Below are 226,595 nucleotides of genomic sequence, written 5' to 3'. Positions count from 1 at the left end.
GCAGGATCAGCAGCGACGACGTGTCCCACAGCGAACCGAGCACGAACCGGCCCGCCTCGGCCGGGATGAGCAGCAGCAGCCCGAGGCCCCACGCCAGCGCGGCCGCGGCCTGCACCCCGCCGAGGACCACGCAGAAGTGCCACAGCCGGTGCGGCGAGCGCTGCAGCACCCGCGCGCCTTCGGCCACCGTGACCAGCGAAAGCCCCATCAGCAACGCGAGGAACGGCCCGAGCAGCTGCTCCGCACCGCGCACCGTGCCGACGGCGGCGAGACCGGCGACCGCACCCAGCCCGTACGCGCGCAGCTGCGAAGACCCGCTGTTGCTCACGTTCTCCAGCAGGTAGCGCACGCCCAGCTCGCGGTGGTCGCGCAGCCACGCGCGCACCCCGCCCAGCCGCGGCAGCACGCTCGTCTGCACCCACCCGAACGCCGCGGCGACGCCGGCCGAACAGCCCCAGGCCAGCAGGAACGCGACCACGGTGCCGTAGCGCGCACCGATCACCAGCGCCGGGAACAGCGCCACGGCCTGGATGCCGTCGTTCACGAACGCCTTCTGCCCGGTACCCGCCGCGAAGAAGCCGAACCGCCACGAGTCCTGCACCAGCAGGAACGGCAGCACCACGCCGAGCGCCACGAACGCGCCGCCCAGCGACCCGCCCACGATCAGTCCGAACAGGACACTCACGATCCCGCTCGCGACCCCCACGAGCAGCGCCGTGCCCACGGCCTGGCCGAGCGCCTCGCGCCAGCGCGCCTTGGGAACCCCGGAGAACCGCACCATCAGCGGGTCGGTGGCCAGGCCGCGCGAGACGTTGAGGATCACGCCGTAGGTGACCCACGCGATGCTGAAAAGGCCGAACGCCGCCGCGCCCAGCGATCGCGCGACGTAGAGGCCCACCACGAAATTGGTCAGGCTCGACACGGCCTGGTCGCCCAGGCCCCAGCTCAGCCGCCCCGCCATGGCGCGGACGGCCCGCGAACGCAGGATCGGAGGCACTCGGCCTCACTCCTTGAGCAGGCCGGCGACCTGCAGGGCCTGGGCCGCGGTGGCCACGGCGCCGAACGGCAGGTCCGCGCGTTCGGCGATGTCGAGCAGGCTGTGCTCGCCGTCGGAGTAGGACAGCACCCACAGCATCGCCATCTGCGCTTCCTTGGCGTCGCTGCGGCCGCCGAGCGAGTCGTACAGACCGCGCTTGCCGAGCTGCGGCTCGCCGTAGGGGCTGAGGTTCACGTACCGGCGGTTGCGCTCCAGCACCGAGAACGCCGTCTGCAGCGTGTCGAGCGTGTCCTCCATGGCCTCCGGCGAGACGAAGGCCGAATTGTCCGCCGACGTGTGGTACTCCGGGTAACCCGCGTACGGCGTGCGCGTGAGGGACCCGACGCCCAGGTTGAAGCCGGGGGAGCAGAACTGCCGCTCGTCGTAGCCGTACGGCGAGAACGCGCGGATCTCGTGCGGCTTGTCCTTGAGCACGTGGGCCATCACGCGGTCGATGTCGGCGTCACCGCGGCGGCTTTGCTTGTACGTCAACGAGCCGCGGTCGCCGGCGCAGGCCAGCACCACGCCGTGCTTCACGCGGTCGACGTGCTCGGCGTTGCGCGCGAGCCACGTGATCGCGCCGATCGTGCCCGGCATGAACAGGAACCGGTACGTGAAGTGCGGCTTTTCCGCCGCCAGCCCCTGCGCCAGCGACACGGCCACCGCAATGCCCGCGAGGTTGTCGTTGGCCAGCGACGGGTGGCAGACGTGGCACGACACGATCACCTCGTCGCCCACCTCGCCGGGCACGACGTGCTCGCCGTAGGTGAGCGAGCCGTCGGCCAGTGTCGAGTCGATCTTCACGTGGTAATCGCCCTCGGGCAACGCGTCGAGCACGTCCTGCGCGACGCAGAAACCCCAGGTGGGCGAGTAGTAGCTGGTCCGGTAGGGGACCCAGGAGGGGCTTTCGGGCAGCGTGTGCAGGCGCCCGCGGAGCTCGGCGAGGCTCATCGTCTCGTCCGCCGGCACGCTGTAGCCGACCACGTGCAGGTTCGACTCGCGGAAGTCGATCACGCGCCGGCCGGAGGCATCCGCGACGTACGCGTCGCGGATGTTCCACTCCTGCGGCACGGTCCAGTCCAGCACCTGCGTGCCGGTGGGCACCTCGTGCACCTTCAGGTCCAGGTGCTCACCGACGATCGCCAGCGTCTGCCGGACGCCGTCCCCCGTGATGCTGCGGCAGAGCGGGTAAAGCCGCTCCACCAGCGCGTGCATCTCGCCCCCCGTGAGCATCAGCGCTGCCGCAGCGTGTCGTCGACGGCTCCCGCAGCCTGACGGTCGGACAGCCAGTTGAGTCGCGTGAAGCGGCGCTCGAACTGCTCCTTGGTGAGCTCGTAGGCGCGGTAGGCGTCGATCAGCTGCAGCGCGCCGTCCTTCACGCCCCACTCGCACTCGAAGCCCGGGATCGCCTCGCGGAAGCGCGAGAAGTCCACGCGGTACGAGCGCGGATCGGCGCCGGCCTCGCCGGTGATGCGCAGCTTGGAGCCGGGCACGGCCTCCACGACCTCCTGCGCGATCTCCGCCACGGTGACGTTGTTGCGCTCGGTGCCGATGTTGAACGCCTTGTTGTGCACGGCCTCGCGCGGCGCGTCGAGCGCGGCCGTGAAGGCGCGGGCGATGTCGCGCGCGTGAACCAGCGGGCGCCACGGCGTGCCGTCGGACAGCACGAGCACCTCGCCCGAGAGGTAGGCGTGGCCCACGAGGTTGTTGAGCACGATGTCGGCGCGCAGCCGCGGCGAGAAGCCGAACGCGGTGGCGTTGCGCATGTACACCGGGGTGAAGCCGTCATCCGCGAGCTTCGAGACCTCGTCCTCCACGCGCACCTTCGACTCCGCGTACGGCGTGACCGGCCGCAGCGGCGCGTCCTCGTCGACCAGGCCGCCGCCGCCCGAGGCGCCGTAGACCGAGCAGGTGGACGCGTACAGGTACCGGCCGACGCCGGCGTCCTTGGCCAGCTGGGCGAGCCGGACCGACGCGTGGTGGTTGATGTCGTAGGTGAGCTCCGGCGCGAGCGAGCCCAGCGGGTCGTTCGACAGCGCGGCCAGGTGGATCACCGCGTCGAAGCCCTCGATGTGCTCGGGCCGCACGTCGCGCAGGTCGACGGTGATCGACGGCAGGTCCTTCGGAGCCGGCCCCAGGAGGCAGCCCGCGAAGAGCCCGGAGTCGAGGCCGACGACGTCGTGTCCGGCTTCGGTGAGCACCGGCGCCATCACCGTGCCGAGGTATCCCGTGTGCCCGGTCAGCAACACCCGCATGTCAGTCAGCCCCTCAGGTCGAGAACGAGTTTGTTCAGTTCGAACGCTTCCGCGTACCGCTGCTGGCATTCGATGCCGCGGATGCGGGCGAGGCCCAGGAAGGCCTCGCGGTCGTACCAGGGGCGGTGGCGCTGGGAGGCGTAGTGCTCCTGCAACAGCCGCACCTTCTGCTCGGCCAGCTCGTCCGCGAGCGGGACGTAGGCCGGGAGGCGGCCGAGGTCGCCGTCCCACTTCACGATCTCGTAGCCCAGCGCCAGGTACCCGCGGTAGACCGTGGGCACCAGCTGCGCGAGGCCGCGGTGGTCCTGGTGCGCGTCGACGGTGCGCGGTGCGAAGACCACGTCCGGGTCGGTGCGCTGCTTGAGCTCTTCCAGCGCGTTCTTGGCCTCGTCCCAGTGAGCCGGGAGGCGGCCGTCGGGGAGCTTCAGCACCGTGACGTCGAGGTCCGCGCCCGGGCAGAACGCGGCGAGCGCCGCCCGTTCCTCGGCCTCGCGTTCGGTGCCGCCGCCCGACAGCACCAGCGCGTCGACGCGGAGGCCGGGCCGCTGCTCGCAGATCGTGAGCAGCGTCCCGCCGGCGCCGATGGCGATGTCGTCGCAGTGCGCACCCAGCACCACGACGCTGTCGAGCTTTTCCGCGCCGAGCTTGATCACGCGTGCACCCGGTCCCGTTCCCACAGCGCCCACGGCCGGTCGCCGCGGGTGTAGCCCTCGTCGAGCGCGAAGCGTTCCTTCACGGTGTCGGTCGGCTTCCAGAACCCGCGGTACGGGTAGGCCAGCAGCCGGCCGCGCTTGGCGAGCTCGCCGCAGCCGTCGGCGACCAGGTCGCCGTTCTCCGGGATGTGGTCGAAGATCTCCTGGCGCAGCACGAAGTACCCGCCGTTCTCCCACAGCGGCATGTCGCTGACCGGCGTGATCGAGCCGATGAGCCCGCCCTCGTCCATCTCCACGCAGTGGAACGACGACTGCGGCGGCACGACCATCATCGACGCGCCGGCGTCGGTCTGCTCGAAGCGCTCCACCATCTTGTCCAGCGGCGCGTCGGTCAGCACGTCGGCGTAGTTGGCGATGAACATCTCGTCGCCGTCGAGGTACTGGCGCACGCGGCGCAGGCGCTCGCCGATCGGCGACTCGATGCCGGTCTGCACGAAGGAGATGGTCCAGTCGGAGATGTCGGTGCTCAGGAGTTCGGGTTTTCCGTCGCGGAGCACGAAGTCGTTGGACGTCGTCTCCTTGTAGTTGAGGAAGAACTCCTTGATGTGGTGGGCGCCGTAGCCCAGGCACAGCACGAACTCGGTGTGGCCGAAGTGCGCGTAGTAGCGCATCACGTGCCAGATCAGCGGTCTCGGCCCGACCATGGCCATCGGCTTGGGCACGTCGGAGGCGTCTCCGTTGCGCATCCGCATGCCGTAGCCGCCGCAGAACAGGACTACCTTCACTTGTTCACCTCGACGATCTCGAGACGGGGGATCGGGAACACGAGCCGCCCGCCCCAGTCGTCTACATAGGACAGTTGTTCGGTGAGTTCCTTCCTGAGGTTCCAGGGAAGGACGAGGACGTAGTCGGGCTTGTCGGCCGCGATGCGCTCGGGCTCGAGGATCGGCACGCGCGTGCCCGGGGTGAACCGGCCGTGCTTGTACGGGTTGCGGTCGACGGTGTAGGCCAGCACGTCGGGCCGGATGCCGCAGTGGTTCAGCAGCGTGTTGCCCTTGCCGGGTGCGCCGTAGCCCACCACGGTCTTGCCCTCCTTGGCCGCCTTGACCAGGAACTCCAGCAGGTCGAGGCGCACGCGCGTGACGCGCTCGGCGAACTCGGTGTAGCCCGACAGCTCGTGCAGGCCCGCGGCCTTCTCGCGCGCCAGCACGTCGACCATCCGCGCGCTCGGCTCGCCGGCGACCTCCATGGGCCGTGCCCACAGGCGGATCGAGCCACCGTGCGTGGGCAGCAGCTCGACGTCCACAACGGACAGTCCGCCGACCGCGAGCGCCCGGCGCGCGGATTCCACGGTGTAGTACTGGAAGTGCTCGTGGTAGATCGTGTCGTACTGGTTCTCGCTGATCAGCGTGAGCAGGTGCTGCACCTCGATGCTGACCCAGCCGTCGTCGGCGACCAGGGCGCGCAGGCCGTGGGTGAAGCCGATGATGTCGGGGATGTGCGCGTAGACGTTGTTCGCCGCGACCAGGTCCGCCGGCCCGTGTTCCTCGCGAACGTCGCGCCCCGTCTCGGGACTGAGGAACGCCGTCTTCGTCGGCACGCCCTTGTCGCGCGCCGCCTGCCCGACGTTCACCGACGGCTCGACACCCAGGCACCGGATGCCCCGCTCGACGACGTGCTGCAGGAGGTAACCGTCATTGCTCGCCACCTCGACCACGAACGAGTCGGGCCCCAGCCCGAGCCGCTCGGCCGATTCGGTGACGTACTGGCGCGCGTGCTCCACCCACGACGTCGAATACGACGAGAAGTACGCGTAATCGGTGAACGTGTCCTCGGGAGTGATCAGCGGCGGGATCTGCGCCAGCCAGCACTCCGTGCAGACCTGCAGGTGCAGCGGGTAGGTGTTCTCGGGCTCGGCCAGCTGTTCCGCGGTCAGGAACCGCTCACACGGCGGGGTCGCTCCGAGATCGACGACACTCACCAGAGCTGTCGAACCGCAGAGTCGGCATGTGGTCATCAACGGGCTCCTCGGCTCGCGGCTTGCGTGCTAGACACGTCGATGACCAGCGGGGGCTCGTTACAGCGAGCGTGTGAGGGGTGGAGCACCGTTTTCTGAATGAGATGTGCTCAGCCCGGTTCGCGACGCTTTTCCCGGCCTGTTCTCCTGGTGGGAGCGGGGGATTGGCGTGGTCTTTACCTTGCCGGAGCCGTGTGCGGAGAGTAACGCCGCGCCGGGGTGCGTGGGTTTTTCCCGCACCCCGGCGCGGGGCTGTTGCTGCGTCGCGAGGGTGGTCTAGAGCTTTTCAGCCGCCGGGATGACATCCGTCGCGAACTTCTCGATCACCCGCGGATCGGGCACGCCCGGGATCCACCCCGTGGCGGCGTGGATGCCGAGCTCGGCGAGCTGGCCCAGCTCGTCGAGGAGCTGCCCGGTCTTCTCGCCGTTCTCGCCGATGTCGAGCCACAGCGCGACGGTTTTGGTGATCTCGTCGTAGTCGCGGCCGACGGCGTCGCAGTGCTGCTTGAGCACGTCGAGCTTGTGCGCCAGGTCGGGACCTGGGAAGAGGTTGCAGAGGTCGGCGTACTGCGCGACGAACCGCAGCGTCTTCTTCTCGCCGCTGCCGCCGATCAGGATCGGCGGGTGGGGGCGTTGCAGGGACTGCGGCGAGTTGAGCAGGCGCTCGCCCTCGAAGTGCTTGCCGGAGAACGCGTCGTCGCCGTCGGCCCACATCTGCAGGACGTAGCGCAGGGCGTCTTCCAGCTGTTCGAAGCGCTCTTTGAGCGGCGGGAAGCGGAAGCCGAGGCCGCGGGATTCCTCTTCGTTCCAGCCGGCGCCGATGCCGAGGATGGCGCGCCCGCCCGACAGCACGTCGAGCGTCGTGACGGCCTTCGCGAGCAGGCCAGGGTGCCGGTAGATCACGCCACTGACGAGCGTGAGCAGCTTGACGCGCGACGTGTGCGCGGCGAGGAAGCCCAGGGTCGTGTACGCCTCCAGCATCTCGCGCTCCGGCGGGCCGTAGCGCGAGATCTGGAAGAAGTGGTCCATCACCGACAGGTACTCGAACCCGGCCTCGTCGACGGCCCGAGCCACCGTGGCGAGGTCGGGCCCGAGTGCCGCCGGACCGTTCGGCCAGGTCAGCTGGGGGAGGTGCAGTCCGAGTTTCATCCCAGCTTCTCGACCGCCGGGATGACGTCCGTGGCGAACTTCTCGATCGCCGAGACGTCCGGCAGCGTCGGGATGCTGCCGATGGCCGCGTGGAAGCCCAGGCCGTGGAGGCGCTCCAGCTCCGCCACGAGCTCGCCGGTCTTCTCGCCGTTCGGGCCGATGTCGAGGGTGTGGTAGACGGTCTTGGTGATCTCGTCGTAGTCGCGGCCCTCGTTCTCGCAGTGCTGCTTCAGCACGTCGAGCTTGTGCTCCACGTCGGGGGCGTTGAAGATGTTGCACGCGTCGCCGTACTTGGCGACGAAGCGCAGCGTCTTCTTCTCCCCGCCGCCGCCGATCATGATCGGCGGGTGGGGGCGCGTGATCGGCTGGGGCGAGTTCAGCAGGCGCTCGGCCTCGAAGTGCTTGCTGGAGAACGCGGCGTCGCCGTCGGCCCACATCTGCAGGATGTACTGCAGGTTCTCCTCGAGCAGCTCGAAGCGCTCGGCGGTGGACGGGAACGGGAAGCCGAGGCCCTTCGACTCCTCCTCGTTCCAGCCGGCGCCGATGCCGAGCACCGCGCGGCCGCCGGAGAGCACGTCCAGCGTGGTGATGGCCTTCGCGAGCAGGCCCGGGTGGCGGTAGATCACGCCGGTGATCACCGTGAGCAGCTTCGCGCGCTCGGTGTGCGCGGCGAGGAAGCCCAGCGCCGTGTACGCCTCGAGCATCTCGTTCTCGCTCGGCCCGACGCCGCGGATCTGGAAGAAGTGGTCCATCACGGCCAGGTACTCGAAGCCGGCCTGGTCGGCCGAGCGCGCGACGGAGGCCAGGTCGGCGCCGAGCTTCGACGGACCGTTCGGCCAGGTGAAGTTGGGGATCTGCAGTCCGAGTTTCATAAAACCGAACGTATACCTGGAGTTACACCAGCTGCGCGGTCAGAAATTGTGGATGACGGAAACGGTTCCGTGCAAGGGATCCGTCACGTAAACAGCGCGCGAACGCTGGTCGACCGCGACGTCGCCCGGATTCACGCCGAGGCTCAGCTCACCCGTCAGCACGCCGGCCTTGCCGTCCACGCGGGACAGTCCGTTCTGGCCGCCGTTGGTGTAGATCGTGTCAGTGCCTTGGTGCACGGCGATCGCCGAAGCTTCGCTGCGCAGCAGCACGGTCTTGCTCTGCTTGCGCGTCACGCCGTCCACAATGGACATGTGGTGGATCGCCGAGTTGGCCACGAACACGGTGCCGCTCGTCTCGTGCACCACCACTCCCGTGGGTGACGCGCCGACCCCGGCGCTGCCGGTGAACTTGCCGGCGTCGATGTCGTACACCTCGACCGAGTCGGTGGTGGGGCTCGTGCAGTAGGCGACGCGCCGCCCGGTGTCGAGCGCGATGCCCGCGAGGCTCGGCTTCGGCGCCGCCACCATCCGCAGCGTGGTGAGGCTGAGGGTGTCGAGGACGGCGAGCGTGCCCTTCGTGCCGCTCACGGCGTAGACCTTGTTCGCCGTCGAGTCCACGGCGAGCGACGACGCGCCGGCGCCCGCGCCGATGACACTCACCGTCTGGTGGCTCAGCGCGTCGAGCGCGATCACGGTGCCGCCCGGCGGGTTGGCCACGTACACGCGGTTGGCGGCCGAGTCCACGGCGACGTCGCTGGGCTTGCCGCCGACGGTGATGATCGTGGTCACGCGCCCCGCGGCCGGGTCGATCACGGCGACGGAGCCGGAGTTCGAGTCGGTCACGTACACCAGCCCCGTGACCGGATTCACCGCGACGGCCGTGAGCCGCCCGCCGACGTCGACCACGCTCACCTGCTCCGCCCACGCGGTCGCGGGGAGCACGGCTGTGGCCACACCCGCCGTGGCCAGGGCGAACAGCCCTCGTCGGCTCAGTTCGGGACCGTGCATCGCCCACCTCCGCCGAGGAAGATCACCTGGGGAAAACTTTCCCGACCCTAACCCGCTGGTGGATCATGCGAAGGAACTTCGGGTCCCCCGATCGCGTTGTTTCCGATGAGTAATCACCCTTGAGAGCGGACGGAGGCGAGCCGCGTGCACAAGCACCAGAACGGGCTGAAGACGGCGTTGCTCCTCGGTCTGCTGTCGGCGATCATCATCGCGATCAGCAGCCTCTTCGGCCGCGGCGCCCTGATCATCGGCCTGGTGCTGGCCCTCGGGGTCAACGCGTACGCCTACTTCAACTCCGAGAAGCTCGCCCTGCGCGCCATGCGCGCGCGGCCGGTGTCGGAGGTCGAGCAGCCCGTGATGTACCGCATCGTGCGCGAGCTGGCCACCACCGCGCGCCAGCCGATGCCCGCGCTGTACCTCAGCCCCACGGTCGCGCCCAACGCGTTCGCCACCGGCCGCAGCCCGCAGCACGCCGCTGTGTGCTGCACGACGGGCATCCTCGACCTGCTCAACGAGCGAGAGCTGCGCGCCGTCCTCGGCCACGAGCTGTCGCACGTCTACAACCGGGACATCTTGATCTCCTGCGTCGCCGGCGCGCTCGCGAGCGTGATCAGCGTGCTCGCCAACCTGGCGTTCTTCTTCGGCGGCAACAACCGCGACGGCAACCCGTTCGTGTCGCTGCTGCTGGTTCTCGTCGGCCCCATCGCCGCGTCGGTGATCAAGCTCGCCGTCAGCCGCTCCCGCGAGTACCAGGCGGACGCCTCGGGCGCCGAGCTCACGGGCGACCCGCTCGCCCTGGCCTCGGCCCTGCGCAAGCTCGAAAGCGGCACGCGCGCGGCGCCCCTGGCCCCCGAACCGGCGGTCGTCTCGCAGTCGCACCTGATGATCGCCAACCCGTTCCGCCCGGGCGCCGGCCTGTCGAAGCTGTTCTCGACGCACCCGCCGATCGAGGACCGCATCCGCCGCCTGGAAGCGATGGCTCGGGGCTTCTGAGTTACGCCCCCGTCGCACCCAACGACTGAGCGACACTCATCACGTAGTCCCCATACCCCGACTTCGCGAGCTTCGTCCCCAGCGCATAACACTCGTCCGGGCTGATGAAGCCCATCCGGGCCGCGATCTCCTCCAGGCAGGCGATGCGCACGCCCGTGCGGTGTTCGAGCACCTGCACGAACTGGCCGGCCTCCAGCAGCGAGTCGTGGGTGCCCGTGTCGAGCCAGGCGAAGCCGCGGCTGAGCTCGATGAGGGTGGCGCGGCCTTCGCGCAGGTAGGTGAGGTTGACGTCCGTGATCTCCAGCTCGCCGCGGTGCGACGGCTGGAGCGCGCGCGAGATGTCGACGACCCCGTTGTCGTAGAAGTACAGCCCGGTGATCGCGTTGTTGGACCGCGCCTTGGCCGGCTTCTCTTCGATCGACACGAGCTTGCCGGACCCGTCGATCTCGCCGACGCCGTAGCGCTCGGGGTCCTTGACGCGGTACCCGAACAGCACGCAGCCGTCGAGGTCGGTCGACGCGTCCTGCAGGGTGCGCGAGAAACCCTGGCCGTAGAAGATGTTGTCGCCCAGGACCAGCGCCACGGAGTCGTCGCCCACGAAGTCGGCGCCGATGACGAAGGCCTCGGCCAGACCGTTGGGGCTGGGCTGCTCGGCGAAGCTGAACGACAGCCCGAACTGGCTGCCGTCACCCAGCAGGCGCCGGAAGTTCGGCAGGTCGGCGGGCGTGGAGATCACCAGGATCTCGCGGATCCCCGCCAGCATGAGCACCGAGATCGGGTAGTAGATCATCGGCTTGTCGTAGACCGGCAGCAGCTGCTTCGACACGGCCTGCGTGATCGGGTGCAGCCGCGTCCCGCTGCCGCCCGCCAGCACGATGCCCTTCATCCGTCTCCTCACTCGTGGCGTTCAGCGTTCCGAGTGAGTGTGTCAGCCCATCGGACCTTTGCCGAAGTAGGCCTTGCAGCCGAGGTTGTACTCGGTGGCGATCTCCAGCACGTTCTTCCCGCCGTCCACCGGCAGCAGCGTGGACGAGTAGTTGGGGCAGAAGTTGTTGTAGATGCCGGTGATGAGGATGGGGGCGGGCAGCGGGTACCAGTTGCCGGCGCCGAGGTTGTCGTTGGCGAGCAGGGTCTGGCCGTTGCCGGTGACGGGCGTGCCCTTGGCGTTGGTGTAGATCTGCCCGACCATGACCAGCCGCACGCCGTTCGGGCCGCCGGGGAACAGCGTGACAGTCTGCGCGTGCTGGAAGTAGTTGCCGCTGGCGGTGTTCACGCGCGTGCCCGGATCGGCCGGATCGCCCCAGTTCGCGCCGTCCGCGGAGATCTTGTAGTACGGGTCGCAGTAGCGGTCGCCGTAGTTGCAGATCTCGTAGCTGAACCAGTACCGGCCGTCGGGTAGGCGCCGGATGATCGGCATGCCCGGGCGGACGCGGTCGGGCGGGATGGCCAGCGTGAGCTGCTTGGTGCCCCAGTGGATCCCGTCGGTGGACGCGACGCGGTTGAGCACCTGCGCGTACTTCGGGGCCTGGGTCTCGTCGGCGTAGTGCAGCCAGAGCGTGCCGCCGGCGTCGACGGTGAACTCGGGCTCCCAGATGCCGTCGTGGTTGTGCGAGATCGCGGCCTCGGACAGGTACGTCCAGCGCTTCCCGCCGTCGGAGCTGGCCCAGACCTTGATGCCGATGCGCCGCTGGGCTCCGGCGTCCTGCCGGTAGCTCGCGGCCCACAGCACGGTGCCCGCGCGCAGCCGGCCGACGCGTTGGGGCAGCTCGTAGAGGGTGCCGCAGCATTCGCCGAGCTTGCCGTCGGGGTCGCGGATCTCGCCGATCTTGTGGAAGCTCGCGCCCTCGTCGGTGCTTTCCATGATGGGCGTGAACTTGCCGCCGGCGTCCTCGCTCGTGAGCGACGCGAGGATGTGGCCCTTGCCGAACGGTGAGTACTGCAGCCGGATCAGCCGCGCGTACGAGCCGTACCCGTCCACCAGTTGCTTCTTGTCCACTACGGCCGACGCGGGCGTGAGCCCGGCGGCCACCACCACCAGTGACGTGAGGAAGGCGATCACGGGTGTCCAACGGCGCATCGACGAACCTCTCTCGCGGGCGGGCCGCGCGATTACACCACGCAACCGGCCGGCTTCAGACGCTCGTTCCGGCGCTTCCGCAGGTCAGCGCTGGGACTCCACCCGGTCGAGGGGTTTGACCCGCCCGATCGGGTGTCAGGTGGAGGTAACGGATCGTCAAAGGGTGACGAAAGATCACGTGAGAGCCACGCGGTGGCTCACGGGGGGAATGTCTGATGACGCGCGTCCGCGGGCGTGTTGCGGTGCTGCTGCTCGCGGGCCTGGTCACGGCCTCGTGCAGCGTCCAGCCGTCGGGGCGCGGGGTGCTCCTGGGGTCGCCGGGTCTCGACGTGCCTTCGTCTCCGTCGACTTCGGTCGCGCCGCCACCGCGCCGCCTGGAAGCCCCGACGGAAACCCACACCGGCAAGGGCAACGCCACGGTCCAGCTGTCGTGGCCCACCGACGTCCCCGGCTACCTCACCTTCGACTGCCCCCGCTGCGACTCCAACATCTTCGTCCACACCGACGGCGACGAGTTCTCACTCATCAACGCCATCGGCTCGTACCACGGCACGGTCTGGTTCAACGCCATCGAAGGCCGCGACCCCTCCCGCGTCCTCACGATCACCGCGAACTCCTCGTGGACCGCCACCATCACCGACCACCGCACCCTCCCGACCCTCACGGCGGGCAAGCCCCACGCCGGCAAGGGCGACGCCGTGCTGGCCATCCCCGCCGGCGTCACCCACGCGACCTTCCAGACGTCCTCCAAGGGCCACTCCGCCGTCTGGGTCCAGGGCGGCGGCACCATGGACCTCCCGGTCAACGAAATCGGCGCGGCAACCGTCGACTTCCCGGTCCAAGCCCGGACCTTCCTGGAAGTGGAGGCGTATGACGGCTCGTGGACGGTCACGGCGTCGTGAGGGCGGTGCCGCAGGAGGAACCCGCCGAGGCGATGGCGTGGCTTTCCGCACGCGGCGACAGGGAGGCGGCCCTCGGCTACCACCCCGACGGCTGGCCGGACTCCGTCTGAATCCTGCACGCGATGTACGAGCAGCCCGCACCTGACGTCTCTGCCAACGGCTTTCGGCGCGAGCTGATCGTCGAGCCCTCCGTGTTGCCCGGTCTCGACGTCGTCGCGTACAGCACCGGCATCCCGTTCGGCTTCACCGAGACCCCGGGCGAGGGCTGGACCCGGCTCACGTGGCGGTCGCTGACCGAGCGCCTCGGCCGCCGGCTGGGGGAGGGGATGACTTACCCGCCGGACCTCGACTGGTTCCCCTTCCGCAGGTGGCCGGCGTCGATCCGGCCGCCCGCCGAGGGGTCGCTGACCGAATCCGACGTGCACGCGCTGGCCGAGGTGCTCACCGACCACAGCGGCTCGGCGCCGGACCAGTGCCTGGCCTCCTACGGCTACCTCTCCTACGGCGTCATCCCCGCTGGCGATGACGCCGCGACGCTCACTGTCTGCGCTGGTCCGTGGCCCGATTTCGCAGCCCTGCTCCTCGGCCTGCCCGAGGCGGGCTCGAGCCCCAGCAACGTCTGGCCCGCCGACCGTTCCTGGTTCGTCTCCACGAACTGGGACCTCATGGCGACGCGGATCAGCGGCTCACGCGAGCTCATCACCGCCGTCGAAGCCCATCCCGGCCTCGAAACCCTGCGCTGGACCGGCTCCACCGCCGGCTGATCACTCCGCCGCCACCAGCTCCAGAACCGAGTACCCACCACCCACCGGATACGTCTTCACCCGCCGCCACCCCGACGCCGCGAAGAGCGCGTCGTACTCGTCGAGGTCGCGTTCCATCCCCTCGGTGACGGTGAGCATGTCCATGTCCACGCGCGTCGCGAAGTCGGGTTTGCCGAGCTCGCCGATCACCATCTCGACGACCAGCAGCCGCCCGCCTTGGGTGACGGCGGCGCGGCAGTTGCGCAGGATCATGAGGCAGCTCTTGTCGGACCAGTCGTGGAGGATCACCTTCAGCAGGTACAGGTCCGCGGGCGGGACCTCGACGAAGAAGTCACCCTCGATGGCGGTGAAACGGTCGGCCAGGCCACGCCGCGAAGCCTCCGCGCGGGCGCCCGGAACGGCGTGCGGCAGTTCGAGCACCTGTCCGCGCAGCTGGGGGTTCGAGGCCATCAGGCCGAGCACGAAGTCGCCGTCCGCGCCACCGGCGTCGACGACCGTGGTCACGCCCGTGGTGTCGACCGCGGCGACGGCGCCCTGGGTGACCAAACCGGACAGATCTCCCATGGCGCGCGCGAACAGCGCCGCTTCCCCCGCGTTTTCGGGACGGCCGAAGTAGCCGAACAGGTCCGTGCCGTGCGTCTCGCGCATCTGGTTGCGTCCGGTGCGCACGGCGCCGGGCAGCCGCTCCCACGCCTGCCAGTGCGCGTGCTCGTTCTGGATCATCACGAGCGACCGCATCGACCGCGGCACGTCGGAGCGCAGCAGTGCGCCCAGTGGCGTCAGCCTGAACCGGCGCTCGCCTTCGTGGCTCAGCACCCCGAGCGACGCCACGGCGCGCATCAGCCGGTACGTCGTGCGCGGGTCGCTGCCCACCCGCTCGGCGACTTCGGCGGCGGTGGCGGGACCGTGCGCGAGGTGGTCGGCGATGTTCAGCGTGGCCGTGGTGCGCCGGATCTGGGCGACCCAGGCGCCGGTGAGCAGGTGCAGCAGCACGTCGGCGTCGGCCGCCGAGTCGGTGGTCACGAGCGAGTCGGTGGGCATGGGGGGGTCCTCCCTCGGCGAGCGCCGGTGCTTCCGGCGGTGCTGAGGTCACGCTAGAAATCGCGCGGGTTTGCCTGATTGGACTTCGCCGCCACGTTCGTTGAACCTGCGTGCCAAGTCGTTCGTGGAGTGGGTGTGCAAGCCCGGCGGAAGTACTCCGTGGACGTGACGGTGCCCGCGCACGCGCGCGGCTGGCCCGAGGTGCTGAGCCGCGGCTGGGACTCCCAGGTCGGCCGCGTGATCCCCCTGCCGCCCGCCCAACGCGTCGGCGCCGGCGACTACCGCGTGCGCATCCGCCACGCCAAAGTGGACGACACCGTCGTCGAGCGCCTCTACAGCGAATCCGTCGCCGGCGGCACCGGCGGCGAGTTCAACCACCTCAACAACCGCGTCGTGCTCCACGTCGTCCGCCACGGCGAGTGGCGCTTCACCGGCCCGCGCCGCACCACCACGACCGTTCTCGGTGGACAGTTCATCGTCCGCCTCAACGATCCCTCGTGGACATTCGAGGTCGAGCCGCGCACCACCGCGCTGGTTCTGCGGCTGCCCGTCGACCAGCTGCGCCCCCACCTGGCCGACCGGCACGTGATCGGCGCGGTGACCTCCGCCGAGGTCCGCCTCCTCCTGGCCCAGACCCGTGCCGTCGAAGCCACCGTCGACACGCTGACCCCGGCCAGCCTCACCGCCGCCCGCGCGTCCCTGGTGGAACTGGCGAAGGGCGTACTCCTCGGCCACGCTGACTGCGCAGAACCTCTGCTCGCCCCCGCGTTGGCCCAAGCCGCCCGCGACCTCGCCGACCGCCTGCTCCCGGACGCGGACCTCTCGCCGGCCGTGCCGGCCCGCCACCTGAACGTCTCGGTCCGCACCCTCCACCGCGCCTTCGCCACCTGCGACGAATCCGTCACGGCCTACGTCCGGCGCCGCCGCCTGGACCACGCCCGCGCGGACCTGGCCACGGGCCGCGCCACCGTCTCGGAAGTCGCGGCCCGCTGGCAGTTCTCGGACAGCAGCCACCTGATCCGCACGTTCAAGTCCCGCTACGGCCAGACTCCGACGGAGTTCGTGAGATCGGCTCAGCGGTAGTTCGTGAACTGCAACGCGATCTCGAAGTCCTTGCCCTTCAGCAACGCGATCACGTCCTGCAGCTGGTCCTTCTTCTTGCCCGACACCCGCAGCTGGTCGCCCTGGATCTGAGCCTGGACGCCCTTCGGGCCTTCGTCGCGGATGAACTTGGCGATCTGCTTCGCCTTGTCCGACGCGATGCCCTGCAGGATCTTGCCGCCGATCTTGTAGATCTTGCCGGACAGCGCGGGCTCGCCGGCTTCGAACGCCTTCAGCGAGATGTTGCGCTTGATCAGCTTCTCCTTGAAGACCTCCACGGCGGCGAGCGCCCGCTCCTCGGTCTCCGACTCGATGGTGAGCGCTTCTTCGCCGGACCAGGTGATGCTCGTGCCCGTGCCCCGGAAGTCGAACCGGGTGCCCAGCTCCTTGCTCGCCTGGTTCAGCGCGTTGTCGACCTCCTGGCGGTCGACCTTGCTCACCACGTCGAAAGAGGGATCCGCCACGTGTCCTCACACCTCGTACTCGCTCGTCAGGGGCCACCAGCCTAGCCCCTGTCACCCGGTGGGGTCCCCGGTTGATCCGCGCGTCGGGCCGTTGGGTATCCTTCTCTCCGGCCGGTTCACCCGGCCATGGCAGGTTACCCAAGCGGCCAAAGGGATCTGACTGTAAATCAGACGGCTCAGCCTTCGGGGGTTCGAATCCCTCACCTGCCACACCAGCCCCCGCGAAGACTCGTGGGGGTTTGTTGTTTCACGAGGTACTCAGCTTCGTCGGCGTCACCACCACCGCGACGGAGAACAGCTCGGCGAACCGCTCAGGCGTGTCGAACAGTGCCGCGATGCGTTCGGTGTACTTGGCCAGGTACGCGGGGTTCCGGTCGGCCGGCGGTGCCTCCGCGGCGGCGGCCGCGCCTTCGATCCGCACGACGTTGCGGCCGATGTCGGTGACGTCCAGCACCAGGCTGACCTTCGGGTTGGCGGCGATGTTGCGCAGCTTCCCCACGCCGGGGCGGCTGTAGAGCAGGAAGGTCCCGTCGTCGCGCGCGAGGAACCACACGGGCACGGTGACCGGCTGCCCGTCCGGCCGCACGGTGGTGAGCCACGCCATCAGGTTGTGTGCCAGCCGCGCCTCGACCCGTTCGCGGTCGGCAGGCGGCAGGTGCGTTGTCAGTTCCACAGTGGTCCTCTCCCCAGCGGTGTTCCGCAACGCTAACGGCGAGGTCCGACAATTTCGGGTGATCAAAGGCCCGACCAGGGGATTCACACCCGGGTGGGATGGCAGACTTCCCGACATGGGCGAGGTCATCGGGTTCCACCCGTTCCGCAGCAGCTTCCCCGCGCCGCCGCCGGGCTGGCACGACGCCCACGCCGGCGCGCTCGACGAGTTCGACCACCTCATGATCTACGTGTGCCGCGCGGCGGTGCCGTCCGACGTGGACGTCGAGGACCCCACCTACGAGGCCTGGGACGACTGGGACGTCCAAGCCCTCATCGACGCCCTCGGCGGCCAGGCGCGGCTCGACGAGCTCCTCCTCGACCCCGCCACCGCGCCCACCCTGCTCGCCCGCCTGCCGGAAACCCTGGAGCGCCACCGCCAGGTCGTGATCGACATCGACATCTACTACGCCCTCACCAAACTCGGCTCCATGCTCGGCCGCGTCGAGGCGACGTAGTCTCGACAAAAACTGGGGAAGGATTGCCGATGAGTTTCGACCTTGCCGTCTGGTTCGCGCCCGCGGAGGTCACCGCCGCCGAGGTGAAGGCGCGTTACCACCAACTCGCCGACGCCGAACCCGGCGACGTGAAGCACCCGCAGGTCGCCGCGTTCTACCGTGAGCTCACGGCGCGCTACCCGGAGCTGGTCGACGACTTCGAGAACTCACCGTGGGCCGCCGGCTTGGACGTGACCGAAGACGCCGTCGTCATGCCGATCACGTCGCCGCACGCCGAGGTCGCCCGCTTCGTCCTCGCCCTGGCGCAACGCCACGGCCTCGTCGCGTACGACCCGCAGAGCGGCGAAGTGCACAACCCGGGCGTGCTCACCTTCACGTCGGCCAACGGTTTCCGCGCCGAAAACCCCGACGAAACCACCATCCGCACCGCCCTGCACCGCCTGTCCCGCACCAACTGGCACGCCGTCCTCGAACGCGGCGACGCCTACGTCCAGGTCGGCCAAGGCCGAAACGCGGGCGCCCCCGAAGGCCACTACGCCCTCGAACACCGCGACGGCTCCCCGGACCGCCACTACCGCACCGACGTCCCGTCACTCGACGACGTCACCACGGCCTTCCTCGCCTTCGCCACCCACGACGACACCTGGCGCACCCGCTTCGACTGGCGCAAGCTCGACTTCTGATGGCCTACGTCCTCGAGGCCGTCGGCATCGGTTCACTGAGCAGTGGCTTCCCCGATGGTTGTTGCCCTGATCACACACCCGCCTTCGTGCAACACCGGTGAAACGTGCGTGGTGTCCACTCGACGCGACAACGAGGAGGAACCATGCCCGAGGTCGTGTTCCGAGTGCGCTGGCCGGATTCCTCGGTGCAGCGGTGTTATTCACCGTCCACTGTGGTCGAAGAGCACTTCACCGCGGGGGAGGCGTACCCGGTCGCGGAGTTCGTCGAGCGGTCGCGGGCGGCGTTGACGCTCGCGTCGGAGCGGGTGCTCGCGCGGTTCGGGTTTCCGTGTTCGCGGGCGGCCGCGCAGCTGGCCGACATCGAGCGGCGCGCGGAAAACTTCCGAGACGACCAGGAAAAGGTCGTCGTGGAGGGCTTCGAACAGTGAAAAGCCCCCGTTCCCAAGGGAAACGGGGGCCGTTCACGGCAAGCCTCACGCAGCCTGCGGAACCTCCGAAGAAGCAGGCGTCAACGCCAGCTCCAGCACCTCACGGACGTTCGCCACAGCGTGCACGTCGAGCTGCGACAGCACCTCGGCGGGCACATCGTCCAGGTCCGGCTCGTTGCGCTGCGGGATGATCACCGTCTTCATCCCCGCGCGGTGCGCGGCGAGCAGCTTCTGCTTCACCCCGCCGATCGGCAGCACGCGGCCGGTCAGCGAGACCTCGCCGGTCATTGCCACGTCGGCGCGCACGACCCGGCCGGACAGCAGCGACGCCAGAGCCGTCGTCATGGTGACGCCGGCCGAGGGGCCGTCCTTCGGCACCGCGCCCGCGGGGACGTGGACGTGGATGCCGCGGTCCTTCAGGTCGCTGACGGGCAGTTCGAGCTCCGCGCCGTGCGAGCGCAGGTACGAGAGCGCGATCTGCACCGACTCCTTCATCACGTCACCGAGCTGACCGGTGAGCTGAAGGCCCGTCGAGCCGCTTTCCGGGTCGGCCAGCGACGCCTCGATGTAGAGGACGTCACCACCGGCGCCGGTCACGGCCAGGCCCGTCGCGACGCCCGGGATGGACGTGCGCTGGGTCGAGGTCGGCAGCGAGGACTCCGGCACGTGACGCGGGCGGCCCAGGTAGGTCTCCAAGTCCGCGGCGTCCAGCGACACCGGCAGCGCGGTCTCGTCGAGAGCCACCTTCGTCGCGATCTTGCGCAGCAGCTTGGCGATCGTCCGGTTCGCGTCGCGCACGCCCGCCTCGCGGGTGTACTCGGCGGCGATCCGGCTGAACGCCGCGTCGGTGATCACCACGTCGCCGGTCGCGAGGCCGGCGCGCTCCAGCTCGCGCGGGAGCAGGTGGTCACGGGCGATCGTCACCTTCTCGTGCTCGGTGTAGCCGTCGAGGGTGACGAGCTCCATGCGGTCGAGCAGCGGGCCGGGGATGGTCTCCAGCGCGTTGGCGGTCGCGAGGAACACGACGTCGGACAGGTCGAGCTCCACCTCGAGGTAGTGGTCGCGGAACGTGTGGTTCTGCTCCGGGTCCAGCACCTCAAGCAGGGCGGCCGTCGGGTCGCCGCGGTAGTCGGCGCCGACCTTGTCGATCTCGTCGAGCAGCACGACCGGGTTCATCGAGCCGGCCTCCTTGATGGCCCGCACGATGCGGCCCGGCAGCGCGCCGACGTACGTACGACGGTGCCCGCGGATCTCCGCCTCGTCCCGGATGCCACCGAGGGCGACGCGCACGAACTTGCGTCCCATGGCCTTCGCCACGGACTCACCCAGCGACGTCTTGCCGACACCGGGAGGGCCCGCGAGGGCGAGCACGGCACCCGAACGGCGTCCGCCGACCGGGCCGAGGCCCGACTCCGCGCGACGCTTGCGCACGGCCAAGTACTCGATGATGCGTTCCTTGACGTCGTCGAGGCCCGCGTGGTCCGCGTCGAGCACGGCGCGCGCGGCGGCGATGTCGTAGACGTCCTCGGTGCGCTCGTTCCACGGCAGCTCGAGGACGGTGTCGAGCCAGGTGCGGATCCAGCCGCCCTCGGGCGACTGCTCGGAGGTGCGCTCCAGCTTGTCGACCTCGGCCAGCGCGGCCTTCTTCACGTTGTCGGGCAGGTCGGCGGCCTCGACGCGGGCGCGGTAGTCGTCGTCCTTGTCACTGCCGTCGAGCTCACCGAGCTCCTTGCGGATCGCCTCGAGCTGGCGGCGCAGCAGGAATTCCTTCTGCTGCTTGTCCATGCCCTCCTGGACGTCCTTGCGGATGGTGTCGGTCACCTCGAGCTCGGCGAGGTACTCCTTGCTCCACTCCATGGCCTTCTCGAGCCGCTTGCTCACGTCGAGCGTGGTGAGCAGCTCGATCTTCTGTTCCGTGGCCAGGTACGGCGCGTTGCCCGACAGGTCGGCCACCGCGGACGGTTCCTCGACCTGCTGGACGGCGTCGATCATCTGCCAACCACCGCGCTGCTGGAGCAGCGAGATGACCACGGCCTTGTACTCGGACGCGAGCTGCGCCGAACGGTCGTCGGTGAACTCGGTGGCCTCGTCGGCGTGGACCCAGCGCGCGGCGCCGGGACCGTCCGCGATGCGGCCCACCACGGCGCGGCCGGTGCCGCGCAGCAGAACGGCGGCCTTGCCGCCGGGAACCCGGCCGATGCGCTCGACGGTGGCGACCGTGCCGATCTCGGCGTACTCGCCGTGGATGCGGGGGACGATCAGCACTTCGGCCTTGGTGGCCGCGCCGGAGCGGATGCCGGGGAACGACGCCGTCGCGGGCGTCTTGGCCTGAGCGGACTCCACTGCGCCCCGGGTCTCGGCGTCGGTGAGGTCGAGCGGGACCACCATGCCCGGCAGCACGACGTCGTCATCGAGCGGGAGAACGGGCAGGAGGCGGGGATCTGACATGTGCACTCCTCGATTAGTTGAGTCTGCCTTGCTCAACTATCCGTGGGGCAGGTTTGTTTCCCGGAGAGTGTTCGCTGGCAGCGATCAGCTGTTTTCGCAGGTCAGAGGCACGTGGGCCCCGTCACGGCTTCTCCGCGACCCCGCACCAGGCGAACGGCCGGGTCTCCGCCTCCAGCGCTGACACCGGCTGGTCGGGGCGCCAGTCCGGCAGCGCGGACAGGCCCGGCTCCAGCAGGGGCCAGCCGCCGAACCACGGCAGGATCTCGGCATCCGAGCGCAGGTAGGCGGGGTTGGAGGTGTCGCGGTAGGCGTCGATGAAGGCCTTCACCTCGGCCGCGCGCTCGGGTGGCGCGTCGTCGCGGCAGGTGCCGTGGGTCACGGCCAGCCAGGAGCCGGGGGCGAGCTTCGCGCGGTAGGTCGCCATGAGCCCGTCGGGGTCGTCGTCGGGGCCGATGAAGTGCAGCACGGTGATCATCAGCAGGCACACGGGCTCGGACCAGTCCACGAGCCGCCGCGTGGTCTCGTCGGCGAACAGCGCCACGGGGTCGCGGATGTCGCGCTGCACGAGGCCCGCCCAGTCGCCCGCGTGCTCGCGTTCGAGGATCACGCGTGAGTGCGCGGCGGCCACCGGCTCGTAGTCCACGTACACCACGGACGCGCGCTCGTTCTCAGGCAGCCGCTCGCGCACGATCTCGTGGACGTTCCCCGCCGTCGGCACCCCCGAGCCGAGATCCACGAACTGCCGGATCCCGGCGTCGAGCGCGGCGCGCACCACGCGGTTCATGAACGCCCGGTTCTGCCGCGAGATGGGCCGGATCAGCGGCCACACCTTCTCCACGCGCCGGCCGAACTCGCGGTCGACGGCCCAGTTCTGCGAACCACCGAGGTACCAGTCGTAGACGCGCGCGGCCGACGGCTTCTCGATGTCCACCCCGGCCGGCGCGTCCGGCGCGGTCACGGCTTCTCCGCGACCCCGCACCACGCGAACGGTCTGGCTCCGGCCTCCACCGCGTTCAGCTCACGCTCCGGCCGCCAGTCCGGCAGGTGCACGATGCCCGGCTCCAGCAACGGCCACCCGCCGAAGAACGGCACGATGTCGTCGCGGTCGCGCATCCAGACGGGGTTGCTGGTCTTGCGGTACTGCTCCACGAACCAGCGCAGGCCTTCGAGCGCCGGCCCGTCGCCGTCGCCCTCGCTCATCTGCGAGATCGACAGCCAGCTGCCCGGCGCGAGCGCGTCGCGGTAGGCCTTGACGAGGCCCTCGGGGTCGTCGTCCGGGCCGACGAAGTGCAGCACCGCCATCATCAGCAGGCACACCGGCCGGGAGAAGTCGATGAACTCCCGCGTGATCGGCGAGCGCAGCACGGCGTTCGGGTCGCGCATGTCGGCCTGCAGGATGCCCGCCCAGTCGGTGGCGGCCTCTTCCTCGAGGATCAACGTCGCGTGGGCCACGGCCACGGGCTCGTAGTCCACGTACAACACGGTCGCGCGGTCGTCGTCGTCCAGCTCGGCCTCGATGACCTCGTGGACGTTGCCGGCCGTCGGCACCCCGGAGCCGAGGTCGATGAACTGCCGGATCCCGGCCTTGAGCGCGGCGCGCACCGCGCGGTTCATGAACTCGCGGTTCTGCTTCGCGCCCGGCCGCACCAGCGGCCACTGCTGCTCCACGCGCCGGCCGAACTCGCGGTCGACGGCCCAGTTCTGCGTGCCGCCGAGGTACCAGTCGTAGATCCGCGCCGCCGAGGGCTTCTCGGTGTCCACGCCCTCGGGCGCCTTCGGCGCGGCCGCCGGCTGCTCGCTCACGTCGGATCTCCCCTCGTCGCCGAAGGCCAAGCCTAGCGAGCAACGGTGATGATCTCCCGCCGACCGAGCCGCATCACCACCCCGGCGCCGACGACCCGCTGGACGAGCTCGCGCACGCCACGGATCAGCGGACCGCGGGCCTGCGCTGCCACCCCGTCCACAACGGCCGGTACCCCTGCGCGTACCAGAACGGCGTCGACCGCGGGTTCAGCACTGCCGTGTGCAGCAGCACGACATCCGCACCGGCCTCGTCGAACACCTGGTGCGCGTGGGCCGCCAGCGCCGTACCCACACCGGCCGACCGCGCGGCCTCCGAGACTGCGAGCGAAGACAGGTAGCCGATCCGCGAAGCGGCCACCCGGTGCTGGATCCAGGCCGTCTCGTCGGGCATCTGCAGCACGGCCAGGCCGAGCGCCTGCCCGTACAGCTCGGCGATCCACACCTGCGGCTCCGGCCGCTCCAGCAGCCGCAGGAGCTCCTTGCCCACGAGCTCGTCGATGCCCGGCCGCACGGTCACGCGGCCGAACTGCGCGTCGTAGCGCTGGAGTTCGAGCATGAGGTGCACGGCGGTGTCGAGGTCGTCCGGAGTGGCGTGGCGGATGCAGACGCCGGGGGTCGTCGCCGGGCCCGCGGCGGCCATGCGCTGGGCCGGGCGGACGGCGATCACGCCCACCGGAGCGAAGCCGTGGCGCAGCATTTCGGTCACACCGGCGGTGTCGCGGCTGGGCCGGGAGACCACGGCCGAGCACTCGGGATCCCCCGGGCGGGCGATGGTCGACAGGTGTTCATCCCATCGAGTGAGCAACGCGTCGAGGCCGGCGGCGGGGTCGGGGCCGGCGAGCTGGACCTCGAGCCGGTGCTCGGTCAGGGCCCGCCAGATGGACTGGGAGCTGTCGGGGCCGAGCTCGGTGCTGGTGGCCAGACCGGCGGCCGTCGTGTCTCCGACCTGCGCCGACAGGATGGTGGCGTCGTCGTGGACTTCGAAGGGGAGGGGTGCGGGGAGCAGGGCGTCCACCGTGGCGATCCGCGCCGCGTGCCCGGTGGCTGTCACGTCGTTGTGCATGTACTTCATTGTCGCCCCGCTGGACTCGGCAGAACCCCTGAACACACCCCGGGCCGCCGAATCAGGCACGAACGGGGAGTTTCACTCCTTGGTCCACGCAGGTCAGCGCCACAAGCCCATTGTTAACCCTGGGGTGATCTCCTACTGTCTCGAAAGGGACACGGGTACGCCCTCCGGGGTACGGTATGGCCCTTGTCCACACCTGACGTCACTGACGAGCGCGACCGGTGGGCAGCCGGGAAGGAAGGTCGGATGCCGGACAGCAACGGCAGGCCTGATGCCGCCCCAGCGGCGAAACAGGCCAAGGGGGGCGCCGTTTCCGGGACCTTCACCGAGGCCCGCACGGACGAACGCCGGTTCCGCATATACACCTTCGCCGTTCTCGGCCTGGGTCTGATCACCGCCTTCGCGGTCGGTTCCTGGTTGCCCTTTCACGGCTCGGCCAAACTCTGGTGGATCGGACCAGTGCTGGCGCTGGCGTTCCTCCTCGCCGAACAGCTGGGCATCAACGTCGACGTCCGAAGCGGCATTTCGTGGACGATCTCGTTCACAGAAATTCCGCTGGTAATCGGTTTCTTCGTTGCTCCGTTCGAGGTCGTGCTGGCCGCGCACCTGGTCGCGGGCATCGGCACGCTGCTGGCCCGCAAGGTCGCCGGACGCGTCCTCTACAACGCGGGCGCGTTCCTGCTCGAGATCACCGGCGCGTTCGCCGTCGCGGGGCTCGTGAAGCAGGCCGTGGGCGGCGGCGAGGCCATGCCGTGGGTCGCCGCGCTGGCGGGCACGCTCACCGCGCCGCTGGTCAGCACGCTGCTGGCGCTGGCCGCCGTGCGCGTGCTGCGCCGCCGCATGCGCGTGAGCACCGCGATCCGCCTCACCGGCCGCATCCTCGTGGTGGGCTTCGTGAACGCGTCGGTGGGCCTGTCCGGCTACCTCGTGATCGCGAACACGCCGCAGGCATGGCCGTTGGTGCTGGCCGTGTTCCTCGGGCTCACCGCGCTGTACTGGGCCTACTCCGACCTGCTGCGCGAGCAGCGGGACATGGAGGCGCTGTCCGACGTGAGCCTCATGGTCGCGCGCTCGGGCCAGCAGGCCGCCGCGCGTCCGGCCGGGCGGGCCGACGAACTCGTGGGCGGCGTCGACGTGCGCGAGTGGGCCACGATCGCCGAGCGGATCAAGGACCAGCTGGCCGCCGGCCGCGTCGTGCTGCGGCTGCGCCTGGAAGCCAAAGACACCATGCGCGTGGTCGTGGCCGGCGACGAGCTGCCGCCCGTCGACCCGAACGCCGACGACCCGCTGCAGCGCCTGCCCGGCGCCCACGTGCGCCACTTCCGCATCACCGAGGCCAACCCCGACGTCCGCGCGGCGCTGCTCAACCGCGGCGCACAGGAGGCGCTCGTGGTGCCGCTGCGCAGCGCCAACCAGCTGCTCGGCGTCGTCGAGGCCCACGACCGGCTGTCGCGCTGGCGCGGCTTCGGCAAGTACGACGTGCAGCTGCTCGGCACGATGGCCAGCCACCTCGCGACGTCGCTCGACAACCGGCGCCTGCTCGCGACCCTGCGCCACGACGCCTACCACGACCCGCTCACCGGCCACCTCAACCGGCCGGGCTTCCAGCAGGTCGCCAAGGAGCCGCTGCGCGACTTCGCCAACGCCGTGGTGCTGCGCATCGACCTCGACGTCTTCTCGACCGTCAGCGACGCGCTGGGCTACTCGTGGGCCGACCGCATGGTGATCGCCGCCGGCCGCCGGATCCGCGACGCGCTGGGCCCGGACGTGCCGCTCGCCCGTCTGGAGGGCGCGTCGTTCGCCGCCCTGCTCGTGGGCTGCACGCCGGAGAACGCGCACGCCGCGGCCGAACGCCTGCGCGTGCAGCTCTCGGCGCCCTACCCCGTCGACCGGCTTTCGGTCGAAGCCAACGCGATGATCGGCTACGCCACCACCTCCACCGAGGACGGCGGCGAACCGGTGGACGTCGACGGTCTGCTGCAGCGCGCGGACGTCGCCGTCCGTGCCACCCGCGGCGGCGAAGAGGTGCGCGGCTACGTGCCGAGCATGGGCCAGATCTTCCTGCGCCGCTTCCAGATGGTGACGCAGTTCCGGCAGTCGCTGGAGGACGGGCACGTGTCCGTGCACTACCAGCCGAAGATCACGCTGCCGAACCGTCAGGTGCAGGGCGTCGAGGCGCTCGTGCGCTGGGTGCACCCGGAGTTCGGCCGGCTCGGCCCCGACGAGTTCGTGCCCGCCATCGAAGCGGCCGGCCTCATCGGCGTGCTGACGTCGTTCGTGCTGGAGGCCTCGCTCAAGCGCGTGCGCAAGTGGCTCGACGAGGGCCTGCGCATCTCCGCGGCCGTGAACCTGTCCGTGCGCAACCTGGCGGACGAGGACTTCCCGGCGAAGGTCCAGCGCGAGCTGGAGCGCTACGACGTGCCGCCCGAGCTGCTCACGTTCGAGCTCACCGAGTCCGGCGTGATGTCCGACCCGCAGAAGGCCCTGCCGATCCTGCGGGAGCTGCACTCGCTGGGCATCGTGCTGGCCGTGGACGACTTCGGCACGGGCTACTCGTCACTCGCGTACCTGAGGCAGCTGCCGGTGGACCAGGTGAAGATCGACAAGAGCTTCGTGCTCGGCATGGGCACCGACCTCGGTGACCTCGCCGTGGTGCGCTCGATTGTCGAGCTGGGCCACTCGCTGGGCCTCACGGTGGTCGCGGAGGGCGTCGAAGAGGACGTCGCGCGTGACCAGCTGGAGGCGATGGGGTGTGACGTCGCCCAGGGTTACCTGATCTCGCGGCCGCTGCCCGAGGACCGCCTGGAGGCCTGGCTGCAGGCCCGTACGGCGCGGTCGCCGGGCCGGCACTCGGAGACGGTCTTGACCCTGCTGACCTGAGGTTTTGCGGCAAGGCGGACCCCCGTGCACGCATGGGTGACGCCCTTGCTAGTCTTTTCAAGTCCTCACAGAGGCAGGCCCCTTTAGCTCAGTCGGCAGAGCGTCTCCATGGTAAGGAGAAGGTCTACGGTTCGATTCCGTAAAGGGGCTCGCGAGTGAACGAGCTATGCTTGCGGAAAACGCAAGCCTAGCTCGCTTCGCGGCGTCCATCTGGGGGTCGAACCCCCAGGCCCCCGCCAGAGGGCTTCGCCCCCTGGACCCCCCGGGGTTGGGCGTGGTTAGGGCGGTGTAGCTCAGTTGGCAGAGCAAGCGGCTCATAATCGCTGTGTCGCCGGTTCAAGTCCGGCCACCGCTACGCGGTAACGACGGGGCTGGCCCCCGGATCTGAGAGAGAAGGAAACGCTGTGGCTGCCACCGACGTGCGACCCAAGATCACGCTGGCGTGCGAGGAGTGCAAGCACCGCAACTACATCACCAAGAAGAACCGGCGCAACGACCCGGACCGCTTGGAGATGAAGAAGTTCTGCCCGAACTGCGGTACGCACCGGACTCACAAAGAGACCCGCTGACGTTAGCGGTTCTCGTCCAGCTTCGAACAGCCGTCCCGGCCCAGCGCCGGGGCGGCTTTTCGCTGTTCAGGGCCAGTTTTGGGCCGGCCGAGGGCACGTCCGGGGACCTCTCGGACAACGGTCCCGGGTCGGCTAGCCTCAGCGGGTGCCTTTGGACCAGTCGTTCGCCGGGCGGAGCTATCCGCCGGCCGGAAAGTACGCGGTGAGCCGCGAGAAGATCCTCGAGTTCGCCGAGGCGATCGGGGACCCCAACCCGATCTACCGCGACCCGGAGGCGGCCCGCGCGGCCGGGTTCCCGGACGTGGTCGCGCCGCCGACGTTCCTCACGCTCCTGAACCTGCCCAAGGTCAACGGGATCGTGGCCGACCCGGAGCTCGGCCTCGACTATTCACGCATGGTCCACGGCGACCAGGGCTTCACCTACGAGCGCCCCGTCCACGCGGGTGACGTGCTGGAGATCGGCGCGACCATCGAGAACATCATGGCCCGCGCCGGCAACGACTTCATCAACGTCAGCGCCCGCATCACCGACGCCGACGGCAAGCTGGTCTGCACCACCCGCGCGCAGCTCGTGGTGCGAGGGGAGGACGCGTGAACGTCGGCGACGAACTGCCCTCGCTGCAGGTGCGCGTCACGCGCGAGCAGCTGGTCCGCTACGCGGGCGCCGCGCTGGACTTCAACCCGATCCACTGGAACGAGCGCTTCGCCAAGGAAGTCGGCCTGCCCGACGTGATCGCCCACGGCATGCTCACCATGGCCCTGGCCGGCCGTGTCGTCACCGACTGGCTCGGCGACCCCTCGCGCCTGCTGGACTTCAGCGCCCGCTTCACGCGCCCCGTCGCGGTCCCCGACGACGCCGAGGGCGCCCTCGTGGAGATGACGGGCAAGGTCGGCGCGATCTCCGACGACGGCGTCGCCCGACTGGACCTGGTCGTGAAGTTCGACGGCAAGACCGTGCTCGGCAAGCCGCAGGCGCTCGTCCGCGCGTAACGCGCTCAGCTCACCACCGACTCGACGGCCGTCGCCATGCCCGCTTCACCCCGCGCGTTGGGGTGCAGCGGGGCGGCGGCCGACGTCGGCACCAGACCCTCCACCCAGCGCGTGCCGGAGCCCGTGCACACGTCGTGGCCCTTGCTCGGCCCGGCCGTGTCGGCGTAGCCCGCGTTGTGGGTCTTGGCCTGCTCTTCGAGCACGTCGTCGAGGTGTTTCAGCGAGTCGCGCAAGTACGCGACATCGCCGGACCCGACGGGGATCGCGGGCCAGCAGCCGTCGCCGTCGGGCAGCACGGTGGGGTAGCCAACCACGACCACCCGGGCCTTCGGGGCCTGGGCGTGGATCTTGTCGAGCACCGCGCCGAGCTTGCCCGCGACGGCGTCGATGCGGTCGGAGAGCTGGTCGTGCCCGCCCGCGGTGAGCCGGTCGTGGCAGGGCGCGCCGTCGCGGTGCGAGGTGGCGCAGCTGGGGGCGAGCGCGATGAACCCGACGTCGTTGCCGCCGATGCCCAGCGTCACGAGCGTGGTCGCCGACGTCACGGAGTCCAGCTGCGGCGGGTTCGTGCCGTTGTGGGTCGACTGGGAGCCCGTGAGGTCGGCCGTGGTGGCGCCGCTGCAGCTGACGTCCACGAACTGCGCGGGCTTGATCTTCGCGGCCACCAGGTGCGGGTAGTTGTTGTCCGAACGGTCGCAGCCCGCGGGCGTGCCCGCCGCCTTCCCCGTGCGCGGCGCGGAGGTGTACGAGTCGCCGAGCGCCACGTAGCGGCCCGAGCCACCACCCGTACCGGCGCCGGCCGGCGGCTCGGTCGACGACCCGTGCTTCGACTTGTAGTACCCCACCCCGAGCAGCGCGACCACGACCACCAGGATCAGCAACCCGCATCCGCCGCGCTTCTTCGCTGCCACCTGATCGTTTCTACCGGTCCGCGACCCCGCGTGACGACGGGTATCCGGGTGAGACCCCTACCGGTCGACGGCGGCGCGCAGCTGTTCGGCCAGGTCCAGCGCGTGCTCGACGCCGTCGGCGATGTAGTGCAGGTCCACGAACGCCTCGGTGAACCCCTCGTCGGCGGCACCCTTCAGCGCCGACGCGAGGTCGGCCACGGTCACCACGGGCGTGCCCTCGCGCGGGTTGACGCGCAACGGGCGCCGCAGCGTCGCCGGGTCGCGGCCGGCTTCGGTGGCGGCGTCGGCGATCACCGCCCACATCCGGTGCAGGTACTGCGGGGGCAGCAGCGTCGGGAGCCAGCCGTCGGCGCTCGTGCCGACGCGGCGCAGGGCGCGTTCGGACATCCCGCCGAGCAGGATCGGCGGGTGCGGGGTCTGCACGGGCCGCAGGCCGACGTGCGAATCGGGGATCTGCCAGTGCGCGCCGTCGTGGCCCGCGGGGTCGGCGGTCCAGAGCGTGCGCAGGACCTGGATCAGCTCGTCGAGGCGGCCGCCGCGCCCGGCCCACGGCGCGCCGGTGGCGGTGTACTCGTCGCGCAGCCAGCCGAGGCCGAACCCGGCGTCGAGGCGGCCGCCGGAGAGCAGGTCGAGCGACGTGAGCGTCCGAGCGAGCAGCACCGGCGTGTAGACGGGCGCCGAGAGCGTGCTCATGCCCAGCCGCACGGTCTTCGTGGCGCCGGCGGCGGCCGTCAGCGCGACGAACGGGTCGACGAAGTGGATGAACTCCGGCGGGTACGGCCGCTCCGGTGTCCCGCCTCCCGGGTACAGGTCCGAGGGTTCGAGCGGGGTGAGCACGCGGTCACCGACCCACAGCGAAGCGTAGCCGAGATCCTCGGCCGCGGCGGCGAATCCGGCGATGGCAGTGGGGTCGGCGAGCTTGCCGTACTGCGGCAGGGCGAGTCCGAGTCGCAACGCGGTCACCGGGCCTCCTCGGGGACGACTTTCCTTGCGGGACAACGAAGATCACGCGCCGCACCGGGGACCTCGCTGGGGATCACCGGGTTCTCGGCCGCGATGCCGGAATTTCCCCGGTGCGGCAAGGTTTTCCGGCGGCTTCCGAAGTGCCTCGCGAGTCCGGGATGAACGACCGCGGAATCCGCGTTGACCACCGTGCGGAGAGTCGTTTCCCGATTAATCGCGGACGGGCGCATGCGGCCATCCTGGCACGGCTCGGCGGCGCTCGCCGGTCACGTTCCCGGCGCGCTGGAGCAGGGCATCGGGGGGTCGGTGCGAGGGCGCCCGACTAACGAGGGGGGCGCGGTTGCGGGCCTCGATCCGGCTTGCCGTAGACTTCGGAACTCGGAACGCACTACGGTCATCCCCGCCGGATGGTGGGGACGATGGAATGCGTCCTCCGGAGCCTGGGTGACCAGGTTCCACAGGGGTGTAGCTCAATTGGCAGAGCAGCGGTCTCCAAAACCGCAGGTTGCAGGTTCAAGTCCTGTCACCCCTGCGTACGGGTACTGGTGGAGCGGAGGAGTGGTCGTGAGCGACAGCGACGCCAGCGGCGAGCACGAGCAGGACGCGTCGGGCGAGAAGCCCGGGGTCGAGTCCCGCCCGGCGACCGCCGCGGCTCGGCGTGAGCGCCGCGCTTCCGCCCGCCCGTCCGGCAAGTCCGAGGCGCGTTCGGGCGGCACCAGGCCGTCCGGCAAGGCGGGCGACAAGGTCGCGAAGCCCGCTGACGCCAAGGGCGCGCCGACCCCGAAGCGGGACCAGAAGCCGAAGAAGGCGTCGGTCTTCGCGCGGATCATGCGGTTCGTCCGCGAGGTCTGGGCGGAGCTGCGCAAGGTCATCTGGCCCAACCGCAAGCAGATGGTCACCTACACCGCAGTCGTGCTGGTGTTCGTGGTGTTCATGGTGGCCCTCGTGAGCGGCCTCGACCTGGCCTTCAAGCAGGTCATCGGGCTGGTCTTCGGCTGACGCCGAAGGGGCGCGCCACCGTGCGCCGCGCGGGCCGGCCTGCCCGAGCCCGGCAAGTGATCAACTGAGAGGACGGAACGTGACCTCCGACAACGGCACAGGAGCCGGTCGCGACCTGACCGAGCTTTCCGACGAGCAGGTGCACGCGGCACTCGGCGACGAGGAGTCCGCTCACCTCGAGCCCGTCGAGGTGCCCGACGCCGGCGAAGAGGTCGACGCAGCCGTCGAAGACAGCGCTGACGACGCCGAGGCCTCGGACACCGAGGTCGACGACGCCGACGCGGCTGACGACAGCGAAGCCGACGCCGTGGCCGTCGAAGCCGTCGAGTCCGAGCTGGCCGCCGAGTCCGACGACCCCGTCGCCGCGCTGCGCGCCGAGCTGATGGCCGCGCCGGGCGAGTGGTACGTCGTGCACAGCTACGCCGGGTACGAGAACAAGGTGAAGACCAACCTCGAGACCCGGACCACGACGCTGGACGTCGAGGACTACATCTTCCAGATCGAGGTTCCGACCGAAGAGGTCACCGAGATCAAGAACGGCCAGCGCAAGCAGGTGCAGCGCAAGGTGCTGCCCGGCTACATCCTGGTCCGGATGGACCTGAACGACGCCTCGTGGAGCGCGGTGCGCAACACGCCGGGCGTCACCGGGTTCGTCGGCGCGACCTCGCGCCCGTCGCCGCTCACCGTGGACGAGGTGCTGAAGTTCCTCGCGCCGCAGGTCGAGAAGGAAGCCCCGGCGAAGGCCGGCAAGGGCGAGGCCGCCGCGGCGTCCACGCCGTCCGGTGGCGGCGCCGTCGAGGTCGACTTCGAGGTCGGCGAGTCGGTCACCGTCATGGACGGCCCGTTCGCCACGCTGCCCGCGACGATCTCCGAGGTCAACGTCGACGGACAGAAGCTGAAGGTCCTGGTGTCGATCTTCGGCCGGGAGACCCCGGTCGAACTGTCGTTCACCCAGGTCTCCAAGATCTGACGGTCGGGAATACCGACCGGCAGTCCCCGCGTACTGGCAGGTGTGCGGGGGACTCACGTCAGTAAGAAGGACACAAGGTAATGCCACCCAAGAAGAAGAAGCTTGCGGCGATCATCAAGCTGCAGATCAAGGCGGGCCAGGCCAACCCGGCCCCGCCGGTCGGCCCGGCGCTGGGCCAGCACGGCGTCAACATCATGGAGTTCTGCAAGGCCTACAACGCCGCGACCGAGTCGCAGCGCGGGGACGTCGTCCCGGTCGAGATCTCCGTGTACGAAGACCGGTCGTTCGACTTCAAGCTGAAGACGCCGCCGGCCGCCAAGCTGCTGCTCAAGGCCGCGGGCGTGGAGAAGGGCTCCGGCGAGCCGCACAAGACCAAGGTCGCCAAGGTCACCTGGGACCAGGTCCGCGAGATCGCCAAGACCAAGGAGACCGACCTCAACGCCCACGACATCGACCAGGCGGCGAAGATCATCGCCGGCACCGCCCGCTCCATGGGCATCACGGTCGAGGGCTGATTTTCTCCTGAGCACCACCGCGAGATCGCGCCGGTTTCTGGACTGAGCGATTTCGATCGGCCCCAAGGGCCGAGCGAAATCGGGAGGGAAGAAATCGGCTCAGGGCGATCTCGCCGCCTCGACGGAGTCGAGGCAATCGACACCGTGGGAGAGCCAGTGCTGGCTCTGACACCACACTGATCCGTTTTCGAAGTTAAGGACAGAAGCATGACCAAGCACAGCAAGGCTTACCGCCAGGCTGCGGAGCTCATCGACAAGGAGCGTCTCTACGCCCCGCTCGAGGCCGCGAAGCTGGCGAAGGAGACCTCCAAGACCAAGATGGACGCGACCGTCGAGGTCGCGATGCGTCTGGGTGTCGACCCGCGCAAGGCCGACCAGATGGTCCGCGGCACCGTGAACCTGCCGCACGGTACCGGTAAGACCGCTCGCGTCATCGTGTTCGCCGTCGGCGACAAGGCCGCCGAGGCCGAGGCCGCCGGCGCGGACGCGGTCGGCACGGACGAGCTGATCGAGCGCATCCAGGGTGGCTGGCTCGACTTCGACGCCGCCATCGCGACGCCGGACCAGATGGCCAAGGTGGGCCGCATCGCCCGCATCCTCGGCCCGCGTGGTCTGATGCCGAACCCGAAGACCGGCACGGTGACCCCCGCGGTCACGAAGGCCGTGCAGGACATCAAGGGCGGCAAGATCAACTTCCGCGTCGACAAGCAGGCCAACCTGCACCTGGTGATCGGCAAGGCGTCGTTCGACACCGAGAAGCTGGTGGAGAACTACGCGGCCGCGCTGGACGAGATCCTGCGCGCCAAGCCGTCGTCGGCCAAGGGCCGCTACGTCAAGAAGATCACCTTCACCACCACGATGGGCCCGGGCATCCCGGTCGACCCGCTGCGGACGCGCAACCTCCTCAGCGAGGACGCGGCCGTCTGAGTCGCACATCACGCGAAAGGGCGGTCACGCAATGTGCGTGGCCGCCCTTTTTTCGTGTCTCATGGACACTATGCCGACGACGACATTCACCGCTCCCGACGGGCTCCGCCTGAGCTACACGGTGTGGGAGGGCGACGGGCGGCACCGTCGCCCCGTCGTGCTGCAACACGGCTTCGCGGCGGACGCCCACGTGAACTGGGTCGGCACCGGCGTCGTCCGCACCCTGGTCGACGCCGGGTTCACCGTGATCGGCCTCGACGCCCGCGGCCACGGCGCGTCGGACAAGCCCCACGACCCGGCCTGCTACGGCCAGGACGTGATGGCCCGCGACGTGTCCGCCCTGCTCGACGAGCTGGGCCTCGAAGAGGTCTCCCTCGCCGGCTACTCCATGGGCGCGATCGTCGCCCTCATCGTGGCCACCACGGACAAGCGCGTGCGCTGCCTGGCCACCGGCGGGATCGGCGCGGGCATCATCGACTTCGGCGGCGTCGACACGCGCGTGGTCGAGCCCGAGCAGCTCGCCGACGGCCTCCTCGCCGACGACCACGCCAACGTGCCCGCCCAGGTCCGCCCCTTCCGCCGCCTCGCCCGCCGCACCGGCGGCGACGTCGACGCCCTGGCCGCCGTCCTGCGCGCCTCCCGCCGCACGTCCATCCCCCTGACCGAGATCACCGTCCCCACCCTGATCCTCGCCGGCGAACGCGACCAGCTCGCGGCCCAGCCCGAGCGCCTCGCCATCGGCATCGCGGGCGCCCGCCTCGTCCGCGTCCCGGGCGACCACATGACGGCCGTCGCGGACCCCGCGTTCGCCCTGGCGCTGGCCGACTTCTTCGCCTACTCGGACACGGGCGAGACGAGGTTCGCGATCTCCTCGCCGGCGTAGCCGAGCTCGGCGAGCAGCTCGCTCGTGTGCTCACCGCGCGCGGGCGTGTGGCGGCGGACCGACGCCGGCGTGTCGGACAGGATCATCGGTGGCCCGACCTGGCGGTACGTGCCTTCCGTCGGGTGCTCGGCGAGGGAGACGAGGCCGCTGCCCGTGTAGTACGGGTCGGTCTCCACGTCTTCCAGCTCCAGCACCGGCGCGAACGGGATGGACAGCTCGGCGCAGATCTCCTGCCACTGCGCCGTGGTCTTCTCGAGCGCCAGCTTGCCGATCTCGTCGTACAGCTCGCCGTAGTGCTTCGCGCGGCTGGCGGGGTCGCCGAACCGCGGGTCGGTGGCGAGGTCTTCGCGTCCGGCAGCGCGGAAGAAGTCGGCGGTGTTCTTCTCGGTGTAGGGCAGGACGCAGGCCCAGCCGTCGGCCGTCCGCACGGCCTGATGGCCCTCGGTCATCGACCGGTTGAAGCCCATCGGCCCGATCGCGGGCTCGAACGTGTGGCCCGCGAGGTGCTCGACGAGGTTGAACGCCAGCATCGTGTCGGCCATCGGCACCTCCACGCGCTGGCCGCGGCCGGTCGTGCGCTGGTGCACCACGGCGGCGAGCACGGAGTAGACGATGGTGAGCGCGCACAGCTTGTCGGCGAGGATCGTCGGCGCGTACGTGGGCGTGCCGGTCGCGCGGCGCATCAGGTCGGCCATGCCGGAGGACGCCTGCACGATCTCGTCGTAGGCGGCGAGGCCGGCGCGGTCGGAGTCGGTGCGGAAGCCCTGGGCGTTGCAGTAGACGAGCCGTGGGTTGAGCTCCGCGAGCTGCTCGTAGCCGAGGCCCAGGCGCTGCAGCGCGCCGGGGCGCATGTTGGTGACCAGCACGTCGGCTGTCTTCACCAGGCGCAGGAAGGCCTCGTGGCCCGCGGCCGACTTCAGGTCGAGCTCGACGCTGCGTTTGTTGCGGTTGACGTTGAGCGCGAGCGCACCCATGCCGTCGTGGCGCTGGGGGTGGGTGCGGCGGGTGCTGTCGCCCGCGGGGGACTCGACCTTGACCACGTCGGCCCCGAGGTCGCCCATGATCTGGGTCGCGTAGGGGCCCATGACCACGGACGACAGGTCGATCACGCGAATGCCGTGCAGGGCGCCTTCGGTCACTTCGTGCCTCCTTGATCGATAACCTCTCCCTTTAAGTTAGGTAGGCTAAGTAATTTACGCAATGTGATACCATGTTACCTATATGGGTAATCGTCAGCACCACCGCACGGTCGATCGCGTCGCCGCGATCCTGGAGGCGGTCGCGAACAGCGCGCCGGGGCTGACGCTCACGCAGCTCGCGGCCCGGCTCGACGCGCCCGTGTCGTCGGTGCAGAAGCTGGTGAACGGCCTCGCCGCTGTCGGATACCTCGACGAGCAGGAGCGGCACTTCGTGCTCGGCCCCGCGCCGCACGTGCTCACGGTGCGCTCCGGCCGCGTGCCGGTGCGGTCGGTGTCGCATTCCGCGCTGGTTTCGTTGAGCTCTGCGGCCGGGTGCGCGGCGCTGCTCGCGGTGCAGGTGGGTGACAGCGCGGTGTACGTCGACTGGGCGGGCACGGACGAGCCATTCGACTACGCGCTCTCCCGGTCCCTTCGCTCCGCGCTCCCGCGTACGGCGGCGGGGCGCGTGCTGCTCGCTTCGCTGCCCGAAGCCGACCGCCGTGCGGTGGTGGCGCAGGAGCCCGACACCCGCACGGGCGTCGATCTGCTCGCGGAGGCGGCGGAGATCCGCGAGCAGGGTTACGCCGTGGTCGACTCCGGGCACGCCATGGAGACGATGGCCGCCGTGGCTGTGCCGGTCACTGAGTCGGGGCGCGTCGTGGCGGCTGTGGCGCTGGCGGCACCGTCCGAAGTGGTCGAGGCGCGGCTGCCGGATCTGGTCAGGACGTTGGGGGAGTGGAACTCGACGCGGGGCCGCACTTCTCCGGACCCGGCGAGTGGCCCGTGATCAGCCACTGACCTTTGTCCACTTGGGACACGGTGAAGACGCCCAGTGCCGGGCCGCCGGAGATGGTGAAGTCGCACGAGTCGATGGTCACCACGCCCGCCGGCGGGGGGCCGGAGACGTACGAGGGCAGTGATTCGGCGTAGTCGTTCTCGTTGGTGACCTGCGCGTGCAGCTTCTCGACGGCCACCTTGCAGTCGGGCTGGCCGACGTCCTGGGCGAACTTGGTCTGGATCGGCTCGTCGAACCGGCCGCACGCGTCTTGGACCAGGCCCTGCGCGATGTTGTGGTAGACGAAGCGGACGGCCTCGTACGGATTCGTCGAGAAGATGTGGTTCGTGTGGTAGGTCCCGCCGCCTTCGGCCGCGATCTGGGCCGAGGACTTGCCTTCGTCGCTGGGGAAGTAGTGGCGGTAGGCCCATGTGGCGGCGATGCCGAGGATCACCAGCACGATCACCCAGCCCAGGATCTTGCCGCCGAGGCGCTTGAGCCAGCGGGGCACCGGGCGGCGACGGCGGGGTTCCTCGTAGGGCGCCAACGCGCCGGGCGGCCCCGGGGGGACGGGCGGCTGCCAGCCCGGCTGGGTCTGCGGCTGGTGGGAGCCCGCGGGGACGAGGCCGGCGGCGGGCGTGGGGGCGGGTTGGTTGCCTTGCTGGGCTTGGGTGAAGCGGAGGTAGTCCTGGAACTGCTGGAACTGGCGGAACTGCTCCAGTTGCGCGGCGTCCAGCTGCGGCTCGCCCTGGGCGGGCTGGGACGGCTGCGGCAGCGCGGGCAGGTGCGACGGCTCCGCGGCGGGGGGCGGCGAGCCCGACGGCAGGCCGTTCTGCGGAACCCCCGGCGCTGAAGGCTGCTGCGAACCTGGCCACTGCCCCGAGCCAGACTGCCCCGAAGGCTGCGGCAACCCGCCCGGAACCGGTTGCGTGCCGTCGGCAGGTTGGGGGCCGGGGCCGGTGGGGTTGTCCGGCTGTCCGTGATCACGCTGCTCCGCCACGTCACCAATGATGCCCGCTCGGCGGTGAATCCCCGAGTCCGGGCGGCTTGTCGCTGGTCAGGCAGGGGGTGGGCGAAAGGCGGGAAAGCCCTCACGTATAGTTGACGACGGTTCTACCGAAGACCGCTGGTTTTCCGGGTGCTCCACGGCGCTCGGAACGAAGGTCCCGCGAGATGAGCGGGCGGCCCGCGCAGGAGGAACGAGGTTCGGCTTCCCCTCAGGGAAACGCCGTGTGACGCCCCGTGCTGACTGCGCGTGGGCGTTTTTTCGTCTCAGAGGGCTCTCGAAGGACCAGTGGAATCCACTAGCCAAGAGAGGAGGCGACCATGGCGAAGCCCGACAAGGTGGCGGCCGTCGCCGAGATCGCGGAGAGCTTCCGCAGCAGCTCGGCCACCGTCGTTACCCAGTACACCGGCCTCTCCGTGTCCCAGCTGTCCCAGCTGCGCCGCGCTCTCGGCACCAGTGCCAAGTACCGGGTCGCGAAGAACACCCTCGTGAAGCGTGCCGCCGAGGACGCCGGTGTGCAGGGTCTGGACGACCTGTTCGTCGGTGCCACCGCGATCGCCTTCGTCGAAGGTGAGCCGGTCGACGCCGCGAAGGCGCTTCGCGACTTCGCGAAGGACAACAACGCGCTTGTCATCAAGGGCGGCTACATGGACGGCAAAGCGCTGTCCGTGGACGAGATCACCAAGATCGCCGATCTCGACAGCCGTGAGGTCCTGCTCTCCAAGGCAGCGGGCGCGTTCAAGGCGAAGCTGTCCCAGGCCGCCGCGCTGTTCCAGGCGCCGGCGTCCCAGGTCGCCCGCCTGGCTGCCGCGCTGCAGGAGAAGCAGGGCGGCGCCGCCGGTACCGAAGCAGCCGAAGCACCCGCCGAGAGCTGATCACCCCCACCCCGAACGTCGAGTTCGTTTTTCTGAGAGGAAGCCATCATGGCGAAGCTGAGCACCGCCGAGCTGATCGACGCCTTCAAGGAGCTCACCCTTCTTGAGCTGTCGGACTTCGTGAAGGAGTTCGAGACCACCTTCGACGTCACCGCCGCCGCCCCGGCCGCCGTCGTCGCCGCCGGCCCCGTGGGTGCCGCCCCGGCCGCCGCCGAGGAGCAGGACGAGTTCGACGTCGTCCTCGAGTCCGCCGGTGACAAGAAGATCCAGGTCATCAAGGTCGTCCGCGAGGTCGTCTCGGGCCTGGGCCTGAAGGAGGCCAAGGAGCTGGTCGAGGCCGCTCCCAAGGCCCTCCTGGAGAAGGTCGACAAGGAGGCCGCCGAGGCCGCCAAGGAGAAGCTCGAGGCCGCCGGCGCCAAGATCACCATCAAGTGATCCCGGGCGCGCAAGCGCCTACCGCACCACCTCGTTGAAGGGGCGGGCATCCACTTCGGATGCCCGCCCCTTTCCTTTTGATCAAGACGCGTAACAACCAAGGCCGGCGCAGCGGTTTCCCGAACACCACCCACCGTGATCAGAAGGGCTGCCCATGACCGACGGCACCGCCGCCTTGCCGCGCTATTACTCGACCAGCGACCTCCATCCCGACGAAGTGCAGAAGAGGCTCAAGGAATCTGCCGAAGCCGGCCACAACCAGGCCCACGTGCAGCGCCTGCTCGTCGAGCTGGTGGCCCAGCAGGTCGCCATCCGCCGCTACCTCCTCGTGCTCACCACGATCGCCGTGCTCGGCCTCGTCGCGTCCGTGATCTGCGGGATCGCCATCGCCGCCGGGTGACCAAGGCCCAGCACTCGATCACGTCGAGTTCGTCGTCGATCTGTTCCGTTTGCTCCTGTTAGCCCGACGGAGTGAGGCCGTTTGGGCCATCTGGATCTGCGTCACTGAGTGACGTGCACTACCGTGCTGCCAGCAGTCACCGGACAAGGCCACGAACGGGTGAGGTGCTCACCGGCCTCGCCAGGGCGGAAAACTGGTGAGTAACCTGTTCGCACTCAGCTCGTTGCACCTGGTTGACGCGGAGATCGCGGCGCGCATCGGCGCGGGCTCCGCTGCCAGTTGCCGCGGGGCGGCGGTGCGCGACGACGCGGAACAGCTCCTGGAGGTGTGATGGGCGCCGAGGTGGTCATCGAAGGTCTGACGAAGTCCTTCGGCAGGCAGACCATCTGGCGGGACGTGACGCTGACGCTGCCCCCGGGTGAGGTGTCCGCGATGCTCGGCCCGTCGGGAACCGGCAAGTCGGTGTTCCTCAAGTCCATGATCGGCCTGCTGAAGCCCGACAAGGGCCGCTGCGTGATCAACGGCGTGGACATCGTCACGTGTTCCGAGCACAAGCTCTACGAGATCCGCAAGCTCTTCGGCGTCCTCTTCCAGGACGGCGCGCTGTTCGGGTCGATGAACCTGTACGACAACGTCGCCTTCCCGCTGCGCGAGCACACCAAGAAGTCCGAGTCCGAAATCCGCCGCATCGTCCAGGAGAAGCTGGAGATGACGGGCCTGGCCGGCGCCGACCGGAAGCTGCCCGGCGAGATCTCCGGCGGTATGCGCAAGCGCGCGGGCCTCGCGCGGGCTCTGGTGCTCGACCCGCAGATCATCCTGGTCGACGAGCCGGACTCCGGTCTGGACCCCGTGCGCACCGCGTACATCTCGCAGCTGCTCATCGACCTCAACACCCAGATCGACGCGACGATCCTCATCGTCTCCCACAACATCAACCTCGCGCGCACCGTGCCCGACAACCTCGGCATGCTGTTCCGCAAGGAGCTCGTGATGTTCGGCCCCCGCGAGGTGCTGCTCACGAGCGACGAGCCCGTGGTCGAGCAGTTCCTCAACGGCCGCAAGCGCGGCCCCATCGGCATGTCCGAGGAGAAGGACACCGCCACGATGGCGCGCGAGGAGGCCGAAGCCGCGGCGGGGCACTCCGACGGCTCGCCCGACGAGGACGTCCGCGGGGTCGTCCCGCAGATGCAGCCCAGCCCCGGCCTGCCGGAGCGCGCGGGCGCCCGCCGCCGGATGGACCGCGTGATGCGGATCCTCCACACGCTCCCGGCCAACGCGCAGGAGGGCATCATCGAGTCCCTCACGCCGGAGGAGCAGCGGCACTACAACGTCCAAGCGAACGTCCAAGCGAACGTCCACGCGCCGGCCCGCCGCCCTGGGCCCGAGGACACGCAGCAGATCCCGCGGATCACCGACCGCGGCCCCGTGCCGAACCAGCACCAGGGCCAGCTGCCCGCCGACCAGGTCGCCCGCATCCCGGGCGACGCCAACCCGCAAGGACCGGGCGGCGGCTACTTCGGCCGGACCGGCAACGGGCCGGGTGGCGCGTGAGCTCGAACGCAGCGCCGGCGAAGAAGATCCCCGGAGCGGGCATGCTCCGCGAAACCGGGAACCTGTTCGCCCTCGGTCTCGACATCATCCGCGGCATCTTCCAGCGCCCGTTCCAGCTGCGGGAGTTCATCCAGCAGGCCTGGTTCGTCGCCAGCGTCACGATCCTGCCGACGGCGCTCGTCGCGATCCCGTTCGGCGCGGTCATCTCGCTGCAGTTCGGCGCGCTCGCCCGCCAGCTCGGCGCGCAGTCCTACACCGGCGCCGGTTCGGTGCTCGCCACGGTGCAGCAGGCCAGCCCGCTCGTCACCGCGCTGCTGGTGGCCGGCGCCGGCGGCAGCGCGGTCTGCGCGGACATCGGCGCCCGCACCATCCGCGAGGAGATCGACGCGATGGAGGTGCTGGGCGTCTCCGCGGTCCAGCGCCTGATCGTGCCGCGCACGCTCGCGATGATGCTCGTCGCCCTCTTGCTCAACGGCATGGTCAGCGTCATCGGCGTGCTCGGCGGCTACTTCTTCAACGTCGTGCTCCAGGGCGGTACGCCGGGCGCCTACCTGGCGAGCTTCTCCGCGCTGGCCCAGGAATCCGACCTCTGGGTCGGTGAGCTCAAGGCCCTGATCTTCGGCTTCATCGCCGCGGTCGTGGCGGCCTACCGGGGCCTGCACCCCAGCGGTGGCCCGAAGGGCGTGGGCGACGCGGTGAACCAGTCGGTGGTCATCACGTTCCTGCTGCTCTTCGTCGTGAACTTCGTGATCACGCTGATCTACCTGCAGATCGTGCCCGGAAAGCTGGACTGACATGACGTTCATCTCGGGTGCGAAGCGCGTCGCCCACCGTCCGCTGGAGACCCTGGACACCCTGGGCGACCAGATGTCCTTCTACGGCCGCGCGCTGCTGTGGACGCCACGCACGCTGCGCCGCTACATGAAGGAAGTCCTGCGGCTGCTCGCCGAGGTGAGCTTCGGCTCCGGCTCGCTCGCGGTCATCGGCGGCACGGTCGGCGTGATGGTCGGCCTCACGCTCTTCACCGGTGTCCTCGTGGGCCTGCAGGGCTACTCGGCCCTGAACTCCATCGGCACCTCGGCGTTCACCGGCTTCCTCACCGCGTTCTTCAACACCCGCGAGATCGCGCCGCTCGTCGCGGGCCTGGCCCTGTCGGCCACGGTCGGCGCCGGCTTCACCGCGCAGCTGGGTGCCATGCGGATCTCCGAGGAGATCGACGCGCTGGAAGTCATGGGCGTGCCGAGCCTGCCGTACCTGGTGACCACGCGGATCATCGCCGGGTTCGTGGCCGTGATCCCGCTCTACATCATCGGCCTGCTGAGCTCCTACCTCGCGTCGCGGCTGGTGGTCATCTACATCTACGGCCAGTCAGCGGGTACCTACGACCACTACTTCGACCTTTTCCTACCACCGCAAGACGTTCTGTACTCGTTCATCAAGGTGCTGATCTTCAGCGTCTTGATCATTCTTTCGCACTGCTACTTCGGCTACCGCGCCTCCGGTGGGCCGGCCGGCGTCGGCGTGGCCGTGGGCCGCGCGGTGCGCCTTTCCATCGTCACGGTTTCGATCGTGAACTTCTTCATCGGTTTCGCCATCTGGGGGACCGACGTCACGGTGAGGATTGCGGGATGATCACACTGCGGCGCAGGCTTCTGGGCCTGCTGCTCGTGGCGCTGCTCGTGGGAGGTGTGGCCCTGAGCATCGCCTTGTACAACAAGGCGTTCACCAAGTTCGTGACGGTGAAGCTCGAGGCCGACAGCATCGGCAACCAGCTGCTGGAGCAGTCGGACGTGAAGGTGCGCGGCCTGATCGTGGGGTCGGTCAAGACCATCGCGGCCACCACCGACGGGGCCGAGCTCACGCTCGACCTGCAGCCGGACTACGTGAAGCTGATCCCGGAGAACGTCTCGGCGCGCTTTCTGCCCAAGACGCTCTTCGGCGAGCGCTACGTCTCGCTCGAGATCCCGAAGAACCCGTCCGCCAAGACGCTCACCGACGGCGACGTGATCCCGCAGGACCGCACGTCGGGCGCGATCGAGCTGGAGCAGGCGCTGCAGCACCTGCTCCCGGTGCTGCAGGCGGTGCAGCCGCAGAAGCTCTCCAGCACGCTCACCGCGATCTCCACCGCGCTGCAGGGCCGCGGCAAGCCGCTCGGCGAGACGCTCTCGCAGCTGGGCGACTACATCGGCAAGCTCAACCCGCACGAGCCGCAGCTGCAGCACAACCTCAAGGCCCTGGCGGACTTCTCCGACAACCTGAGCGCGTCGGCGCCGGATCTGGTGCAGAGCCTCGACAACCTGAGCACGACCACCCGCACCGTGGTGGACGAGCAGCAGAACCTGGCCAGCCTCTACGGCAACCTGACCACGGCTTCGCAGAACCTGCAGTCGTTCCTGGAAGCCAACTCCCAGAACATCATCAGCCTCGCCGACACCGCACGGCCCACAGCTGAGCTGCTCGCCAAGTACGCGCCGGAGTACCCGTGCGTGATCGGGCAGATGGCGAAGCTCGTGCCGGTCGTCGACAAGGCCCTCGGCAAGGGCACCAAACAGCCCGGCCTGCACGCGACGATCGAGGTGGTCGTGAACCGCGGTCCCTACAAGGCGGGTCAGGACGAGCCGCGGTTCGAGGACAAGCGCGGCCCGCGCTGCTACGACCTGAAGAACCTGCCGAACCCGTTCCCGCAGGAGCCGCCGGACGGCGCGTTCAAGGACGGCACCAGCCACACGAACGCGCCGAACTCCCACAGCACCGGCCTCAACCCGGGCAACCTCCTCGCCGACGCTGCGGGCCTCGGCGGCGGCACGGGTGGTGGCGACCCGGCGTACTCCGGCGCGGAGAACGACTTCCTCGGCCAGCTCGTGGGGCCGGAAGTCGGGATGTCCCAAGGTGACTTCCCGGGCTGGGGCTCGCTGCTCGTCGGCCCGCTCTACCGGGGTGCGGAGGTGACGGTGAAGTGAGGGGACTGGCCGCACCGCTGATCAAGCTGTCGATCTTCGTGGTGATCACCGTGCTGTTCACCGCAGTGCTCGGCATCAGCATCGCGAACATCAACACCACCAGCACCTTGGACTATTCGGCGCGCTTCACCGACGCGACGCTGCTGCTCAACGGCGACGACGTCCGCATCGCCGGCGTCCGCGTGGGCACGGTGAAGGACGTGAAGATCGTCGACAAGCGCCAGGCGCAGGTCGACTTCACCGTCGACGCAGGGCGGCAGCTGCCGGCCGGTGTCACCGCGCAGATCAAGTTCCGCAACCTCGTCGGCCAGCGATACCTCTCGCTCGGCGAGGGCAGCGACACCTCCGGCAAGACGCTGGCGCCGGGCGGCACCATCCCGCTCGAACGCACCACCCCCGCCCTGGACCTCACCGAGCTGTTCAACGGGTTCAAGCCGCTGTTCACCGCGCTGAACCCCGACGACGTCAACAAGCTCTCCTACGAGGTCATCCAGGTCCTGCAGGGCGAGGGCGGCACCGTCGAAAGCCTGCTGTCGCACACGGCGTCGCTGGCCACCACGATCGCCGACAAGGACAAGGTGATCGGCGAGGTCATCGACAACCTGAACTCGGTGCTCGACACGGTCAACGCGCACACGCCGCAGCTGAGCGACCTGATCGTGAAGCTGCAGCAGCTGGTGTCCGGCCTGGCCGCCGACCGCAAGCCCATCGGCGACGCGATCGACAGCCTCGGCACCCTGGCCCAGACCACCGCCGGCCTGCTCGGCGACGCGCGCCAGCCGTTGAAGGACGACATCGGCGCGCTCGGCGACCTCGCGGGCAAGCTCAACAAGAACGAGCCCACGCTGGAGCACTTCATCCAGTTCCTGCCGACGAAGGTGAGCGCGCTGACCCGCACCGCCGACTACGGCTCCTGGTTCAACTTCTACGCCTGCGAGGTCAAGGGCAGCGTCGCCCTGCCGCCGCTGGTCAACCAGCCGATCGACGTGCCGCTGCTGCCGTCCAACCGGGAGAGGTGCAGCGGATGAAGTCCTTCCAGAAGCGCAACCCCGTCCCGATCGCGCTGGTCGGGCTCGCGGTGCTCGTGCTCGGCTTCATCGCCGCGCTCAACTCCGACGACCTGCCGGTGATCGGCGGCGGCACGACCTACAGCGCCGAGTTCTCCGAGGCCGCGGGGCTCACGACCGACAACGACGTGCGCATCGCCGGCGTGAAGGTCGGCAAGGTCTCCGAGATCAAGCTCGACGGCGCCAGCGTCAAGGTGTCGTTCAAGGTCAAGGACGCCTGGCTCGGCGACAAGACCTCGGCCGCGATCAAGATCAAGACGCTCCTGGGTCAGAAGTACCTTTCGCTGGACCCGCAGGGCACCGGCACGCTCAACCCGGGCCAGCCGATCCCGCGCGACCGCACGATGTCGCCCTACGACGTGCTCGACGCGTTCCGCGGCCTGTCCCAGACCGTTGACGACATCAACACCGACCAGCTCGCGAAAAGCTTCGACACCATCACGCAGACGTTCGCCAACACGCCCGAGGACGTGAAGGGCGCGCTCTCGGGCCTGTCGAAACTGTCGGACACCATCGCCTCGCGCGACGCGCAGCTGTCGAACCTGCTGGCCAACACCCGCGAGGTGTCGCAGACGCTGGTCGACCGCGACGCCGAGGTGCAGAAGCTGATCACCGACGGCAACCAGCTGCTCGACGAGATCTCCAAGCGCGAGCAGGCCATCACCGCGCTGCTCCAGGGCTCCCAGGAGCTCGCCACGCAGCTGCAGGGCCTCGTCGACGACAACGACAAGCAGCTCGACCCCGTGCTCACGCAGCTGGATCAGCTCACGTCGATGCTGCAGCGCAACCAGGACTCGCTCGCGCAGGGCATCGCCAAGTTCGCCCCGTTCGTGCGCGTGTTCACGAACACCATCGGCACCGGGCACTGGTTCGACAACTACATCTGCGGCCTGGTGGCGCCGTCGGTCGGCCCGCTCAACCAAGAGGGGTGCTACACGAAATGAGTGACACCCGGTTCGGCCAGTCGCTCCTGCGCGGCGCGTCCATCGCCGTCGTGCTGGCCCTCGTGGTCGCGGGCGGCATCTGGTGGACGCTCAAGGACGCGGGGCGCAACCACCTCACCGCGTACTTCTCCGGCGCCGTCGGCCTCTACGAGGGCAACAGCGTGCGGATGCTCGGCGTCGACCTCGGCACGGTCACCAAGGTCCAGCCGATGGGCAACCAGGTGCGCGTGGACTTCGAGTACGACCGCTCGGTGCCCGTGCCCGCCGACGCGAAGGCACTGATCGTCGCGCCGTCGCTGGTCAGCGACCGCTACATCCAGCTCGCGCCCGCGTACACCGGCGGCCCGAAGATCTCCGACGGCGCCGTGATCCCGCTCAACCGCACCGAGGTGCCGCTCGAGGTCGACCAGCTCGCGGCGAGCCTCGCGAAGGTGAGCGAAACCCTCGGCCCCAACGGCGCCAACAAGAACGGCTCGCTCTCGGACCTGCTCAACACCGTCGCCAAGAACGTGGACGGCAACGGCCAGGCCCTGCACGACACGATCGCCAAGCTCGGCCAGGCGTCCGGCACGCTCGCCGGCAACAAGGACGACCTGTTCCAGACCGTGCAGAACCTCGGCCAGTTCTCGCAGACGCTGGTCAACAGCGACAGCCAGGTGCGCCAGTTCGAGAGCCAGCTCGCCGACGTGAGCGGGTACCTGGCGGGGGAGAAGGACGACCTCGCCGCCACCGTGCAGCAGCTGAGCACCACGCTGCAGTCGGTGCAGGGCTTCATCGAGCAGAACCGCGGCCGGCTCAAGTCCAATGTGGACAAGCTGGCCAGTGTCACCAAGGTGCTCGTGGACCAGCGCAGCGCGCTGTCGGAGATCCTCGACGTGGCGCCGGTGGCGCTGTCGAACCTCGTCAACGTCTACAACGGCTCCTCCGGCACGCTCGACGCGCGGCCGAACCTCAACGAGCTCACGCAGCCGCCACTGGTGATGGTGTGCAACCTGCTCAAGCAGACGCCCGACGCGCTCAAGCTGCTCGGCAACACGTGCAGCTCGATCGCCGGCGTGGTCGACGGCCTCGTGCCGCTGCCGTCCACCGCGCAGGTGGTGCAGTCACTGCAGAACGGCAAGCTTCCGCCACTGCCGCTCCCGCTCGCGGGCCAGGTCTACGGGACGGGGAGCTGAGCATGAAGCGCCTCCAGAGGTTCGCCGCCGCCGGCGTGGTCACCACGGTGTCCGCGCTGGTGCTGTCGGGCTGCGGGTTCACCGGCATCTACGACGTGCCGCTGCCCGGCGGTGCCGACCTCGGCAGCCACCCGTACAAGGTGAAAGTGCAGTTCCAGGACGTGCTCGACCTCGTGCCGCAGGCCGGCGTGAAGGTCAACGAGGTGCCGGTCGGCCAGGTCGAGTCCGTCGGCCTCACCCCCGACGGCTGGCACGCCGAGGTCACCGTGGAGATCAACGGCGACGTGAAGCTGCCGGCCAACGCGCTGGCCAACGTGAAGCAGTCGAGCCTGCTCGGCGAGAAGTACGTGGAGCTCTCCTCGCCCGGCGACGGCCAGGCGCAGGGCACGCTCGCGAACAACGCCACGATCCCGCTCGCGCGCACCGGCCGCGACGTCGAGGTCGAAGAGGTGCTCGGCGCGCTGTCGCTGCTGCTCAACGGTGGCGGGGTCGACCAGCTCAACACCATCACCAAGGAGCTCAACAACGCGACGGCGGGCAAGGAGCCCGACATCAAGGCGCTGCTGGACAACGCCAACGAGCTCGTGACGAACCTCGACGAGCAGTCGCGCAACATCACCCGCGCGCTCGACGGGCTCGACCGGCTGTCGATGACGCTCAAGGACCAGAAGGACAAGCTGGTGGGCGCCGTCGACAACCTCGGGCCTGGCATCGGCGTGCTGGAGCAGCAGCGCGGCCAGCTCGTGACCATGCTCAACGCGCTGAACAACCTCTCCGGCGTCGCGACCGACACCGTGAACAAGAGCAAGGCGGACCTCGTGGCCGACCTCAAGGCCCTCACGCCGACGCTGCAGAAGCTCGGCGAGGCCGGCAACGACCTGCCGCAGGCGCTGCAGATCCTGCTGACCTTCCCGTTCACCGACCAGGCCTACGACGACGTGAAGGGCGACTACTTCAACCTCTTCGCGAAGGTCGACCTGAACCTCAAGGACATCATCGACAACCTGGGCCGCAGCCGGGACAACCCGCTGTCGAACCTGCTGCCGGTGCCGGGCCTGACCGGCGGGGTGAGCGGCACGCCCGCCGACCAGCCGCCGCCGCTGTCGTTCCCCGACCAGTCGGGTTCGGGCTCCGGTTCGAAGCAGCCGAACTCGACCGGCGGCCAGGGTGGCGGGCAGCCGTCGCAGGGCGGGCTGTCCGGGCTCTTCGGGATCCTCTCGGGAGGTGCGGGCTGATGTTGCTGCGCAAGACGAAGATCCAGCTCGTGGCCTTCGCGATCATCTCGATCGTGGCGCTCGTCTACGCCCTGGTCCGCTTCGCCGGCCTCGGCTCGGTGTTCGGCGACAGCGGTTACACGGTGAAGCTGCAGCTCAACGAGTCGGGCGGCATCTTCACCAACGCCGAGGTGACCTACCGTGGCTTCAACATCGGGCGCGTCGGCCAGCTGCGGCTCACGCAGACCGGCCTGGAGGCCGACCTCAACATCGACCCGTCGGCGCCGCAGGTGCCCGCGGACCTCGACGCCGTGGTCGCCAACCGCTCGGCCGTGGGTGAGCAGTACGTGGACCTGCGGCCGAAGAACGACAAGGGCCCATACCTCGCGGGGGGCTCGGTGATCCCGGCGTCGAAGACGACGGTGCCGGTCAGCACCGACCGGCTGCTGTCGGACCTCGACTCGCTGGCGGCCTCCGTGCCCACCGACTCGCTGCGCACCGTCGTGGACGAGTCCTACGACGCGTTCCGCGGCACTGGCGGCGACCTGCAGCAATTGCTCGACACCGCGCAGAGCTTCACGGCCACGGCCCAGCAGTACCTGCCGCAGACGGTGCAGCTGCTCGACGCCGGCGGCCAGGCGCTGGACACGCAGAACCACGAAGCGTCGAACTTCGCGGACTTCTCCAAGAACCTCAACGAGCTCACGGGCACGCTGAAGAACTCCGACGGTGACCTGCGCAAGCTCATCGGCGTCACACCGCAGGTCGCGGCCCAGATCAACCAGGTCGTCAACGAGACCGGGCCGGGCCTGGGCGCGCTGACGGCGAACCTGCTGACCACGGCCAACGTCACCGTGACGCGGCTGGACGGCATCGAACAGGGCCTGGTGACCTACCCGGCGCTGGCCGGCGCGGCGTCCAGCGTGGCGCCGGGCGACGGCACCGCCCACCTCGGGCTCGTGCTCAACCTGTTCAACCCGCCGGCCTGCACGAAGGGCTACCTGCCCTACAGCCAGTACCGCACGGGCGCCGACACGTCACCGCGGCCGGCCGACGACAACGTGTACTGTGCCGAGCCCAAGGGCAGCCCGATCAACGTCCGCGGCTCGCAGAACGCGCCGTACGGCGGGGCCCCGGTCGCGCCGTCGCAGGCGGACGTGGACGCCAACGCGGGCCGTCCGGCCCAGGAGCTGCAGGACATGCGCGACGCCGCCGTGCCGGGCGTAGCCGGAAGCCCGGGTGTCTCGTTGAACAGCCTGGGAGCGCTGCTCGGCCTCGCCGGCTGAGCGTCCTGACCGGTATTTGACGACCGTTACCTACCCTGGAGTGATATGAGTTCCGAACAGGCCGCCGCCGAGGAAGGGGTGACCTCGTCGCCGCCGGAAGCCTCGGCTTCCGCTTCGGAGACCACGTCGCACGCGGCCGCCTCGCCGGCCAAGCGGTCCCTGCCGGGCTCGCCGCGCGTGTGGCTCTTCGGCGCCGGGGCCTTCGCGCTCGCCGCCTTCGTGGTCGCCGTGGTCTTCGGGATCATGTGGTGGGTCGCGGGCACGGGCGAGAACGCCGACCTCGCGAAGTCCCGCGACGACGTCGTGAAGGCGGGCGCCGCGGCGGTAGAGGCCTACACCACCGTGGACTACACCAACCTCAACGAGTACTTCGACCACCAGAAGGCCGTGTCGGACACCAACATGGCCCAGCAGATCGACGCGGGCCGGGCGACGTACTCGAAGGCGCTGACCGACTCGAAGGTGAAGGTCACCGCGACGGTGCAGGACATCGCCGTCGAGGAGCTCGACGACCACGAGGGCAAGGCGAGCTTCCTGGCCGCGATCACCACGACGAACAGCGCGGGCGGCCAGACCAGTTCGAAGGCGCTGCGCTTGGAGGCCTCGATGACCCGCGTCGGGAGCGAGTGGAAGCTGTCCGGCATCGACAGCGTCCCCCTCGTCGCCTCCGGACAGTAGTTTCACCGCAGAACGGAGTTCTCCCAGTGCCCCCCTCCCGCCGCCAGCCGCCCCGCAGCAGCACCCCGCCGGCCCGCCGGCCGAGGGTCGCCGGGCTGCGCAAGCCGTCGAGCGCGGACGGCGCACCCGCGTCCACCGACGAGCGGCCGACTCCCCCCGCGACCCCGGCCCCGGCCAAGCCGCGCCCGCGTCCGGTGCCGCGGCCCGGCCCGCTGACCAGCGCGGACCCGTCCGAAGTCACGCAGGAGATCCGGTTCCCGAAGAGCGCGGGGATCTCGCGGTCCCGCGGGCTGGCGACCGAGGACACCTCGGCCCCGGTCGAGGACGAGGCGGAGGTCGACGCCCTCACCGGCGAGGCCGTGGAAACCGAAGCTCCCGAGAAGACGGAAGCTCCCGGGAAGCCAGAAGGGCCGGCCCACGCCGCTCCCCGCCGGAAGCGCCGCGACGCGGGCCGCGCGAAGCCCGTGGACCGTGACGAGGCCGAGCAGGAGGCCGCCGGCGCTCCGGCCACGCCGCCGCCGTGGGCGAAGCTGCAGCCGCGCGAGGACCGCTCGGTCGCACTGGTCGTGGTGCTGCTCGTGGTGGGCCTGGTGTTCGCCGGGGGCGCGGTGTTCTTCAAGCTGAAGTTCGACGACGTCTCCGACTCCACGAGCAACGCCGCCCTGCTCGACGTCGCGAAGACCGCGCAGGTCAAGGACCAGGTCTCGAAGGCGACCGAGACCCTGTTCTCCTACGACTTCAACAACATCAAGAAGACCGAGGACGCGGCCAACAGCCTGCTGGCCAACGACGACGTCAAGGCCAAGTACAACTCGCTCATGGGCGAGGTGAAGCGCCTCGCACCGCAGCAGAAGATGGTGGTGACCTGCAAGGTCACGCGCAGCGCGGTGATCATGCTCAACGGGGACCTCGCCCGCGTGATGGTGTTCGTCGACCAGACCTCCACGCGCACCGACACCAAGCAGACCACCGCCGGCTCGGCCCAGCTGCACGTCGACGCCCAGCTGCAGGGCGACACGTGGAAGATCACCGACCTCGACACGTACAAGGCCCCGGCGCCGCCCGCGGCCAAGGCGCCCGCTTCCTCGGCGCCGGCCTCGCCGCCGCCGTCGAAGTAAGGATCGCAGAAGGCCCGGTGCCCGCTTGAGCGGGTGCCGGGCCTTCTTGCTTTCCGACGGTGTCCGGAGAGCCTCAGCAGAGCGACTGCAGGGCCGTGCGCAGTGCCGTGCAGTGCAGCTCGTCGAGGTGGTCGACGACGTCGGCCGAGATCTGCGCCTCGAGCACGTCCACGCGGCGCGGGGAGCCGGGCTCGCGGACGTCGTTCGTGGCCACCAGCTCGGTCAGCAGCGACGTCGTCAGCTCGTCCAGCTCGGCGCGGATCTCCGTGAGGTCCGGGCGCGTGGTGGGCGCCTGCCCGGGGTGCGCGGTCCAGCGGTCGAACAGCCCGCGCTGCACGACCTTGCTGGCGGTGATCTGGTCGGAGAAGAACGCGGCCGTGCGCTCGGGGTCCAGCCCCAGTGCGAACGCCCGGGTGCGCACCGCGGCGAGCTCCTGCTCCTCGCGCGCCGGGTCGTCGATGGGCTTGCCGGTGCCGAACTTCGACGCCGCCACACGATCGCTCACCCGCAGGCGCTCGACCACGAGGTCCGTGAGCGGCCCGAGCCGGCCGAACGCGTGGCCCGTGCTGTCCTTGGTGTCTGTGGCGGTCTTTTCGGATGCGGCCATGGCCTGAGTGCCTCCGACGGTGAGTGCGGCCAGGGCGACGGCGAGAATCACGGTGGAGCGGCGAGCGGTCTCGTTCCCGAGCATGAGCACTCCGTCGTGGGCCGGCGACCAGGATCGGATCCGATTTTAGCGGTGGGGAATTCACGAAACCCGGACAATCTCGCCGGGTGGACGCGCAATCGTGCCGATGCCGGATTTGTCTGCCCGGACGTACCGCCGCATCCGGCTCCCGGGTCACGAACCAGCCCCTCGATCCGCCGCGAGCAGCGCGCCGACAACCCCTCAGCCGCCCGCCACACCACGCCCGTGGGCCGACAGGACCACTCACCCCGCGACCCCTGTTCGTGACGCAGAACACCGTTTGAACCCCGCCTCGACCGACCCCGCGGCCGCGATTCCGCAGGTACCGGCGGGTAACCGGGATGATCATCCCGCTTGTCACCCTCCGCATGCCCCGGTCGACGCTGCGCCAACCGGTCGGACCCCCGAGTGGCATCTTGACTCGAAGGCGTCGTGGGTTCAGGCTTACTGCCAACGGTCACGGCCGGGAGCGCGAACCTTGCGGGAGGGACGCAGAACCCGGGCGGGTCGGAGGCATTGCTACAACGCCGCGAGGCAGGCTGGGCCCCATCGGGAGCGCCCCCTGGACAGACCGCGTCGTTCAAGCTAGACTGCCTCTTTGCGCTGCCCTCTTTCAGGCTGCCCGGAGCCGGTAGTTAGAGTAGTGGGCACACGGCACCCCTGACAGTCGCGACGGCACCTGTTGCCATAACGGCTGCTCACCGCTCATTGTCCCCGGAAGGACGCATCTTGGCAGTCTCTCCCGCGAACCAGGCCACTGCTGCGACCACCTCGGCTGTATCCCGCTCGGAGTCCACGGGTATCCCCGGCGCGCCCAAGCGGGTCTCCTTCGCAAAGATTCGCGAGCCCCTTAACACCCCCAACCTGCTGGACGTGCAGCTCCAGTCGTTCCAGTGGTTCACCGGCGACGAGGCGTGGTTCGAGCGCCGCGTCAACGAAGGTGACGAGAACCCGGTCGGCGGCCTGGAGGAGGTCCTCAACGAGATCTCCCCGATCGAGGACTTCTCCGGTTCCATGTCGCTGTCCTTCTCCGCCCCGCGCTTCGACGAGGTCAAGGCCTCGATCGAGGAGTGCAAGGACAAGGACATGACCTACGCGGCCCCGCTGTTCGTCACGGCGGAGTTCGTCAACAACAACACCGGTGAGATCAAGAGCCAGACGGTCTTCCTCGGCGACTTCCCGGTGATGACGGACAAGGGCACCTTCATCATCAACGGCACGGAGCGGGTCGTCGTGTCCCAGCTCGTGCGTTCTCCGGGCGTGTACTTCGACAGCAGTGTCGACAAGACGACCGACAAGGACGTCTTCAGCGTGCGCGTCATCCCGAGCCGCGGTGCGTGGCTCGAGTTCGACGTCGACAAGCGCGACACCGTCGGCGTGCGCATCGACCGCAAGCGCCGCCAGCCGGTCACCGTGCTGCTGAAGGCGCTGGGCTGGACCACCGAGGCGATCCGCGAGCGCTTCTCCTTCTCGGAGACGCTGCTGGCGACCCTCGAGAAGGACCACACCGCCGGCACCGACGAGGCGCTGCTCGACATCTACCGCAAGCTCCGTCCGGGCGAGCCGCCCACGAAGGAGAGCGCGCAGACGCTGCTGGAGAACCTGTTCTTCAAGCCGAAGCGCTACGACCTGGCCAAGGTCGGCCGCTACAAGGTCAACAAGAAGCTCGGTCTCGACACCCCGTACGACACCGGCACGCTGACCGAAGAGGACATCGTCTCGGCCATCGAGTACCTGGTCCGGCTCCACGCCGGCGAGGACAAGATGACGAGCGTGTCGAACGTCGAGGTGCCGGTCGAGACCGACGACATCGACCACTTCGGCAACCGCCGCCTGCGCACGGTGGGTGAGCTGATCCAGAACCAGATCCGGGTCGGTCTCTCCCGCACCGAGCGCGTCGTGCGCGAGCGCATGACCACGCAGGACGTCGAGGCGATCACGCCGCAGACCCTGATCAACATCCGCCCGATCGGCGCGGCGATCAAGGAGTTCTTCGGTACCTCGCAGCTGTCGCAGTTCATGGACCAGAACAACCCGCTGTCGGGCCTGACCCACAAGCGCCGCCTCTCGGCGCTGGGCCCCGGTGGTCTGTCCCGTGAGCGCGCCGGCATGGAGGTCCGCGACGTCCACCCGTCGCACTACGGCCGCATGTGCCCGATCGAGACGCCGGAAGGCCCGAACATCGGCCTGATCGGTTCGCTCTGCTCCTACGCGCGGGTCAACCCGTTCGGCTTCATCGAGACCCCGTACCGCAAGGTCGTCGAGGGCCAGGTCACCGACCAGGTCGACTACCTCACGGCCGACGAGGAAGACCGCTTCGTCAAGGCGCAGGCCAACGCGCCGATCACCGACGACGGCCACTTCGTCGAGAACAAGGTCCTGGGTCGCCGCAAGGGCGGCGAGGTCGAGCTGATCGACCCGCTCGAGATCGACTACATGGACGTGTCGCCGCGGCAGATGGTCTCCGTCGCCACCGCGATGATCCCGTTCCTGGAGCACGACGACGCGAACCGCGCGCTGATGGGCGCGAACATGCAGCGCCAGGCCGTGCCGCTGCTGCGCAACCAGGCCCCGTACGTGGGCACGGGTGTGGAGCTGCGCGCCGCGGTCGACGCCGGTGACGTCCTCGTGGCCGAGCAGGCCGGCGTGGTCGAGGAGCTGTCCGCGGACATCATCACGATCATGCACGACGACGGCACGCGGAAGAGCTACGGACTGTACAAGTTCCGCCGCTCCAACCACGGCACGTGCTTCAACCACCGCCCGATCGTCGACGAGGGTGACCGCGTCGAGAAGGGCCAGGTCATCGCCGACGGCCCGTCCACCGAGAACGGTGAGATGGCGCTGGGCAAGAACCTGCTCGTGGCGGTCATGCCGTGGGAGGGCCACAACTACGAGGACGCGATCATCCTCTCCGAGCGCCTGGTGCAGGACGACGTGCTCACGTCGATCCACATCGAGGAGCACGAGATCGACGCCCGCGACACCAAGCTGGGCGCCGAGGAGATCACCCGGGACATCCCGAACGTCTCCGAGGAGGTGCTCGCCGACCTCGACGAGCGCGGCATCATCCGCATCGGTGCCGAGGTCCGCGACGGCGACATCCTGGTCGGCAAGGTCACGCCGAAGGGCGAGACCGAGCTGACGCCGGAAGAGCGCCTGCTCCGCGCGATCTTCGGTGAGAAGGCCCGCGAAGTCCGCGACACCTCGCTGAAGGTGCCGCACGGCGAGACCGGCAAGGTCATCGGCATCCGCGTGTTCTCGCGCGAGGACGACGACGAGCTGCCCCCGGGCGTCAACGAGCTGGTCCGCGTCTACGTGGCCCAGAAGCGCAAGATCCAGCCGGGCGACAAGCTCGCCGGCCGCCACGGCAACAAGGGCGTCATCGGCAAGATCCTGCCGGCCGAGGACATGCCGTTCATGGAGGACGGCACCCCGGTCGACATCATCCTGAACACGCACGGTGTGCCGCGACGGATGAACATCGGCCAGATCCTCGAGCTGCACCTGGGCTGGCTGGCGTCGCAGGGCTGGACGATCGAAGGCAACCCGGACTGGGCGAAGAACCTGTCCGAGGAGCTCTACGACGTCGCGCCGAACACGAACACCGCCACCCCGGTGTTCGACGGCGCCAAGGAGGAGGAGCTCACCGGGCTGCTGGGCTCGACCAAGCCGAACCGCGACGGCGAGCGCATGGTCAAGGAGAACGGCAAGGCCACGCTGTTCGACGGTCGCTCCGGCGAGCCGTACCCGTACCCGGTGTCGGTCGGCTACATGTACATCCTGAAGCTGCACCACCTGGTCGACGACAAGATCCACGCCCGCTCCACCGGCCCGTACTCGATGATCACGCAGCAGCCGCTGGGTGGTAAGGCGCAGTTCGGTGGCCAGCGCTTCGGTGAGATGGAGTGCTGGGCGATGCAGGCGTACGGCGCTGCCTACACGCTGCAGGAGCTGCTCACGATCAAGTCGGACGACGTGGTCGGCCGCGTGAAGGTGTACGAGGCCATCGTCAAGGGGGAGAACATCCCCGAGCCGGGCATCCCGGAGTCGTTCAAGGTGCTCCTGAAGGAGCTCCAGTCGCTGTGCCTCAACGTCGAGGTGCTCTCCAGCGACGGTGCGGCCATCGAGATGCGCGACTCCGACGACGAGGACCTCGAGCGCGCCGCGGCCAACCTCGGCATCAACCTGTCCCGCAACGAGTCGCCCAGCGTCGACGACGTCGTTCACTGATCGTGTGCTGAGCCGGGGGCCGGCCTCCCGCAGGCCCCCGGCTCGCCACCAAGACTCCTCTAGCCGATACAACCCCAAGGGGACTTAGACGTGCTGGACGTCAATTTCTTCGATGAGCTCCGCATTGGTCTCGCCACTGCTGACGACATCCGTCAGTGGTCCTACGGCGAGGTCAAGAAGCCGGAGACCATCAACTACCGGACGCTCAAGCCCGAGAAGGACGGCCTCTTCTGCGAGAAGATCTTCGGCCCGACCCGGGACTGGGAGTGCTACTGCGGCAAGTACAAGCGCGTTCGCTTCAAGGGCATCATCTGTGAGCGCTGCGGCGTCGAGGTGACTCGCGCCAAGGTGCGTCGTGAGCGGATGGGCCACATCGAGCTGGCCGCGCCGGTCACCCACATCTGGTACTTCAAGGGTGTTCCTTCCCGCCTGGGCTACCTGCTGGACCTGGCGCCGAAGGACCTCGAGAAGATCATCTACTTCGCTGCTTACGTCATCACGGGCGTGAACACGGAGCTGCGCCACAACGACCTGCCGACCCTCGAGAACGAGATCGGCGTCGAGCGCAAGAACCTCGAGACCAAGCGTGACGCGGACATCGAGGCTCGCGCGCAGAAGCTGGAAGCCGACCTGGCCGAGCTGGAGGCGGAGGGCGCCAAGTCCGACGTGCGCCGCAAGGTCAAGGAGGGCGGCGAGCGCGAGATGCGTCAGCTGCGCGACCGCGCCGGCCGCGAGCTCGACCGCCTCGAGGAGGTCTGGACGACCTTCACGAAGCTCGACACCCGCCAGCTGATCGCCGACGAGCTGCTCTACCGCGAGCTGGTCGACCGCTACGGCGAGTACTTCACCGGCGGCATGGGCGCGGAGGCCATCCAGAAGCTGGCCACCGAGTTCGACGTCGCCGCGGAGGCCGACAGCCTGCGCGACACCATCCGCAACGGCAAGGGCCAGAAGAAGCTGCGCGCGCTCAAGCGCCTCAAGGTCGTGGCCGCCTTCCAGGCGACCGGCAACGACCCGCGTGGCATGGTGCTCGACGCCGTGCCGGTCATCCCGCCGGACCTGCGCCCGATGGTGCAGCTCGACGGTGGCCGCTTCGCCACGTCGGACCTGAACGACCTGTACCGCCGCGTGATCAACCGTAACAACCGCCTCAAGCGGCTGATCGACCTCGGCGCGCCCGAGATCATCGTCAACAACGAGAAGCGGATGCTGCAGGAGGCCGTCGACGCGCTGTTCGACAACGGCCGCCGCGGTCGTCCCGTCACCGGCCCGGGCAACCGGCCGCTGAAGTCGCTGTCCGACCTGCTCAAGGGCAAGCAGGGCCGGTTCCGCCAGAACCTGCTCGGCAAGCGCGTGGACTACTCGGGCCGTTCGGTCATCATCGTCGGTCCGCAGCTGAAGCTGCACCAGTGCGGTCTGCCGAAGGACATGGCGCTCGAGCTGTTCAAGCCGTTCGTCATGAAGCGGCTGGTCGACCTGAACCACGCTCAGAACATCAAGTCCGCCAAGCGGATGGTGGAGCGTTCGCGCCCGCAGGTGTGGGACGTGCTCGAAGAGGTCATCACCGGCCACCCGGTGATGCTGAACCGCGCGCCGACCCTGCACCGCCTCGGCATCCAGGCCTTCGAGCCGCAGCTGGTGGAAGGCAAGGCCATCCAGCTGCACCCGCTGGTCTGCGAGGCGTTCAACGCGGACTTCGACGGTGACCAGATGGCGGTGCACCTGCCGCTGTCGGCCGAGGCGCAGGCCGAGGCCCGGATCCTGATGCTGTCGGCGAACAACATCCTGTCGCCGGCGTCGGGCCGTCCGCTCGCCATGCCGCGTCTGGACATGGTCACGGGCCTGTTCCACCTGACCCGCCTCAACGAGAAGGCCGAGGGTGCGGGCAACGCCTACTCCTCGCCGGCCGAGGCGATCATGGCGTTCGACCGCAAGGCGCTGAGCCTGCACGCTCCCATCAAGATCCGCGTCACGGACCGCCAGCCGGCCAAGGCCGACGAAGCGCGGCTCGCGGAGAACGGCTGGGAGCCGGGCAAGATGTGGCTGGCCGAGACGACCCTGGGCCGCGTGCTGTTCAACGACCTGCTCCCGGCGGACTACCCGTTCGTGAACGAGCCGATGCCGAAGAAGCGTCAGGCCGCGATCGTGAACGACCTCGCCGAGCGTTACTCGATGACGCAGGTGGCGCAGACGCTGGACAAGCTCAAGGACGCCGGCTTCTACTGGGCGACTCGCTCCGGTGTCACCGTCGCGATCTCGGACGTGCTGACCCCGGTCGGCAAGAAGGCCATTCTCGACGAGTACGAGGGCAAGGCCGACCAGGTCGAGAAGCGGTACCAGCGTGGTCAGCTGTCCCACACCGAGCGCAACAACGAGCTCGTCAAGGTGTGGACGCAGGCCACCGAAGAGGTCCACAAGATCATGGAGACGGCGCTGCCGGACGACAACCCGATCGCCATGATCGTGAAGTCGGGTGCGGCGGGCAACATGACGCAGGTCCGGTCGCTGGCCGGTATGCGTGGCCTGGTGTCGAACCCGAAGGGTGAGTACATCCCGCGTCCGATCAAGGCCAACTTCCGTGAAGGCCTGTCGGTGGCGGAGTACTTCATCGCGACGCACGGTGCCCGGAAGGGTCTGGCGGACACCGCTCTCCGTACCGCCGACTCGGGTTACCTGACCCGTCGTCTGGTGGACGTCTCGCAGGACGTCATCGTCCGCGAGATCGACTGCGGCACCACGCGCGGTATCTCCATGGTCGTCGGCGAGGACGTCGGCGACGGCAAGGTGATCCGCGACCAGCACGTGGAGACCAGCGTGTACGCGCGGAACCTCGCGACGGACGCGGTGGACGCCAAGGGCAACGTCGTGCTCAACGCGGGCGACGACGTGGGCGACCCGGCCATCGAGAAGCTGCTCTCCAGCGGCATCTCGAAGGTCAAGGTCCGCTCGGTCCTGACGTGTGAGTCGGCGGTCGGTGTGTGCGCGACCTGCTACGGCCGCTCGATGGCGACGGGCCAGCTCGTCGACGTCGGCGAGGCCGTCGGCATCGTCGCCGCCCAGTCGATCGGTGAGCCGGGTACGCAGCTGACGATGCGTACGTTCCACCAGGGTGGTGTCGCCGGTGACGACATCACGACCGGTCTGCCCCGTGTCACGGAGCTCTTCGAGGCTCGCGTGCCGAAGGGCAAGGCGCCGATCGCGGACGTCGACGGCCGCGTGCGGATCGAGGAGAGCGAGCGGTTCTGGAAGATCACCCTGATCCCGGACGACGGGTCGGAGGAGATCGTCTTCGACAAGCTGTCCAAGCGGCAGCGGCTCGCCAACACCCCGAACGGCCCGCTGGGCGACGGTGACCACGTCAACGTCGGGCAGCAGCTGCTCGAGGGCACGCCCGACCCGCACGAGGTGCTCCGCGTGATGGGCCCGCGTGAGGCGCAGATGCACCTCACCGACGAGGTCCAGAAGGTGTACCGCGCGCAGGGTGTGTCGATCCACGACAAGCACATCGAGGTCATCGTGCGGCAGATGCTGCGCCGCGTGACGATCATCGACTCCGGTGCCACGGACTTCCTGCCGGGCGAGCTGCCCGAGCGGACGAAGTTCGAGGCGACGAACCGCGCCGCGGTCGCCGAGGGTGGCGAGCCGGCTTCGGGTCGCCCGGTGCTGATGGGCATCACGAAGGCGTCGCTGACCACGGACTCGTGGCTGTCGGCGGCCTCGTTCCAGGAGACCACGCGAGTCCTGACCGACGCGGCCATCAACGGCCGTTCGGACAAGCTCGTGGGCCTCAAGGAGAACGTGATCATCGGTAAGCTGATCCCGGCCGGTACCGGCATCAACAAGTACCGGAACATCCAGGTCCAGCCGACCGAGGAGGCCCGGGTCGCGGCTTACGCGATCCCGTCCTACGACGACGGTTACTACACCCCGGACGTGTTCGGTTCGGGCACCGGTGCCGCTGTTCCGCTGGACGACTACGACTTCGGTCGCGACTTCCGCTGATCGGTTCGTAGCCTGTAGCCGAGAAGGCCCCCGTTCCCGGGTTTCCGGGGCGGGGGCCTTCTTCATGCGGCGGCGTTAGCTGAGATGAATGCGTTCGGTAGTCGCGTTGTTGTCGGCACTTCTACGGTCCCGGCGCCGGGGGAGCGCGCCTACCTTGGCAGCCGTGGCTGACGTCGTGCCGTTCACGGACAACTTCTCGGACATCTCCAACACCCAGGGCTACCAGTTCGAGTTCCGCTGTGAACGCTGCGGAAACGGCTACCGGTCGGCCTTCCAGCGCGACGCGGTCGAGACGGGCCGCGGCGTGCTGCGCGCGGTCGGCTCGTTCTTCGGCGGCAAGCTGCAGGACCTGAGCTACTCGGCCGACCAGTGGCGCTACGACCGCGCCACGAACTCCGCCGCGAAGGACCGCGCGCTCGCGGCCGCGGTGAAGGAGATCTCGCCGAGCTTCCGCCAGTGCCGCGGCTGCAGCGACTGGATGTGCGCGGACCAGTGCTGGAACACCGAGATCGGGCAGTGCCTGCGGTGCTCGCCGAGCGTCGCGGAGGAGATCTCACGCGCCCAGGCTTCCGCGCAGCGCGACCAGATCTGGGACCGCGCCCGCGACCGAGACTGGACCCGCGACCTCGACCTGGACACCCGAGCCCACCTGACCTGCCCCAGCTGCGGCGTCAAAGCCGAGGGCGGCAAGTTCTGCGCCGCCTGCGGCTCGTCCCTGGCCCCCACCGTCCACTGCACCGAGTGCGGCAAGCCCTCCACCGCCGGCGCCGTCTTCTGCGGCGACTGCGGCACCCGCTTGTAGCTAGGCGCTCGTCGTTTCCTGGGCCTTGCGTTGCTTCCTGACGCGCCGGGGCGGCCTGGGCCGGTAAGTGGCCTTCGCGAGCAGCGCGCCCGCGAGAAGCGGCAGGAGAGCGACGAGCAGCACGTAGATCGCCGCGAGGCTGCTCTCCAGGACCGGGTGCCACCAGATCGGGCCGATCTCCACGTCGAGGACCTCGCCCTTGGCGGGCAACGTGTCGATCCATTGGGTCGACACGTCGTGGGTCGTGCCGTCGAGCACGTACCTGCCGCGGACCCAGTCGCTGCTGCCGGTGCAGCCTCCGCGGCCGCGGGAGCAGTCGCCGGCGAAGCCTTCGTGCGCTTCGAGGACGGTCAGCTGGGTCTGGGGCGACACGTTGACCAGCGCGGCCAGGGAGTTCAGGACCGGCAGCAGCCCGAGCAACACCAGGGCCAGCGCGATGACCGTGCGCGTGGTCAGTGACACCGACGTGACCGGCTGCCGGTCCGCCGCCTCGCGGAAGCGGTTGACCGGTGTCCGGAGGAACCCGCCGCGACCGCCGTTCCAGGAGATGTAGCTCGTGTCGGACTCGGCGGCCACCGCGGCGAACGCCTTGTCCCCGCCCCACACCTTCCATACCGGCGCGGACACGACAGCGGCCAGCATGGCGAGCCGGCGCGAGTTGCCGAACATGCGGTCCTCGGTCAGCGCGCCCGATTCGGTGGTCCACATCGCATCGCCGTGGAGGGCGACCGAGCGCACTCGGAACCACAGGTCGTTCATGATGAAGGCGCGCACGTCGTCGGTCAGCACCGCCGCGGCGAACTCGGGGTCCGAGGTGGTCACCGTGAACCGCCGGTCGAACTCGGTGTCGACCTCGTAGGTGTCGAGCGCGAGGTCGGGCTTCAGCCAGCCGGCGTAGTTCCGGGTGATCCGGGCGTCTTCCAGCGGCGTGGGGTACTCCGGCTCGAACGCTCCGGTCCGCGGTGAGATCACCAACGCCGGCACGACCGGGATCCGCAGCTGAACGGAAGAGTTGATCGAGTCGATCTGCTCCGCGACCTTGGCGGTCGCGGCGCCCGGCTCGTTCGGGTGGGGCGGCGCGGTCGAGTACTCGGTACCCAGCACGCGGTGGCCCTGCTGGTCGAACTCGACCGCCGTACGCACGGAACCGGGGTCCGGGTGGTCGAGCGCGACCCCGCGGCCGAGGTGGGGGAGCACGCCGAACGTCTGCTGCCTGGTCGCGCCCGCGATCCGCGCGATCCACGTGCGCTGCCGCCAGCCCCGCCACGCCACCAGCGCGGCGAACGCCACCGGGAACGCGATCCAGATCAGCTGGGGGACGAAGCTGCCGGTGCCCGCGGAAAGCCAGTACAGCGCCGTTGCGGAGAAGGTCACACCGCACAGGGCGTAGCACGCGGTCGCGGCCAAGCCGCTGCGCCCGTCAAGCCGGCCGGCGAGCCACAGCAGTGCGAACCCCAGCACGAAACCGCCGACGACGAACCACGGTTCGAACAGGTCCATCTACTGGTCCATGTCCAGGTTCTCGCGGGTGTCCTCTTCGGAGTGGTAGCCGGCTGCGTCGCTGCCGCCGCGGGACTCCAGGATGTCGCGAGTGTTGTCGATCGCCTTGTTGGCGAAGTCGAAGCCGGCCTTGCCGTTGTAGGCCGAGCCCTTGTCGAGGTCGCCGAGCTTCACGCCGGTCACCCCCTTGAGGGCCTCTTCGCCGCCGGCCTTGACCGACTCCTTGAGGGCCTCGACCGTCGCCGCGCCGCGGGAATTCGTCGCCGAGGCGAGCGCGCCCGTGGCGGCCTTCTCCATGCCCGGCGTCATGCCGCCGGCGCCCGACGGGGAGAGCTTGCTGCCCTGCTTGAGCAGGTTCTCGCTCCACTTCCCGAGGAACGCCATGAACTTCTCGAGCAGCTCGCCGAGCTTGCCCATCTTCGCGGTGATCCGGCTGAAGAACGCGGCGGCCTTGCCGATCGACGCCGTCATCGCGGCGGCGACCGACGAGCCGAAGCTCACGATCGAGGCGGCGAGCGCGGGCAGCCAGATGTAGATCAGCCAGCTGACCAGCTCGCTGATGATCGCCTTCACGACCTCTTCGATCACGGTCATGACCATCGACCACATCTGGAGCGTCTCGGCGATGCCGCCCGCGGTCGACCCGACGCCCCTGATGCCCTCGGAGAACTGGTCCAGAGACTTGCGGGCGGCCTCGCCGCCATCGCCCTGCCAGGTGCGCAGCTCGTCCTTGCCCTTCTGCGCGAAGTCGTCGCCGAGCTTCACAAAGCCTTCGCCGATCTTGCTGAAATTGCCGGCCGCGTCCTTCAGCGAGTCGCCGTCGCCGGTCACGAAGTGCAGCGCGTCCTGCAGCGGCGAAATCAGCTCCAGGAGCATGTTCAGGCCGTTGCTGACCAGCCAGCCGACGGGGTCGAGCGCGAAGCTCGCCACATCCATCGTGGCGTTCGCGACGAACCCTGCGCCGTCCTGGAGCATCTGGCCGGTGGCCGCGGCGAAATCGCCGAAGTCCTCGGCTTCACCGAAGTTCTCGACCCCGTGGTTGACGCCCTCGACGGCCTTTCCGATGAACGGCGTCTTCTCTCCGACGTCCTTGACGGTTTTCCAGGCGCCGTCCTCTTCGGGCTTCAGTTTGACGCCGTCGGCGATGCTGTCGGCCATTTCGGTCTCCCCCTGCTCAGAGCGGTCCGTCGATGTTCGCCTTGAACTTGCCGAAGGTCATGACGGTGTCCTTCTCGTGGCCGTCGTAGATCTCCGCGGCCTGGTTCATCTTCCCGCCCAGCGTGTCGACGCCGGTTTTCATCAGTTCGAGCATCTGCCGCAGGTCGTCGAGCTTGCTCGTGTACGTCTGCTTCACCGCCAGCCCGATCAGGCCCCACGACTTGTCCGTGACGTCGGCCTGGTTGACGAGGTTGCCGAACTTGGTCGTCTCGTCCTTGTAGTGCGGCAGCGTGCTCGACGCGTAGGTCTTCAGGATCTGCGGATCCACATCGTGTGCCATCAGTCCTCCTCGTGGTCCCACAGGCGGCGGACGCCGTCGTCGGCCGGTTTGGCCGGGGGCGGTGGCGGGGGAGCGACCGGGGGCTCGTCGCGGCGCAGGATGTCGCCGTGTTCGAGGTCGTCGTCCGAGAGGCGGCGGGGGGCCGGCTCTGCCTCCGAGGCTTTGGACTTCAGCTCTTCGGCTGTGGTTCCCATCGCTTCGGCCTGGGCCTCGAGGACCTGGTCGGACACGTCGACGCCGAAGGCGGCGCCCACGTGCGCGTCGACGATGCCGGCCTGCTTCAGCGCGGCGTCGGCGACGGCGCGGTGCAGCGTCGACAGGATGGCCGAGGCCAGTTGCTGCGGCTGCTGGCGAAGGGCGTCGGCGGTCAGGCGGATGTCCTTCACCGAGCCGCCGGCGCCCGCGACGACCGTGATGGCGCGGTCGGGCGACATCGCGGTGGCCTCGAGTGCCGTCACCTCGTCCTGCATGTCGCCGACCTTGGCGAAGTTCGCCTCGGCCTGTTTGATCCTGCTCTGGAACTTCTCGAACTCGGCGACGAGACGATCCATCTCAGCCGACACGGCGGCCCCCTCACGTGCACGACGGGTGTGCGGACGTGCGGATTATGCCGCTTCTGTCGCGTTCGCGCTGCGAAGTCGTGAATCTTTTCCCAGAAGAGGCGACGGCGCCGCCGCCGTACACGAACGCTGCTCGAAGTCCTTTGTGGAGCAGGTAAATCCGGTGTGGACAGTGGGAAACCGTTTCACCTGAGCGTTTTCGCGAACCAGTGCTCCGCGTACTTGTCGTCGTTGAACGGCTCGACTTCCGCGTATCCGGTCCGTGCGTACAGGGCCCGGGCCTCGACGAGGTCGTGGCGGGTGTCGAGCCGCAGCGTCTCGGCGCCCAGCGCCCGCGCCGCCTCCTCGGCCGCCGCGACGAGGCGCGCGCCGCCGCCCTGGCCGCGGTGGGCCGGGCGCACGTACACCTTGGTGAGCTCGTTCAGCCCGGGCCGCACCACCCGCGTGCCGGCGCAGCCGGCCACGGTGCCGTCTGGCAGGCGGGCGACGAGGAACGCGCCGGTCGGGGGCGCCAGGTCGTCGCTCGGTGCCTCGGCCAGAGCCTGGTCGACCTCGGCGTCGGTGGCCGGGCGGCCCCAGTAGCGGCTCGCGACGTCGGTGAGGTACTCGCGCAGGATCGCGCGCGCGTCGAGATGGTCGACGGGGATTGGCGTGATGGCCCAGTTCGTCGTCACGAAATCATCGTGACCGGTCCGTCCACTGGTTAACGGCCAAGTCGATCACCTGAGGAAAGCGACGTTCGATCCCCATGTGTCACCCGTTCGTGGAAATGGGTAGCGTGCGAGCCGCAGGGAAACCGACTTGAGGAGTGCGTCATGGACGGCAACGGCACCGCCGACCGGCCTGAAGAGGGGCAGAAGGACACCAAGGGGAGCCACGCCGCGCCTGAGGGGGCCGGCGTCCACCCGCTGATCGACCTGTCGCGCGATCCCCACCCGGGGCGGCCCGACCACGCGAAGCCGGACGAGGAATAGCGGCGACGTCCGTCACGTTCTGAATAACGGGACCTCCGCGTCGCTCTGGCCGCAGAGCCCTCATCTGGGGTTACGATGGGCGGTCACCGTCACTTCGGACCCCCCGCCCGGACCTCCCGTCAGGTGGCCGGGTATCTTTGGAGACCGTGCCCGGCAGGCGTCGGGCCGCTCCGCGTGCCGTACGGCATGAGCGGGGTGCTCGCGCACCCGGTTCACCGGCCTCTCCACGTGGGGTTGCGACGGAAAATCCCTCCGGGAAGTTACCGGTCGAGAGACCGTGACGCGGGCCGACACGCCCGACCGCGGGGGCCGGTGAAGACACGAAGAAGCAAGATCACGACAGGAAGCTGGTCCATTGCCCACGATCCAGCAGCTGGTCCGCAAGGGCCGCCAGGACAAGGCTGCCAAGCAGAAGACCGCGGCCCTCAAGGGGAGCCCGCAGCGTCGTGGCGTGTGCACCCGCGTGTACACCACGACCCCGAAGAAGCCGAACTCGGCGCTGCGCAAGGTTGCGCGTGTGAAGCTGACGAGCGGCATCGAGGTCACGGCGTACATCCCCGGTGAAGGCCACAACCTGCAGGAGCACTCGATGGTGCTCGTGCGCGGCGGCCGGGTGAAGGACCTGCCTGGTGTTCGCTACAAGATCATCCGCGGTTCGCTCGACACCCAGGGTGTGAAGAACCGCAAGCAGGCGCGCAGCCGCTACGGCGCGAAGAAGGAGAAGAGCTAATGCCCCGCAAGGGTCCGGCCCCGAAGCGGCCTCTGATCTCCGACCCGGTCTACGCCTCCCCGCTGGTCACCCAGCTGGTGAACAAGGTGCTGAAGGACGGGAAGCGGTCGCTGGCCGAGCGCATCGTGTACGGCGCGCTGGAAGGCGCTCGCGAGAAGACCGGCACCGACCCGGTCGTCACGCTGAAGCGCGCGCTCGACAACGTGAAGCCCACCATCGAGGTGAAGAGCCGCCGCGTCGGTGGCGCCACCTACCAGGTGCCGATCGAGGTCAAGCCCGGCCGCTCCACCACGCTGGCCCTGCGCTGGCTGGTCTCCTTCTCGCAGGCTCGCCGCGAGAAGACCATGATCGAGCGGCTGCAGAACGAGCTGCTCGACGCGAGCAACGGTCTTGGCGCCAGCGTCAAGCGCCGTGAAGACACGCACAAGATGGCCGAGTCCAACAAGGCCTTCGCGCACTACCGCTGGTGATGACCGCCCGGCTGCCGATCCAAGCCATGCCGGGCCCCACGCTCGAGACAGGGGAACACTCTCGTGGCACGTGAAGTGCTGACCGACCTGAACAAGGTCCGCAACATCGGGATCATGGCGCACATCGACGCCGGTAAGACCACCACCACCGAGCGGATCCTGTTCTACACCGGGATCAACTACAAGATCGGCGAAGTCCACGACGGCGCCGCCACCATGGACTGGATGGAGGAGGAGCAGAAGCGGGGTATCACCATCACCTCGGCTGCCACCACCACGTTCTGGGCCGATCACCAGATCAACATCATCGACACCCCCGGGCACGTCGACTTCACCGTCGAGGTGGAGCGCTCGCTCCGCGTGCTCGACGGCGCCGTGGCCGTCTTCGACGGCAAGGAAGGCGTCGAGCCGCAGTCCGAGCAGGTCTGGCGGCAGGCGGACAAGTACGAAGTCCCGCGCATCTGCTTCGTCAACAAGATGGACAAGCTGGGCGCCGACTTCTACTTCACCGTGCGCACCATCGAGGAGCGCCTCGGTGCCCGGCCGCTGGTCATCCAGCTGCCGATCGGCGCCGAGAACGACTTCGAGGGTGTCATCGACCTCGTCCGCATGAAGGCGCTGACCTGGCGGGGCGAGGTGAGCAAGGGCGAGGACTACGAGATCGAGGACATCCCCGCCGAGCTCGCCGACCGCGCCGCCGAGTACCGCGAGAAGCTGGTCGAGACGGTCGCCGAGGCCGACGACTCCCTGATGGAGAAGTTCCTCGAGGGCGAGGAGCTCACGGAGGCCGAGATCAAGGCCGGCATCCGCAAGCTCACGGTCGCGCGCGAGGCGTACCCGGTGCTCACCGGCTCCGCGTTCAAGAACAAGGGCGTGCAGCCGATGCTGGACGCGGTCATCGACTACCTGCCGTCCCCGCTGGACGTGCCGGCCGTCGAGGGCACGCTGCCCGACGGCGAGACCCCGGTCTTGCGCAAGCCGTCGGTCGACGAGCCGTTCTCCGCGCTCGCGTTCAAGATCGCCGCGCACCCGTTCTTCGGCAAGCTGACCTACATCCGGGTCTACTCGGGCAAGGTCTCCGCGGGCGCCCAGGTCGTCAACGCGACCAAGGAGCGCAAGGAGCGCATCGGCAAGCTCTTCCAGATGCACTCCAACAAGGAGAACCCGGTCGAGGAGGCCCAGGCCGGCCACATCTACGCGGTCATCGGCCTGAAGGACACCACGACCGGTGACACGCTGGCCGACCCGCAGAACCCGGTCGTCCTCGAGTCGATGACCTTCCCGGATCCCGTTATCCGCGTGGCCATCGAGCCGAAGACGAAGGCCGACCAGGAGAAGCTGTCGCTCGCGATCCAGAAGCTGGCCGAGGAGGACCCCACCTTCCAGGTCCAGCTCGACGAGGACACGGGCCAGACGATCATCGCGGGCATGGGCGAGCTGCACCTCGAGGTGCTGGTGAACCGCATGAAGTCCGACTACAAGGTCGAGGCGAACATCGGTAAGCCGCAGGTCGCCTACCGCGAGACGATCAAGAAGACGGTCGACAAGCTCGACTACGTGCACAAGAAGCAGACCGGTGGTTCCGGCCAGTTCGCGAAGGTCATCGTGAAGCTGGAGCCGCTGCAGACGACGGACGGTGCACTCTACGAGTTCGACAACAAGGTCACCGGTGGTCGCGTGCCGCGGGAGTACATCCCGTCGGTCGACGCGGGCGCGCAGGACGCCATGCAGTACGGCGTGCTGGCCGGCTACCCGCTCGTCGGGTTGAAGTTCACCTTGTTGGATGGTGCGTACCACGAGGTCGACTCTTCGGAGATGGCGTTCAAGATCGCCGGTTCCATGGCGATGAAGGAAGCCGCGAAGAAGGCCGGCCCGGTCATCCTCGAGCCGATGATGGCCGTCGAGGTCACGACTCCCGAGGACTACATGGGTGACGTGATCGGTGACCTCAACTCCCGCCGTGGCCAGATCCAGGCCATGGAGGAGCGCGCCGGTACCCGTGTCGTGAAGGCACTGGTGCCGCTGTCGGAGATGTTCGGTTACGTGGGCGACCTGCGGTCTCGCACCCAGGGTCGCGCGAACTACTCCATGGTGTTCGACTCCTACGCCGAGGTTCCCGCGAACGTCGCGAAGGAAATCATCGCGAAGGCGACGGGGGAGTAGTTCCCCCTCGCTCGCGGGCATAAGGAACACTCCTGAACGTCCGCAGCAAAGACGACGAGTAACAATCCCCGGCCGGCAGCCACGTCGGCCGGGGAGCACAAAGCGAAATCAGTCCAGGAGGACATTCCAGTGGCGAAGGCGAAGTTCGAGCGGAGCAAGCCGCACGTCAACATCGGGACCATCGGTCACGTCGACCACGGCAAGACCACGCTGACCGCGGCGATCACCAAGGTTCTGCACGACAAGTACCCGGAGCTCAACGAGTCGCGTGCGTTCGACCAGATCGACAACGCGCCCGAAGAGCGCCAGCGCGGTATCACGATCAACATCTCGCACGTCGAGTACCAGACCGAGAAGCGTCACTACGCGCACGTCGACGCCCCCGGTCACGCGGACTACATCAAGAACATGATCACCGGTGCCGCCCAGATGGACGGTGCGATCCTGGTCGTGGCCGCCACCGACGGCCCGATGCCGCAGACCCGCGAGCACGTGCTGCTCGCCCGCCAGGTCGGCGTGCCCTACATCGTGGTCGCGCTGAACAAGGCCGACATGGTCGACGACGAGGAGATCCTGGAGCTCGTCGAGCTCGAGGTTCGCGAGCTGCTGTCCTCGCAGGAGTTCCCGGGCGACGACGCGCCGGTCGTGCGCGTGTCGGGCCTGAAGGCTCTCGAGGGCGACGCCAAGTGGGCCGAGGCTGTCCTCGAGCTCATGACCGCCGTCGACGACAACGTGCCGGACCCGGTGCGTGAGCTCGACAAGCCGTTCCTCATGCCGATCGAGGACGTCTTCACCATCACCGGCCGCGGCACCGTGGTGACCGGTCGTGTGGAGCGTGGCGTGGTCAACGTCAACGAAGAGGTCGAGATCGTCGGCATCAAGGAGAAGTCGCAGAAGACGACTGTCACCGGTGTCGAGATGTTCCGCAAGCTGCTCGACTCGGGCCAGGCGGGCGACAACGTCGGCCTCCTGCTCCGCGGCATCAAGCGCGAGGACGTCGAGCGCGGCCAGGTCGTCGTGAAGCCGGGTACCACCACCCCGCACACCGACTTCGAGGGCCGGGTCTACATCCTGTCGAAGGACGAGGGTGGCCGTCACACCCCGTTCTTCAACAACTACCGCCCGCAGTTCTACTTCCGTACGACCGACGTGACCGGCGTCGTGACCCTCCCCGAGGGCACCGAGATGGTCATGCCGGGCGACAACACGGACATCTCGGTCCAGCTGATCCAGCCGGTCGCGATGGACGAGAACCTGCGCTTCGCGATTCGCGAGGGCGGCCGCACCGTGGGTGCGGGTCAGGTCACCAAGATCATCAAGTGATTTCGACGCCCTTGGCTGGGGCAATACACCCCCCAGTCAAGGGCGTCAACTCACGTGTGCGACACTATTCAGGTTGCTCGTCCCGGGGCGGCCGAATCCCAGAGTTGTGCGAATGACTCACGGGGTTCCGGCCGCCCCTGTACGAGCGGCCACGGTCCGTCCAGCTCTTCCTTCGGGGTGAGGCTAGCGGGCAAAGGCCAACCAGCCGGCGGTGCTGTTTTGCGGCACCGCGGGCTCGCGGCCTCCTCACGTTGAGGAAGACCAGGCAGGACGATCCCACGGGATCCGTCTGTGCGTCGGGCGCGACACGCCCGACCGCGTGGACCGGGGACAGGGCCGTTGAACTGCTGAAACCGGGGCTGGCGCCCGGGTTGACGAGACAAGCGGCACGAGACGACGAAGGAACGAGCAGCCACCATGGCGGGACAGAAGATCCGCATCCGGCTCAAGGCCTACGACCACGAGGCGATCGACACCTCGGCGCGCAAGATCGTGGAGACGGTCACGCGCACCGGCGCCCGTGTTGTCGGGCCGGTGCCGCTGCCCACCGAGAAGAACGTTTACTGCGTCATCCGCTCGCCGCACAAGTACAAGGACTCGCGCGAGCACTTCGAGATGCGCACGCACAAGCGTCTGATCGACATCCTCGACCCGACGCCGAAGACGGTCGACGCGCTCATGCGCATCGACCTGCCGGCGAGCGTCGACGTCAACATCCAGTAGCGGCTGGCGAGCGGCGGAGAGTAAGAGACTCATGTCTGACAGGCAGATGAAGGGCATCCTGGGCACCAAGCTCGGCATGACCCAGGTCTTCGACGAGCAGAACCGGGTTGTCCCGGTCACCGTCGTGAAGGCCGGTCCGAACGTGGTCACCCAGGTTCGGACCCAGGACAAGGACGGCTACGCGGCCGTGCAGCTGGCGTTCGGCGCGGTCGACCCGCGCAAGGTGAACAAGCCGCGCACCGGCCACTTCGACAAGGCGGGCGTGACCCCGCGGCGCTTCCTCGCGGAGCTGCGTACCACGGACGCCGAGACGTACGAGGTCGGTCAGGAGATCACCGCTGAGGTGTTCGCCGCCGGCGTCGAGGTCGACGTGACCGGTACCAGCAAGGGCAAGGGCTACGCCGGTGTCATGAAGCGCCACGGCTTCAAGGGCCAGGGCGCGAGCCACGGTGCTCAGGCCGTGCACCGCAAGCCGGGTTCCATCGGTGGCTGCGCCACCCCCGGCCGCGTCTTCAAGGGCCTGCGCATGGCGGGTCGTATGGGCTCGGACCGGGTCACCACGCAGGGCCTCACCGTGCACGCCGTGCGTGCCGAGGACGGCCTGCTGCTGATCAAGGGCGCCGTGCCCGGTCCCAAGGGCGGCCTGCTGTTCGTGCGCAGCGCCGCGAAGGGTGGTAACTCCGAATGACAAGCGTCGAGCTGAAGACCCCGGCCGGTAAAGCCGACGGCACCGTGGACCTCCCCGAGGAGATCTTCGACGTGCAGGCCAATGTCGCGCTGATGCACCAGGTGGTGGTGGCCCAGCTGGCCGCCGCGCGCCAGGGCACGCACGACACGAAGACCCGTGGTGAGGTCTCCGGTGGCGGCAAGAAGCCGTACCGGCAGAAGGGCACCGGTCGTGCCCGCCAGGGTTCGACCCGCGCGCCGCAGTTCGCCGGCGGTGGCGTCGTCCACGGCCCCACGCCGCGTGACTACACCCAGCGCACCCCCAAGAAGATGAAGGCCGCCGCTCTGCGTGGCGCCCTCTCGGACCGGGCCCGCGCCGGGCAGCTGCACGTCGTGACCGAGCTGGTCGCCGGTGAGAAGCCGTCGACCAAGGCCGCCAAGACCGCGATCGCCGCCGTGACGCAGGCGAAGCGCGTTCTCGTGGTGCTGCACCGGGACGACGAGCTGTCCTGGGTTTCTCTGCGGAACCTGCCCGAGGTGCACATCCTCTGGGCGGACCAGCTCAACACCTACGACGTGCTGGTCAACGACGACGTCGTGTTCACCAAGGCCGCGTACGACGCGTTCGTCGCAGGCCCCGTCCGTGGCAAGGCCGTCAAGGCCTCCGCGCGGTCGGGCGAGGTTACGGAAGGGAGTGACGAGAAGTGAGCTCGGTCGCCATTCCGGACCACCGCGACATCCTGCTCGCGCCGGTCATCTCCGAGAAGTCCTACGGGCTGCTCGAGGACCACAAGTACACGTTCATCGTCCGCCCGGACGCCAACAAGACCCAGATCAAGATCGCGGTCGAGAAGGTGTTCGGTGTCAAGGTGGTCAGCGTCAACACGGCCAACCGTCAGGGCAAGCGGAAGCGGACTCGCGCGGGCTTCGGCAAGCGCAAGGACACCAAGCGCGCCATCGTGACTCTTTCGCCCGAGAGCAAGGCGATCGAGATCTTCGGCGGACCCACCGCGTAAAGGACTGAGCTGACAATGGGCATCCGCAAGTACAAGCCGACGACCCCGGGTCGTCGCGGTTCGAGCGTCTCGGACTTCGCCGAGATCACCCGCTCCACGCCGGAGAAGTCGCTGCTGCGTCCGCTGAGCGGTTCGGGCGGTCGCAACTCGTCGGGCAAGATCACCACCCGGCACAAGGGTGGCGGCCACAAGCGCGCCTACCGCGTCATCGACTTCCGTCGCAATGACAAGGACGGCGTGCCGGCCAAGGTCGCGCACATCGAGTACGACCCCAACCGCACCGCGCGCATCGCGCTCCTGCACTACGCCGACGGCGAGAAGCGCTACATCATCGCGCCGGACAAGCTGAAGCAGGGCGACACCGTCGAGAACGGCCCTCGCGCCGACATCAAGCCGGGCAACAACCTGCCGCTGCGCAACATCCCGGTCGGCACCGTGGTCCACGCGATCGAGCTCCGCCCCGGTGGCGGCGCGAAGATGGCGCGTTCCGCCGGCGCCCGCGTGCAGCTGGTCGCCAAGGACGGGCCGTACGCCCAGCTGCGGCTTCCCTCGGGCGAGATCCGCAACGTCGACGTGCGCAACCGCGCGACCGTCGGCGAGGTGGGCAACTCCGAGCACGCCAACATCAACTGGGGCAAGGCGGGTCGTAACCGCTGGCGCGGCAAGCGCCCCACCGTCCGTGGTGTCGTGATGAACCCGGTCGACCACCCGCACGGTGGTGGTGAGGGCAAGACCTCCGGTGGTCGCCACCCGGTCAACCCGAACGGTAAGCCCGAGGGTCGTACGCGCCGCCGCAAGGCGAGCGACGCTCTCATCGTCCGCCGCCGTCGCACCGGCAAGAACAAGCGCTGAGCAGGGAGGTAGAACAACATGCCACGTAGCCTCAAGAAGGGCCCGTTCGTGGACGACCACCTGCTCAAGAAGGTGGACGCGCTGAACGAGGCCAACAAGAAGACCGTGATCAAGACCTGGTCGCGTCGCTCGACGATCATCCCGGATTTCCTGGGCCACACGATCGCCGTGCACGACGGCCGCAAGCACGTCCCGGTGTTCGTCACCGAGGCCATGGTGGGTCACAAGCTGGGCGAGTTCGCCCCGACTCGGACCTTCAAGGGCCACATCAAGGACGACCGCAAGTCGCGCCGCCGCTGAGCGGGCACGAAACAAGACAAGGGAAGTAGCGATGAACGCCCAGAACGACGCGACGGTCGAGGCTCTGCCTACGGCTTACGCGCGGGCTCGCTTCGTCCGGGACTCGCCGACCAAGGTGCGCCGGGTGATCGAGCTCATCAAGGGACGTAGCGCCGCCGACGCCTTGGCCGTGCTCCGGTTCGCCCCGCAGGCGGCCAGCGAGCCGGTCGCGAAGGTGCTCGCCAGCGCCGTGGCCAACGCCGAGAACAACCTTCAGCTGGACCCGGAGACGCTCTGGGTCAAGAACGCGTACGCCGACGAGGGCCCGACCCTCAAGCGCATCCGCCCGCGGGCCCAGGGCCGCGCGTACCGGATCCGCAAGCGGACGAGCCACATCACCGTCGAGGTGGAGTCGCGTCCGAAGGCCGACGTGAAGAAGGCTCAGAGCAAGAAGAAGGCAGGTGGCCGGTAGTGGGCCAGAAGATCAACCCGCACGGCTTCCGCCTGGGTATCACCACGGACTGGAAGTCGCGCTGGTACGCCGACAAGCAGTACTCGGAGTACGTGGCCGAGGACGTGAAGATCCGCAAGCTGCTGTCCACGGGCATGGAGCGCGCCGGCATCTCCAAGGTCGAGATCGAGCGCACCCGTGACCGCGTCCGCGTCGACATCCACACCGCCCGGCCGGGCATCGTCATCGGCCGTCGCGGCGCGGAGGCCGACCGGATCCGTGGCGCGCTGGAGAAGCTGACCGCCAAGCAGGTCCAGCTGAACATCCTCGAGGTCAAGAACCCCGAGGCCGACGCGCAGCTCGTCGCGCAGGGTGTCGCGGAGCAGCTGAGCAACCGCGTGGCGTTCCGCCGCGCGATGCGCAAGGCGATCCAGACCTCCATGCGCTCGCCGCAGGTCAAGGGCATTCGCGTGCAGTGCGGCGGTCGTCTCGGCGGTGCCGAGATGTCCCGCTCCGAGCACTACCGCGACGGCCGGGTCCCGCTGCACACGCTGCGAGCCGACATCGACTACGGCTTCTTCGAGGCCAAGACGACGTTCGGTCGCATCGGCGTGAAGGTGTGGATCTACAAGGGTGAGCTGGTCGGTGGCCTCAAGGCCCGCGAGGCGCGCGACGCCGCCGCGGCTGCCGAGCGGGCCCCGCGCCGCGACCGTGGCGACCGTCCCTCCCGTCCGCGCCGCTCCGGCGCCTCGGGCACGACGGCCACCTCGACCGAAGCCGGCCGCGCCGCCGCCGCCGCGAAGACCGAAGACACGGCACCCGTGGCGACCGAAGCGGCCCCGGCTGCCGAGACCGCAGAAAAGACGGAGGGCTGAGACGTGCTCATCCCGCGCAGGGTCAAGCACCGGAAGCAGCACTCCCCGAAGCGCCACGGCGCCGCCAAGGGCGGTACGAAGGTCAGCTTCGGCGAGTTCGGCATCCAGGCGCTTGAGCACAGCTACGTGACGAACCGGCAGATCGAGTCCGCTCGTATCGCCATGACCCGTCACATCAAGCGTGGCGGCAAGGTGTGGACGACGATCTACCCGGACCGCCCGCTGACCAAGAAGCCGGCCGAAACCCGCATGGGTTCCGGTAAGGGTTCGCCCGAGTGGTGGATCGCCAACGTGAAGCCGGGTCGCGTGATGTTCGAGATCAGCTTCCCGAACGAGGAGACGGCCCGTGAGGCCCTCCGTCGCGCGATCCACAAGCTGCCCATGAAGTGCCGCATCGTGACCCGTGAAGGTGGTGAGTTCTGATGGCCAACGGCGCCGCCCAGGCATCGGAGCTTCGTGAGCTCACCGCGGAAGAGCTCGTGCTGCGTCTGAAGGAATACAAGGAGGAGCTCTTCAACCTCCGCTTCCAGATGGCGACCGGGCAGCTGGACAACAACCGTCGGCTGCGCACCGTCCGCACGGACATCGCGCGGATCTACACGGTCATGCGCGAGCGGGAGCTCGGGCTTTCCGTGGCCCCCGACAGCGAGAGTGAAGGTGCCGCATGAGCGAGCCCACCACCGAGACCGAGAAGGTCGTGCGCAACTACCGCAAGGTGCGCGAGGGCTACGTCGTCTCGGACAAGATGGACAAGACGATCGTGGTCGAGCTCGAAGACCGCAAGAAGCACCCGCGCTACTCGAAGGTTCTGCGCAGCACCACCAAGGTCAAGGTGCACGACGAGAACAACGAGGCGGGCGTGGGCGACCGGGTCACCCTGATGGAGACCCGGCCGCTGTCGGCGACGAAGCGCTGGCGCCTCGTGCAGGTCGTGGAGAAGGCCAAGTAAGCAGGGCTCTTCGGAGTCCTTGGTTCCGCAAGGCTCGCGTTGTGAGACAACACGCGAGAACCGGCGCGACATACAGGAGTTGACGTGATCCAGCAGGAGTCGCGGCTACGGGTTGCCGACAACACCGGTGCGAAGGAGATCCTTTGCATCCGGGTGCTCGGTGGTTCGGGGCGGCGCTACGCGGGTATCGGCGACATCATCGTCGCCACCGTGAAGGACGCCATCCCGGCTGCCGGGGTGAAGAAGGGCGACGTCGTCAAGGCCGTCATCGTCCGCACGGTGAAGGAACGCCGTCGTCCGGACGGTTCCTACATCCGCTTCGACGAGAACGCCGCTGTGCTCATCAAGAACGACAACGAGCCCCGTGGCACCCGCATCTTCGGCCCGGTGGGCCGCGAGCTGCGCGACCGAAAGTTCATGAAGATCATTTCGCTCGCGCCGGAGGTGCTGTGATGAAGGTGAAGAAGGGCGACACGGTCGTCGTCATCGCCGGCAAGGACAAGGGCGCCAAGGGCAAGGTCATCCAGGCCTACCCGGAGCGGGACCGCGTGCTGGTCGAAGGCGTGAACCGGATCAAGAAGCACACCCGGATCACCCAGACCCAGCGTGGTGCGCAGTCCGGTGGCATCGTGACCCAGGAAGCGCCCATCCACGTGTCGAACGTGATGGTCGTGGACTCGGACGGCAAGCCGACCCGCGTGGGCTACCGCATCGGCGAGGACGGCAAGAAGGTCCGGGTCTCGCGCCGGAACGGCAAGGACATCTGACATGACCACCGCAGAGAAGATCGTGCCGCGTCTGAAGACCCGGTACCGCGACGAGATCAAGGGCGAGCTCCAGAAGGAGTTCTCCATCCCCAACGTGCACCAGATTCCCGGCGTCGTGAAGGTCGTCGTGAACATGGGTGTGGGTGACGCGGCCCGCGACAGCAAGCTCATCGAGGGTGCTGTCCGCGACCTGTCGCTGATCACCGGCCAGAAGCCGGAAGTCCGGAAGGCCCGCAAGTCCATCGCGCAGTTCAAGCTGCGCGAGGGCCAGCCGATCGGTGCGCGCGTGACGCTGCGCGGCGACCGGATGTGGGAGTTCCTGGACCGGCTGCTCACCATCGCGCTGCCCCGTATCCGCGACTTCCGCGGCCTGTCGGGCAAGCAGTTCGACGGCAACGGCAACTACACGTTCGGTCTCAACGAGCAGTCGATGTTCCACGAGATCAACCCCGACGACATCGACCGTCCGCGCGGTATGGACGTCACCGTCGTCACGACCGCCACCACCGACGACGAGGGCCGGGCGCTGCTGCGCAAGCTCGGTTTCCCGTTCAAGGAGAACTGAGCCGATGGCCAAGAAAGCGCTGGTCCACAAGGCCGCCAAGAAGCCGAAGTTCGCCGTGCGGGGTTACACCCGCTGCAACCGTTGTGGTCGGCCGCACTCGGTGTACCGCAAGTTCGGGCTCTGCCGGATCTGCCTCCGGGAGATGGCGCACGCGGGCGAGCTGCCCGGCGTCCACAAGTCCAGCTGGTAAGAGGCTCGAAACTATTTCCCAGTTCGCCACAGGCCCCGCCCTCACACGGCGGGGAACCAGGCGAGAAAGGTTGACAGGTCACCATGACGATGACCGACCCCATCGCAGACTTCTTGACGCGTCTGCGTAACGCGAACTCGGCGTACCACGACGAGGTCGTGCTTCCCCACTCGAAGATCAAGGCGAACATCGCCGAGATCCTCAAGCGCGAGGGCTACATCGCGGGCTACCGCGACGAGCCGGGCGAGAAGCACAAGAACCTGATCGTGGAGCTGAAGTACGGCCCCAACCGTGAGCGCAGCATCGCCGGCCTCCGGCGCGTGTCGAAGCCGGGTCTGCGGGTGTACGCAAAATCGACCGAACTGCCGTCCGTGCTGGGTGGCCTCGGCGTCGCGATCATCTCGACGTCCGGCGGCCTGCAGACCGACCGTCAGGCCAAGCGCAACAACGTGGGCGGCGAAGTCCTCGCCTACGTCTGGTAAGGAAGGGGGCACAGACATGTCACGCATCGGAAAGCTGCCGGTCGCCGTCCCCTCCGGGGTCGAGGTGACCATCAACGGTCAGCACATTCAGGTCAAGGGTCCCAAGGGCACCCTCGAGCACACCGTCGCCGAGCCCATCACCGTCGAGCGCGGTGAAGACGGCGCGCTGCAGGTGAAGCGCCCGGACGACGAGCGCACCTCCAAGGCGCTGCACGGTCTCACCCGCACGCTGGTGAACAACCTCGTCGTCGGTGTCACCACCGGCTACGAGAAGAAGATGGAAATCCACGGCGTCGGTTACCGCGTGCAGGCCAAGGGCTCGGACCTCGAGTTCGCCCTCGGCTACAGCCACCCGGTGAAGATCGAGGCGCCGGAGGGCATCACCTTCAAGGTGGAGACCCCCACCCGGTTCTCGGTGTCCGGCATCGACAAGCAGAAGGTCGGCCAGATCGCCGCGGTCATCCGCAAGCTGCGCCGTCCCGACCCGTACAAGGGCAAGGGCCTGCGCTACGAGGGTGAGAAGATCCGCCGCAAGGTCGGAAAGACGGGTAAGTGATCATGAGCGACACGACTACGACGAAGCGCAAGCCGGTCGGCAAGGACATCTCGACCCGCCGCCGCGTCGCGAAGGCCCGTCGGCACTTCCGCCTGCGCAAGAAGGTCAGCGGCACGCCGGTTCGTCCGCGGCTGGTCGTCAAGCGTTCCTCGCGGCACATCGCCGTGCAGGTGATCGACGACCTCGCCGGCCACACCCTGGCGTCGGCGTCCACCCTCGAGGCGGACGTCCGCGCGGCCGACGGCGACAAGAAGGCCAAGGCCGCGAAGGTCGGCGAACTCGTCGCCTCGCGCGCCAAGGCGGCCGGGATCTCGGCTGTGGTGTTCGACCGTGGCGGCAACGCCTACCACGGCCGCATCGCCGCGCTGGCCGACGCCGCCCGTGAGGCGGGGTTGGAATTCTGATGCAGATGCTCGTCAATGGAAGGAAAGCCTGATGCCGGGACGTACGCGGCAATTCGGCGGCGGCCAGGGCGGACCGGGCGGTCAGGGCGGCAACGACCGCGGTGACCGTCGCGACCGCCGGGACCGGCGCGACAGCGGCCGTGGCGGGGCGGCCCAGGACAAGACCCCGCACCTCGAGAAGGTCGTGACGATCAACCGCGTCGCGAAGGTCGTCAAGGGTGGTCGTCGCTTCAGCTTCACCGCCCTCGTCGTCGTCGGCGACGGTGACGGCCAGGTCGGCGTCGGCTACGGCAAGGCCAAGGAAGTTCCCGCGGCCATCGCCAAGGGCGTCGAGGAAGCGAAGAAGAACTTCTTCCGCGTGCCTCGCGTCGGTGGCACCATTCCCCACCCGATCCAGGGTGAGGAAGCCGCCGGTGTCGTGCTGCTGCGTCCGGCTTCGGCCGGTACCGGTGTCATCGCCGGTGGCCCGGTGCGCGCGGTACTGGAGTGCGCGGGTGTCCACGACGTGCTGTCGAAGTCGCTCGGCTCCGACAACGCGATCAACATCGTGCACGCGACCGTCGCGGCCCTGAAGGGTCTGCAGCGTCCCGAAGAGGTCGCGGCCCGCCGTGGTCTCCCGCTCGAGGACGTCGCTCCGGCCCGGATGCTGCGCCAGCGCGCGGGCCAGGGGGTCTGACATGACTCAGCTCAAGGTCACCCAGGTCAAGAGCAAGATCGGCACGAAGCACGCTCACCGCGAGTCGCTGCGCACCCTCGGGCTGCGCAAGATCCGCCAGAGCGTCGTGCGTGAAGACACCCCCCAGGTGCGCGGCCTGATCCACACCGTCCGCCACCTGGTGGAGGTCGAGGAGGTCCAGGCATGACGGCCATCAAGATCCACCACCTGCGTCCGGCTCCGGGCGCCAAGCGCGACAAGATCCGCGTGGGCCGTGGTGAAGGTTCCAAGGGCAAGACGGCCGGCCGCGGTACGAAGGGCACCAAGGCCCGCAAGAACGTGCCCGCCGGCTTCGAGGGTGGGCAGATGCCCATCCACATGCGGCTGCCGAAGCTGCGTGGCTTCAAGAACCGCTTCCGCACCGAGTACCAGCCGGTGAACGTGGGCGACATCGCCCGCGTGTTCCCGGACGGCGGCAAGATCGGCGTCGAGGAGCTCGTCGCGGGCGGTCTCGTCCGCAAGGGCAGCCTCGTGAAGGTCCTCGGCAACGGAGACGTCAACGGCGTGAAGCTGGACGTCACCGCGGACGGTTTCTCCGGCTCTGCCAAGGAGAAGCTCGAAGCTGCCGGTGGTTCCGCCACCGCCAACTGAGGCACCTGAAGCACTGATACCCGACTCGGGCCCATCCAGCGCACCGCTGGGTGGGCCCGAGTCGTTGTGTGGGCTCTTCCACAGGCGCGTTCGCGGCCGTCGCGGCGAGCGGGCCCGGCGGGTCCGCTCAGGGCCACTGAGGACGTTCGCGGCCGGCCGTGCGGCAGTCGTGGCCCGCGGCCCGATCCGTTGTGCGCCAACGAAGCAACCCGGCCCGGCCGCGCGCGTCCACCGCGTAGCGGCCACCGGCACACGACTGAAGACCGGGGCCGAACAGGTGATCATTTCGCCTGCGAACGGTCCAACCTGCGGCATCGCCCCAGGCGTCTCGAAGCCGGCTGAGACGGAAAACGCACACGCGCTGCGGACACGCCCTGTGAAGCTGTTAGAGTCGGCCACACGCTTCGGGACCAGTGTGCCCTGAGGCGTTCCTGGCTTGCCTGCCAGTGAGCTGTGTTCCCGCCGGTCTCGTGCCGGCCAAGCCGATCGTCGGTAGGACAGCCGACGACGCCGAGGAGGTCCCCCGCGTGCTCAGCGCCTTCCGCTCGGCTCTCGCGACGCCGGATCTACGCAAGAAGATCCTGTTCACGCTAGCCATCGTCGCGGTCTACCGGATCGGTGCCGCCATCCCGGCCCCGGGGATCTCGTTCTCCGCCGTGCAGGCCTGTAGCTCTCAGGCCGACCAGCAGGGCGTCTACCAGCTGCTGAACCTGTTCAGCGGTGGTGCGCTGCTCCAGCTGTCGCTGTTCTCGACCGGCATCATGCCGTACATCACGGCGAGCATCATCATCCAGCTGCTGACCGTGGTGATCCCGCGGTTCGAGGAGCTGAAGAAGGAAGGCCAGGCCGGCCAGAACAAGCTCACGCAGTACACCCGGTACCTCACGATCGCCCTGGCGATCCTGCAGGCCACCGGCGTTGTCGCGCTGGCCGACCGCGGCACCCTGTTCCAGGGCTGCCAGCAGCAGATCATCCCGGACAACAGCGTCTACTCGCTGGCGCTGATCGTCTGCACCATGACCGCGGGCACCGCCGTCATGATGTGGCTGGGCGAGCTCATCACCGAGCGCGGCGTCGGCAACGGCATGTCGGTCCTGATCTTCCTGAACATCGCGGCCCGCATCCCCACCGAGGGCGCCAACATCATGAGCAACGGCGGCGCGGTCGCCCTGGTCATGATCTGCGTGTTCGGCTTGGTGATCATCGCGAGCGTCATCTTCGTGGAGCAGGGGCAGCGCCGGATCCCGGTGCAGTACGCCAAGCGCATGATCGGCCGCCGGATGTACGGCGGCACGTCGACGTACCTGCCGATCAAGGTGAACCAGGCCGGTGTCATCCCGGTCATCTTCGCGTCGTCGCTGCTGTACCTGCCGCAGCTGCTCAGCCAGCTCATCGGCGACCCGAACAGCAACTCCGGCTGGCAGGCCTTCATCCAGAACTACCTGGTCAACCAGAGCAGCTGGGTGCACATCCTGCTGTACTTCGCGTTGATCATCTTCTTCACGTACTTCTACATCACGATCACGTTCAACGTCGACGAGCGTGCGGACGAGATGAAGAAGTTCGGTGGCTTCATCCCGGGTATTCGCCCGGGCCGTCCCACCGCCGAATACCTGAGCTACGTCCTCGGCCGGATCACCCTGCCGGGCTCGCTGTACCTGGGCATCATCGCGATCCTCCCGAACTTCTTCCTGTCCCTCACCGGCAGCGGGAACAACCAGAACTTCCCGTTCGGTGGCACGGCTGTGCTGATCATGGTGGGTGTCGGCCTCGACACCGTGAAGCAGATCGAAAGCCAGCTGATGCAGCGCAACTACGAAGGGTTCTTGAAGTGACGCGAGTGGTTCTCGTCGGCCCGCCCGGCGCGGGTAAAGGTACGCAGGCGGTGGCCCTGTCGGAGCAGCTGCGGGTTCCGCACATCTCGACCGGTGACCTGTTCCGCGCCCACGTCGGCCAGGAGACGCCGCTCGGCCAGGAGGCCAAGCGCTACCTCGACTCGGGTGAGCTCGTCCCCGACTCGGTGACCAACGAGATGGTCCGCGAACGGCTCGCCGAGCCCGACGCGAAGGCCGGCTTCCTGCTCGACGGTTTCCCCCGCAACACGAAGCAGGCCGAGGTCCTCGGCGAGATGCTGAAGGAATCCGACTGCGCGCTCGAGTCGGTGATCCAGCTGCAGGTGCCCGAGGACGTGGTCGTGTCCCGGCTGATGGCCCGTGGCCGCGCCGACGACACCGAAGAGGTCATCCGCCGCCGCCAGCAGATCTACTGGTCCGAGACGGCCCCGCTGCTGGAGTACTACGCCGACATCCTGGTGGCTGTCGACGGCGTGGGCGACGTGCAGGAGATCTCAGACCGCGTGCTGAAAGCGCTGCGCGACCGCACGTGAATCTCGGAGGGTTGCGTGTTCTGCAAGTGCTCCGCCGTGGGCGCATGATCGAGGTCAAGACGCCGGGCGAGCTGCAGGCGATGCGGGCGGCAGGGCTGGTCGTCGCGAAGACGCTGGCCGCCGTGCGCGAGCGTGCGCAGGTGGGGGTCAGCACCGCCGAGCTCGACGAGCTGGCCGAGCAGACGATCCGCGACGCGGGGGCCGTGCCGTCCTTCAAGGGCTACCATGGTTTCCCCGCGTCGATCTGCGCGTCGGTGAACGAGCAGATCGTCCACGGCATCCCGTCGAGCCGGCAGGTGCTGGCCGACGGTGACCTGATCTCGGTCGACTGCGGCGCCATCCTCGACGGCTGGCACGGCGACTCTGCCGTGACGCTCGCGATCGGCGCCGTCAGCGAGAAGGACCTCGCGCTGTCCGCCGCCACGGAGAAGTCCATGTGGGCCGGCATCGAGGCCGTGCACGCGGGCGGCCGGCTCACCGACATCTCGTTCGCCGTGCAGACCGCGGCCGAGAAGGCGGGCCGCGACAACGGCGTCGAGTACGGGATGATCCTCGAGTACGGCGGCCACGGTATCGGCCGCCAGATGCACATGGACCCGTTCCTGCCGAACGTCGGCAAGCCCGGCAAGGGCCCGCGGCTCAAGGTCGGCATGGCGCTCGCGATCGAGCCCATGCTCACCGGGGGCGGCGGCGAGACCGTGGAGCTCGAGGACGGCTGGACCGTGGTCACGGCCGACGGCTCCCGCGCCTCGCACTGGGAGCACACCGTCGCCATCACCGACGACGGTCCCTGGGTGCTCACCGCGCCCGAAGAGGATTGATACGGCGCTCACCCAGCCGGCAAAGTTCACCTGACCAGGCGATTCTCGCAGGTCGGCTCGTTTTCAGGCATACTGGAACCCTGGCGCCCTACCGTCGGCTTGTAGCACAGTTACCCCCCGTTTGGGGGTCGCGACACGAGTTGCGTACACTGTCAAGTCGGCGTACTCATCGCGCCGGTTCCTGCGCGCTCGTGAACTCTCGCGAACACTCGGAGTCGGGGTGGAGTGTGCCGGAGCAGCACCCCAGTAAGCAAGGGACTCGAGCTCAAACCGATCACGCTGTGTGCATCAAGCGTGCATTCAGGGATTGCGGAGGACATGGCTAAGAAAGACGGGGCCATCGAGGTCGAAGGCCGCGTGGTCGAGCCGCTCCCCAACGCGATGTTCCGCGTCGAGTTGGAGAACGGCCACAAAGTTCTTGCCCACATCAGCGGCAAGATGCGGCAGCACTACATCCGCATCCTGCCCGAGGACAGGGTCGTCGTGGAGCTTTCGCCCTACGACTTGTCTCGTGGTCGCATCGTCTACCGCTACAAGTGATCACGAAGAGCTGAGAAGAAGCAGGAGAGTCGGAGACGTGAAGGTCCAGCCGAGCGTCAAGAAGATCTGCGACAAGTGCAAGGTGATCCGCCGCCACGGCCGGATCATGGTGATCTGCGAGAACCTGCGTCACAAGCAGCGTCAGGGCTGAGCACCGCACTCCAGCAGAGCGGATTGACGGCTACACACCCTCCCCGCACCTGCCGGGCCGCGTGAGCGGTCCGGTTCACCCCTGGACTTCAGGCCGGGGCCGGGACACCCGCAGCGCAAGCCGCGGGCACGACAGGCGAGTCGGTTCCGGAACCGGACGGGGAGAAGACCTGAAGATGAAATCGAAGAAGGAGCTACAGCGCCCATGGCACGACTCGCTGGCGTAGACCTCCCCCGCGAAAAGCGGTTGGAGATCGCGCTGACCTACATCTACGGCATCGGCCGTACCCGCTCGAAGCAGATGATCGCTGCTGCCGAGCTCAACGCGGACACCCGCGTGAAGGACCTCAGCGATGAGGACCTCATCAAGCTTCGTGACTACATCGACGAGAACTTCAAGGTCGAGGGTGACCTGCGTCGCGAGGTGAACGCCGACATCCGTCGCAAGATCGAGATCGGCACCTACCAGGGCCTGCGCTGGCGTCGTGGTCTGCCCGTCCGCGGTCAGCGGACCAAGACCAACGCCCGCACCCGCAAGGGTCCGAAGAAGACGGTCGCCGGCAAGAAGAAGGCTGGCAAGAAGTGAGCGTCAAGGGCAAGAAGGTCGTGCAGATGGGCGGCGGGAACCGTCGCGGCACGGCTTGTGTCTCGCCCAAGGCGCTCTACGCCCGCCCGATGGCGCTGCGGAACCTGTACACCGACGCCGGATCGATCATCCGACGCGGTCAGGCCGAAGCGGTTGCCGCTCACCAAGAGAACGCGCGCTAACAGGAGAACCCTCAGAACATGCCACCGAAGTCTCGTACTGCGGCGGGGGCCAAGAAGGTCCGCCGCAAGGAAAAGAAGAACGTCGCGCACGGTCACGCGCACATCAAGAGCACGTTCAACAACACCATCGTCTCGATCACGGACCCCACGGGCGCTGTGATCGCGTGGGCGTCGAGTGGTCACGTGGGCTTCAAGGGCTCGCGCAAGTCCACCCCGTTCGCCGCGCAGATGGCCGCCGAGAATGCGGCCCGCAAGGCTGCCGAGCACGGCATGAAGAAGGTCGACGTCTTCGTGAAGGGCCCGGGTTCGGGCCGCGAGACGGCGATCCGCTCGCTGCAGGCCGCCGGTCTCGAGGTCGGCACCATCCAGGACGTGACCCCGCAGCCCCACAACGGCTGCCGCCCGCCCAAGCGGCGCCGGGTCTGAGGAACGGGGAGGAGTAAGAAGAAATGGCTCGTTACACCGGCCCCGCGACGCGTATTTCGCGTCGCCTCAAGGTTGACCTCATCGGCGGCGACCAGGCTTTCGAGCGTCGCCCCTACCCGCCGGGCCAGCACGGCCGCGGGCGCATCAAGGAGTCCGAGTACCTCCTGCAGTCGCAGGAGAAGCAGAAGGCTCGCTACACCTACGGCGTTCTCGAGCGCCAGTTCGTCCGGTACTACAAGGAAGCCGTTCGGCGTCCGGGCAAGACCGGTGAGAACCTGCTGCAGATCCTCGAGTCCCGGCTGGACAACGTGATCTACCGCGCCGGCATCGCCCGCACGCGCCGCCAGGCGCGCCAGCTGGTGAGCCACGGCCACTTCCTGGTCAACGGCGTCAAGGTCAACGTCCCGTCCTTCCAGGTCTCCAAGTGGGACATCATCGACGTGCGGCCGAAGTCGTTCTCGATGCTGCCCTTCGTGGTGGCGAAGGAGTCCTTCGGCGAGCGCCCCATCCCGGCGTGGCTGCAGGTCGTCCAGTCCAACCTCCGCGTGCTGGTCCACCAGCTGCCGGAGCGTGCGCAGATCGACGTTCCGGTTCAGGAACAGCTGATCGTCGAGCTCTACTCGAAGTAACCCAGCTTCCGGGCTGAGTTACGGGCGGCGGCGCAACAGGTGCGCCGCCGCCGCGCCATCCCTTCGACGTCATATGGCGGGCGTCGTCTGGAAAGGAACCAGAAGAAATGCTGATTTCCCAGCGGCCGGCTCTCGGCGAAGAGACGGTCAACGAGACCCGCTCCCGGTTCACCATCGAACCGCTGGAGCCCGGCTTCGGCTACACGCTCGGCAACTCGCTGCGGCGCACGCTGCTGTCGTCCATTCCGGGCGCGGCCGTGACGAGCATCCGCATCGACGGCGTGCTGCACGAGTTCACCACCGTTCCCGGGGTGAAGGAAGACGTCACCGACATCATCCTGAACCTCAAGGAGCTCGTGGTGTCCTCGGAAGAGGACGAGCCGGTCACCATGTACCTGCGCAAGCAGGGCCCCGGTGAGGTCACGGCAGCCGACATCGTGCCCCCGGCCGGCGTCACCGTGCACAACCCGGACCTCCACATCGCGGCCCTGAACGGCAAGGGCAAGCTTGAGATCGAGCTCGTCGTCGAGCGCGGCCGCGGTTACGTTCCGGCCCTGCAGAACAAGCAGGCCGGCGCCGAGATCGGCCGTATCCCGGTCGACTCGATCTACTCGCCGGTGCTGAAGGTGACGTACAAGGTCGAGGCCACTCGTGTCGAGCAGCGCACCGACTTCGACAAGCTGATCCTGGACGTCGAGACCAAGCCGTCGATCACGCCGCGCGACGCGGTCGCGTCGGCGGGCAAGACGCTGGTGGAGCTGTTCGGTCTCGCTCGCGAGCTGAACGTCGACGCCGAGGGCATCGAGATCGGCCCGTCGCCGCAGGAAGCGGACACCATCGCTGCCTACGCGATGCCGATCGAGGACCTGGACCTCACCGTCCGGTCGTACAACTGCCTCAAGCGCGAAGGCATCCACACGGTGGGCGAGCTCGTCTCGCGCAGCGAGGCGGACCTGCTCGACATCCGCAACTTCGGTGCGAAGTCGATCGACGAGGTCAAGCTGAAGCTGGTCGGTCTCGGCCTGGCGCTCAAGGACAGCCCGCCCGGGTTCGACCCGACCGCGGCTGCCTCGAGCTACGACGGTGAGGGCTGGTCGGGCAGCGTGGCCGGCATCGGCGGCGGGATTTCGGACGAGGGCCACGACGATGGCCAGGACTACGCAGAGACGGAGCAGCTGTAAGGCCGCGTAGGCCTGGAGCTGTGCAGCTGAACTAGGAGAACCAATGCCCACCCCTACCAAGGGAGCCCGGCTCGGCGGGTCGTCCGCGCACGAGCGGCTGATCCTGGCCAACCTGGCCACGCAGCTGTTCGAGCACGGCAAGATCACCACGACCGAGGCGAAGGCCCGCCGGGTGCGCCCGCTGGCCGAGAAGCTGATCACCAAGGCGAAGCGGGGCGACCTGCACAACCGTCGCCAGGTGCAGAAGGTCGTGCGTGACAAGGACGTCGTGCACAAGCTCTTCGCCGAGATCGGTCCGCACTTCGCGGAGCGCGCCGGCGGTTACACCCGCATCACCAAGACGATGCCGCGCAAGGGCGACAACGCCGCCATGGCCGTCATCGAACTGGTCGCGGAGAAGACCGTGACGTCGGAAGCCGAGCGGGCTCGCAAGACGAAGTTCGCGAAGGACGAGAAGCCGGCCGAGACCGCCGTGGTCGAGGAGACCACTGCTGACGAAGCCGTCGCCGAGGCTCCGGCCGAGGAGACCACCGAGGCCGCGGCTTCGGAGGAGGCTGCTTCGGAAGAGGCCGCCGCCGACGAGGCTGCCGCTGACGACGCGGACGCCAAGAAGGACTGAAGTCCTGACAGCACAGTCGACACCGGACGAGCCCGCCACTCCCTCCGGGGAGGGCGGGCTCGTTCGTCTGCGCCTGGACGTTTCCTACGACGGCACGGACTTCTCGGGCTGGGCCCGTCAGCCCGGCCGACGCACCGTGCAGGCCGAGCTGGAAGCGGCCCTGCAGCGCCAGCCTCCGGGCGCGTCCGTGCCCAAGTCGGTGGTCGTGGCGGGCCGCACGGACGCCGGCGTGCACGCGACGGGTCAGGTCGTGCACGTCGACGTCGTCCCGCTGGAGCCGAATGCTCCCGGCCGCGTGCCGGTTGACGCGCACGGCATCCCGGACCTGGCGCGCATGACGGGCCGCTGGAACAAGCTGATGCCCGCCGACGTGCGGGTGCTCGGCGCCCGCGTCGCCCCGGCGGGCTTCGACGCCCGCTTCTCGGCCATCCGCCGCCACTACCGCTACCGCGTCTCGGATGCGCCGTGGGGCGTCGACCCGTTGCGCCGCAACGACACCCTCGCCTGGGGCCGTCCACTGTCGACGGACGCCATGAACGAGGCCGCCGCGGACCTGCTGGGTCTGCAGGACTTCGCCGCGTACTGCAAGCAGCGCGAGGGCGGGACCACGATCCGCGAGCTGCAGCAGCTGGAGTGGACCCGGCTCGACGAGCACCTGCTGGAAGTCCGCGTCTCAGCCGACGCCTTCTGCCACTCCATGGTCCGCAGCCTCGTCGGCGTGCTGCTGATGGTCGGCGACGGCCGCCGCCCCCGCTCCTGGCCCGCCGAGGTGCTCTCCAGCGGCACGCGGGACAGCGCCGTCGCCCCGGCCCACGGCCTCACGCTCACCGCCGTGGACTACCCGCCGGACGCGGAACTCGCCGCGCGTGCCGAGCAGACGCGCAACGTCCGCTCCGCCGAGGACCTGTAGCTTCTCTCCCCATGGGGGAGCACCAGGATCAGACCAGGGCGGCCTACGACGGCGTCGTCGAGCTGTACGCGTCGCTCTTCGCCGATCGGACGCTGGAGACGATGCCGTTCACGCGAACCATGGTCCGCACCTTCGCCGAACTGGTTGCCGCGACGGAGAATTCGCAGGTGGCCGACATCGGCTGCGGCCCCGGACACATCACCGCGTTTCTCGCCGACCAGGGGCTGGCCGCCCGCGGCCTCGACCTTTCGCCGGGCATGGTCGAACACGCCCGCAAGTCCTTCCCGGCGCTGCGTTTCGACGAGGCCCGCACGGAAGCCCTGCCGCTCGACGACGGCTCCCTCGGCGGCGTGGTCGCCCACTACTCCCTGATCCACACCTCGCCGGCCGAAGTGCCCGCGCTCCTGGCCGAGCTCACCCGCGTCCTGGCGCCCGGCGGTCTGGCGCTCGTCTCGTTCTTCGCGACCGACGCTCCGGAGCCGGTCCGCTTCGACCACAAAGTGGCGCCCGCCTACAGCTGGCCGGTGGACCACTTCGCCGAGCTGCTCACCAGCGCCGGCCTCACGGAGTCCGCCCGCCTCGTCCACGACCCGCAATCCGAGCGCGGCTTCCTCGACGCGCACCTGCTGGCGCACCGCTAGCGCACTCGCGGCCTGCCGGAGCCGGATACCGAGCTTGGCGGCGAACGGGCATCAAGAGGCGGCTTATCGGTGGTGAGCCACGCCGTGGGGGTGATGACCTGGTGGGGTTCCCCATCGCGAGCCCAGAAGGAGATCTGCCATGGCGAGGTTCGTCCTCGTGCCCGGTGCGTGGCACGGTTCCTGGACGTTCGAGTCGGTCGTCCCGCTGCTGGAACGGGCCGGGCACACCGTCCACGCCCTGACCCTGACGGGATTGCGGCCCGACGATGACGCCGCGACGGTTGCGAGCGCCAACCTCGACACTCACGCCGAGGACGTCGTGAGCCTCCTGGACCGCGCCCGGATCACCGACGCGACGCTGGTCGGCCACAGCTACGGCGGGATGGTGATCTCCGCCGCTGCCGACCGCGCGGGCGGGCGTGTCTCCCGGCTGGTTCATCTCGACGCCTACGTTCCGCGCGACGGCGAGTCGTGCTGGTCGTTGACCACCGAGGGCTACCGGCAGTCGTTCGTGGCCGGTGCGGCTGACACGGGCCACGCCGTCCGTCCGCCGTTCCGCGCCCCGTACGGCGGCGATCCCCGTCGCCGTCCCCACCCCCTCGCCTCCCTCGTGCAGACGATCCGGCTCACCGGCGCCGTTGACCGGGTGCCCCGGCACGATTTCGTCTACTGCTCCGGCTGGGAAGACCGCACCCCCTTCGCCGGACTCCGCGCCCGGCTCGAAGCCGATCCGGGCTGGCACGTCCACGACCTCCCCACCGCCCACAACGCGATGCGGGAAGCCCCGAGTGCCGTCGCCGAACTCCTGATCTGAACACAGCGAAGGCCTCCTCGAACCCGTCGAGGAGGCCTTCACCCAAGCGAAAACCGGCTCAGTCGCCCCGGCGCACCGGGCCGAGCAGCTGCTGCTCCTTCTGCGTCGTCACCAGGCGCAGCGGACGCCACAGGTTGCGGCCCAGCGCCACGACCTGGTCGTCCTTCAGCGTGGTCAGCTGGCGCATCATCTGGGGCGGCAGGCGCCAGATGCGGGCCGCCAGCTCGGCCTGGCCGGCGGGCAGGCGCTGCATCAGCACGAGATCCGCGGCGTTGGCCGTCGCGCCGGCCTGCGGGTGCAGGTACGGCAGGACGTAGACCGTGGTCTGCCACGGGGAGCGCGGCGGGAAGAGGTCCTGCGGGGTCGGGCCGCCGTCGGTGACTACGAGCAGGGGCGCGTCCTCGGACGGGCGCGGCAGCTCGACCGGCGACAGGCGCCGGATCTGCACCAGCGGCGAGGGCCGGCCGTCGCGGTTGCCGGCGGCCTGGGAGAGCACCTGCCAGGCCGCGGGGCGCCCGGTGGCCACAACCACCCACGCACCCACCGCCATCGCGCGCAGCGCCACCTGACGGGCCAGGTACAGCCCGCCCACGAGCACGATGCGCGTCGGCGCGGAGCGCAGGGCGGAAATGGTGAGCGGTTCGCCCTTCAGGCCCGAGCCGAGGACGATGCCGCCGCGGTCGCCCGAGGGGCTGATGGCGTCGAGCATCGCGGGGTCGACGGTGAACTCCGGGGCCACGCCGGGGTTCTGCCCGGCGTCGCGAAGGCGGGTGCTCATGCCGTACCTCCGATCGGCAGGGTGGCGGCGAACGCGGAGATCTGAAGACCCCGCAACGGCGTCAGGTCGACGTCGAGCCGCTCCGAAACGGACTTGAGCCGCTGGTCGGCGGCTTCGAGCTCACGCGGGTTGCGCGCGCTCACGCGCACCACGCCGCGCAGGCCGATGCGGCCCTCGTCCGCGGCGGGGGAAATCGACATGGCGACCGTGGCCGACAGCGCGCGCACGCTCGTGAGCGCGTCGAGGCTGCCGGTGATCTTTCCCTTGGGCCAGCTCGTGATCGCGTAGCTGGAGTGCCCGATGCCGGCCGCCGTGACGCCCGTCCAGCTCTCCTGCAGCGTGACCTTCGTCGACGAGCCCGCCACGGCCGTGAGCTCCGCGGCGGAGATGCTGGCGCGCAGCAGCTCGTCCGGGTCCAGCGGCCGCGTCGGCACGCCCTGCGACTCCAGTGCGTTGCGCACGCGAGACAGCGCACCGATCAGCGCGCGGTGCGCGCCGACGACGCCGCCACCGCGTTCCCGGATCGCTTCCGGGCAGCGGCGCGGGTCGAGGCGGATCGCGATCCACGTGGTGCGCCGGGCCGCCGCGGGCAGCGGGCCGAGCACCTCCATGTACGAGCTGAGCGCCGGCGAGTCCGACGGCAGCGCCGCGGAACCCGGGTAGCTGTGCCAGATCATCTGGATCGAGTCGAGCACCACACCGCGGTCCTCGAGGCACGGCGCGAGCGCCGACAGCGGCAGGCTGGGCGCACCGCCGGCCTGGGTGATCAGCGCGGGCGTCGGCTCCACGAGGAGCACCGCCGTCCACGTGCCGTCGTTCCAGGCGAGGCCGACCTGCTGGCGCTCGTGGTCGACGCCGTGCGCCACCACGAGGTCCGGCACGGCCAGGCGCAGCAGGTTCACGCGCGCGTCGTCCGGGCCCGTCACGGTGGTGTTCTCGGCGGCCAGCTCTTCGAGGCTGCTGGGCGGCGGCGGGGTCGCGATGCGGTCGTGCGAACGGAAGCGGTAGCGCAACGTGAGGCCGAGCCACTGGGTGAACCAGCGCCCGCCCCAGCGCAGGAACGCGAAGATGAGGAACACGGCCGCGACGCCGATGGCGATGTACTTCAGCTGGTCGGTGTTGATGGCGAGCAGCACGAGTCCGATCGCGACACCCACCTCGAGGAGCACGAGGTTCGACACGGGAAGGGGGCCGAGGTTGATGCCGCCGGAACGCTGACGCGAAGGCGGGGCCAGACGCGTCGCGGTCGCGGTGCCACCGCCCTGCGGCGAGCCACCGGGACCGTCAGGACCGGGACCGCCGGAACCGCCGCCAGGTCCACCGGGCCCGCCAGGTCCCCCCGGACCTCCAGGGCCGCCGGGTCCACCCGGACCGCCGGGTCCACCCGGGCCGCCGCCACGGGGGCCGGGCCCGCCGGGTCCGCTGGGTCCACCGGGACCGCCCGGGCCTCCGGGGCCACGCGGGACTCCGCCGGGGCCGCCAGGACCGCCCGGCACGCCACCAGGTCCACCCGGTCCGCCTGCTCTGCCCGGCCGCTGCGGCGGGCCTGGAGGACGTCCTCCAGGCGGCGGTGGCCCGGGGGGCCCTGGCGGACGTGGAGGCGTGGTGACGGACATCCGCGCGTTCTCTTCCCCTCGTGAGTGCTACGTTCCCGGAAAGCCGGTCCCGAGGTGTCCGACCCTAGCTTGAGTTGGTAGAAACCCCACACCAGACGGTCCCCGTACGGCTATCCTGCGGAACCGTACCGCGACGGGGAGGACTGTAGGTCGAGAATGCCATCAACACCCACGACTAAGTCACAGGTTCAGGCCTACAAGTTCGTCATGCGCCGGATGCAGTCGGCGCTCGTCCGCCGCGACGCGGTGATGCTCCACGACCCGATGCGCACGCACTCGCGGGCGACCGTCGTCGGGGTGATCCTCGGTGTGCTCGGTGCGGTCGTTTTCGTGTTGATCGCCCTGCTCAGCCCCGCTCCGTCGGTACCCGCGTCGGGCGGCATCGTGATCGGTGAGCAGTCCGGCACCGTTTACGTGGTCACGGGCAATCCGCAGAAACTGATTCCTACGTTCAACCTCGCTTCCGCGCGCCTGATCCTTCTTGCGCAGACGCAGCAGCAAGGACAAGGCGCACAAGGCGGAGCGCAGCCTCCGGCGAATGCCGCGCCGGCCGCGGCGGTCAATCCGACCGTCGTCTCCGATGAACAGCTCAAGAATATTCCGCGCGAGAAGCTGACCGGCATTCCCGATGGGCCACAACTTCTGCCCGATACCGCCCAGCGCATTTCCCCCAACTGGGCGGTCTGCGATCAGGTGGCGCTCGACACGCGGCTGCCGCAACCCGACAGCGTGAATCGCACCGACACGACCGTGATCGGTGGCGTCGCGAACGTCGGCACGGAACTCGCCCGGGGCCAGGCGCTGCTCGGTCGCGCGGACGACGGCAAGACCTACCTGATCTACCGCCTGCAGGCCACGCAGGCCCGGCCCGACGCCAACACCGTGCGCGCCGAGGTCGACCTCGGCGACAACGACCCGGTGCGGGCGGCGCTGCAGCTGCCGGCCAAGGCGCGCAAGGCTTCCCAGGCGTTCCTCAACGCGATCCCCGACGTCGGCAAGCTGGTGCCGCCGGTCGTCCCGGGTGCCGGTGAGACGCCGCCGCAGGACTTCGACGGCCTCACCGTCGGCGACGTGTTCTCCACGAGCCCGTCCGGTGCGCCGACGGAGTTCTGGCTGATCACCCAGGACGGCATCCAGAAGGTCTCGTCCGCGGTCGCCGACATCGTGCGCGTGGCGAAGAACGGCGGCGGGAGCAAGATCACCGACCTCGGCCTGGAGAAGATCAACAACGTCCGCCGGCTGCAGCCCACCGACCCCGGGTTCGTGAAGGTCGAGAACTACCCCGAACAGACCCCGGTCGTGCTCGACGCCACGCAGGGCTCGCCGGTGGCGTGCCTCGGCTGGTCGCTCGACAGCAACCGGAAGGCCGCCCACACCTCGGTGTACGTGAGCAAGGGCCTGCCGGCCGAGACGACGAACGCCGACGGCTCGAGCAAGGTCCAGAGCATCAGCAACACCGGTCCGAACGGCCTGCCGATCACCGGGTTCTACATGCCGCCGGGCTTCGGCGCCGTGGTGCAATCGGCCACCGAGTCGAGCGCGACGTTCTTCAAGGGCCCGATCCAGCTGATCAGCGACCGCGGCCTCCGCTACGGCGTGCCGGACCAGGCGACGGCCGGCGCGCTCGGCCTGACCGAGGCGCTGCCCGCGCCGGAGTCGATCATCGGCCTGCTGCCCACGGGTTCGTCGCTGAACACGCAGAACGTGATGAAGCAGTTCGACTCCGTGCCGATCGACCCGAACGCCGGTTCGTTCTCCTCGCCGACCAACCAGCAGGCCGGGCAGCCGGCGGGGAACTGAAGCGGGTTCGCGTCCGTCACACTCGAAGACAGTCGGGTGAGCGGAGGGATGTCGTGGCAGCGGGGAACAACGCGCTGAACATCGACGGCGAAGTCGTCGGCGGCTACGCGGCCAAGGTCGCGCTGGCCGCCGACGAACTGGACACGGCCGCGGGCGGTGTCGGCGCGGGAGCGACCACGGCCGAGGCGTACGGCGAGCTCGGTGGCCGCCTCGGCCTGGACCAGTCGTACGCGCGGGCGGCCGGGGCGCTGCGGCAGCAGCTGCAGGCAGGTGCGGCCGCGCTGCGTTCGGCCGCGGAGGCGCTGGACCAGCTCACCGCCGGTCACGCGCAGCGCGACGCCGATGCAGCGGAGCAGATCAAGCGGGCCGGGGGGCTGTCGTGACGGAGCCGTCGCTGACGTTCGTGTCCGAGCTCGCGGGTGAGCTCGGCGTGACCGACCCCGTCGAGACGTACTACCGGCCGCTCGTCGGCCGCTGGACCGAGCTCGACGAGGAAGCCCAACGCCTGCGCACCGCGGCGAAGACCGCCGGCGGCGTGTCCGCCGACCTGGCCGACGAGCTCGGCCGGCTCGACGCGTCGTGGTCTGGTGACGACGCCGACGCGTTCGTCACCTACCTGGGTGAAATCCGGTCCGCGAGCGAAGGCGTCGAGGACGCGCTCGACGAGCTGGCGGGCGCGCTCGAGGAGCTGGCCGGATCGCTGCGCAAGATCGTCGGCGACGCCACCGACGTGCTTGTGGACTCGGCCGACCTGCTGTCGGAGTCGGCGATGCTGCCCGTCGGTGGCGTCAGCCGCTCGCGCGCGCAGTTGCGCGAGACCGAGCAGTCGGTGAAGTCGTTGTACGACGCGGCGGAGGACGTGCTGCAGCACTTCGCGCAGCTGTGCAACGGCGTGGACGCACCGGCGGGGGAGCAGTCGAGCATCGCCGTGCGGCAACACTACCCGCAGGAGCAGTTCCGGCTGCACGAAAGCGATTCCGCGCCGTCGCAGCAGCCGTCGACGGGCACCGCGGGGCCGTCCACATCGGAGCAGCCGGCGCACGACGGCGCGGCTCAGCAGGCCGTGGCTCACACCGGTGTGGCGCACACCGAAGCCGCAGCGACCCACACCGACGCCACGACACCGTCGGCCGACGACTCCGTTTCGGCGTCCGCGGCCGAGGAACCCCACCAGGGCAAGGAAACCGGCGCCGACCCTCGGCTCACCCCGGGCCAGGCGGGCGTGCCGCCGATCGGACCCGAAGGCCTCGCCCCGGCGCCCGCGCCGGCCGCCGCGAACGAGTCCGGCGGCATGTCGATGATGCCCATGATGCCGATGGGCGGCATGGGCATGGGCGGCGGCGGGATGGGCGGCGGCGGTGGCGGCTCGCGCCAGGCCAAGAACCGCACGCCCGCCAAGCCTTCCGAGCTCCTGGGCGATCCCGCGCCGGTCACGCCGCCCGTGATCGGAGAGGACCCTCAGAAGCCCGCCAAGGCCAAGAAACCCCAGAACTGACCGAAGGGGCCGCCCACCGCTTTTCCGCGGTGTACGGCCCCTTCAGCGTCTTCGGACGGGTGCGGCTCAGCTCGGCGGGCCGGTCGGGCGGTTGCGCCGGATCGTGTGCATCACGAACAGCGTGATCAGCAGCGCCACGATGCCACCGCCGGTGCCGGCCAGCGCCACGATCATCGGGGTGGAGCTCATCGAGTCGGCGGGCGGCAGCACGGCGGTCTGCACCACGGGTTTCGGCTTCGCGAGCTCGCCCACGTCGTTGGGCAGGTTCGCGGTGAGCGCGGCCACGGGGTCGATCACGCCGTAGCCCACGAAGTCGTCGCGCCCGCCCGGCGCGGCCGGGTGCTGCGCGGTGGCCTCGATGCGCTGGATCACCTGGCGCGCGTTGAGCTGCGGGTACATCTGGCGCACGAGCGCGGCCACCCCCGCCACATACGGCGAAGCAAAGCTCGTGCCCTGGATCGGCGACTGCGTGGTGCCCTCGATGGTCAGGTTAGCCAGGCCCGTCGAGCCCTCGGCCGGGTCGAGCGACACGATGTCGGTGCCCGGCGCGGCGACGCCGACCCACGGCCCGTGCACGCTGAACGACGCGACCCCGCCGGTTTCGTCGATCGCGCCGACCGACAGGACGTCGTCGGCGAACCACGGCGGCGTGACGATCGAGCGCGGCTTGTTCGGGTCGGCCTGGTCGTTCTGCGGGCAGTCGTCGGAGACGTTGCCTGCGGCCGCGACGACCACCACGTTGTGCTCGGCCGCGAAATGCACCGCGGCCTGCACCTGCTGTTCGCCCGTCTGGATGCTGCCGGTCCCGTCGGCCGCGCGGCAGTGGTCCACCGACATGTTGATCACACTGGCTTCGCCCCGCTCGGCGATGCCGCGGATGATCTCGGCCAGCGTCTTCAGCGTGCCCGCGGTGCCTTCCTTCTGCAGCTGACGCGGGTCGCCCTTGTCGTTCTGCTGGGGAGCGGTACCGCCGCTGACCTGACCGCCACCGCCGCCGTTGCCGGGCAGCTGACCGCCGTTCTGGCCGCTGGGCGGGGTACTGCCGTTCTGGTTGCCGGGCGGAGTGCCGGTGCCGCCACCGGGCTGCCCGGTGTTGCTCGAGGCGTTCTCGTCGACGGCGTAGTTCGAGCTCAGCTGCCGGTACGAACGGATCGTGGCGTCGGGCGCGACCCCGATGAAGCCGACCTTCGAGTCCTGCGGGTTGCCCGCGATGATGCCGGCGACCTCGGTGCCGTGGCCGTCGCAGTCCTGCAGGCCGGGCAGGGCGCCGTTGTCCGGCGTCGCGACATAGTCACCGCCGCTTTCGACGCGGCCCTGGAACCACGGGTGCGGCGTGACGCCGGTGTCGACCACGGCGACGGTGATGCCACCGCCGACCGTGCCCTTGGCCGAGCGCACGATCTGCTGGGCCTTGTCCAGCTGCAGGTAGCTCTGGCCCCACGGGATCGTGTTGATCTCGATGTTCTGCCCGAGGCTGCGCTTCACGCACTCGGTCTTCTTCTGGTAGGTCTGGTCCGGTTTGCGCTCGTCGATCGGCAGGGCGCTGCCGTCCACCTGCGGCGGTGTGGCCCAGGTGCCCGCGGCACCGGTGTCCTGCTGTGCCGACGCGGGCGAGACGACCGCGAACGGCGACAGCACCCCGAGCCCGGCCGCGAGCAGGACGACACCCGTGCGGCCACCGATCCCGAGCCGCCGGACGAGCGGACGTCGCGCGCGCATCTGCTGCCTCACTTGAGGTTCAGGTGGCGCAGCGTCGTGTAGAGGTCCATCACGCCGAGCGCGAGCGGCAGCACGACCGCGATGCAGATCGCCTCGAGGATCTCCACGGTGCGCCGCAGCGGCGGCGAGAAGCGCTGGTTCGGGAAGATCACGCCGACCACGAGCGAGCCCGCGGCGACCACGATCAGGGCGCCGAACACGTACAGCAGCCGGAACTCCGCCGTCGTGGCGAAGAGCCAGCCGACGAGGATGCCGGCCGCGGACACCATGCCGGTGGTGAGCAGCGCGATGGCCTGCGCGCCGTTGGCGTACGCGCGGGCGCGCAGCAGCAGCACGAGCGTGGCGATCACGCCGAGGATGACCCCGAAGTAGCCCGGCGCGGTCGCGGCGATCACGGCGGAGACCGCCGTGGTGGCGCCGCAGCCGATCATCAGGCCGGTCATGTAGTCGTGGGCGATCGCGGTGCGCTGCTCGATGGCCTGGTAGTCCGGGAAACCGGAGTCTTCCTTCAGCTCCTCCGCGGTGCTGGGCACGTGCGGCAGCGGGAGCTTCGCGAGCCAGATCGTGGCGCGCGGCAGGATCGAAATGCAGGCGAGCGACACGGCGACCGCGCCGGCGCCCACACCGGCCGTGGTGGCGCCGGGCACGAGCGTGGCGACGAGGAACGCGATCGCGCCGAACGCGCCGGCCGTGGCCGCGGCGATGAAAACGCGGATGCCGGCGCCGATGATGAGGATGCAGACCGCCGAGACGATCAGCACGAGCACCGCGCCCAGCAACAGGTTCGCGCGCACCGAAAGGCCGGGCACGATGTAGAAGCCGCTCACGAACGCCAGCGGCAGGCCGCCCGCGGCCGCGATCAGCACGCCCGTGGCCTCGGCCTGGTAGGCCTTCGCGAGCGTCGCGCCGATCGCCACGCAGGCGATCGCGCCGAGGCCGCCGGCGATGGCCGCGCCGAGCGAGCTGCCGCCGTAGAGCGAGCCGCTCATGAACAGCGCCAGCGCGGAGATGAACAGTGCGAGGCCGCCGGCGACGTGGCCGAAACGGCGCGCCGTCTCCTTGGTCCACGGGCGGAAGCTGTCGGGCGTCGACTCGGCGATGGCGTCGACGACGTCGTCGTACAGCGGCGGCGGCGGGTTCTCGTTGCGCTTGCGCAGCTGCAGCAGCTCGCCGTCCACGACGCCGAGCGACGCCAGCGTGCGGCTCGGGTCGAGCGGGGCGTCGCCCAGCTTGGCCAGTGCCCAGCCGCCGTGGCGCGCGCCGCCGTCGGGTGAGGTCTCCTTGGCCATCTCCAGCAGCATCGGCAGCAGGTCGGCCACCGCGACGTCGGCCGGTAGCGCGACGTCGATCCGGGTGTTCGGTGCGACCACCGTCACCCTGCTGAATACCGTCGTGCCCGTTGCCACTAGATGCCCCCGCTCTGAAGAGTCAGCTCCCGGGGGAACTTATACCGAACCCTGGCGCCGGGATCATCGACTGTCCGAAAATCCCTGGCGAAAGTACACCGGCCGGACGACGGACGGGCGGCGCGACCAGGTGGGATCGGTCGATTCGGGCCCTCGCTGTCGGTGGTGGGTCGTACACTCCGATGATCAGAGGAAACGGGTTCGCGGGCGAGGTGCCGGACGTGCCGGTATCCGTCGGTGTCCGATGAGGGGGCAAGCGCGGTGCACTTCCGGGCGTTGGCCGGAATTCCCCGGCGACGTTCGATAGGTTGTCACGCGCGCCCGAGCGCAGGAGCCGGCCGGCAATCGTCGAGTTGGAATAGAGGGGTCCTTCGATGAGCACGCTTCAGTTCAAGAAGTCGCCGCGGCTGGCGGCGCCGCGCCCGCCGGGCGGCGAGGTGCACCTCGAGCCCCCACCCGAAGTACCCCGCACGATCCCGGGCAACATCGTCGCGAAGGCGATTCCGGGCGTCATGATCTTCGCTTCGCTCGGGATGATGGTCTTCATGTTCACGGCGGGTGGGAAGAACCCGACCACGATCATGATGAGCGGCATGATGCTGATGGGCACCGTCGGCATGCTCGCCGGCGGTGGTGGCCGGGGTGGTGGCCAGAAGAAGGCCGAGATGGACGAGGACCGCAAGGACTACCTGCGGTACCTGGGCCAGATGCGCGACCGGGCCCGCGAGGCGATGGTCGACCAGCGCGCCGCGCTGGAGTGGGTGCACCCGGATCCGCAGTCGCTGTGGTCGCTCGCGGCCAGTCGCCGGATGTGGGAGCGCCGGCAGAACGACCAGGACTTCCTGCACCTGCGCGTCGGCCGCAGCTCGCATCGTCTCGCGACGCGGCTCGTGCCGCCGCAGACCGGCCCGGTCGACGAGCTGGAGCCGATCGCCACCCTCGCGCTGCGCCGGTTCGTGCGCGCGCACTCGATCGTGCCGGATCTGCCCACGCAGATCACCCTGCGGGGGTTCGCCGCGGTGAGCATGCAGGGCGAGCGCTCGCTCACCCGTGGTCTCACCCGTGCGATGCTCGCGCAGCTGATCACCTTCCACAGCCCGGACGACGTGATGATCGCGATCGCCACCGCGGGCCGGGCGAAGGAGGAGTGGGAGTGGGCGAAGTGGCTCCCGCACGTGCAGCACCCGACGATGTCCGACGGCATCGGCCAGCTGCGCATGATGGCCGGTTCGCTGGCCCAGATCGAGCAGTGGCTGGACGAGGAGCTGCGTGACCGGCAGCGGTTCTCCCGCAACGCCACGCCCGCGCCCGACCAGCCGCACGTCGTGATCGTGATCGACGACGCCGAGGTCACGCGCGAGGAGCAGATCATCCTCGAGGAGGGTCTGGTCGGTGTCACGCTGGTCGATTTGTCCGACACCCTCGGGAACCTGTCGGCCCGCCGCGGCCTGCGGCTGGTGGCCGAGCCCGACCGCCTCGGCGCGCGCAGCGCCGGCGGTGTCGAGTGGTTCGGCCGGCCGGACACCTTGTCGGTGGTCGAGGCCGAGGCGCTGGCCCGGCTGATCGCGCCGTACCGCGTCGGGGGCGGTGGCGGCGCGGAGGCGTCGGACGACGAGCCGTTGCTGTCCAACCCCACGCTGCTGGAGCTGCTCGGCATTCCGGGCGACCCGATGACGTTCGACGTGCAGGGCGCCTGGCGCCCGCGGCCGGTGCGCGACCGCTACCGCGTGCCGTTCGGTGTCGGTGAGTACGGCCAGGCCGTCGAGCTGGACATCAAGGAAGCGGCGATGGAGGGCATGGGCCCGCACGGCCTGTGCATCGGGGCGACGGGTTCCGGTAAGTCGGAGTTCCTCCGCACGCTGGTGCTGGGCCTGCTGGCCACGCACTCGAGCACGTCGCTCAACATGATCCTCGTCGACTTCAAGGGTGGTGCGACGTTCCTCGGTCTGGACAAGGCCCCGCACGTCGCCGCGACGATCACCAACCTCGCGGGTGACCTCACGCTGGTCGACCGCATGAAGGACGCCATCGCGGGTGAGGTGTCCCGGCGTCAGGAAGTGCTGGCGAAGGGCAACTACAAGAACGTGTGGGACTACGAGAAGGCGCGTGAGAACGGCGCCGACCTCGACCCGCTGCCCGCGCTGTTCATCTGCATCGACGAGTTCTCCGAGATGCTGACGGCGAAGCCGGACTTCATCGACATCTTCCTCCAGATCGGCCGTGTCGGCCGGTCGCTGCAGATGCACATGCTGCTCGCGTCGCAGCGGCTGGAGGAGGGCAAGCTGCGTGGTCTGGACACGTACCTGTCCTACCGGATCGGTCTGAAGACGTTCTCGGCCGCGGAGTCGCGGGCCGCGATCGGTGTGCCGGACGCGTTCGAGCTGCCGTCGATCCCGGGTTCGGGCTACCTCAAGTACGACACCTCCACGATGGTGCGGTTCAAGGCGTCCTACGTCTCGGGCCCGTACCGCCCCGCCGGCATCAAGGCGGCCGGGCCGGTGGCCACGGTCGTGCGCGCGGACAAGCGCCCGCAGCTGTTCGTGCCCGACTTCGTCGAGCTGCCGCCCGAGCCGGAGCCGCAGTTCGAGCCGGTCGAAGAGGTGGCGAAGCCGAAGGAGTCGGAGGAGGCCACCGAACCGAGCGAGCTCGAGGTGATGGTCGACCGGTTCATCGGCCAGGGCCCGCCCGCGCACGAGGTGTGGCTGCCGCCGTTGGACGAGTCCAACTCGCTCGACACGATGCTGCCGAACCTCAACCCCACCGACGACCGTGGCCTGTCCCCGGTCGGGTTCTTCGGCAACGGCCGGCTGCAGGTGCCGCTGGGCATCGTCGACCGGCCGTTCGAGCAGCGCCGCGACCTGCTGTGGGCCGACTTCTCCGGTGCCGCCGGCCACGCGGTGATCGCCGGTGGCCCGCAGGCCGGCAAGTCGACCATGCTCCGCACGCTGATCATGTCGATGTCGCTCACGCACACCCCCGAGGAAGTGCAGTTCTACTGCCTCGACCTCGGTGGTGGCACGCTCGCCGGGCTCGCCGACCTGCCGCACGTCGGCGGGGTGGCCGTCGCCCGGCGCGAGCCGGACAAGGCCCGCCGGATCGTCGCCGAGCTCACCACGCTCATGACCGAGCGCGAAGGCCGGTTCGGCGCGCTGGGCATCGACTCGATGACCGAGTTCCGCAACCGCAAGCGCCGCGGCGAGATCTCCGCCGACCAGGACCCGTTCGGCGACGCGTTCCTGATCGTGGACAACTGGCGTGCCATCCGCGACGACTTCGACGAGCTCGAGGCGTCGATCACGCGGCTGGCCCAGCAGGGTCTGTCCTACGGCGTCCACGTGATCATCTCCGCCAACCGGTGGGCCGACCTGCGCCCGGCGATCAAGGACATGCTGGGTACGCGGTTCGAGCTGCGCCTCGGTGACCCGACCGAGTCCGACATCGACCGCCGCGTGGCGGTCAACGTGCCGGCCGGGCGGCCCGGGCGTGGCCTGACCCGCGACAAGCTGCACATGCTCACGGGCCTGCCGCGCGTCGACGGTTCCAGCGACGCCGAGTCGGTGGCCGCCGGTGTGGCCGACGCCGTCGCGAAGATCCGCGGCGCCTGGCGCGGCCGGTCGGCGCCGCAGGTCCGCCTGCTGCCGGAGATGATCACCTACGAGGAAGTCCTCAAGATCGACTCCAAGCGCAACACGAAGCTGGTGCCCTTCGGCGTCAACGAGGACGACCTCTCACCGGTCTACCTCGACTTCGACGCCGAGCCGCACTTCTTCGCCTTCGCCGACGGCGAGTCGGGCAAGACGAACCTGCTGCGCCAGATCGGCCGCGGGATCGCCGAGCGCTACTCACCGCAGGAGGGCGTGATCCTCCTGGTCGACTACCGGCGCACGATGCTCGGCTTCCTCGAGGGCGACTCGCTGCTCGGCTACGCCGTGTCGTCCAACCAGCTCGACAGCATGGTCAAGGACGTGCACGGCTCGATGACCCGGCGCCTGCCGGGTCCGGACGTCACGCAGGACCAGCTGCGGAACCGGTCGTGGTGGACCGGGCCGGAGCTGTTCATCCTGGTCGACGACTACGACCTGGTGGCCACGCAGACGTCCAACCCGCTCAAGCCGCTGGCGGACTTCCTCGCCCAAGCGAAGGACGTCGGCCTGCACCTGATCATCGTGCGCCGCACCGGTGGTGCGTCGAGGGCCTCCTACGACCCGGTCATCGGCAAGCTCAAGGAAATCGCGGCGCCGGGCATGGTCATGAACGGCTCGAAGGACGAAGGCGTGCTGATCGGCAACATCCGGCCCTCCGCGATGCCCCCGGGCCGGGGCGTGATGCTCAGCCGCAAGAACGGCAGGCAGCTCGTGCAGGTGTCGTGGATCCAGCCCGACTGATCTCGGCGGCCGGCCGCGGCGTGTGCGGCCGGTGCCCGGGCGACGGCGGGGGTGACGGGTGACAGTGCGGGTCGCGGTGGACTTCGGGACTACCAGCACCTGCGTCGTCGCCTCCGTCAACGGCCGTGAGCCGCAGGTCGTGGTGATCGACGGCCAGCCGTTGATGTCGTCGGCGGTCTTCGCGGCCGCCGACGGCACGCTGTTCGTCGGCCAGGAGGCCGAACGGCAGGCGGCCGTCGACCCGTCGCGCTACGAGCCGAACCCGAAGCGGCGCATCGACGAGGGCGACCTGCTGCTGGGCGACTCCGTGCTGCGGGTCACCGACGTCGTCCACGCCGTGCTGAGCCGGGCGGTCGCCGAGGCGCGCCGCATCGCGGGCGACGCCGAGGTCGACCTCCTCGTGCTCACGCACCCCGCCGACTGGGGTGCGATCCGCACCCGGCTGCTGCGCCAGGCCGCGGGGCGGCTGGCGCGCGAGGTCGCGCTGGTGCCCGAACCCGTGGCCGCGGCCGTGTACCACGCGGCCACGTTCGCGCCCGCCGCGCAGCCGGACGGGCGCACCGTGGAGTTCAGCGGCCGGCCCGGCGACGCGCTCGCGGTGCTCGACCTCGGCGGCGGCACGGTCGACGTCAGCGTCGTGCGGCGGTTGCCCGAGGCCGGACGCGGGCCGAGTGCTCGTGGCGGGTTCCAGGTGCTCGCCACCCGCGGCGACCCCAGCTTCGGCGGCGCCGACATCGACCAGGCCCTCCTGGAGCACATCGGCTCGCTGGTGTCGGGCGCCGATCCCGACGCGTGGCGGCAGCTGGTCACGGGCCGCGAACTCGCTGACCGGCGCCGGCGCCGCGTGCTGCGCCAGGACGTGCGCGGCGCGAAGGAGACGTTGTCGCGCCACGCCTACACCGACGTGCCGATGCCGCCACCGTTCGCCGACGCGCACGTGACGCGTGAGGACCTCGAGAAGCTCATCGCGGCGCCGCTCGGGCGCACGGTGGAGCTGACCAGCGCGGCGATCGCCGACGCCGGGCTGCGGCCGAAACAGCTCACCGCGATCTTCCTCGTCGGCGGCTCGAGCCGGATCCCGATGATCTCCCGCCTGGTCCACGAGCGAACGGGTGTGGTGCCCACGAGCCTCGACCAGCCGGAGACGGTGGTCGCGCGCGGCGCGCTGCGGGCGGTGCTCGTGGACCCTGACCGCACGGGCGCGCTGCCCGGCGCTTCGGTGGCGCGCCTGGCCGGCGCTCCCGGGGGCGTTCCGGCAGCGGAGCGGCGCACCGACGTCGTGCGGCCCGGCGAGCTGCCGCGGCCGGGCGACGCGCAGGTCGACGGTGACGGCCGCACCGAGCTGTTGTCGCGGCCCGCCGCGCCGCGGGCTCAGCCGAGACCGCAGTCAGGGCCTCAGCCGGTGCCCCAGTCAATGCCTCAGCCGGGGCCCCAGCCGCCGTCCGGACCGATCCCGGTGGTTCGGCCGACGCCGGGCCGAGGTTTCGCGGGACCCCCTGCCGGCGGGCCACGTCCCGCTCAGCCAGGTGGTCCAGGCCGCCCGCCGTGGCCGCCGGAGACCCCTACGCGCGGCAAGAGCCGGAAGCGGCTGTGGGGGATCGTCGCGGTCGTGGCGGTGGTCGTGGTCGCCGCCGCGGGCGTGCTGTTCGTGGTCAACCGGGGCGGCGACGACCCGGCGGGGCTGCCGGGCAAGACGTTCGTCCAGTACGACTTCAGCGTCAGCGCGCCCCAGGACTGGGTCCAGACCTCCGACCAGGTGGCCGAGCGCCAGGTGATCCTGCACCCGCAGGACGCCTCCGCCGGCAACGACCTCGTGGTCGCGCAGGAGTTCGTGATGGACTACGACGCGACCGCCGACCGCGCGCAGCTCGTGAACTCTTTGCAAGCGCAGGCGGCCAGGGACCCGAACTACAGCGCCTTCGATCCGAACCTGACGTACGGTGGCCGCACCGTGATCGGGTACCACCAGCGCAAGAGCGACCAGCTCACCGTGAACTGGTACGTGGTGGTGCAGGGGAAGATCCGGGTACACGTGGGGTGTCAGTACGAAACGCCCGCGTTGCGGCAACGCGTCGACACGGCCTGCGAGCAGATCGTGCGGACGCTGAAGATCACCAGCTGAAGGAGTGCCCGTGCCGTCGGAACCCGAGTCCGCCGCGGCGGCTTTCACCCGAGCGGGGCAGGACGCGGTCACGCACGCGCGCCGCGTCGCCGGCACCGCGCTCGCCCGCAACGTCCGCCACCGCGAGGACAACCGGGAACTGATGAAGGCCTACGCCCGGCACCGCCTCGCGGGCGGCGGCGCCGTCGAACCCACGCCGCGGGTGCTGCGCGGTGCCGCCGCCCGGTTCCGCGCGGCGTGCGGACTGCCGATGCCGCACTTGCCGACGGAGGCCGAATTGGTCCGGTCCGCGCCCGAAGTTCCATCGCCGGCCGCACGAACGAGTGATGAGGAAGAGGACTTTTCGCAGTTGCGAATCATGAGCAGGGAACCGTGAATCTCGTTCATTCCGGCTGTGCGTGTGCTAATTGCCCAGTAGGCCAAGGGTTTTGCGACTTCTCCCGGGGGCGTCGCGCTCGGCTCGGCGGCGTCGGTTCCCTCGGGTGGCGTTCACGCAAGCAACTACTTGGGAAATCTCGCACCAAGGGTGAACCGAACCTGGCACTGTCTTCGTCGTAGGGGTGTACGGCGGAAACAGGACGCCGATACGCACGACCAATGAAACGAAGGGGGTAGTTCCCATGGCGGCTGGCGGCTTTGAAGGAACTCCGGAAGAGTTCACCGCTGCTGAGAACCAGGTCACCGACGTTCGCGTCTCGATGGACCAGCGGCTTTCCACCCTGCAGGGTGAGATCGAAGCGACCCGCGCGGGCTGGGACGGCGAGGCGGCTCAGGCGTTCAACAACGTCATGCAGCGCTTCGACGAGTCGGGCAAGAAGCTGAACCAGGCGCTCCAGCGCATTGCGGACCTGCTGCAGGAAGCCGGCTCCAAGTACCAGCGCACTGAAGCCGAGCAGAACGAAATCGTGAGCAGCTTCAACAAGGGCTTCGGCGTCCTCGGCTGAGCCGAGCGGCAACGTTCAGTTCATCCATTCCACACCCCGACTTTGACAGGAGTACGACATGGCACGCATCCTCGTTGACCCGGCCACGATCCACCGGGCGGCTGACGACTGCAACGCGACCACCAAGGACCTGAAGTCCTCGTTCGACCGGCTCAAGGAAGACCTGAGCAAGCTCACGAACACCTGGACCGGTGCGGCCAAGGACAACTACATGAAGGCCCAGGCCGACTGGGACAACAGCTTCAACGACCTGACCCAGCTGCTGGCGCAGATCGCCATCGCGCTGCCGGAGATCGCCGACGGTTACACCAAGACCGACAAGGACGTCGAGAACCTCTTCTGATTCTCGGGTTCTGACGAAACCACGGCGGGTTCCGCACTTCGGTGCGGGCCCGCCGTTTTGTTGTGGTGCGGTCGTTGTGGCGCAGTCGTGCCCGGGGCGAGGGGATTCGCCGCGTCCGTTGTGGACTGGCGCGGCGCGCCCCGGCGCTCAGTGCGGCGCGCCGACCTCGTACTCGGGCTTGTCGTTGAGCACCCGCACCGTGACCTTGCGCGGCTGCCCGCCGAGCTGCAGCGTGCAGTCGAAGGTGGTGCCGTTCTGAGTGGACTCACCCGAGGGACAGGCCACGTTCTTCACGTCGGGCTCGCCGTAGTTCTCCGCGAGCACCCGGGAAACGCCGTCCTGCAACGACTTCTGGTCGAGCGTGTCCCCTTGGAACGCGCCGAGCAGCCACGCGGCGCCGCCACCGATGACCACCACGGCCACGGCGGCGCCGGCGATCACCCACGGCCGTTTTGAGCGCGGGGCCTTCTTCACGGCTTCGGCGGAGAACGCGCCGAGCCCGCCGTACGTCGTCGGCTGGAACCCGCCGCCGAACGCCGCGCCCTGCTGCTGCGGCGGCACTCCCGGCACCTGCTGGGTCTGCGGGCCGGTGGCGTAGGGCTGTTGCTGCGGTCCGCTCGCCGGGTTCGCGTACGGATGCTGCTGCGGGGCGAGGCCGGGGTAGGGCTGCGCTGCGGTTGCGGGGTTCGCGTACTGCTGCGGGTTGGCGTACTGCTGCCCGCCGGTGTTCGGGTACTGCGCCGGCGTGCCCTGCGACCACGGATTTTGCTGCGGCTGCGGGTTTTGCGGTTGCTGCCACGCACCCTGCTGCGCCCCGCCCGGCCACTGGCTCGGGTACTGGGCTTCCGGCCCGCCGGGACCGCCGGACGCGGGGGCCGCGGGCGGCTGCCACCACTGCTGCGGCTGCTGCGGCTGCTGGGGCGGCTCAGGCTGGGTCATCGGAGGTCACCTCGGGTGCTCATCAGTTGCCCTGCAGCTGGGCGAGCCGGTTGTAGAAGTCCTGCTTCGCGGCGTCGTCCGGCAGTGCGGTGATCTGGCTCGCGTCCGGCAGCTTCGGCAGGTCCTGCGCGGTCGCCTTGCCGGTGAAGCGGAAGTCGTAGTTGAGCTCGATGTCGTGCCCGTCCCCGGAGAACTTGGCGGCCATCACGAACTCGGCGAGCGAACCGTCCGGCTTGAGCTTGATCGTGGTGGGGATCACGGACTTGTTCAGCTGCGGCCCGACCTCTTTGAGCAGCGAGTCGGGCAGCAGTTCCACGCGCTTGTCGAGGAACTGCGAGAAGGGGACATTCACCGTCAGCTCCGCCGAGCCGTCGGCCGAGCTCTTCGCGCCGCGCACGGCCTTCTTGTCGGCGTTGTACGAGTCGTCCACGGCGTTGGCCATCTTGCAGGCCGTGAGCACCCCGCCCCATGCGCACGGCTGGATCAGCCCGGCTTCCGGCTTCGGCATCGACACCCACGCTGTCGGCTCGAGCGACTTGTACGTGGGGCCGAGGTAGACGTACTCGAGCGGCCCGTCGGCGGGGGTGAACGTGTCGATGATCTCGTCGGGGTTCTTCTGCGACCGGTTGTGGACCACGCGGCTCTCGGGGCTGCCGGTGCGGGCCGAGGTGATCACGCTGTGGATCCACTTGTCGTCGAACTTGAAGTACGCGTCGGCGGAGTTGGTGACGTCGCGCGCGTCGAGGATGGAGTTCTCGAGCTTCGACATCGCCTTCTCGAACTTGGCGCCGACGTAGGCCGAGGCCTGGTCGCCGTTGGGCAGCGCGGTGCCGGCGCGGGCCTGCCCGCACGCGGTCGCGAGCACCAGCACGGCGCCCAGGGCGAGCGCCGCTCGGCTGGCCCGTTTCGTCATCGCTTTCCCCCGGGTGTTCGGCTGTCCGCGCGGATCGTCTCATCTTGGCTTGTCGCGCGTGCCCGCGTGGGTGGTTCGGCGAGGTCGCCCGGTATGCTGTGGGCGCGGTCCGAGGAGCGCGGTCGCCGGGACTTCCGGCTGCCGGGCACCCCCCGCTGTACGGGTCACGTGAACAGGGGCGTATCTTCATATGTCGTTGTGCGTTGCGGCGCGTCAGCGCTAGGCCCGCACAGAACCCACACGCAATGTTGACGACGAGGTAGACCCTTGCCCACGTACAGCCCCAAGCCCGGCGACGTCACTCGTGCCTGGCACGTGATCGACGCCGAGGATGTCGTGCTCGGCCGGCTCGCGACCGAGGTCGCCACGCTGCTGCGCGGCAAGCACAAGCCGACTTATGCCCCGCACGTGGACACCGGCGACTTCGTCGTCATCGTCAACGCCGAGAAGGTCGCGCTCACCGGTAACAAGCGCGACCAGAAGTTCGCGTACCGCCACAGTGGCTACCCCGGTGGTCTGCGCAAGCGTTCCTTCGGTGAGCTGCTCGACACCAAGCCCGAGCACCTTGTCGAAAAGGTCGTGAAGGGCATGCTGCCGAAGAACAAGCTCGGCCGCGCCATGGCCAAGAAGCTGAAGGTGTACGCCGGCCCGCAGCACCCGCACGCCGCGCAGCAGCCGCAGGCGCGCGAGATCACCAAGATCGCGCAGGTCGCGCAGTGAGTGAGGAACAGTCTGTGACCAGCACCGAGACCGAGGTCGTCGCCTCGACCGAGACCCCCGAGGGCGAGGCCGTCGCCACCAGCGAGACGCCCGCCGCCCCGCGTCCGTCGCGCGCCGCGGGTGGCAACGCCCAGACCGTCGGCCGTCGCAAGGAGGCCGTGGTCCGCGTCCGCGTCGTCCCCGGCACCGGTGAGTTCAAGCTCAACGGCCGCAGCCTCGCGGAGTACTTCCCGAACAAGGTGCACCAGCAGCTCATCCGTGAGCCGCTCGTCACGGTCGACAAGCCCGACTCGTTCGACATCTTCGCCAACCTCCACGGTGGCGGCATCTCGGGCCAGGCCGGCGCTCTGCGCCTCGCCATCGCCCGCGCCCTCGTCGAGGTCGACGCCGACGACCGCCCGGCCCTGAAGAAGGCCGGCTTCCTGACCCGTGACGCGCGCGCCACGGAGCGGAAGAAGTACGGCCTCAAGAAGGCCCGTAAGGCTCCGCAGTACAGCAAGCGCTGATTCGTGTGGGGGTTTCGTACCCCCGTGTCCCTGCACAGGGGCAACCTCGGGAGCGCCCATCCGTCCATCGGATGGGCGCTCTCGTGCTTTCCGAGTGCTGTACTGAACGTGTTCTCTGGGACCTCATGTGTCTCATCCGCCCCACAGTGATGCATTTCGCGCGCGGTCCGCGACATTCCAGGGGTGGGGGCAGGGCCCGGCCGGGTCGCAGCCGCCGCTAGGTTGTCGTGGTCGATTTGGACCTAGGAGGTCGTGGAGATGGCCCGACTGTTCGGTACCGACGGGGTACGAGGCCTGGCCAACGCCGAGCTGACCCCCGAGCTGGCGCTTTCGCTCGCGGCCAGCGCCGCGCGTGTGCTCGCCGCGCACGACCGTTCGCACCGCCCGGTGGCCGTCGTCGGCCGCGACCCGCGTGCCAGCGGCGAGATGCTGGAGGCCGCCGTGGTGGCGGGCCTCGCGTCCGCCGGCGCCGACGTGCTGCGCCTCGGCGTGCTGCCGACGCCCGCCGTCGCGTACCTCGTGGGTGCGCTGGAGGCCGATCTGGGCGTGATGATCTCGGCCTCGCACAACCCGATGCCGGACAACGGCATCAAGCTCTTCGCCGCGGGCGGGCACAAGCTCCCCGACAGCATCGAGGACGAGATCGAGGCCGGCCTCGGCGGTGCCGACGTCGTCCGCCCGACGGGCTCGGGCGTCGGCCGCGTGTCCGACGTCTCCGACGCGCTGGACCTGTACGTCGACCACCTGCTCTCCGCGACGCCGCACCGGCTCGAGGGCCTGAAGGTCGTGGTGGACTGCGCCAACGGCGCGTCCGCCGTCGCCGCCCCCGAGGCCTACCGCCGCGCCGGCGCCGAGGTCGTCGCCCTCCACGCGGAGCCCGACGGCATCAACATCAACGAGCACTGCGGTTCGAACCACCCCGACCTGCTCCGCGCCGCCGTCGTCGAGCACGGCGCCGACCTGGGCATCGCTCACGACGGCGACGCCGACCGCTGCGTCGCCGTGGACGCCTCGGGTGAGCTCATCGACGGCGACCAGATCATGGCCGTGCTGGCCCTCGCGCTCGCCGAGGACGGCGAGCTGGTGAAGGACACGCTCGTCGCCACCGTGATGAGCAACCTGGGCCTCCACCTCGCGATGAAGGCCCACGGCATCACGGTCGTCACCACGTCCGTCGGCGACCGCTACGTCCTCGAAGAGCTGCGCGCCTCCGGCCTCGCCCTCGGCGGCGAACAGTCGGGCCACGTGGTCCTCCCCGCCCACGCCACCACCGGCGACGGCCTGCTGACCGCCCTGCGCCTCATGTCCCGCATGGCCGCCACCGGCAAGAAGCTCGCCGAGCTGGCGTCCGTGATGAACCGCCTGCCCCAGGTCCTCGTCAACGTCCCAGTCGCGGACAAGGCGGCCGTCGCGGGCTCCTCCGAAGTCCGCGACGCCGTCGGCGAGGTCGAAGCCGAACTCGGCGAAGAGGGCCGCGTCCTCCTGCGCCCCTCGGGCACCGAACAGCTCGTCCGCGTCATGGTCGAGGCCCCGGCCCACTCCACGGCCCAAGCGGCGGCCGACCGACTGGCCGGCGTGGTGTCCGCGGTCTCCTGATCGTCCCGGATTTGATGAACGCCCTGCGCCCTCGGTGACCCCGGAGGTACATTCCGCATGCAGTGCGGACCGACGGGGGAGTGGGATGGACGGGCAGGAGGGGCTGAGTCCTCAGTTCACCAGGAGCCTGGTGGCGATGGAGGAGGTCAGGGCCCAGTACCGGGCCGATCACGAGCGCGCGCTGGCCGACGACGAGAAGCGTCAGGCGGAGTTCGCCAAGCTCGTCGAGGAGAATCGCGCCCGAAGCGAGCAGCTGCGCGCGGAGCGTGAGGCCGCCGGAACCGAGAGCGATCCCGCCGCGTCGAAGGAAGCGGAACTGGCCGCCAAACGGGCGGCGGAGAACGCCGAAGACGGCGCGATCTTCCGGTTCGAGGACGAGACCGGGGTGGAAGCGCCGCCGCAGCCGGTGGTGCCGGCGTTCCGGCCGCCACCGCCGGAGGCCCCGGCCCGCCCGGCCGCCCGGCACCGCGCGGCGGAGGTCGACGACGACTTCTCGGCCACGAACTGGGTCGACGACCACTGAGGCAGCTGTTCCGCACGAGGGGAGAAGTGCGTTGGCCGGATTCAACATCGAACCGGATCAGGTGAAGAACGTCGCGAACGAGGTGTCCTCGATGGCGACGTCGTTCGACGAGATGAAGACCTACACCGCGCAGTCGCAGCTGACGCCCGCGCACTTCGGCAAGATCCCCGGCCTTTCCGAAGCGGCCGGCGCGTACGTCGCGAAAGCCCAGGCGCTCGGCGATTCCGCCACGAAGGGTGGCGCGTTCCTCAAGGACTACGCCACGCGGCTCAACCAATCGGCGACCCTGCACTCGGAGAACGAGCAGGAGAGCACCTGGGGGATCACCGACGCGGGCAGGGAGGCCTGACCGTGACTCCGCCTCCCGCCTCCGGCCGCCTCGGCGACACCATCATCGCCCCGCTGCAGCCCCCGGCCGACGTCCACCTGGACGACACGTCCGACAACATGCTGAAGTCACTCACCGGCTTCCACGACAAGATGACCGGCAAGCTCGGCGGCCTCTACACGCGATGGATCGGGCACCCGTCGCGGAACCTCGCGTTGCAGTTCGCGGCTCCGTACGGGCAGGGCGACGAGGAGAACCGGCTGCTCGGCGAGCTGGGCGGTTTCGGCTTCGGCTATTTCTGGGGCGCGCAGGGCCGAGCGGCCAACCTCGGCAAGGCGGCGAAGGCGGCGCAGGACGCGGGCGGCCAGGTCAAGCAGGATCTGTCCGCGGCTTGGCAAGGCAAGGCCGCGGACTCCGCCGGCGAGAAGATGGACGACCTGAACAAGGTTCTCGGCGACTACAGCGGCACGGTCAACGGGTTCAGCCAGCTGCTGCAGAACCTGTGGCACACGGTCCGGCCGCCGATCGCCGACTTGGCGAAGCTGCCGGATGCGGCGGGTCAGGCGCCGAAGACCTTTGTGGATGCGCACAACCCCGATGACTGTGATGGCTTGTCGATGTTCATCGACCGGCTCGACGACGCCATCAAGTGGGGTCGGCAGGACACTACCGAGACCTTCGGTGACGACATGGCCAACCCTCGAAGTTCCGACGAAGTCGCCACGAGCCAGGACGAGGGCACCGGGCCGATCGCGCCGCAGGACCTCCGGAACATGGTCGTCGATGTGGACACCGGCTACAACTCGAAGTGGTCGAATGATCTCATCAATCAGATGGATGAGTACAGCAGCCAGTACTCCAATGCCATGAACACCTTCCGGCAGGCGATCCGCAACGCGCACACCACGGCGACCAACGCGCTGCGGGTGTTCTCGGATGGCCTGAACGTGCCGACGGACCCGTTCGGCTCCCTGCACCTCGGCGCGTCGCCGGACACCGGCGGGGGCACCAAGACCAGCAGTTCGGGTGGGCACAGCAGCGGCCCGGGCGGACCATCTTCGGGCGGTGGTGGCGGCAGTATGACTCCGCCGCCGGCCACCCCGACGCCAACCCCGGCCGTGACCGCGCCGGCGGCCGTGGATCCGAACGTCAACCCCGTCACGCATCAGCCCCTCGAGGTGGATCCCGCGACGGGCCGGCCCTACCCGATCGACCCGAAGACCGGCGAGGCGATCAAGTCCGACGCGACGGAGCCCGAGACGGTGACCGTCGAGCAGGGCGACAACAAGATCTCCATGTCCGAGCCGGACGACCACGGGACGATGGGCATCACCGTCGACGACGGGACCGGGCAGGAGAAGAAGTACCAACTCGACTTCGGCGACGATCCCGAGCCAGGCCAGGGCGCCGACTTCGGCCCGCAGGGGCACGACGGCGCGCAAGACGCGTCGGGCCGGCCAGACGACCTCGGCCCGCAGGGGCACGACGGCGCGCAGGACACGCCGGGCCAGCCCGGCGCCGGTCGTCACCAGGCTCCGCAGCCCGATGGCGCATCCACACCGGCCGGCACCGCGACGTCGGGCCAGGTTTACCAGCCTGGTCCCGACGGCAAGATCCACATCGACGACGGGAACCTCAAGATCACCGCCGAGCGACCCGACGGCGCGGACGGTCCCACGGTGGTGACCGTCGACGACGGTTCCGGCCAGCCGACGAAATACACCCTCGGCGACGACGGCGACCTGCACCCCGCCGCCACTGCGGACGGGCAACCCGCCGGAAACTTCGCGCAGCCCACGGCGGCTCAGCACGCCGGCGTGCCGGACCACGTCGGCCACAGTGCTTCAGACCAGACCGGCGCAGTCGACCACGCCGCCCCGGTCGGTCACGGTGTGTCGGACCAGACCGGCGCCGTCGAGCACTCCGGCGCCCACGACGCGACGGACGCCGGGGCGACGACTGGCCGCCACCACGCCGCGCCGGATGTCGGGATGCCGGCCGATCCGGTCGATGCGCCGGCCGCATCGGTCGATCAGCCGAGCGTGGACGACTCGACGACCGCCCAGTCGCTCACCGATCCCACCGACAGCCACAGCGGCCTCGGCCCGGGGTTCGACAACGGTCTCGGCCAGACCTCCGAACCGGCCGACTGGCAGGGCGGCGGTGGCGCCACCGCTCCGACCTCCGGCGACCTCGGCACGGCCCCGACCACCACCGACCAGCAAGGACAGCCCATGGCCATGATGGGCGGCGGGATGATGGGCGGCGGTGGGCTCGGCAACACCGGCGGTGACCAGGAACGCGGGTCGAACCCGTACCGGTCCGGTCTGTTCGACTCGACGCCGAGCGGCCGCCGGATCAGCGGCTCGTTGCTCGACGACGAAGACTGAGCTTTTTGTCGACTCCAGCCTCCTGAATCGCTAGATTCCCGGTGGCACCGGGCGCCGTCGGCGTGCGTCGGAGGGTGCGGGGCGGCGGAGTGAGGGGGTGGCCATGCCGGAGGGCAGCCACCGGGCGGACGCGGCGGCGATGCGCGCCGCGAAGGGCGCACTCGAGGCTGCGGCCGGAAGGGTCCCCGGGGTGGCGTCGCAGGTCGCCGAGGCCGACTTCGGGCGTGGGCACGGCGGGGCGTTTGCCGCGTACCGCAACGGGTTCGCCGCGCTGAGTGACGCCGTCCAGGCTTACGGCGGGGCGCTCGCGTCGTTCGGCAGCAGCCTCGACGTGGCGGCCGAGCGGTACGCGTCCATCGAGGACGAGCACGTCGACACCGCACGGAACACGGCAGCGCGATGACCGACGCGCTGCGCGGCCCCGAGCCCGGCGGCGTCGGGGTGGCGACGTCCGACGAGGTGCTCGCGCTCGCCGCGCCGGCGCTGGATTTCTTCGCGCAGTGGGCCCCGGTCTGGAACACCTTCGCGGCCACGAAGATCGACGTCGAGCGCGACATCCGCCTGCGGTTCGGGGACAGCACCGGCCTCGACTTCCGCAAGTTCCTCGCCGACGCCGCCACGCTGTCCCACACCCGCGACACCCTCGCCTCCACCCACACCGCCGCCACCACCGCCACCACCGCCCTCTTCCGCGACTGGCAAAGCCCCGCCGCGACGGCCGCGCAGAGCGCGTACCACCGCCTCGCGCCGGATGACTTACTCGACCACCTCTCCGGCGCCGCCCAGCTCATCCCCGAGACGATGACCCACGTCTTCACCGCCCTGAAGACCAAAGTGGACGAAGCACTGCACCTCCGCACCGACTCCATCGCGGGCGCCCCTTTGCCTGTGGCGCAACGGATCGCCGCGCTCGCCCAAGGCGGCACCGTCTCGAAGGCCGAGCTGCTCGACCTCGCCCATTGGCTCGACTCCACCAGCCCCGGTAACGACCTCCACAACCGCCTGCACGACTGCGACCCCGCCGACAGCGACTACGCCATCCGCGCCGCGCGCCAATGGCTGAACGGTCCTTTCGCGACCGAGTTCACCAGCCGCTACGCTGCGTTTCAGGCCCTCTGCACCACGGCCACCTCCACCATCGACGGCCACTTCCGTGCCCTGGTGGGATTCCTGGCTGTTCCGGGTTCGTCTACAGTGGATTCACCGGTGGACTCGCCCACTCCGACTCTGAACGCTCCAGCGAATTCACCAACTCGCGCTCTGGGCTCGCTCGTGGACTCACCAACTCGCGCTCCGGGCGTTCCCGTGGACTCGCCGACTCATGCTCCGGGCGCGCCGGTGGACTCGCCGACTCCCGCTCTGGGTATCGCTGTCGGCTCACCGACTCCCGCTCCTGGCCCCGAGGACTCACCGGCTCATGCTCTGGGCGCGGCGGACTCGCCGACTCCCGCTCTTGGCCTACCGGCCGGCTCCGCTGGTCCAGTCCTTGGCGTCCCCGCGGACTCGCCTGGTCCCGCCCTTGGTCTGCCCGCGGACTCGCCTGGTCCAGCGCTTGGCCTGCCCGCTGACTCACCGGCTCATGCTCTGGGCACGCAGGCGGACTCGTCCGCTCCCGCGGTCGGCGTCCCCGCGGACTCGCCCGGCTTTGTCCTCGGCGTCTCCATGGACTCGCCGACTCCCGCTCTCGGCCTCCCTGTCGTTCCGGCTGGCTTCGACCCGTCGTCCGGCTCGACCTCGGGCGACCTGAACCTCCCGGACGACAGCACCACAGCCTCGGCCTCGCTGGCCGACCTCGGCGCTCACATCGTCGACCCACCCCAAGACCGGCAGCCCTCCGCGGACCTCGGCACGGCCCCGGGCGGAGACGTCACCTTCGACCCCCTCGGCCCCGCCCCCGACTCCCTCCCCGATGGCATGAACGGCTTCGGCGCCCTGTCCCTCCCCGGCCTCAACGGCCTCGGCACCGCCCCCGGCGACCAAACCCGCCCCGCCGCTCGGCTCGGCACGGACGTCTTCGACACCCGCGGCTCGGCCGGCCGCATCAGCGGCTCCCTCGAAGACGGGCCTGGGCGTTGACCGCCACTGACCCGCCCGCCTCACGCAGCTTGACCGCCGCCGCTCAGCCCGCCGGATGTCGGCGCCCGAACACCGTGGCGCAACGACGCGCGACCGCCGCTACCCAGCTCACGGGACGGCGACCCCAACCGTGACCACCGCCGACCGCCTCGCCGCTGCCCGCGCTGCGCAGGACGCCGCCGCCCGCGAGCACCAGGAGCAACGCGCCCTCCGCGACCGCCACGTCACCTCGGCCACGGCCGACGCCACCGAGTCCCTCCACCGCGATGCGGCCATCCACGGCCGCTACCTCACCCGCGCCCAGGACCTCCAGCGCCGCCACCGCGAAGCCGGCGGCTGGCTCACCGAAAAGACCATGACCGACCGCACGCACACCATCGACCTCACCCCACCCGCCGACCCACCACCGGACGAGCCCACCCCACCAACCCCGGGCCACCCCACCCGTCCCGGCCGCTTCGACGACCACGACTTCGCCAACAACACCTGGATGGTCGACTGACCCACCCGGTTGCCGCATGAAGGTGTGAAGGGGGCCGTCATGCCCTCATCGCCACGTGAGGTGATCGCCGCCGATGCCAGGGCGCGAAGGGTCCCCCGACGCCTCCCGCCGCTGCCCACCGAAGCCAGCCGATGACGCGAGACCGGCTGCCTGAGGGCGGCACGATGGGTCCGTTCGCACGATCGCCGGCCCACGAGCGGTCCCATCGCGATCGCCGCGGCTCGCGAGTGGTCCCGTCGAGCGCCTTGCGGCCGGCGAACCGACCCGCCGCGTGGCTCACCGCTGGTGAACGGTCCCGTCACGAGCAGGAAGCGGCAACGCGGCCTGACTCGCGGACATCAGCCGAGTAGCACAACAAGCGAGTCCCAACCGCGCAAACCGCCATCCGCGCCGGGAGTAACTGCGGGGGAGACGGGTCCGTTCGCACATCGGCGTGGCGATGAGAAGCCCCCTCGCGCGCAGACAACGTCGGCAAAGCCAGATCCCCAGCCCACCAACCGAAGCGATGAAGGTCCCCTTCACCCCAACCCCGGTCACCGACCGTCAGGCAGCCGGTTCTTCCGTCAGCTCGATCGGCGCCCGCTTCACGTCCGCGTCCAGGAGGGGCAAGTAACGCTCCGTGCCCGTCAGGTGCGTCAGGAAGAACGCCGTGAACAAGGCCCGCGTCAGCTGCTGCGTGCGGCGGTTCGGCTTGCCCTGGAGAAGCAGCTGGCTCCAGTGCCGGCCCTCCGTCACGCCGAGGTGGGAGGACTTCCCCAAGGTGCGCAGCTGAACCGGCCCGGCCCAAGCCGCAGCGATGGCTTCCGCGTGGGCGACGGCGGGTGCGACCAGGTCCTCCTCCGCCGCGAGGTGCAGGCCGGGGGCGGTGATGAGCTGGGCGGCGGCCGAGGCGGAGGGCAGGGTCTGGGCGGCGGTGATCGTCGCGACGGCGCGGATGCGGGGGCGCACGGAGTCGTCGGCCGCGGCGGCCTGGGCGGCGGCGAGGACGGCGGAGCCGCCGCCGGTGGAGTGGCCGGCGAGGCCGAGTTTGGCGGGGTCGACGCTGATGCCGTCGGGGCCGAGGCGGACGGTGGTGACCACGTCGAGCGTCGTCAGCAGGTCGCTGGCCAGCAGGCGGTACGACGGCAGCGGCCCACCCTGCGTCGCGGGCGCGGCGGCGACCACGCCCCAGCTCGCGAGGTGGTGCAGCAGGTGCCGGTAGCGCGACGCGGGCTGCAGCCACCCGTGCCCGAACGCGATGGCCGGCAGCCCCAGCCCTTGGCGGGGCGTGAACACGACCCCCGGCAGCCCGACCAGGGCCAGGTTGCCGCGCAGGACCTCGTGGGGCCCCGGGTGTGACAGCTCCGCGAGCAGGTGCTTGGGCTTGCTGGCCATGCGCGTGACCTTACTGCCCGCGCCCGGCCCCGGCCCGCCCGCCGCTCCGGGCCAGGTCATGCCCGCTCGTAGTACGCGATGAGCACGCCCTTCGTGGTCGCGATGCTTCGCGTGAGCCGGAACTCGGTCAGCGGTGCCGGGCCGTCGAACAGCCGCGCCCCGACGCCGAGGGTGAGCGGGTGGATCACCAGGGTGTAGCGGTCGACCAGCCCGGCCGCGTGCAGGCTCCGCACGAGCGCCGCGCTGCCGACGATCGCCAGGTCGTTCCCGGGCTCGGCCTTCAATTCGGCGACGTTCTTCGTCGCGTCGCCGGGCAGGAGGATCGAGTTCTGCCACGCGTCGGCGCTCGCGAGGGTGGTCGAGGCCACGTACTTGGTGGCGGCGTCGAGGTGCGCGGTGAACGGGTTGCCGTCGTCGCGCCCCGCCCACGCGCCGATGAAGTCCTCCCACGTCCGGCGCCCGAACAGCATGTCGCCGGGCCGACTCATCCCCTTGGCCATCTCGCGGCCGAGGACCTCGTCCTGGTACCTCGTGCCCCAGCCCCCGTGGGGAAACCCGCCGCGCCTGTCCTCGTCGGGCCGCCCAAGGCCCTGCACGACCCCGTCGAGGGTGATGTTCATGGTGACGCTGAGGGAACGCATGTTTTCTCCTCTCGGTTCACCCTCTACACGAGCGGGCACACCCCGATTCGACACAGTGCCGAAAAGCCCCAGAACCCCACCGATCAGGGGCCCGCCACCGCCAGCCCACTCCGCACCGTCATCACTCGATCTCCGCTGGTCAGGTGGGTTGAAAAGCCTCGGGAAGGTACCGGAGTAGGGGACTGGACATCCCTCGTTAGGCTTGTTCGCGTGTGTGGAATCGTGGGATATGTCGGACACCGGCCGGCGCTGGATGTGGTCCTCGGTGGCCTGCGGCGGATGGAGTACCGCGGCTACGACTCGGCCGGGGTGGCGGTGCTCGACGGCGCCGGCGCGCTGAAGGTCGAGCGCAAGGCAGGTCGGCTCGCCAACCTGGAGGCGCAGCTCGACGTCGTGGGCAGGGATGGCTTCACCGGCACCGCCGGCATGGGCCACACCCGCTGGGCGACGCACGGCGCGCCTGTGGACAGGAACTCGCACCCGCACCAGGACGCCACCAAGAAGGTGGCCGTGGTGCACAACGGCATCATCGAGAACTTCGCCGCCCTGCGCGCGGAGCTCGAGGCCGACGGTGTCGAGATGGCGAGCGACACCGACACCGAGACCGCCGCGCACCTGGTGGCCCGGGCGTACAACAGCGGTGACACCAAACACGACTTCGCCGCCAGCGTCGCGGCCGTGTGCCGGCGGCTGGAGGGCGCGTTCACGCTGGTCGTGACGCACGCCGACCAGCCGGACACCATCGTGGCCGCCCGCCGTTCCTCGCCGCTGGTGGTCGGGGTCGGGGAGGGCGAGCACTTCGTCGCGTCCGACGTCGCCGCGTTCATCGAGCACACGCGCGAGGCCGTGGAGCTGGGGCAGGACCAGCTGGTGATCATCACCCGCGACGGCTACGAGGTCACCGACTTCCACGGCGACGCCGCGCAGGCCAAGCCGTTCACCGTCGACTGGGACCTGTCCGCCGCCGAGAAGGGCGGCCACGAGTACTTCATGCTCAAGGAGATCGACGAGCAGCCCGAAGCCCTGGCCAACACGCTGCGCGGCCACTTCGAGGCCGGCCGGATCATCCTCGACGAGCAGCGCATCTCCGACCAGGACCTGCGGGACGTCGACAAGGTCTTCGTCGTCGCCTGCGGTTCCGCGTACCACTCGGGCCTGGTCGCCAAGTACGCCATCGAGCACTGGACGCGCCTGCCCGTCGAGGTCGAGCTCGCCAGTGAGTTCCGCTACCGCGACCCGGTGCTCGACCGCGACACGCTCGTCGTCGCTGTGTCCCAGTCCGGCGAGACGGCCGACACGCTCGAAGCCGTGCGGCACGCCCGCGAACAGAAGGCCCGTGTGCTCGCCGTCTGCAACACCAACGGCGCGCAGATCCCCCGTGAGTCCGACGCCGTGCTGTACACGCACGCCGGCCCCGAGATCGGCGTCGCGTCGACGAAGGCGTTCCTCGCGCAGATCGCCGCCAACTACCTCGTGGGCCTGGCGCTCGCGCAGGCGCGCGGCACGAAGTACCCCGACGAGGTCGCCCGCGAGTTCGCCGAGCTGGAGGCCATGCCGGCCGCCGTGCAGAAGGTGCTGTCCACTGTGGACCAGGTCCGCGACCTCGGCCGCCGGATCTCCGACTCCAAGGCGGTGCTGTTCCTCGGCCGCCACGTCGGGTTCCCGGTCGCCCTCGAAGGCGCGCTGAAGCTCAAGGAGCTCGCCTACATGCACGCCGAGGGCTTCGCCGCCGGCGAGCTCAAGCACGGCCCGATCGCGCTGGTGGAGGAAGGCCTGCCGATCGTCGTCGTCATGCCCTCGCCCAAGGGCCGCGCGGTGCTGCACTCCAAGCTGGTCTCCAACATCAGCGAGATCCAGGCCCGCGGCGCCCGCACCATCGTGATCGCCGAGGAGGGCGACGAGGCGGTGCGGCCGTTCGCCGACGAGCTGATCGAGATCCCCGCTGTGCCGACGCTGCTGCAGCCGCTGGTCTCCACCGTGCCGCTTCAGGTGCTGGCCGCGGAGATCGCCCGCGCCCGCGGGTACGACGTCGACAAGCCGCGTAACCTGGCGAAGTCGGTCACTGTCGAATAGCAGAAAGGCCCCCGCCGTGCAGGGAATCTGGACCACGGAACGGATTCGCGAGGCGGAGGGCAAGCTGTTCGCCGTCACGCCCGACGGCGAGCTGATGCGCCGGGCGTCGTTCGGCCTGGCCACGCACCTCGCGGGGTTCCTGGCCGAACGCACCGGCGGCGTCGCCGGCCGACGGGTCGTGCTGCTCGTCGGCTCCGGCGACAACGGCGGCGACGCCCTGTGGGCCGGCGCGTTCCTGCGTCGCCGCAGCGTGGCCGTCACGGCGGTGCTGCTGAAGCCGGAGAAGGCGCACGCGAAGGGACTGGCGGCCCTACGGAAAGCCGGCGGCCGCGTGGTGTCCATTGAGGACAGTCCACGGTGGATCGAAAAAGCCGACGTGGTGGTCGACGGCATCGTCGGCATCTCCGGCAAAGGCCCGCTGCGCCCGGATGCGGCACGGCTGATCGAGAACATCGACGCCCCCATCGTCGCCGTCGACCTCCCCAGTGGCGTCGACCCCGACACCGGCGCCGTCGGCGGTCCGCACGTCACCGCCGCGCTCACCGTCACCTTCGGCGCCCCCAAACCCGTCCACGCGCTCGCGCCCCGGCAGTGCGGCGACGTCGTGCTCGTCGACATCGGCCTGGGCCCCGAGCTCGGCGAACCCGACCTGCGCCGCCTGGGGCTCACCGACCTCGCCGACCTCTGGCCCATCCCCGGCGCGGGCGACGACAAGTACAGCCAGGGCGTCGTCGGCATCGCCGCCGGCTCGGCGACATACCCCGGCGCGGCCGTGCTCGCCTCGGGCTCCGCCGTGCACGCCACCGCCGGCATGGTCCGCTACGCCGGCCCCGCGGCCGACGTGGTCCGCAGCCGCTGGCCCGAGATCGTCGCGACGGGCTCGGTCACCGACGCCGGCCGCGTGCAGGCCTGGGTCGTCGGCCCGGGCATCGGCACCGGCTCCGAAGGCCGTGAAGTGCTGCGCCACATCCTCGGCCAGGGCGTGCCCGTCTGCGCCGACGCGGACGCCACCACGATCATCGCCCAGCACCCCGAGGTTCTGGACGCCCGCGACCCCGACACCCCGCTCGTGCTCACACCCCACGCCGGCGAGTACGAACGCCTCATGGGCGCGCGCCCCGGCGCCGACCGCGTGCAGGCCGCCCGCGACGCCGCGAGGAAGTACAACGCCGTCGTCCTCCTCAAGGGCCACTGCACCGTGATCGCCGCGCCGGACGGCCGCGTCGCCGTCAACACCCCGCGCGGCTCCTGGCTCGCGACGGCCGGCTCCGGCGACGTCCTCACCGGCCTCATCGGGTCGCTGCTCGCCGCCGGCCTCGACCCGTGGCTGGCCGCCTCCGCGGGCGCGCAGGTGCACTCGCTCGCCGGGGCGCTGGCCGCGGACGGCGTGCCGACCTCCGCGTCCGGCCTGGTCGACGCGATCCCGGGGGCGCTCAAGCTCGTCCGGGGCACCAGCGACGTAGAAGTTATCGAGTTACCCGTTAACTAACGCGATAAAATCTGGTAAGAACGAAGTGTGAGCACTGGCGCCCCCGATCAGGTGACCCTCAACCGGGTCGACGGTGAGGTGCGCCGTGCCTAGGACTCGCCCGTCGGACGCGGCCGTGGAGCAGCGGCGGCAGGACATCCTCGACCACGTCATCGAGCTCGGCGAGGCGCGCATCGACGACCTCACCGCCCGCTTCGGCGTGAGCCTCATGACGATGCACCGCGACCTCGACGACCTGGCCGACCGCCGCCTCCTGCGCAAGCTGCGCGGCAAGGTCGAGGCCTACCCGGCGCTGACGATGGAGACCGCCAGCCGCTTCACGCTGCACTCCGCCGAGAAGGAAGCGCTCGCCGAGGCCGCGATCAAGCACGTCGAACCCGGCCAGACGGTGTTCGTCGACGACTCCACCACGCTGTTCCCCCTGGTCGAGCGCTTGGCCGACCTCGACGGCCTCACCGTGATCACCAACTCCCTGCGCGCCGCCAAGCTGCTGGGCGACGGCGTGACCGTCGTCGTCGCCGGTGGCCGCTACCACCCGGAATACGACTCCTGCTCCGGTCCCGACGTGCTGGCGCTGCTGGAACGCACGCGCGCCGACATCGCGTTCGTGTCCGTGAGCGCCGTCGCCGTCGGCCGGCTCTTCCACCCCGTGCAGGACTACGCCGAGCTCAAGAAGGCCGTGCTGCGCGCCGCGAACCGCAATGTGCTCGTGCTCGACCACTCGAAGTTCGGCCGCACCGCAACCTTCGCGCACGGCGACGTCGGCGACTACGACCTCCTGATCACCAGCGAGATCACCCCGACCGAGGAGATCGAGGCCGCGCTCAACGCCGGCACGGCCGTGGAGACCGTCGAGCACGTCGAGGAGGGGCAGCCCTATGACAGCTGAGCTGGTGGCCGGGATCGACTCGTCGACCCAGTCGACGAAGGTCGTGGTCTGCGACGCCCGCACGGGCGCCGTCGTGCGCACCGGCCGCGCGCCGCACCCCGACGGGACCGAGGTCGACCCCGCGGCCTGGTGGCAGGCGTTCGGCGAGGCCACCGACGGGCTGCTCGACGGCGTGAAAGCCCTCGGCATCGGCGGCCAGCAGCACGGCATGGTCACGGTCGACGAGGACGGCGAGGTGGTTCGCCCCGCTTTGCTCTGGAACGACACGCGCTCCGCGCAGGCCGCCCAGGACCTCACCGAGGAACTGGGCGGCGCCGGTGTCTGGGCCAAGTCCGTGGGCTCCGTGCCGGTCGCGAGCTTCACCGTCACCAAGCTGCGCTGGCTCGCCGAGCACGAGCCCGCCAACGCCGACCGCGTCGCTCGTGTCCTGCTGCCGCACGACTGGCTCACCTGGCGCCTGCTCGGCAAGCCCGAGCAGGCCGTGACCGACCGCGGCGACGCGTCCGGCACCGGCTACTTCTCGCCGACGGAGAACGCCTACCGCGTCGACGTCCTGGCCCACGCGTTCGGCGGCCGCACGCCCGAGCTGCCGACCGTGCTCGGCCCCGCCGATGTCGCCGGACACACGTCAGACGGCCTGCTCGTCTCCGCCGGAACCGGCGACAACATGGCCGCCGCGCTGGCGCTGGAGCTCGCGCCCGGCGACGCCGTGATCTCCCTCGGCACCAGCGGCACCGTCTTCGGCGTGACCGAGACCGGTTCGGCCGACGCGAGCGGCCTGGTCGCCGGGTTCGCCGACGCCACCGGCCGCTTCCTGCCGCTCACCGCCGCCCTCAACGCCGCCCGCGTGCTCACCGCGGGCGCGACGATGCTTGGCGTCGACCTCGCCGAGTTCGACCGCCTCGCGCTCGCCGCGGAAGCGGGCGCCGGCGGGCTCACGCTGCTGCCGTACCTCGACGGCGAACGCACCCCCAACCTGCCCGACGCCACGGGCTCGCTCCACGGCCTGACCAGGGCGAACATGACGCCCGAGAACCTGGCCCGCGCCACCGTCGAGGGCATGCTGTGCGGCCTGGCCGCAGGCCTCGACGCCGTGCGCGCGCAGGGTATGGACGTCCGCCGCGTGCTGCTCATCGGTGGCGGCGCGCAGTCAGCGGCCGTGCGGGCCGTGGCGCCGATCGTGCTCGGCGTGCCCGTGGTGATCCCCGAGACGGGCGAGTACGTCGCCCTCGGTGCCGCCCGCCAGGCCGCCTGGGCGCTGGCGGGCACCGCCGAACCACCCGCGTGGGTGGCCGAAGGACCTGGAAACCGGCTCGTGCTGGACGAGCCGGCCGAGGCGCAACGCGCCGCGGGCAAGGAAATCCAGCGACGCCACCTCGAAGTGCGGGAAGCCGCGCACGGGGTTCCCGCGAAATTCGGAGAGGACTGACCGATGGCCACCATCACCTACGACAAGGCGACCCGGCGCTACCCCGGCACAGAGCGGCCCGCCGTCGACGCACTCGAGCTGGAGATCTCCGACGGCGAGTTCCTCGTGCTGGTCGGCCCGTCGGGTTCGGGCAAGTCGACCGCGCTGCGCATGCTCGCGGGCCTGGAGGATGTCGACGAGGGTTCGATCTGGATCGGCGACCGCGACGTGACGCAGCTGCCGCCGCGTTCGCGCGACATCGCGATGGTGTTCCAGAACTACGCGCTGTACCCGCACATGACCGTCGCGCAGAACATGGGCTTCGCGCTGAAGATCGCGGGCCGCCCGGCGTCGGAGATCAAGCAGAAGGTGCTCGAGGCCGCGAAGCTGCTGGACATCGAGCAGTACCTCGACCGCAAGCCGAAGGCGCTCTCCGGTGGTCAGCGCCAGCGTGTCGCCATGGGCCGCGCGATCGTGCGTGAGCCGCAGGTGTTCCTCATGGACGAGCCGCTGTCCAACCTGGACGCGAAGCTGCGTGTCTCCACGCGTACGCAGATCGCCGCGCTGCAGCGCCGGCTCGGCGTCACCACCGTGTACGTGACGCACGACCAGGTCGAGGCCATGACGATGGGCGACCGCGTGGCCGTGCTGTCCGACGGTCTGCTGCAGCAGTGCGACACCCCGCGCGCGCTGTACGACCACCCGGCCAACGTGTTCGTCGCCGGCTTCATCGGCTCGCCCGCCATGAACCTCGTCTCGGCGAAGCTCACGGCCGACGGCGCCGAGATCGGTGGCGCGAGCGTGCCGCTGGCGGCGTCGATCCGCTCGGCCGCCGACGGTGACACCGTGACCCTGGGCTTCCGCCCCGAGTCGCTCGAAGCCACCACCGACACCAACGGCACGCTGCCCATCAAGGTGGACCTGGTCGAGGAGCTGGGCTCCGACGCGTTCGTCTACGGCAAGCTCACCGGCGGCGCGGGTGACCTGGCCGCCGAGGGCGCGTCGAAGAACGTCGTCGTGCGCGTGGACCCGCGCCAGACGCCGTCGATGGGCGACACCCTGCACCTGCGGATCCGTCCCGACGAGCTGCACGTGTTCTCCGGCACCACCGGGCTGCGCCTGCCCTGACGCACTGCCCTGTCGGACCCGCATGGGAAACTGGCGGTCGCTATGACTGCCAGTTTCCCGCGCGCGGAGGTCGTGATCGACCTCGACGCCGTGCGCCACAACGTCGCCCTGCTGGCCGGCCGTGCCGCCGGCTCGGCCGTGATGGCCGTGGTCAAGGCCGACGCGTATGGCCACGGCGCAGTTCCCGTCGCGCGGGCCGCGGTGGAGGCGGGCGCCACCTGGCTGGGCACGTGCTCGCTGGGTGAGGCGCTGGACCTGCGGAACGCCGGGCTGTCGGTGCGGCTGTTCAGCTGGCTCGACGTGCCGGAGGTCGACTTCGGGCCCGGCATTCTCGCGGACATCGACCTGGGTGTGAGCTCGGTCGACGAGCTTGAGCGCATCGCTTCGGCCGCGAAGCAGGTGGGTCGTCGCGCGCGCGTGCACCTGAAGATCGACACGGGCTTGTCGCGCAACGGTTGTCAGCCCGCCGACTGGCCCGCGCTGGTCGCCGCGGCCGCTGCTTCGTCCGACGTGGACGTGGTCGCCGTCTGGTCGCACCTCGCGTGCGCCGACGAGCCGGGCCACCCGTCGATCGACATCCAGGCCAAGCGCTTCGCCGATGCCTATGACGTCGCGCGTGCTGCCGGGCTCGACCCGCTGCGGCACCTGGCCAACTCCGCGGCCGTCCTGACGCGGCCCGACCTGCACTTCGACCTCGTGCGGCCCGGCATCGCGATGTACGGGCTGAACCCCGTGCCGCAGCACGAAGACCTGCGCCCGGCGATGACGTTCCGCGCGGCCGTGGCGCTCACGAAACGCCTGCCCGCAGGCGAGTCCGTCTCCTATGGACACACGTGGACGGCCTCGCGGGACACCACCGTGGCCCTCGTACCGGCCGGATACGCCGACGGGGTGCCGCGGTCGTTGTCGGGCCGGATGGACGTGTGGCTGGGCGGGCGACGGCGGGAAGTCGTCGGGCGCGTGTGCATGGACCAGCTCGTGGTCGACTGCGGTGACGACGCCCCGGCGGTCGGCGAAGAGGTGGTGCTGTTCGCGTCCGGTGCGAGCGGTGAGCCGACCGCGCGCGAGTGGGCCGACAAGCTGGGCACGATCGACTACGAGATCGTCACGTCGATGTACCGTCCGCGCGTGCAGCGGCGGTACCTGGGGGAGAGGCCGTGAGCCCTTCGGCTCGGTTGTGGGCGATCGTCGGCGGTCTCGGCGCGGTGGCCACGGGTACGGCCGCCGCGGCCCTCGTCGCGGCGCAGCAACGCAGGCAGAGTGAGGACCAGTACGTGGACGAGCAGCTGGGCGAGCTGAAGCCCGACCGCACGTCGACGGTCGCGGCCGAGGACGGCACGCCGCTTTCGGTGGAGGAAATCGACCCCGAGGACGGCGGCGAGCCCGAGGTGACGCTGGTCGGCGTGCACGGGTTTGCGTTGTCACGCAAGTCCTGGCACTTCCAGCGCCGCGCCATCGCGTCGCTGCGGCTGCCGCGCGTGCGGCAGGTGTACTACGACCATCGCAGCCACGGCCTTTCCGGCGCGGCGACGGCCGAGACCAGCACCATCGAACAGCTCGCGCACGACCTCGACAGCGTGCTGCGCGCGATGGTGCCCGAGGGCCCGATCGTCCTCATGGGACATTCCTTGGGCGGCATGGTGATCATGGAGCTGGCGGCGGAGAACCCTTCGCTGTTCGAGGATCGCGTGTGCGGGGTCGCGTTCATCGCGACGGCCGCGGGCGAGGTGGGCGCGCGCGGGCTGCCGCGTTCGCTGCTGTCGAAGTACAACCCGTTGACGCGCGGCGTCGGCAACCTCGCAGGCTGGCAGCCGGGCCTGGTGGAGTTCGTGCGCGCGGCCGGCGGGCAGCTGGAACGGCAAGCCGTGCGGCGCCTGGCGTTCGGCAGCCGCGACGTCTCGCCGCGGCTGGTGGACTTCATGATCGCGATGCTCGCCGTGACGCCCGTGCGCGGCCTCGTGAACTTCGTCGACACGCTCGGCAGCCACAACCGCTACGCCGCCCTGGCGGGCCTCAAGCACACCCAGGTCCTCGTGATCGGCGGCGACTCCGACCGGTTCACGCCGTTCTCGCACGCCGAGCGCATCGCGGCCGAACTGCCCGAGGCCGAGCTCGTCCGCGTGCGTGGCGCGGGCCACATGGTGCAGCTCGAACAGCCCGACCTCGTCACGGGCCGGCTCATCGATCTTCTGCAGCGCTGTTCCGGAAGCGCCGCACCCAACCGGCGGAACTGGTGGTGGACACGGTGACGTTCCTTCTCGCGACCCCCGACGACACAATGGCCTTCGGCCGCTCCCTGGGCGCATCCCTGCGCGCGGGCGACCTGGTCCTCCTGGCGGGCCCGCTGGGCGCCGGCAAGACCACGCTCACGCGCGGCATCGCCGACGGCCTCGGCGTCGGCGGGCGCGTCAGCTCCCCGACGTTCGTGCTGGCGCGCGTCCACGCCGCGGGCGCTGCCGGCGTGCCCCTCATCCACGTCGACGCCTACCGCCTGGGCGGCGACCTCGCCCAGCTCGACGACCTGGACCTCGACACGGACCTGGAACGCTCCGCCGTCGTGGTGGAGTGGGGCGAGGGCTCGGCGGAACGGCTGTCCTCGGACTACCTGGTCGTGCGCATGTCCCGCCGGGACGACGACGTGCGCGAGATCTCGCTCGAACCGCACGGCTCTTGGGCGTCCCGAATGTCGGCCCTGCCGACGGCCTAGGCTCCGGCTCCCGCACGACGCCCTTCGCCCATCCCATCGCGGCGGGCCTGCATCCGGCTGCCTTTCCCATGGCAAGCTGCCGACCTCTATGGCAACCCGCGGTCCCTTGCCGCAAACCTGAGTGACGTTCGGCAAGTCCCGCCGTCGCATGGCAACTTGCCGCCGCCTCTGGCAGGCCCGCCACGCGACTGGCGACTCAGACCCGGCAAGCTGCCCGCCCCTATGGCAATCGCACGCTCCCCGGGGCAAGCCTCGTTGGTATTTGGCAAGGCGCGCCATTGACTGGCTGCTTGCCGAGGCGTTTGGCAAGTCGGCTGGGCGCGGCGGCTGTCCGGCACGCCGCCATTTCTGTGGCGTTCGCGGGCTGGGCGCGGCAAGCCGTGTTGAGGGTTGGCAAGGTGCGCCGTTGACTGGCCGCGTGCCGAGGCGTGTGGCAAGTCGGCTGCTCGGTTGGCGGCTCCGGCTGGCAAGCTGCCGACCTGTGCGGCATCCACGAGCCACGTGTGGCAAGTCTCGGTGGTGTTTGGCAAGCGCTGCCGTCGGGTGGCCGCTTGCCGGTGTGAGTGGCAAGTGCATCGTGGCCGGCAACTCGGTGGGTGGCCGGCCGCACCGTTCAGGCCTTGACGATCCCCCGCGCCAAGCCGAGTTCGACGAGGTCCTGGGGTCGCAGCCGGAGCTGGTCGGCCGTGGCGGGGATCTCCGTCATGGGGCGTTTCAAGATCGCGGCCGCGGCCTCCGGTGAGGTGACCGAGAAGTACGCGTCCGGAGCGATCCAGGTGTTGTCCGGGGCCGCGAAAGCCAGGGCGCCGCCGGAGCCGCCCTCGCCGATGACCAGGGTGGTGACCGGCACCGTCGCGGTGGCGATGGCCTCGAACAGCGAGGCGATGGCCGGCCCGGCGCCGCCCTCTTCGGCGGAGGCGTCGTTGGCGGCGCCGGGGGTGTCGACGAGCGTCAGGACCGGGATGCCGAGCCGCGAGGCCAGGTGGACGAGACGCGCGGCGGTGCGGAAGCCCGCCGGACGCGTCGCGGTGCCGCACTGGGCGGCGAAAGCGAGCGCGCGCCCGTCGCGCCAGCCGAAGCCGCACAGGACGCCGTCGTCGACGGCGCCGGTGCGGTCGCCGCGGAGGAGTTCGTGCCAGTCGAAGTAGGCGTCCAGGTACGAGGCCGCGCGGGGCCGCCGAGAGGAGCGGGCGGCGCGGACGGCGTCCCAGCCGGTCGAGGGCACCGGCACGTCACGCAGAGCCGCCGGGGGAGGGGCCGGCGACGAAGACCGCGAAGTCACCAGCCGCAGCCAACGCTCCAGCACCGACCCGAGCGAAGAAGGCGAAACCAGCTGGTCGACCTGCCCCCACTCGTACTTCGCCTCGACCGTGTAAGCCTCCGAAGGCGACGTCGCCGGCCGCACGCGCGAGCCCGCGAAACCCACCTGCGCCAGCGGCAAGCCGAGCACCACGTCGGCGCTCGCGCCCAGCGTCGCCCAGCCGCCGCCGGTCGTGGGGTCGCGCAGCACGGAGATCTGCGCGACGCCGTCCGCCCGCGCCGCCGCCGAAGCGCGCGCGATCCGCTGCAGCTGGGACAACGCGCGCATGCCGTGCTGCATGCGACTGCCGCCCGTCGCGATCAACGCCACCACGGGCAGTTTCCGCGACCGCGCCAGGGAAAACGCGGCCTCCACCCGATCACCGGTCCGGCGCCCGATCGACCCGCCGAGGAACCCGAACTCCCACACCACCAGCACCGCGGGCGTCGCACCCACCAGCGCCTCACCGACGATCACCGACTCCGTCTCGCCCGTCCGTGCCGCGGCCGCCGCGTAGGCGTCGCGGTAGCCGGGCCAGCCGAGGGGATCGTCGACACTACCGTCCACATCAGACAGTTCAGTGAACCCGGTCGACACCTGCGCGATGACCTCGCGGGCCGAGGGCCTCACCCCAGCGCTCGCTTGAGGATCTTGCCCATGTCGTTGCGCGGCAACGCATCCAGGAACCGCACGACCCGCGGCCGCTTGTGCGGGGCCAGCAATTTCGAGACGTGATCCGCCAGCTCGGCAGCCGAAGGCGGCGAGCCCGAAGGCACCACCCACGCCACGATCCGCTCGCCGAGATCGTCGTCCGGCTCTCCCGTCACGGCCGCCTCGGCGACGCCCGGGTGCTCCAGCAGCGCGTTCTCGATTTCCCCGGCGCCGATCTTGTACCCGCCGCTCTTGATGAGGTCGGTGGCCTTGCGCCCGACGATCTTCACGTACCCGTCGGCGTCGCGCGTCGCCATGTCGCCGGTGCGGAACCAGCCGTCCGCAAGCGCGGCAGCCGTCGCGTCCGGCCGGTTGAGGTACTCGGTGAACAGGTTCGGGCCGCGCACCTGGATCTCGCCGACGGTCTCCAGTTCAGTGATCTCGACGCCCGCCTCGTCGACCAGCCGCAGCTCGACACCCGCCAGCGGCACGCCGACCGTGCCCGGCTTGCGCTCGCCGTCGGCGCGGACGCTGGTGTTCATCAGCGTCTCGGTCATCCCGTAGCGCTCCACGACCTGCTGCCCGGTCGCCGCCGTGATGCGCTGGTGGTCGTGCACGGGCAGCGCCGCCGACCCGGACACCAGCAGCCGGGCCCCGCGCAATGCCGCGGCCAGCGCGGAGTCCGAAGCCACCGTCTCCGCGATCCGGTGGTACATCGTCGGGACGCCGAACATCATCGTCGCGCCGCTGGTCAGTTCCTTCGCGACGCCCTCGGTCGAGAACCGCCCGAGGTGCCGCACCGAGCCACCCCGGCGCAGTGGGCCGAGGATCCCGAGGATCAGCCCGTGCACGTGGAACAGCGGCAGCCCGTGCACCAGCACGTCGTCGCCGGTCCACTCCCACGCGTCCTCCAGCGCGTCCAGCGTCGACGAGACCGCGCGGCGGGGGAGCACCACGCCCTTCGGCGGGCCGGTGGTGCCGGAGGTGTAGACGATGAACGCGGGCGCCTCGGCGTCCGGCTCGGCAGCCGGCACGGCCCCCGACCCGGTGAGCGGGATGTCCCGGCGTTCGAGCTCCGCGAGCCCGTCGGGAAGCGTGACGCCGGCCTCCGCCAGCACCAGTGCCGGCGTGCTGTCGGCCAGGATGTGAGCGAGCTCGCGTTCCCCGATCTTCGGGTTCAGCGGCACCACGGGCACCCCCGCGAGCAGCGCGGCGACCACGGCGACGCTGGTGTGCAGCGTCGGCGTCGCCCACACCGCGACCCGGCCGGCGGGCAGCTCGCTCGCCAGGGAACCGGCGACCGCGCCCAGCTCGGCGTAGGTGAGCGCCTGGTCACCGAACCGCAACGCCTCCCGGGGAGAACCGTCGGTGATCGCGGGGAACAGCGGATCGGGCACGGTGAGGACCTCCTGCGGCGCGGCGTCGGCGGGCGTCTCACCGGCACCGTACCGCGCCGTGACCTCGGCCACCTGCGACGCGATTCACACGGTTGCGGGGTTGCCCCTTCGGCCCGCCAGCCTGTCACTCTCGGACTGGACGTAAGCTGGGAAACCGTGCTGGTACTGGCGATCGACACCTCGACCCCGGCCGTGACCGCGGGCATCGTCGCCGTGGACGAGTCGGAACTGACCACCCGGGCCGACCGCGTCACGGTCGACCCGCGAGCCCACGGCGAGCTCATCACGCCCCACGCCCTCGCGGCGGCCGAGGCAGCGGGCGTGACGCTGCGCGACCTCGACGCGATCGTGTGCGGCGTCGGCCCCGGCCCGTTCACGGGCCTGCGCGCCGGCATGGCCACGGCCGCGGCGTACGGCCACGCGCTCGGCATCCCCGTCTACCCGGTCGGCAGCCTCGACGCGATCGCCGCGGAGGTGGTGCGCACGGACAAGCCGTTCCTCGTGCTCACCGACGCCCGCCGTCGCGAGGTGTACTGGGCCGAGTACGACGCGGCCGGCACGCGCGTGAGCGGTCCCCACGTGCAGCGCCCCGCCGAGGTCGAGACCACTTCGCGCGTCGCCGCCGGTGACGGTGCGCTGCAGTACGCGGACGCGGTCGGCGTCGTGCCCATCGAGCCGCGGTTCCCGTCGCCGTCCGGGCTGGTCCGCGTCGCGCGCGAAGCGCTGCTGTCCGGCGCGACGCCCGAGCCACTGACGCCGCTGTATCTGCGCCGCCCCGACGCCGTCGAGCCCACCGCTCGCAAGAGGGTGACGTCGCCATGAAGCTCGACCGCCTGCGCCGCAGCGACGCGAAGCGCTGCGCGGAGATCGAGCAGGTGCTCTTCCCCGGCGACGACCCGTGGAGCGCCCGCGCGTTCCACTCCGAGCTGGACCAGGGTCACTTCTACCTGGCCGCGCGCACCGACGACGGCACCGAGCTGCTCGGCTACGGCGGCCTCGCCGTGGTCGGCCGCCGCGGCGAGTACGAGGCGGAGATCCACACCATCGGCGTGGTGCCCGAGGCGCAGGGCCAGGGCATCGGCAAGGCCCTGCTGCGCGCGTTGCTGGAGCGCGCCGACGAGGTGTCGGCGCCCGTGTTCCTCGAGGTGCGCACCGACAACGACACGGCCGTCGGCCTCTACGAACGGCACGGTTTCGAGAAGCTCGGCATCCGGAAGCGCTACTACCAGCCCTCCGGTGCCGACGCGTTCACCATGGCCCGCCCGGCGCGGACCCCGGCAAAAGACGAGGTGGCCGGCTGATGTCGCGCGTCATCATGGGCATCGAGAGCTCCTGCGACGAGACCGGCGTCGGCCTCGTCCGCCTGCACGACGACGGCGCGGTGGAACTGCTCGCCGACGAGGTCGCCTCCAGCGTCGAGCAGCACGCGCGCTTCGGCGGCGTGGTGCCCGAGGTCGCCAGCCGCGCGCACCTCGAAGCGATGGTGCCCACGGCCGAGCGGGCGTTCGCGACGGCCGGGCTGAAGCTGTCCGATGTGGACGCCATCGCCGTGACGGCCGGGCCTGGGCTCGCCGGCGCGTTGCTGGTCGGCGTGTCGGCGGCGAAGGCCTACGCGTCGGCGCTCGACGTGCCGCTCTACGGCGTGAACCACCTGGCCGGGCACATCGCGGTGGACACGCTGCAGCACGGTCCGTTGCCCTCGCCGGTGCTCGCGCTGCTGGTGTCCGGTGGGCACACGCAGCTGCTGCGCGTGGACGACATCGCGTCGAAGATCACCGAGATCGGGTCCACTGTGGACGATGCCGCCGGTGAGGCCTACGACAAGGTCGCCCGGGTGCTGGACCTGCCGTACCCGGGTGGGCCGCCGATCGACAAGGCGGCCCGGCTGGGCAACGGTTCCGCCATCGCGTTCCCGCGCGGTATGACGGGTCCGCGCGACGCGAAGTTCGACTTCTCGTTCTCCGGCTTGAAGACCGCCGTGGCGCGGTGGGTGGAGAAGGTGGAACGCGACGGTGGCGAAGTGCCGGTGAACGACGTCGCGGCTTCGTTCCAGGAGGCCGTGGCGGACGTGCTGACCGCGAAGGCCGTGAAGGCGGCTCAAGAGCAGGGGATCGGTACCATCGTGATCTCCGGCGGTGTCGCCGCGAATTCCCGGCTGTCCGAGCTGGCGGCCGAACGCTGTGCCGCGGCGGGCATCGAGCTGCGCGTGCCGCGGCCCCGGCTGTGCACGGACAACGGCGCGATGATCGCGGCGCTCGGCGCCCACGTCGTCGCGGCCGGGCGGCCGACGGCACCGTGGGAGTTCTCGGCCACCCCGGGGCTGTCGGTGGAGATCGTCTCGCTCTAGGAGTGGGCCTGCTGCAGTGCGGTTTTCACGCCCAGCAGGCGCTCGATCGCGGTGGTGGCCTTCTCGGCGGCGTGGCCGTCGCCGTAGGGGTTCGGCGTCTGCGCGGGGCACAGGCTCCCGGCCAGCAGCCGGGTCGCGGTGCCGGTGATCTTCTCCGGATCCGTGCCCACCAGCCAGGCGCACCCGGCGTCGACGGCCTCGGCGCGTTCCGTGACCTCGCGCAGCACCAGCACGGGCGTCCCGAACGTCGGCGCCTCCTCCTGGATGCCGCCGGAATCCGTGAGCACGAGCGACGCCAGCCGCAGCGCGCGCACGAGGTCGGGGTACTCGAGCGGCTCGGTGATCGTCACGCGCTCGACGCCGCCGAGTGTCGCCGTCACCTGCGCCCGCACCGCCGGGTTGGGGTGGACGGGGAACAACACCTGCACGTCGGGATGGGTTTCGACGATCCGCCGCACGGCGGTCAGCGTCTGATCCAGCGGCTCGCCCCAGGACTCCCGGCGGTGCGACGTCACCAGCACCAGCCGTTCCCCGGCCTCCGCGATCTCCATCTCCAGCAACGCCAGCGCCGGATCGTGCGCCGGCAGGTCGCGCGCCGTGATCGCCAGCACCGCGTCGACGACCGTGTTCCCGGTCAGCACGATCTTCTCGTCGGCGACGCCCTCCGCGCGCAACGCCTTCGCCGCCGCTTCGGTCGGCGCCAGGTGCAACGCCGCGATGCGCGCCACCATCTGCCGCGTGCCCTCTTCGGGGAACGGCGCGGCGAGATCGTTCGTCCGCAGCCCGGCTTCGAGGTGCACCACCGGAATCCCCAGCCAGAACGCCGCCAGCGCCCCCGCCAGCCCCGTCGTGGTGTCGCCCTGGACGACCACCGCCGCCGGCCTGAGGCTCCGCAGCTGCGCGTCCAACGCCGGCAGCAGCCCGCTCACCAGCTCGGCCTGCGTCCCGCTCACCCGCTCCGGCACGTCCAGCCACGCGTCCACGCCCAGCCCGAACGGCACGAGCGCCTGCTCCACCATCCCCTGGTGCTGGCCGCTGTGCACCAACACGGGCCGTACCCCGGCACGCCCCTCGAGCGCCACGACGAGCGGCGCCAGTTTCACCGCCTCCGGCCGCGTGCCGGCCAGCAACATCACGTCCACGTGTTCCACACTTTCGAGTGTCCCGGAAACCCCAGCTCACCGACGTTCGAGAGAACGACCGGGCCTTTCACCGGCCGCGAATCACCGCGGGCTGCGGCCGGCGGGGGTCTTGTGTTGTTCGTTTGTGTCTTGCTTCCGCGCGCCTGGCGGCTCCGCGGTTCGCGTCCACGCCGAGCGGGGCCGCGCGAGTCCCGGCAGTTGCTTGCGCCCACGCTGCTTGCGACGACTACGCCGGTGGCCGCCGAGGTAGGCCCGAGAAGGTTCCCCAGGCTCGGGTCTACCTCGGCGGGTGCGGGCTGTCGTCTTGTAGTTGTGGTCATCGGTTCGCCGCTGACGCATCGGGCCCGGGAGGGCCGCGCGGGTTTCCGCGTCCGGCCGCTCCCACCCGCGTGGTTGTGGTCGCTTGGGCCGGTCGCCCTCGGGTTGTCGGTCGGGCGGTGAAGCGGTGCGCCGGGCTGCTCGCTGGAGGTGAGCAGCCCGGCGCGGCACAGCCCGTGGGCCGCCGGCCGAAGCCGGTGGCCCACGGTGCTGCTAACCGCGGGCGAGCCGCCGGTTGCGGCGGTAGGCGGCGATCACCGCGACGGTCCCGAGGACCACGAGGAGCGCGCCGACCGTGATCCACCAGCCGACGTCGGCGCCGGTGGCGGCGAGGGTGCCCACGCCGCCACCGGCGACGCCGACGCCCGCACCTGGCATCTTGTACATCAGTCGATCACCCCGGACCGGTCAGGCGACCGAGCGGCGACGGGTGAACCGCAGGCCGACCGGCACGGCGACGGCCGCGAGCACGCCGAGGCCCACCCACAGGCCGGCGCCGGACGCGAGCGGCATCGGCGGAGCGGCCGGGCCGCAGGTCGCCGACGACACGATCACGTCGCCGCTGCCGAGGGCGCCGACGACGCCACCGAGCAGCTTCAGGTGCAGGGCGTTGACCGTGAGGCTGCCGTCCTTGTTCTTGATCTGCTCGTTGAGGATCAGCGTCGCCACGTTGACCGGGCCGAGCCCGACCTTGATCTGCGTGTTCGGCGCCGGGTTCGAGTCGACGTCGCCGACACTGCCCAGATCGGCCCCGACCAGCGTGGAGCTGCCCTTGACGCCTTCCTGGGTCGCGGTGCAGACCGCCTCCACGGCCTTGATCCCGACGTTGCCCAGCGCCGCCTTCAGCAGCGGCAGCCCGACGTTGGCGGTGCTCGCCTTCGCCGTGACCGCGCCCGAGTTGTCGTCGCGGACGGCCGAGGTGTTGATGACGCCGGCGGTGAGGATCCCGGCGGCGTTGGCACTGACCGTGCTGTTGCTCGTCGGTCCGTCGGTGTTCGCCGCCGCGAGCGGGCCGAGCTTGACCGCGGACGCGCCGAGCAGCTTCACGTCGACGTTCACGCCGTAGGCGGAACCGTCACCGGGCGCCGCCGAAGCCGGAACTGCTCCGGCGAGGGCGATGCTCGCCACCACAGCGGCGAGCATCCCGCCTCGTCGCAAGAGGTGTTTCTTCACTGGTCCTCCGATTTTTGTCAGGGCGAGCCGCTGCACGGACGAATCCCGCTGAACAAGAGTCGGCACGCTGATCGAATATCGGTGGCGTTGCCGGAAATGGCACACAATTCCGGGGAGACCACCGTATCGGGTGGTTTATCCGGGCCGGTTCCCACGTCGGTGCAGGCATCACCCGAACGGCCTAGCAAGCTTCTCGCCATTCGTGCCGAAAGGCGCTGGGAGATCCCTGAGAAGGGGGATACCCGTCGAAAGTTCCGGCACTGGTGTCTTACGCTGGCGCCGGGGTCCGCCGTTCTTCCGAAGGTTTCCGGCTGAGAGGGTCGTCGTGGCAGTAGCGAACACACCTGTGTCCCCCGTCTCCCGGTTTCCGCTGCGTATGGCGGTGCTCGGGGTGGTCGCGGTCGGCGTGGCCCTCGTGCTCGTGGAGCGGTCCTACCGCGAGCTGGAAGTGCAGCTCGCAGGGGCGATACTGAGGGTCATCACCTCATCGGGTGTTTATGTGGCCGGTAGTCGCGAATCCGTGTACTTCGGGTTGACCGGCGCTACTCCGTTCGGGTTGAGAATGACCCCGGAATGCTCTTCTGTATTCCTCTTGCTGCCACTTCTGCTCGTGACTGCGGTGCTCCTCTACTTCCGTCCGCGGAATGCGCGCCGACTGTTTCTCTCGCTGGGAATTGCCGCGATCGCCGTCATTCTCGTGAATCAGTTGCGTATTCTCACCATCGTCGGTCTGGTCCACGCGCTGGGCACCGACGAGGGCTACTACTGGGGCCACACGCTGCTCGGCTCGATGGTCAGCGTGCTCGGCGGCGCGGTGTCGCTCGTGCTGTTCGTCTGGCTCGCGACCCGCAAGACGAAGGCGGAGAAGAACCAGGGCACGGCCGCGTGAACGACACCGGGTTCAAGGTCCTGCTCTCGATCACCCAGGCGTTCGCGCTGACGATGAGCGTCGCGTTCATCGTCTACGTCGCGATGATCGTGGTGCCCTACCTGCGCCGCAAACCCGCCCCGGTCGGCGATCCCGACGCGTTCGCCTGGCACTTCTTCGTGCCGTGCCGCGACGAGGAAGCCGTGATCCGCGAGACCGTGCGCTACCTGCGCACCACCTTCCGCCGCGCGCACGTGTGGGTCGTCGACGACGACTCCGACGACCGCACCGCCCGCGTCGTCCGCTCGGTGTGGCGGCGCAACGGCGGCTACGACCCCAACCTGCATCTGGTGGCACGCAAGCGGCCCGAGGCCCGCACGGGCAAGGGCGACGCCCTCAACGCCGCCTACCGGGCCCTCGACGAGTGGCTCGAACCCGACACCGACCGCGACCGCGTGGTCGTGGTGGTCGTCGACGCGGACGGCCGCCCGGCCGCCAACTGCCTCGAGGTCTGCGCGGCCGACCACCTCTTCGGCGACCGGAAGATCGGCGCCGTGCAGCTCGACGTGCGCATGAGCAACGTCCGCACCCGCCCGCCGGGTCGCACCTGGTTCGCGCGCGCGTTCGGGCTGAAGCTGGCGCAGCTGCAGGACCTGGAGTTCCGCACGGCGATCGCCGCGATCCAGACCTCCCGCGGCTTCACCGGCACGATCTCCATGGGCGGCAACGGCCAGTTCACGCGCCTGGCCGCCCTCGACTCCATCGGCGGCGACGAGCACCAGCCCTGGCGCGGCTCCCTGCTGGAGGACTTCGAGCTCGGCGTCCACCTGCTCACGGCCGGCTGGCGCACGGGCTTCACGCCGGATTCCCACGTGGCGCAGGAAGGCCTGTACAGCCTGCGGCGTTTCCTCGTGCAGCGCACGCGCTGGGGCCAGGGCACGATGCAGTGCTCGCGGTACCTGCGCCGCATCTGGGACTCACCGCACGTGTCCACTTTGGGCGCCGCGGAGATGATGTACTACCTGGCGCAGCCGTGGATGCAGCTGCTCGGCTCGCTGCTCTACCCGGTGCCGTTCATCCTCCTGCTGGCCACCACGGCCGGCGATCCGTCGCAGGTCTGGACGTGGTTCACCGGCGGCGCCTGGATCCTCTTCGCCATCTACGGCTCGTTCGGCCTGCTGCCGTTCGTGGTGTGGGGCCCGATCTACCAGATGAAATGCCTGGGCAGCAAGAACATCTTCCGCGGCCTCGGCATGGGTCTGCTGTACGCGGCCTACATCTACACCTTCTACATCACGTCCTGGCGCGCCGTGACCCGTCTCGTGCGCGGCCGCAACGGCTGGTCCAAGACGCGGCGCAACACCGAGGTCACCAGCGGCGTGAAGGTGGCGCTGGACAGCTGAGGCAACGAAGAAGGGCCCCTCAGCCGGGAGGGGCCCTTCTTCGTCTTCACAACCTCAGAAAGCCGGCTTCAGCACCACGTCGTCGAGGTTCACGTACTCGACGCGGTGTCCGAACTGGACTTCCACGTACTTCGTCTTCCCGCGCACCACCACGTGGTCCGACACGTCGAACGTCGTCGCCGAGTAGTACTCTGACGGAACGACGCCGCCGACGGAGTAGGTCTGGCCCGCCGCGAACGTGTAAGGCATGGGCGCCAGCGCTTGCGGCGTGATCCCGGCCGGGTACGCCGACGCCTCCGGGAACGCCCGCCCGTAGACGGGAATCGTCGGCTTGCCCGGCTTCGGCGTGGCGACGAGGCCGCTCGCCGGGACCACGGTGTTGCTCGGCAGCCAGCCCTTCTGACCCAGGTACCAGATCGCCGTCCAGCCGCCCTGCCGTCCGGCCACGGCGTACTGCTGGCCGGTGGCCACGCGGCTGCCGACATCGGAAACGTCCATAGTGGACGCCCCGGTGCCGTGCAGCCCGGCGTCGGACAGCAGGGGAGACGCGGTGTCCGGCGCGGTGTGCAGCACCACGGCCTCCGAGCCGCGTGCGGCGCACGGCGTCCCGGAGCCGATCTTGTCGCAGCCGGTGAACACGGGCTGGTTGGCGGCGAACTTCGGCGCGATCGTCACCATCGACGAGCCGGCCCGGCCGGTGGCCTTGATCGGCGCGCCCAGCAGGTCGAAGTAGTGCGACCAGTCCCAATAGGGGCCCGGGTCCCAGTGCATGCCGGGGATGGTGGCGGGCGTGGTGCCCGGCACGTTGTCGTGGCCGATGATGTGCGCGCGGTCCAGCGGCACGCCGTAGCGCTTCGCCAGGTAGCCGACGAGCTTCGCCGACGACCGGTACATCGCCTCGGTGTACCAGGTGCCCTGCGCGGCGAAGCCCTCGTGCTCGACGCCGATGGACTTCGCGTTGACGTACCAGTTGCCCGCGTGCCAGCCGACGTCCTTGGTCGGCACGTGCTGCGCGATCAGGCCGTCCTGCGAGCGGACGGTGTAGTGCCACGCGAGGTAGGTCGGGTCCTGCGCCAGGGTGAGCGCGTCGTCCCAGTAGCCCTCGGTGTCGTGGATGACGATCGTGTCGATCTTCTGGCTCTGCGGCCGGTTCGCGATGTCGTGGTTGCCGTAGTCGCCGCCGGGCAGCTCCTGGTAAGGCGCGGGCACGGACTCACAGGCCACGGACTTCGGGCACTCGGTGGCGGGCGGGGCATTGGCTTTCAGGCCCAGCCGCTCGGCCTGCGCCCGGTCGGGCGTGACGCCGGGGGTCGCGGCGAGCGTGACGGCCTGGCCGTCGTCGGTCGTGCGCGTCTCACCGCCGGCGATGGTGGCGTAGACCTCGTCGGCGAAGGTCTGGGCCGCCGTCACGTCCTCGGAGCCGCTGTACGCGGCGACGGCGCCGTACCAGTCCTTCGCGTCTTCGCTGCGCACGCCGAGCTTGCGCTGGTACTCGGCCAGCAGGGCGGCGCCGCCGCGGATGTTCTGCTTCGGGTCGGTGCGCAGCGTCGCCGCGTCCGTGTGCAGCAGGGCCGCAGCCTGGTCCACGGTCTGCTGCTGTGTGGGCTTCGGGTGCAGCGCGGGCCGGGCGTCGTCGCCGCGCGGGTCTTCGCCGCTCTGGTCGAACTCGCTGGTCACGACGCCGGCCGTGCGCAGGTCCGTGAGGTGCATCGGCCCGTAGCCGGCGGCGGTGCTGGGCGTGCCGGCGTTGTAGTCCCAGCGGGACTCCAGGTACGAGACGCCGAGCAGCACGTCGAGCGGGACGCCGAACTCCTTCGCCGCGCTCGTGAAGTCTTGTTGGCGCTGCTGGTTCGCCGGTTGGGCTTGGGCAGGTGCCGACGTCGCCAACGCGACCGCCAGCAACCCCGCCCCGCCCGCGACGGCCAACCGCCGCGTAACGGAGTGGAACATCGGTGGGGACCCCCAGGTGTCGGTGCTTTTCCGGCGAAACTTAACCAGAAACGGGGGCGGCTGGTAAGACTCCGCGACGGCGCTTTCGCCCAGCGGTCGTCAGCGCCCGATCACGAGCACGAGCGAGCCGTCGAACGTGGGCTGTTCCTTGAGCGCTCGGTGTTCGGCCGCCCAGGTCCCGTCGGCGAGATCGCTGGTCAGCTTGCGCGTGAACCGCGCCACGGCCGCTTCGTCGACAAAGCTCCACGCCGAACACGCCTGCCGCGCCGCCGGCTCCAGCAGCATCTCCGGCCGCGCGTAGTACGCCTCGTTGAACCCGTCGACGCAGTCGCGCGGCACCGGCACGGGCACGACCTCGGTGTCGCCCAGGTACTTCGCGATCTCGCTGATCGCGGGGTACCGGCGTGCTTCCGTGTCGAGCACTTCCGGGGCGTACTCGTACAGCCAGAAGTCCCGTACCCGGTCGGGATCGCAGGTGAGGATCGCGACCGGTCCCTTCGTGACGCGCCGAACCTCGCTCAGGCCCTTCGCGAGATCCGGCCACTGGTGCACGGTGAACGTCGCCATGGCCGCGTCGAAACTGTTGTCCTCGAACGGAAGATCCTCCGCCGTCGCGTCCACTGCGGGCCGGTCCTCCGGCCGCAGCGCCCGCATCGACGCGGACGGCTCGACGGCGGTCACGGTCCGGCCGGCCGGCTCGTACGACCCCGCGCCGGCCCCGACGTTCAGCACGGTCCTCGCGTTCCCGAGCGCTTCGTCGACCGCGGCGGCGATGCGGGGGTCGGGGTTGCGGTAGCCGGTGTAGACCTTGCCGATCTCGCCGTAGTCCGCGTCGCCCGCGCTGCCGTCGGCCATCCTGCTGCTCACGGCCACGAGCCTAGCGATCTTCGGCCGTGCTCAGGCGGTGTTCGTCCGTCCGCGGTCGACGCCTGACCCAAGTTCCGGGACGAGCGCCCGCACGCGATTGCGGATCTCGTCCCGGATGACGCGGACTTCAGCGAGGGATTTGCCGGCCGGGTCGTCGAGTTCCCAATCGAGGTAGGTCTTGCCGGGGAAGACGGGGCAGGCGTCACCGCAGCCCATGGTGATGACGACGTCCGACGCTTCCACGGCGTCGAGGGTGAGAACCTTCGGCGTCTCCGCGGTGAGATCGATGCCGGCCTCGGCCATGGCTGCGACGACGACGGGGTTGAGCGAGTCGGCCGGTGCGGAGCCGGCCGAGCGGACCTCGACGAGGTCACCGCCGAGGTGCGCGAGGAACGCGGCGGCCATCTGCGACCGGCCCGCGTTGTGCACGCAGACGAACAACACGGACCGGGTCACGAGCGAGCCTCCTGGAGTGTGCGGGGAACGCCGAAGAGCAGCGCGACGAGCCCGAGGCCGACGGCGGCGCCGACGACCTGGGCGGCGACGAAGGGACCGACCGAACCGGGCGCGATCCCGGCGAACGTGTCGGTGAAAGCGCGTCCGACGGTCACCGCCGGGTTCGCGAACGAGGTGGAGCTCGTGAACCAGTAGGCGGCGCCGATGAACGACGCCACCGCCACCGGTGCGTGGTGCCCCCGTCCGGTGCGGTCGAGCCCCGCGATCAGCATGAGCAGACCGGCCGTCGCCACCACCTCGCCGAGCCACAGGTTCCCGGCGGCACGGTCGTGTCCGGACCACTGCACGAGCGGGCGGGCGAACATCGCGTTCGCCAGGACCGCGCCGCCGATGCCGCCGGCGAACTGCGCGGGCACGTACGCGGCGACGTCGCGCGACCCGAACTCCCCACGACGGGTGAGCCACGCCGCCAGCGAGACCAGCGGGTTGAAGTGTGCGCCGGACACCGGCCCGAACAACGCGATCAGCACGCCCAGCCCGAAAACGGTGGCCAGCGAGTTCGCCAGCAGCTGCACGCCGACGTCGCGCGACAGCTCGGCGGCCTGGGCACCGGAGCCGACGACCACGGCCACCAGCGCGGCCGTTCCCACGGCCTCGGCGGCCGCCCGGCGAAGAAGCGAGGTGGTCACGCCGGGGCCACCTGCGGCACGCGCAGCACCGCGGCGAGACGCTCCATTGTGGACGGAAGCGCCCAGTAGTAGACCCACGTCCCCCGGCGCTCGCAGTCGATCAAACCGGCCTGGCGCAACAGTTTCAGGTGGTGCGAGATCGTCGGCTGCGCGAGGTCGAACGCCGGCGTCAGCTCGCACACGCACATCTCGCCGCCCTCGCGAGAGGCGATCATCGACAGCAGCCGCAGCCGCACCGGGTCGCCCAGTGCCTTGAACACGCGGGCCAGCTCGGCGGCCTCGGCTTCGGCCAAGGGCGCCGAGCTCAGTCCCGCGCAGCACCCCTCGCGCTCGTCGGGCAACTCCTGGATCGACATGCTTCTATATTGACGTTTGCCGATCCAGAGCGCAAGGTTGTTTCCACAAACGTCGATACAAGCTGATCCAGCAAGGAGAAGCACGATGACCGACCTGCGTGAAACCGTGCGCCGGCGCTACGCCGCGGCCGCCCTGGAAGTCACCTCAGGCGGGACCGGGTGCTGCGGCCCGGCACCGGCCGACGTCGACTTCGGCTCCGGCCTCTACGCCGCCGACGAACGCGCCGAGCTGCCCGCCGACGCCGTCTCCGCCTCCCTGGGCTGCGGCAACCCCACCGCGGTCGCCGACCTGCACCCCGGCGAGCACGTGCTGGACCTCGGCTCCGGTGGCGGCATCGACGTCCTGCTGTCCGCCCGCCGCGTCGGCCCCGCCGGCAAGGCCTACGGGCTCGACATGACCGATGAGATGCTGGCGTTGGCCACCGCCAACGCCGCCAAGGCCGGCGCCACCAACGTCGAGTTCCTGAAGGGCGCCATCGAATCCATCCCGCTGCCCGCGGACTCCATCGACGTCGTGATCTCCAACTGCGTGATCAACCTGTCCACCGACAAACCCGCCGTCTTCGCGGAAACCTTCCGCGTCCTCAAGCCCGGCGGACGGATCGGGGTGTCCGACGTGGTCGCGGAAGACACCCTCAGCCCCGCCCAGCGCGCCGAACGCGGCGACTACGTGGGCTGCATCGCCGGCGCCCTGTCCTTCGCCGAGTACCGCGCGGGCCTGGAAGCCGCGGGCTTCACCGACATCCAGCTCACCCCGACCCACCTCGTCGCCGACGGCATGCACTCCGCGATCGTCCGCGCCGCCAAACCCGTCTGACCTGGCATCGTCGGGCGGGTGCCCCTGAACGTCGTCGGCCAGGCCGTGGGCCTGTTCGCCGTGACCAACGTCGACGACCTCCTCGTGCTGGCCCTCTTCTTCGCCCGCGGCGCAGGTTTGCCCGGCGCGACCCGGGCCGTCGTGACCGGCCAGTACCTCGGGTTCGCGGCGATCCTCGTCGTCGCCGTGGCGGCCGCGTTCGGGGTGACGTTCCTGCCGGCCGGCTTCATCCCGTACCTCGGCCTGCTGTCGATCGCCCTGGGGATCCGCGCCGCGGTGCAGGCCTGGCGCCACCGCGGCGACGACGCCGAACCCGCCCGCCCCGGCGGCCCACGGACCCTCGAAGTCGCCGCCGTCACCCTCGCCAACGGCGGCGACAACATCGGCGTCTACGTCCCCGTCTTCGCCACCACCGGCCCGGCCGGCACGACGGTCTACGCGGTGGTGTTCCTCGTGCTGGTCGCCGCCTGGCTCGCCGCCGGCCACCACCTCGCCACGCGTCCCGCCGTCGCCCGGACCCTCGCGCGTTGGGGCCACATCGTCCTGCCCGCCGTGCTGATCGCCCTCGGCCTGCTCATCCTGATCGACGGCGCCTAGCGACGGCCGGCGGAACCAGTGCGAAATGAAGTCGCTGGTCAGCCCGCCTCGGCGAGGATTCCCCCACGTCAGATGGACCCTCCTTGCAATGCTGGCACTCCCGTGGCTAGAGTGCTAATCGAACGGCCCGAACACGCCCGGCACCCGCGACGGCGGGGGTGGTAGGAGCCGTAAGTCATCCTGCCGACGCTTTCGACGACCGTGGAGGTCAACCCGGTGAGCGTGAACATCAAGCCGCTCGAGGACAAGATCGTTGTCCAGACGAGCGAGGCCGAGGAGACGACCGCTTCCGGCCTCGTCATCCCCGACACCGCCAAGGAAAAGCCCCAGGAGGGCAAGGTTCTGGCCGTGGGCCCGGGCCGGATCGACGACAAGGGCAACCGCGTGCCGCTCGACGTGGCCGTGGGCGACGTCGTGATCTACTCCAAGTACGGCGGCACCGAGGTCAAGTACAACGGTGAGGACTACCTCATCCTCTCCGCCCGCGACGTGCTGGCCGTCATCAACTGACGTCCGCTCGCAGCGCATGACGCCCCGGGCCCCGCACAAGCCGGGGGACGGGGCGTTCTTGCGTTCAAAAACCCCTGAAAGGTAAGCGGAACACGCTATGCCCAAGCAGATCAGTTTCGACGAGGACGCTCGTCGCGCGCTCGAGCGCGGGGTGAACAAGCTCGCCGACGCCGTCAAGGTGACCCTCGGCCCGCGTGGTCGCCACGTCGTTCTGGACAAGAAGTTCGGCGGCCCGACCATCACCCTCGACGGCGTGACCGTCGCGCGTGAGATCGAGCTCGACGACCCGTTCGAGAACCTCGGCGCGCAGCTGGCCAAGAACGTGGCCACGAAGACCAACGACGTCGCCGGTGACGGCACGACCACCGCCACGGTGCTGGCCCAGTCGCTGGTCAAGCACGGTCTTCGCAACGTCGCCGCCGGTGCCAACCCGACCTCGGTCGGCAAGGGCATCGAGGCCGCGGCCGAGAAGGTCGTCGAGATCCTCAAGTCCAAGGCCACCCCGGTCAAGGGCCGCGAGAACATCGCGCAGGTCGGCACCGTCACCTCCCGCGACGCCACGATCGGCCAGCTGCTCGGCGAGGCCGTCGAGCGCGTGGGCGAGGACGGCGTGATCACCATCGAGGAGTCGTCGACCCTGGCGACCGAGCTCGTGATCACCGAGGGCGTGCAGTTCGACAAGGGCTTCCTGTCGGCGCACTTCGCGACCAACCCCGAGGACCAGAAGGCGATCCTCGAGGACGCCTACATCCTGCTGTCCCGCGAGAAGATCTCGGCGCTGGCCGACCTGCTCCCGGTGCTGGAGAAGGTCGTCGAGGCCAAGAAGCCGCTGCTGATCATCGCCGAGGACGTCGACGGCGAGGCGCTGTCGACCCTCGTGGTGAACTCGCTGCGCAAGACGATCACCGCCGTCGCGGTCAAGGCGCCGTTCTTCGGTGACCGCCGCAAGGCGTTCCTGGACGACCTCGCGTTCGTCACCGGCGGCGAGGTCGTCTCCGCCGAGATCGGCGTGAAGCTGTCCGAGATCGACCTCAGCTCGCTGGGTCGCGCTCGCCGGATCGTCGTCACCAAGGACGACACCACGATCGTCGACGGCGCGGGCTCCAAGGACGCCATCGCCGGCCGGATCGCGCAGATCCGCAAGGAGATCGAGACCACCGACTCCGACTGGGACCGCGAAAAGCTGCAGGAGCGGCTCGCGAAGCTCGGCGGCGGCGTGGCCGTGATCAAGGTCGGCGCGGCCACCGAGACCGAGCTCAACGAGCGCAAGCACCGCATCGAAGACGCCGTGGCGTCGACGAAGGCGGCCGTCGAGGAGGGCATCCTCCCCGGTGGTGGCTCGGCGCTGGTCCACGCGGTCAAGGAGCTCGAGGGCGACCTCGGCCTGACCGGTGACGAGGCCACGGGCGTCCGCATCGTCCGCGACGCGCTCACCGCCCCGCTGTTCTGGATCGCCAGCAACGCGGGCCACGAGGGCGCGGTCATCGTGAACAAGGTCCAGGAGCAGAGCTGGGGCCACGGCTTCAACGCCGCCACCGGCGAGCTCACCGACCTGATCGCGGCGGGCATCGTCGACCCGGTCAAGGTGACCCGCTCCGCGGTCGCCAACGCCGCGTCCATCGCCCGGCTCGTGCTCACCACGGAGAGCTCCGTGGTCGAGAAGCCGGTCGACGAGGAACCCGACGCCGGCCACGGCCACGGTCACTCGCACTAGTTCCACCAGCACGCCGAACCGGGGCGGCGCTCCCTTGCGAGGGGGTGCCGCCCCGGTTTCGTTTGCGCCGAGGGAGCTGCCGTGAACCTCGCCACCTCGCTGTCTTCGACGGCGACCGCGCGACCTACGAGGTGAGCACCAACGTCGAGCTCTACCGGGATCGCTTGGCGCACCTGGGTTTCGAGCCCGCGGGCACCGACCGGTCAGCCGGTGCCGAGGCCTGGCCGATCGCGTGACGAAGATCTTGGCCGCGGGTTTTCCCGACGCCGTCGAGTAGTCTCAGTGTGACTACTGGAGGCGCCGATGACTTCGGGAACGCGAGAGCTGTCCGCCACGGCCTACGTGGTGCTCGGCATGGTCGCCCAGCTCGGGGTGACCACGCCGTACGCGGTGAAGCAGGCGTTGCGCCGCTCGATCGGGCAGTACTGGCCCATCCCGCACGCGCAGCTGTACGCGATTGCCGGCCAGCTGCAGGAACAAGGCCTGCTCGAAGGCGACCAGGAGACCTCCGGCCGCCGCCGCAAGACCTACTACGTCACCGAAGCCGGCCACCGCGCGCTGCGCGAGTGGCTGAGCCGCCCCGACGCCGAACCGGCCGAGATCCGCAGCGTGGCCTGGCTCAAGCTCGCCTTCAGCGACCTCGCCGACCCCGAGAGTCTCTCGCAGCTCGCGGCCGAGCAGGTCGAGCAGCACCGCAGCCGCATCGCTCGCCACGGCACCGCCGCCGCGTCCGACCACGCCACGCAGCTGGCCCTCGAACTGGACCGCGCCGCGTTGCGGTTCTGGACCGGGCTGGCGGCGCGCCCGGGCCGGTGACGGCGGCCGATCAGGCCGTGAACCCGCCGTCGACCGTGATCGCCGTGCCCGTGAGGTAACGGCCGTCGGGGCCGGCGAGGTGGGACACGGTCGCGGCGACGTCCGCCGCGTCCGCGTAGTGGCCCAGCGCGATGTGCGGCACCTGGGCCGCGGCGGAGGGACCGTCGACCGGGTTCATGTCGGTGTTCGTCGAGCCCGGGTGGACCACGGTGGCGGTGATGCCCCGCGGCCCGAGGTCGCGCGCCAGGCCACGCGTGAAGCCGATCAGTGCCGCCTTGCTCGCCGAGTACACGCTCATCCCCGGGAACGGCACGCGCTCGGCCAGGTCGCTGCCGATCGAGACCACGCGGCCGCCGCGGGGGAGGTGCTTGAGGGCCGCCTGCGTGGCGACCAGCACGGCGCGCACGTTCACGGAGAGCGTCTGGTCGATGTCGGCGAGGGAGAGCTCGTCGAGCGGTGCCGCGATGGAGACGCCGGCGTTGTTGACCAGGATGTCGAGCCCGCCGAGCTCCTCGGCGACCCGGTCGACGGCCGCCGTCACCGCGGCGGCGTCCGCAGAGTCGGCCTGCAGGGCGAGGCCGCGCCGGCCCAGCTCCTCGACCCCGGCGACCACCTTGGCCGCCTTGTCCGCCGAGCGTTCGTACGTGATCGCGACGTCGGCGCCGTCCTCGGCCAGCCGTTTCGCGATCGCCGCGCCGATGCCCCGGCTACCGCCGGTGACCAGTGCGACCTTGCCGTTGAGCGAACCCATGTGTCACCCTTTCTGTATCGATGACTACATAAAAGACGCCGTACCATGGGGTCGTCAAGTTTTTCTGTATCGCTCGCTAAAGAAGGTGGTCCATGTCACCGCGAGGCCGGCCACGCGCGTTCGACCGGGAGCACGCCCTGACCCAGGCGATGTTCGTGTTCTGGGAGCGCGGCTACGAGGGCACGTCGCTGGCCGACCTGACCGGCGCCATGGGCATCAACCCGCCGAGCCTGTACGCGGCCTTCGGTGGCAAGGAGGCGCTGTTCCGCGAAGCGGTCGAGCGCTACGGCGAGACGTACGGCAGCTACACGCCCCGCGCGCTGCGTGAAGAGCCGACGGCACGCGAGGCCATCGAAGCGATGCTTCGCGACAACGCCCGCACGTACGTGGATCCCGAGCACCCCACGGGCTGCATGGTCGTGCTCGCCGCCACGAACTGCTCGCCCTCGAACCAGGGCGTGTGCGCGTACCTCAAGGCGCAGCGCGAGGAGGTCCGGGACCTGGTCCGGGCCCGCCTGCGCCGCGGGATCGAGGCCGGTGAGCTCGCCGAAACCGTCGACGTGGAGGCGCTCGGCGCGTACTACGCCACGGTCTTGTTCGGCCTGTCGATGCAGGCCCGCGACGGCGTGGACCTGCCCGGGCTCACCGCGATCATCGACGCGGCGATGCTGTGCTGGCCTGGCGCCAGCGAAAACGCGGCAGGGGCGGCGTCCGAAGTGGACACCGCCCCTGCCGTGAGTTCGTGAGCGCGCTCAGCCGCCGGACATGCTCAGCGCTCGTTTGTCCTGCTTGATCAGGTTCTCCCGCTCGGACTCCGACAGTCCGCCCCAGATGCCGTAGGGCTCGTGCACGGCCAGTGCGTGCCGCCGGCACATGTCGAGCACCGGGCAGGCCAGGCAGACCGCTTTCGCCCTGGCCTCACGGCGTGCCCTAGCCGGCCCCCGCTCGCCGTCCGGGTGAAAGAACGCCGCGCTGTCCATCCCCCGACACGACCCCTCCAGCTGCCAGTCCCACATATCTGCGTTGGGACCGGGGAGCCTGCGCGTGTCTGCCATCCTGACCGCCTCCGTCATCCGGTCGATGCCATTAGCTGCTCTGCTGTGGTGCCGATACTCCATTCGGTGCAACGGCGGTAACGTTAGAAGCGCGCCAATAGTTGTTCAAGAGCTTCGGGATGATTCAGCCGTTAGGCATCCCCCGGAATGGTGAGCAGGGGTTTTGGCTCCGGTTGCCGTGACTCTCGCGGGCCTGGATATTGGCCGGGTGGGATCCGGAGCGCGTGAAGGAGAACCCACCCTGCCGGTGGCCTCGGTCGCTCGCCGGCTCGGGGTCGCCCCGTCGACCCTCCGTACCTGGGACCGCCGCTACGGGCTGGGCCCCAGCCGCCACACCGACGGCAGGCACCGCCGCTACGGCAGCTCCGACATCGACCGCCTCGAGCTGATGCAGCGCGCCCTGCTCCGCGGCGCCTCGACCGCCGAGGCCGCCCGCTACGCGCTGCAGCAGATGCCGCGTACGGAGATCGTCCCGCCCGCCGACGAACCCGCGACGCCGGCGCACCCCGCGCCCGCCGACGGCGAGGTCCCGTCGCGCCTTGCCCGCCGCCTGAGCACGGCCGCGCTGGCCATGGACGTCGGCGCCGTGCAGCGCATGCTCGCCGAGGCCCTCGACGAGCTCGGCGTGCTCGCCGCGTGGTCGGGGGTGGTCGAACCAGTGCTCACGGCCCTCGGCGCGCGCTGGCGCGGGGTCAGCGCGGGCGCCGAGGTCGAGTACCTGCTGGCCGAGTGCGTCTACGCGGCGCTCGTGCGCGCGACGCCCGTGCTCGACGCGCCCCTCAACCTGCGTCCGGTGCTGCTCGCCTGCGTGCCCGAGGAACGCGACACCATGCCCGTCTACGCGCTCGCGGCGGCGCTGGCGGGGCGGCGGATCGGCGCCCAGCTGTTCGGCGTGCCGCTGCCCGCTGAGGTCCTGGCGGTGGCCGTGCGACGCAGCGCGCCCGCCGCCGTGGTCCTCTGGGCGCACCGGCGTGACGTGGCGGACCCGCGGCTGTTCGCGCGGGTGTCCCGTGGCCGTCAGCGCAGCCGGCTGTTCGCGTGCGGGCCCGGCTGGGACGTCGCCACGCTGCCCGACAAGGTCGAGCTGCTCGCCGACCTGCCGGCCGCCGCGGGCCGCGTCGAGCACGTTCTTGTCGGGGCGGGGCGCTAGAAAGGTCCCGTGCTCCGAACCTTCCTCGCCGAGCTCGCGTTCGGCGATCTCGTGCCGCCACCGGTGCCCGTCACCGCGCCGCCCTCCGCCGAGCCCCGGCAGCGGCTGCTGGCCGCCGTCGTGCTCGGCGCCCAGGGCCGCTACGCCGCCGCGGCCACGGCGCTGGCCGACCTGCGCCGGAGCGCCGACCCCGTGATCGCCTCGCTGGCCGCGACCACGCTGGCGTCGCACCGCCGTCAGCTCGGCGGGCACGTCTCTGCGCGGGCGCTGGACGGGGAGGCGCTGGTGGCGCTGGACGGCGCCCGCTCGCAGCCGGACCCGGACGGCCTCGACGCGGCCGGCGCACGAGCCGACGCCCTGCTCGGCCTGGCCGCCGACAACCTCGCCCTGGGCCGGCTCACCGCCGCCCGGCGCCTGGCCGCCCGCGCGGCGGAGGCGGACGACCGCTGGCGCGCCACCGTCCGTGGCGGCTGGGTCGGCGCCGAGATCGCGCTGGCCGCCGGCCGTCCGGGGGAGGCGCTCGAGCCTGCGCGGCGAGCTGCGGAAACGGCGCGGGTGCGCGGCTCGCACCGGCACATCGTCAAATCCGACATCGTGTTCGGAGTCGCACTCGCGACGGCCGGGGAACCGGAGCAACGCGCTACTGCACTCGACGTCGTCACAAATGCCGCCATGACCGCCGAGAAATACGAACTCTATTCACTTATTTGGGTGGCGACACGCGTAGCGGCCGATCTGGACCCCGGACACGCCGAGAAGTATCGATTCAGAAGCCGCGAGGTGTTGCACGCAGTGTTACGGCACGCAGATCCTTGCGTGATGCGGATCGCAGAGGATTCACCGTGGGTGCCCGACAGGCCGGGTTGAGCCCTCTGGAAACGCCGTTCCGGCATCCGGGCTAAGAAACTTCAAAAAAAGCCACCGGATCGTGTCAAGGTTCGGGCTAAAGCGTCCGATAGGGGAAGTGGAATGTCACCCGGCTGCAGGAAGGAAACCCCGTGACGACGGTCTTGATCTGCGACGACCGACGCAGTGTCCGCGAAGGGCTCACCCGTGTGATGTCCGCGGTCCCAGGGGTCAGTCGCATCGACTGCGTAGCGCACGGTGACGAGCTGCTGGCCCGGTACACCCGTCAGCCGGTCGACGTCGTGCTGGTCGGGACGCAGCGCGCGGTCCCGACGGGCGTCGAAGCCACTCGGCGGCTCGTCTCCGCGAACCCCCAGGCGAACGTCATCGTCTTCGGTGCCCCCGACGACGCCGGCAGCATCGCCGCCGCCATCGCCGGCGGTGCCCGCGGCTACCTCCGCTGGGACGCCTCGCGCCCCGAGCTGGTCGCCGCACTGGCCCACACGCTCGCCAGCACCTCGGTGCCGGCGCCGCGCCAGCCGTCGGACCCCGGCGTGCAGCTCACCGAGCGCGAGCTGCAGGTGCTGCGCGGCATGAGCCAGGGCAAGAGCAACGGCCAGATCGGCCGTGAGCTGTACCTGTCCGAGGACACGGTGAAGACGCACGCGCGGCGGCTGTTCCGCAAGCTCGGCGTCCGCGACCGCGCCCAGGCCGTGGCCCACGGTTTCCGCCGTGGCCTCGTGTCCTGAAGCCAAGTAACTGCTAGACCACGCTCTGCGTGACAGGTTGTCCGTTCTGATGCCACGGTGACGACGGGCCAGGGTTGCCGCCCTGGCCCGTACCTGTGTCCTCGGGTCTTGACCTGTGTCATCGGTGACGGATGTGTCACCTGTCACGTTCGTCGCCTTCGTCCCCACCGCTCGGGCAGGCTCCCAGCCGGCGCCACCCTCCCGGGCAGCAAGCCGTACCCCGCAGGTCAGCCGCTCGTTGGTCCTCTGATCGAGGTGTGCGGTGCGGCCGGGTCCACGACGCGGCACGCCGGTGACCACCTCTGGCGGTTGTCGGAGAGGTCGCCGACGGTACGGTAACTGTCACCGGCGGGCGGGGCACGATGACCACGCGCCGGATTCTTTGCACGCCTACACGTAACACTGGGACTGTTGTCTGCGATGGCCAATGTGGGGGATGGACTGGATGAGCCGGTCGCCGCTGCCGTAGAGGGAGATCCTCAGGCGGTGGACCGGCTACTGGCGGCCATCCGCCCCCTGGTAGTGCGGTATTGCCGTGCTCGGGTTGGCAGGCAGGAGCGTTCGTTCGCTTCGGCAGACGATGTTGCGCAGGAGGTGTGTCTCGCGGTGCTCACGGCATTGCCTTCGTACCGTGAACAAGGCCGCCCGTTCCTGGCTTTCGTCTACGGGATCGCCCAGCACAAGGTGGCCGACGCGCACCGCGCGGCGGCCCGCAACCGGGCTGAGCCGGTGGCCGAGGTCCCCGACGAGGTCGAGGTCGGCGTCGGTCCGGAGCAGCGCGCGTTGCAGGGCGAGCTGAACGAGCGGATGGCACAGCTGCTGCAGGTGCTCCCCGACAAACAGCGCGAGATCGTCGTGCTGCGCGTCGTGGTGGGCTTGTCGGCGGAAGAGACCGCGGAGGCCGTCGGGTCGACGCCGGGTGCCGTTCGAGTGGCCCAGCACCGAGCGCTTGCCCGCCTGCGTAAGGTGCTCGCCGCCGAGGAGGTGATCTGAGTGACTGATCACGACGACGATCGTGACCTGTCGCCGTCCGCGTTCACGAGCGGCATGACGGCCTACGACCCGGAAGCCGACGGTGACCTCACGGCCATCCAGGCCGACGACGCGCTGCTCGACGCGCTCGGAGGCACGGACCCGGCCATCGCCGACGGGCTCGGTGACCAGGAGCTCAACGCGCTGCTGCTCGCGTGGCGCCGCGACATCGACAGCGAGCCGCTGGCCGAGCTGGTCGACGTCGACACCGCCGTCACCACCGTGAAGACCGCTTCGCTCGCACGCAAACGCGCCGACCGCAGCCGCCGGCGCCGCATCCTGGTGCCGGTCGCCGCCGCGTGCGCCGCGGTGGCCATCGCGTTCGCCGGCACCGGCCTCGCCGCCCGCGACGCCCAGCCGGGCGACACGCTGTGGGGCCTGACCAAGGTCCTCTACACCGACCACGCCCACTCGGTCGAAGCCGCCGCCGCGGCGAAGCTCGACCTCGAGAAGGCCAACCTCGCCCTGGCCGACAACCGCCTCGCCGACGCCCGCAAGGCCCTCGACGACGCGCAGGCCGCCCTGAACCAGGTCACCGACGACGAGAACCGCGACCAGCTGCTGGAGCAGCACCGCCAGCTCGCCGCCCAGCTCGGTGACCCGATCGCGCCCACCACGGGGGGCCAGAACCCGCCGAACAACCCGGCCACGCCGCCGCCGGCCAACAACCCGGCCAGCACGGCGTCGCAGCAGCCGAGCGGCCAGCCGACGTCCCTGCCCGGCACCGGCTCCACCAGCCAGCCGGACACGACCAGCGTCGTACCGCCGCCTCCGCCTCCGCCGCCCCCGGACACCACCACCGTCACGCCGCCGCCGTCCACGACGCCCACCGACGTCACGGGCAACGACCCCGGCAGCGGCAGTGGCAGCCCCCGCAACGAGTCCTCGGAAAGCGGGACGGTCGGCGGCCAGAACAGCGTCGGCGGCCAGAGCAACACGTCGGAGAACCCGTAAGGCTCAGCATCGAAAAACGCCCTGGCTCAGGCCGGGGCGTTTTTCGTGAGCGGGTGTTGCCGGCAGGGGTGGGCGACCGGTTGTCCACAGAGTTGCCAAGTTGTGGACAGCTTCGCGCTTCGGCGGCTTGAACAGCGGTTTTGTCGGGGGTGGCCGATAGACTGGGCTGGGGATGGCCCCCTGGGAGGGCGGGCTGCGTCCTTGCTGCCGCGTCTGGTCAGAAGCCCCGGGCTCCCACCCGCAGCGGCAAACCCGAGAACAGCCGAACCGCCCCGGTGACACGAAGGTCACCAGGGTCGTTCGAGCGCGGGCCACCGAGACGAGAACGGCCCTGGTGAGCAGTCTCACCAGGGCCGTTCAGCGCAGCCGCAAAGCTCAGTACGCGCTCTCGTTCGCCGTCACGCCGTCGGCGAAGCCGCGGCAGTAGTCCCAGCTCACGTAGTCGCCGGGGTTCGGGTCGAAGGCCGGTTCGTGGGGGCGCATGCGGCCGTCCGCGAGGAGCTGTTCGAGGCTGGCGCGCAGGAGGTGCCAGTCGTGGTAGTGGGGTTCGTCGCATTCGCCGCAGTCCACGACGATGCCGCGGACGCCGCGAGGCTCCAGGAGGGCTTGGTACACCGCCAGGTCGGAGAGGTCGGCCAGCAGCTCGGTGCGTTCGTCCGGGCTGATGGGCTCGTCCAGCTGGTCTTCGGGGTCGAGGAACGCCCGGGCCGGGTCGTCCGGGTCGTCCGCGAAGGGGTCGGGGGGCAACACGTCGTGCGGCACGGCCTGCACGGTACCCGCCGTGTGGCGCCCGTCCCCACCCACCCGGGTCAGGGGCGGAGCCCGGATATCATGAGGGGAAGGCTCAGCCAGCCCCTCGGCCAGATCGCTCACCCCCGCCAGGAAGGCCCTTCGCCCGCTATGACCAGCGAAAGCATCACCGCCCCCGTGCCCAGCAAGTTCGCGATGCTGGGCCTGACCTTCGACGACGTGCTGCTTCTGCCGGCCGAATCCGACGTGGTGCCCAGCGGGGTCGACACCAGCACCCGCCTCACGCGCAACATCACCCTCAACGTTCCCCTGGTCTCCGCCGCCATGGACACCGTCACCGAGGCCCGCATGGCGATCGCCATGGCGCGCCAGGGTGGCATCGGCGTGCTGCAGCGCAACCTGCCGATCGACGAGCAGGCCGCCGCCGTCGAGGTGGTGAAGCGGTCCGAAGCCGGCATGGTCACCGACCCGGTCACCTGCTCGCCCGACGACACGCTGGCCGAGGTCGACGCCCTCTGCGCCCGCTTCCGCATCTCGGGCGTCCCCGTGACCGACGCGTCCGGCTCGCTCGTGGGCATCATCACCAACCGCGACATGCGGTTCGAGGTGGACTACACGCGTCTGGTCAGCGACGTCATGACGAAGGCGCCGCTGATCACCGCGCAGGTCGGCGTCACGGCCGACGCGGCCCTCGGCCTCCTGCGCCGGCACAAGATCGAGAAGCTGCCGATCGTCGACGGCGCGGGCAAGCTCCGCGGCCTGATCACGGTCAAGGACTTCGTGAAGACCGAGCAGTACCCCAACGCCACCAAGGACACCGACGGCCGCCTGATCGTCGGCGCGGCCGTGGGCGTCGGCGCCGACGGGCACAAGCGCGCGATGACGCTGGCCGAGGCCGGCGTCGACGTGCTGATGGTCGACACCGCCCACGGCCACTCCCGCGCCGTCGTCGAGACCGTGAAGCTGCTGAAGAAGGAGCTGGGCGACACCGTCGACATCGTCGGCGGCAACGTCGCCACGCGCGCGGGCGCTCAGGCGCTCGTCGACGCGGGCGTGGACGGCGTGAAGGTCGGCGTCGGCCCGGGCTCGATCTGCACCACGCGCATCGTCGCCGGTGTCGGCGTGCCGCAGATCTCCGCGATCTACGAGGCCGACCAGGCCTGCCGCCCGGCCGGCATCCCGGTGATCGGCGACGGCGGCATCCAGTACTCCGGCGACATCGCCAAGGCCATCGCGGCCGGCGCGTCGACCGTGATGCTGGGCAGCCTGCTCGCCGGCACCGCCGAGTCGCCCGGCGACCTGATCCTCGTCGGCGGCAAGCAGTTCAAGGTCTACCGCGGCATGGGCTCGCTCGGTGCGATGCAGTCGCGCGGCCAGGGCAAGTCGTACTCCAAGGACCGCTACGCGCAGGACGACGTGCTCAACGAGGACAAGCTCGTCCCGGAGGGCATCGAAGGCCGCATCCCATTCCGCGGGCCGCTCGCCAACGTCGTGCACCAGCTCGTCGGCGGCCTGCGCGCGGGCATGGGCTACGCGGGCGCCGAGACGATCCCGCAGCTGCAGGAGGCGCAGCTCGTCCGCATCACCGCGGCCGGGCTGAAGGAGAGCCACCCGCACGACATCACGATGACCGTCGAGGCCCCGAACTACTCCGCGCGGTAACTCGTTCGGATCTTCCGGACATCCCGCCCGTCCCGGCACACTTCGAGACGTTGATCTTTCTCGGAGGGGGCGGGCGGGATGTCCATTTCACGACGGGTTGTGCTGATGGTCACGACGGCGGCGGCACTGCTGGGCGCAGGTGGGGGAGCGGCGGTGGCTGCGCCGGCCAATGCCCCCGCGCCCGCGACCGCTGATCGCGGCGACGTCTAAAAACGCACCGAGCTCTACTTCGGCACGGGCAAGCCGGACGGCGGCGTGGTCAGCGAAGCGGACTTCGCCGACTTCACCGCGAAGGACGTCACCCCGCGCTTCCCTGACGGCTTCACCCAGCTCGAAGGCACGGGCCAGTACCGGATCGCGTCGGGTGAGATCACGCGCGAGCACTCGATCGTCCTCGTGATCCTGTACCCGTTCGACGATCGCGACGCCGACACCGACCTCGAGCAGATCCGCACGGACTACAAGAAGCTGTTCCAGCAGGAGTCGGTGCTGCGAACGGATTCCGTGGAGCGCGTCTCCTTCTGACACGGATTCCGGGCCCCCGAACGCTGAGCGGCATTTGTCCCCTCACGGCGACGGCCGCGGTGCGGCTGAGTGGTGCGGTGAAAGCGGATCGTCTCGCCGAGTTGTTCGTGGTCGTCGTCGGCTTCGCCATGCCGGCGGCCGTCGGGGCCGGCGTCGTGGTTCAGGTCGCCGGGCCGTCGCACGTCGAGGCGGCCCACGTCGTGAGCTGCGACGAGGTGCGCGACCCCGACAACCCGCCCACGCGCTACGTCCTGCGGTTCCTCACGGCGGGCGGCGAGAACGTCGACATGCTGAGCGTGGATCCGGCGCTCGACACCCGCGTCGGCACCGCCGTGGAGCTCACGCGCTCGAACCGGTCCGGCGCGGTGCGCGAGGTGCGCCGCGGCGACGAGGTGGTCGGGGTGCGCACGTCGTCGTTGATCGGGCCGGTGTGGGGTGGCCTGGTCGGGGTGATCGTGCTGGCCTACGCGGTGTTCCTCATGGTGCGGGGCGGGAAACGGGCGCTGCCGGTGTCGCTCGCGGTGGGCCTGCTTTCCGCGGTCGCGGGGGCCGTGGCGGGCGCGACGTTGTTCTGACCCGCCAGAGCAGCACGGGCGTGGCCAGCATCAGCAGCCCAGCCAGGCCGATCGCTTCGCGCGTGCCGAGCCACGCGCCGAGCGCACCCCACACCAGCGTCAGCGCGGCCCGCGTCGCGCCGCCGGTGATGCTCCACGCCGACAGCACGCGGGCGGCGCGCGAGGTTTCCGTCTCCTGCAACCGGTAGGTGGCGGACACCGGGTTGAAGATGCCGATGGTGAGGATCAGCCCGAACTCCACGAGCATCACGAACCCCAGCCCGGCGAGCCCACGCGGGGTGAACCCGAGCGCCACCGGCCAGATCACGCGCAGCGTCCCGGTGACCAGCAGCACGCGGTCCGGGCCGAAGCGCGCGGTGATGCGGCGCGACAGCCGTGAGCCGAGCAGCCCGCCCAGGCACGGCACGCCGAACGCCAGCCCGTACTGCCACGCCGCGAACCCGAGCTCGCGCAGGAGCAGGACCGCGAGCAGGGGCGAGGTCGCCATGATCAGGCCGTTCACCAGCGTGGTGTTGAGGAACAACGCGCGCAGCCGCGGGTGACCGAGGATGTAGTGCCAGCCGTCGAGCACGTCCCTGGTCCGGACTGTCGCCGGACGCGCGGTGGGCGGCGGCTCGGGCGTGCGGATGGCGCCGATCGCGAGCGCGGACAGCAGGTAGCTCACGCTGTCGAGCACCACCGTCGTGAGTGGTCCGAACACGCCGATCAACGCCCCGCCCGACGGCGGCCCGACGGCGGTGGCGGTCCACTGCGTCGATTCGAACCGGCCGTTGGCCACGAGCAGGTCCTCGCCGGTGGCCAGGCCCTTGAGGTAGGCGCCGCTGGCCGCGGTGAACACGATGTCCGCGGCCGCCACAACCACCGACACGGCCACGAGCTGCCCGAACGTGAGCCCGCCGAGCGCGTACCCGAGCGGCAGGGTGAGCAACGCGACGAACCGCAGGAGGTCCATCGCGACCAGCACCGGTCGTTTGCGCCGGAACTCCACCCACGGCCCGAGCGGCACGGCGATCAGCGCGCCGACGGCCAGGCCCGCCGCGGCGAGCACCGAGACCTCGGTGGTGCTGCTGTGGAGCACCGTCACGGCGATGAACGGGAACGCGTCGAGCGCGAGCCACGTGCCCGCGGTGCTCGTGGCGTATGCGAGCCACAACCTCCGGAAGTCCTGCCCCAGCGCCACTCTCGTCCCCCTGTCGTCGTCCGACGCATCCAACAGCGCGCGAAACGGCGGTGGCAAACAACCTCGTGACGTGGTGCACAACCTGCGGTTGTTCGCCCTCGAAAGAGGCCCCGTGCGTTGGTCACCCACGCGGACTAGCGACAATGGACGACGTTGTCGTCGGTGCGAGAAGGGACATCACGTGCGGGATCTGGTCGAGATCGGGATGGGTCGCACCGCTCGGCGGGCGTATGACCTCGATGACGTGGAGATCGTGCCCTCGCGGCGCACGCGGTCGTCGTCGGTGGTGTCGACCTCGTGGCAGATCGACGCGTACCGCTTCGACCTGCCGCTGGTCACGCACCCGACCGACGCCATCGTGTCGCCGGGCACGGCCGTCGCGATCGGTGAGCTGGGCGGCCTGGGCGTGCTCAACGCCGAGGGCCTGTGGGCGCGCCACGCCAACGTCGAGGACGCCATCTTCCGGCTGGTCCGCGCCGCGGAGGACACCGAGGACCCCACGGCCGTCGTCCGTGAGCTGCAGGAGCTGCACGCCGCGCCGGTCCGGCTCGACCTGCTGAGCGAGGCGATCAAGACCGTCCGCGAGTCGGGCGTCACGGTGGCCGCGCGCGTGAGCCCGCAGCACGCCGCCGAGCTCACCCCCGACCTGCTGGCCGCCGGCGTCGAGATCCTCGTGGTGCAGGGCACGATCATCTCCGCCGAACACGTGGAGCGCGACGCGGAACCGCTCAACCTCAAGGAGTTCATCGGCCGCCTCGACGTGCCCGTGATCGCCGGCGGCGTGAGCGACTACCGCACGGCCATGCACCTCATGCGCACCGGCGCGGCGGGCGTGATCGTCGGCCACGGCTACACCCCGGGCGTCACCAGCACCGACCGCGTGCTCGGCATCGGTGTCCCCATGGCCACCGCCATCGTCGACGCCGCGGCCGCCCGCCGCGACTACCTCGACGAGACCGGCGGCCGCTACGTCCACGTCCTCGCCGACGGCGGCATGACCACCTCGGGCGACATCGCCAAGGCCATCGCCTGCGGCGCCGACGCCGTGATGCTCGGCGCGCCCCTGGCGACCGCCTCCGACGCCCCCGGCCAGGGCCTCTACTGGACCGCCGCCGCGGCCCACCCGTCGCTGCCCCGCTCGCGCGTCGTGGCCGGCCCGGACTCCGACTACGCGGTGGACCTGAAGACGCTGCTCTTCGGCCCATCGTCCGACGCCGAGGGCGTGGTGAACCTCTTCGGCGCGCTGCGCCGCGCGATGGCGAAGACGGGGTACTCGGACCTGAAGGAGTTCCAGCGGGTCGGGCTGACGGTCCGCCGCTGATCGTTCGCTTGCCGAGGCCCCCGCGTCGTGGACGTGGGGGCCTCTTTCACGACCTCAGGCTTTCACGACTTCAGGCTTTCAGGACGCTGTGCGGGACGCCCAGTGCCGACCGCGCCTCGGGGTGCGCCAATGCCGTCCGCGCTCGGGACGCAGGGGACCGCGCCGCTGGTGCGCAGCGAACCGGGCCGCGGTGAGTCCCATCAGGACGGGATACCGCACCTCCCCGAGGCGCAGCTCGGTGTCGCGTGGCCGGCCCTCCTCGCGGAAGCCGAGTTCTCCGTGCAGCGCAAGGGAAGCGAAGTTGGCGCCGTTCACGCTCACCACGCACTCGCGGTAGCCGCGCTGCTCGAACATGACCGTGAGCAGCACGGTGACGGCGTCGGCGGCGTACCCGCAACGGCGGTGCTGCGGGCCGATCCCGATGCCGTAGCTGAAGCGGCGCGTCGCCGGATCGGCCTGGATCCACATGGACCCGACCACGGCCCGGCTGTGCCACGCCTCGATGGCGAAGTGGAAGTCGTCGCCGGAGTCGGCGACCCGGCCGCGGTGCGCGGCCCAGTGCCGATAGCCGCCGAGGCGCAGGTCGTGGCCACGCGCCGCGTCGCGGTCGAACCCGGCGAGCACGCGGTGGTCGGCGGGGCGGATCTTGCGCAGGCGCACCTTCAAGCCGGTCTGGCTCGCCTCGCCGGCCCGTCGCCGGGCTCGGACCGAATTCACCGTCATCGGCGGGCATCGTATCGGTTGGCCGAGTCCGGCTTCCGCGGTTCGGCCATGTAACCGGCGAGTAACTTACCTCTGGTCAGAAGGACATCCCCGGGTTACGCTCGGACCTGTGACTGCCAGTAACACCACCACAGCGCAGGGCGGGCCCGACTACGACGTCGTCGTGGTGGGGTCCGGGTTCGGGGGCAGCGTGGCGGCGCTGCGGCTCACCGAGAAGGGCTACCGCGTCGCCGTGGTGGAGGCGGGGCGGCGGTTCGCGGACGACGAGTTCGCGAAGACGTCGTGGGACCTCAAGCGGTACCTGTGGGCGCCGCAGCTCGGGTGTTTCGGCATCCAGCGCATCCACATGCTCAACGACGTGATGGTGCTGGCCGGCGCGGGCGTCGGTGGTGGGTCGCTGGTGTACGCGAACACGTTGTACCGCCCGCTGAAGCCGTTCTACGCCGACCGCCAGTGGGCGCACATCACCGACTGGGAGGCGGAGCTCGCGCCGCACTACGACCAGGCGAGCCGGATGCTCGGGGTGGTCACGAACCCGACGCTGACGCCGTCCGACGTGGTGATGCGCGACGTCGCCAAGGACATGGGTGTGGGCGAGTCGTTCCACCCGACGCCGGTGGGCGTGTACTTCGGCAAGCCCGGCGAGACCGTGCGCGACCCGTTTTTCGGCGGCGCCGGGCCCGACCGCGTCGGCTGCACCGAGTGCGGCGCCTGCATGACGGGCTGCCGCGTCGGCGCGAAGAACACGCTGGTCAAGAACTACCTCTACCTCGCCGAGCAGGACGGGGCCAAGGTCATCCCGCTGACGACCGTCTCGTCGGTCGAGCCGGTGGGCGACGGCTACCGCGTGACGTTGCAGAAGACCGGCACGCGCTCGAAGCGCTTCAGCACCACCGTGACGGCGGGCCAGGTCGTGTTCGCCGCGGGCACGTGGGGCACGCAGAACCTGTTGCACCGCATGAAGGACACGGGTGCGTTGCCGCGGCTGTCGCGTCGGCTCGGCGAGCTGACGCGCACGAACTCCGAGGCGATCATCGGCGCCGCGCGCACCGCGGTCGACTCCGCGCGCGACTTCAGCCGCGGCGTGGCGATCACGTCGTCGATCCACCCCGACGAGAACACCCACATCGAGCCCGTGCGCTACGGCAAGGGCAGCAACGCGATGAGCCTGCTGCAGACCGTCGCCACCGACGGCGCTTCGCCGGTGCCGCGCTGGCGCCAGGCGCTGACGTTCCTGGTCAAGCACCCGCTGCAGTCCGCGAAGCTGCTCAACGGCTACCGCTGGAGCGAACGCACCGTGATCCTGCTGGTGATGCAGAGCCTCGACAACTCCATCACCACGTACACGCGGCCCGGGCTCTTCGGGCGGCGCAAGTACACGTCGAAGCAGGGTCACGGCGAGCCCAACCCGAGCTTCATCCCGGCCGGGCACGAGGCCAACGTCCGCACGGCCGAGCGCATCGGCGGGATGCCGGGCGGCACGTGGGGCGAGATCTTCGACATCCCGCTCACGGCCCACTTCATCGGCGGCGTGCCGATCGGCGACAGCGCGGAGTCCGGCGTGATCGATCCGTACCACCGGGTCTACGGCTACCCGGGACTGTCCGTTGTGGACGGTTCGGCGATCACGGCCAACCTCGGCGTGAACCCGTCGCTGACGATCACGGCGCAGGCCGAGCGGGCGTTCTCGTTCTGGCCCAACAAGGGTGAGGTTGACCAGCGACCGGCGCAGGACGCGGCGTACGCACGGTTGGACGCGGTGGCGCCGAAGAACCCGGCGGTTCCCTCCGACGCCCCGGCCGCGCTGCGCCGATAGCTCCCACGGCCGATAGCTCCTACGATCGCCGGGTGACGACAACGGCGTTGGCCCGCGTGAAGGAACTGCAGGACGAGTGGGCCGTGGTCATCGGCTCCCTCGACGAGACCGCGGTGCGCGCGCCGAGCGCGTTGCCCGGCTGGACGCGCGCGCACCTGCTCTCGCACCTGGCCCGCAACGCCGACGCCGTCGGCAACCTCCTGACCTGGGCGGCCACCGGTGTCGAGCACCCCATGTACGGCCCCGGCACCGCCCGCGACGACGACATCAACGCCGGCGCCACCCGCGGTGCCACCGAGATCCTCGCCGACGTCGTCACGTCGGGGGAGCGGCTCGTGGACCTGGCCGCTTCGCTGCCGGACCACGCGTGGACCGCGCCCGTCCGCGGCCGCGGCGGCCAGGCCATCACCGGCGCCGATGCCCTCACACTGCGCCTCGCGGAGACCACCATCCACCTCGTCGACCTCGACGCCGGCCACGACTTCACCAGCGCGTGCTCCCTGCTGGGCGACTACGTCGACGACGTCGTGACCAACATGATCAACATGTACCTCGGCGACCTGCCCCCGATCCGCCTCACCGACGGCACCCACACGTGGACCATGGCCGACGGCTCCGCCGGCCTCGTCACGGGCACCCCCGGCGACCTCCTGGCGTGGCTGTCGGGCCGCGGCCCCGGCGCCGCGCTGGACGGCCCCGTGCCGGAGTTCAAGTCCCTGGTGTGAGGCGGTTTTTCCCGTTGTGCTTGGCTTTGCCGGGTACTGGGGAAGGGACGGCTTTCGTGCGCTGGTCTTCGGTTGCGGCTGTGCTGGCCGCGGTGGTGGTTTCGGGCTGCTCGGCGACCCCGCCTGCTCCCGCTCCTTCGCCGGCGTCGTCCTCGCCGGTGGACAACACCGCCTACCACTGGGTGGGCGAGTTCTGCAGCGGCCCGTCGGCAGCTCTGCTGTCGCTGAAGAACACCGGCTTCAACGACATCCCGTACGCGGCGATGGTCGACGCCACCACCGCCGAGCGGCAGCAGGCCCAGCAGGACGCGCTCCAGAACCTGACCACCCTGGCGCAGGTGGTGAAGACCAACGCGGCCCACGTCGCGAGCGCCCCGCCGAGCTCTGCCCGCGACCGCCTGACCGGCGTGTACGCCCAGCTGCGGGACGATCTCACCCGGATCCAGCAGCGCGTCGCCCAGCTGTCGCCCTCCGCCGCCGCGACGTTCGGCCCCCAGCTCCAGACCGACGCCGGCCAGGTCCACACCTCCTTCGAAGCGGCGCGCCAGGTCTTCGCCGCGGAACCCGCGACGGGCCGCTTCCTGCGCGACTACGCGGTCTGCTCCTAGAAAGGCTCGGCTCGTGCGGCGGTTCTCACTCCTCGTTGTGTCGGTCGCGTTGACGGTCTCGGGCTGCGCGGCCGCCCCGCCGGCCGCTCCCGCCCCGTCGAAGCCGGCGGCTCCGACCCTGTCCCCGGCCGAAGAGCTGGCCTCACACTGGGTGGGCGCTTTCTGCAGCGGGCTCCGGGATTCGCGGACGGCGCTGCGGAACCTCGGCGCCCAAGCGGTCAACACCCACGGTGATCCCGCTCAACGTCAGCAGGACCAGCAGACCGCCGCGCGGCTCACGGCGGCCATGGTCCAGATCGTGCACGACAACGAGGCGAAGGTCGCCGCCGCCCCGGCGAGCCCCGCGCGCGACCGGCTGTCCGCGACCTACGGCAAGCTCGAAGCCGCACTCACCCAGGCCCAACGGCACGCGGACCAGCTGTCGGCCACCGACAGCAGCACCTTCGGCGACGCCGTCGAGGCGATCAGCACCGAGGTCGAAGCGGCACTGCAAACCGCCAGGGCGACCCTCGCGAAGGACCCGGCCACCAAGCGGTTCATGGCTCAAGCCGGGACCTGCTTGCTGAGCTGACCGACACTCGCTCGGGCGATCCGATGAACCACCCCGCTGTCCGGAACGTCTGATCAAACATGACTGTCGGGAGAAGGACGTTGCTGCGGGCCGCCGGGCTCGCCACCCTCGGTGCGGTGGCCGCCGCGTGTGCGCCGGGCTCGGCGCCGACCGGGCAGCCACCGGCGACGGCCACGCCGACCAAGACGACACCGGTGCCGCCGACGTCGACGAAGCCGTCCGGACCGCCGGACTGGAACGCGTTGAGGAGCAAGCTCAGCGGCGACCTCCTGCTGCCCACCGACAGCGGGTTCGCCACGGCCAAGCGGGGCTTCAACCCGCTCTTCGACGGCCACACCCCGGCCGCCGTGGCGAAGGTGCGCAAGCCGGAAGACGTGCAGGCCTGCTTCGAAGCCGCCGCGCAACGGCTGCCGATCGCCGCCCGCAGCGGGGGACACAGCTACGCCGGTTACTCGGTGCCCGACGGCGGCCTGATCGTCGACGTCGGCGGCATGTCGAGCGTCCAGGTCCAGGGCGACCAGGTCGTGATCGGCGCCGGGGCAAGGCTGGGCGACGTCTACGCGGCGCTCGCCAAGGCCGGCCGCTGCCTGCCCGCCGGCTCGTGCCCGACGGTCGGCATCGCCGGGCTCACGCTCGGCGGCGGCATCGGCGTCGTGGCGCGCAAGTACGGCCTCACCTGCGACCACCTCGTCTCCGCCCAGGTCGTGACCCCCGACGGCAAGCTGCGCACCGCCAGCGCGGACTCCGAGCCCGACCTGTTCTGGGCGCTGCGCGGCGGCGGGGGCGGCAACTTCGGCATCGTCACGTCGTTCACCTTCCGCACCGATCCCGCACCCGGGATCACGGTGTTCTCGCTGCACTTCCCGGGCGGCTCGGCCGGCGACGTGCTCGACGCGTGGCAGCAGTGGCTCCCGACGACGCCGCCCGAGCTCTGGTCGAACCTCGTCGTGTCCGGCGGCTCTCCGGTGGCGTGCCGGGTCGGCGGCGCGTTCGTCGGCGGCACCGCCGAGCTCAACTCCCTGCTGGGCAAGCTCAACGCGGCACCGTCCAGCCGCACGATGAAGAGCCTCAGCTACGGCGGCGCCATGAACTACTTCTCCGGCAGCTCCGCGCGCCAGACGTTCGTGGCCTCGTCGCGGATCATCACCGACCCGGTGGCGGGCGCGAAGGTGAGCGACCTCGCCGCCGGCCACAAGGGCATGGACCTGCTCATCGACGGCCTCGGCGGCGCGGTCGCCGACGTCGCCCCGGCCGACACCGCGTTCCCGCACCGCAAGGCGCTGGCCAGCATCCAGGTCTACGCGCCGGCCACCACGGGCAATCACACGAGCGTCGCCAAGTCGGTGTCCACTGTGGTCAGCGGTCTCGCCGACGCGGGCGCGGGCGGCGGCTACGTCAACTACGTCGACCCCGCCATGCCCGACTGGAAAACCGCGTACTACGGCGACAACGCCGCCCGGCTCGACCAGGTCGCGAAGACCTACGACCCGGACGGCGTCCTCAAGTTCGCGCAGTCCGCTTGAGCCCTACAGATCCACCCCGGTGAACACCGTCACCCGCTCCTCGGTGAGGTCGTTCATCGCCGCCAGCACACCCTCACGTCCGACGCCCGAACCCTTCACGCCGCCGTACGGCATCTGGTCCGCGCGGTACGACGGCACGTCGCCGATGATCACGCCGCCCACCTCCAGCTCGGCCGACGCGTGGAACGCCAGCTGCACGTCGGAGGTGAACACGCCGGTCTGCAGCCCGTAGGCGGAGTCGTTGACGGCAGCGAAGGCCTGGTCGACACCGTCCACAACGGACACCGCCAGCACCGGCCCGAAGACCTCCTCCGACCACACGCGCGCTTCCGGCGGCACGTCCGTGAGCAGCGTCGGCGCGACCTGCGTGCCCTCGCGCGTGCCGCCCGTGAGCACCTTCGCGCCGGCCGCCACGGCCTCCTCGACCCACGCGATGATCCGCTCGGCCGCGGCCTCGTCGACGACCGGGCCGACGTCGGTGTTGCGGTCGTACGGGTCACCCGTCTGCTGGGCCTCCACGGCCTCCACCAGCGCGGGCACGAACTCCTCGGCCACCGCCGCGTCGACGATCACGCGCTGCACCGAGATGCACGACTGCCCGGCCTGGTAGTTGCCGAACGTCGCGATGCGCTGCGCTGCGCCCTCGGGGTCGGGCCAATCGCGCAGGACCACGGCCGCCGCGTTGCCGCCGAGCTCCAGCACCACGTGCTTGCGCGGCGCCGCGTCGGCGATCGACCAGCCGACGGGGCCGGAGCCGGTGAACGACACCACGGGCAGCCGCGGGTCGGCCACCAGCGCCTGCGTCGCCTCGTTTCCCAACGGCAGCACGGAAAACGCGCCGGCCGGCAGATCCGTCTCAGCCAGGATCTCGCCGAGGATGAGCGCTGACAACGGCGTGCGCGGCGCCGGCTTCACGATGATCGGCGCGCCGACCGCCAACGCCGGCGCGACCTTGTGCGCCACCAGGTTCAGCGGGAAGTTGAACGGCGAGATCCCCAGCACCGGCCCGCGCGGCACCCGCCGCGTGAGCGCCAGGCGCGCGTCGCCCGACGGGTCGGCGTCGAGCCGCTGCACGTCACCGCTGAACCGGCGGGCCTCCTCGGACGCGATGCGGAACACCGAAACCGCGCGATTGACCTCGGCTTCCGCCCACTTGAGCGGCTTGCCGTTCTCCGCGGTGATCACCTCGGCGATCTCCTCGGCCCGCATCCGCAACCCGCGCGAGACGTGCTCCAGTGCCGCCGCGCGCTCGTGCGCGGGGGAGCGGCGGAACTCCCGCGCGACCCCCGCGGCGGCCGCCACGGCGCGCTCCACCTGCTCCGCGCCGGGCACCGCCACGGTCGCCACTTCGCTGCCGTCGACCGGGTGCCGCACGACGAGGGTCTCGGCGCACTGCTCCGCCCGTCCGGCGACCCACGCGGGCCGCGGCTCCGGGGTGATCATGTCCATGCGTACCAAGGTATGGGGGCGCGGTGCGCGCCGCGTGAACCCCCACCCTTACGGGGCTCACGCGGCGCGTCGCTCACGGCTTGATGAGCACCTTCAGCGCCTCGCGGTCGGCCATCGCCTGGTACCCCGCCGGCACGTCGGACAGGCCGATCGTGCGGTCGAAGACCCGGCCCGGCTGGTAGCGGCCCTCGAGCACGTCGGGCAGCAGCTCCGGGATGTAGTGCCGCGCCGGGGCGACGCCGCCGGTGATGGTGACGTTGCGCATGAACACCGAGCGCCCGATCGGGCCCTCCGGGTACTGCGGCACGCCGACCCGGCTCAGCGCGCCGCCCGCGCGCACCACGCCCAGGCCCATCTCGAACGCCGGCTTCGTGCCCACGCACTCCAGCACGGTGTGCGTGCCGTGGCCACCGGTCAGCTCGCGCACCCGCGCGATGCCCTCCTCGCCGCGCTCGGCCACCACGTCGGTCGCACCGAACTCACGGCCGAGGTTCGTGCGGTCCTCGTGGCGGCCCATGAGCACGATGTGCTCGGCACCGAGGCGCTTCGCGGCCAGCACGGCGGACAGGCCCACCGCGCCGTCGCCGATCACGGTCACCGTCTTGCCCGCCGTGACGCCCGCGGTCACGGCCGCGTGGTGCCCGGTGGAGAACACGTCCGACAGCGTGAGCATCGAGGCGAGCAGGTCCTCGTCCTCGGTGTGCGGGAGCTTGACGAGAGTGCCGTCGGCCTGCGGCACGCGCACGGCCTCGCCCTGGCCTCCGTCGACGCCGTCGGCGCCCCACCCGCCGCCGTGCAGGCACGACGTCTGCAGCCCTTCGCGGCAGAACTCGCAGGTGTTGTCCGACCACACGAACGGCGCCACGACCAGGTCGCCCTTGCGCACGCTCGTCACGTCGGCACCGGTCTCCTCCACGATGCCGAGGAACTCGTGGCCGATCGGGCGGCCGTTCTCCTGCGCGGCCATGCCGCCGTACGGCCACAGGTCGCTGCCGCAGATGCAGGAGCGCAAGACGCGGACCACGGCGTCCGTCGCCTGGGCCACCTTCGGGTCGGCCACCGTCTCCACTCGGACGTCGCCGGCGCCGTAGATGAGTGTCGCTCGCATAAAGATCCTTTCCGGGTTTTCGCGTCTCACCTGTTCCGAGTCATCCGGGCCGGGATTCATTCCTCATGACGCATGCCCCGGCCCGGTCGTGACAAATGTCCGGGGTGCTCGCACGGGGCTCTCCCTACGTTCAGAGCATGACCAACCGGACCTCGGAACGCTGGCACAGCAACCCGTTCGTGGCCGTCTTCGACCGGATCGGCCCGCGCCGGGCACCCGTCCTCACGGGCGCGGTGTTCCTCGTCACGGCGGCGGCGCTCGTCGCTCAGCTCGCGGCGGCGGGGCTGCTCGAGCACGTCCGGCGCGACGGCGCGGCGATCGACGCCGGGCAGTGGTGGCGCTTGCTCACCGGCATGTTCTTCCAGGACGGCGGACTCGTCGGCGGCGTCTTCAACCTGGTGGTCCTGGCGATCTTCGGCACGCTGGCGGAAAGCTACTTCGGCCGCGTGCGCACGTTCGTCCTGTACTTCGGGTGTGGGCTGTTCGGCCAGTTCATGAGCTACGTCTGGCTGCAGCCCGTGGGCGCGGGCAACTCGATGTGCGTCGCGGGGCTCATCGGCGCGCTGGCCGTGGCGCTGCTGCGGGCGCCGGCGCGCCACGGCGTGCACCTGCCGACGCAGGTGCTCGTGGTGCCGATCCTCGTGGCACCGCTCGCGATCGTCGACACGCTCGTGCACGACAACCACGGCCTGCCCGCGTTGCTCGGCATGGTGCTGGGGTTCGCGCTCCTGCCGAAGGTGCGCGCCTAGCCCGGGGGTGCTGGGGGTACGACGGCCCGGTCGGGGGACCGGGCCGTCGTCGTGTCAGCGGTTGCGGTAGAGATCCCGCAGCAGCAGCACTTCCGCGCAGTGGTGGATGGTCTCGCGGTTGATGTGCAGCACGAGCGCGGCCATCGGGTACTCGGCGAACGGACCCTCGGCCTTGCCCACCGGACGCGCGAGCGCTTCGGCGTCGAGCCCCCGCACGCCCTTGATCCAGTTGTCGTACGCGGAGTCGAGCTGGTCGAGCGCCTCGGCCGCGGTGCCGGCGTAGGGGAAGGTCTCGTAGCTCATCGCCGGCCCGCCGAAGTGCGACGCGGCGCGCATGCCGAGCACCCCGACGATGATGTGCGACAGGCGCCACGAGATCGTCGTGACGGGCGGCGGCACCGGCTCCGGGTAGGCGAAGTCGACGGTGAAGTCCCCGGCTCCGGGCCCGTCCGGCTTCTCCGCACGCGGGCGCACGGTCCAGCAGTTCGGCACGGGCTGCCAGAAGTACTCGTCGTCCGTGAGCCCTTCCAGGCGCGAGCGCACGTGGTGCTGCCAGTGCCAGTCGAGCTGGTCGTGCAGTTCAGTGGTCCATGCGACAGTCATGGGGGAACCGTAAGACGCTTCGCGGACAGGTGCGGTCCTCATTCGGGGCCGGGTGACGGGGCGAGTTGCGGGGTGCGGGCGGCGTGACCCAGCCCACCTGGGACGATGGAGGCAAAAGCGCTCATTCGCCTGGAGGTCGTAGGTGGCCAATCCCACCGGTCCGGTACTTGTCGTCGACTTCGGGGCGCAGTACGCGCAGCTGATCGCCCGCCGCGTGCGCGAGGCACAGGTGTACTCCGAGGTCGTGCCGTCGAGCTCGACCGCCGAGGACCTGCTGGCCAAGAACCCGTCGGCGATCATCCTGTCGGGTGGCCCGTCGAGCGTCTACGCCGAGGGCGCTCCCGGCATGGACCCGAAGCTGGTCGAGGCCGGCGTGCCGATCCTCGGCATCTGCTACGGCCACCAGCTGCTCGCCCGCGCGCTCGGCGGTGTCGTCGAGCCGACCGGCGTGCGCGAGTTCGGCCGCACCGACGTGCGCGTGGTCGGCGAAGGCGGCCGGCTGCACGCCGGGCTGCCCGGCCACCAGACGGCGTGGATGAGCCACAACGACAGCGTCACCAAGGCGCCCGAGGGCTCCGTCGTCACCGCCAGCTCCGACGGCGCGGCCGTGGCCGGCTTCGAGGACGTGGACCGCGGCTTCGCCGGCGTGCAGTACCACCCGGAGGTGGCGCACTCGCCCCACGGGCAGGAGGTGCTGCGCCGGTTCCTGACCGAGATCGCGGGCATCAAGGCGCAGTGGACCACGTCGTCCATTGTGGACGAACAGGTCACGCGCATCGCCGAGCAGATCGGTGACGGGCGGGCGATCTGCGGCCTGTCCGGCGGCGTCGACTCGGCCGTCGCGGCGGCGCTGGTGCAGCGCGCGATCGGCGAGCGGCTCACGTGCGTGTTCGTGGACCACGGACTGCTGCGCGCGGGCGAGCGCACGCAGGTGGAGCAGGACTTCGTGGCAGCCACGGGCGTGAAGCTCGTGACCATCGACGCGCGCGAACGGTTCCTCGGTGCGCTCGCCGGCGTGACCGACCCGGAGGAGAAGCGCAAGATCATCGGCCGCGAGTTCATCCGCGTGTTCGAGCAGGCCGAGCGCGACCTGAAGGCGCAGGGCGACTACAAGTTCCTCGTGCAGGGCACGCTCTACCCCGACGTCGTCGAGTCCGGCGGCGGCGAGGGCACCGCGAACATCAAGAGCCACCACAACGTCGGCGGCCTGCCCGACGACCTGCAGTTCGAGCTCGTCGAGCCGCTGCGCCTGCTGTTCAAGGACGAGGTGCGCCGCGTGGGCCTCGAGCTGGGGCTGCCGGAGACGATCGTGCAGCGCCAGCCATTCCCCGGCCCGGGCCTGGGCATCCGCATCATCGGCGAGGTCACGGCCGACCGGCTCGAGACGCTGCGGGCGGCCGACGCCATCGCGCGCGAGGAGCTCACGTCCGCGGGCCTGGACCAGGAGATCTGGCAGTGCCCGGTGGTGCTGCTGGCCGACGTCCGCAGCGTCGGCGTGCAGGGCGACGGCCGTACCTACGGCCACCCCATCGTGCTGCGCCCGGTGTCGTCCGAGGACGCCATGACCGCCGACTGGACGCGGCTGCCGTACGAGGTGCTGGAACGCATCTCCACGCGCATCACCAACGAGGTGCCGGAGGTCAACCGCGTCGTCCTCGACGTGACGAGCAAGCCGCCGGGCACCATCGAGTGGGAATGACCTGAACGCGAAGGGCCCCGTCGGGATTCGACGGGGCCCTTCGCGTTGAGTGGTGCCGGGTGTCAGTACCGCTTGCGCCGCGAGGAAGCCGCCAGCAGCAGCACTCCGATGAACACCGCGCCGCCCGCGACGACCCAGCGGAAGTCGAAGGTGGGCAGCCAGCTGGCGCCGTCGGAGAGCACGTAACCCGAGACCAGCAGGGTCGCGAGGCCGACGATCAGGGTGATCACGTCCACGCCACGGCGGCGGGTCGGGATGTTCGAGTTGTCAGCCACGGAGCACCTCCACGCTACCGGCACCGTTGGTCACGTTCAGGGTGATCTTCTGCCCGCCCACACCGTCGTCGCCGAAGTCGGTGCCGGTGAGCGCGGGCCGGCCCACGCCGCTCGTGGAGCGGTCGAGGCAGTCGACGTCGCCGGCGGAGTTCTTGCAGGTGTAGGTGACGTCGGCCGTCGACGGCACGGTGATCCGGGTGTCGCCGGCGCCGTTGCTGACCGAGGTGGCGATCGGGTCGCCGGCCGGCAGCTGCGTCAGGTCGAGGTCGATGTCGCCCGCCGCGTGCTGGTACACCGGCTGCAGCTCGGACACCGAGTGCGGGGTCGCGTTGAGGTCGCCGACACCGCCGCGCAGGTCGATGCTGTTGAACGCGCTGGTCGTCATGATCATGCCGACGATCGCAAGCGGCAGCGCCAGTGCGATGAGCCCGCGGGAGCCGCGGACGAACGCGCCGGCCACCATGCCGATGCCGAGCACGCCGAGCACCAGGCCGATGATGTGGTGCACCGAGAACCAGTCGACGCCGTTGAGGTTCAGGGCCGCGCCCACGCCGGCCACGACCACGGCCGCCGCCATCGTCACCGAACCGATCTTCGACCGCGGCTGCCGCGGCTGCGAGGTGGGGTCGTTCGACTCGTAGTGGTAGGGGTTCTCCGGCGGCGTCGGGCCCGCCGGGTCCGGCAGGTCCCAGCCCGCCGGATCGGCGGCCAGCGGGTCCCAGCCGGGAGCGGCGGCGCCCATGGGCTCCGTCGTGGTGTCCGTCATCGTGAAGGCTCCGGTTCCGGGCACGGCCTGGGCCGTCTCATACGCGGGGTACGCGACGACCGGCGCCGGGCGGTTGTCCTGCCCGCGGCTGCGGTGCAGGAGGTAGAGGCTTGCCGAGAGCAGCGCGAACCCGATGAGGCCACCGCCGTCGAACCAGCCGTTGCCGAAGGTCCACCCCACCGCCGGGATCAACGCCAGCGTCAGGACCACGGCGAACGCCTTCGACATCGTCGAGCGCCCGCGGCCGATCATCGCCTCGAAGCCCGAGGTCTCGTCGCCCTCGCTCGGGAACAGCAGCCAGCCGAGCAGGTAGAACACCAGCCCGAAGCCGCCGAACACCATCGCCGCGACCAGCGCCACCCGGATCACGACCGGGTCGATGCCGTACCGGTTCCCCAGCCCCGCCGCGACCCCCGCGACCTTGCGTCCCGCGTGCGGCCGGCGTGGCCGGCTCACCCAGAAATCCTTCACCGTCTCCTCGAAGCCGTTGAAAGGATTCGACTTCGGGCTCGGCGCCTCGTTCGCACCACTCATAGGCCAAAGCATGCGCGGCCCGCGGCGTCGCCACATCGGGGACGTTCCCTGAGGTTTCCCCTGAGTGCCGCCGGTGTCCGGGTCGTGATCAGGGGCTTCCCCGATGTCAGAACCGCTCGCGGCGTGTGACGATGGACGGCGTGCAGGACTTCCTCGACCTCGGCGCCGCCGGGCAGGTGAGCGACCCGGCCCGGGGGCCGGTGCCGCCTGCCGTCATGACGGCCACCGCGGCTTCGCCGACCCCGGCGACTTCCGGGAGTTCCGAGGTCGGCGAGCGGGCCGGGCGGCCGAAGATGTACCGGCGCCGCAGCGGGCGGGCCGTGGCCGGTGTCGCGGGCGGGCTCGCGGACCACCTCGGGGTGCCCGTGGTGTGGGTGCGCACGGCGTTCGCGCTGCTCGCGGCCCTCAACGGCGCCGGCTTGCTCGCGTACGGGCTGCTCTGGGTCTTCGTGCCGCAGCAGGCCGAGGACACCGCCGAGGTCGACAGCAAGAAGCTGACGAAGGAACGTCAGCAGGCGTTCGGGCTCATCGCGCTGGGCATCGGCCTCGCGATCGCGAGCGGCACGCTCAGCGGCACCATCCGCGGCTGGGTCGCGGTGCCACTGGCCATCGCCATGCTCGGCGCGGCCGTGGTCTGGCGCGAGGCCGACGAATCGCAACGCCGGCGCTGGCGCACGGGGGCGCGCGACGGCGTCACGGGCGCGTTCGTGGGTGGCGGCGGCCGCAGCGCGGCGATCATCCGGATCCTCGCCGGCGTCGCGTTGGTGGCCACCGGCATCGGGGTCGTGGTCTTCCGCAGCGGCAGCTTCGACCAGGTCAAGTTCGCCCTCATCGCCGTGCTCGCCACGCTGGTGGGCGTGGCCGTGCTGACGATCCCGTTCTGGCTGCGCCTGGTCCGCGACCTCGGCGACGAGCGCCGTGCCCGCATCCGCACCGACGAGCGCGCCGAGATCGCCGCGCACCTGCACGACTCTGTGCTGCAGACGCTCGCGTTGATCCAGCGCCAGTCCGACCAGCCGCACGAGGTCGCGCGGCTGGCGCGGGGCCAGGAGCGCGAGCTGCGCGGCTGGCTCTACGGCCCCGGCGGCTACGGCAAGCCGAGCGACAAGAAGTCGAAGGAACAGGAAGAGGGCGCCGTCCCGCTGTCCGAGGCACTCGGCGCCGCGTGCGGCGAGGTCGAGGACACCTTCGCGATCTCCGTCAGCCAGGTCGTGGTCGGCGACGTCGAACTCAACGAACCCCTCACCGCCCTCGTCCAGGCGGCCCGCGAGGCGCTGGTCAACGCGGCCAAGCACGCCGGCGTCGACGAGGTCAGCGTGTACGCCGAGGTGGAGCCCACCGAGGTCACCGTCTTCATCCGCGACCGCGGCAAGGGCTTCGACCCCGACGTGGTCCCGGCCGACCGCCACGGCCTCGCCGACTCGATCCGCGGCCGCATGGAACGCCACGGCGGCACGTGCAAGCTGCGCACCGCGCCGGGCGAGGGCACCGAAGTCCAGCTGGCCATGCCGCTCAAAGCGGCCAAGGGCGCGGCGTGACGTCGCTATGCTCAGGCTGGGCGACAACGAGCGAGGGAGCAGCACGGTGACGGAGACCCAGCGCGAGCCGGTCAAGGTGTTCCTCGTGGACGACCACGCGCTCTTCCGCGCCGGGGTCCGCACGGAGCTCGACTCGATCACCGACGAGGTCCAGGTGGTCGGCGAGGCCGGTTCGGTGGCCGACGCCGTCGCCGGCATCGCGCGCACCAAGCCGCAGGTCGTGCTCCTCGACGTGCACATGCCCGACGGCGGTGGCGCCGAGGTGCTGCGCCGCGTGCGCCCGGAGCTGCCCGACGTCGTTTTCCTCGCGCTGTCGGTGTCCGACGCCGCCGAGGACGTGATCGCCGTGATCCGCGGCGGCGCGCGCGGCTACGTCACCAAGACCATCTCGTCCAAGGAACTCGTGCGCGCCATCGTCCGCGTGGCCGACGGCGACGCCGTGTTCTCCCCGCGCCTGGCCGGCTTCGTGCTCGACGCGTTCGCCGACCGTCCCGGCTCGGCCCCCATCAACGACCCCGAGCTTGACCTGCTCACCCCGCGCGAGCGCGACGTCCTGCGCCTGCTCGCGCGCGGCTACGCGTACAAGGAGATCGCGTCGGAGCTGTTCATCTCGGTCAAGACGGTGGAGACGCACGTGTCGAGCGTCCTGCGCAAGACCCAGCTGTCGAACCGCTACGAGCTCTCCCGCTGGGCCTCGGACCGCCGGCTCGTCTAGGCGGCGGGCTCCGCCGCCACCAGCGGCGCCGGGGCCTCGGTCTTCTTCTTCCGCTGCACCCGCGTGAGCGCGACGCCACCCAGCACCACGACCATGCCCGCGATCACGCGGAAGCTCAGCTGCTCGTGCAGGAAGATCGCGCCCAGGGCGACCGACACGATCGGGAGCAGGTAGCCGACCACCGAAGCCGCGACGGCGCCTTCGCTGGCCAGCAGCTGGTAGTTGAGGGCGAACGCGATCCCGGTGCCGCCGATGCCGAGGATCACCACGGCGAACGCGGCCAGCGGTGTCAGGTGGATCGGCGACAGCCCCCCGAACGGCATCACCAGCACGAGGAACCCGGCGGCGATCATCATCTGCCCGCCCGACAGCGCGTAGGGCGAGTCGCCGGTGTCCGAGAGGTAGCGGCCCTCGTAGACGAACGCGAAGCCGTAGCTCGCCGCCGCCGCGAGGCAGGCCAGCGCGCCCCAGCTCAGCAGACCCGACGCTTCCCAGGGCGCGAAGATCAGCAGGATCCCGGCCAGACCGACCACGAGCCCGGTCGCGCGCATCGCCGTCATCCGGCGCCGGACGCCGAGGAACGGCGCCACCACGAGCACCCACAGCGGCGTCGTCGAGTTCAGCACGCCCGTGATGCCGGAGTCCACAGTGGTCTCACCGATCGCGAAAAGCAGGAACGGCAACGCGTTGTGGAAGAACGCGGCCACGGTGAGGTGACGCCACGTGCGCTTGTCCGTCGGCAGCCGCCGGCGCCCGAGCCGGCACAGCGCCACGAGAACCACGGCGCCGAGCACCAGGCGCGCCAGCACCAGCTGCACCGGCGAGAACGCCGCGAGCCCCAGCTTGATCCAGAAGAAGCTCGAACCCCACATCAGTGCCAGCGCGGCAATCCTGAGCAGGGTCTTCGTCTCGCCCACCCCAGTTCCTCCTTCTCGGCCGAAGTCCAGCCTGACCCCGCCCAGACGTAAGGACAAGCGAAAATAACTGCAGGAACGCTTAAGCTCAGCTGTAGAATTCAGCGCATGCTCGACGTGCGGCGAATGCAGGTGCTGCGCGCGGTGATCACCAGCGGGTCGATCACCGCCGCGGCGCGGAACCTCGGGTACACCCCGTCGGCGATCAGCCAGCAGCTTTCGGTCCTCGAACGCGAGGCCGGCACCGAGTTGCTCGAACGCGTCGGCCGCGGCATCCGTGCCACGCCCGCAGGCGTGCTGCTGTCGGAGCACGCGGAGACGCTGAGTGCGGAGCTGGCGCGCGCCGAAGCCGCGTTGACCGAGCTCAAGGAGGGCCGCACCGGCAAGCTGGCCATCCGCTACTTCGCCACGGCTGGCGCGTCGGTGATCCCGCACGCCGTGGCCGCCGTCCGCCGCGAGCACCCCGGCGTGTGGCTCGACCTCAAGCTCGTCGACCCCGACGACCCGATGCCCGAGGTGGAGGAGGGCCGCGCCGACGTCGCGATCGTCGTCTTCCCGCGCCCCGCGCCGCCGGCGAAGGGGATCGAGCTCGTGCACCTGCTCGACGACCCGTACCGCGCGGTGCTGCCGCGCGCGCACCCGTTGGCGCGCAAGCGCGTGCTCGACCTGACCGACCTCGCCGACGAGCCGTGGGTGGGCGTGGACCCCATGCCCGGGATGTGCCGCGCGATCCTCGACGGCGCCTGCGCCTCGGCCGGGTTCGCGCCCAACATCGTGGTCGAATCGGAGGACTACCTCACGGCGCAGGGCTTCATCGCCGCCGGGCTCGGCGTGGGGCTGGTGCCGGAGCTCGGTGTCGGCACACCGCACCCGGGTGTGGTCGTGCGGCGGATCCGCAACCCCGAGCCGTGCCGGATCATCCAGGCCGCCATCGCCGCGCGGGCCGTGGGGAACCCGGCTGTCCGGACGCTGATCGACGCGATGCGTGAGGCGACGGCGAAGGTCGCCTGACGGCGCTTACGACCCAGACGACTCAGACGAAGAACAGCTCGGAAACGCCGATCCCGATCAGCACCGCGCACAGGATCGCGGCCACGGTGAGGATCAGCTTCCGGCGCGCGGCCGCCTTCTGCCGCACCTCGGCGGCTGCCGCCGCCTGCTGAGCCGCCGACGGCACGAACCGCGCGGACGGCTGCTGCACAGGCTGCTGCTGGGGCGGGATCTGCTGCGTGGGCTGGGCGACCATCGGCGGCTGCATGGGCTGCGGCGCGGCCGGCGCGTAGGGCACCTGCTGCACCGGCATCTGCATCAACGGTCCCGGCTGGCCCTGCTGCGGCGGAGGCATCGGCCGCGACGCGGGCATGGTCGGCATCGCGGGCGCAGTCGGCGGGATGAATGCGGTCTGCTCGCGGCCCTCGGTGATGGCGCTGAGCGCGGCCACCGTGTCCGCCATCGTCGGACGAGCCGTCGGGTCCATCCGCAGCATTTTGCGCAACGCGCCGGCGAGCACCCCGGCGTTCTGCGGCGGCCGCTCGGACGCCTCGCCGTCCTCGCCGAACGGCGGCACGCCCTCTACGGCCGTGTACAGCGTGGCGCCGAGCGAGAACACGTCGGCGGCCGGCGAGGCCGGGGCACCGCGGGTGACCTCGGGCGCGCGGTAGGCCGGGTGCGCCCCGCCGCCGGTGATGCCGATGTCGGTGAGCTTGACGCCGCCGTCGTCGGCCAGCAGCACCGTGCCGGGTTCGAGCGTGCGGTGCACGATGCCGGCCGCGTGGATCGCCGCCATCGCGTCGCCCAGCATGATCCCGAGCGACGCCGCCTGCTCGGGCGTGAGCCGCCCGTGCTCGGCGAGGAACGACGCCATCCCGCGCGACGGGATGTACTCCATCACCAGCCAGACGTCGGGTCCGTCGGGCAGCACGTCATACACGGTGATCGCGCTCGCGTGGTCCACGCGCGCCGCGTCCTTGCCCTCCTGCATCACCGCGGCGCGCGCCTGCTCGGCGCGGTCCGGCGGCAGGCCGACGGGCAGGTACATGCGCTTCATCGCGACCGTGCGGAACAGCCGCGTGTCGAACGCCTGCCACACGATGCCCGCGCGGCCGCGGCCGATCGGCTGGTCGAGCCGGTACCGGCCGCCGACGATGGTGCCTTCTGAACTCAAATCTGATCCTGGATCAAGGGTTGGGCGTCACGCTCGGAGTGTCCGACGGCGTCTCCGAAGGGGCCGACGTCGGAGTTGTCTTCGGCGTAGACGGCTTCGACGGCGTCTCTTGCTCGGACGAAGGCTCCCGCGAGGGGGTGTTCCGCTGGGAGGTCCGGCGAGACGACGTCGTCTCGCGTGTAGAGGACTCCTCAGAAGAGGACGTCTCTTCCTCGCTCGTGGTTGCTTCCTCGGTCGAAGGCACCGAACCTGTGGTCGGCACCACATTTGCCGACGTCGACGGGGGAGCGGGCTGCTGCAACGCGTCCGGCGGGTTGTTCGAGCTCAGCAGCCACACGCCGAGCGCCACCAGGCCGACCACCACGATCGCGCCGATGATCGCCGGCTTCTTCCACGCGCCGGGCTTCTCGTCCTCGTCGTCGGTGGGGCTGGTCTGGCCGCGCGCCGGGGGCGGTGGCTCGTCGTAGCCGTCGTCATACCCGTCGTCATACTGGTCGTCGGCGTAGACGTCGTGCGTCGGCACGGACCGGGTGGCGGCCAGGCCGTTGCGGCCCGGGTCGCCGTACAGCGGGGGCTCGCCCTGGTACTGCTGGTCGTAGCCGTCGTAGTCGTTCTGGGGGTACGCGGCGGCCGCGGGGTAGTCGGCCTCGTCGTCGTAGTACTGCTGCGCAGGGCCGGGCGCGTCGAGCAGTGTGCCCGAGTGCGCGGCGTCGTCCATGTCCTCTTCGGGGAACAGGTGCGTGGCGGCCGCGCCGGCCACGGCGGCAGCGCCGAGCGTGCCGGCCGAGGCCACCATCACGGTCTCGCCGGCCGGTCCGCCCAGCGGCGTTTCACCCCGTGCGACGGAGGCCAGCAGCTCTTCGCACTCCTCGGCGGTGGGCCGGTGGTGGATGTCGGGGTGCAGCAGCACGGCGAGCACGCTCGCGAGCGGCCCCGACTGCCGCGGCGGGTTGATCTGCCCCGCGGCGACGGCGTGCAGGAGGCTCAGCGTGTTCTCCGACAGCCCGAACGGCGGCTGGCCTTCACACGCGGCGTACAGCGTGGAGCCGAGCGAGAACACGTCGGACTCGGGGCCGGGGTCGCCGCCGATCGCGACCTCGGGCGCGAGGTAGGCGGGCGTGCCGGCGATCATCCCGGTCTTGGTGACCGTGACGTCGTCCTTGGCGCGCGAGATGCCGAAGTCGGTGATCTTCACGGTGCCGTTGCCGGCCAGCAGGATGTTGCCGGGCTTGATGTCGCGGTGGACGATGCCGACGGCGTGCGCCTCGCGCAGCGCGGCGGCCACCTGCGCGCCGATCCGCGCGACCTCCAGCGGCGGCAGCGTGCCGCGCTCCTGCAGGACCTGGGCCAGGCTCGTGGAGTTGAGGTACTCCATGATCAGGCACGGCTGACCGTTGTCGTCGGTGACGACGTCGAACACCGAGATCGCGTTGGGGTGGTGCAGGCGCGCAGCGATGCGGCCCTCGCGCATGGTGCGCTGCCGGGCGTCTTCGGCGTCGTGCTCCTCGAGGCCCGGCTGCATCAGCAGCTGCTTGACGGCCACCGTGCGGCCCAGCACCTCGTCGTGTGCCTGCCAGACGGCACCCATCGCGCCCGTGCCGATCCGGCCGATGATGCGGTACCGGCCGGCGACCAGACGACCCTCGTCGCTCACGCGACCTCCCTTTGGGGCTCCGACTGCCCGGAGCGGGACGTGCCCACCCCGAAGACGCGACCTCGAACCGGCCGCAGCACCGCAGCGTAGGCACCTGTCGTGGGCCGTGTGCCGGTTTTCCCGAGACCGACCCGTGACAAGGCTAGGCGTTCACTCTGTGCACACACACTCGGCACGGTCTGATCGTCTACCCGGAACTGGATCGTCGCAGGTCACGAGAATGCGACGGCGGAGAGCAGTCGCGCTTCGGAGATGACGTCGTGCTCCACGACGTCGAACATCTGCGTGACGCGGAGCAGCGTTCCGTCGGCCTGGTGCAGCACCGCGACGGCGACCACCGAACCGTCGCCCTGCACGCGGGTCTCCTGGACGTCGATCGAGCGGGCCGCGCTCCACGCGCGGACCAGGCTGCCGGCTTCGCCCTGGGCGAGGCCGGGGGCGAGCAGCGCCAGCGCGCTGTCGGGGTTCTTGTCGATCGAGGAGTAGAAGGCCTTCACGGCCTGCAGCTTGTCGGCGTCGGACGTGGCGTCCGCGCCCTCGGACTCGGCGTGTTCCGACGGCGGCGTGGTGCTCGGCGCGGCCGTGCTGGGCGCGCCGGTCTGCTGCGTCGTCGAGCCCGTGTCCTGCGTCGGCTGCGTGGTGCCGGATGCGGCCTGCGTGCCCTGGCGGTGTCCGGACGTCGTGCCGCCGGCGCCGTGTTCTTGCGGGCCGGGCACGGCCTGGCCGCCGAGCGCGGCGGCGCCGCTGAAACCGGCGGGGATGGTGTCCTCGGCGACCGGCGTGGTCGGCCGGGGACCGCCGCTGAGCAGGGCGGCGGTGACCACGGCGCCCGCGACGAGCGCGCCGGCGCCGACGAGGCCCGCCTGCTTGGCGCGGCGGGCGAAGCGGCTCTCGGGCTCTTCGGCCGGCTCGGCGGATCTGGCGGCCTCCGCGCGGTGCGACCGCGGCGGCAGGTACTTCTGCGGCTCGCGGAAGACCTGCTCGAGGTAGTCGCGGTCCGCGTCACCGACGCCGTCGAGCAGCTCGGGAGGGATCACATCCTCGACGCGGACGGCAGTGACCTCGCGGGCCTCACGCCGTGTGCGCTGCCGATCAAGCACGAAAGTCCTCGCTCTGGGGTTCGGGGGACGGCGGTACGGCCGTTCGGTCGTACGCCGCTGGTCCGGACGGCCGATTCGTGGTCGGTTCCCGGACCCGCTGTCGCCAGGTAACCCTGTGGCGGCGGGCACCCGCCAGGCTCAGTCGCCGGAATGCCGTCGTCATACGACGAGCGGCAGCTTATGTCACCCACCCGGAGCAAGTTCAACCGCTTACCGCACCGCACGTGCATCGGAACGGGCAGTCTGCACCTGCACGAAACGTTCGGCCCGGGCCGGACGATCAGGCCTGGTCAGGCGCCGTCGTCGGCGATCTTCTCGTCGTCGCCGAAGGTGAGCGTGCGCTGCTCGATGGTCTTGGTGCCGTCGGTGTGGGTCACCTCGAGCGTGTTGACCGTGGTGTTGTTGTCCGGGTCGATCTCGACCTTCTTCACCTCGAAGTAGGCGACGTTCGAGTAGCGCTGGCGCAGGCCCTGCGCGCCCTCCTGCTTGAGGTCCCCGGTGGTGACGGCCGCGGCCGCGTTCGGGTCGGTGGTGACGTTGTTGAAGAACTTCTCGGTGTTGTCCCCCATTGCCTGGGGGTCCTTGCCCGTGTCGTACCAGACGGTGGTCGGCGCGGTCTCGCGCGACGCCGGGGTGACCGGCGGCTTCGCGGGCGGCTGCTCCGGCGTCGACGTCGGCCCGGTCGTGACGGGGTCCGACGAGCCGGCGCTCGACGACGAGTCCGTCGGCGACTGGTCTTCGCTGGTCTCGGAGCCCACGGCGTTCTGCGGGTGCGTGTTCGGGTCGTCGTCTTCCCGCGTGCCGGAGCGGCCGCCACCGGCGCGGCTGCTGTCGGGCGAGTCGCCGCCCGTGCCGCCCTGCTGGCCGAGCGACGGGTCCGGGAGGATCAGCGGGTTGCCGCCGTTCTGCCGGCCCGGCCAGCCGCCGCCGAGCGCGTCGGTGGTCGTGGTGGGCCCGCCGACGAGGAAGGTCCCGGCGAACAGCAGCCCGACCACCACCGCGCCCGACGCGCCGGTCGCGAACCAGGCGGCCTTCCGCCACGTCTTGGGCGGGGTCACCGACGCGGGCACGGAGCCCAGGTCGAACTTCCCGAGCCCGTCGAGCAGGGGAGCGGCGTACACCCGCACTTCGTCGTCTTCGTCGAGCGAGGCCTCGTCGAACGGCCCGCGCACCCGCGGCTTGGCCGGCGCCCGCAGCGTGACGCGCTGGCGCCTCGGGGGCTCAGGCTTCGCCGGCTCCTCGACGGTGGGCTCCGGCGCCGCGCTCAGCCGGGTGACCTGGTCCTCGTTGTGCTCGTTGGGCTCGCCGGGTTCACCGTGCTCGTCGTGCCCCGGGGCCTGCGGCTGGGCCAGCGTGGCCGCCGTCGCCGCGACCCGCTCACGCCGGCTGCGCCGCACCTGCGGCCGCCCGAGCCCGTCGCGCCCCGGCACGTCGGCGAGCGACCGCGTGGTCCCCGGCGCGGCCCACGCGCGATCGATCTCGCTCACGGGCTGCGGATCCGGCACCGCGGCCTGCCCAGTGGGCACGCGCCGCTCCTCGCGGTCGAACTCCGGCTCGGCGAGGTCGCCGAGCGTGGCCTGTGCGGTGGACCCGTGCCATTCGTCGTGCGCGAACTCCGGCGCGGCGGCGTCGGCACCGGGCTGTGGCAGCACAGCCTGCCCGGTAGGCACGGGTCGCTCGTCGTCCGCGAAGTCGGGGCCGGCCGTGTCGGCGAGGTCGTGGAGGTGCGGCTGCTTGGCCTGCGCGGTGGATCCGCGCCATTCGTCGTGCGCGAACGCCGGTGCGGCGGCGTCGGCACCGGGCTGTGGCAGCACGGCCTGTCCGGTAGACACGCGCCGCTCGTCGTCCGCGAAGTCGGGGCCGGCCGTGTCGGCGAGGTCGCGCGACTGCGGTTGCCCGGCGGACCCCCGTCGTTCGGCCGGTGAGAACTCCGGCCCGGCCACTTCCGCGAGGTCACCGGAGTGCGCCCCACTCCAGAGCGACTCCGGCTCAGGCATCGTCGGGCCACCGATCAGGCCGGCCTCGTCGAGGCGCCCGGCGGTGAAACCCCGGTCGCCCTGGCCGGGCTGGGGCAACTCGGTGCGGCTTGGCGTGGGCGGCGGGGCGTACGGGCCGCGGCCGTTCAGCGCGTGCTCGGGGAGCGCGCCGTAGGCGTGGTAGTCCTCGTGGAGGCGGTGCTGCTCACGCGGCTCGTCGGGCCGGCGCGTCGGCTGCGGGAGCGGGATGGGGCGGCGCGGGTGCGGTTGCCGGGCCTGCTGGGGCTGCGGCAGGAGCACGCCGGGTCCGGGCACGGGCAGAGTGCCGTTCGTGGGCGCGAACGTCGAGGCCGCCCGTCGGCGCGGTGGGGACAACGGCGGCGCGTCGACCGCCTCGGCGCCGGGCCGGTGGCGGTGGTGACCTCCGCCGTGTGGCGGGACCACGGGCGTCCACGTGTCCGTGTCCTGAAGACTGCGAGCGCGGTGCCTGCCCGGCACCGTGACCTCCGCGGCCGTCACCGTGTCCGGGTGGCTCGAGCTTCTCGACCCACCCATCGCGTTTCCCGTCATGCCCGTCCGACCCCTCCCCGGTGTGGGCGTGACGGCGCCGGCACTCCGATCAACCCGATCGGAGCAGAGGCGCGAACGGAGTCACTTGCGTCCACACTTGCGAACTCCCGCGCATCTGCACGCGCACGCGGCAGTAGTCGCGCGGAGCCGCAGCTCCCGCGCGTCCTCCGGGCGTCGCCCGACCCAGACGCATGGGTCCTCACGAACCCAAGACTAGAAAACCGCCAGGCGAAAGTCTCGGGGCAACCTGCAACTTGCACAGGTTTCACTCTGTCGGGGGCGACCGAACGGGCGTGAGGTCACGCTACGCAGTGCAATCGCCGCAGGTAGAGCTGCTCACCCTCCGCTGCGGTACTTCTCCCGGGTCGTCTGGAGAGCCTTCGTCGCCACAGCACCGCTACCGACAGCAATCAGAATGGCGATGATGTCGGCTGCGCCTCCCCCTAAAGTGAGCAGCCACGCGAACAGTGATGCCGCCGTGGTACCACCGGCGACCGCCCAGCGGCTGCGCACGTACTGCGCGACGGGCGCACCGCCGGCCCGCTTACCCGCCGCGTTGTTGAGCAGCGCCAGGTAACCGACATGGCCCAGTGCCGCCAGCACGCTCGCGATCGCGATGATGACGGCGATGACGTTAATCATGGGTCCAGTCTGCCCGTTTTCGCGGACCGGCGGATCGGGGAAGTCCCTGATGTGGCCGTAAGTTCACCGGCCGAGGCGGCCGCGGCCCAGGTTGAGCAGCGCCATCGCGAGCTGGCGGCCTTCCGGACCCAGCTCGCGGTAGCGCGCGAGCACGTCCATCTCGCGGTTGTAGACGATCCTCGTGCCGCCGGCGGCCATGCGGGCCGCGCCGATCGTCTGCGACACCTCCACGCGGCGTTTCACCAGCCGCAGGATTTCGGCGTCGAGCCAGTCGATCTCCTTGCGCAGCGAGGAGATGTCCTCGCCGGCGGCGGTGTTCTCGGCGGGCTGTCCGTCGGCGTTCTGAGTCTGCGCGTTCATCGGGACCTCTCTGAAGTCCGGACTCCCAGTGGCCCCTGGGACGGCGAAAGCCCCGGGTCCGTGGACTCCGGGGCTGCGGGTGATGGCGGGTGGGGCACTACGCGATCACGGGAGCCGGAGTCCGGGTCCCGTAGAAAAATCGCTCACTGCTGTGCCGCACGCGGTCAGTATGGCACAGGAGTTTCACCGCGCCGCCGGAAACTCCGCACCCGCGCGTGCACCACGAGGGTGACGAACAGCCAGAACAACGGCATCGCCGGCCAGAAGAACCCGACGCCCAGCACCGCCCACCGCACGATCAGCAGCACCGCCAGCGCCACCACGATCACGGCGTGGATCCGCAGTGCCGGGTGCTCGCGCAACGCGGCGCGGGTGAGCGGCCAGCCGGATGCCGGCCGTCGCGCGACTTCGGGGCGCGGCAGGTCGGTGGTGAGCGCGCCGAGCTCGTCGACGTAGCGCGTCGCGTAGACGGTGCCGAGCCGCTCCTCCACCTCTTCGAGCGTGAGCCGGCCTTCGGAACCGGCGGACTGGATGATCGCGGCGACGCGTTCTCGGTCGCTGTCGGATGCCCTCAACCGGGCGGGGATCTTGTCGTCCATACCGTTCGATGCTCCGCCCGCGGACGCCTCCGCGCGTCGGACGGGAGGCGACACCGTCGTGTACGTCGACAGGCGCAGTTGCCTGTGAAGAACGTGTCGTACCCCAGGGGTAGCGTGGACAGGCGATGGACACCCTCTTCGATCTCCCCGCAGAAAAGCCCGCGCCTGCCCGGAAGGCCACCGCCGAGCTGCTCGAGGACCTCAATCCCGCGCAGCGCGAAGCGGTCATGCACGCCGGCGGGCCGCTGCTCGTCGTCGCCGGCGCGGGGTCGGGCAAGACCCGTGTGCTCACGCGCCGCATCGCGTACCTGTTGGCGGAGCGGGGGGTGCACCCCGGCGAGATCATGGCGATCACGTTCACCAACAAGGCCGCGGCCGAGATGCGCGAACGCGTCGCGTCACTCGTCGGCCGCCGCGCCAACGCGATGTGGGTGTCCACGTTCCACTCGATGTGCGTGCGGATCCTGCGCCGCGAGGCGAAGACGCTGGACATGTCGTCGAGCTTCTCCATCTACGACTCGGACGACACGAAGCGCCTCATCACGCTCGTCGCGCGCGACCTCGACATCGACCCGAAGAAGTACGCCGCGCGCACGCTCGCGGTGCACATCTCGAACCTCAAGAACGAGCTGACGGACCCCGACGCGGCCGTGGCGAACGCCGCGAACGACCTGGAGCGCCGCGTCGCCGAGGTCTACGTCGAGTACCAGCGCCGGCTCGAAGCGGCCAACGCGTTCGACTTCGACGACCTGATCATGCGCACGGTCTCGCTGCTGCAGGCGTTCCCGGACGTCGCGGAGTACTACCGCCGCCGGTTCCGCCACATCCTGGTCGACGAGTACCAGGACACGAACCACGCGCAGTACACGTTGGTGCGCGTGCTGGCCGGCACCGAGGCCACCGACACCGGCATCGACCCGGCGGAGCTGGTCGTGGTGGGTGACGCGGACCAGTCGATCTACGCCTTCCGCGGCGCGACGATCCGCAACATCGAGGAGTTCGAGCGCGACTTCCCCAACGCGCACACCATTCTCCTGGAGCAGAACTACCGCTCCACGCAGACGATCCTGTCGGCGGCCAACGCCGTGATCGAGCGCAACCCCAACCGGCGCGCGAAGCGGCTGTGGACCGACTCGGGCGACGGCGAGAGGATCGTCGGCTACGTCTCGGACAACGACCACGACGAGGCCGCGTTCGTCGCGGGCGAGATCGACGCGTTGGCGGAGAAGGGCGAGGCGGACTACTCCGACGTCGCCGTCTTCTACCGCACCAACAACCAGTCGCGCGTGTTCGAGGAAATCTTCATTCGCCTCGGCCTGCCGTACAAGGTCGTCGGCGGCGTGCGGTTCTACGAGCGGCGCGAGGTGCGCGACATGCTCGCGTACCTGCGCGTGCTGTCGAACCCGGACGACACGGTTTCCTTGCGCCGCATCCTCAACGTGCCCAAGCGCGGCATCGGCGACCGCGCCGAAGCGGTGGTCGCCACGCACGCGGAGCGCGAGCGCATCACTTTCGCGGCGGCGTTGCGCGATGCCGTCGAGGGCAAGGTGGCGCTGCTGAACCCGCGCTCCGCCAAGGCGATCACGGGGTTCGTGTCGCTGCTCGACGACCTGGGCGAGCTGGCGGCGTCGGGCTCGGAGGTGCACGACCTGCTGGAGGCCGTGCTGGAGCGCACGGGCTATCGCGCGGAGCTCGAGGAGTCGGACGACCCGCAGGACGCCTCCCGCGTCGAGAACCTCACGGAGCTCGTCACGGTGGCGCGCGAGTTCGCGGAGTTCACCGCCGAGGTCCAGCAGGACGAGAACGCCGAGCTGGTGCTCGACGACGGCGTGCCCGCGCCCGGTTCGCTCGCCGCGTTCCTGGAGCGCGTGTCCCTGGTCGCCGACGCCGACTCGATCCCGTCGCCCGACGGCGGCGACGAGGGCGACGGCGGCGCCGGGGTCGTCACGCTGATGACGGTGCACACGGCGAAGGGCCTCGAGTACCCGGTGGTGTTCTGCACGGGCTGGGAAGACGGCGTCTTCCCGCACATGCGCGCTCTGGGCGACCCGACGGAGCTCGCGGAGGAGCGTCGGCTGGCCTATGTGGCCATCACGCGCGCGCGGCAACGGCTGTACGTCTCGCGCGCGCTGGTGCGCTCGGCGTGGGGCCAGCCGCAGATGAACCCGGCTTCGCGCTTCCTCGACGAGCTGCCCCCGGACCTCGTCGACTGGCGGCGGCTGGAGCCGTCTTCGCCGGGCTTCGGCAACTTCGGGTCGTCCTCGGGCTCGTCGTCCTCGGGCCCGCGTGCGGCCACGACGTGGGGCCGGCGGTCGCCGTCGTCGTCCTCCACTACGTCGTCGTCGCCGTTCGGCAAGGGCTGGAAGGACACGGTGGCCCTCAAGCTCGACGTCGGCGACCGCGTCAGCCACGACAAGTACGGCCTCGGCACCGTCATCTCCTGCGACGGCGTCGGTCCCCGCGCCACGGCCACCATCGACTTCGGCGCGTCCGGCAAGGTCCGCCTCATGCTGATCGGCAGCGTGCCGATGGTGAAGCTCTGATTTTTGTCGGACCCCTCGGTTAGGCTCCCTCCAGTCGAACACAAGTTCGAACGAATGAGGTAGGCTGGTGCTCGTTCACCGGCCGCCTCGGGAGGGAGCACGAGGGTGTGGACGCGATCTTGTTTGGGGTCCTGGCCGCAGGGGTACAGGACTACCTACGGGGAGTTCTGGGGACTTCGGGACCTGCGGGGGTTTCCGGCGGTTCTGCCGATACGGGGTGCGGCTCGTCGGGGTTCGGTTCAGCCGGCGCTGTCGGCTCTGTCGGCGCTTCGGGGCCCGGTTTCGGGTGTGCTTCGGGGGAAGCGCACCGCTTGGCCGCCGCGTGGCGCGCCCTGCTCCGTCATCACGACCTCGGGCCTGACGGCCACTGCCAAACCTGCGGCGCGGGCCGCCTGGGCCGGTGGCCTGTCCGTCGGCGCTCGGCCGGCCTCTGCACGGTCTGGCAGGTCGCTATCGCGTACTTCATCCGCCGCGCGCCCACCGGGGAGCGTTAGAGCTGTCTGCTGCGGCCGAGAGGACGCTCGGGCGCCGTAGCCGCGCGATCTCCGTGGTGCTGAGGGCGTCGGGCAAGCGGCCGCGGGGACGCGGCGAGGAGATCGAAGCGGGCGGGCCGAGCGCGGGTCTCGGACGGCTCGCGGCGCCCAAGCCGGCTCGGTGGCGGTGTCGCAGCACGGTGCGCTGCGGCGAGGGCTTCTCGTTGCCGCAGCGGGAAAGCACAACAGCCACGGAGAGCGCGGGGGCGCGGACCGTGGCCGGGTGGAAAAGCGGTGAAACCGAAGAACAGTAAGGAGAGCCAGTCGAGAATCAGACCACGATGCCGCGGGCAGCGAGCCACGGGCGCGGGTCGATCTTCTTCGTGCCGTTCTGCCAGACCTCGAAGTGCAGGTGCGGGCCGGTGCTCTCGCCGCGGTTGCCGATCTCGGCGATCTGCTCGCCGCACTTGACCTTCTGGCCTTCGTGGACGGAGAAGCTGTTCATGTGGCCGTAGACCTGGATGGTGCCGTCGTCGAGCTGGATGCGGACCCAGAGGCCGAAGCCGCTGGCGGGGCCGGCCTGGATGACGGTGCCGTCGGAGGCGGCGTAGATCGGGGTGCCGATCGAGTTCGCGATGTCGATGCCGAGGTGGCTGCTGCCCCAGCGGGCGCCGAAACCCGAGGTGAACGTGCCGTGGGCCGGCAGGCAGGTCTTGGGGCGCTCGGCTTCTTCCTTGGCCTTCTGCGCGGCCGCGGCTTCGGCCTTCTCGCGGGCTTCGGTGACCTTCAGGCTGTCGGCCATGCGGGCGGCCTCGGCGGAGGCGTCCATCGAGTGGCCGGCGGGCAGCAGCTCGGGGGCTCCCCCTGAACCCGCGCTGCCGAGGGTGAACGAGGCGCTCGCGTCCTGGGCGTTGGCGAGCGGGGTGACGGCGGTGTCGGAGTCGGTCGTCACGGTCTTGAGGGTCTGGCCCGCGGCGGCAGCGGCGAACGCGCCGGCCGCGACAGCTGCGACCACGACCCGCCCACGCAGGGCGGAGGACGGCGGGGCGATGCGGTGCGAACCCCGCACGCGGATGACCGCACCGTCCAGTGCGTCCTTCAGCGCCGGGGAAGGGGCTTGGCCGCCGGGGGAGCGGTGTGAAGCCAAGACAGGGCCTTCCATCGTCGGGGAGCCGGATCGTCGCGCGACTACGGGCGGGGGATCCCGTTGAGCCAATCTCGGGGGTGGTTGGCTCGGCGTTGCGCTTCGTGACCTGACTGTAATGGGGACCGGGGGACAGTAACGAAGGGGCACCGTTTTGAGCAAGGTGCCCCCGCCGTTTCGGCCGAACGGGCGGCCCGCATCACGCTGCTAGCTGTAGGGATTACCCAAAGTTAATCCGAAACTACTCCGATCAGTGTGATCTCCATTACAGGACTTTCGGGCATCCGCACCCCCGAGCGGCCCCCTCGCATCCCGCCGAACGGCCCCACCGTTGAAATAAACGTTTGCGCCCCTGTGTTGAAGGGAATTCACGCCCGCTTGTGTGGCGCCGGTCACTCGCCTCCCCGGGTGATCACCCGATCGCCCGATCAACCCACCGACGTGCACCGACGCCTCATCGCCACCGGTTGCAGTCCCTGCGACGGCGCGCCCTGTTGTCGCCGGCTGCCCTTCGCGCCTCGGGGTCACTCCCTCCCACTGCGGGGGCCGCGCGGTGTCCGACTTGCTAGCGTCGCGTCCGATGACTTCGTCCGAAGGACCCCACGACGGGGACTCCTCCCCGGCCCGTTCCGATTCCGACCCGGACAGCCCCAGGCCGCCCGCCGGCCCCCGACGGCCCAGCCTCGCCGAGCGCAAGGCGGCCGCCCGGGAGCGCGCCCGCGCCGAGACCCGCCGTGAGCGCCGGGGGAGCAGCCGCAAGTCCGCCGACGGGTCCGGCGCCCCCGCCGATGCCACCGGCGGCGTCTCGTCCCGCGCGAATGGCAACGTCCCCGCGAATGGCACGTCGACCGCACACCGCGGGGTCGGCAGCGGCAGGGGCGAGAGCCGCGGTGGGAGCGGCGGTCCCGACGCCGAGCGCGACTCCTTGAACACCTCGGCCGATCACGCCCATGGTGGGAGTCGCCGAGGAGAGAACAGTGCGCGCGGAGCAGCGGGCGCGAGCGGTGATGTGCGGAGCACTGGCGGCGCCGAGGCTGTAAGCGATGGCGTTCGGCGCATCGCGAATGGCAGTGGCCGTGACAAGGCGGAAGTCGAGAGGTCTGGCCAGAGCGCAGCGGGCAGCGGTGGCGTCACCGGCACCAAGCCCGCCGGAGCCGGAACCAGCTCCACGACCACCGAAGCGGACCGGGCCCCCAGCCCCCACTTCGACCTCGAATACACCGACCGCACCCCCTCCCCACAGCTCAAAACCGCCGTCACACTCCTCGGCATCGGTGCCCTCGCCCTGACGGCCGGCGCGATCCTCCCCGTCTCGCCCGACGCGAGCCCGGGTTACCTCGCCTGGCCCCTCCTGGCCCTCCTCGCCCTGGTCCCGGCCGGGATCGTCGCGGCGGCGGCGTACAGCGGCAGGCACGGCCTGGCCGCCGGCCTCACGATCGGCCTGGCCGCCCTGGCCCCCGGCCGCCTGCTGCTCGACCTGCAGTTCTTCGCCAACGGCTCCAAAACCGTCCGCCCGGAGCTGTACCTGCCCGACCGGCTGCTGGACCGCAGTGCGGTCGGCGCGGGGTTCTGGCTGCTCGTCGCGGGCCACGTCCTCACGATCGCCGCGGGGATCGCGGCGGCGCAGGTGGCGCGGCAGCTCAACGAGGTCGCGGGGGACGACGGCGGACGGCGGCGCTGGCGGCTGGTCGTGCCGCTGCTCACGATCGCGGCGGGCGTCGGGTTGTTGATGGCCCCCGTCATCTCGGACAACCCGTTCTTCCCGGCGCACTCGGCGTTCGAAGGCCCCGGCCTGGCGCTGACTGGCTACGTGGTCATGGCGGGCGCGCTGCTGCTCGCCGTCGTGCTCGGGTTCGGGGCGGCGTCCGACGGCGTCGCGCGCGGGACGCTCGGCGGCGCGGCCGCGGCGACGTTCGCCGTGGCGCTGCCGCCGCTGGTCGGCGGGCTGGCGGTGGGCGGGCTGCACCTCGCGTGGGGACCGGTCGTCGCCGTGGTGGCGATGGTCCTCGTCCTTGTTCTCGCGCCCCTCGCGACGCCCCAAATCGCGCAGGTCGAACGCACCGACCTCGCCGGCGAAGCCCGCGTCCCGAGCCTCACGTTGTGGCGCACCGCCACGGCCCTGCTCGCCTTGCTGACGGCAGTGGTCGGAGTCGTGGGCGCGCTCGCCCCACAGCTCGACACGGCCACCGCGACCCAGAGCCCCGCGCGCTGGCTCCTGCTCACGGCCGCGATCCTCGTCGCCCTGCCCGCGCCGTTCCTGTTCGCGTACAAATCGGCCCGCGGCATCCTCGCCGTCGTCTGGGCCGGCGTCGTCCTCGCCGGCACGGCCGTGCTCAGCACCGCCATCACCGCGTCACAGGCGACCGGGCTGACGGGACTGGACAGTCTCGGCGGCACCCTCAGCTACCACCTCGGCGCCGGCGCCGTCTTCACCGCGATCGCGCTCGGCCTCGCCGGTCTGACGGCGCTCGCGGCCGTCGTCACCGGCGTCGTCGAGCGCGACGACGAAGGCACCGAAGGCCCGCGCCCCCGGGTGCTGCTGCCGGTCGTCGCGGCGGCGATCCTGTCCGTCCTCGCCTTCGGCTCGCCGGTGTTCACCGCGCCCGGCTACTCGTCGCCCGGGCTTTGGTCCGATTTCGACACTCCGTCGTGGGGACTGCTCACCGCGCTGCTCGTCGTCCTCGGCGTGCTCGCCCTGAGCGTCCGCTCCCGGCCCGGCGCCGCCGCGGCCGCGCTCACCGGTGCGGTGCTCGTGCTGGCCGTCCACGTGGCACAGCTGCCGCTCGCCGGGATCGCCGGACGGTCGCCCGCGCTCGGGTTCTGGTTCGGCCTCGCCGCGATCGTCGTCACGGCAACAGCCGCCGCGACGGCCGCCGCCGGGGGCGAAAAAACGGCCCCGGTGGGCGGACTCACACCCCCTGACCGCGTACGGTGACCGACTTCACCAGGTGCGGAGTCCCCTGCTTCTGCGCTGGTCGCTAACCTCGACTGGTCCGACAGCGCGGTTCGGTAACGGACCACCACAGTGGCGTGTCGTCAGGAGACTGGAGTAGTGGACCTCTACGAGTACCAGGCGAGGGATCTCTTCGCCGCCCACGGAGTACCGGTTCTGCCGGGCTCGGTGGCAAACACCCCCGAAGAAGCCAAGGCCGCCGCGGAGCAGATCGGCACCCAGGTCGTCGTCAAGGCGCAGGTGAAGGTCGGCGGCCGCGGCAAGGCCGGCGGCGTCAAGCTGGCCCAGACGCCGGACGAGGCCAAGGAGAAGGCGGAAGCCATCCTGGGTCTCGACATCAAGGGCCACATCACGCGCCGCGTGCTCGTGGCGGAAGCGTCGGACATCGCGTCCGAGTACTACTTCTCCTTCCTGCTGGACCGCGCGAACCGCACGTTCCTGGCGATGGCGTCCTCCGAGGGCGGCATGGAGATCGAGCAGCTCGCGGTGGAGCGCCCCGACGCGCTCGCGAAGATCCCGGTCGACGCGATCGCCGGTGTCGACAAGGCGAAGGCGCTCGAGATCCTGAAGGCCGGCAACTTCCCGGCCGACATCATCGACGAGGCCGCCGACGTGGTCGTGAAGCTCTGGGAGACCTTCGTCTCCGAGGACGCCACCCTCGTCGAGGTCAACCCGCTGGTGCGCGACCCCCAGGACAAGATCATCGCCCTCGACGGCAAGGTCACCCTGGACGAGAACGCTTCCTTCCGCCAGGCCGCGCACGAGGACCTGGTCGACAAGGACGCCGAGAACCCCCTCGAGGCGAAGGCCAAGGCCAAGAACCTCAACTACGTCAAGCTCGACGGCCAGGTCGGCATCATCGGCAACGGCGCCGGGCTCGTCATGTCCACTTTGGACGTGGTGGCGTACGCGGGTGAGAAGCACGGCGGCGTGAAGCCGGCGAACTTCCTCGACATCGGCGGCGGCGCGTCGGCCGAGGTCATGGCGGCCGGTCTGGACGTCATCCTCAACGACACCGACGTGAAGAGCGTCTTCGTCAACGTCTTCGGCGGCATCACCGCGTGCGACGCGGTGGCCAACGGCATCGTCGAGGCCCTGAAGATCCTGGGCGACGAGGCCACCAAGCCGCTGGTCGTCCGCCTGGACGGCAACAACGTCGTCGAGGGTCGCCAGATCCTGGCCGACGCGAACCACCCGCTCGTCACCGTGGTGGACACAATGGACAACGCGGCCGACAAGGCTGCCGAGCTCGCCGCGGCAGGTGCGTGAGATGTCGATCTTCCTGAACGAGAACAGCAAGGTCATCGTGCAGGGGCTCACCGGCTCCGAGGGCATGAAGCACGCGACCAAGATGCTGAAGTCCGGCACGAACATCGTGGGTGGCGTCAACGCCCGCAAGGCCGGCCAGACCGTGACCATCGAGGGCAAGGACCTCAAGGTCTTCGGCACCGTCGAAGAGGCGATCAAGGAGACCGGCGCCGACGTGTCGGTCATCTTCGTGCCGCCGAAGTTCGCCAAGGACGCGGTGCTCGAGGCCGTCGACGCCGAGATCCCGCTCGCCGTGGTGATCACCGAGGGCATCCCGGTGCACGACTCGGCCTACTTCTGGGCCCACGCCGTCGCCAAGGGCAACAAGACCCGCATCATCGGCCCGAACTGCCCGGGCGTGATCAGCCCCGGCAAGTCCAACGCCGGCATCATCCCCGCCGACATCTCGGGCCCGGGCCACATCGGCCTCGTCTCGAAGTCCGGCACGCTGACCTACCAGATGATGTACGAGCTGCGTGACATCGGCTTCTCCACCGCCGTCGGCATCGGCGGTGACCCCATCATCGGCACCACCCACATCGACGCCCTGGCGGAGTTCGAGAAGGACCCCGACACCAAGGTCATCGTGATGATCGGTGAGATCGGTGGCGACGCCGAAGAGCGGGCCGCGGCCTTCATCAAGGAGAACGTGACCAAGCCGGTCGTCGGCTACGTCGCGGGCTTCACCGCCCCCGAGGGCAAGACCATGGGCCACGCGGGTGCCATCGTGTCCGGTTCCTCCGGCACGGCGGCCGCGAAGAAGGAGGCCCTCGAGGCTGCCGGCGTGAAGGTCGGCAAGACCCCGAGCGAGACCGCCGTCCTCGCGCGTGAGCTGTACAACAACCTCTGACCTGCACAAACGCGGTCAACGCGGGCCGGGCACCGGGATCGGTGCCCGGCCCGCGGCGTTTCCGGCCGCAACCGAACGGGCATCCCGTGCGTCCAACGGCCCGGACGGGGGACCCTCGGATGCGCTAGCGTTCGGCGACGCGGCCGTCACGTGTTTCGTCCGGGTGCCACCTTCCCCCGGAGTTGCCGGCGAACGACAGGAGAGCTTCCGATGACCTTCCCCAGCGGCGGGCCTGGCTACCCCCAGCAGGGCGGTGGCCAGCAGCAGCCCCAACAGGGACCGCCCCCGTCCGGCGGGTTCCCGCAACAGCAGCCGCAGCAGGGACCGCCGCCCTCGGCCGGGCCGGTGCTGCCGCAGAACCTCCCGCTCGTGCTCGCGCTCGTGGTGACCGTGCTGGGCATCGTCCAGTACTTCATCGGCTTCTCCGACGAAGCGGGTGACGTCGGTCAGGAAACGATCTTCCTGCTCACCGGTGGCCTCCTCGCGGCGATGCACGCCCTGCCGAAGGCGCCGCGCGTGCTGCCGTTCGCCGCGCTGTTCAGCGTGGTCGGCGCGCTCGGAGCGCTCGACACCGTGGTGGCCGAGCCGAGCACGCCGGGCATCGTCACGGTGGTGCTGATCCTCGGCATCGTGCAGATGCTCGTCGCGGTGGCCGCGCTGCTGATGGAATACGGCATCCTCAAGCCGCCGGCGCCGAAGGCCGCCGTGCCGCACTACCAGCAGCAGTACGGCCAGGCCGGCCCCTACCAGCCGCAGCAGCAGCCGGGCCAGTACCCGCAACAGCCGAGCGCGACGCCCCCGGGCCAGCAGGCGACCACGTACGCGCCTCAGCAGGGCCAGTTCTTCCAGCAGCCGCAGGGCGAGCAGGGCAAGCCCCCGGGCACCCCGCCGGGCGGCTTCGGCCAGCAGGGCTGACCCACCGGGCCCGGCCCGACTGCCCGACGCGCCCCAATGTGGCGTTCGGTGCGCTGGACGCAACCAACGCCGCATTCGGTGCGTTGAGCGCAACCAACGCCGCGTTGGGGTGCTTGTCACCTCGTGAAAACACCCGCTGTGACTCTCCGTGTCACAGCGGGTGTTTTTCGTGTTCGGGTGCCCCCGACCGGGTGGGTTAACTTCGCCAAGCCCGGGGCGGGCGGCGTGCCTCACCCGGACGGCCCAGGCCGGGTGTCAAGGTGCGAAGCATGCAGCAGCTCACCAGTTCTCCACGCCCGCCGGGCGGCGAGCCGGTGGGCGACACCGTCGAACTCGACGCCGAGGCCGCGCCCGCCACCCGGGTGCGGGTGTTGCTCACCGCCGCCTTCGGCCCGTTGATCACGGAGTACGCCGTGGTCGCGACGCTGGTCGCGCTCGTCGCGCTGACCGCCGAGCGCACCGCGTTCTCGGCCGGCGGCGTGCTGCTCTCGGCCGGCCCCGGCTGGCTCGCGGGGTTCCAGGTGCAGCTCGGCATCGGCGGCCACCCGCTGGGCGTGCTGCCGCTGCTGCCGACGGTCGGCGCCGTGCTGCTCGTGGCGCGCACCGCGTCCGGCGCGACGCTGCGGCTGGGCTGCACGACGCTGCGCCAGGCCGTCCCCCTGATCTCCGTGATCGGCGCCGCCCACGCGTTGTTCGGCCTGCTGATCGGGCTGCTCTCGCTCGGCGCGCCGGTGCGGGCGAACCCGTTGCTGGCGTTCGTGGTGCCCGGCGTGTTCGCCGTGCTGGCGGCCACAGGCGGTGCGGTGCGCCGCTGCGGCCTGCCCGCGACGGTGGCCGAACGGCTCGACCCGCTGGCCCTGCGCGGCCTGCGCGCGGGCGCGCTCGGACTGGCGGCGCTGCTGGCGGTGGGTGCGATCGTGTTCGCGGCGGCCACGGTGCTCTCGTGGTCCACTGTGGACGATCTGTTCGAGCCGTCGTTCGGCAACAGCTTCGGGCTGTTCCTGCTTTCGGTGGCCTACCTGCCCAACGCCGTGGTGGCGGCGCTGTCGTTCGTCAGCGGACCCGGTTTCACGGTCGGGTCGCTCGACGTCAGCCTCGTCGCCTACCGCGGTGGCTCCGTGCCCGCGGTGCCGCTGCTCGGCGGCATCCCCGAGCACACCGCCGCGTGGTGGCCCGTGCTGCTGGTGCTGCCGGCGGCCGTTGGCGCGCTGGTCGGCTGGTCGCTGCGCCACTCCGACGACGATCCGGCCGCCCGGATCCGCATGGTCGCCGTCGCGGGTGCCGTGGTCGCGTTCGGCTGCGTGGTGCTGGGGACGCTCGCGGGCGGGCGGCTCGCGGACGGGCCGTTCGACCCGGTGAGCGTGCCCGTCGGGGTGGCGTCGATCGTCGCGTTCTGCTGGATCGTGATCCCGGGCGGGTTCGTGGCGTTCTTCGCCGGTGCGCACGCGCCGGCCGCGCCGCCGGACACGCTGGAGGTCGAGGAAGGGCTCGTCGACGACGAACACCTGGCCGACGAAGCTGAAGACCTCGAAGAGTCCGAAGAGTCCGAAGAGGACACGGACGAACCGGGCGACGAAGACGTCGACGAGCTCGATCCCGACGAGGTCCTCGAGGACGTCGACCGGGAAGAACTCGACACCGACGAGTTCGAGGCCGAGTTCACCGAACCGGAGCTCGAAACCGCTCCCCAGCCCCGGCAGCCCGAGCCCGACTACGACGAGTACGACGCCGAAGCCGAGGCCGAACTGGGCCTCGAGCTGCCTGAAGACGTCCCGCTCGACCAGCCGGAACCCGGCCCGGACGAGGACTCGGACGGCGGCTCGGACGGGCCCGGAGCTGTGACCGAGTCCACCGACGGCTCCGGTGCGGACGAGGGCCGCGAGCGCGACCGTTAGGGTTGGGGTGACCTGGTGAAGCGCGGTGCGCCCGAGGTGCGCCGCCGCCGTGCAAGGAGCCCGTTCTGGCCAGCCGCTTGGACCTGCCGACCCCGGTGAAGATCGTCGTGCTCGCGTCCGGGTCGGGCACGCTGCTGCAGGCGGTGCTCGACGCCGTCGCGCGCCCCGCGTTCCCGGCTCAGGTCGTGGCCGTGGGGGCCGATCGCACGGGCATCGAGGCGCTGGCCCGCGCCGAGCGCGCGAGCGTGCCGTCGTTCACCGTCCGCGTGGCCGACCACCCCGACCGCGACGCGTGGGACAAGGCGCTCACCGAGGCCGTCGCCGCGTACTCGCCCGACTTGGTCGTGTCGGCGGGGTTCATGAAGATCCTCGGCGCGCAGTTCCTGTCCCGGTTCGCGAACCGGGTGATCAACACGCACCCGGCGCTGCTGCCGTCGTTCCCGGGGATGCACGCGGTCGCCGACGCGCTGGCGGCCGGGGTGAAGGTGACCGGGTCGACCGTGCACTTCGTCGACGCGGGCGTGGACACTGGCCCCGTCATCGCCCAGGAGGCGGTGGTCGTGGAGGCCGACGACACCGAAGACGTCCTGCACGAGCGGATCAAGGCCGTGGAACGCAGGCTGCTGGTTGAAACGATCGAGCGACTCGGCCGTGGTGGCTGCACCGTGGACGGACGAAAGGTGAGGTTTTCGTGAGCACTGCAGAGGGACGGCGCCCGGTCCGGCGCGCGCTGATCGGCGTCTCGGACAAGGCCGGCCTGCTCGAGCTCGCGACCGGTCTGCACGCCGCGGGCGTGGAGATCGTGTCGACCGGCGGTACCGCGAAGGTGATCGCGAACGCCGGGGTCCCCGTCACGCCGGTCGAGCAGGTGACCGGGTTCCCCGAGTCGCTCGACGGCCGTGTGAAGACGCTGCACCCGCGCGTGCACGCGGGGCTGCTGGCCGACCAGGACAACCCCGACCACGTCGAGCAGCTGCGGAAGCTCGAGATCGCGGCGTTCGACCTGCTCGTGGTGAACCTGTACCCGTTCACGCAGACGGTCGCCTCCGGCGCGAGCCCCGAGGACTGCGTGGAGAACATCGACATCGGCGGCCCGGCGATGGTGCGTGCGGCCGCGAAGAACCACGGCAGCGTCGCGGTGGTCGTGGACCCGGCGCGCTACGCGTGGGTGCTGGAGCAGGTCGCGGCGGGCGGCTTCGAGCTCGTCGACCGCAAGCGGCTGGCGGCGCAGGCGTACGCGCACACGGCGGCGTACGACTCGGCTGTGGCTTCGTGGTTCGCCAACGTGTACGCGCCGGCAGACGACTCCGGTTTCCCCGACTTCCTGGGCGCCACCTGGGACCGCGCCGACGTGCTGCGCTACGGCGAGAACCCGCACCAGAAGGCCGCGCTGTACCGCAGCGCGCAGCCGGGTCTCGCGCACGCGGAGCAGCTGCACGGCAAGGCCATGTCGTACAACAACTACGTCGACACCGACGCCGCTCGCCGCGCCGCGTTCGACTTCGCCGACCCCGCCGTCGCGATCATCAAGCACGCCAACCCGTGCGGTATCGCGGTGGGCGCGGACATCGCCGAGGCGCACCGCAAGGCCCACGCGTGCGACCCGGTTTCGGCCTACGGCGGCGTGATCGCCACCAACCGCCCGGTGACGGTCGACGCGGCGGAGCAGATCGCGGAGGTGTTCACCGAGGTCGTGCTGGCGCCCGACTTCGAGCCGGAGGCGCTGGAGATCTTGCAGCGCAAGAAGAACGTGCGGCTGCTGAAGCTGCCCGTGATCGAGAACCCGGCGCCCGTCGAGCTGCGGCCGATCTCCGGCGGCGTGCTCGTGCAGACCGTCGACGCGATCGACGCGCCCGGCGACGACCCGGCCAACTGGCAGCTCGCCACCGGCACGCCGGCCGACGCGGCGACCCTGGCCGACCTCGCCTTCGCGTGGCGCGCGCTGCGCGCGGTGAAGTCCAACGCGATCCTGCTGGCCCACGACGGCGCGACCGTCGGCGTCGGCATGGGCCAGGTCAACCGCGTCGACTCGTCGCGGCTGGCCGTCGCGCGCGCGGGCGACCGGGCGAAGGGCTCCGTCGGCGCGTCCGACGCGTTCTTCCCGTTCCCGGACGGGCTCGAGGTCCTGCTGGAGGCCGGCGTGCGCGCCGTCGTGCAGCCCGGCGGTTCCATCCGCGACGCCGAGGTGATCGCGGCAGCCGAGAACGCGGGCGTGACGCTGTACCTGACGGGGACGCGCCACTTCGCGCACTGAGATTTGTTTTGGGGCCGGCTCTCTCTTTGGGGGCCGGCCCTTTTATTCGCGAAGGCGCGCGTACACGACTTCGTCGCGGTAGGCGCCGTCTCGCCAGGTCACCTGACACATCAGGCCCTCTCGGTGGAAACCCGCCTTCTCCAGCACGCGCTGCTCGGCGACGTTCTCGCTGTCGGTGAACGCCTCCAGTCGATGGGCGCGCGTGAAGCGGAACAGGTGCTCGACCAGCAGCCGGTGCGCCTTCGTACCGAGGCCGACCCCGCGGTGGTCGGGCAGCAACGTCACCCCGACCTCGAAACAGCCCCCCGCCGGCCCACCCCGATCGGCGGCCTCCCAGCTGGCCATCCCCGCCACCACGCCATCCACGGTCACCGCGACGGCCGTCGACTCATCACCGATGAACCCGTCCTCGGCAAACCGCCGCCGGCGCGCCTGCGCACTGCCGAACCCGGCCCACTGGAACGCACCCAGCACCTCGGGCTCCACGGCGAACCGATCGAGCACCGGCAGATCTTCCTCGGCGAACGGCCGCAGGGCGAGGTGTTTCATGCTGCTTCTCCACCAGCTTCACTCGGACTTGGCGCGGGCCGGTGGCCCCATTCCCGGCAGTGTATCGCGGACACCGAGGGTGTTGTGGTTGTCGCGCCTCGGTTCTGTGAGTCTACTTAGGACAGTCGTGGGCGCAATGGGCGGAAGAACTCGCGGATCTCGGTGACGAGCTCGTCCGGTCGCTCCAGTGCGGCGAAGTGACCACCCTCGTCGAACCGGGTGAATCGGGTCAAGTTGTACGCGCGCCGCACCCACTGCTCGGGCGGGGTGAAGTTGTCCTTGGCGAAGGAGGCGAAGCCGGTGGGCGTGGCGACGTAACCGGGCGTGTTGCGACCCAGCATGCCTTCGGTGTGCATGGTTTCGTAGTAGAGGCGCGCGGAAGTGGCGATGGTGCCGGTCAGCCAGTAGAGGGTGATGTCGGTGAGGAGTTCGTCCTTGCTGAACACGGATTCGACGTCGCCGCCGCAGTCACTCCACGCGCGGAACTTCTCGACGATCCACGCGGCCAGCCCGGCGGGGGAGTCCGACAGCCCCGCGGCGAGGGTGGCCGGCTTGGTGCCCTGGAGCTGGGCGTATGCGCCTTCGGCGGTGAAGAAGTGTTCGGCCTGGGCGAGGAAGGCGTCCTCGGCGGGGGTGAGCGGCGTGCCGTCGAGCGCCGGCGTGGCGCCCATCAGGTTGAGGTGGATGCCGATCAGGTGGTCGCCGTGGTCGCGCCCGAGGCGGCTGGTGATCTGCGCGCCGAAGTCGCCGCCCTGCGCGGCGTAGCGCGAATAGCCGAGGACGTCGGTCATGAGCCGGTCGAACAGGTTCGCGATGGCCGTCGGGTTCATCCCGGGCGTGCCGGGGTGCGGGGAGAACCCGAAGCCGGGCAGGCTCGGGGCGACGACGTCGAACGCGTCGGCCGGGTCGCCGCCGTGCGCCGCGGGGTCGGTGAGCGGGCCGATGATCTTGGTGACCTCGAAGAACGAGCCCGGCCAGCCGTGCGAGAACAGCAAGGGGAACGGCTGGGGCCCGGTTCCCTTGGCGTGGACGAAGTGCAGCGTGGTGCCGCCGACGTCGGCGACGAACTGGGGGAGCGCGTTGAGCCGGCTTTCGGCCGCGGGCCAGTCGAATTCGGTACGCCAGTAGTCGACGAGCTCGGCCAGGTAACCCGGCGGTGTGCCGTGGGTCCAGTCGCGCCCGGACAACGCGGGTGCGAAGCGGGTTCGGGCCAGGCGATCTTTCAGGTCGGTGAGCTGTTCTTCGGTGGTTTCGCTGCGGAACGGGCGTAGCACTCGGGGTTCTCCTCCGTTGTGATCTCCCCTCGAGAATGCGGCCGTGGTGGGGATGGGGCTGGCAGGAATTCGACATCAGACCCGGCTTGACACGGCTGCCGGATCCCGGTGTACTTGAGACATCGAACAGGTGTTCGATGCAGGGTGTCGAGGGCCGCCTTCCCCGCGGTGCGTCGGTGCTCGTCCTGTGGGGCCCTGGCCTGGGCCTGCGGTGAGGGTGGGCGCCGGCGTGTGCGTGGAGGGGAGGGGTGTGCGGTGACGGCAGTGGTGGAGCCGGTGGCTCGGCTCGCTGCGCTGCCCGGCGTGAGCACGGCGAGCCGGGTGGCGGAGCAGGCCGAGCACGCCAGGACGACGGGAAGGGTGCTCCCGGTGTCCCCGGCGTTGGCCGGCCTGCTGCCCGACGCGGGGCTCCGGCGCGGGAGCACCGTGGCGGTCCACCGCTCCCCGTCGCTGCTCCTCGCCCTGCTCGCCGAGGCCACCGCCGCCGGGTCGTGGGCGGCGGTGGTCGGCGTGCCCTCCCTGGGCATCGCCGCGGCGGCGGAACACGGCGTCGCGGTGTCGCGCCTCGCCCTCGTGCCCCGCCCGGGCGCCGAGTACCCGGCCGTGGTCGCCGCCCTGCTCGACGGCGTCGACCTCGTGGTCACCGAGCCCCGCTCCGTCACCCCCGCGGTCGCCCGGCGCCTCTCCGCCCGCGCCCGCCACCGCGGCACCGTCCTGCTCACCCTCGGCCCCTGGCCCGCGGCCGACGTGGAACTCCACTGCGCCCCAGGCGAGTGGACGGGGCTCCTCGGCTCCGGGGCGGGGTTCCTGCGCTCCCGGCCCGCCGAGGTACACGCACGCGGGCGGGGTTCCGCCGCCCGGCCCCGGTCGGTTTCGGTCGCTCTACCCGGCCCCGACGGCCGTGCGCTCCCGATGGAGCCCCTCGCGACGCCGGTGGGGCTCCCGCTGCAGCGCCTCGACGAGGAGGCGGTGGGATGAGACAGCGACTTGGCCGCGGTGCCGGTTTCGCTCCGGGCTTGGGGTGGGATGGTCGCGCGAGGGTTGGCGGCGGTCGTGGCGGCAGTCCGGGGAGTGCCGCTTGTGCTTCGCTACGTGGATCGCTGGGGCAGCGGCTTGGTCATGGTGTCGTTTTTGCTCCGGGTTTCGCGTGGGATGGTCGTGCGAGGGTTGGCGGCGGTCGTGGCGGCGGTCTGGGGAGTGCCGCTTGTGCTTCGCTACGTGGATCGCTGGGGCAGCGGCTTGGTCGCAGCGCCGGTTCCGTTCCGGGCTTCGCGCGAGGTGGTCGCGCGAGAGCCGGCAACGGCCGTGGCGTCGAGCCGGAGATGACCGCCCGCGAGAGTTTCGCCGTTGTGCCACGTGGGTCGGCCCCTCGGCGACGGCGTGCGCCGGGCGACGGCCGTGGCGCCGCGGCGACCGCGGGAGTCGGGGCGCGGGGATTCGAGGCGTGGTCCGCCGCAGCAGGTCAGGCGCAGAGTCGGGGAACTCGCGTGACATCCGTCCACATCGGACAAATCGAGGTGGCCGGATGACCATCACCCGGGAACCACCCAGAACCGCCAACCTCCCCATCCGGATGCTCGTCCTGTGGTGCCCCGACTGGCCTGCCGTCGCGGCGGTGGCCGCGGTGGGTGCGCCGCTCACCAGGCCGGCGGCGGTGTTTCTCGCCAACCGGGTCGTGGCGTGTACGGCGGTGGCGCGCAGGAACGGCGTGCGGAGGGGGATGCGGCGGCGGGAGGCGGAGTCGAAGTGTCCCGAGCTGGGTGTGTTCGGCGTGGACGACGGGCGGGACGCGCGGCTGTTCGAGAACGTCGCGCGTGCCGTGGAGGAGCTGGTCGTCGGGCTGGAGGTGGTGCGGCCGGGGCTGATCGCGGTGCCCGTGGCGGGCGCGGCGGGCTACTTCGGCGGCGAGCACCCGCTCGCGGAGAAGCTGCTGGACCAGGTGGCCGCGGTGGCGGGCGTCGAATGCCAGGTCGGGGTGGCGGAAGGGCTGTTCGGAGCCACGATCGCGGCCCGGCACGGTGAGTTCGTGCCGCCCGGGGAAACCGCGCGGTTCCTCGCGCCCCTGCGTGTCGCCGAGCTGGACCAGCCCGACGTCGAGCGCAAGGAGCTCGTCGACCTGCTCACGCGCCTGGGTCTCAAGACGCTCGGGGCGTTCGCGGAGCTGACCGAACGCGACGTGATGTCCCGCTTCGCCCTCGACGGCGTGCTCGCCCACCGGCTGGCGCGCGGGCTGTCGGAGCGCCCGCCGCTGCGCCGCAAACCGCCGGCCGACCTCACGCTCACCGAGGAGTTCGACCCGGTGCTGGAGCGCATCGACGTCGCGGCGTTCCTCGCCAAGAACCTCGGCGCGCGGTTCCACGCGGCCCTCGCCGACCGCGGCCTGGCGTGCACGCGCCTCGGCATCTACGCCACCACCGAGGACGGCGAGCAGCTCGGCCGGGTCTGGCGCTGCGCGGAACCCCTGACGCCCCAAGGGGTCGCCGACCGCGTGCGCTGGCAGTTCGAGGGCTGGCTGAAGGGCAACCGGCCCACCTCGGGCGTCGCGCGGCTGCGGCTGGAGCCGGAGGAAACGGTCGAGGGCAAGTCCTTGCAGCTCGGCCTCTGGCACGGCGGCAACCGCAGCGAGGACGACGAGCTCACCACCGAACGCGCCGCCCGCGCCTTCGTGCGCGTGCAGGGCCTGCTCGGCCCCGAAGGCGTCGTCACCCCGATCCTCGACGGCGGTCGCGACCCCGCCGGCCGCGTCCGCCTCATCCCGTGGGGCGACCCGCGCGAGCCCGTCTCGCCGCCGGACGCCACATGGCCGGGCCGCCTGCCCGCGCCGTCACCCGCGACGGTGCTCGAACAACCCGTGCCGGTGCAGGTCGTCGACGAGCAGGGTGTGCCCGTCGGCATCACCAGCCGCAAGCAGCTCACGGCGCCGCCGTGCCGGCTGAGCGTGGCGGGCGGGCCGCCGCGGACGGTCCTCGACTGGGCCGGGCCGTGGCCTGTCGCGGCCAGCCGACGCGCGGCCACGCCGCAACAGGCCCGCCTGCAGCTGCTCCTGGCCGCCACCGGCCGCGACGACGCCGACGAAGCCGTGCTCGTCCTGTGCTCCGGCACCGAAAATCCTGTGTGGACAGTGGAAGGAATCTACGACTGATGGAAGAGAACACCAGCCTGCTCATCCCGAGCCCCCGCAAGTCGCCCGAAAACGACTAGATGGGCTGGAACAACCCGCCCGTCCCCTGGCAGGACCTCGCCCGCGCGCTGAGCGGTGACGGCGAAGTGCCGCCCGGCGACCACGGCGACAGCCCGGCGTGGGGCCGCAAACGCGACGTCTACCGCCGCCCCGCCGACGTGCTGCCGCCGCGCAGCGAGGTCGAGTCGGGGCCGCGCGTGCCGTACGCCGAGCTGCACTGCCACTCCAACTTCAGCTTCCTCGACGGCGCCAGCCACCCCGAGGAGCTCGTGGAGGAAGCCGCGCGGCTCGGCCTCGACGCCATCGCGCTCACCGACCACGACGGCATGTACGGCGTCGTCCGCTTCGCCGAAGCCGCGAAGGAGCTGGGCGTCGCCACGGTCTTCGGCACCGAGCTGAGCTTCGGCCTCTCCGCGCCGCAGAACGGCGTCGCCGACCCCGAAGGCGAGCACCTGCTCCTGCTCGCGCGCGGCGACGACGGCTATCGAAGCCTGTGCCGCGCCATCACCGCGGGCCAGCTGCGCGGCTACGACAGCACCGACACCTCAGACCAAGAGCACGCCGAAAAAGGTCGCCCCATCTACGACCTGCGGGCCGTCGCCGAGGAAGTCACCGGTCAGTGCGCCGTCCTCACCGGTTGTCGCAAAGGCTCCGTCCGGCAGGCGCTGCTGAACGAAGGACCGGCCGCCGCGGCCACTCAGCTGCGAAAACTCGTGGAGCTCTTCGGCCGCGACAACGTCTACGTCGAGCTCTTCGACCACGGCCAGCCCCTCGACAGCACCCACAACGACCTCCTCGCCGAGCTGGCGAACGACTTCGGCCTGCCCACCGTCGCCACCACCGCCGCGCACTACGCCCGCCCCGAACGCGGCCGGCTCGCCGACGCCGTCGCCGCGATCCGCGCGCGCCGCAGCATCGACGACCTCGAAGGCTGGCTACCCAGCGACGGCGCCGCCTTCCTGCGCTCCGGCACCGAAATGGCCGAGCGCTTCCGGCGATACCCCGGCGCCGTCCAACGCTCGGCGCTGCTGGGCGTCGAATGCTCGTTCAAGCTGGAGCTCCTCGCGCCCGAGCTGCCACCGTTCGACGTGCCCGAGGGCCACACCGAGACGACGTACCTGCGTGAGCTCACGATGAAGGGTGCCGAAGAGCGTTACCTCGGCAAGGAGGACGAAGCCGCCGGGTACGCCCAGATCGAGCACGAGCTGAAGATCATCGAAGACCTCGGCTTCCCCGGTTACTTCCTGATCGTCTGGGACATCGTGCGCTTCTGCCACGACAACACCATCCTCTGCCAGGGTCGCGGTTCGGCCGCCAACTCCGCCGTCTGCTACGCACTGGGCATCACCAAGGTCGACCCGGTGAAGTACAAGCTGCTCTTCGAACGCTTCCTCGCCCCCGACCGCGACGGTTACCCCGACATCGACCTCGACATCGAGTCCGACCGCCGTGAAGAGGCCATCCAGTACGTCTTCGCCAAACACGGCCGCCTCAACACCGCGCAGGTCGCCAACGTGATCACCTACCGCGCCCGCTCGGCGATCCGCGACGCCGCCCGCGCGCTCGGCTACTCACCCGGCCAGCAGGACGCGTGGAGCAAGCAGATCGACCGCTGGGGAGCGTTGCGCAGCACCGAAAAGGACCACGACCACGACATCCCCGACGACGTCGTGCAGCTCGCGTTCGCGCTCGAAGACTTTCCGCGCCACCTCGGGATCCACTCCGGCGGCATGGTGATCTGCCAGGAGCCGGTGAGCCAGGTCGTGCCCGTGGAGTGGGCGCGGATGGAGAACCGCAGCGTGGTGCAGTGGGAGAAGGAAGACTGCGCGGCGGCCGGGCTGGTGAAGTTCGACCTGCTGGGCCTGGGCATGTTGTCGGCGCTGCACTACATGCTCGACCTCGTCCAGGACTACAAGGCCGAGAAGATCGACCTGGCCGACCTGGATCTCAAGGACGCCAACATCTACAAAATGCTGTGCCGCGCCGACGCGATCGGCGTGTTCCAGGTGGAGAGCCGCGCGCAGCTGGCCACGCTGCCGCGGCTGCGGCCGGAGGAGTTCTACGACCTGGCCGTGGAGGTCGCGCTCATCCGACCCGGGCCGATCCAGGGCGGCTCGGTGCACCCGTACATCCGGCGCAAGCAGGGGCGCGAGGAGTGGGATTACGACCACCCGCTGCTCGCGAACGCGTTGCACAAGACCAAGGGCGTGCCGCTGTTCCAGGAACAGCTGATGCAGATCGCGCTCGACGTCGCGAACTTCACCGCCGCGGAGGCCGACCAGCTGCGCCACGCGATGGGGTCGAAGCGGTCCGAGCGGAAGATGGAGCTGCTGCGCCGGCGGTTCCTCGACGGCGCCACCGCCAACGGCCTGGAACCGGAGCTCGCGGAGAAGATCTTCCTGAAGCTCAAGGCGTTCGCGAACTTCGGCTTCCCGGAGAGCCACGCGCTGAGCTTCGCGTACCTGGTGTTCGCGAGCGCGTACTTCAAGTACTACCACCCGGACGCGTTCTGCGCGGGGCTGCTGCGCGCGCAGCCGATGGGGTTCTACTCGCCGCAGTCGCTGGTGGCCGACGCGCGGCGCCACGGCGTCACGGTGCTCGGCCCCGACATCAACCGCAGCCTGCCGCACGCGACGCTGGAACCGTTGCCGGACAAGGGAAAGCTGCGCGCGGTGCGCGGCGGTCTCGGCACCGTGCGGCTGATCGGCGACGAGCTGGCGGAGAAGATCGTGGCCGAACGGTCTCGCGGGGAGTTCGCGAGCATGTCCGACCTCGCCCGCCGCGTGCGGCTCACCGCGCCGCAGCTGGAGGCCCTCGCCACGGCCGGCGCGTTCAGCTGCTTCGGCGGCGACCGCCGACAGGCGCTGTGGTCCGCCGGCGCCGTCGCGCAGGACCGCCCGGAGAAGCTGCCGGGCACGGCTCCCGGCGTCGACGCGCCGACGCTGCCCGGCATGGACGAGCTCGACCTCGCCGCCGCCGACGTGTGGGCCACGGGCCTCTCGCCGGACAGCTACCCGACGGAGTTCGTGCGCGACCACCTCGACACCCTCGGCGTCGTCCCGGCGTCGCGCCTGCTCGACCAGCCCGACGGTGCCCGCGTCCTCGTCGGCGGTGCCGTCACGCACCGCCAGCGCCCCGCCACCGCCGGCGGCGTCACGTTCATCAACCTCGAGGACGAGACGGGCATGGTCAACATCGTCTGCACCCTCGGCCTCTGGCAACGCTTCCACCGCGTCGCGCGCACCAGCACCGCCCTGCTGGTCCGCGGCGTCGTCGAGAAGGCGGACGGCGTGGCGAGCGTGCGGGCCCAGAAGCTGGAGCCCCTGCCCCTGCGGATCACGGCGAAGTCGCGCGACTTCCGGTGACCAGGGCGCTGAGCCAGGCCCGCGGAAGCCGTGTGACATCCTGTCGAGGTGATCGAGACCGGTGAGGACTACCGCGACGCCGTGCTTTCCGGGCAGTGGTGGGAAAAGCGTCAGTTCACGGGCTGCGACTTCACCGAGGCCGACCTGCGTGACCTGCGCACGCGCGGCTGCACGTTCGACAACTGCGACTTCACCAAGGCCGACCTCGCCGGCTCACGCCACGACGCCTCGGCCTTCCGCAGCTGCACGTTCGACCGCGCGGTGCTCGCCGACAGCCGGTGGGCTTCGTGCTCGCTGCTCGGATCGTCCTTTGTAGACTGCCGGTTCCTCGGCATCGCGCTCACGGAGTGCGACCTGTCGCTGGCCTCGCTCGCCCGCGGCCGCCTGCGCAAGCTGCACCTGTCCGGCCTGCGCATGCGCGAGGTCAACCTCACCGAGGCCGACCTCACCGACACCGACCTGCGCGACTCCGACCTCACCGGCGCCCGCCTCCTCGGCGCCAAGCTCCCCGGCGCCGACCTGCGCGGCACCCGCCTCGACGCCAACGCCCTCGTGCAGGCCGACCTGCGCGGCGCCTACGTCGACGTCGAGACTGCCATCGGGTTCGCCGCCGCCCACGGCCTCATCGTCAAGTAAAACCGGGCACCGGCCGCCGAGACGTGATGGGCCGATGCCCCCGGACGACGTGATCAGCGCCTACCAGGCGTTCTTCGCCGGCGAGCGGCGTCCCGGCGTGGACCCCGAAGTACTTCCCGGTCGGCGTCAAGCGCCGCTACGCCCGCGGCACGTGAAAGGGGCGGGACCCGAAGGCCCCGCCCCTTTTCGCAAGCAACTCAGTCCACAAGCGACTCAGTCGATCGGCGGTTCGCCCGGCTCGAGTTCGAGCAGGTCGCCCTCGGCGAGAAGTTCCTCGATCGACGCGGGCAGCAGGTAGGCCGAACCGCCGCCGGGCTGGTTGAACCACGGGATCGCGACGCCGGCGAGCGTCTCGAGCGGACGCTGCACGCGGTACACGTGGTACGGGCGGTTCACCCACTCCGGCACCAGCGAACGCTCCTCGAACGGCGTGCCCGCGGCGTAGGTCAGGTTGCCGTTCGGGCCGCCGAAGCGGTCGAGCTCGCTGCCCGCGGGCAGCTCCCGCATTTCCTTGCCGCGGAACAACGTCAGCGGCGGCTCGCCCGAGAGCGGACCGATCGGCCACTGGTTGTTGCCGCCACCACCGGCGGCGGCGCGCGACGACCCGTTGGCCCGTGCCAGCTCCTCCCGGCGCGGCGGTGCGACGGGCGCACCAGGCCCACCCGGCCCGCCGGGACCGGCCGGGCCACCGAGCCCAGGACCGCCAGGGCCACCAGGACCGCCGGGTCCACCAGGACCAGCAGGCCCACCAGGACCAGCGGGCCCACCGGGTCCACCCGGTCCGCCGACGGGAGCACCCGGCGGCACACCGGGCCCGGTCGGCAGACCCAGCCCGCCACCCACCGGGGGCGCGGGCGGCATCGGGGGCTCCCGGCGCTGCTGCATCGGCTGGACCGGCGGGGTCACCTGCGTCGGCGGCTGAACCGGCGGGGGCGGCGGGGCCTGCCGCTGCGGCGGCTCCTCGGCCTCCGGCTCGTCACCCAGCAGCTCCTCGGCCGGCGTGAACGCCGTCTGCTCCTGCGGCGGCACGGCCTCGCGCGGACGCACCGGGAACGACCCCGTCGCGACCTCCGGCGAAAGCGTCGCCACCACCGGCGGCTTCGGGGCCTCGGCGACGGGCTCCGGCGGCGGCGGGGGCGGCTGCTCCTCGGCGGGCTCGTGGCCGTCGGGGTGCAGCAGGACCTTGCCGAGCATGAACGCGGCGGCGTCGTCGGAGTCGCCGAACACGGCGGGGTTGATCAGCTCGCCGTCGTACCAGCCGACGCGCCAGCCCTCGTCCACCTGCTCCACGGTCCAGCCGCGCTCGGTCGGCGTACCCAGCTGGTAAGCGGCGTCCGGCACGTCGAGCTCGTCGAGGCGCGTCTGCAGCTTCGCCAAAGCGGGTTCGGCCGGCAGCTCGCGACGCGGCCGCCTCGGCGGCTGCTGCGGCTGCCGCTGCGGGGCCTGCGGTTCGGCGGCCGGCTCCGGCCGGGCGCCGGCGCGCGGGGACACGGGCAGCTCGGGCACGGGCAGGACACCCGGCACACCCTCGTCGGGCGTGATCATCGCCGTCGGCGGGCCCGAGTCGAAGTCCGGCTCCCGGCCGGCGGGGGCGCCACCGTCGCGCGGCTGGTCGCCGTACTGGCCTTCGCCGTACGGCTGCTCGTCGTAGTGCTCGTCGTCCTCGTACTGCTCGTCCTGGTACTGGCCGGACTGGTCGTACTGGCCGTCTTCGAAGTGCGGGCCGTTCTCGAACGTCTGCGTGTTCTCGAGCGGCTGGCCACCCTCGAACGACTGGGCGTCCTCGTACTGCCCGGCGTTCTCGTACTGCTCGGCGTTCTCGTACTGCTCGGCGTTCTCGTACTGTTCAGCGCTTTCGTACTGCTCGGAGCCGCGGTCAGCCGGGGCGTACAGCGCGGTGTGCTGCTCGGCCGGCTCTTCGTGGCGGGAAGGTTCGTGCCGCGAAGGTTCGTCGGTGTGGGTGAACAGCACCGGCTCTTCCTCGAGCGGCTGCTCGGTTCCCGCGGCGTCGACGGGCGCGTACAGCGCGGTCTGCTCGGCGTCCTCCTCGGGCGGGGCGGAGTTCGGATCGACCGGCGCGTACAGGGCCGTCCGCTGCTCCTCGCGCTGCGGCGGGGCGGCGTTGGGGTCGACTGGCGCGTACATCGCCGTGCGCTGCTGTTCCTCGTGCGCGGGCGGTGGGGAGTTCGGGTCCACCGGCGCGTACATCGCGGTCCGCTCGGCCACCGGCGTCGGGTTGTCGCCCCCGGCCCCGGCCCCGTTCGGCGGTGTGCCCGCGTTCGACCCGGCACCGTTGGACGCCTGGTCGTGGGCGGGTTCGAAGTCTGGGTGCTGCTGGTCCTCGAAGTGGTCTTCACCGGCGAAGCGGTCGCCGAACTCGTCGTAGTGCTCGTCCTGGTACTGCTCGTTCTCGAAGCCAGGACCGTCGTCGTGCTGCGGGCCGGACCCGTCGAAGACCTGCTCGAACGGCGGTTCGGCCGGCGCCTCCGGCTCGGCGGGCGGCGTGTGCACGGCCAGCGGCACGTCGACCGGCGCCGGCGGGGCGGCTTCGGGCGCCGGGGCCGGCGGCGCCTGGGCCACCGGGGGAGCGGGCGGCATGGGCGGCTGTGGCGGCTGCTGCTGTTGCGGCGGCGGACCCGGCCGCTGCTGCTGGCTGCCCCGCGTGAGGTATGCGGCGGCACCCTGCAGCGCGCCTTCGTCGACCTGCGGCAGCTGGAAGCCGTTGGACCGGATGTGCTCCACCAGGTCGGGCTCGGGCGAGACGCCGTACTGGCGCAGGTAGAAGTTCACGGCCGCGGGCCAGATCCACTGCCCGTCGCTGTGGAAGGCCACGGGCACGGTCGCCTCGGGCGTCTGCGCGAGTCGGTCGATGTCGTAGCCGCGATCCTGCACCACCACGGGCGCGTGGTCGAGGTAGTCGAGCAGGCGGTCCTGCTCGGAGACGTCGAGGTCGGGCCGGTTGATGACCGGGCGCCCGGCGGGGCCGATCGTGTCGAAGATCCGCGCGATGCGGAAGTGCGGGCCGGGCTGCTCGGGGCCGAGGCCGGACAGGCGCCGGATCAGCCACTCCGGCACGTTCTCCTCCGTACGGGGGAACATGCGCAGCTCGTCCTGGTACGCCTGGGGCGGCGGCGCGAGGTGCCAGGTGGGCTCCTCGCGGTTGTACTCGAGGTTGTAGCTGGACGGGTGGTCGAGCTGATAGCGCGCGTTGAACCACGTGCCGCGGCCGTCGCGGTACATACCCGCGCGCAGCCGGCCGAAGAGCGTCGCGATGTCGTGGGTGGCGACCCACTCCTGCCCGGTGCCGTCTTCGGTGCGGATCTCGCCCGTCAGCTCGTGGTACCTGCCGACGGCCCGGTACTCGACCGTGACCTTTCGCCAGTCGCGCGGTGCTGCGCGCAGCAGGGCGAGCCCGATCTGCTTGACCAGTGTGTCCTGCTCGGTCGCGTTCAGCTGCGTCGTCGGTTGTGCCACGGGAACATTTTGACTGTTCGCGCGCGCGAACGCACCCCGCATAGGTCTTTTGCCACTCAGGGACGGTCTGACCTCGGTCGACGCACGATGCTCAAGATCACACACCCGTGCGGGCTGGGACTGGGCTCCGGCGTTGGGGTGACCACGAGTCTACGTCCGGTGGCGCTGCGCGTCCGCTCGCGACGCGCCGGGCCGATCGGGTGGTGCGGTGACCACGCTGCGTGTGCGCCCCGGGCGAGGTCCGGGCGCGGGCGGTGCTTTGCGAGAATGGTCACCGTGACGGCGAAGATTCTGGACGGCAAGGCCACCAAGGACGCCATTTTCGCGGAGCTGCGCCCGCGGGTGGCCGCCCTCGCCGAGCGGGGCGTCGTCCCCGGGCTGGGCACGGTGCTGGTCGGCGACGACCCGGGCTCGCACTCGTACGTGAAGATGAAGCACGCGGACAGCGCGAAGATCGGCATCAACTCGATCCGCCGCGACCTGCCCGCCGACATCTCGCAGGAGAAGCTCGAGGCCGTCATCGACGACCTCAACGCCGACCCGACCTGCCACGGCTACATCGTGCAGCTGCCCCTGTCCAAGCACCTCGACGCCAACCGCGTCCTCGAGCGCATCGACCCCGACAAGGACGCCGACGGCCTCGCGCCCACGAGCCTCGGCCGCCTCGTCCTCGGCCAGCGCGGTCCGCTGCCGTGCACGCCGTACGGGATCGTCGAGCTGCTCCGCCGCCACGGCGTCGAGCTCAACGGCGCGCGCGTGACGGTGGTCGGCCGCGGCATCACCGTCGGCCGCACCATGGGCCTGCTGCTCACGCGCCGCAGCGAGAACTCCACCGTGACGCTCTGCCACACCGGCACCCGCGACCTCGCCGCCGAGGTCCGCCGCGCCGACATCGTCATCGCCGCCGCCGGTGTCCCCGGCATCATCAAGCCCGACATGGTGGCCCCCGGCGCGGCCGTGCTGGACGTCGGCGTCTCCCACGTCGACGGCAAGCTCACCGGCGACGTGGACCCGGGCGTGGCCGAGGTCGCGGGCTGGCTGTCCCCGAACCCGGGCGGCGTCGGCCCGATGACCCGCGCGATGCTCGTGTCGAACGTCGTCGAAGCCGCCGAGCGCGCGGTCGCGAGCCGGTGACCATGACCGCCGACCGGCCCCGCACGAAACGGTCGTGGACCGTCCACGTGCCATTCGGGCTGGTCATGCTGCTGCTGCTCGCCGCGGCGCTGCGGATCCTGCAATACCACTGGCGCGAGGGCGCGGTGCTGGTCGGCGCGGCGCTGCTCGTGGGCGGGCTGCTGCGGCTGCTGCTGCCGGAGGACCGCGTCGGCCTGCTGGCGATCCGCGGCAAGGTCGTGGACATCGTCACCTACGCGGCGCTGTGCGCTGCCGTGTTGTACATCGCCTTCACGATCACCGGCGGTCCGTTCGACTCCACGTCCTGACGTTCCGTACGACCGCGGCCCCGCACCGGGTAGGTGCGGGGCCGCTGTTCATTTCTGCTCTGGTCCGGGTCACGAAGCCAGAGCGAGCTCCCGTTGCTCGGCCGCGCGGGCGTCGCGCCGGTCGAGCGAGCCGGAGACGGCGGCGATCGACAGCCCGAGCACGGCCAGCGTCGCGCCGACCCAGTTGGGCGCCACGAGGCCCAGACCACCGGCGATCACGAGACCGCCGAGGTACGCGCCGATCGAGTTCGCGATGTTGAACGCCGACTGCACGGCCGCCGACACCAGCGACGGAGTGCCGCCGGCCTTCTGCATGATCCGCGTCTGCATCATCGGGCCGATCATGAAGCCCGCGACCCCGACGAAGAAGATCGTGATGGCCGCGCCGACCTTCGACTGGGCCGTGAGCGTGAAGATCCCCAGCACCACGGCCAGCGACAGCATCGCCGCGTACAGCGAAGGCATCAGAGCGCGGTCCGCGAGCCGGCCGCCGAGGTAGTTGCCGACGGTCATGCCGACCCCGGCCAGCGACAGCAGCAGCGTCACGTCCGCGGGCGAGTAGCCGGCGACGTCGGTGAGCATCGGCGCGATGTAGGACATGCACGCGAACACCCCGCCGAGCCCGAACGTCACGATCGCCAGCGCCAGCCACACCTGCGGCCGGCGGAACGCGTCCAGCTCACCGCGTAGCGAAGCTTCGGCCGGCCGCCCCTGGTGCGGCACCAGCTTGGCGATCGCGGCTGCGGCGAACAGGCCGATCACCGCGACCACCCCGAACGTCGCCCGCCAGCCCACCTGCTGGCCCAGCAACGTCCCGAGCGGCACGCCGACGACGTTCGCCAGCGTCAGCCCCATGAACATCATCGACACGGCCTTCGCGCGGTCACCCGGCTTCACCAGGCTCGAGGCGACCACCGCGCCGGCGCCGAAGAACGCGCCGTGCGGCAGGCCGGCGAGGAAGCGGAACGCGATGCCGAAACCCTGGTTCGGCGACAGCGCGAACAGGGCGTTGCCCAGCGTGAACAGGCCCATCATCGCGAGCAGCATGGTCTTGCGCGGCAGCCGCACGGCCACCGCGGTCAGCAGCGGGGCGCCGATCACGACGCCGAGCGCGTAGGCGGAGATGAAGTAGCCGGCGGTGGGGATGTCGATGTGGAAGTCCGCGGCGGCCTGGGGCAGCACACCCATCATCACGAACTCGGTGGTCCCGATGCCGAAGGCACCGATGGCGAGCGCGAGCAACGCGACGGGCACGGCTCTCCTTCCTTGAGAAATCGATTACTCAGCCCGGGGGAGACCCCGTTCTGAAGCGCTTTAGACGAAGGGCAAAAAACAAGACAGCCGTGTGCGGCCCCGACGCCGTCGTGCTGTCTGCAACCCAGTTCAACCGATGGGGTGGGGGTTTGTCATCCCGGTATCCGGGTGAGGCTCTTCACGTAGCGCGACCGTCAGCGGCGCGCGGCGAGCACTCCGTCGAGAAGGCCCGGGGCCAGCTCGTCAAGATCGTTGCGGCGCAAGGAGTTGAACCGCGTCGTGCCTTCCTGCCGGCCGGCGATCACGCCCGCGGCGCGCAGGATGCCGAGGTGGTGCGTGAGTGTGGACTTGGTCACCGGCACCTCGAGCCCGCCGCACGACACCTCGGCCTCGGTCCGGGCCAGCTGGCGCACGATCGCCAGGCGCACCGGGTCGGCGAGGGCGCGCAGCACGGCCTCGACGGTCATCTCGTCGCGCTCGGGGTGGACGAGCGGAGTCAGGTGCGCGGTGGCGGGCATGCGTCCATAGTACGACGTGCCTCGAAATTGTCAGGCCCGCGGTGTACGGTCGTCATCGAACTACGACGTTCGTCGAACCAATCCCGTTCACCTCTTGGGGGCACCACCATGTCCAGCGTCTCCACCACCGGGCGCTCGCGGAACGCCGTGCTGGCGTTCGGGGCCTTCGGGGTCGGCACCAGCGGCTACATCGTCGCCGGGCTGCTGCCGTCGCTCGTCTCGGAGCTGCACGTGTCGGCCACCGCTGCCGCGCAGCTCGTCACGTCGTTCGCCATCGCGTACGCGATCGGCTCGCCGCTGTTCGCCGCCGTCACCGGGCGCTGGGAGCGCCGGACGCTCCTGGTGGCCGCGCTCGTCGTCACCGGTCTCGGCAACCTGTTCGCCGCCGTCGCGCCGGGGTACACGACGCTGCTTCTCGCGCGGGTTGTCACGGCCGTCGGCGCCGCCGTCTTCACCCCGGCTGCCAGTGCCGTGGCCGCGGAGCTGACCACGCCGGAGCGCCGCGGCCGCGCGGTCGCGATGGTGTTCGGCGGGCTCACGGTCGCGTTGATCTTCGGGGTGCCGCTGGGCAGCCTGGTCTCCCAGCAGTGGGACTACCAGGCCGCGTTCCTGCTCGTCGGTGTGCTGTCGCTGGCCGGCGCGGTCGCGGTGCGAGTCGTGCTGCCGCGGGTCGCACCGCCGCCCGCGGTGCGGCTGGCCGAGCGTTTCGCGGTGGCGCGCGACAAGCGCGTGGTCGCGCTGCTCGTCACGACGGTGCTCGCGTGCCTCGGCGCGTTCATGGTCTACACGCTCTCGTCGCCGCTGCTCGCCGCGACGGCCGGCGTCACCGGTGGCACCGTCACGGTGCTGTTGTTCTGCTACGGCATCGGCGGCGCCCTGGGCAACTACCTCGGCGGCCGCGCGGCCGACCGGTGGGGTGCACGCGTGCCGGTGCTCCTGGTGCTGGGCGCGATGACCGTCGTGCTGGCGCTGCTGCCGTTCACGTCGGTGACCGTGGCCGGCGCGGGCGTGACCTTCTTCGTGTGGGGCACGATCACCTGGGCGATCAACCCGCCGATGCAGCACCGGCTCATCGAGCTGTCACCCGGGCACGCCGGTCTGGCCCTCTCGCTCAACGCGTCGGCGATCTACCTCGGCGTCGGGCTCTCCGGCATCGTCGGCGGCGCGGTGCTGACGTCGGCCGGGCCGACAGTGCTGCCGGAGATCGCCGCGGTGCTCAGCGCCGTCGCGATCGCGGTGATGGTGTTCTTCTGGGAGACCCGCCGCACTCGTCGCGTGGCGGCCCGGGAAGAAGTGGCCGTCGGCTAGTCGGTGACAATCTCGCAGTCGGGCCCGGGGTACAGCAGTGCTTCGTGCCCGTCGGCGAACCGCACGACGTACGGCGGTGAGCCGTCCGGGCCGCGCACCTCGAGGATCTCGGCGCGCTGCTCGGCGGCCCCCACCGTGCGGCCGTGGACCTGGATCTCGTCTCCTACCGTCGCGTGCATGGGGTTTCACCTCCGCCGTTCAGGGTAGGAGCGCCTCGCGGCCGCGTACAGGGCAGTTGTGAAAAGCTGGCCCGGTGGCTGAGGTTCTGGACGTGGCCCACGGGTTGGGCGGTGAGCTCGTGCTCCGCCGTGACGGCGCGGCGCTCGAGGTGATCGAGAACGGTGTGTTCCTGATGGACACCCGGAACGGGGAATCGGAACGGCTTCTCGTGACCGGGGCCGCCGACGTGCTCGCACCGGGCGCCCGCGTGCTCATCGGCGGCCTGGGCGTGGGTTTTTCATTGCGGGCGGCGCTCGATCACCCGCACGTCGGCTCGGTTGTGGTGGTGGAGCGCGAGCCGGCGGTGATCGCGTGGAACCGCACGGGCCCGCTCCGCGACGTGCACGGTGCGGCGCTGAAGGATCACCGGGTGTCGCTGGTGGAGGCGGATCTGGTGTCGTGGCTGCGTTCCTCGGGTGAAACCTTCGACGCTCTCTGCCTCGACATCGACAACGGTCCCGAGTGGACGGTGACGGAGGGCAACGCCTCGTTGTACGGCGAGTCCGGAGTGGACGGTCTGGCCCGCCTGCTGCGCCCGGGCGGCGTCCTGGCGGTCTGGAGTGCCGGCGCCTCTCCCGCGTTCACGGACCGGTTGCGGGAGCGCTTCGCCGACGTGCGCGTGGTGCCGGTCCCGGTGCCGCGCGGAGAACCGGACGTGCTGTGGTTCGCCCGCCGCTGACCGCGGCCGTCTCGGAGAACGCGGCTTGGTGCGACGTTTTCTGCCGCATCTCCGGGGTTTCCGGCACCTTCGGCCCGCACGCCTGGACCGCGCCCGCGCGCACACCGGAGCTCTTTCCCGACGCGGTGACCTTGTCGCCGGACGCCACCGCCGCCGACATCTTGCCCTTCGTGGACGCTTCGGCCGGCTGCTCAGTGAAGGACAGCTTCGCGTCCCTCGACCTGCCGGGCTTCGAGGTGCTGTTCTCGGCGACCTGGCTGCACTTCCCGGTGCGATCGTCGTCGGGATGGCCCTCGTCGGCGTCACCGGACCCTTCGTTCGTCCACCTCCGCGGCCCGACCGTCGCCCACCGCGGGCCGGCCGCGGTCGGCCTGTGGAACTTCACCGGCGACGACTGGGCCGGCGCGGTCGCCGGCGCCGCCGCCGCGTTCCCGGGTCTGCCGATCGTCGGCTACGAACGCGGCGACGAGCTGGCCTCCGCGCTGGCCTACGGTGCCACCCCACTCGGGGAGCTGCGCGTCTGGGTTGCGACCTGCCAAAATGGACCGCATGACGCGTGAAGTGCACCTGAGCGGCGACGCCGAGGCCGACAAGCTGCTGAGCGAGGACCCGGTCGCCCTGCTCGTCGGCATGCTCCTCGACCAGCAGATCTCCATGGAGGTCGCCTTCCTCGGCCCGCGCAAGATCGCCGACCGCATGGGCGGCTTCGACGTGCGGCGCATCGCGGAGGCCGACACGGAGGAGTTCGTCGAGATGTGCGTGACGCCGCCTGCCATCCACCGGTATGGCGGTTCGATGGCGCGTCGGGTGCAGGCGCTGTGCCAGTTCCTCGTGGAGCACTACGACGGCAACCCCGAGGCGATCTGGACCGAGGGCCGGCCCAAGCCTGATGGCGCTGAGGTGTTGAAGCGGCTCAAGGCCCTGCCTGGTTACGGGGAGCAGAAGGCCAAGATTTTTCTCGCGTTGCTGGGGAAGCAGTACGGCGTGCAGCCGAAGGGGTGGCGCGAAGCCGCCGGTGCCTACGGTGACCGCGGGTCCCGCCGCTCCATCGCGGACGTGGTGAACGCCAAAACACTGGCGGAGGTCCGCGCGTTCAAGAAGGAACAGAAGGCGGCGGCGAAAGCTGAGTCGGCTGGGAAGAAGTAGTCGGCGGGTGCACTTTGGCACTTGCCTCTTAGGTTCCGCCGGCGGCGGTCATTTGGCGAGTTTCACTTACCGCACCTGATGCCGTTTCGCGGAGTGAGCATCCGCGTGACTGCAACGAAGACACGGATAATCCACTCCCTCCCCGGGTGCCCCCGACGAGAAGCATCTTCTACGGGACTCACTTTGTGTCAAGGTACTCTTTCCAGCCTTGACACAAAGTGAGTCCCGTAGAACCATTGGGAGACGGGGGTGGTGATCTATTCTTTTGTTCTCTTGTTCTTTTGTCTTTTGAAGGAACGTGCCTTCGGGTATTGCGCCCTTTGGGCGAAAAGAAAAACAGTAGTGCTCCCCGAAGCCCAATTTTCACGACGGTTCGGGCCGCTTGTCAAGGCGGGAAAGAGTACCTTGACAAGCGGCCCGAACCGCGTTGTGGCTTCTCGTCGGGGAGCGGCCCGGGGGAAGGGTCGGGGGAGGGGTTGGGGAGAGCTTCGGTTGAGTTGCCGGCCGTCTGTTTGGTGGTCGCAAGGGCGCGGTGAGTTTTTGGTGGAGTGTGGGCTGGGTGCCGGCCGCCTGCTGGTTGGTGGCAAGAGCAGCGGTGGGTCTTGGGCCGAGCCAGCGGCCGTCTGCGTGGTGGTGGGCGGTTGCCTGCTTCTCGCGATCCGGAATCGGCGGCGAGCCGATCCGGCTAGCGGACCGCCCGTACCGCGAAAACCAACCGATCCCGGCCCCCGATGTCGGCTCGCACCGTCTGCGCCGTCGCGGAGTGGAAGCCAGCGTCGGTCGCCAGGGCGGCGGCCTCCGTCTCCGAGCCGGGGATGCGCAGGTCGTGAGCCATCACCTCGGACATCGAGCCGCACGGGTTGAAGCGGGCCGACGAGGAGATGCTGAAGGCCAGGACCCCGCCCGGGCGTAGGACGCGCGCCCAGTCGGCAAGGGCGGTGGCGCCCAGGAAGTGCAGGGCCGAAGCGCACACGACGGCATCGGCGGCGCCGTCGGCGCAAGGCATCGGCACGGCCGGCCCCGCCTGCCAGGAGATCACCCCGGCCGGGTCCAACGAGGGGGCCTTCGCGCGGGCCAGGGCCAGCATGCCCTCGGAGATGTCCACGCCCAGCACCGAACCGGGCGACAGCCGCAGCGCGGCGAACGCTGCGGCGCCCGTCCCGGTGGCCACGTCGAGCAGCAGGCCGGGGCGGGGAGGCAAGAAAGAGATCAAAGTGTCCGCCACCAGCGGGTGGAAGAGATCGTCGTCGTACTCGGCGGCCATTTCGTCGAAAACAGAGCTCACGAAGCCCAACGTAGTGGCGCTGACCAGCGAATTTCAGCTCAGCCGCCGGCGCCCCGCGAAGCCGAGGTCGGCGCGGTGGTACCAGGCCAGCTCGGGGTCGCCTTCGAGCCAGCAGAGCAGGACGTCGTCGCCGTCGAGGGACGCGGGGAAGTCGACCAGGAGGGGAGCGAAGCCCTTCAGCTCGGCGCCGGTGCGTTGGACGGTGGTCATCAGCTCGTCGAGGCGGGCCTGTGCGGCCTTCCACTCCGGCAGGCCGCCGAGGTCGGTGTCGCGGCCGCCCGGGCGCAGCGACGCGGCGAGCTCGGCCGCGTCGGCGCGCACGCGGACGAGTTCGGCGAGGACCGGGAGCAGCCGGGAGAGCTCGGCGCGCGCCTCGGCCACGGTGAACAGACCCATGTGACGATGTTCTCACTGCGGTCCGGACGCCCTCACCGCCCAGGTCGCCGCCGCGCCACCGTCGTCGCCAGACCCGTGCCGACCAGCACGAACCCGGCGGCGAGCAGCGCGCCGGAGAACAGCCACGACGTCAGGCCGAAGGAAAGCCCGCCGTGCGGGAGGACGTTCAGCAGGTCGAGGCCCCATTCCGGCATCGCCAGCGCGATCACGCCCGGCAGCACGCCCCACACGACCCCGCCGAGCAGCGGTCCCGAGGACGACCACGCGCCCAGCGCGGCGACGCCCAGTAACAGGATTGCGCCGGCCGCCATCAAGGCGATGCCGAGCGCGTCGCGGCGGGCGGCGAAGGCCTCCATCACGATCACCTGCTGCCGGTAGCCCCCGGCCGCGAGCAGGCCCAGGGCCACGGGCGTGAGCACGAGGCCCAGCAGCCCGCTGAACACCCGCGCCAACGCCCGGCTGGGTGGCGGTGCCTGGTAGGCGGGCGGTTGAAAGGTGGTGTACGGGTCGGAGTACGACATAGCGTGACCTCCCGAGTGGCTGGTTCCCCGATGGGATGGTTGCCGACCTCACCCGGTTCCGCGACCGGCGAACGCGTGGTGTGTGCCCGCTCGTCGGAGCCGCGAGCAAGAGGTGGAGACTTGATACCGACCACTTCTGGAACCATCCAGCTCCGGCAAGCAGTACGCTTGTACCGCTACCGACGAGTCGAAGAAGTAACGCGAAGATCCGCGGAAGGAGCACCGCTGCTCATGGCCAAGATCAAGGTCCAGGGCACCGTCGTCGAGCTCGACGGCGATGAGATGACCCGCATCATCTGGCAGTTCATCAAGGACAAGCTGATCCACCCGTACCTGGACGTCAACCTGGACTACTACGACCTGGGCATCGAGGAGCGGGACCGCACCGACGACCAGATCACCATCGACTCCGCCAACGCCATCAAGAAGCACGGCGTCGGCGTCAAGTGCGCCACGATCACGCCCGACGAGGCGCGCGTGGAGGAGTTCGGCCTCAAGAAGATGTGGCGGAGCCCCAACGGCACCATCCGCAACATCCTCGGCGGCGTGGTCTTCCGCGAGCCGATCATCATGCAGAACGTGCCGCGCCTGGTACCGGGCTGGACCAAGCCGATCATCATCGGCCGCCACGCCCACGGCGACCAGTACAAGGCCACCGACTTCAAGGTCCCCGGCCCCGGCAAGGTCACCATGACCTACACCCCGGCCGACGGCTCCGAGCCGATGGAGTTCGAGGTCACCAACTTCCCCGAGGGCGGCGGCGTCGCCATGGGGATGTACAACTACCGCAAGTCGATCGAGGACTTCGCGCGCGCGTCGCTGCAGTACGGCCTCGACCGCGGCTACCCGGTCTACCTCTCCACCAAGAACACGATCCTCAAGGCCTACGACGGCATGTTCAAGGACGTGTTCCAGGAGATCTTCGAGGCGGAGTACAAGGCCGACTTCGACGCCAAGGGCCTCACCTACGAGCACCGCCTCATCGACGACATGGTCGCCGCGGCGCTCAAGTGGGAGGGTGGCTACGTCTGGGCCACCAAGAACTACGACGGTGACGTGCAGTCCGACACCGTGGCCCAGGGCTTCGGCTCGCTCGGCCTCATGACGTCGGTGCTGCGCACGCCGGACGGCAAGACCGTCGAGGCCGAGGCCGCCCACGGCACGGTCACGCGCCACTACCGCCAGCACCAGCAGGGCAAGCCGACCTCCACGAACCCGATCGCGTCGATCTACGCGTGGACCCGGGGCCTGGAGCACCGCGGCAAGCTCGACGGCAACGCCGAGCTCATCGGCTTCTCGAACACCCTCGAGCGCGTGGTCATCGACACCGTCGAAGGCGGCAAGATGACGAAGGACCTGGCGCTGCTGGTCGGCAAGGACCAGGCGTGGCAGACCACCGAGGAGTTCCTCGGCACGCTCGACGAGAACCTGGCCAAGAAGATCGCCCAGGGCTGATCGAAGGCCGCACCAGCCACCGGCTGAACTGCCTTTCCCACCACCGCGAAGGGGCACCTCGGAGGAGTCTTCCGAGGTGCCCCTTCGTCGTGACTACCGGTTGTCACCGGAGGGTGACGCTGTTGGCGCCTCCGGGTGGTCTGCCCGGCCGGACCTGTCGGGCGGACCTACTCCGTGTCTACCCTGGTAGAGCCCAATTTCTTGCGACCGAGTTTTTTCACGACTGAGGAGCGGCCGTGATCCTGGGGTTGATACCGAAGAAGACCCTGATCATCATCGGTGTGATCGTTGCCGTGATCGTGATCTACGTCCTGAACCAGAAGGGCCAGGCCGACGCCCAGGGTTCCCCGACCGGGTGCAAGGTCACGGTGACCGCCGACGTCCTCAACGCCCGCGAAACGCCGGACGGCAACGGCAAGATCGTCGGCAAGTACCTCAACGGCGCCGAGTTCGACGCGATGCCGGTGCAGCAGAACGGATTCCGCGAGGTCGCCAAGGACAAGTGGGTGGCGAGCAGCTTCGTGAAGCCGCTCGAGGGTTCCAAGTGCTGAGTGGTTCACGTCAGCGCGGTTAGACGCCCGCGAAGTCCAGCGCCACCGTGACCACGCCGGAAAGCGCCGCGATCAGCGCCAGCGTGCGTGCCTTGCGCCGGTCGCGCGTCGCCGCGGCCCGCCAGTAGAGGCCGATCCCGGCCACGAGCAGCAGGACCTCCACGGTCATCGACACCGCCGGCAGCCGCCACAGGCCGAAGCCGAAGGTCGGCAGATCGCCCGCGTTGCCGGGCAGGATCGGCAGGTCGGCGCGGTGCACGACGAGGTCGAGCAGCCAGTGTGAGAACGCCACCGCGCCGAGTGTGACGCCGGCGCTGCGGCCCAGCCACCGCGCCGCGACCAGGCCGAACAGTGCCGAGAGCACGAGCGCGCCGACGAGCGAGTGGGTGTAGTCGGCGTGGATCACGCCCTCGCCGTAGCCCGTGCCGCCCGACTGGTCGATGGTTTCGATGCCGGTCAGGTAGAGCGGGGTGAACACGATGTCGAGCCACGCGGTGGCCAGCATCAGTGTCCACACGGGAATGGCGGGCCGGCCGGCTTTCACGGCAGCGGCGAGGCCGAAGTGCCCGGCGATCATCTGGCTGCCTCGCTCTCGGCCGGCTTGGCGTTGGTGTGCCAGGGGAAACGCGCGTCGGGGATCCCGAGCGCGACGGTGAACAGCAGAACGGCGAGGACGAAGGACATGGTTCTCCTCAGCTGGCGTAGTCGGTGATACCGCGGACGAGCATCGTTTTCAGGAGCGTGAAGCTGGCGTCGACGTCTTCGGGCCGGCCGAAGCCGCCGGACGCTTCGAGGCTCGCGAAGCCGTGGACGGCCGCGCGCAGGCACCGCGTCGCGTGCACGGTTTTCGCCTGGTCGAAGCCGTACGGGCGCAGCACGGCGAAGGCGACTTCGGCGACGCCGTGGGTGGCTTTCGCGAGCTCCTCGTCGCCCTCGTCGGGCGCGGTTTCCAGCGCGGCGACGCGGTGGGGATGGCTGCGCAGGTACGCACGGTAGGCGTCGGCGAGAGCCTCGATCGCGTCGTCACCGGAACGGCCGGTCGCGGCACCGCGCAACGCTTCGGTCATCTCGGCGACCACGCGCAGGTCGACCAGCCGGCGCAGGGCGGCGAGCCCGCCGACGTGCTTGTACAGCGAGGGCGTGGCGACACCCGCGCGCTCGGCGACCTTGGCGAGGCTGAGCGCGTCGGCGCCGTCGGCGTCCACCACCTCGAGCGCGAGGGTGACGACGGCGTCCGGCGTGAGGCCGGCTCTAGGGGACATCGGGCTGGCTAACTGTCATAGCTTCAAAGCTAATGGCGTTAGCTAGCGGTCGTCAACCTCGATGGTCAGGCCTTCGTCCGCGACGACCACGTCGCCGTCGAACTCACGGCGGGCTTCCGCGGCGGACGCGGAACGGTCGGCGCCGGGCCAGAAGTGCGTCAGCAGCAAGGTCCGGACGCCCGCTTCGGCCACCGTCCGCCCGGCTTCCGCGGCCGTGAGCAGGTGGCGTGGCTCGTCCGGCTGCTCGCCTTGGAGGGTGGCTTCGCAGATGAGGAGGTCGGCGTCTCGCGCCAGCTCGACGAGCAGCCGCGACGGGCCGGTGTCGCCGGAGTACGCGACGGTGCCGTGCGGCGAGCTCAGTCGCACGCCGTGGCTGGGCACGTGGTGGGGGAGCGGTGTGGAGGTGAGCTGCCAGGGACCGACGGTTTCGGGCTGCGCGAAGAGGCGGACGTCGAAGATCGTCGCCGGGTGCGGGCGCGGCTCGGCGGCTTCGAGGCGGTGCAGCACGCCGGGGGTGCAGTGCAGCGGCAGGCGCCGGCCGTCGACGGTGTAGTGCCAGGCTCGGCTGAGCGCGGTGAGGTCCGCCATGTGGTCGGGGTGCTCGTGGGTGATCACGGCGGCGTCGAGGTCTTTCGCGGCGACGTGCGTGAAGAGCCGGCTCGCCGCGCCGTACCCGAGATCGAGCACGACGTGATGGTTTCCTTGTGAGAGAAGGAATCCCGCGCACGCGCGGCCGGGTTCGGGCCAGGCGCCGCAGCTGCCGAGCACGGTGAGTCGCGCCATGCGCGCAGTCTGGCACAGGATTGTCAGGCCCGGCGGGTAGCGTGCGTGGGGTGCTGACCGTCTCCACCGTGAATGTCAACGGCCTGCGGGCCGCCGTGAAGAAGGGCTTCGTCGAGTGGCTCGCCACCACGAAGGCCGACGTCGTCGCCTGCCAGGAGGTGCGGGCCGAGGCCGCGCAGCTGCCCGCGCACGTCGTCGAACCCGAGGGTTGGTTCGCCGCCCACGCGCCCTCGGCCGCGAAGGGGCGCAACGGCGTCTCGCTGTACAGCCGCGTCGAGCCCGACGAGGTGCGCGTCGGCTTCGGCGAGCCGGAGTTCGAGGACAGCGGGCGCTACCTCGAGATGCACCTGCCGGGCGTCGTCGTGGCGAGCCTGTACCTGCCGAGCGGCGACGTCGGCACCGAGCGTCAGGACGAGAAGGAGCGCTTCATGGCCGCCTTCCTGCCCTACCTCGGCGAGCTGCGCGCGAAGTCCGCGGCGGCCGGCCGCGAGGTCGTGGTGGTGGGCGACTGGAACATCGCCTACGACACCGTCGACCTGAAGAACTGGAAGGGCAACCACAAGAACTCCGGCTTCCTGCCCGAGGAACGCGCCTGGCTCGGCCGTGTCTACGACGAAGCCGGCTACGTCGACGTCCAGCGCCGCCTGCACGAAGGCCCGGGCCCCTACACCTGGTGGTCCTACCGCGGCCAGGCCTTCGACAACGACTCCGGCTGGCGCATCGACTGCCAGCTCGCCACCCCC

Annotated in this window: 227 protein-coding genes, 4 tRNA genes and 1 pseudogene (2 of these 232 running past the window's edge); 155 read left to right on the top strand and 77 right to left on the bottom strand. The window is 70.4% G+C overall.

The genetic code is table 11. From position 1 onward, the window contains the following. From AB0878_RS03110 to AB0878_RS03070, 9 genes are all read right to left on the bottom strand, one after another. Positions 1-961, bottom strand: the 5' portion of a protein-coding gene (locus AB0878_RS03110) for a hypothetical protein (RefSeq protein ID WP_366575976.1). 386 nt of this gene lie to the left of the window's left edge; 961 of the gene's 1,347 nt are visible here — the first part of the coding sequence; its start codon is at positions 959-961; its stop codon lies beyond the left edge, outside the window. Between the two features lie 42 nt (positions 962-1,003). Then, on the bottom strand, positions 1,004-2,269 hold the full coding sequence (locus AB0878_RS03105; RefSeq protein WP_366575900.1) for a DUF4910 domain-containing protein: 1,266 nt from the start codon (positions 2,267-2,269) through the stop codon (positions 1,004-1,006). Beyond that, entirely contained in the window at positions 2,269-3,291 is a 1,023-nt protein-coding gene (locus tag AB0878_RS03100; protein WP_366575898.1) for an SDR family oxidoreductase, read from the bottom strand. Before AB0878_RS03100 ends, AB0878_RS03105 begins: the two co-directional genes overlap by 1 nt. Before the next feature lie 5 nt (positions 3,292-3,296). Then, complete coding sequence (locus AB0878_RS03095; protein WP_366575897.1) at positions 3,297-3,944, bottom strand: PIG-L family deacetylase; 648 nt, start codon at positions 3,942-3,944, stop codon at positions 3,297-3,299. Then, the gene (locus AB0878_RS03090; RefSeq protein WP_366575896.1) at positions 3,941-4,729 is read right to left on the bottom strand and encodes a glucose-1-phosphate cytidylyltransferase; all 789 of its coding nucleotides are present in this window, start codon (positions 4,727-4,729) and stop codon (positions 3,941-3,943) included. The genes AB0878_RS03095 and AB0878_RS03090 overlap by 4 nt, the downstream gene beginning before the upstream one ends. Beyond that, on the bottom strand, positions 4,726-5,961 hold the full coding sequence (locus tag AB0878_RS03085; protein WP_366575894.1) for a class I SAM-dependent methyltransferase: 1,236 nt from the start codon (positions 5,959-5,961) through the stop codon (positions 4,726-4,728). Before AB0878_RS03085 ends, AB0878_RS03090 begins: the two co-directional genes overlap by 4 nt. Before the next feature lie 276 nt (positions 5,962-6,237). Further along, a complete protein-coding gene (locus AB0878_RS03080) occupies positions 6,238-7,110 on the bottom strand; it encodes an LLM class F420-dependent oxidoreductase (RefSeq protein WP_366575893.1) in 873 nt (290 codons plus the stop codon). Beyond that, positions 7,107-7,982 (bottom strand): LLM class F420-dependent oxidoreductase, encoded by an 876-nt coding sequence (locus AB0878_RS03075; RefSeq protein ID WP_366575891.1) that lies wholly within the window; start codon positions 7,980-7,982, stop codon positions 7,107-7,109. Before AB0878_RS03075 ends, AB0878_RS03080 begins: the two co-directional genes overlap by 4 nt. Positions 7,983-8,021: 39 nt before the next feature. Beyond that, positions 8,022-8,990 (bottom strand): YncE family protein, encoded by a 969-nt coding sequence (locus AB0878_RS03070; protein WP_366575889.1) that lies wholly within the window; start codon positions 8,988-8,990, stop codon positions 8,022-8,024. Positions 8,991-9,134: 144 nt separating this feature from the next. Here AB0878_RS03070 and htpX point away from each other — a divergent pair, with 144 nt between their 5' ends. Beyond that, the gene (htpX, locus tag AB0878_RS03065; protein ID WP_366575887.1) at positions 9,135-9,983 is read left to right on the top strand and encodes a zinc metalloprotease HtpX; all 849 of its coding nucleotides are present in this window, start codon (positions 9,135-9,137) and stop codon (positions 9,981-9,983) included. Position 9,984: 1 nt separating this feature from the next. Here htpX and rfbA read toward each other — a convergent pair whose 3' ends face one another. Then, the gene (gene rfbA, locus AB0878_RS03060) at positions 9,985-10,869 is read right to left on the bottom strand and encodes a glucose-1-phosphate thymidylyltransferase RfbA (RefSeq protein ID WP_366575885.1); all 885 of its coding nucleotides are present in this window, start codon (positions 10,867-10,869) and stop codon (positions 9,985-9,987) included. 42 nt (positions 10,870-10,911) lie between these two features. Continuing rightward, positions 10,912-12,060 carry a sialidase family protein gene (locus AB0878_RS03055; RefSeq protein WP_366575883.1) on the bottom strand — a complete coding sequence of 383 codons (1,149 nt, stop codon included), beginning with the start codon at positions 12,058-12,060 and terminating at the stop codon, positions 10,912-10,914. Positions 12,061-12,275: 215 nt separating this feature from the next. On the opposite strand from AB0878_RS03055, the gene AB0878_RS03050 reads away from it, so the two are divergent. Both AB0878_RS03050 and AB0878_RS03045 read left to right on the top strand, forming a co-directional pair. After that, complete coding sequence (locus tag AB0878_RS03050) at positions 12,276-12,962, top strand: hypothetical protein (RefSeq protein WP_366575881.1); 687 nt, start codon at positions 12,276-12,278, stop codon at positions 12,960-12,962. A 122-nt stretch (positions 12,963-13,084) separates the two neighbouring features. Continuing rightward, entirely contained in the window at positions 13,085-13,726 is a 642-nt protein-coding gene (locus AB0878_RS03045; protein ID WP_366575879.1) for a hypothetical protein, read from the top strand. On the opposite strand, the gene AB0878_RS03040 is transcribed toward AB0878_RS03045, so the two are convergent. Next, on the bottom strand, positions 13,727-14,767 hold the full coding sequence (locus tag AB0878_RS03040; RefSeq protein WP_366575877.1) for a methyltransferase: 1,041 nt from the start codon (positions 14,765-14,767) through the stop codon (positions 13,727-13,729). A gap of 135 nt (positions 14,768-14,902) precedes the next feature. On the opposite strand from AB0878_RS03040, the gene AB0878_RS03035 reads away from it, so the two are divergent. Continuing rightward, positions 14,903-15,850, top strand: a complete 948-nt coding sequence (locus AB0878_RS03035; protein ID WP_366575875.1) for a helix-turn-helix transcriptional regulator — start codon at positions 14,903-14,905, stop codon at positions 15,848-15,850. Here the strand turns inward: AB0878_RS03035 and AB0878_RS03030 are convergent. Then, positions 15,841-16,332, bottom strand: a complete 492-nt coding sequence (locus tag AB0878_RS03030; RefSeq protein WP_360597623.1) for a YajQ family cyclic di-GMP-binding protein — start codon at positions 16,330-16,332, stop codon at positions 15,841-15,843. The two genes, AB0878_RS03035 and AB0878_RS03030, sit on opposite strands and share 10 nt — an antisense overlap. Positions 16,333-16,460: 128 nt before the next feature. On the opposite strand from AB0878_RS03030, the gene AB0878_RS03025 reads away from it, so the two are divergent. Further along, a tRNA-Tyr gene (locus AB0878_RS03025) sits at positions 16,461-16,542 on the top strand. A gap of 37 nt (positions 16,543-16,579) precedes the next feature. Here AB0878_RS03025 and AB0878_RS03020 read toward each other — a convergent pair. Continuing rightward, positions 16,580-17,005, bottom strand: coding sequence for a TIGR03667 family PPOX class F420-dependent oxidoreductase (locus tag AB0878_RS03020; RefSeq protein ID WP_366575873.1), 426 nt, complete (start codon positions 17,003-17,005; stop codon positions 16,580-16,582). A 115-nt stretch (positions 17,006-17,120) separates the two neighbouring features. On the opposite strand from AB0878_RS03020, the gene AB0878_RS03015 reads away from it, so the two are divergent. The 3 genes from AB0878_RS03015 (at position 17,121) to AB0878_RS03005 (ending at position 18,612) form a co-directional block, all read left to right on the top strand. After that, positions 17,121-17,501, top strand: coding sequence for a hypothetical protein (locus tag AB0878_RS03015; RefSeq protein ID WP_366575872.1), 381 nt, complete (start codon positions 17,121-17,123; stop codon positions 17,499-17,501). Between the two features lie 29 nt (positions 17,502-17,530). Then, positions 17,531-18,184 carry a hypothetical protein gene (locus tag AB0878_RS03010; protein WP_366575870.1) on the top strand — a complete coding sequence of 218 codons (654 nt, stop codon included), beginning with the start codon at positions 17,531-17,533 and terminating at the stop codon, positions 18,182-18,184. Between the two features lie 143 nt (positions 18,185-18,327). Continuing rightward, positions 18,328-18,612, top strand: a complete 285-nt coding sequence (locus AB0878_RS03005) for an MSMEG_0570 family nitrogen starvation response protein (RefSeq protein WP_366575868.1) — start codon at positions 18,328-18,330, stop codon at positions 18,610-18,612. 45 nt (positions 18,613-18,657) lie between these two features. On the opposite strand, the gene lon is transcribed toward AB0878_RS03005, so the two are convergent. The 4 genes from lon to AB0878_RS02985 all read right to left on the bottom strand — a co-directional run bounded on the left by lon (position 18,658) and on the right by AB0878_RS02985 (position 23,926). Continuing rightward, on the bottom strand, positions 18,658-21,060 hold the full coding sequence (lon, locus tag AB0878_RS03000; protein WP_366575866.1) for an endopeptidase La: 2,403 nt from the start codon (positions 21,058-21,060) through the stop codon (positions 18,658-18,660). Between the two features lie 121 nt (positions 21,061-21,181). Then, positions 21,182-22,018, bottom strand: a complete 837-nt coding sequence (locus tag AB0878_RS02995; protein WP_366575864.1) for an SAM-dependent methyltransferase — start codon at positions 22,016-22,018, stop codon at positions 21,182-21,184. After that, on the bottom strand, positions 22,015-22,863 hold the full coding sequence (locus AB0878_RS02990) for an SAM-dependent methyltransferase (RefSeq protein WP_366575862.1): 849 nt from the start codon (positions 22,861-22,863) through the stop codon (positions 22,015-22,017). The genes AB0878_RS02995 and AB0878_RS02990 overlap by 4 nt, the downstream gene beginning before the upstream one ends. A 124-nt stretch (positions 22,864-22,987) precedes the next feature. Then, positions 22,988-23,926: a GNAT family N-acetyltransferase gene (locus tag AB0878_RS02985; RefSeq protein WP_366575860.1), complete on the bottom strand. Its 939-nt coding sequence runs from the start codon at positions 23,924-23,926 to the stop codon at positions 22,988-22,990. A 252-nt stretch (positions 23,927-24,178) separates the two neighbouring features. Here AB0878_RS02985 and AB0878_RS02980 point away from each other — a divergent pair, with 252 nt between their 5' ends. From AB0878_RS02980 to AB0878_RS02955, 6 genes are all read left to right on the top strand, one after another. Continuing rightward, positions 24,179-26,812 (top strand): EAL domain-containing protein, encoded by a 2,634-nt coding sequence (locus tag AB0878_RS02980; protein WP_285970697.1) that lies wholly within the window; start codon positions 24,179-24,181, stop codon positions 26,810-26,812. Positions 26,813-26,889: 77 nt separating this feature from the next. Further along, positions 26,890-26,962: transfer RNA gene (locus AB0878_RS02975), tRNA-Thr, on the top strand. A 132-nt stretch (positions 26,963-27,094) separates the two neighbouring features. Next, a tRNA-Met gene (locus AB0878_RS02970) sits at positions 27,095-27,167 on the top strand. 49 nt (positions 27,168-27,216) lie between these two features. Next, positions 27,217-27,381 carry a 50S ribosomal protein L33 gene (gene rpmG, locus AB0878_RS02965; RefSeq protein WP_020668467.1) on the top strand — a complete coding sequence of 55 codons (165 nt, stop codon included), beginning with the start codon at positions 27,217-27,219 and terminating at the stop codon, positions 27,379-27,381. Between the two features lie 145 nt (positions 27,382-27,526). After that, positions 27,527-27,976, top strand: coding sequence for a MaoC family dehydratase N-terminal domain-containing protein (locus AB0878_RS02960; protein WP_285970696.1), 450 nt, complete (start codon positions 27,527-27,529; stop codon positions 27,974-27,976). Next, positions 27,973-28,371: a MaoC family dehydratase gene (locus tag AB0878_RS02955; protein ID WP_366575858.1), complete on the top strand. Its 399-nt coding sequence runs from the start codon at positions 27,973-27,975 to the stop codon at positions 28,369-28,371. Before AB0878_RS02960 ends, AB0878_RS02955 begins: the two co-directional genes overlap by 4 nt. Positions 28,372-28,376: 5 nt before the next feature. Here the strand turns inward: AB0878_RS02955 and AB0878_RS02950 are convergent, their stop codons facing one another. Together AB0878_RS02950 and AB0878_RS02945 are read right to left on the bottom strand one after the other, a co-directional pair. Continuing rightward, positions 28,377-29,279: an SGNH/GDSL hydrolase family protein gene (locus AB0878_RS02950; protein ID WP_366575856.1), complete on the bottom strand. Its 903-nt coding sequence runs from the start codon at positions 29,277-29,279 to the stop codon at positions 28,377-28,379. Between the two features lie 57 nt (positions 29,280-29,336). Further along, entirely contained in the window at positions 29,337-30,242 is a 906-nt protein-coding gene (locus AB0878_RS02945) for a TIGR03619 family F420-dependent LLM class oxidoreductase (RefSeq protein ID WP_366575854.1), read from the bottom strand. A gap of 459 nt (positions 30,243-30,701) precedes the next feature. On the opposite strand from AB0878_RS02945, the gene AB0878_RS02940 reads away from it, so the two are divergent. From AB0878_RS02940 to AB0878_RS02915, 6 genes are all read left to right on the top strand, one after another. Beyond that, positions 30,702-30,774: transfer RNA gene (locus AB0878_RS02940), tRNA-Trp, on the top strand. Between the two features lie 32 nt (positions 30,775-30,806). Further along, entirely contained in the window at positions 30,807-31,241 is a 435-nt protein-coding gene (gene secE / locus AB0878_RS02935; RefSeq protein ID WP_360597598.1) for a preprotein translocase subunit SecE, read from the top strand. A 79-nt stretch (positions 31,242-31,320) separates the two neighbouring features. Further along, positions 31,321-32,211: a transcription termination/antitermination protein NusG gene (gene nusG, locus AB0878_RS02930; protein WP_366575852.1), complete on the top strand. Its 891-nt coding sequence runs from the start codon at positions 31,321-31,323 to the stop codon at positions 32,209-32,211. Positions 32,212-32,291: 80 nt separating this feature from the next. Continuing rightward, a complete protein-coding gene (rplK, locus tag AB0878_RS02925; protein ID WP_204091731.1) occupies positions 32,292-32,726 on the top strand; it encodes a 50S ribosomal protein L11 in 435 nt (144 codons plus the stop codon). A 207-nt stretch (positions 32,727-32,933) separates the two neighbouring features. After that, complete coding sequence (gene rplA / locus AB0878_RS02920; RefSeq protein ID WP_220246051.1) at positions 32,934-33,653, top strand: 50S ribosomal protein L1; 720 nt, start codon at positions 32,934-32,936, stop codon at positions 33,651-33,653. A 70-nt stretch (positions 33,654-33,723) separates the two neighbouring features. Then, on the top strand, positions 33,724-34,536 hold the full coding sequence (locus AB0878_RS02915; protein ID WP_366575850.1) for an alpha/beta hydrolase: 813 nt from the start codon (positions 33,724-33,726) through the stop codon (positions 34,534-34,536). Here the strand turns inward: AB0878_RS02915 and AB0878_RS02910 are convergent. Then, entirely contained in the window at positions 34,488-35,675 is a 1,188-nt protein-coding gene (locus tag AB0878_RS02910) for a CoA transferase (RefSeq protein ID WP_366575848.1), read from the bottom strand. The two genes, AB0878_RS02915 and AB0878_RS02910, sit on opposite strands and share 49 nt — an antisense overlap. 82 nt (positions 35,676-35,757) lie before the next feature. Here AB0878_RS02910 and AB0878_RS02905 point away from each other — a divergent pair, with 82 nt between their 5' ends. Further along, entirely contained in the window at positions 35,758-36,501 is a 744-nt protein-coding gene (locus AB0878_RS02905) for an IclR family transcriptional regulator C-terminal domain-containing protein (RefSeq protein WP_366575846.1), read from the top strand. Here AB0878_RS02905 and AB0878_RS02900 read toward each other — a convergent pair. Continuing rightward, positions 36,434-37,489 carry a hypothetical protein gene (locus AB0878_RS02900; RefSeq protein ID WP_366575844.1) on the bottom strand — a complete coding sequence of 352 codons (1,056 nt, stop codon included), beginning with the start codon at positions 37,487-37,489 and terminating at the stop codon, positions 36,434-36,436. The genes AB0878_RS02905 and AB0878_RS02900 overlap by 68 nt on opposite strands. Positions 37,490-37,815: 326 nt before the next feature. Between AB0878_RS02900 and rplJ the strand changes: the two genes are divergently transcribed. The 15 genes from rplJ to AB0878_RS02825 all read left to right on the top strand — a co-directional run bounded on the left by rplJ (position 37,816) and on the right by AB0878_RS02825 (position 51,198). Beyond that, a complete protein-coding gene (rplJ, locus tag AB0878_RS02895; RefSeq protein ID WP_366575842.1) occupies positions 37,816-38,370 on the top strand; it encodes a 50S ribosomal protein L10 in 555 nt (184 codons plus the stop codon). Positions 38,371-38,418: 48 nt separating this feature from the next. Then, positions 38,419-38,805, top strand: a complete 387-nt coding sequence (rplL, locus tag AB0878_RS02890; RefSeq protein WP_366575841.1) for a 50S ribosomal protein L7/L12 — start codon at positions 38,419-38,421, stop codon at positions 38,803-38,805. Positions 38,806-38,959: 154 nt separating this feature from the next. Next, positions 38,960-39,205: a hypothetical protein gene (locus AB0878_RS02885; protein ID WP_366575839.1), complete on the top strand. Its 246-nt coding sequence runs from the start codon at positions 38,960-38,962 to the stop codon at positions 39,203-39,205. Positions 39,206-39,401: 196 nt separating this feature from the next. Continuing rightward, positions 39,402-39,536: a hypothetical protein gene (locus AB0878_RS02880; RefSeq protein ID WP_366575837.1), complete on the top strand. Its 135-nt coding sequence runs from the start codon at positions 39,402-39,404 to the stop codon at positions 39,534-39,536. After that, positions 39,536-40,756: an ATP-binding cassette domain-containing protein gene (locus tag AB0878_RS02875; protein WP_366575835.1), complete on the top strand. Its 1,221-nt coding sequence runs from the start codon at positions 39,536-39,538 to the stop codon at positions 40,754-40,756. The genes AB0878_RS02880 and AB0878_RS02875 overlap by 1 nt, the downstream gene beginning before the upstream one ends. 41 nt (positions 40,757-40,797) lie before the next feature. After that, on the top strand, positions 40,798-41,550 hold the full coding sequence (locus AB0878_RS02870; protein WP_366575975.1) for an ABC transporter permease: 753 nt from the start codon (positions 40,798-40,800) through the stop codon (positions 41,548-41,550). Between the two features lies 1 nt (position 41,551). Beyond that, a complete protein-coding gene (locus AB0878_RS02865) occupies positions 41,552-42,388 on the top strand; it encodes an ABC transporter permease (protein WP_360597583.1) in 837 nt (278 codons plus the stop codon). After that, a complete protein-coding gene (locus tag AB0878_RS02860) occupies positions 42,385-43,716 on the top strand; it encodes an MCE family protein (RefSeq protein ID WP_366575833.1) in 1,332 nt (443 codons plus the stop codon). Before AB0878_RS02865 ends, AB0878_RS02860 begins: the two co-directional genes overlap by 4 nt. Then, positions 43,713-44,744 carry an MCE family protein gene (locus AB0878_RS02855; RefSeq protein ID WP_366575832.1) on the top strand — a complete coding sequence of 344 codons (1,032 nt, stop codon included), beginning with the start codon at positions 43,713-43,715 and terminating at the stop codon, positions 44,742-44,744. The genes AB0878_RS02860 and AB0878_RS02855 overlap by 4 nt, the downstream gene beginning before the upstream one ends. Then, positions 44,741-45,727 (top strand): MCE family protein, encoded by a 987-nt coding sequence (locus tag AB0878_RS02850; RefSeq protein ID WP_366575831.1) that lies wholly within the window; start codon positions 44,741-44,743, stop codon positions 45,725-45,727. Before AB0878_RS02855 ends, AB0878_RS02850 begins: the two co-directional genes overlap by 4 nt. After that, positions 45,724-46,902 carry an MCE family protein gene (locus tag AB0878_RS02845; RefSeq protein ID WP_366575829.1) on the top strand — a complete coding sequence of 393 codons (1,179 nt, stop codon included), beginning with the start codon at positions 45,724-45,726 and terminating at the stop codon, positions 46,900-46,902. The genes AB0878_RS02850 and AB0878_RS02845 overlap by 4 nt, the downstream gene beginning before the upstream one ends. 2 nt (positions 46,903-46,904) lie before the next feature. Then, on the top strand, positions 46,905-48,137 hold the full coding sequence (locus AB0878_RS02840) for an MCE family protein (RefSeq protein WP_366575827.1): 1,233 nt from the start codon (positions 46,905-46,907) through the stop codon (positions 48,135-48,137). Then, positions 48,137-49,402, top strand: a complete 1,266-nt coding sequence (locus tag AB0878_RS02835) for an MlaD family protein (protein ID WP_366575825.1) — start codon at positions 48,137-48,139, stop codon at positions 49,400-49,402. The genes AB0878_RS02840 and AB0878_RS02835 overlap by 1 nt, the downstream gene beginning before the upstream one ends. A 45-nt stretch (positions 49,403-49,447) precedes the next feature. Then, positions 49,448-50,080, top strand: a complete 633-nt coding sequence (locus AB0878_RS02830; protein WP_366575823.1) for a hypothetical protein — start codon at positions 49,448-49,450, stop codon at positions 50,078-50,080. Positions 50,081-50,106: 26 nt separating this feature from the next. Further along, complete coding sequence (locus tag AB0878_RS02825; protein WP_366575821.1) at positions 50,107-51,198, top strand: hypothetical protein; 1,092 nt, start codon at positions 50,107-50,109, stop codon at positions 51,196-51,198. Positions 51,199-51,271: 73 nt separating this feature from the next. Here AB0878_RS02825 and aroQ read toward each other — a convergent pair whose 3' ends face one another. Next, positions 51,272-51,889: a gamma subclass chorismate mutase AroQ gene (aroQ, locus tag AB0878_RS02820; RefSeq protein WP_366575819.1), complete on the bottom strand. Its 618-nt coding sequence runs from the start codon at positions 51,887-51,889 to the stop codon at positions 51,272-51,274. Between the two features lie 726 nt (positions 51,890-52,615). Here aroQ and AB0878_RS02815 point away from each other — a divergent pair. The 3 genes from AB0878_RS02815 (at position 52,616) to AB0878_RS02805 (ending at position 60,923) form a co-directional block, all read left to right on the top strand. Further along, positions 52,616-56,119 (top strand): DNA-directed RNA polymerase subunit beta, encoded by a 3,504-nt coding sequence (locus AB0878_RS02815; protein ID WP_366575817.1) that lies wholly within the window; start codon positions 52,616-52,618, stop codon positions 56,117-56,119. Positions 56,120-56,209: 90 nt separating this feature from the next. Further along, positions 56,210-60,121 carry a DNA-directed RNA polymerase subunit beta' gene (locus tag AB0878_RS02810; protein WP_366575815.1) on the top strand — a complete coding sequence of 1,304 codons (3,912 nt, stop codon included), beginning with the start codon at positions 56,210-56,212 and terminating at the stop codon, positions 60,119-60,121. Between the two features lie 163 nt (positions 60,122-60,284). After that, a complete protein-coding gene (locus AB0878_RS02805; protein WP_366575813.1) occupies positions 60,285-60,923 on the top strand; it encodes a zinc ribbon domain-containing protein in 639 nt (212 codons plus the stop codon). Here AB0878_RS02805 and AB0878_RS02800 read toward each other — a convergent pair whose 3' ends face one another. From AB0878_RS02800 to AB0878_RS02780, 5 genes are all read right to left on the bottom strand, one after another. Further along, the gene (locus AB0878_RS02800; RefSeq protein ID WP_366575811.1) at positions 60,924-62,423 is read right to left on the bottom strand and encodes a hypothetical protein; all 1,500 of its coding nucleotides are present in this window, start codon (positions 62,421-62,423) and stop codon (positions 60,924-60,926) included. After that, positions 62,424-63,581: a hypothetical protein gene (locus AB0878_RS02795; RefSeq protein WP_366575809.1), complete on the bottom strand. Its 1,158-nt coding sequence runs from the start codon at positions 63,579-63,581 to the stop codon at positions 62,424-62,426. 16 nt (positions 63,582-63,597) lie between these two features. Then, complete coding sequence (locus AB0878_RS02790; RefSeq protein WP_366575807.1) at positions 63,598-63,921, bottom strand: hypothetical protein; 324 nt, start codon at positions 63,919-63,921, stop codon at positions 63,598-63,600. Continuing rightward, a complete protein-coding gene (locus AB0878_RS02785) occupies positions 63,921-64,484 on the bottom strand; it encodes a YbaB/EbfC family nucleoid-associated protein (protein ID WP_366575805.1) in 564 nt (187 codons plus the stop codon). The genes AB0878_RS02790 and AB0878_RS02785 overlap by 1 nt, the downstream gene beginning before the upstream one ends. Before the next feature lie 182 nt (positions 64,485-64,666). Beyond that, a complete protein-coding gene (locus tag AB0878_RS02780) occupies positions 64,667-65,155 on the bottom strand; it encodes a GNAT family N-acetyltransferase (RefSeq protein WP_366575803.1) in 489 nt (162 codons plus the stop codon). A 141-nt stretch (positions 65,156-65,296) separates the two neighbouring features. Between AB0878_RS02780 and AB0878_RS02775 the strand changes: the two genes are divergently transcribed. The 40 genes from AB0878_RS02775 (at position 65,297) to AB0878_RS02580 (ending at position 90,107) form a co-directional block, all read left to right on the top strand. Further along, on the top strand, positions 65,297-65,455 hold the full coding sequence (locus AB0878_RS02775) for a hypothetical protein (protein WP_220246074.1): 159 nt from the start codon (positions 65,297-65,299) through the stop codon (positions 65,453-65,455). 355 nt (positions 65,456-65,810) lie between these two features. Next, the gene (gene rpsL, locus AB0878_RS02770) at positions 65,811-66,185 is read left to right on the top strand and encodes a 30S ribosomal protein S12 (protein ID WP_003102113.1); all 375 of its coding nucleotides are present in this window, start codon (positions 65,811-65,813) and stop codon (positions 66,183-66,185) included. Next, on the top strand, positions 66,185-66,655 hold the full coding sequence (rpsG, locus tag AB0878_RS02765) for a 30S ribosomal protein S7 (RefSeq protein ID WP_007031033.1): 471 nt from the start codon (positions 66,185-66,187) through the stop codon (positions 66,653-66,655). Before rpsL ends, rpsG begins: the two co-directional genes overlap by 1 nt. 63 nt (positions 66,656-66,718) lie before the next feature. Then, complete coding sequence (gene fusA / locus AB0878_RS02760) at positions 66,719-68,818, top strand: elongation factor G (RefSeq protein ID WP_366575800.1); 2,100 nt, start codon at positions 66,719-66,721, stop codon at positions 68,816-68,818. A gap of 129 nt (positions 68,819-68,947) precedes the next feature. Continuing rightward, complete coding sequence (gene tuf, locus AB0878_RS02755) at positions 68,948-70,141, top strand: elongation factor Tu (RefSeq protein ID WP_360597555.1); 1,194 nt, start codon at positions 68,948-68,950, stop codon at positions 70,139-70,141. Positions 70,142-70,558: 417 nt separating this feature from the next. Next, positions 70,559-70,864, top strand: a complete 306-nt coding sequence (rpsJ, locus tag AB0878_RS02750) for a 30S ribosomal protein S10 (protein WP_003102098.1) — start codon at positions 70,559-70,561, stop codon at positions 70,862-70,864. A gap of 31 nt (positions 70,865-70,895) precedes the next feature. Then, positions 70,896-71,552: a 50S ribosomal protein L3 gene (rplC, locus tag AB0878_RS02745; protein WP_360597553.1), complete on the top strand. Its 657-nt coding sequence runs from the start codon at positions 70,896-70,898 to the stop codon at positions 71,550-71,552. Beyond that, a complete protein-coding gene (rplD, locus tag AB0878_RS02740) occupies positions 71,549-72,238 on the top strand; it encodes a 50S ribosomal protein L4 (RefSeq protein WP_366575799.1) in 690 nt (229 codons plus the stop codon). The genes rplC and rplD overlap by 4 nt, the downstream gene beginning before the upstream one ends. Continuing rightward, positions 72,235-72,546 carry a 50S ribosomal protein L23 gene (rplW, locus tag AB0878_RS02735; protein ID WP_220246080.1) on the top strand — a complete coding sequence of 104 codons (312 nt, stop codon included), beginning with the start codon at positions 72,235-72,237 and terminating at the stop codon, positions 72,544-72,546. Before rplD ends, rplW begins: the two co-directional genes overlap by 4 nt. Positions 72,547-72,561: 15 nt before the next feature. Beyond that, positions 72,562-73,398 (top strand): 50S ribosomal protein L2, encoded by an 837-nt coding sequence (rplB, locus tag AB0878_RS02730; protein ID WP_366575797.1) that lies wholly within the window; start codon positions 72,562-72,564, stop codon positions 73,396-73,398. An 18-nt stretch (positions 73,399-73,416) separates the two neighbouring features. Next, entirely contained in the window at positions 73,417-73,698 is a 282-nt protein-coding gene (gene rpsS, locus AB0878_RS02725) for a 30S ribosomal protein S19 (RefSeq protein WP_153035997.1), read from the top strand. 31 nt (positions 73,699-73,729) lie between these two features. Next, positions 73,730-74,149 (top strand): 50S ribosomal protein L22, encoded by a 420-nt coding sequence (gene rplV, locus AB0878_RS02720; RefSeq protein WP_220246082.1) that lies wholly within the window; start codon positions 73,730-73,732, stop codon positions 74,147-74,149. Beyond that, a complete protein-coding gene (rpsC, locus tag AB0878_RS02715) occupies positions 74,149-75,003 on the top strand; it encodes a 30S ribosomal protein S3 (RefSeq protein ID WP_366575794.1) in 855 nt (284 codons plus the stop codon). Before rplV ends, rpsC begins: the two co-directional genes overlap by 1 nt. Positions 75,004-75,006: 3 nt before the next feature. Further along, positions 75,007-75,426, top strand: coding sequence for a 50S ribosomal protein L16 (rplP, locus tag AB0878_RS02710; RefSeq protein WP_091618501.1), 420 nt, complete (start codon positions 75,007-75,009; stop codon positions 75,424-75,426). Further along, entirely contained in the window at positions 75,426-75,671 is a 246-nt protein-coding gene (gene rpmC / locus AB0878_RS02705; protein WP_220246084.1) for a 50S ribosomal protein L29, read from the top strand. Before rplP ends, rpmC begins: the two co-directional genes overlap by 1 nt. Continuing rightward, the gene (gene rpsQ, locus AB0878_RS02700; RefSeq protein WP_360597546.1) at positions 75,668-75,952 is read left to right on the top strand and encodes a 30S ribosomal protein S17; all 285 of its coding nucleotides are present in this window, start codon (positions 75,668-75,670) and stop codon (positions 75,950-75,952) included. The genes rpmC and rpsQ overlap by 4 nt, the downstream gene beginning before the upstream one ends. Positions 75,953-76,036: 84 nt before the next feature. Further along, a complete protein-coding gene (rplN, locus tag AB0878_RS02695) occupies positions 76,037-76,405 on the top strand; it encodes a 50S ribosomal protein L14 (protein WP_004558867.1) in 369 nt (122 codons plus the stop codon). Next, positions 76,405-76,719 carry a 50S ribosomal protein L24 gene (gene rplX, locus AB0878_RS02690; RefSeq protein ID WP_204091700.1) on the top strand — a complete coding sequence of 105 codons (315 nt, stop codon included), beginning with the start codon at positions 76,405-76,407 and terminating at the stop codon, positions 76,717-76,719. The genes rplN and rplX overlap by 1 nt, the downstream gene beginning before the upstream one ends. A 1-nt stretch (position 76,720) precedes the next feature. Beyond that, entirely contained in the window at positions 76,721-77,284 is a 564-nt protein-coding gene (rplE, locus tag AB0878_RS02685) for a 50S ribosomal protein L5 (RefSeq protein ID WP_360597545.1), read from the top strand. Positions 77,285-77,288: 4 nt separating this feature from the next. Further along, a complete protein-coding gene (locus tag AB0878_RS02680; RefSeq protein WP_326568105.1) occupies positions 77,289-77,474 on the top strand; it encodes a type Z 30S ribosomal protein S14 in 186 nt (61 codons plus the stop codon). A gap of 83 nt (positions 77,475-77,557) precedes the next feature. After that, positions 77,558-77,956 carry a 30S ribosomal protein S8 gene (gene rpsH / locus AB0878_RS02675; RefSeq protein ID WP_220246088.1) on the top strand — a complete coding sequence of 133 codons (399 nt, stop codon included), beginning with the start codon at positions 77,558-77,560 and terminating at the stop codon, positions 77,954-77,956. Between the two features lie 16 nt (positions 77,957-77,972). Beyond that, positions 77,973-78,512, top strand: coding sequence for a 50S ribosomal protein L6 (rplF, locus tag AB0878_RS02670; protein ID WP_366575792.1), 540 nt, complete (start codon positions 77,973-77,975; stop codon positions 78,510-78,512). After that, positions 78,509-78,916 (top strand): 50S ribosomal protein L18, encoded by a 408-nt coding sequence (rplR, locus tag AB0878_RS02665; RefSeq protein ID WP_364045225.1) that lies wholly within the window; start codon positions 78,509-78,511, stop codon positions 78,914-78,916. The genes rplF and rplR overlap by 4 nt, the downstream gene beginning before the upstream one ends. Positions 78,917-78,947: 31 nt before the next feature. After that, a complete protein-coding gene (gene rpsE / locus AB0878_RS02660; protein ID WP_004558874.1) occupies positions 78,948-79,592 on the top strand; it encodes a 30S ribosomal protein S5 in 645 nt (214 codons plus the stop codon). A 1-nt stretch (position 79,593) separates the two neighbouring features. Next, entirely contained in the window at positions 79,594-79,779 is a 186-nt protein-coding gene (rpmD, locus tag AB0878_RS02655; RefSeq protein WP_020643215.1) for a 50S ribosomal protein L30, read from the top strand. Next, positions 79,776-80,222: a 50S ribosomal protein L15 gene (gene rplO / locus AB0878_RS02650; protein WP_360597541.1), complete on the top strand. Its 447-nt coding sequence runs from the start codon at positions 79,776-79,778 to the stop codon at positions 80,220-80,222. The genes rpmD and rplO overlap by 4 nt, the downstream gene beginning before the upstream one ends. A 527-nt stretch (positions 80,223-80,749) precedes the next feature. Continuing rightward, positions 80,750-82,057, top strand: coding sequence for a preprotein translocase subunit SecY (gene secY / locus AB0878_RS02645; protein WP_360597836.1), 1,308 nt, complete (start codon positions 80,750-80,752; stop codon positions 82,055-82,057). Continuing rightward, entirely contained in the window at positions 82,054-82,608 is a 555-nt protein-coding gene (locus tag AB0878_RS02640) for an adenylate kinase (RefSeq protein ID WP_220246093.1), read from the top strand. The genes secY and AB0878_RS02640 overlap by 4 nt, the downstream gene beginning before the upstream one ends. A gap of 44 nt (positions 82,609-82,652) precedes the next feature. Continuing rightward, positions 82,653-83,429: a type I methionyl aminopeptidase gene (map, locus tag AB0878_RS02635; RefSeq protein WP_366575789.1), complete on the top strand. Its 777-nt coding sequence runs from the start codon at positions 82,653-82,655 to the stop codon at positions 83,427-83,429. A 318-nt stretch (positions 83,430-83,747) separates the two neighbouring features. Then, a complete protein-coding gene (gene infA, locus AB0878_RS02630; RefSeq protein WP_004558881.1) occupies positions 83,748-83,969 on the top strand; it encodes a translation initiation factor IF-1 in 222 nt (73 codons plus the stop codon). A 37-nt stretch (positions 83,970-84,006) separates the two neighbouring features. After that, the gene (gene rpmJ, locus AB0878_RS02625; protein WP_004558882.1) at positions 84,007-84,120 is read left to right on the top strand and encodes a 50S ribosomal protein L36; all 114 of its coding nucleotides are present in this window, start codon (positions 84,007-84,009) and stop codon (positions 84,118-84,120) included. A gap of 204 nt (positions 84,121-84,324) precedes the next feature. Beyond that, positions 84,325-84,705, top strand: a complete 381-nt coding sequence (gene rpsM / locus AB0878_RS02620) for a 30S ribosomal protein S13 (RefSeq protein WP_204091690.1) — start codon at positions 84,325-84,327, stop codon at positions 84,703-84,705. Continuing rightward, a complete protein-coding gene (locus tag AB0878_RS02615; protein WP_285970654.1) occupies positions 84,702-84,887 on the top strand; it encodes a hypothetical protein in 186 nt (61 codons plus the stop codon). Before rpsM ends, AB0878_RS02615 begins: the two co-directional genes overlap by 4 nt. 18 nt (positions 84,888-84,905) lie before the next feature. Continuing rightward, entirely contained in the window at positions 84,906-85,313 is a 408-nt protein-coding gene (rpsK, locus tag AB0878_RS02610; RefSeq protein ID WP_004558885.1) for a 30S ribosomal protein S11, read from the top strand. Between the two features lie 23 nt (positions 85,314-85,336). Beyond that, positions 85,337-85,942 (top strand): 30S ribosomal protein S4, encoded by a 606-nt coding sequence (gene rpsD, locus AB0878_RS02605; protein WP_326568113.1) that lies wholly within the window; start codon positions 85,337-85,339, stop codon positions 85,940-85,942. A 107-nt stretch (positions 85,943-86,049) separates the two neighbouring features. Beyond that, complete coding sequence (locus AB0878_RS02600; protein WP_285970652.1) at positions 86,050-87,123, top strand: DNA-directed RNA polymerase subunit alpha; 1,074 nt, start codon at positions 86,050-86,052, stop codon at positions 87,121-87,123. 43 nt (positions 87,124-87,166) lie between these two features. Then, positions 87,167-87,742, top strand: a complete 576-nt coding sequence (rplQ, locus tag AB0878_RS02595) for a 50S ribosomal protein L17 (protein WP_366575784.1) — start codon at positions 87,167-87,169, stop codon at positions 87,740-87,742. A gap of 73 nt (positions 87,743-87,815) precedes the next feature. Continuing rightward, entirely contained in the window at positions 87,816-88,652 is an 837-nt protein-coding gene (truA, locus tag AB0878_RS02590) for a tRNA pseudouridine(38-40) synthase TruA (RefSeq protein ID WP_366575973.1), read from the top strand. A gap of 11 nt (positions 88,653-88,663) precedes the next feature. Next, positions 88,664-89,293: a class I SAM-dependent methyltransferase gene (locus AB0878_RS02585; protein WP_366575782.1), complete on the top strand. Its 630-nt coding sequence runs from the start codon at positions 88,664-88,666 to the stop codon at positions 89,291-89,293. A 139-nt stretch (positions 89,294-89,432) separates the two neighbouring features. Continuing rightward, complete coding sequence (locus AB0878_RS02580; protein WP_366575780.1) at positions 89,433-90,107, top strand: alpha/beta fold hydrolase; 675 nt, start codon at positions 89,433-89,435, stop codon at positions 90,105-90,107. Positions 90,108-90,165: 58 nt separating this feature from the next. On the opposite strand, the gene AB0878_RS02575 is transcribed toward AB0878_RS02580, so the two are convergent. Both AB0878_RS02575 and eccE read right to left on the bottom strand, forming a co-directional pair. Further along, positions 90,166-90,885 carry a hypothetical protein gene (locus tag AB0878_RS02575; protein WP_326568117.1) on the bottom strand — a complete coding sequence of 240 codons (720 nt, stop codon included), beginning with the start codon at positions 90,883-90,885 and terminating at the stop codon, positions 90,166-90,168. Continuing rightward, entirely contained in the window at positions 90,882-92,066 is a 1,185-nt protein-coding gene (gene eccE / locus AB0878_RS02570) for a type VII secretion protein EccE (protein WP_366575778.1), read from the bottom strand. The genes AB0878_RS02575 and eccE overlap by 4 nt, the downstream gene beginning before the upstream one ends. A gap of 591 nt (positions 92,067-92,657) precedes the next feature. Here eccE and eccB point away from each other — a divergent pair. The 3 genes from eccB to AB0878_RS02555 are packed head-to-tail and all read left to right on the top strand — an operon-like array spanning position 92,658 to position 95,796. Beyond that, a complete protein-coding gene (gene eccB, locus AB0878_RS02565) occupies positions 92,658-94,301 on the top strand; it encodes a type VII secretion protein EccB (RefSeq protein WP_366575776.1) in 1,644 nt (547 codons plus the stop codon). A 53-nt stretch (positions 94,302-94,354) separates the two neighbouring features. Then, positions 94,355-94,684, top strand: coding sequence for a hypothetical protein (locus tag AB0878_RS02560; protein ID WP_366575774.1), 330 nt, complete (start codon positions 94,355-94,357; stop codon positions 94,682-94,684). After that, complete coding sequence (locus AB0878_RS02555; protein WP_366575772.1) at positions 94,681-95,796, top strand: WXG100 family type VII secretion target; 1,116 nt, start codon at positions 94,681-94,683, stop codon at positions 95,794-95,796. Before AB0878_RS02560 ends, AB0878_RS02555 begins: the two co-directional genes overlap by 4 nt. Before the next feature lie 66 nt (positions 95,797-95,862). Here the strand turns inward: AB0878_RS02555 and AB0878_RS02550 are convergent, their stop codons facing one another. Then, complete coding sequence (locus AB0878_RS02550; protein WP_366575770.1) at positions 95,863-97,515, bottom strand: S8 family serine peptidase; 1,653 nt, start codon at positions 97,513-97,515, stop codon at positions 95,863-95,865. Positions 97,516-97,523: 8 nt separating this feature from the next. Next, entirely contained in the window at positions 97,524-98,891 is a 1,368-nt protein-coding gene (gene eccD / locus AB0878_RS02545) for a type VII secretion integral membrane protein EccD (protein WP_366575768.1), read from the bottom strand. 404 nt (positions 98,892-99,295) lie between these two features. On the opposite strand from eccD, the gene eccCa reads away from it, so the two are divergent. The 5 genes from eccCa to AB0878_RS02520 all read left to right on the top strand — a co-directional run bounded on the left by eccCa (position 99,296) and on the right by AB0878_RS02520 (position 106,715). Next, positions 99,296-103,306, top strand: coding sequence for a type VII secretion protein EccCa (gene eccCa, locus AB0878_RS02540; RefSeq protein WP_366575766.1), 4,011 nt, complete (start codon positions 99,296-99,298; stop codon positions 103,304-103,306). Between the two features lie 58 nt (positions 103,307-103,364). Then, entirely contained in the window at positions 103,365-105,428 is a 2,064-nt protein-coding gene (locus AB0878_RS02535) for a type VII secretion-associated protein (RefSeq protein WP_366575764.1), read from the top strand. Positions 105,429-105,438: 10 nt separating this feature from the next. Next, positions 105,439-105,804: a hypothetical protein gene (locus AB0878_RS02530; protein WP_366575762.1), complete on the top strand. Its 366-nt coding sequence runs from the start codon at positions 105,439-105,441 to the stop codon at positions 105,802-105,804. A 244-nt stretch (positions 105,805-106,048) separates the two neighbouring features. Further along, positions 106,049-106,372, top strand: a complete 324-nt coding sequence (locus AB0878_RS02525; protein ID WP_366575761.1) for a WXG100 family type VII secretion target — start codon at positions 106,049-106,051, stop codon at positions 106,370-106,372. 58 nt (positions 106,373-106,430) lie between these two features. Beyond that, positions 106,431-106,715, top strand: coding sequence for a WXG100 family type VII secretion target (locus AB0878_RS02520; protein WP_364045256.1), 285 nt, complete (start codon positions 106,431-106,433; stop codon positions 106,713-106,715). Positions 106,716-106,862: 147 nt separating this feature from the next. Here AB0878_RS02520 and AB0878_RS02515 read toward each other — a convergent pair whose 3' ends face one another. Together AB0878_RS02515 and AB0878_RS02510 are read right to left on the bottom strand one after the other, a co-directional pair. Next, positions 106,863-107,654, bottom strand: a complete 792-nt coding sequence (locus AB0878_RS02515; protein ID WP_366575760.1) for a DUF4333 domain-containing protein — start codon at positions 107,652-107,654, stop codon at positions 106,863-106,865. Between the two features lie 22 nt (positions 107,655-107,676). Next, positions 107,677-108,567, bottom strand: a complete 891-nt coding sequence (locus AB0878_RS02510) for a hypothetical protein (protein ID WP_366575758.1) — start codon at positions 108,565-108,567, stop codon at positions 107,677-107,679. 267 nt (positions 108,568-108,834) lie between these two features. On the opposite strand from AB0878_RS02510, the gene rplM reads away from it, so the two are divergent. The 9 genes from rplM (at position 108,835) to AB0878_RS02465 (ending at position 117,208) form a co-directional block, all read left to right on the top strand. Continuing rightward, positions 108,835-109,287: a 50S ribosomal protein L13 gene (gene rplM, locus AB0878_RS02505; RefSeq protein ID WP_220246114.1), complete on the top strand. Its 453-nt coding sequence runs from the start codon at positions 108,835-108,837 to the stop codon at positions 109,285-109,287. Positions 109,288-109,301: 14 nt separating this feature from the next. Beyond that, complete coding sequence (gene rpsI, locus AB0878_RS02500) at positions 109,302-109,793, top strand: 30S ribosomal protein S9 (RefSeq protein ID WP_360597513.1); 492 nt, start codon at positions 109,302-109,304, stop codon at positions 109,791-109,793. 258 nt (positions 109,794-110,051) lie between these two features. Beyond that, positions 110,052-111,389 carry a phosphoglucosamine mutase gene (gene glmM / locus AB0878_RS02495; RefSeq protein ID WP_366575756.1) on the top strand — a complete coding sequence of 446 codons (1,338 nt, stop codon included), beginning with the start codon at positions 110,052-110,054 and terminating at the stop codon, positions 111,387-111,389. An 85-nt stretch (positions 111,390-111,474) separates the two neighbouring features. Next, positions 111,475-111,912, top strand: coding sequence for a hypothetical protein (locus AB0878_RS02490; protein ID WP_366575754.1), 438 nt, complete (start codon positions 111,475-111,477; stop codon positions 111,910-111,912). 31 nt (positions 111,913-111,943) lie between these two features. After that, positions 111,944-112,261 carry a hypothetical protein gene (locus AB0878_RS02485; protein WP_366575752.1) on the top strand — a complete coding sequence of 106 codons (318 nt, stop codon included), beginning with the start codon at positions 111,944-111,946 and terminating at the stop codon, positions 112,259-112,261. 2 nt (positions 112,262-112,263) lie between these two features. Further along, entirely contained in the window at positions 112,264-114,630 is a 2,367-nt protein-coding gene (locus AB0878_RS02480) for a hypothetical protein (protein ID WP_366575750.1), read from the top strand. A 103-nt stretch (positions 114,631-114,733) separates the two neighbouring features. Further along, positions 114,734-115,033 carry a hypothetical protein gene (locus AB0878_RS02475; protein ID WP_366575748.1) on the top strand — a complete coding sequence of 100 codons (300 nt, stop codon included), beginning with the start codon at positions 114,734-114,736 and terminating at the stop codon, positions 115,031-115,033. Then, positions 115,030-116,706 carry a hypothetical protein gene (locus AB0878_RS02470; protein WP_366575746.1) on the top strand — a complete coding sequence of 559 codons (1,677 nt, stop codon included), beginning with the start codon at positions 115,030-115,032 and terminating at the stop codon, positions 116,704-116,706. Before AB0878_RS02475 ends, AB0878_RS02470 begins: the two co-directional genes overlap by 4 nt. Before the next feature lie 130 nt (positions 116,707-116,836). Continuing rightward, positions 116,837-117,208 (top strand): hypothetical protein, encoded by a 372-nt coding sequence (locus AB0878_RS02465; RefSeq protein ID WP_366575744.1) that lies wholly within the window; start codon positions 116,837-116,839, stop codon positions 117,206-117,208. A 543-nt stretch (positions 117,209-117,751) separates the two neighbouring features. On the opposite strand, the gene AB0878_RS02460 is transcribed toward AB0878_RS02465, so the two are convergent. Continuing rightward, the gene (locus tag AB0878_RS02460; protein ID WP_366575743.1) at positions 117,752-118,582 is read right to left on the bottom strand and encodes an alpha/beta hydrolase; all 831 of its coding nucleotides are present in this window, start codon (positions 118,580-118,582) and stop codon (positions 117,752-117,754) included. Between the two features lie 56 nt (positions 118,583-118,638). Further along, positions 118,639-119,223, bottom strand: a complete 585-nt coding sequence (locus tag AB0878_RS02455; RefSeq protein WP_366575742.1) for a dihydrofolate reductase family protein — start codon at positions 119,221-119,223, stop codon at positions 118,639-118,641. Positions 119,224-119,433: 210 nt separating this feature from the next. Here AB0878_RS02455 and glmS point away from each other — a divergent pair, with 210 nt between their 5' ends. From glmS to tsaE, 8 genes are all read left to right on the top strand, one after another. After that, on the top strand, positions 119,434-121,296 hold the full coding sequence (glmS, locus tag AB0878_RS02450; protein ID WP_366575741.1) for a glutamine--fructose-6-phosphate transaminase (isomerizing): 1,863 nt from the start codon (positions 119,434-119,436) through the stop codon (positions 121,294-121,296). 16 nt (positions 121,297-121,312) lie between these two features. Beyond that, positions 121,313-122,785 carry an NAD(P)H-hydrate dehydratase gene (locus AB0878_RS02445; RefSeq protein WP_366575740.1) on the top strand — a complete coding sequence of 491 codons (1,473 nt, stop codon included), beginning with the start codon at positions 121,313-121,315 and terminating at the stop codon, positions 122,783-122,785. An 85-nt stretch (positions 122,786-122,870) separates the two neighbouring features. Next, complete coding sequence (locus AB0878_RS02440; protein ID WP_366575738.1) at positions 122,871-123,674, top strand: DeoR/GlpR family DNA-binding transcription regulator; 804 nt, start codon at positions 122,871-122,873, stop codon at positions 123,672-123,674. Next, the gene (xylB, locus tag AB0878_RS02435) at positions 123,664-125,103 is read left to right on the top strand and encodes a xylulokinase (protein ID WP_366575736.1); all 1,440 of its coding nucleotides are present in this window, start codon (positions 123,664-123,666) and stop codon (positions 125,101-125,103) included. Before AB0878_RS02440 ends, xylB begins: the two co-directional genes overlap by 11 nt. Positions 125,104-125,106: 3 nt before the next feature. Beyond that, on the top strand, positions 125,107-126,210 hold the full coding sequence (gene ugpC / locus AB0878_RS02430; RefSeq protein ID WP_366575734.1) for a sn-glycerol-3-phosphate ABC transporter ATP-binding protein UgpC: 1,104 nt from the start codon (positions 125,107-125,109) through the stop codon (positions 126,208-126,210). Positions 126,211-126,252: 42 nt separating this feature from the next. Continuing rightward, complete coding sequence (alr, locus tag AB0878_RS02425; RefSeq protein ID WP_366575732.1) at positions 126,253-127,371, top strand: alanine racemase; 1,119 nt, start codon at positions 126,253-126,255, stop codon at positions 127,369-127,371. Next, positions 127,368-128,459, top strand: a complete 1,092-nt coding sequence (locus tag AB0878_RS02420; RefSeq protein WP_366575730.1) for an alpha/beta hydrolase — start codon at positions 127,368-127,370, stop codon at positions 128,457-128,459. The genes alr and AB0878_RS02420 overlap by 4 nt, the downstream gene beginning before the upstream one ends. Further along, positions 128,444-128,917, top strand: coding sequence for a tRNA (adenosine(37)-N6)-threonylcarbamoyltransferase complex ATPase subunit type 1 TsaE (gene tsaE / locus AB0878_RS02415; RefSeq protein ID WP_366575729.1), 474 nt, complete (start codon positions 128,444-128,446; stop codon positions 128,915-128,917). Before AB0878_RS02420 ends, tsaE begins: the two co-directional genes overlap by 16 nt. A 613-nt stretch (positions 128,918-129,530) precedes the next feature. Here tsaE and AB0878_RS02410 read toward each other — a convergent pair. Next, entirely contained in the window at positions 129,531-130,847 is a 1,317-nt protein-coding gene (locus AB0878_RS02410; RefSeq protein WP_366575727.1) for a carboxyl transferase domain-containing protein, read from the bottom strand. Beyond that, a complete protein-coding gene (locus tag AB0878_RS02405; protein WP_366575971.1) occupies positions 130,844-132,265 on the bottom strand; it encodes an acyl-CoA synthetase in 1,422 nt (473 codons plus the stop codon). The genes AB0878_RS02410 and AB0878_RS02405 overlap by 4 nt, the downstream gene beginning before the upstream one ends. Positions 132,266-132,421: 156 nt before the next feature. Here AB0878_RS02405 and tsaB point away from each other — a divergent pair, with 156 nt between their 5' ends. From tsaB to tsaD, 3 genes are read left to right on the top strand one after another with little or no spacing between them, the layout of a single operon-like run. Further along, the gene (gene tsaB, locus AB0878_RS02400; RefSeq protein ID WP_366575725.1) at positions 132,422-133,087 is read left to right on the top strand and encodes a tRNA (adenosine(37)-N6)-threonylcarbamoyltransferase complex dimerization subunit type 1 TsaB; all 666 of its coding nucleotides are present in this window, start codon (positions 132,422-132,424) and stop codon (positions 133,085-133,087) included. Beyond that, positions 133,084-133,566: a ribosomal protein S18-alanine N-acetyltransferase gene (gene rimI / locus AB0878_RS02395; protein ID WP_366575724.1), complete on the top strand. Its 483-nt coding sequence runs from the start codon at positions 133,084-133,086 to the stop codon at positions 133,564-133,566. The genes tsaB and rimI overlap by 4 nt, the downstream gene beginning before the upstream one ends. Further along, entirely contained in the window at positions 133,566-134,612 is a 1,047-nt protein-coding gene (tsaD, locus tag AB0878_RS02390) for a tRNA (adenosine(37)-N6)-threonylcarbamoyltransferase complex transferase subunit TsaD (RefSeq protein WP_366575722.1), read from the top strand. The genes rimI and tsaD overlap by 1 nt, the downstream gene beginning before the upstream one ends. On the opposite strand, the gene wecB is transcribed toward tsaD, so the two are convergent. From wecB to AB0878_RS02375, 3 genes are all read right to left on the bottom strand, one after another. Beyond that, positions 134,609-135,754 carry a UDP-N-acetylglucosamine 2-epimerase (non-hydrolyzing) gene (gene wecB, locus AB0878_RS02385; RefSeq protein WP_366575969.1) on the bottom strand — a complete coding sequence of 382 codons (1,146 nt, stop codon included), beginning with the start codon at positions 135,752-135,754 and terminating at the stop codon, positions 134,609-134,611. The genes tsaD and wecB overlap by 4 nt on opposite strands. A 531-nt stretch (positions 135,755-136,285) precedes the next feature. Beyond that, the gene (locus AB0878_RS02380; RefSeq protein WP_354876031.1) at positions 136,286-136,459 is read right to left on the bottom strand and encodes an LPXTG cell wall anchor domain-containing protein; all 174 of its coding nucleotides are present in this window, start codon (positions 136,457-136,459) and stop codon (positions 136,286-136,288) included. Between the two features lie 21 nt (positions 136,460-136,480). Then, on the bottom strand, positions 136,481-137,245 hold the full coding sequence (locus AB0878_RS02375) for a choice-of-anchor P family protein (RefSeq protein WP_364183273.1): 765 nt from the start codon (positions 137,243-137,245) through the stop codon (positions 136,481-136,483). A gap of 346 nt (positions 137,246-137,591) precedes the next feature. On the opposite strand from AB0878_RS02375, the gene xrtP reads away from it, so the two are divergent. Beyond that, the gene (xrtP, locus tag AB0878_RS02370) at positions 137,592-138,134 is read left to right on the top strand and encodes an exosortase P (RefSeq protein ID WP_366575719.1); all 543 of its coding nucleotides are present in this window, start codon (positions 137,592-137,594) and stop codon (positions 138,132-138,134) included. A 53-nt stretch (positions 138,135-138,187) separates the two neighbouring features. After that, entirely contained in the window at positions 138,188-139,516 is a 1,329-nt protein-coding gene (locus AB0878_RS02365) for a glycosyltransferase (RefSeq protein ID WP_366575967.1), read from the top strand. A gap of 54 nt (positions 139,517-139,570) precedes the next feature. On the opposite strand, the gene AB0878_RS02360 is transcribed toward AB0878_RS02365, so the two are convergent. The 5 genes from AB0878_RS02360 to AB0878_RS02340 all read right to left on the bottom strand — a co-directional run bounded on the left by AB0878_RS02360 (position 139,571) and on the right by AB0878_RS02340 (position 143,834). Beyond that, entirely contained in the window at positions 139,571-141,466 is a 1,896-nt protein-coding gene (locus AB0878_RS02360) for an N-acetylmuramoyl-L-alanine amidase (RefSeq protein WP_366575717.1), read from the bottom strand. A 99-nt stretch (positions 141,467-141,565) separates the two neighbouring features. Beyond that, complete coding sequence (locus AB0878_RS02355; RefSeq protein ID WP_366575715.1) at positions 141,566-142,333, bottom strand: class I SAM-dependent methyltransferase; 768 nt, start codon at positions 142,331-142,333, stop codon at positions 141,566-141,568. 30 nt (positions 142,334-142,363) lie between these two features. Further along, positions 142,364-142,789 carry an arsenate reductase ArsC gene (locus tag AB0878_RS02350; protein WP_366575713.1) on the bottom strand — a complete coding sequence of 142 codons (426 nt, stop codon included), beginning with the start codon at positions 142,787-142,789 and terminating at the stop codon, positions 142,364-142,366. Beyond that, entirely contained in the window at positions 142,786-143,478 is a 693-nt protein-coding gene (locus tag AB0878_RS02345) for an aquaporin (RefSeq protein ID WP_366575711.1), read from the bottom strand. Before AB0878_RS02345 ends, AB0878_RS02350 begins: the two co-directional genes overlap by 4 nt. After that, positions 143,475-143,834, bottom strand: coding sequence for a metalloregulator ArsR/SmtB family transcription factor (locus AB0878_RS02340; RefSeq protein ID WP_366575709.1), 360 nt, complete (start codon positions 143,832-143,834; stop codon positions 143,475-143,477). The genes AB0878_RS02345 and AB0878_RS02340 overlap by 4 nt, the downstream gene beginning before the upstream one ends. Positions 143,835-143,919: 85 nt before the next feature. Here AB0878_RS02340 and arsM point away from each other — a divergent pair, with 85 nt between their 5' ends. From arsM to AB0878_RS02315, 5 genes are all read left to right on the top strand, one after another. Next, positions 143,920-144,651, top strand: a complete 732-nt coding sequence (gene arsM, locus AB0878_RS02335) for an arsenite methyltransferase (RefSeq protein ID WP_366575707.1) — start codon at positions 143,920-143,922, stop codon at positions 144,649-144,651. Positions 144,652-144,669: 18 nt separating this feature from the next. Continuing rightward, entirely contained in the window at positions 144,670-145,248 is a 579-nt protein-coding gene (locus AB0878_RS02330; RefSeq protein WP_366575705.1) for a cadmium resistance transporter, read from the top strand. Positions 145,249-145,464: 216 nt separating this feature from the next. Further along, positions 145,465-145,758, top strand: coding sequence for a co-chaperone GroES (gene groES / locus AB0878_RS02325; RefSeq protein ID WP_009072407.1), 294 nt, complete (start codon positions 145,465-145,467; stop codon positions 145,756-145,758). Between the two features lie 97 nt (positions 145,759-145,855). Beyond that, positions 145,856-147,472, top strand: a complete 1,617-nt coding sequence (gene groL / locus AB0878_RS02320) for a chaperonin GroEL (protein WP_366575702.1) — start codon at positions 145,856-145,858, stop codon at positions 147,470-147,472. Positions 147,473-147,775: 303 nt separating this feature from the next. Next, complete coding sequence (locus AB0878_RS02315) at positions 147,776-148,288, top strand: PadR family transcriptional regulator (RefSeq protein WP_366575701.1); 513 nt, start codon at positions 147,776-147,778, stop codon at positions 148,286-148,288. Between the two features lie 10 nt (positions 148,289-148,298). Here AB0878_RS02315 and AB0878_RS02310 read toward each other — a convergent pair whose 3' ends face one another. Next, the gene (locus AB0878_RS02310) at positions 148,299-149,039 is read right to left on the bottom strand and encodes an SDR family NAD(P)-dependent oxidoreductase (RefSeq protein ID WP_366575699.1); all 741 of its coding nucleotides are present in this window, start codon (positions 149,037-149,039) and stop codon (positions 148,299-148,301) included. A gap of 92 nt (positions 149,040-149,131) precedes the next feature. Here AB0878_RS02310 and AB0878_RS02305 point away from each other — a divergent pair, with 92 nt between their 5' ends. Next, positions 149,132-149,785 carry a TetR/AcrR family transcriptional regulator gene (locus tag AB0878_RS02305; protein WP_366575697.1) on the top strand — a complete coding sequence of 218 codons (654 nt, stop codon included), beginning with the start codon at positions 149,132-149,134 and terminating at the stop codon, positions 149,783-149,785. Between the two features lie 6 nt (positions 149,786-149,791). Here AB0878_RS02305 and AB0878_RS02300 read toward each other — a convergent pair whose 3' ends face one another. Further along, positions 149,792-150,112 (bottom strand): WhiB family transcriptional regulator, encoded by a 321-nt coding sequence (locus AB0878_RS02300; protein WP_220246148.1) that lies wholly within the window; start codon positions 150,110-150,112, stop codon positions 149,792-149,794. 190 nt (positions 150,113-150,302) lie between these two features. On the opposite strand from AB0878_RS02300, the gene AB0878_RS02295 reads away from it, so the two are divergent. The 5 genes from AB0878_RS02295 (at position 150,303) to AB0878_RS02275 (ending at position 154,825) form a co-directional block, all read left to right on the top strand. Continuing rightward, entirely contained in the window at positions 150,303-151,244 is a 942-nt protein-coding gene (locus AB0878_RS02295) for a MerR family transcriptional regulator (RefSeq protein ID WP_366575695.1), read from the top strand. 9 nt (positions 151,245-151,253) lie between these two features. After that, positions 151,254-152,111: a hypothetical protein gene (locus AB0878_RS02290; RefSeq protein WP_366575693.1), complete on the top strand. Its 858-nt coding sequence runs from the start codon at positions 151,254-151,256 to the stop codon at positions 152,109-152,111. Between the two features lie 131 nt (positions 152,112-152,242). Beyond that, a complete protein-coding gene (locus AB0878_RS02285) occupies positions 152,243-152,839 on the top strand; it encodes a response regulator transcription factor (protein WP_020662719.1) in 597 nt (198 codons plus the stop codon). Positions 152,840-153,259: 420 nt separating this feature from the next. Beyond that, positions 153,260-153,832 carry a sigma-70 family RNA polymerase sigma factor gene (locus AB0878_RS02280; protein ID WP_220247347.1) on the top strand — a complete coding sequence of 191 codons (573 nt, stop codon included), beginning with the start codon at positions 153,260-153,262 and terminating at the stop codon, positions 153,830-153,832. Between the two features lie 54 nt (positions 153,833-153,886). Beyond that, a complete protein-coding gene (locus tag AB0878_RS02275; protein ID WP_366575965.1) occupies positions 153,887-154,825 on the top strand; it encodes an anti-sigma-D factor RsdA in 939 nt (312 codons plus the stop codon). A gap of 375 nt (positions 154,826-155,200) precedes the next feature. Here AB0878_RS02275 and AB0878_RS02270 read toward each other — a convergent pair whose 3' ends face one another. Continuing rightward, positions 155,201-155,596, bottom strand: a complete 396-nt coding sequence (locus AB0878_RS02270; RefSeq protein ID WP_220247349.1) for a DUF5319 domain-containing protein — start codon at positions 155,594-155,596, stop codon at positions 155,201-155,203. A 129-nt stretch (positions 155,597-155,725) separates the two neighbouring features. On the opposite strand from AB0878_RS02270, the gene guaB reads away from it, so the two are divergent. The 3 genes and pseudogenes from guaB to AB0878_RS02255 all read left to right on the top strand — a co-directional run bounded on the left by guaB (position 155,726) and on the right by AB0878_RS02255 (position 158,337). Further along, on the top strand, positions 155,726-157,237 hold the full coding sequence (gene guaB / locus AB0878_RS02265; protein WP_360597460.1) for an IMP dehydrogenase: 1,512 nt from the start codon (positions 155,726-155,728) through the stop codon (positions 157,235-157,237). Between the two features lie 225 nt (positions 157,238-157,462). Continuing rightward, positions 157,463-157,762, top strand: a pseudogene (locus AB0878_RS02260) (DUF3574 domain-containing protein); the annotation flags it as partial. A 77-nt stretch (positions 157,763-157,839) separates the two neighbouring features. Then, entirely contained in the window at positions 157,840-158,337 is a 498-nt protein-coding gene (locus AB0878_RS02255) for a hypothetical protein (protein ID WP_366575690.1), read from the top strand. Here the strand turns inward: AB0878_RS02255 and AB0878_RS02250 are convergent. Beyond that, positions 158,240-159,517: an MFS transporter gene (locus tag AB0878_RS02250; protein ID WP_366575689.1), complete on the bottom strand. Its 1,278-nt coding sequence runs from the start codon at positions 159,515-159,517 to the stop codon at positions 158,240-158,242. The two genes, AB0878_RS02255 and AB0878_RS02250, sit on opposite strands and share 98 nt — an antisense overlap. 181 nt (positions 159,518-159,698) lie before the next feature. Between AB0878_RS02250 and AB0878_RS02245 the strand changes: the two genes are divergently transcribed. Continuing rightward, positions 159,699-160,838 (top strand): GuaB3 family IMP dehydrogenase-related protein, encoded by a 1,140-nt coding sequence (locus AB0878_RS02245; RefSeq protein WP_366575687.1) that lies wholly within the window; start codon positions 159,699-159,701, stop codon positions 160,836-160,838. A gap of 78 nt (positions 160,839-160,916) precedes the next feature. On the opposite strand, the gene AB0878_RS02240 is transcribed toward AB0878_RS02245, so the two are convergent. Next, positions 160,917-161,498 (bottom strand): GNAT family N-acetyltransferase, encoded by a 582-nt coding sequence (locus tag AB0878_RS02240; protein ID WP_366575963.1) that lies wholly within the window; start codon positions 161,496-161,498, stop codon positions 160,917-160,919. Between the two features lie 172 nt (positions 161,499-161,670). Between AB0878_RS02240 and AB0878_RS02235 the strand changes: the two genes are divergently transcribed. From AB0878_RS02235 to AB0878_RS02215, 5 genes are read left to right on the top strand one after another with little or no spacing between them, the layout of a single operon-like run. Next, entirely contained in the window at positions 161,671-163,377 is a 1,707-nt protein-coding gene (locus AB0878_RS02235) for a GMC family oxidoreductase (RefSeq protein WP_366575685.1), read from the top strand. Between the two features lie 32 nt (positions 163,378-163,409). Next, on the top strand, positions 163,410-164,102 hold the full coding sequence (locus tag AB0878_RS02230) for a maleylpyruvate isomerase family mycothiol-dependent enzyme (protein ID WP_366575683.1): 693 nt from the start codon (positions 163,410-163,412) through the stop codon (positions 164,100-164,102). A gap of 56 nt (positions 164,103-164,158) precedes the next feature. Beyond that, positions 164,159-164,710: a hypothetical protein gene (locus AB0878_RS02225; protein ID WP_366575681.1), complete on the top strand. Its 552-nt coding sequence runs from the start codon at positions 164,159-164,161 to the stop codon at positions 164,708-164,710. Between the two features lie 37 nt (positions 164,711-164,747). Then, positions 164,748-165,281: a hypothetical protein gene (locus tag AB0878_RS02220; RefSeq protein WP_366575679.1), complete on the top strand. Its 534-nt coding sequence runs from the start codon at positions 164,748-164,750 to the stop codon at positions 165,279-165,281. Positions 165,282-165,340: 59 nt separating this feature from the next. After that, a complete protein-coding gene (locus tag AB0878_RS02215) occupies positions 165,341-166,804 on the top strand; it encodes an FAD-dependent oxidoreductase (RefSeq protein WP_366575677.1) in 1,464 nt (487 codons plus the stop codon). A 3-nt stretch (positions 166,805-166,807) separates the two neighbouring features. Here the strand turns inward: AB0878_RS02215 and AB0878_RS02210 are convergent, their stop codons facing one another. Then, positions 166,808-168,253, bottom strand: coding sequence for an aldehyde dehydrogenase family protein (locus AB0878_RS02210; RefSeq protein ID WP_366575676.1), 1,446 nt, complete (start codon positions 168,251-168,253; stop codon positions 166,808-166,810). A 73-nt stretch (positions 168,254-168,326) separates the two neighbouring features. After that, entirely contained in the window at positions 168,327-169,361 is a 1,035-nt protein-coding gene (locus AB0878_RS02205) for a zinc-dependent alcohol dehydrogenase family protein (protein WP_366575674.1), read from the bottom strand. A gap of 137 nt (positions 169,362-169,498) precedes the next feature. Between AB0878_RS02205 and AB0878_RS02200 the strand changes: the two genes are divergently transcribed. Further along, positions 169,499-170,110, top strand: coding sequence for a rhomboid family intramembrane serine protease (locus AB0878_RS02200; protein WP_366575672.1), 612 nt, complete (start codon positions 169,499-169,501; stop codon positions 170,108-170,110). Between the two features lie 54 nt (positions 170,111-170,164). On the opposite strand, the gene AB0878_RS02195 is transcribed toward AB0878_RS02200, so the two are convergent. Beyond that, positions 170,165-170,713, bottom strand: a complete 549-nt coding sequence (locus AB0878_RS02195) for a DinB family protein (RefSeq protein ID WP_366575670.1) — start codon at positions 170,711-170,713, stop codon at positions 170,165-170,167. A gap of 142 nt (positions 170,714-170,855) precedes the next feature. Between AB0878_RS02195 and guaA the strand changes: the two genes are divergently transcribed. Next, positions 170,856-172,412: a glutamine-hydrolyzing GMP synthase gene (gene guaA / locus AB0878_RS02190; protein ID WP_366575668.1), complete on the top strand. Its 1,557-nt coding sequence runs from the start codon at positions 170,856-170,858 to the stop codon at positions 172,410-172,412. A gap of 62 nt (positions 172,413-172,474) precedes the next feature. On the opposite strand, the gene AB0878_RS02185 is transcribed toward guaA, so the two are convergent. Together AB0878_RS02185 and AB0878_RS02180 are read right to left on the bottom strand one after the other, a co-directional pair. Beyond that, the gene (locus AB0878_RS02185) at positions 172,475-172,687 is read right to left on the bottom strand and encodes a hypothetical protein (protein WP_366575667.1); all 213 of its coding nucleotides are present in this window, start codon (positions 172,685-172,687) and stop codon (positions 172,475-172,477) included. Further along, positions 172,680-173,987, bottom strand: coding sequence for a PspC domain-containing protein (locus AB0878_RS02180; RefSeq protein ID WP_366575665.1), 1,308 nt, complete (start codon positions 173,985-173,987; stop codon positions 172,680-172,682). Before AB0878_RS02180 ends, AB0878_RS02185 begins: the two co-directional genes overlap by 8 nt. Before the next feature lie 293 nt (positions 173,988-174,280). Here AB0878_RS02180 and AB0878_RS02175 point away from each other — a divergent pair, with 293 nt between their 5' ends. Both AB0878_RS02175 and AB0878_RS02170 read left to right on the top strand, forming a co-directional pair. Continuing rightward, positions 174,281-175,525 (top strand): PspC domain-containing protein, encoded by a 1,245-nt coding sequence (locus AB0878_RS02175; protein ID WP_366575961.1) that lies wholly within the window; start codon positions 174,281-174,283, stop codon positions 175,523-175,525. Positions 175,526-175,532: 7 nt separating this feature from the next. Continuing rightward, the gene (locus AB0878_RS02170) at positions 175,533-176,240 is read left to right on the top strand and encodes a response regulator transcription factor (protein ID WP_255638645.1); all 708 of its coding nucleotides are present in this window, start codon (positions 175,533-175,535) and stop codon (positions 176,238-176,240) included. On the opposite strand, the gene AB0878_RS02165 is transcribed toward AB0878_RS02170, so the two are convergent. After that, positions 176,237-177,157 (bottom strand): DMT family transporter, encoded by a 921-nt coding sequence (locus tag AB0878_RS02165; protein ID WP_366575662.1) that lies wholly within the window; start codon positions 177,155-177,157, stop codon positions 176,237-176,239. The genes AB0878_RS02170 and AB0878_RS02165 overlap by 4 nt on opposite strands. 105 nt (positions 177,158-177,262) lie before the next feature. Here AB0878_RS02165 and AB0878_RS02160 point away from each other — a divergent pair, with 105 nt between their 5' ends. Then, on the top strand, positions 177,263-178,165 hold the full coding sequence (locus AB0878_RS02160; RefSeq protein ID WP_366575660.1) for a LysR family transcriptional regulator: 903 nt from the start codon (positions 177,263-177,265) through the stop codon (positions 178,163-178,165). 22 nt (positions 178,166-178,187) lie between these two features. Here AB0878_RS02160 and AB0878_RS02155 read toward each other — a convergent pair whose 3' ends face one another. From AB0878_RS02155 to AB0878_RS02125, 7 genes are all read right to left on the bottom strand, one after another. Further along, positions 178,188-179,318: a serine/threonine-protein kinase gene (locus AB0878_RS02155; RefSeq protein ID WP_366575658.1), complete on the bottom strand. Its 1,131-nt coding sequence runs from the start codon at positions 179,316-179,318 to the stop codon at positions 178,188-178,190. 13 nt (positions 179,319-179,331) lie between these two features. Further along, complete coding sequence (locus AB0878_RS02150) at positions 179,332-180,972, bottom strand: serine/threonine-protein kinase (RefSeq protein ID WP_366575657.1); 1,641 nt, start codon at positions 180,970-180,972, stop codon at positions 179,332-179,334. A 212-nt stretch (positions 180,973-181,184) separates the two neighbouring features. Then, entirely contained in the window at positions 181,185-182,072 is an 888-nt protein-coding gene (locus AB0878_RS02145; protein WP_366575655.1) for a hypothetical protein, read from the bottom strand. Between the two features lie 290 nt (positions 182,073-182,362). Then, the gene (locus AB0878_RS02140; protein ID WP_366575653.1) at positions 182,363-184,603 is read right to left on the bottom strand and encodes a hypothetical protein; all 2,241 of its coding nucleotides are present in this window, start codon (positions 184,601-184,603) and stop codon (positions 182,363-182,365) included. 351 nt (positions 184,604-184,954) lie between these two features. Next, entirely contained in the window at positions 184,955-185,260 is a 306-nt protein-coding gene (locus AB0878_RS02135) for a hypothetical protein (RefSeq protein WP_366575652.1), read from the bottom strand. 63 nt (positions 185,261-185,323) lie between these two features. Next, complete coding sequence (locus AB0878_RS02130) at positions 185,324-185,620, bottom strand: chorismate mutase (RefSeq protein ID WP_220246175.1); 297 nt, start codon at positions 185,618-185,620, stop codon at positions 185,324-185,326. A gap of 164 nt (positions 185,621-185,784) precedes the next feature. Next, positions 185,785-186,219, bottom strand: a complete 435-nt coding sequence (locus AB0878_RS02125) for a DUF1707 domain-containing protein (protein ID WP_366575649.1) — start codon at positions 186,217-186,219, stop codon at positions 185,785-185,787. 125 nt (positions 186,220-186,344) lie between these two features. Between AB0878_RS02125 and pcrA the strand changes: the two genes are divergently transcribed. After that, positions 186,345-188,762 carry a DNA helicase PcrA gene (gene pcrA, locus AB0878_RS02120; protein ID WP_366575647.1) on the top strand — a complete coding sequence of 806 codons (2,418 nt, stop codon included), beginning with the start codon at positions 186,345-186,347 and terminating at the stop codon, positions 188,760-188,762. An 804-nt stretch (positions 188,763-189,566) separates the two neighbouring features. Here pcrA and AB0878_RS02115 read toward each other — a convergent pair. Next, on the bottom strand, positions 189,567-190,250 hold the full coding sequence (locus AB0878_RS02115; protein WP_366575959.1) for a M23 family metallopeptidase: 684 nt from the start codon (positions 190,248-190,250) through the stop codon (positions 189,567-189,569). A 1,138-nt stretch (positions 190,251-191,388) separates the two neighbouring features. On the opposite strand from AB0878_RS02115, the gene AB0878_RS02110 reads away from it, so the two are divergent. The 7 genes from AB0878_RS02110 (at position 191,389) to purH (ending at position 200,554) form a co-directional block, all read left to right on the top strand. Further along, the gene (locus tag AB0878_RS02110) at positions 191,389-193,314 is read left to right on the top strand and encodes a hypothetical protein (RefSeq protein WP_366575646.1); all 1,926 of its coding nucleotides are present in this window, start codon (positions 191,389-191,391) and stop codon (positions 193,312-193,314) included. Between the two features lie 117 nt (positions 193,315-193,431). Beyond that, positions 193,432-194,601, top strand: a complete 1,170-nt coding sequence (gene sucC / locus AB0878_RS02105) for an ADP-forming succinate--CoA ligase subunit beta (protein ID WP_366575644.1) — start codon at positions 193,432-193,434, stop codon at positions 194,599-194,601. A 1-nt stretch (position 194,602) separates the two neighbouring features. Then, positions 194,603-195,490 carry a succinate--CoA ligase subunit alpha gene (gene sucD, locus AB0878_RS02100; protein ID WP_366575642.1) on the top strand — a complete coding sequence of 296 codons (888 nt, stop codon included), beginning with the start codon at positions 194,603-194,605 and terminating at the stop codon, positions 195,488-195,490. A gap of 210 nt (positions 195,491-195,700) precedes the next feature. Beyond that, on the top strand, positions 195,701-196,405 hold the full coding sequence (locus tag AB0878_RS02095) for a DUF5336 domain-containing protein (protein ID WP_366575641.1): 705 nt from the start codon (positions 195,701-195,703) through the stop codon (positions 196,403-196,405). A gap of 269 nt (positions 196,406-196,674) precedes the next feature. Then, complete coding sequence (locus AB0878_RS02090) at positions 196,675-198,300, top strand: DUF6350 family protein (protein WP_366575639.1); 1,626 nt, start codon at positions 196,675-196,677, stop codon at positions 198,298-198,300. 77 nt (positions 198,301-198,377) lie between these two features. Continuing rightward, positions 198,378-198,995, top strand: a complete 618-nt coding sequence (gene purN, locus AB0878_RS02085; protein ID WP_364053676.1) for a phosphoribosylglycinamide formyltransferase — start codon at positions 198,378-198,380, stop codon at positions 198,993-198,995. Further along, entirely contained in the window at positions 198,992-200,554 is a 1,563-nt protein-coding gene (gene purH / locus AB0878_RS02080; RefSeq protein WP_366575638.1) for a bifunctional phosphoribosylaminoimidazolecarboxamide formyltransferase/IMP cyclohydrolase, read from the top strand. The genes purN and purH overlap by 4 nt, the downstream gene beginning before the upstream one ends. Before the next feature lie 42 nt (positions 200,555-200,596). On the opposite strand, the gene AB0878_RS02075 is transcribed toward purH, so the two are convergent. Both AB0878_RS02075 and AB0878_RS02070 read right to left on the bottom strand, forming a co-directional pair. Continuing rightward, positions 200,597-201,103 (bottom strand): GNAT family protein, encoded by a 507-nt coding sequence (locus AB0878_RS02075; protein WP_366575636.1) that lies wholly within the window; start codon positions 201,101-201,103, stop codon positions 200,597-200,599. Between the two features lie 116 nt (positions 201,104-201,219). Next, complete coding sequence (locus AB0878_RS02070) at positions 201,220-202,377, bottom strand: epoxide hydrolase family protein (protein ID WP_366575634.1); 1,158 nt, start codon at positions 202,375-202,377, stop codon at positions 201,220-201,222. Between the two features lie 255 nt (positions 202,378-202,632). Here AB0878_RS02070 and AB0878_RS02065 point away from each other — a divergent pair, with 255 nt between their 5' ends. From AB0878_RS02065 to AB0878_RS02050, 4 genes are all read left to right on the top strand, one after another. Next, a complete protein-coding gene (locus tag AB0878_RS02065; protein ID WP_366575632.1) occupies positions 202,633-203,355 on the top strand; it encodes a hypothetical protein in 723 nt (240 codons plus the stop codon). A gap of 595 nt (positions 203,356-203,950) precedes the next feature. Next, complete coding sequence (locus tag AB0878_RS02060) at positions 203,951-205,519, top strand: DNA polymerase Y family protein (protein WP_366575957.1); 1,569 nt, start codon at positions 203,951-203,953, stop codon at positions 205,517-205,519. A 59-nt stretch (positions 205,520-205,578) separates the two neighbouring features. Continuing rightward, complete coding sequence (locus tag AB0878_RS02055) at positions 205,579-208,923, top strand: error-prone DNA polymerase (protein ID WP_366575630.1); 3,345 nt, start codon at positions 205,579-205,581, stop codon at positions 208,921-208,923. 48 nt (positions 208,924-208,971) lie between these two features. Further along, positions 208,972-209,559 carry a pentapeptide repeat-containing protein gene (locus tag AB0878_RS02050; protein ID WP_366575628.1) on the top strand — a complete coding sequence of 196 codons (588 nt, stop codon included), beginning with the start codon at positions 208,972-208,974 and terminating at the stop codon, positions 209,557-209,559. Positions 209,560-209,772: 213 nt separating this feature from the next. Here AB0878_RS02050 and AB0878_RS02045 read toward each other — a convergent pair whose 3' ends face one another. Further along, entirely contained in the window at positions 209,773-213,075 is a 3,303-nt protein-coding gene (locus AB0878_RS02045; RefSeq protein WP_366575627.1) for a glycohydrolase toxin TNT-related protein, read from the bottom strand. Positions 213,076-213,309: 234 nt separating this feature from the next. Between AB0878_RS02045 and AB0878_RS02040 the strand changes: the two genes are divergently transcribed. Both AB0878_RS02040 and AB0878_RS02035 read left to right on the top strand, forming a co-directional pair. Further along, complete coding sequence (locus AB0878_RS02040; protein ID WP_366575625.1) at positions 213,310-214,167, top strand: bifunctional methylenetetrahydrofolate dehydrogenase/methenyltetrahydrofolate cyclohydrolase; 858 nt, start codon at positions 213,310-213,312, stop codon at positions 214,165-214,167. A 2-nt stretch (positions 214,168-214,169) separates the two neighbouring features. Beyond that, positions 214,170-214,475 carry a DUF3017 domain-containing protein gene (locus AB0878_RS02035; RefSeq protein WP_366575623.1) on the top strand — a complete coding sequence of 102 codons (306 nt, stop codon included), beginning with the start codon at positions 214,170-214,172 and terminating at the stop codon, positions 214,473-214,475. A 69-nt stretch (positions 214,476-214,544) separates the two neighbouring features. Here AB0878_RS02035 and AB0878_RS02030 read toward each other — a convergent pair whose 3' ends face one another. Then, positions 214,545-215,729, bottom strand: coding sequence for an MFS transporter (locus AB0878_RS02030; protein ID WP_366575621.1), 1,185 nt, complete (start codon positions 215,727-215,729; stop codon positions 214,545-214,547). 194 nt (positions 215,730-215,923) lie between these two features. Continuing rightward, positions 215,924-216,247 carry a metalloregulator ArsR/SmtB family transcription factor gene (locus tag AB0878_RS02025; RefSeq protein ID WP_366575619.1) on the bottom strand — a complete coding sequence of 108 codons (324 nt, stop codon included), beginning with the start codon at positions 216,245-216,247 and terminating at the stop codon, positions 215,924-215,926. Between the two features lie 108 nt (positions 216,248-216,355). Here AB0878_RS02025 and AB0878_RS02020 point away from each other — a divergent pair, with 108 nt between their 5' ends. After that, a complete protein-coding gene (locus tag AB0878_RS02020; RefSeq protein WP_366575617.1) occupies positions 216,356-217,555 on the top strand; it encodes an MFS transporter in 1,200 nt (399 codons plus the stop codon). On the opposite strand, the gene AB0878_RS02015 is transcribed toward AB0878_RS02020, so the two are convergent. Next, a complete protein-coding gene (locus tag AB0878_RS02015; RefSeq protein WP_220246197.1) occupies positions 217,552-217,734 on the bottom strand; it encodes a DUF1918 domain-containing protein in 183 nt (60 codons plus the stop codon). The genes AB0878_RS02020 and AB0878_RS02015 overlap by 4 nt on opposite strands. Positions 217,735-217,808: 74 nt before the next feature. Here AB0878_RS02015 and AB0878_RS02010 point away from each other — a divergent pair, with 74 nt between their 5' ends. Genes AB0878_RS02010 through AB0878_RS02000 form a run of 3 tightly spaced genes read left to right on the top strand, consistent with a single transcriptional unit; the run spans position 217,809 to position 219,599 of the window. After that, the gene (locus AB0878_RS02010; protein WP_366575615.1) at positions 217,809-218,453 is read left to right on the top strand and encodes a spermidine synthase; all 645 of its coding nucleotides are present in this window, start codon (positions 217,809-217,811) and stop codon (positions 218,451-218,453) included. Then, positions 218,435-219,013 (top strand): hypothetical protein, encoded by a 579-nt coding sequence (locus tag AB0878_RS02005; protein ID WP_366575613.1) that lies wholly within the window; start codon positions 218,435-218,437, stop codon positions 219,011-219,013. Before AB0878_RS02010 ends, AB0878_RS02005 begins: the two co-directional genes overlap by 19 nt. After that, positions 219,003-219,599, top strand: a complete 597-nt coding sequence (locus AB0878_RS02000) for an HhH-GPD-type base excision DNA repair protein (RefSeq protein ID WP_366575611.1) — start codon at positions 219,003-219,005, stop codon at positions 219,597-219,599. Before AB0878_RS02005 ends, AB0878_RS02000 begins: the two co-directional genes overlap by 11 nt. Before the next feature lie 685 nt (positions 219,600-220,284). Here AB0878_RS02000 and AB0878_RS01995 read toward each other — a convergent pair. Genes AB0878_RS01995 through AB0878_RS01985 form a run of 3 tightly spaced genes read right to left on the bottom strand, consistent with a single transcriptional unit; the run spans position 220,285 to position 221,801 of the window. Next, positions 220,285-220,884, bottom strand: a complete 600-nt coding sequence (locus tag AB0878_RS01995; RefSeq protein ID WP_366575609.1) for a class I SAM-dependent methyltransferase — start codon at positions 220,882-220,884, stop codon at positions 220,285-220,287. A 33-nt stretch (positions 220,885-220,917) separates the two neighbouring features. Next, the gene (locus AB0878_RS01990) at positions 220,918-221,280 is read right to left on the bottom strand and encodes a DUF2203 domain-containing protein (protein ID WP_366575607.1); all 363 of its coding nucleotides are present in this window, start codon (positions 221,278-221,280) and stop codon (positions 220,918-220,920) included. A 32-nt stretch (positions 221,281-221,312) separates the two neighbouring features. Further along, positions 221,313-221,801 carry a hypothetical protein gene (locus AB0878_RS01985; protein WP_366575605.1) on the bottom strand — a complete coding sequence of 163 codons (489 nt, stop codon included), beginning with the start codon at positions 221,799-221,801 and terminating at the stop codon, positions 221,313-221,315. Between the two features lie 231 nt (positions 221,802-222,032). Between AB0878_RS01985 and AB0878_RS01980 the strand changes: the two genes are divergently transcribed. Continuing rightward, a complete protein-coding gene (locus AB0878_RS01980; protein ID WP_366575603.1) occupies positions 222,033-223,256 on the top strand; it encodes an NADP-dependent isocitrate dehydrogenase in 1,224 nt (407 codons plus the stop codon). A gap of 236 nt (positions 223,257-223,492) precedes the next feature. After that, a complete protein-coding gene (locus tag AB0878_RS01975) occupies positions 223,493-223,807 on the top strand; it encodes an SH3 domain-containing protein (RefSeq protein WP_366575601.1) in 315 nt (104 codons plus the stop codon). A gap of 19 nt (positions 223,808-223,826) precedes the next feature. On the opposite strand, the gene AB0878_RS01970 is transcribed toward AB0878_RS01975, so the two are convergent. From AB0878_RS01970 to AB0878_RS01960, 3 genes are all read right to left on the bottom strand, one after another. Next, the gene (locus AB0878_RS01970; protein ID WP_366575599.1) at positions 223,827-224,384 is read right to left on the bottom strand and encodes a permease; all 558 of its coding nucleotides are present in this window, start codon (positions 224,382-224,384) and stop codon (positions 223,827-223,829) included. 115 nt (positions 224,385-224,499) lie between these two features. Then, on the bottom strand, positions 224,500-225,069 hold the full coding sequence (locus AB0878_RS01965) for a WHG domain-containing protein (RefSeq protein WP_366575597.1): 570 nt from the start codon (positions 225,067-225,069) through the stop codon (positions 224,500-224,502). A gap of 42 nt (positions 225,070-225,111) precedes the next feature. Continuing rightward, positions 225,112-225,852 carry an MBL fold metallo-hydrolase gene (locus AB0878_RS01960; RefSeq protein WP_366575595.1) on the bottom strand — a complete coding sequence of 247 codons (741 nt, stop codon included), beginning with the start codon at positions 225,850-225,852 and terminating at the stop codon, positions 225,112-225,114. 41 nt (positions 225,853-225,893) lie between these two features. On the opposite strand from AB0878_RS01960, the gene AB0878_RS01955 reads away from it, so the two are divergent. Continuing rightward, positions 225,894-226,595, top strand: the 5' portion of a protein-coding gene (locus AB0878_RS01955) for an exodeoxyribonuclease III (protein ID WP_366575594.1). It continues 114 nt past the right edge of the window; the window shows 702 of its 816 coding nt (coding positions 1-702); the start codon lies at positions 225,894-225,896; its stop codon lies off the right edge, out of view.

The sequence above is a fragment of the Amycolatopsis sp. NPDC047767 genome (assembly GCF_040704195.1).
Lineage (GTDB): Bacteria > Actinomycetota > Actinomycetes > Mycobacteriales > Pseudonocardiaceae > Amycolatopsis.
This window is presented reverse-complemented; position numbering and strand designations above follow the sequence as displayed.

Bases quoted from the DNA above. Each gene is read 5' to 3' on its own strand.
- AB0878_RS02870 (WP_366575975.1), top strand. From the start codon at position 40,798: ATGCTCCGCGAAACCGGGAACCTGTTCGCCCTCGGTCTCGACATCATC.
- AB0878_RS02850 (WP_366575831.1), top strand. From the start codon at position 44,741: ATGAAGTCCTTCCAGAAGCGCAACCCCGTCCCGATCGCGCTGGTCGGG.
- AB0878_RS03100 (WP_366575898.1), bottom strand. From the start codon at position 3,291: ATGCGGGTGTTGCTGACCGGGCACACGGGATACCTCGGCACGGTGATG.
- AB0878_RS02470 (WP_366575746.1), top strand. From the start codon at position 115,030: ATGACCGACGCGCTGCGCGGCCCCGAGCCCGGCGGCGTCGGGGTGGCG.
- rplV (WP_220246082.1), top strand. From the start codon at position 73,730: ATGAACGCCCAGAACGACGCGACGGTCGAGGCTCTGCCTACGGCTTAC.
- AB0878_RS02130 (WP_220246175.1), bottom strand. From the start codon at position 185,620: ATGAACGCGCAGACTCAGAACGCCGACGGACAGCCCGCCGAGAACACC.
- AB0878_RS02275 (WP_366575965.1), top strand. From the start codon at position 153,887: ATGACGGCCTACGACCCGGAAGCCGACGGTGACCTCACGGCCATCCAG.
- AB0878_RS02015 (WP_220246197.1), bottom strand. From the start codon at position 217,734: ATGCACGCGACGGTAGGAGACGAGATCCAGGTCCACGGCCGCACGGTG.
- rplE (WP_360597545.1), top strand. From the start codon at position 76,721: ATGACCACCGCAGAGAAGATCGTGCCGCGTCTGAAGACCCGGTACCGC.
- AB0878_RS02460 (WP_366575743.1), bottom strand. From the start codon at position 118,582: ATGGCCAGCAAGCCCAAGCACCTGCTCGCGGAGCTGTCACACCCGGGG.
- AB0878_RS02985 (WP_366575860.1), bottom strand. From the start codon at position 23,926: ATGCACAACGACGTGACAGCCACCGGGCACGCGGCGCGGATCGCCACG.
- AB0878_RS02790 (WP_366575807.1), bottom strand. From the start codon at position 63,921: ATGGCACACGATGTGGATCCGCAGATCCTGAAGACCTACGCGTCGAGC.
- AB0878_RS02475 (WP_366575748.1), top strand. From the start codon at position 114,734: ATGCCGGAGGGCAGCCACCGGGCGGACGCGGCGGCGATGCGCGCCGCG.
- AB0878_RS02680 (WP_326568105.1), top strand. From the start codon at position 77,289: ATGGCCAAGAAAGCGCTGGTCCACAAGGCCGCCAAGAAGCCGAAGTTC.
- AB0878_RS03015 (WP_366575872.1), top strand. From the start codon at position 17,121: ATGGGCGAGGTCATCGGGTTCCACCCGTTCCGCAGCAGCTTCCCCGCG.
- rpmD (WP_020643215.1), top strand. From the start codon at position 79,594: ATGACTCAGCTCAAGGTCACCCAGGTCAAGAGCAAGATCGGCACGAAG.
- rpsM (WP_204091690.1), top strand. From the start codon at position 84,325: ATGGCACGACTCGCTGGCGTAGACCTCCCCCGCGAAAAGCGGTTGGAG.
- rpmC (WP_220246084.1), top strand. From the start codon at position 75,426: ATGGCCAACGGCGCCGCCCAGGCATCGGAGCTTCGTGAGCTCACCGCG.
- alr (WP_366575732.1), top strand. From the start codon at position 126,253: ATGACTGCCAGTTTCCCGCGCGCGGAGGTCGTGATCGACCTCGACGCC.
- AB0878_RS02025 (WP_366575619.1), bottom strand. From the start codon at position 216,247: ATGCCCGCCACCGCGCACCTGACTCCGCTCGTCCACCCCGAGCGCGAC.
- rplF (WP_366575792.1), top strand. From the start codon at position 77,973: ATGTCACGCATCGGAAAGCTGCCGGTCGCCGTCCCCTCCGGGGTCGAG.
- AB0878_RS02575 (WP_326568117.1), bottom strand. From the start codon at position 90,885: ATGAGCACCCGCCTTCGCGACGCCGGGCAGAACCCCGGCGTGGCCCCG.
- AB0878_RS02365 (WP_366575967.1), top strand. From the start codon at position 138,188: ATGAGCGTCGCGTTCATCGTCTACGTCGCGATGATCGTGGTGCCCTAC.
- AB0878_RS03040 (WP_366575877.1), bottom strand. From the start codon at position 14,767: ATGCCCACCGACTCGCTCGTGACCACCGACTCGGCGGCCGACGCCGAC.
- infA (WP_004558881.1), top strand. From the start codon at position 83,748: ATGGCTAAGAAAGACGGGGCCATCGAGGTCGAAGGCCGCGTGGTCGAG.
- eccCa (WP_366575766.1), top strand. From the start codon at position 99,296: ATGAGCACGCTTCAGTTCAAGAAGTCGCCGCGGCTGGCGGCGCCGCGC.
- AB0878_RS03005 (WP_366575868.1), top strand. From the start codon at position 18,328: ATGCCCGAGGTCGTGTTCCGAGTGCGCTGGCCGGATTCCTCGGTGCAG.
- rpsH (WP_220246088.1), top strand. From the start codon at position 77,558: ATGACGATGACCGACCCCATCGCAGACTTCTTGACGCGTCTGCGTAAC.
- rpsG (WP_007031033.1), top strand. From the start codon at position 66,185: ATGCCCCGCAAGGGTCCGGCCCCGAAGCGGCCTCTGATCTCCGACCCG.
- AB0878_RS03010 (WP_366575870.1), top strand. From the start codon at position 17,531: ATGAGTTTCGACCTTGCCGTCTGGTTCGCGCCCGCGGAGGTCACCGCC.
- AB0878_RS02020 (WP_366575617.1), top strand. From the start codon at position 216,356: ATGTCCAGCGTCTCCACCACCGGGCGCTCGCGGAACGCCGTGCTGGCG.
- AB0878_RS02600 (WP_285970652.1), top strand. From the start codon at position 86,050: ATGCTGATTTCCCAGCGGCCGGCTCTCGGCGAAGAGACGGTCAACGAG.
- AB0878_RS02550 (WP_366575770.1), bottom strand. From the start codon at position 97,515: ATGCGCGCGCGACGTCCGCTCGTCCGGCGGCTCGGGATCGGTGGCCGC.
- rplA (WP_220246051.1), top strand. From the start codon at position 32,934: ATGACCAAGCACAGCAAGGCTTACCGCCAGGCTGCGGAGCTCATCGAC.
- guaB (WP_360597460.1), top strand. From the start codon at position 155,726: ATGACCAGCGAAAGCATCACCGCCCCCGTGCCCAGCAAGTTCGCGATG.
- AB0878_RS01960 (WP_366575595.1), bottom strand. From the start codon at position 225,852: ATGGCGCGACTCACCGTGCTCGGCAGCTGCGGCGCCTGGCCCGAACCC.
- AB0878_RS02075 (WP_366575636.1), bottom strand. From the start codon at position 201,103: ATGAAACACCTCGCCCTGCGGCCGTTCGCCGAGGAAGATCTGCCGGTG.
- AB0878_RS02140 (WP_366575653.1), bottom strand. From the start codon at position 184,603: ATGGGTGGGTCGAGAAGCTCGAGCCACCCGGACACGGTGACGGCCGCG.
- AB0878_RS03080 (WP_366575893.1), bottom strand. From the start codon at position 7,110: ATGAAACTCGGACTGCACCTCCCCCAGCTGACCTGGCCGAACGGTCCG.
- AB0878_RS02520 (WP_364045256.1), top strand. From the start codon at position 106,431: ATGGCACGCATCCTCGTTGACCCGGCCACGATCCACCGGGCGGCTGAC.
- AB0878_RS02525 (WP_366575761.1), top strand. From the start codon at position 106,049: ATGGCGGCTGGCGGCTTTGAAGGAACTCCGGAAGAGTTCACCGCTGCT.
- rplO (WP_360597541.1), top strand. From the start codon at position 79,776: ATGACGGCCATCAAGATCCACCACCTGCGTCCGGCTCCGGGCGCCAAG.
- AB0878_RS02300 (WP_220246148.1), bottom strand. From the start codon at position 150,112: ATGACGGAGGCGGTCAGGATGGCAGACACGCGCAGGCTCCCCGGTCCC.
- AB0878_RS02125 (WP_366575649.1), bottom strand. From the start codon at position 186,219: ATGGACGACAAGATCCCCGCCCGGTTGAGGGCATCCGACAGCGACCGA.
- AB0878_RS03085 (WP_366575894.1), bottom strand. From the start codon at position 5,961: ATGACCACATGCCGACTCTGCGGTTCGACAGCTCTGGTGAGTGTCGTC.
- AB0878_RS02045 (WP_366575627.1), bottom strand. From the start codon at position 213,075: ATGCGGGGTGCGTTCGCGCGCGCGAACAGTCAAAATGTTCCCGTGGCA.
- AB0878_RS02840 (WP_366575827.1), top strand. From the start codon at position 46,905: ATGAAGCGCCTCCAGAGGTTCGCCGCCGCCGGCGTGGTCACCACGGTG.
- AB0878_RS02830 (WP_366575823.1), top strand. From the start codon at position 49,448: ATGAGTTCCGAACAGGCCGCCGCCGAGGAAGGGGTGACCTCGTCGCCG.
- arsM (WP_366575707.1), top strand. From the start codon at position 143,920: ATGACCGACCTGCGTGAAACCGTGCGCCGGCGCTACGCCGCGGCCGCC.
- AB0878_RS02195 (WP_366575670.1), bottom strand. From the start codon at position 170,713: ATGACTGTCGCATGGACCACTGAACTGCACGACCAGCTCGACTGGCAC.
- aroQ (WP_366575819.1), bottom strand. From the start codon at position 51,889: ATGCTCGGGAACGAGACCGCTCGCCGCTCCACCGTGATTCTCGCCGTC.
- AB0878_RS02515 (WP_366575760.1), bottom strand. From the start codon at position 107,654: ATGACCCAGCCTGAGCCGCCCCAGCAGCCGCAGCAGCCGCAGCAGTGG.
- AB0878_RS01990 (WP_366575607.1), bottom strand. From the start codon at position 221,280: ATGGGTCTGTTCACCGTGGCCGAGGCGCGCGCCGAGCTCTCCCGGCTG.
- AB0878_RS01980 (WP_366575603.1), top strand. From the start codon at position 222,033: ATGGCCAAGATCAAGGTCCAGGGCACCGTCGTCGAGCTCGACGGCGAT.
- AB0878_RS02210 (WP_366575676.1), bottom strand. From the start codon at position 168,253: ATGGACATGATCACCCCGGAGCCGCGGCCCGCGTGGGTCGCCGGACGG.
- AB0878_RS02360 (WP_366575717.1), bottom strand. From the start codon at position 141,466: ATGTTCCACTCCGTTACGCGGCGGTTGGCCGTCGCGGGCGGGGCGGGG.
- AB0878_RS02180 (WP_366575665.1), bottom strand. From the start codon at position 173,987: ATGAGTGGTGCGAACGAGGCGCCGAGCCCGAAGTCGAATCCTTTCAAC.
- rplC (WP_360597553.1), top strand. From the start codon at position 70,896: ATGTCTGACAGGCAGATGAAGGGCATCCTGGGCACCAAGCTCGGCATG.
- AB0878_RS02510 (WP_366575758.1), bottom strand. From the start codon at position 108,567: ATGACGAAACGGGCCAGCCGAGCGGCGCTCGCCCTGGGCGCCGTGCTG.
- xylB (WP_366575736.1), top strand. From the start codon at position 123,664: ATGACAGCTGAGCTGGTGGCCGGGATCGACTCGTCGACCCAGTCGACG.
- AB0878_RS02175 (WP_366575961.1), top strand. From the start codon at position 174,281: ATGTACCGGCGCCGCAGCGGGCGGGCCGTGGCCGGTGTCGCGGGCGGG.
- lon (WP_366575866.1), bottom strand. From the start codon at position 21,060: ATGTCAGATCCCCGCCTCCTGCCCGTTCTCCCGCTCGATGACGACGTC.
- AB0878_RS02380 (WP_354876031.1), bottom strand. From the start codon at position 136,459: ATGTACAAGATGCCAGGTGCGGGCGTCGGCGTCGCCGGTGGCGGCGTG.
- rplB (WP_366575797.1), top strand. From the start codon at position 72,562: ATGGGCATCCGCAAGTACAAGCCGACGACCCCGGGTCGTCGCGGTTCG.
- AB0878_RS03070 (WP_366575889.1), bottom strand. From the start codon at position 8,990: ATGCACGGTCCCGAACTGAGCCGACGAGGGCTGTTCGCCCTGGCCACG.
- AB0878_RS02775 (WP_220246074.1), top strand. From the start codon at position 65,297: ATGGACGGCAACGGCACCGCCGACCGGCCTGAAGAGGGGCAGAAGGAC.
- AB0878_RS02055 (WP_366575630.1), top strand. From the start codon at position 205,579: ATGGGCTGGAACAACCCGCCCGTCCCCTGGCAGGACCTCGCCCGCGCG.
- AB0878_RS03045 (WP_366575879.1), top strand. From the start codon at position 13,085: ATGTACGAGCAGCCCGCACCTGACGTCTCTGCCAACGGCTTTCGGCGC.
- AB0878_RS02980 (WP_285970697.1), top strand. From the start codon at position 24,179: ATGCCGGACAGCAACGGCAGGCCTGATGCCGCCCCAGCGGCGAAACAG.
- rplD (WP_366575799.1), top strand. From the start codon at position 71,549: ATGACAAGCGTCGAGCTGAAGACCCCGGCCGGTAAAGCCGACGGCACC.
- map (WP_366575789.1), top strand. From the start codon at position 82,653: ATGATCGAGGTCAAGACGCCGGGCGAGCTGCAGGCGATGCGGGCGGCA.
- AB0878_RS01985 (WP_366575605.1), bottom strand. From the start codon at position 221,801: ATGTCGTACTCCGACCCGTACACCACCTTTCAACCGCCCGCCTACCAG.
- AB0878_RS02135 (WP_366575652.1), bottom strand. From the start codon at position 185,260: ATGATTAACGTCATCGCCGTCATCATCGCGATCGCGAGCGTGCTGGCG.
- AB0878_RS02035 (WP_366575623.1), top strand. From the start codon at position 214,170: ATGACCGCCGACCGGCCCCGCACGAAACGGTCGTGGACCGTCCACGTG.
- AB0878_RS02215 (WP_366575677.1), top strand. From the start codon at position 165,341: ATGACTGTCGGGAGAAGGACGTTGCTGCGGGCCGCCGGGCTCGCCACC.
- ugpC (WP_366575734.1), top strand. From the start codon at position 125,107: ATGGCCACCATCACCTACGACAAGGCGACCCGGCGCTACCCCGGCACA.
- AB0878_RS02585 (WP_366575782.1), top strand. From the start codon at position 88,664: ATGGGGGAGCACCAGGATCAGACCAGGGCGGCCTACGACGGCGTCGTC.
- rimI (WP_366575724.1), top strand. From the start codon at position 133,084: ATGAAGCTCGACCGCCTGCGCCGCAGCGACGCGAAGCGCTGCGCGGAG.
- AB0878_RS02160 (WP_366575660.1), top strand. From the start codon at position 177,263: ATGCTCGACGTGCGGCGAATGCAGGTGCTGCGCGCGGTGATCACCAGC.
- AB0878_RS02060 (WP_366575957.1), top strand. From the start codon at position 203,951: ATGCTCGTCCTGTGGTGCCCCGACTGGCCTGCCGTCGCGGCGGTGGCC.
- groL (WP_366575702.1), top strand. From the start codon at position 145,856: ATGCCCAAGCAGATCAGTTTCGACGAGGACGCTCGTCGCGCGCTCGAG.
- AB0878_RS02860 (WP_366575833.1), top strand. From the start codon at position 42,385: ATGATCACACTGCGGCGCAGGCTTCTGGGCCTGCTGCTCGTGGCGCTG.
- glmM (WP_366575756.1), top strand. From the start codon at position 110,052: ATGGCCCGACTGTTCGGTACCGACGGGGTACGAGGCCTGGCCAACGCC.
- AB0878_RS02490 (WP_366575754.1), top strand. From the start codon at position 111,475: ATGGACGGGCAGGAGGGGCTGAGTCCTCAGTTCACCAGGAGCCTGGTG.
- AB0878_RS02865 (WP_360597583.1), top strand. From the start codon at position 41,552: ATGACGTTCATCTCGGGTGCGAAGCGCGTCGCCCACCGTCCGCTGGAG.
- tsaD (WP_366575722.1), top strand. From the start codon at position 133,566: ATGTCGCGCGTCATCATGGGCATCGAGAGCTCCTGCGACGAGACCGGC.
- AB0878_RS02315 (WP_366575701.1), top strand. From the start codon at position 147,776: ATGACTTCGGGAACGCGAGAGCTGTCCGCCACGGCCTACGTGGTGCTC.
- AB0878_RS03075 (WP_366575891.1), bottom strand. From the start codon at position 7,982: ATGAAACTCGGACTGCAGATCCCCAACTTCACCTGGCCGAACGGTCCG.
- AB0878_RS02800 (WP_366575811.1), bottom strand. From the start codon at position 62,423: ATGGACCTGTTCGAACCGTGGTTCGTCGTCGGCGGTTTCGTGCTGGGG.
- AB0878_RS01970 (WP_366575599.1), bottom strand. From the start codon at position 224,384: ATGATCGCCGGGCACTTCGGCCTCGCCGCTGCCGTGAAAGCCGGCCGG.
- rpsK (WP_004558885.1), top strand. From the start codon at position 84,906: ATGCCACCGAAGTCTCGTACTGCGGCGGGGGCCAAGAAGGTCCGCCGC.
- rpsD (WP_326568113.1), top strand. From the start codon at position 85,337: ATGGCTCGTTACACCGGCCCCGCGACGCGTATTTCGCGTCGCCTCAAG.
- AB0878_RS02875 (WP_366575835.1), top strand. From the start codon at position 39,536: ATGGGCGCCGAGGTGGTCATCGAAGGTCTGACGAAGTCCTTCGGCAGG.
- AB0878_RS02205 (WP_366575674.1), bottom strand. From the start codon at position 169,361: ATGCGAGCGACACTCATCTACGGCGCCGGCGACGTCCGAGTGGAGACG.
- rpsE (WP_004558874.1), top strand. From the start codon at position 78,948: ATGCCGGGACGTACGCGGCAATTCGGCGGCGGCCAGGGCGGACCGGGC.
- AB0878_RS02905 (WP_366575846.1), top strand. From the start codon at position 35,758: ATGGGTAATCGTCAGCACCACCGCACGGTCGATCGCGTCGCCGCGATC.
- AB0878_RS02090 (WP_366575639.1), top strand. From the start codon at position 196,675: ATGCAGCAGCTCACCAGTTCTCCACGCCCGCCGGGCGGCGAGCCGGTG.
- AB0878_RS02310 (WP_366575699.1), bottom strand. From the start codon at position 149,039: ATGGGTTCGCTCAACGGCAAGGTCGCACTGGTCACCGGCGGTAGCCGG.
- AB0878_RS02340 (WP_366575709.1), bottom strand. From the start codon at position 143,834: ATGTCGATCCAGGAGTTGCCCGACGAGCGCGAGGGGTGCTGCGCGGGA.
- rplJ (WP_366575842.1), top strand. From the start codon at position 37,816: ATGGCGAAGCCCGACAAGGTGGCGGCCGTCGCCGAGATCGCGGAGAGC.
- eccB (WP_366575776.1), top strand. From the start codon at position 92,658: ATGCCATCAACACCCACGACTAAGTCACAGGTTCAGGCCTACAAGTTC.
- AB0878_RS02095 (WP_366575641.1), top strand. From the start codon at position 195,701: ATGACCTTCCCCAGCGGCGGGCCTGGCTACCCCCAGCAGGGCGGTGGC.
- rplQ (WP_366575784.1), top strand. From the start codon at position 87,167: ATGCCCACCCCTACCAAGGGAGCCCGGCTCGGCGGGTCGTCCGCGCAC.
- AB0878_RS02885 (WP_366575839.1), top strand. From the start codon at position 38,960: ATGACCGACGGCACCGCCGCCTTGCCGCGCTATTACTCGACCAGCGAC.
- AB0878_RS02200 (WP_366575672.1), top strand. From the start codon at position 169,499: ATGACCAACCGGACCTCGGAACGCTGGCACAGCAACCCGTTCGTGGCC.
- AB0878_RS01965 (WP_366575597.1), bottom strand. From the start codon at position 225,069: ATGTCCCCTAGAGCCGGCCTCACGCCGGACGCCGTCGTCACCCTCGCG.
- rpsQ (WP_360597546.1), top strand. From the start codon at position 75,668: ATGAGCGAGCCCACCACCGAGACCGAGAAGGTCGTGCGCAACTACCGC.
- AB0878_RS02795 (WP_366575809.1), bottom strand. From the start codon at position 63,581: ATGGCCGACAGCATCGCCGACGGCGTCAAACTGAAGCCCGAAGAGGAC.
- AB0878_RS02280 (WP_220247347.1), top strand. From the start codon at position 153,260: ATGGCCAATGTGGGGGATGGACTGGATGAGCCGGTCGCCGCTGCCGTA.
- AB0878_RS03105 (WP_366575900.1), bottom strand. From the start codon at position 2,269: ATGCTCACGGGGGGCGAGATGCACGCGCTGGTGGAGCGGCTTTACCCG.
- rpsS (WP_153035997.1), top strand. From the start codon at position 73,417: ATGCCACGTAGCCTCAAGAAGGGCCCGTTCGTGGACGACCACCTGCTC.
- AB0878_RS02000 (WP_366575611.1), top strand. From the start codon at position 219,003: ATGACGCGTGAAGTGCACCTGAGCGGCGACGCCGAGGCCGACAAGCTG.
- AB0878_RS02835 (WP_366575825.1), top strand. From the start codon at position 48,137: ATGTTGCTGCGCAAGACGAAGATCCAGCTCGTGGCCTTCGCGATCATC.
- sucD (WP_366575642.1), top strand. From the start codon at position 194,603: ATGTCGATCTTCCTGAACGAGAACAGCAAGGTCATCGTGCAGGGGCTC.
- AB0878_RS02580 (WP_366575780.1), top strand. From the start codon at position 89,433: ATGGCGAGGTTCGTCCTCGTGCCCGGTGCGTGGCACGGTTCCTGGACG.
- pcrA (WP_366575647.1), top strand. From the start codon at position 186,345: ATGGACACCCTCTTCGATCTCCCCGCAGAAAAGCCCGCGCCTGCCCGG.
- rpsJ (WP_003102098.1), top strand. From the start codon at position 70,559: ATGGCGGGACAGAAGATCCGCATCCGGCTCAAGGCCTACGACCACGAG.
- rplX (WP_204091700.1), top strand. From the start codon at position 76,405: ATGAAGGTGAAGAAGGGCGACACGGTCGTCGTCATCGCCGGCAAGGAC.
- AB0878_RS02305 (WP_366575697.1), top strand. From the start codon at position 149,132: ATGTCACCGCGAGGCCGGCCACGCGCGTTCGACCGGGAGCACGCCCTG.
- AB0878_RS02915 (WP_366575850.1), top strand. From the start codon at position 33,724: ATGCCGACGACGACATTCACCGCTCCCGACGGGCTCCGCCTGAGCTAC.
- AB0878_RS03050 (WP_366575881.1), top strand. From the start codon at position 12,276: ATGACGCGCGTCCGCGGGCGTGTTGCGGTGCTGCTGCTCGCGGGCCTG.
- rfbA (WP_366575885.1), bottom strand. From the start codon at position 10,869: ATGAAGGGCATCGTGCTGGCGGGCGGCAGCGGGACGCGGCTGCACCCG.
- rplL (WP_366575841.1), top strand. From the start codon at position 38,419: ATGGCGAAGCTGAGCACCGCCGAGCTGATCGACGCCTTCAAGGAGCTC.
- rplK (WP_204091731.1), top strand. From the start codon at position 32,292: ATGCCACCCAAGAAGAAGAAGCTTGCGGCGATCATCAAGCTGCAGATC.
- AB0878_RS02845 (WP_366575829.1), top strand. From the start codon at position 45,724: ATGAGTGACACCCGGTTCGGCCAGTCGCTCCTGCGCGGCGCGTCCATC.
- AB0878_RS02170 (WP_255638645.1), top strand. From the start codon at position 175,533: ATGCTCAGGCTGGGCGACAACGAGCGAGGGAGCAGCACGGTGACGGAG.
- AB0878_RS03055 (WP_366575883.1), bottom strand. From the start codon at position 12,060: ATGCGCCGTTGGACACCCGTGATCGCCTTCCTCACGTCACTGGTGGTG.
- AB0878_RS02455 (WP_366575742.1), bottom strand. From the start codon at position 119,223: ATGCGTTCCCTCAGCGTCACCATGAACATCACCCTCGACGGGGTCGTG.